This window comes from Vibrio sp. Vb339 (assembly GCF_902751245.1).
In the GTDB taxonomy this organism is placed as follows: domain Bacteria; phylum Pseudomonadota; class Gammaproteobacteria; order Enterobacterales; family Vibrionaceae; genus Vibrio; species Vibrio coralliirubri.
In genome coordinates this window covers 864,938-1,095,623 of the sequence record NZ_CADDIS010000002.1, presented here as the reverse complement: position 1 = coordinate 1,095,623, position 230,686 = coordinate 864,938, and the positions used below count along the sequence as shown (strand labels likewise).

At 44.9% G+C, this 230,686-nt stretch carries 197 protein-coding genes, 3 tRNA genes, 3 pseudogenes and 1 riboswitch (1 of these 204 only partly in view); of the genes and pseudogenes, 90 read left to right on the top strand and 113 right to left on the bottom strand.

The genetic code is table 11. The features are described 5' to 3' along the window. Positions 1–247: 247 nt before the first annotated feature. From HRQ85_RS13500 to gap, 5 genes are all read right to left on the bottom strand, one after another. Positions 248–1,201 (bottom strand): ChaN family lipoprotein, encoded by a 954-nt coding sequence (locus HRQ85_RS13500; protein WP_052878962.1) that lies wholly within the window; start codon positions 1,199–1,201, stop codon positions 248–250. Between the two features lie 75 nt (positions 1,202–1,276). Further along, entirely contained in the window at positions 1,277–2,092 is an 816-nt protein-coding gene (rlmA, locus tag HRQ85_RS13495) for a 23S rRNA (guanine(745)-N(1))-methyltransferase (protein WP_050643030.1), read from the bottom strand. Positions 2,093–2,283: 191 nt separating this feature from the next. Next, complete coding sequence (locus tag HRQ85_RS13490) at positions 2,284–4,320, bottom strand: methyl-accepting chemotaxis protein (protein WP_172379839.1); 2,037 nt, start codon at positions 4,318–4,320, stop codon at positions 2,284–2,286. A gap of 298 nt (positions 4,321–4,618) precedes the next feature. Then, positions 4,619–5,503: a D-hexose-6-phosphate mutarotase gene (locus HRQ85_RS13485; RefSeq protein ID WP_172379838.1), complete on the bottom strand. Its 885-nt coding sequence runs from the start codon at positions 5,501–5,503 to the stop codon at positions 4,619–4,621. A 242-nt stretch (positions 5,504–5,745) separates the two neighbouring features. After that, on the bottom strand, positions 5,746–6,741 hold the full coding sequence (gene gap / locus HRQ85_RS13480; RefSeq protein ID WP_009848658.1) for a type I glyceraldehyde-3-phosphate dehydrogenase: 996 nt from the start codon (positions 6,739–6,741) through the stop codon (positions 5,746–5,748). Positions 6,742–7,060: 319 nt separating this feature from the next. Between gap and msrB the strand changes: the two genes are divergently transcribed. Next, positions 7,061–7,498, top strand: a complete 438-nt coding sequence (gene msrB, locus HRQ85_RS13475; RefSeq protein WP_019823761.1) for a peptide-methionine (R)-S-oxide reductase MsrB — start codon at positions 7,061–7,063, stop codon at positions 7,496–7,498. A gap of 175 nt (positions 7,499–7,673) precedes the next feature. Here the strand turns inward: msrB and HRQ85_RS13470 are convergent, their stop codons facing one another. Then, entirely contained in the window at positions 7,674–8,480 is an 807-nt protein-coding gene (locus HRQ85_RS13470; protein ID WP_172380070.1) for a DUF2989 domain-containing protein, read from the bottom strand. Between the two features lie 113 nt (positions 8,481–8,593). On the opposite strand from HRQ85_RS13470, the gene HRQ85_RS13465 reads away from it, so the two are divergent. Further along, positions 8,594–8,875 (top strand): YeaC family protein, encoded by a 282-nt coding sequence (locus HRQ85_RS13465; protein WP_010437067.1) that lies wholly within the window; start codon positions 8,594–8,596, stop codon positions 8,873–8,875. A 143-nt stretch (positions 8,876–9,018) separates the two neighbouring features. Here HRQ85_RS13465 and ansA read toward each other — a convergent pair whose 3' ends face one another. Together ansA and sppA are read right to left on the bottom strand one after the other, a co-directional pair. Then, positions 9,019–10,035 carry an asparaginase gene (ansA, locus tag HRQ85_RS13460; protein WP_048611533.1) on the bottom strand — a complete coding sequence of 339 codons (1,017 nt, stop codon included), beginning with the start codon at positions 10,033–10,035 and terminating at the stop codon, positions 9,019–9,021. Positions 10,036–10,153: 118 nt separating this feature from the next. After that, entirely contained in the window at positions 10,154–12,004 is a 1,851-nt protein-coding gene (sppA, locus tag HRQ85_RS13455) for a signal peptide peptidase SppA (RefSeq protein ID WP_048611534.1), read from the bottom strand. Between the two features lie 279 nt (positions 12,005–12,283). On the opposite strand from sppA, the gene HRQ85_RS13450 reads away from it, so the two are divergent. The 3 genes from HRQ85_RS13450 to HRQ85_RS13440 all read left to right on the top strand — a co-directional run bounded on the left by HRQ85_RS13450 (position 12,284) and on the right by HRQ85_RS13440 (position 17,861). After that, positions 12,284–14,293 (top strand): NADPH-dependent 2,4-dienoyl-CoA reductase, encoded by a 2,010-nt coding sequence (locus tag HRQ85_RS13450; protein WP_172380069.1) that lies wholly within the window; start codon positions 12,284–12,286, stop codon positions 14,291–14,293. Between the two features lie 207 nt (positions 14,294–14,500). Beyond that, positions 14,501–15,049 (top strand): NAD(P)H nitroreductase, encoded by a 549-nt coding sequence (locus HRQ85_RS13445; RefSeq protein WP_017059376.1) that lies wholly within the window; start codon positions 14,501–14,503, stop codon positions 15,047–15,049. Positions 15,050–15,866: 817 nt separating this feature from the next. Further along, positions 15,867–17,861, top strand: coding sequence for a DNA topoisomerase III (locus HRQ85_RS13440; protein WP_172379837.1), 1,995 nt, complete (start codon positions 15,867–15,869; stop codon positions 17,859–17,861). An 18-nt stretch (positions 17,862–17,879) separates the two neighbouring features. Here the strand turns inward: HRQ85_RS13440 and HRQ85_RS13435 are convergent, their stop codons facing one another. Together HRQ85_RS13435 and HRQ85_RS13430 are read right to left on the bottom strand one after the other, a co-directional pair. Next, positions 17,880–18,881: a DUF3080 domain-containing protein gene (locus HRQ85_RS13435; protein ID WP_172379836.1), complete on the bottom strand. Its 1,002-nt coding sequence runs from the start codon at positions 18,879–18,881 to the stop codon at positions 17,880–17,882. Positions 18,882–18,888: 7 nt separating this feature from the next. Beyond that, positions 18,889–19,575 (bottom strand): SDR family oxidoreductase, encoded by a 687-nt coding sequence (locus HRQ85_RS13430; protein WP_172379835.1) that lies wholly within the window; start codon positions 19,573–19,575, stop codon positions 18,889–18,891. 262 nt (positions 19,576–19,837) lie between these two features. Here HRQ85_RS13430 and HRQ85_RS13425 point away from each other — a divergent pair, with 262 nt between their 5' ends. Continuing rightward, positions 19,838–20,758 (top strand): histone deacetylase family protein, encoded by a 921-nt coding sequence (locus HRQ85_RS13425; RefSeq protein WP_172379834.1) that lies wholly within the window; start codon positions 19,838–19,840, stop codon positions 20,756–20,758. A 65-nt stretch (positions 20,759–20,823) separates the two neighbouring features. Here the strand turns inward: HRQ85_RS13425 and HRQ85_RS13420 are convergent. The 4 genes from HRQ85_RS13420 to HRQ85_RS13405 form a co-directional block, all read right to left on the bottom strand. Beyond that, positions 20,824–20,914 (bottom strand) — tRNA-Ser (locus tag HRQ85_RS13420). A gap of 418 nt (positions 20,915–21,332) precedes the next feature. Then, positions 21,333–21,423 (bottom strand) — tRNA-Ser (locus HRQ85_RS13415). A gap of 138 nt (positions 21,424–21,561) precedes the next feature. Further along, entirely contained in the window at positions 21,562–23,370 is a 1,809-nt protein-coding gene (locus HRQ85_RS13410) for a DUF3413 domain-containing protein (protein WP_172379833.1), read from the bottom strand. Between the two features lie 28 nt (positions 23,371–23,398). After that, entirely contained in the window at positions 23,399–23,626 is a 228-nt protein-coding gene (locus HRQ85_RS13405; RefSeq protein ID WP_017068253.1) for a YejL family protein, read from the bottom strand. 84 nt (positions 23,627–23,710) lie between these two features. Between HRQ85_RS13405 and yejK the strand changes: the two genes are divergently transcribed. The 3 genes from yejK (at position 23,711) to HRQ85_RS13390 (ending at position 27,479) form a co-directional block, all read left to right on the top strand. Then, on the top strand, positions 23,711–24,715 hold the full coding sequence (gene yejK / locus HRQ85_RS13400) for a nucleoid-associated protein YejK (RefSeq protein WP_017061190.1): 1,005 nt from the start codon (positions 23,711–23,713) through the stop codon (positions 24,713–24,715). A 105-nt stretch (positions 24,716–24,820) separates the two neighbouring features. Then, positions 24,821–26,224: an Hpt domain-containing protein gene (locus tag HRQ85_RS13395; protein WP_172379832.1), complete on the top strand. Its 1,404-nt coding sequence runs from the start codon at positions 24,821–24,823 to the stop codon at positions 26,222–26,224. 76 nt (positions 26,225–26,300) lie between these two features. Continuing rightward, entirely contained in the window at positions 26,301–27,479 is a 1,179-nt protein-coding gene (locus HRQ85_RS13390) for a chemotaxis protein (RefSeq protein ID WP_172379831.1), read from the top strand. A gap of 95 nt (positions 27,480–27,574) precedes the next feature. Here HRQ85_RS13390 and nhaC read toward each other — a convergent pair whose 3' ends face one another. Beyond that, positions 27,575–29,011, bottom strand: a complete 1,437-nt coding sequence (nhaC, locus tag HRQ85_RS13385; RefSeq protein ID WP_050620900.1) for a Na+/H+ antiporter NhaC — start codon at positions 29,009–29,011, stop codon at positions 27,575–27,577. A gap of 500 nt (positions 29,012–29,511) precedes the next feature. On the opposite strand from nhaC, the gene asd reads away from it, so the two are divergent. Beyond that, entirely contained in the window at positions 29,512–30,630 is a 1,119-nt protein-coding gene (gene asd, locus HRQ85_RS13380; RefSeq protein WP_172379830.1) for an aspartate-semialdehyde dehydrogenase, read from the top strand. Positions 30,631–30,750: 120 nt separating this feature from the next. Then, positions 30,751–31,272: a prepilin-type N-terminal cleavage/methylation domain-containing protein gene (locus HRQ85_RS13375; protein WP_172379829.1), complete on the top strand. Its 522-nt coding sequence runs from the start codon at positions 30,751–30,753 to the stop codon at positions 31,270–31,272. Between the two features lie 57 nt (positions 31,273–31,329). On the opposite strand, the gene HRQ85_RS13370 is transcribed toward HRQ85_RS13375, so the two are convergent. Both HRQ85_RS13370 and HRQ85_RS13365 read right to left on the bottom strand, forming a co-directional pair. Next, positions 31,330–32,175 carry an ion transporter gene (locus tag HRQ85_RS13370; protein ID WP_048610604.1) on the bottom strand — a complete coding sequence of 282 codons (846 nt, stop codon included), beginning with the start codon at positions 32,173–32,175 and terminating at the stop codon, positions 31,330–31,332. A gap of 149 nt (positions 32,176–32,324) precedes the next feature. After that, complete coding sequence (locus tag HRQ85_RS13365; RefSeq protein WP_004734056.1) at positions 32,325–32,963, bottom strand: YchE family NAAT transporter; 639 nt, start codon at positions 32,961–32,963, stop codon at positions 32,325–32,327. A 639-nt stretch (positions 32,964–33,602) separates the two neighbouring features. Between HRQ85_RS13365 and adhE the strand changes: the two genes are divergently transcribed. Then, complete coding sequence (gene adhE / locus HRQ85_RS13360) at positions 33,603–36,308, top strand: bifunctional acetaldehyde-CoA/alcohol dehydrogenase (RefSeq protein WP_017056490.1); 2,706 nt, start codon at positions 33,603–33,605, stop codon at positions 36,306–36,308. Between the two features lie 186 nt (positions 36,309–36,494). On the opposite strand, the gene HRQ85_RS13355 is transcribed toward adhE, so the two are convergent. The 3 genes from HRQ85_RS13355 to sodB form a co-directional block, all read right to left on the bottom strand. Beyond that, complete coding sequence (locus tag HRQ85_RS13355) at positions 36,495–37,178, bottom strand: SDR family oxidoreductase (RefSeq protein WP_048611559.1); 684 nt, start codon at positions 37,176–37,178, stop codon at positions 36,495–36,497. A gap of 278 nt (positions 37,179–37,456) precedes the next feature. Beyond that, a complete protein-coding gene (locus HRQ85_RS13350; RefSeq protein ID WP_301540143.1) occupies positions 37,457–37,960 on the bottom strand; it encodes a VC2046/SO_2500 family protein in 504 nt (167 codons plus the stop codon). A 246-nt stretch (positions 37,961–38,206) separates the two neighbouring features. Next, entirely contained in the window at positions 38,207–38,791 is a 585-nt protein-coding gene (sodB, locus tag HRQ85_RS13345; RefSeq protein ID WP_172379827.1) for a superoxide dismutase [Fe], read from the bottom strand. Positions 38,792–39,060: 269 nt separating this feature from the next. On the opposite strand from sodB, the gene HRQ85_RS13340 reads away from it, so the two are divergent. Next, complete coding sequence (locus HRQ85_RS13340) at positions 39,061–39,399, top strand: Grx4 family monothiol glutaredoxin (protein ID WP_004741702.1); 339 nt, start codon at positions 39,061–39,063, stop codon at positions 39,397–39,399. 98 nt (positions 39,400–39,497) lie between these two features. Then, a complete protein-coding gene (locus HRQ85_RS13335) occupies positions 39,498–40,127 on the top strand; it encodes a DsbA family protein (protein WP_048610518.1) in 630 nt (209 codons plus the stop codon). A 42-nt stretch (positions 40,128–40,169) separates the two neighbouring features. On the opposite strand, the gene HRQ85_RS13330 is transcribed toward HRQ85_RS13335, so the two are convergent. The 4 genes from HRQ85_RS13330 to rnt all read right to left on the bottom strand — a co-directional run bounded on the left by HRQ85_RS13330 (position 40,170) and on the right by rnt (position 48,392). Next, entirely contained in the window at positions 40,170–44,528 is a 4,359-nt protein-coding gene (locus HRQ85_RS13330; protein WP_172379826.1) for a transporter substrate-binding domain-containing protein, read from the bottom strand. 46 nt (positions 44,529–44,574) lie between these two features. Next, positions 44,575–45,918: a response regulator gene (locus HRQ85_RS13325; RefSeq protein ID WP_172379825.1), complete on the bottom strand. Its 1,344-nt coding sequence runs from the start codon at positions 45,916–45,918 to the stop codon at positions 44,575–44,577. A 438-nt stretch (positions 45,919–46,356) separates the two neighbouring features. After that, the gene (locus HRQ85_RS13320; RefSeq protein WP_029235135.1) at positions 46,357–47,682 is read right to left on the bottom strand and encodes a Na+/H+ antiporter family protein; all 1,326 of its coding nucleotides are present in this window, start codon (positions 47,680–47,682) and stop codon (positions 46,357–46,359) included. Between the two features lie 65 nt (positions 47,683–47,747). Further along, positions 47,748–48,392, bottom strand: a complete 645-nt coding sequence (rnt, locus tag HRQ85_RS13315) for a ribonuclease T (RefSeq protein WP_017061178.1) — start codon at positions 48,390–48,392, stop codon at positions 47,748–47,750. A 188-nt stretch (positions 48,393–48,580) separates the two neighbouring features. Here rnt and motY point away from each other — a divergent pair, with 188 nt between their 5' ends. Then, positions 48,581–49,462 carry a flagellar protein MotY gene (motY, locus tag HRQ85_RS13310; protein WP_172379824.1) on the top strand — a complete coding sequence of 294 codons (882 nt, stop codon included), beginning with the start codon at positions 48,581–48,583 and terminating at the stop codon, positions 49,460–49,462. Between the two features lie 94 nt (positions 49,463–49,556). On the opposite strand, the gene HRQ85_RS13305 is transcribed toward motY, so the two are convergent. Both HRQ85_RS13305 and gloA read right to left on the bottom strand, forming a co-directional pair. Then, on the bottom strand, positions 49,557–49,991 hold the full coding sequence (locus HRQ85_RS13305; protein WP_004734047.1) for a DUF2753 domain-containing protein: 435 nt from the start codon (positions 49,989–49,991) through the stop codon (positions 49,557–49,559). 467 nt (positions 49,992–50,458) lie between these two features. Next, complete coding sequence (gloA, locus tag HRQ85_RS13300) at positions 50,459–50,875, bottom strand: lactoylglutathione lyase (RefSeq protein WP_172379823.1); 417 nt, start codon at positions 50,873–50,875, stop codon at positions 50,459–50,461. 765 nt (positions 50,876–51,640) lie between these two features. Here gloA and HRQ85_RS13295 point away from each other — a divergent pair. Next, entirely contained in the window at positions 51,641–54,394 is a 2,754-nt protein-coding gene (locus HRQ85_RS13295) for a cation-translocating P-type ATPase (protein WP_048610520.1), read from the top strand. Between the two features lie 180 nt (positions 54,395–54,574). Here the strand turns inward: HRQ85_RS13295 and nth are convergent, their stop codons facing one another. The 11 genes from nth to HRQ85_RS13240 form a co-directional block, all read right to left on the bottom strand. Beyond that, a complete protein-coding gene (gene nth, locus HRQ85_RS13290) occupies positions 54,575–55,210 on the bottom strand; it encodes an endonuclease III (RefSeq protein WP_172379822.1) in 636 nt (211 codons plus the stop codon). A gap of 206 nt (positions 55,211–55,416) precedes the next feature. Then, positions 55,417–56,109, bottom strand: a complete 693-nt coding sequence (locus tag HRQ85_RS13285; protein WP_172379821.1) for an electron transport complex subunit E — start codon at positions 56,107–56,109, stop codon at positions 55,417–55,419. Continuing rightward, positions 56,109–56,738: an electron transport complex subunit RsxG gene (gene rsxG, locus HRQ85_RS13280; protein ID WP_172379820.1), complete on the bottom strand. Its 630-nt coding sequence runs from the start codon at positions 56,736–56,738 to the stop codon at positions 56,109–56,111. The genes HRQ85_RS13285 and rsxG overlap by 1 nt, the downstream gene beginning before the upstream one ends. 13 nt (positions 56,739–56,751) lie before the next feature. Then, positions 56,752–57,798: an electron transport complex subunit RsxD gene (gene rsxD, locus HRQ85_RS13275; RefSeq protein WP_050633736.1), complete on the bottom strand. Its 1,047-nt coding sequence runs from the start codon at positions 57,796–57,798 to the stop codon at positions 56,752–56,754. Next, positions 57,798–60,695: an electron transport complex subunit RsxC gene (gene rsxC / locus HRQ85_RS13270; protein ID WP_172379819.1), complete on the bottom strand. Its 2,898-nt coding sequence runs from the start codon at positions 60,693–60,695 to the stop codon at positions 57,798–57,800. Before rsxC ends, rsxD begins: the two co-directional genes overlap by 1 nt. Before the next feature lie 7 nt (positions 60,696–60,702). Then, positions 60,703–61,296 (bottom strand): electron transport complex subunit RsxB, encoded by a 594-nt coding sequence (gene rsxB / locus HRQ85_RS13265; RefSeq protein WP_048611571.1) that lies wholly within the window; start codon positions 61,294–61,296, stop codon positions 60,703–60,705. Positions 61,297–61,298: 2 nt separating this feature from the next. Continuing rightward, complete coding sequence (rsxA, locus tag HRQ85_RS13260; protein ID WP_004734039.1) at positions 61,299–61,877, bottom strand: electron transport complex subunit RsxA; 579 nt, start codon at positions 61,875–61,877, stop codon at positions 61,299–61,301. A 269-nt stretch (positions 61,878–62,146) separates the two neighbouring features. Continuing rightward, positions 62,147–63,151, bottom strand: a complete 1,005-nt coding sequence (locus HRQ85_RS13255; protein WP_172379818.1) for a substrate-binding domain-containing protein — start codon at positions 63,149–63,151, stop codon at positions 62,147–62,149. A gap of 314 nt (positions 63,152–63,465) precedes the next feature. Then, a complete protein-coding gene (locus tag HRQ85_RS13250) occupies positions 63,466–66,567 on the bottom strand; it encodes a beta-galactosidase (RefSeq protein ID WP_172379817.1) in 3,102 nt (1,033 codons plus the stop codon). 173 nt (positions 66,568–66,740) lie between these two features. Next, a complete protein-coding gene (locus tag HRQ85_RS13245; RefSeq protein WP_172379816.1) occupies positions 66,741–67,643 on the bottom strand; it encodes a MalM family protein in 903 nt (300 codons plus the stop codon). A gap of 107 nt (positions 67,644–67,750) precedes the next feature. Next, positions 67,751–68,995, bottom strand: coding sequence for a carbohydrate porin (locus HRQ85_RS13240; protein WP_172379815.1), 1,245 nt, complete (start codon positions 68,993–68,995; stop codon positions 67,751–67,753). Positions 68,996–69,841: 846 nt separating this feature from the next. Between HRQ85_RS13240 and HRQ85_RS13235 the strand changes: the two genes are divergently transcribed. Together HRQ85_RS13235 and melB are read left to right on the top strand one after the other, a co-directional pair. Then, complete coding sequence (locus HRQ85_RS13235; protein WP_172379814.1) at positions 69,842–71,959, top strand: alpha-galactosidase; 2,118 nt, start codon at positions 69,842–69,844, stop codon at positions 71,957–71,959. A 475-nt stretch (positions 71,960–72,434) separates the two neighbouring features. Continuing rightward, positions 72,435–73,808 carry a melibiose:sodium transporter MelB gene (gene melB / locus HRQ85_RS13230; RefSeq protein WP_048611582.1) on the top strand — a complete coding sequence of 458 codons (1,374 nt, stop codon included), beginning with the start codon at positions 72,435–72,437 and terminating at the stop codon, positions 73,806–73,808. A gap of 290 nt (positions 73,809–74,098) precedes the next feature. On the opposite strand, the gene HRQ85_RS13225 is transcribed toward melB, so the two are convergent. Next, a tRNA-Asn gene (locus HRQ85_RS13225) sits at positions 74,099–74,174 on the bottom strand. Between the two features lie 509 nt (positions 74,175–74,683). On the opposite strand from HRQ85_RS13225, the gene uvrB reads away from it, so the two are divergent. The 3 genes from uvrB (at position 74,684) to luxU (ending at position 78,773) form a co-directional block, all read left to right on the top strand. Beyond that, the gene (gene uvrB, locus HRQ85_RS13220) at positions 74,684–76,714 is read left to right on the top strand and encodes an excinuclease ABC subunit UvrB (protein WP_017062180.1); all 2,031 of its coding nucleotides are present in this window, start codon (positions 74,684–74,686) and stop codon (positions 76,712–76,714) included. A gap of 301 nt (positions 76,715–77,015) precedes the next feature. After that, on the top strand, positions 77,016–78,404 hold the full coding sequence (gene luxO / locus HRQ85_RS13215) for a quorum-sensing sigma-54 dependent transcriptional regulator LuxO (RefSeq protein WP_004734031.1): 1,389 nt from the start codon (positions 77,016–77,018) through the stop codon (positions 78,402–78,404). 24 nt (positions 78,405–78,428) lie between these two features. Further along, complete coding sequence (gene luxU, locus HRQ85_RS13210; protein WP_048611583.1) at positions 78,429–78,773, top strand: quorum-sensing phosphorelay protein LuxU; 345 nt, start codon at positions 78,429–78,431, stop codon at positions 78,771–78,773. 75 nt (positions 78,774–78,848) lie between these two features. Here the strand turns inward: luxU and HRQ85_RS13205 are convergent, their stop codons facing one another. Next, the gene (locus HRQ85_RS13205; RefSeq protein ID WP_050620882.1) at positions 78,849–79,736 is read right to left on the bottom strand and encodes a YvcK family protein; all 888 of its coding nucleotides are present in this window, start codon (positions 79,734–79,736) and stop codon (positions 78,849–78,851) included. A gap of 194 nt (positions 79,737–79,930) precedes the next feature. Further along, a riboswitch (molybdenum cofactor riboswitch) is annotated at positions 79,931–80,083 on the top strand. Here HRQ85_RS13205 and moaA point away from each other — a divergent pair. The 11 genes from moaA (at position 80,072) to HRQ85_RS13150 (ending at position 90,217) form a co-directional block, all read left to right on the top strand. Beyond that, a complete protein-coding gene (moaA, locus tag HRQ85_RS13200; RefSeq protein WP_009848642.1) occupies positions 80,072–81,061 on the top strand; it encodes a GTP 3',8-cyclase MoaA in 990 nt (329 codons plus the stop codon). (Overlaps the previous riboswitch by 12 nt.) Positions 81,062–81,147: 86 nt before the next feature. After that, positions 81,148–81,660 (top strand): molybdenum cofactor biosynthesis protein B, encoded by a 513-nt coding sequence (gene moaB / locus HRQ85_RS13195; protein WP_017084034.1) that lies wholly within the window; start codon positions 81,148–81,150, stop codon positions 81,658–81,660. Between the two features lie 12 nt (positions 81,661–81,672). Further along, on the top strand, positions 81,673–82,152 hold the full coding sequence (moaC, locus tag HRQ85_RS13190) for a cyclic pyranopterin monophosphate synthase MoaC (protein ID WP_004734026.1): 480 nt from the start codon (positions 81,673–81,675) through the stop codon (positions 82,150–82,152). Beyond that, positions 82,149–82,394, top strand: coding sequence for a molybdopterin synthase sulfur carrier subunit (moaD, locus tag HRQ85_RS13185; protein WP_019823606.1), 246 nt, complete (start codon positions 82,149–82,151; stop codon positions 82,392–82,394). The genes moaC and moaD overlap by 4 nt, the downstream gene beginning before the upstream one ends. Before the next feature lie 2 nt (positions 82,395–82,396). After that, the gene (moaE, locus tag HRQ85_RS13180; RefSeq protein ID WP_081230609.1) at positions 82,397–82,852 is read left to right on the top strand and encodes a molybdopterin synthase catalytic subunit MoaE; all 456 of its coding nucleotides are present in this window, start codon (positions 82,397–82,399) and stop codon (positions 82,850–82,852) included. 650 nt (positions 82,853–83,502) lie between these two features. Beyond that, positions 83,503–85,134: an ABC transporter substrate-binding protein gene (locus HRQ85_RS13175; RefSeq protein WP_048610543.1), complete on the top strand. Its 1,632-nt coding sequence runs from the start codon at positions 83,503–83,505 to the stop codon at positions 85,132–85,134. Positions 85,135–85,248: 114 nt separating this feature from the next. Continuing rightward, the gene (oppB, locus tag HRQ85_RS13170; protein WP_017062174.1) at positions 85,249–86,169 is read left to right on the top strand and encodes an oligopeptide ABC transporter permease OppB; all 921 of its coding nucleotides are present in this window, start codon (positions 85,249–85,251) and stop codon (positions 86,167–86,169) included. Between the two features lie 15 nt (positions 86,170–86,184). Further along, complete coding sequence (gene oppC, locus HRQ85_RS13165; protein WP_017062173.1) at positions 86,185–87,087, top strand: oligopeptide ABC transporter permease OppC; 903 nt, start codon at positions 86,185–86,187, stop codon at positions 87,085–87,087. Positions 87,088–87,129: 42 nt separating this feature from the next. Beyond that, positions 87,130–88,101 carry an ABC transporter ATP-binding protein gene (locus HRQ85_RS13160; RefSeq protein ID WP_012603544.1) on the top strand — a complete coding sequence of 324 codons (972 nt, stop codon included), beginning with the start codon at positions 87,130–87,132 and terminating at the stop codon, positions 88,099–88,101. Beyond that, positions 88,098–89,084, top strand: a complete 987-nt coding sequence (gene oppF, locus HRQ85_RS13155) for a murein tripeptide/oligopeptide ABC transporter ATP binding protein OppF (RefSeq protein WP_009848634.1) — start codon at positions 88,098–88,100, stop codon at positions 89,082–89,084. The genes HRQ85_RS13160 and oppF overlap by 4 nt, the downstream gene beginning before the upstream one ends. Before the next feature lie 194 nt (positions 89,085–89,278). After that, positions 89,279–90,217 (top strand): glutathione S-transferase family protein, encoded by a 939-nt coding sequence (locus tag HRQ85_RS13150; RefSeq protein WP_172379813.1) that lies wholly within the window; start codon positions 89,279–89,281, stop codon positions 90,215–90,217. 81 nt (positions 90,218–90,298) lie between these two features. Here HRQ85_RS13150 and pta read toward each other — a convergent pair whose 3' ends face one another. Then, positions 90,299–92,464, bottom strand: coding sequence for a phosphate acetyltransferase (gene pta / locus HRQ85_RS13145; RefSeq protein ID WP_017069189.1), 2,166 nt, complete (start codon positions 92,462–92,464; stop codon positions 90,299–90,301). A 147-nt stretch (positions 92,465–92,611) separates the two neighbouring features. Beyond that, positions 92,612–93,808, bottom strand: coding sequence for an acetate kinase (locus HRQ85_RS13140; protein WP_017107306.1), 1,197 nt, complete (start codon positions 93,806–93,808; stop codon positions 92,612–92,614). A 341-nt stretch (positions 93,809–94,149) separates the two neighbouring features. Between HRQ85_RS13140 and yfbV the strand changes: the two genes are divergently transcribed. The 4 genes from yfbV to HRQ85_RS13120 all read left to right on the top strand — a co-directional run bounded on the left by yfbV (position 94,150) and on the right by HRQ85_RS13120 (position 99,566). Continuing rightward, complete coding sequence (gene yfbV, locus HRQ85_RS13135; protein WP_017062168.1) at positions 94,150–94,602, top strand: terminus macrodomain insulation protein YfbV; 453 nt, start codon at positions 94,150–94,152, stop codon at positions 94,600–94,602. A 302-nt stretch (positions 94,603–94,904) separates the two neighbouring features. Beyond that, positions 94,905–95,870: an ABC transporter substrate-binding protein gene (locus HRQ85_RS13130; RefSeq protein ID WP_172379812.1), complete on the top strand. Its 966-nt coding sequence runs from the start codon at positions 94,905–94,907 to the stop codon at positions 95,868–95,870. A gap of 190 nt (positions 95,871–96,060) precedes the next feature. Further along, positions 96,061–97,908, top strand: a complete 1,848-nt coding sequence (gene malZ / locus HRQ85_RS13125) for a maltodextrin glucosidase (RefSeq protein WP_172379811.1) — start codon at positions 96,061–96,063, stop codon at positions 97,906–97,908. A gap of 191 nt (positions 97,909–98,099) precedes the next feature. Further along, positions 98,100–99,566, top strand: coding sequence for a GGDEF domain-containing protein (locus HRQ85_RS13120; RefSeq protein ID WP_172379810.1), 1,467 nt, complete (start codon positions 98,100–98,102; stop codon positions 99,564–99,566). Between the two features lie 131 nt (positions 99,567–99,697). Here HRQ85_RS13120 and dusC read toward each other — a convergent pair whose 3' ends face one another. Together dusC and HRQ85_RS13110 are read right to left on the bottom strand one after the other, a co-directional pair. Beyond that, entirely contained in the window at positions 99,698–100,654 is a 957-nt protein-coding gene (gene dusC, locus HRQ85_RS13115) for a tRNA dihydrouridine(16) synthase DusC (protein ID WP_122081790.1), read from the bottom strand. A 71-nt stretch (positions 100,655–100,725) separates the two neighbouring features. After that, a complete protein-coding gene (locus tag HRQ85_RS13110) occupies positions 100,726–101,268 on the bottom strand; it encodes a prepilin-type N-terminal cleavage/methylation domain-containing protein (protein ID WP_172379809.1) in 543 nt (180 codons plus the stop codon). Between the two features lie 211 nt (positions 101,269–101,479). Between HRQ85_RS13110 and HRQ85_RS13105 the strand changes: the two genes are divergently transcribed. Beyond that, entirely contained in the window at positions 101,480–102,100 is a 621-nt protein-coding gene (locus HRQ85_RS13105) for a YecA/YgfB family protein (protein WP_048613192.1), read from the top strand. Between the two features lie 127 nt (positions 102,101–102,227). On the opposite strand, the gene dsbB is transcribed toward HRQ85_RS13105, so the two are convergent. After that, positions 102,228–102,737 carry a disulfide bond formation protein DsbB gene (gene dsbB, locus HRQ85_RS13100; protein WP_050620963.1) on the bottom strand — a complete coding sequence of 170 codons (510 nt, stop codon included), beginning with the start codon at positions 102,735–102,737 and terminating at the stop codon, positions 102,228–102,230. Between the two features lie 147 nt (positions 102,738–102,884). Then, positions 102,885–104,477, bottom strand: a complete 1,593-nt coding sequence (nhaB, locus tag HRQ85_RS13095) for a Na(+)/H(+) antiporter NhaB (RefSeq protein ID WP_086774988.1) — start codon at positions 104,475–104,477, stop codon at positions 102,885–102,887. 640 nt (positions 104,478–105,117) lie between these two features. On the opposite strand from nhaB, the gene fadR reads away from it, so the two are divergent. After that, complete coding sequence (gene fadR, locus HRQ85_RS13090; RefSeq protein ID WP_017062161.1) at positions 105,118–105,957, top strand: fatty acid metabolism transcriptional regulator FadR; 840 nt, start codon at positions 105,118–105,120, stop codon at positions 105,955–105,957. A 194-nt stretch (positions 105,958–106,151) separates the two neighbouring features. On the opposite strand, the gene HRQ85_RS13085 is transcribed toward fadR, so the two are convergent. Both HRQ85_RS13085 and metG read right to left on the bottom strand, forming a co-directional pair. Then, a complete protein-coding gene (locus tag HRQ85_RS13085) occupies positions 106,152–106,631 on the bottom strand; it encodes a DUF1456 family protein (RefSeq protein WP_010437231.1) in 480 nt (159 codons plus the stop codon). A 221-nt stretch (positions 106,632–106,852) separates the two neighbouring features. Beyond that, positions 106,853–108,913: a methionine--tRNA ligase gene (metG, locus tag HRQ85_RS13080; RefSeq protein WP_172379808.1), complete on the bottom strand. Its 2,061-nt coding sequence runs from the start codon at positions 108,911–108,913 to the stop codon at positions 106,853–106,855. Positions 108,914–109,070: 157 nt separating this feature from the next. Between metG and apbC the strand changes: the two genes are divergently transcribed. The 3 genes from apbC (at position 109,071) to HRQ85_RS13065 (ending at position 113,278) form a co-directional block, all read left to right on the top strand. Further along, positions 109,071–110,147 (top strand): iron-sulfur cluster carrier protein ApbC, encoded by a 1,077-nt coding sequence (gene apbC, locus HRQ85_RS13075; RefSeq protein WP_172379807.1) that lies wholly within the window; start codon positions 109,071–109,073, stop codon positions 110,145–110,147. 256 nt (positions 110,148–110,403) lie between these two features. Further along, on the top strand, positions 110,404–111,045 hold the full coding sequence (gene udk / locus HRQ85_RS13070) for a uridine kinase (protein WP_004734002.1): 642 nt from the start codon (positions 110,404–110,406) through the stop codon (positions 111,043–111,045). A 106-nt stretch (positions 111,046–111,151) separates the two neighbouring features. Next, positions 111,152–113,278, top strand: coding sequence for an AsmA family protein (locus HRQ85_RS13065; protein WP_172379806.1), 2,127 nt, complete (start codon positions 111,152–111,154; stop codon positions 113,276–113,278). A gap of 379 nt (positions 113,279–113,657) precedes the next feature. Here HRQ85_RS13065 and cobO read toward each other — a convergent pair whose 3' ends face one another. Then, positions 113,658–114,263: a cob(I)yrinic acid a,c-diamide adenosyltransferase gene (gene cobO, locus HRQ85_RS13060; protein ID WP_048610567.1), complete on the bottom strand. Its 606-nt coding sequence runs from the start codon at positions 114,261–114,263 to the stop codon at positions 113,658–113,660. 84 nt (positions 114,264–114,347) lie between these two features. Between cobO and HRQ85_RS13055 the strand changes: the two genes are divergently transcribed. Further along, positions 114,348–114,797, top strand: a complete 450-nt coding sequence (locus HRQ85_RS13055; protein ID WP_172379805.1) for a low molecular weight protein-tyrosine-phosphatase — start codon at positions 114,348–114,350, stop codon at positions 114,795–114,797. A 113-nt stretch (positions 114,798–114,910) separates the two neighbouring features. Here the strand turns inward: HRQ85_RS13055 and HRQ85_RS13050 are convergent, their stop codons facing one another. Together HRQ85_RS13050 and rne are read right to left on the bottom strand one after the other, a co-directional pair. Then, on the bottom strand, positions 114,911–116,458 hold the full coding sequence (locus tag HRQ85_RS13050; RefSeq protein ID WP_019823563.1) for a SulP family inorganic anion transporter: 1,548 nt from the start codon (positions 116,456–116,458) through the stop codon (positions 114,911–114,913). Between the two features lie 258 nt (positions 116,459–116,716). Continuing rightward, complete coding sequence (rne, locus tag HRQ85_RS13045) at positions 116,717–119,866, bottom strand: ribonuclease E (RefSeq protein ID WP_172379804.1); 3,150 nt, start codon at positions 119,864–119,866, stop codon at positions 116,717–116,719. A 618-nt stretch (positions 119,867–120,484) separates the two neighbouring features. On the opposite strand from rne, the gene rluC reads away from it, so the two are divergent. Further along, positions 120,485–121,429, top strand: coding sequence for a 23S rRNA pseudouridine(955/2504/2580) synthase RluC (gene rluC / locus HRQ85_RS13040; protein WP_017054981.1), 945 nt, complete (start codon positions 120,485–120,487; stop codon positions 121,427–121,429). 294 nt (positions 121,430–121,723) lie between these two features. Here rluC and HRQ85_RS13035 read toward each other — a convergent pair whose 3' ends face one another. After that, a complete protein-coding gene (locus HRQ85_RS13035; RefSeq protein WP_172379803.1) occupies positions 121,724–122,305 on the bottom strand; it encodes a Maf family protein in 582 nt (193 codons plus the stop codon). 149 nt (positions 122,306–122,454) lie between these two features. On the opposite strand from HRQ85_RS13035, the gene yceD reads away from it, so the two are divergent. From yceD to HRQ85_RS12960, 15 genes are all read left to right on the top strand, one after another. Next, complete coding sequence (gene yceD / locus HRQ85_RS13030) at positions 122,455–122,982, top strand: 23S rRNA accumulation protein YceD (protein WP_017062153.1); 528 nt, start codon at positions 122,455–122,457, stop codon at positions 122,980–122,982. Positions 122,983–123,017: 35 nt separating this feature from the next. Further along, the gene (rpmF, locus tag HRQ85_RS13025) at positions 123,018–123,188 is read left to right on the top strand and encodes a 50S ribosomal protein L32 (RefSeq protein ID WP_004737376.1); all 171 of its coding nucleotides are present in this window, start codon (positions 123,018–123,020) and stop codon (positions 123,186–123,188) included. 9 nt (positions 123,189–123,197) lie between these two features. After that, complete coding sequence (plsX, locus tag HRQ85_RS13020) at positions 123,198–124,223, top strand: phosphate acyltransferase PlsX (protein WP_017062152.1); 1,026 nt, start codon at positions 123,198–123,200, stop codon at positions 124,221–124,223. Positions 124,224–124,228: 5 nt separating this feature from the next. Next, entirely contained in the window at positions 124,229–125,179 is a 951-nt protein-coding gene (locus HRQ85_RS13015) for a beta-ketoacyl-ACP synthase III (protein ID WP_017054985.1), read from the top strand. An 80-nt stretch (positions 125,180–125,259) separates the two neighbouring features. After that, positions 125,260–126,183, top strand: coding sequence for an ACP S-malonyltransferase (gene fabD, locus HRQ85_RS13010; protein WP_172379802.1), 924 nt, complete (start codon positions 125,260–125,262; stop codon positions 126,181–126,183). Positions 126,184–126,208: 25 nt separating this feature from the next. Beyond that, positions 126,209–126,943, top strand: a complete 735-nt coding sequence (fabG, locus tag HRQ85_RS13005) for a 3-oxoacyl-ACP reductase FabG (RefSeq protein ID WP_029235138.1) — start codon at positions 126,209–126,211, stop codon at positions 126,941–126,943. A gap of 166 nt (positions 126,944–127,109) precedes the next feature. Further along, the gene (acpP, locus tag HRQ85_RS13000; RefSeq protein WP_004737381.1) at positions 127,110–127,343 is read left to right on the top strand and encodes an acyl carrier protein; all 234 of its coding nucleotides are present in this window, start codon (positions 127,110–127,112) and stop codon (positions 127,341–127,343) included. Positions 127,344–127,436: 93 nt separating this feature from the next. Further along, positions 127,437–128,681 (top strand): beta-ketoacyl-ACP synthase II, encoded by a 1,245-nt coding sequence (gene fabF, locus HRQ85_RS12995; RefSeq protein ID WP_019821243.1) that lies wholly within the window; start codon positions 127,437–127,439, stop codon positions 128,679–128,681. A gap of 104 nt (positions 128,682–128,785) precedes the next feature. After that, complete coding sequence (gene pabC, locus HRQ85_RS12990) at positions 128,786–129,664, top strand: aminodeoxychorismate lyase (protein ID WP_172379801.1); 879 nt, start codon at positions 128,786–128,788, stop codon at positions 129,662–129,664. After that, the gene (gene mltG / locus HRQ85_RS12985; RefSeq protein WP_017062149.1) at positions 129,661–130,677 is read left to right on the top strand and encodes an endolytic transglycosylase MltG; all 1,017 of its coding nucleotides are present in this window, start codon (positions 129,661–129,663) and stop codon (positions 130,675–130,677) included. The genes pabC and mltG overlap by 4 nt, the downstream gene beginning before the upstream one ends. 10 nt (positions 130,678–130,687) lie before the next feature. Next, the gene (tmk, locus tag HRQ85_RS12980) at positions 130,688–131,320 is read left to right on the top strand and encodes a dTMP kinase (RefSeq protein ID WP_048610583.1); all 633 of its coding nucleotides are present in this window, start codon (positions 130,688–130,690) and stop codon (positions 131,318–131,320) included. 6 nt (positions 131,321–131,326) lie between these two features. Then, positions 131,327–132,292, top strand: coding sequence for a DNA polymerase III subunit delta' (locus HRQ85_RS12975; RefSeq protein WP_172379800.1), 966 nt, complete (start codon positions 131,327–131,329; stop codon positions 132,290–132,292). Then, on the top strand, positions 132,283–133,050 hold the full coding sequence (locus HRQ85_RS12970) for a TatD family hydrolase (RefSeq protein ID WP_048610588.1): 768 nt from the start codon (positions 132,283–132,285) through the stop codon (positions 133,048–133,050). The genes HRQ85_RS12975 and HRQ85_RS12970 overlap by 10 nt, the downstream gene beginning before the upstream one ends. 445 nt (positions 133,051–133,495) lie before the next feature. Next, positions 133,496–134,926 (top strand): PTS glucose transporter subunit IIBC, encoded by a 1,431-nt coding sequence (gene ptsG, locus HRQ85_RS12965; RefSeq protein WP_017062145.1) that lies wholly within the window; start codon positions 133,496–133,498, stop codon positions 134,924–134,926. 230 nt (positions 134,927–135,156) lie between these two features. Next, on the top strand, positions 135,157–135,561 hold the full coding sequence (locus HRQ85_RS12960) for a hypothetical protein (protein ID WP_048610592.1): 405 nt from the start codon (positions 135,157–135,159) through the stop codon (positions 135,559–135,561). Between the two features lie 92 nt (positions 135,562–135,653). Here HRQ85_RS12960 and HRQ85_RS12955 read toward each other — a convergent pair whose 3' ends face one another. Then, the gene (locus tag HRQ85_RS12955) at positions 135,654–136,247 is read right to left on the bottom strand and encodes an outer membrane beta-barrel protein (protein WP_172379799.1); all 594 of its coding nucleotides are present in this window, start codon (positions 136,245–136,247) and stop codon (positions 135,654–135,656) included. Between the two features lie 145 nt (positions 136,248–136,392). Here HRQ85_RS12955 and cydH point away from each other — a divergent pair, with 145 nt between their 5' ends. Continuing rightward, positions 136,393–136,482 carry a cytochrome bd-I oxidase subunit CydH gene (gene cydH, locus HRQ85_RS12950; protein ID WP_100214626.1) on the top strand — a complete coding sequence of 30 codons (90 nt, stop codon included), beginning with the start codon at positions 136,393–136,395 and terminating at the stop codon, positions 136,480–136,482. A gap of 41 nt (positions 136,483–136,523) precedes the next feature. Next, a complete protein-coding gene (locus HRQ85_RS12945) occupies positions 136,524–137,738 on the top strand; it encodes a patatin-like phospholipase family protein (RefSeq protein ID WP_172379798.1) in 1,215 nt (404 codons plus the stop codon). Between the two features lie 160 nt (positions 137,739–137,898). Here the strand turns inward: HRQ85_RS12945 and pyk are convergent, their stop codons facing one another. After that, positions 137,899–139,347, bottom strand: coding sequence for a pyruvate kinase (pyk, locus tag HRQ85_RS12940; protein WP_172379797.1), 1,449 nt, complete (start codon positions 139,345–139,347; stop codon positions 137,899–137,901). 319 nt (positions 139,348–139,666) lie between these two features. Between pyk and mlc the strand changes: the two genes are divergently transcribed. Further along, positions 139,667–140,884, top strand: a complete 1,218-nt coding sequence (gene mlc / locus HRQ85_RS12935; protein WP_048607464.1) for a sugar metabolism global transcriptional regulator Mlc — start codon at positions 139,667–139,669, stop codon at positions 140,882–140,884. A 168-nt stretch (positions 140,885–141,052) separates the two neighbouring features. Continuing rightward, a complete protein-coding gene (locus tag HRQ85_RS12930; protein ID WP_017062139.1) occupies positions 141,053–141,994 on the top strand; it encodes a chemotaxis protein CheV in 942 nt (313 codons plus the stop codon). 333 nt (positions 141,995–142,327) lie between these two features. Here the strand turns inward: HRQ85_RS12930 and HRQ85_RS12925 are convergent. The 4 genes and pseudogenes from HRQ85_RS12925 to HRQ85_RS12910 all read right to left on the bottom strand — a co-directional run. After that, positions 142,328–144,166: pseudogene (locus HRQ85_RS12925) on the bottom strand (helix-hairpin-helix domain-containing protein); the annotation flags it as partial. A gap of 214 nt (positions 144,167–144,380) precedes the next feature. Further along, positions 144,381–144,803 carry a hypothetical protein gene (locus HRQ85_RS12920; RefSeq protein ID WP_172379360.1) on the bottom strand — a complete coding sequence of 141 codons (423 nt, stop codon included), beginning with the start codon at positions 144,801–144,803 and terminating at the stop codon, positions 144,381–144,383. After that, entirely contained in the window at positions 144,800–145,888 is a 1,089-nt protein-coding gene (locus HRQ85_RS12915; protein ID WP_172379796.1) for a phage tail-collar fiber domain-containing protein, read from the bottom strand. Before HRQ85_RS12915 ends, HRQ85_RS12920 begins: the two co-directional genes overlap by 4 nt. Continuing rightward, positions 145,885–146,517, bottom strand: a complete 633-nt coding sequence (locus HRQ85_RS12910) for a phage tail protein I (protein WP_253918861.1) — start codon at positions 146,515–146,517, stop codon at positions 145,885–145,887. The genes HRQ85_RS12915 and HRQ85_RS12910 overlap by 4 nt, the downstream gene beginning before the upstream one ends. Before the next feature lie 123 nt (positions 146,518–146,640). On the opposite strand from HRQ85_RS12910, the gene HRQ85_RS12905 reads away from it, so the two are divergent. The 3 genes from HRQ85_RS12905 (at position 146,641) to HRQ85_RS12895 (ending at position 150,047) form a co-directional block, all read left to right on the top strand. Further along, positions 146,641–147,069: a hypothetical protein gene (locus HRQ85_RS12905; RefSeq protein WP_172379795.1), complete on the top strand. Its 429-nt coding sequence runs from the start codon at positions 146,641–146,643 to the stop codon at positions 147,067–147,069. A gap of 138 nt (positions 147,070–147,207) precedes the next feature. Continuing rightward, positions 147,208–149,763: a phage tail tape measure protein gene (locus HRQ85_RS12900; RefSeq protein ID WP_253918860.1), complete on the top strand. Its 2,556-nt coding sequence runs from the start codon at positions 147,208–147,210 to the stop codon at positions 149,761–149,763. Positions 149,764–149,813: 50 nt separating this feature from the next. Next, positions 149,814–150,047, top strand: coding sequence for a DinI-like family protein (locus HRQ85_RS12895; RefSeq protein ID WP_172379794.1), 234 nt, complete (start codon positions 149,814–149,816; stop codon positions 150,045–150,047). A gap of 46 nt (positions 150,048–150,093) precedes the next feature. Here HRQ85_RS12895 and HRQ85_RS12890 read toward each other — a convergent pair whose 3' ends face one another. The 17 genes and pseudogenes from HRQ85_RS12890 to HRQ85_RS12815 form a co-directional block, all read right to left on the bottom strand. Continuing rightward, positions 150,094–151,149 carry a DNA-methyltransferase gene (locus HRQ85_RS12890; protein ID WP_172379793.1) on the bottom strand — a complete coding sequence of 352 codons (1,056 nt, stop codon included), beginning with the start codon at positions 151,147–151,149 and terminating at the stop codon, positions 150,094–150,096. Between the two features lie 189 nt (positions 151,150–151,338). Next, on the bottom strand, positions 151,339–151,530 hold the full coding sequence (locus HRQ85_RS12885; RefSeq protein ID WP_048615443.1) for a hypothetical protein: 192 nt from the start codon (positions 151,528–151,530) through the stop codon (positions 151,339–151,341). A gap of 89 nt (positions 151,531–151,619) precedes the next feature. After that, on the bottom strand, positions 151,620–152,204 hold the full coding sequence (locus HRQ85_RS12880) for a DUF2913 family protein (protein WP_172379792.1): 585 nt from the start codon (positions 152,202–152,204) through the stop codon (positions 151,620–151,622). A 90-nt stretch (positions 152,205–152,294) separates the two neighbouring features. After that, positions 152,295–153,080 (bottom strand): annotated as a pseudogene (locus tag HRQ85_RS26240) (phage head morphogenesis protein); the annotation flags it as partial. A 47-nt stretch (positions 153,081–153,127) separates the two neighbouring features. Then, on the bottom strand, positions 153,128–153,538 hold the full coding sequence (locus HRQ85_RS26235; RefSeq protein ID WP_253918859.1) for a hypothetical protein: 411 nt from the start codon (positions 153,536–153,538) through the stop codon (positions 153,128–153,130). Then, complete coding sequence (locus HRQ85_RS12870) at positions 153,526–154,650, bottom strand: phage portal protein family protein (protein ID WP_253918858.1); 1,125 nt, start codon at positions 154,648–154,650, stop codon at positions 153,526–153,528. Before HRQ85_RS12870 ends, HRQ85_RS26235 begins: the two co-directional genes overlap by 13 nt. Beyond that, positions 154,589–155,020 carry a hypothetical protein gene (locus HRQ85_RS12865; RefSeq protein ID WP_172379791.1) on the bottom strand — a complete coding sequence of 144 codons (432 nt, stop codon included), beginning with the start codon at positions 155,018–155,020 and terminating at the stop codon, positions 154,589–154,591. The genes HRQ85_RS12870 and HRQ85_RS12865 overlap by 62 nt, the downstream gene beginning before the upstream one ends. A gap of 9 nt (positions 155,021–155,029) precedes the next feature. Continuing rightward, positions 155,030–156,031 carry a major capsid protein gene (locus HRQ85_RS12860; RefSeq protein ID WP_172379790.1) on the bottom strand — a complete coding sequence of 334 codons (1,002 nt, stop codon included), beginning with the start codon at positions 156,029–156,031 and terminating at the stop codon, positions 155,030–155,032. A gap of 55 nt (positions 156,032–156,086) precedes the next feature. Further along, positions 156,087–156,704, bottom strand: coding sequence for an Ig-like domain-containing protein (locus HRQ85_RS12855; RefSeq protein ID WP_172379789.1), 618 nt, complete (start codon positions 156,702–156,704; stop codon positions 156,087–156,089). Continuing rightward, positions 156,701–157,084: a hypothetical protein gene (locus tag HRQ85_RS12850; protein WP_172379788.1), complete on the bottom strand. Its 384-nt coding sequence runs from the start codon at positions 157,082–157,084 to the stop codon at positions 156,701–156,703. The genes HRQ85_RS12855 and HRQ85_RS12850 overlap by 4 nt, the downstream gene beginning before the upstream one ends. Positions 157,085–157,095: 11 nt before the next feature. Then, on the bottom strand, positions 157,096–158,064 hold the full coding sequence (locus HRQ85_RS12845; RefSeq protein WP_172379787.1) for a hypothetical protein: 969 nt from the start codon (positions 158,062–158,064) through the stop codon (positions 157,096–157,098). 9 nt (positions 158,065–158,073) lie between these two features. After that, positions 158,074–158,586, bottom strand: a complete 513-nt coding sequence (locus HRQ85_RS12840; protein ID WP_172379786.1) for a phage major tail tube protein — start codon at positions 158,584–158,586, stop codon at positions 158,074–158,076. Between the two features lie 8 nt (positions 158,587–158,594). Then, a complete protein-coding gene (locus HRQ85_RS12835) occupies positions 158,595–160,388 on the bottom strand; it encodes a phage tail sheath family protein (RefSeq protein WP_172379785.1) in 1,794 nt (597 codons plus the stop codon). Positions 160,389–160,460: 72 nt separating this feature from the next. Continuing rightward, positions 160,461–160,802 carry a GPW/gp25 family protein gene (locus HRQ85_RS12830; protein WP_048615433.1) on the bottom strand — a complete coding sequence of 114 codons (342 nt, stop codon included), beginning with the start codon at positions 160,800–160,802 and terminating at the stop codon, positions 160,461–160,463. A 120-nt stretch (positions 160,803–160,922) separates the two neighbouring features. After that, positions 160,923–161,645 carry a phage baseplate assembly protein V gene (locus HRQ85_RS12825; protein WP_172379784.1) on the bottom strand — a complete coding sequence of 241 codons (723 nt, stop codon included), beginning with the start codon at positions 161,643–161,645 and terminating at the stop codon, positions 160,923–160,925. Positions 161,646–161,653: 8 nt separating this feature from the next. After that, entirely contained in the window at positions 161,654–163,324 is a 1,671-nt protein-coding gene (gene terL, locus HRQ85_RS12820; RefSeq protein ID WP_172379783.1) for a phage terminase large subunit, read from the bottom strand. Continuing rightward, positions 163,321–163,872 carry a phage protein Gp27 family protein gene (locus HRQ85_RS12815; protein WP_172379782.1) on the bottom strand — a complete coding sequence of 184 codons (552 nt, stop codon included), beginning with the start codon at positions 163,870–163,872 and terminating at the stop codon, positions 163,321–163,323. The genes terL and HRQ85_RS12815 overlap by 4 nt, the downstream gene beginning before the upstream one ends. A 139-nt stretch (positions 163,873–164,011) precedes the next feature. Between HRQ85_RS12815 and HRQ85_RS12810 the strand changes: the two genes are divergently transcribed. From HRQ85_RS12810 to lysC, 10 genes are read left to right on the top strand one after another with little or no spacing between them, the layout of a single operon-like run. Next, positions 164,012–164,650, top strand: a complete 639-nt coding sequence (locus tag HRQ85_RS12810) for a hypothetical protein (protein ID WP_172380066.1) — start codon at positions 164,012–164,014, stop codon at positions 164,648–164,650. After that, positions 164,647–165,234 (top strand): hypothetical protein, encoded by a 588-nt coding sequence (locus tag HRQ85_RS12805; RefSeq protein WP_172379781.1) that lies wholly within the window; start codon positions 164,647–164,649, stop codon positions 165,232–165,234. Before HRQ85_RS12810 ends, HRQ85_RS12805 begins: the two co-directional genes overlap by 4 nt. Then, positions 165,235–165,633 (top strand): phage tail protein, encoded by a 399-nt coding sequence (locus tag HRQ85_RS12800; RefSeq protein ID WP_172379780.1) that lies wholly within the window; start codon positions 165,235–165,237, stop codon positions 165,631–165,633. Then, positions 165,630–165,848 carry a hypothetical protein gene (locus tag HRQ85_RS12795; RefSeq protein ID WP_172379779.1) on the top strand — a complete coding sequence of 73 codons (219 nt, stop codon included), beginning with the start codon at positions 165,630–165,632 and terminating at the stop codon, positions 165,846–165,848. The genes HRQ85_RS12800 and HRQ85_RS12795 overlap by 4 nt, the downstream gene beginning before the upstream one ends. Beyond that, entirely contained in the window at positions 165,839–166,870 is a 1,032-nt protein-coding gene (locus HRQ85_RS12790) for a phage late control D family protein (protein ID WP_172379778.1), read from the top strand. The genes HRQ85_RS12795 and HRQ85_RS12790 overlap by 10 nt, the downstream gene beginning before the upstream one ends. Position 166,871: 1 nt before the next feature. Next, entirely contained in the window at positions 166,872–168,038 is a 1,167-nt protein-coding gene (locus tag HRQ85_RS12785) for a baseplate J/gp47 family protein (RefSeq protein WP_172379777.1), read from the top strand. A 24-nt stretch (positions 168,039–168,062) separates the two neighbouring features. Beyond that, entirely contained in the window at positions 168,063–168,323 is a 261-nt protein-coding gene (locus HRQ85_RS12780) for a hypothetical protein (RefSeq protein WP_172379776.1), read from the top strand. Further along, positions 168,320–168,859, top strand: coding sequence for a lysozyme (locus HRQ85_RS12775; protein WP_172379775.1), 540 nt, complete (start codon positions 168,320–168,322; stop codon positions 168,857–168,859). The genes HRQ85_RS12780 and HRQ85_RS12775 overlap by 4 nt, the downstream gene beginning before the upstream one ends. Further along, positions 168,846–169,223 (top strand): hypothetical protein, encoded by a 378-nt coding sequence (locus tag HRQ85_RS12770; protein ID WP_253918857.1) that lies wholly within the window; start codon positions 168,846–168,848, stop codon positions 169,221–169,223. The genes HRQ85_RS12775 and HRQ85_RS12770 overlap by 14 nt, the downstream gene beginning before the upstream one ends. After that, positions 169,165–169,497: an Rz1-like lysis system protein LysC gene (gene lysC / locus HRQ85_RS12765; protein WP_216655512.1), complete on the top strand. Its 333-nt coding sequence runs from the start codon at positions 169,165–169,167 to the stop codon at positions 169,495–169,497. Before HRQ85_RS12770 ends, lysC begins: the two co-directional genes overlap by 59 nt. A 134-nt stretch (positions 169,498–169,631) precedes the next feature. On the opposite strand, the gene HRQ85_RS12760 is transcribed toward lysC, so the two are convergent. From HRQ85_RS12760 to HRQ85_RS12700, 13 genes are all read right to left on the bottom strand, one after another. Then, on the bottom strand, positions 169,632–169,907 hold the full coding sequence (locus HRQ85_RS12760) for a hypothetical protein (protein ID WP_048615421.1): 276 nt from the start codon (positions 169,905–169,907) through the stop codon (positions 169,632–169,634). Continuing rightward, positions 169,892–170,341, bottom strand: a complete 450-nt coding sequence (locus HRQ85_RS12755) for a regulatory protein GemA (protein WP_172379774.1) — start codon at positions 170,339–170,341, stop codon at positions 169,892–169,894. Before HRQ85_RS12755 ends, HRQ85_RS12760 begins: the two co-directional genes overlap by 16 nt. Then, positions 170,338–170,619 (bottom strand): hypothetical protein, encoded by a 282-nt coding sequence (locus tag HRQ85_RS12750; RefSeq protein WP_172379773.1) that lies wholly within the window; start codon positions 170,617–170,619, stop codon positions 170,338–170,340. The genes HRQ85_RS12755 and HRQ85_RS12750 overlap by 4 nt, the downstream gene beginning before the upstream one ends. Positions 170,620–170,920: 301 nt before the next feature. Beyond that, complete coding sequence (locus tag HRQ85_RS12745; protein WP_172379772.1) at positions 170,921–173,329, bottom strand: hypothetical protein; 2,409 nt, start codon at positions 173,327–173,329, stop codon at positions 170,921–170,923. A gap of 455 nt (positions 173,330–173,784) precedes the next feature. Further along, the gene (locus HRQ85_RS12740; protein ID WP_172379771.1) at positions 173,785–174,189 is read right to left on the bottom strand and encodes a hypothetical protein; all 405 of its coding nucleotides are present in this window, start codon (positions 174,187–174,189) and stop codon (positions 173,785–173,787) included. Between the two features lie 329 nt (positions 174,190–174,518). After that, positions 174,519–174,740, bottom strand: coding sequence for a hypothetical protein (locus HRQ85_RS12735; RefSeq protein WP_172379770.1), 222 nt, complete (start codon positions 174,738–174,740; stop codon positions 174,519–174,521). Between the two features lie 10 nt (positions 174,741–174,750). Next, complete coding sequence (locus HRQ85_RS12730) at positions 174,751–175,392, bottom strand: DUF3164 family protein (protein ID WP_132715487.1); 642 nt, start codon at positions 175,390–175,392, stop codon at positions 174,751–174,753. Beyond that, positions 175,389–175,640: a hypothetical protein gene (locus HRQ85_RS12725; protein ID WP_172379769.1), complete on the bottom strand. Its 252-nt coding sequence runs from the start codon at positions 175,638–175,640 to the stop codon at positions 175,389–175,391. Before HRQ85_RS12725 ends, HRQ85_RS12730 begins: the two co-directional genes overlap by 4 nt. After that, positions 175,640–175,858 carry a hypothetical protein gene (locus HRQ85_RS12720; protein WP_172379768.1) on the bottom strand — a complete coding sequence of 73 codons (219 nt, stop codon included), beginning with the start codon at positions 175,856–175,858 and terminating at the stop codon, positions 175,640–175,642. The genes HRQ85_RS12725 and HRQ85_RS12720 overlap by 1 nt, the downstream gene beginning before the upstream one ends. After that, complete coding sequence (locus tag HRQ85_RS12715; protein ID WP_172379767.1) at positions 175,855–176,259, bottom strand: BlaI/MecI/CopY family transcriptional regulator; 405 nt, start codon at positions 176,257–176,259, stop codon at positions 175,855–175,857. Before HRQ85_RS12715 ends, HRQ85_RS12720 begins: the two co-directional genes overlap by 4 nt. A 2-nt stretch (positions 176,260–176,261) precedes the next feature. After that, positions 176,262–177,194 (bottom strand): AAA family ATPase, encoded by a 933-nt coding sequence (locus tag HRQ85_RS12710; protein ID WP_172379766.1) that lies wholly within the window; start codon positions 177,192–177,194, stop codon positions 176,262–176,264. Further along, on the bottom strand, positions 177,191–179,221 hold the full coding sequence (locus HRQ85_RS12705) for a transposase domain-containing protein (protein WP_216655511.1): 2,031 nt from the start codon (positions 179,219–179,221) through the stop codon (positions 177,191–177,193). The genes HRQ85_RS12710 and HRQ85_RS12705 overlap by 4 nt, the downstream gene beginning before the upstream one ends. Before the next feature lie 34 nt (positions 179,222–179,255). Next, positions 179,256–179,498 (bottom strand): helix-turn-helix domain-containing protein, encoded by a 243-nt coding sequence (locus HRQ85_RS12700; protein WP_172379764.1) that lies wholly within the window; start codon positions 179,496–179,498, stop codon positions 179,256–179,258. A 162-nt stretch (positions 179,499–179,660) separates the two neighbouring features. Between HRQ85_RS12700 and HRQ85_RS12695 the strand changes: the two genes are divergently transcribed. Further along, positions 179,661–180,389, top strand: a complete 729-nt coding sequence (locus HRQ85_RS12695; RefSeq protein WP_172379763.1) for an XRE family transcriptional regulator — start codon at positions 179,661–179,663, stop codon at positions 180,387–180,389. Between the two features lie 183 nt (positions 180,390–180,572). Here HRQ85_RS12695 and HRQ85_RS12690 read toward each other — a convergent pair. The 4 genes and pseudogenes from HRQ85_RS12690 to HRQ85_RS12675 form a co-directional block, all read right to left on the bottom strand. Beyond that, positions 180,573–181,835: pseudogene (locus HRQ85_RS12690) on the bottom strand (PHP domain-containing protein); the annotation flags it as partial. 110 nt (positions 181,836–181,945) lie between these two features. Next, positions 181,946–183,415, bottom strand: a complete 1,470-nt coding sequence (locus HRQ85_RS12685; protein ID WP_172379762.1) for a Y-family DNA polymerase — start codon at positions 183,413–183,415, stop codon at positions 181,946–181,948. Between the two features lie 3 nt (positions 183,416–183,418). Next, on the bottom strand, positions 183,419–184,126 hold the full coding sequence (gene imuA, locus HRQ85_RS12680; RefSeq protein ID WP_172379761.1) for a translesion DNA synthesis-associated protein ImuA: 708 nt from the start codon (positions 184,124–184,126) through the stop codon (positions 183,419–183,421). Positions 184,127–184,280: 154 nt separating this feature from the next. Beyond that, on the bottom strand, positions 184,281–185,021 hold the full coding sequence (locus HRQ85_RS12675) for a YciK family oxidoreductase (protein ID WP_017629695.1): 741 nt from the start codon (positions 185,019–185,021) through the stop codon (positions 184,281–184,283). A 137-nt stretch (positions 185,022–185,158) separates the two neighbouring features. On the opposite strand from HRQ85_RS12675, the gene sohB reads away from it, so the two are divergent. Continuing rightward, on the top strand, positions 185,159–186,226 hold the full coding sequence (gene sohB, locus HRQ85_RS12670; RefSeq protein ID WP_165906396.1) for a protease SohB: 1,068 nt from the start codon (positions 185,159–185,161) through the stop codon (positions 186,224–186,226). Positions 186,227–186,423: 197 nt separating this feature from the next. On the opposite strand, the gene HRQ85_RS12665 is transcribed toward sohB, so the two are convergent. The 3 genes from HRQ85_RS12665 to HRQ85_RS12655 all read right to left on the bottom strand — a co-directional run bounded on the left by HRQ85_RS12665 (position 186,424) and on the right by HRQ85_RS12655 (position 191,331). Then, on the bottom strand, positions 186,424–187,986 hold the full coding sequence (locus HRQ85_RS12665) for a SpoVR family protein (RefSeq protein WP_172379760.1): 1,563 nt from the start codon (positions 187,984–187,986) through the stop codon (positions 186,424–186,426). 11 nt (positions 187,987–187,997) lie between these two features. Then, positions 187,998–189,269 (bottom strand): YeaH/YhbH family protein, encoded by a 1,272-nt coding sequence (locus HRQ85_RS12660; protein WP_017062133.1) that lies wholly within the window; start codon positions 189,267–189,269, stop codon positions 187,998–188,000. A gap of 127 nt (positions 189,270–189,396) precedes the next feature. Then, positions 189,397–191,331, bottom strand: coding sequence for a PrkA family serine protein kinase (locus tag HRQ85_RS12655; protein ID WP_029405329.1), 1,935 nt, complete (start codon positions 191,329–191,331; stop codon positions 189,397–189,399). 354 nt (positions 191,332–191,685) lie between these two features. On the opposite strand from HRQ85_RS12655, the gene HRQ85_RS12650 reads away from it, so the two are divergent. Further along, positions 191,686–192,441, top strand: coding sequence for a MipA/OmpV family protein (locus HRQ85_RS12650; RefSeq protein ID WP_172379759.1), 756 nt, complete (start codon positions 191,686–191,688; stop codon positions 192,439–192,441). 109 nt (positions 192,442–192,550) lie between these two features. Here HRQ85_RS12650 and HRQ85_RS12645 read toward each other — a convergent pair whose 3' ends face one another. The 5 genes from HRQ85_RS12645 to HRQ85_RS12625 all read right to left on the bottom strand — a co-directional run bounded on the left by HRQ85_RS12645 (position 192,551) and on the right by HRQ85_RS12625 (position 199,492). Next, on the bottom strand, positions 192,551–193,051 hold the full coding sequence (locus tag HRQ85_RS12645) for a YfbU family protein (protein ID WP_017066932.1): 501 nt from the start codon (positions 193,049–193,051) through the stop codon (positions 192,551–192,553). 220 nt (positions 193,052–193,271) lie between these two features. Continuing rightward, positions 193,272–194,012 (bottom strand): pyruvate formate lyase 1-activating protein, encoded by a 741-nt coding sequence (gene pflA, locus HRQ85_RS12640; RefSeq protein WP_010437353.1) that lies wholly within the window; start codon positions 194,010–194,012, stop codon positions 193,272–193,274. A 164-nt stretch (positions 194,013–194,176) separates the two neighbouring features. After that, positions 194,177–195,166 (bottom strand): lipid A deacylase LpxR family protein, encoded by a 990-nt coding sequence (locus HRQ85_RS12635; RefSeq protein ID WP_172379758.1) that lies wholly within the window; start codon positions 195,164–195,166, stop codon positions 194,177–194,179. Positions 195,167–195,366: 200 nt separating this feature from the next. After that, positions 195,367–197,643 (bottom strand): formate C-acetyltransferase, encoded by a 2,277-nt coding sequence (gene pflB / locus HRQ85_RS12630; RefSeq protein ID WP_050621844.1) that lies wholly within the window; start codon positions 197,641–197,643, stop codon positions 195,367–195,369. 307 nt (positions 197,644–197,950) lie between these two features. Then, complete coding sequence (locus tag HRQ85_RS12625; RefSeq protein WP_048616229.1) at positions 197,951–199,492, bottom strand: DUF3360 family protein; 1,542 nt, start codon at positions 199,490–199,492, stop codon at positions 197,951–197,953. 791 nt (positions 199,493–200,283) lie between these two features. Between HRQ85_RS12625 and HRQ85_RS12620 the strand changes: the two genes are divergently transcribed. From HRQ85_RS12620 to HRQ85_RS12605, 4 genes are all read left to right on the top strand, one after another. Continuing rightward, positions 200,284–201,054, top strand: a complete 771-nt coding sequence (locus tag HRQ85_RS12620) for an ABC transporter ATP-binding protein (protein WP_004736532.1) — start codon at positions 200,284–200,286, stop codon at positions 201,052–201,054. A 136-nt stretch (positions 201,055–201,190) separates the two neighbouring features. Then, on the top strand, positions 201,191–201,961 hold the full coding sequence (locus HRQ85_RS12615; RefSeq protein ID WP_050621843.1) for an ABC transporter substrate-binding protein: 771 nt from the start codon (positions 201,191–201,193) through the stop codon (positions 201,959–201,961). A gap of 79 nt (positions 201,962–202,040) precedes the next feature. Beyond that, the gene (locus tag HRQ85_RS12610) at positions 202,041–202,781 is read left to right on the top strand and encodes an ABC transporter permease (protein ID WP_017066929.1); all 741 of its coding nucleotides are present in this window, start codon (positions 202,041–202,043) and stop codon (positions 202,779–202,781) included. A 2-nt stretch (positions 202,782–202,783) separates the two neighbouring features. Next, the gene (locus HRQ85_RS12605) at positions 202,784–203,461 is read left to right on the top strand and encodes an ABC transporter permease (protein ID WP_017062123.1); all 678 of its coding nucleotides are present in this window, start codon (positions 202,784–202,786) and stop codon (positions 203,459–203,461) included. Between the two features lie 72 nt (positions 203,462–203,533). On the opposite strand, the gene xthA is transcribed toward HRQ85_RS12605, so the two are convergent. The 3 genes from xthA to emrD all read right to left on the bottom strand — a co-directional run bounded on the left by xthA (position 203,534) and on the right by emrD (position 208,138). Further along, positions 203,534–204,340: an exodeoxyribonuclease III gene (xthA, locus tag HRQ85_RS12600; protein ID WP_172379757.1), complete on the bottom strand. Its 807-nt coding sequence runs from the start codon at positions 204,338–204,340 to the stop codon at positions 203,534–203,536. A 168-nt stretch (positions 204,341–204,508) separates the two neighbouring features. Then, complete coding sequence (locus HRQ85_RS12595) at positions 204,509–206,599, bottom strand: S9 family peptidase (protein WP_172380064.1); 2,091 nt, start codon at positions 206,597–206,599, stop codon at positions 204,509–204,511. A gap of 333 nt (positions 206,600–206,932) precedes the next feature. Next, positions 206,933–208,138 (bottom strand): multidrug efflux MFS transporter EmrD, encoded by a 1,206-nt coding sequence (emrD, locus tag HRQ85_RS12590; RefSeq protein WP_029405581.1) that lies wholly within the window; start codon positions 208,136–208,138, stop codon positions 206,933–206,935. A 499-nt stretch (positions 208,139–208,637) separates the two neighbouring features. Here emrD and HRQ85_RS12585 point away from each other — a divergent pair, with 499 nt between their 5' ends. Beyond that, positions 208,638–210,755 carry a methyl-accepting chemotaxis protein gene (locus tag HRQ85_RS12585; protein WP_172379756.1) on the top strand — a complete coding sequence of 706 codons (2,118 nt, stop codon included), beginning with the start codon at positions 208,638–208,640 and terminating at the stop codon, positions 210,753–210,755. 112 nt (positions 210,756–210,867) lie between these two features. On the opposite strand, the gene HRQ85_RS12580 is transcribed toward HRQ85_RS12585, so the two are convergent. The 5 genes from HRQ85_RS12580 to dinG form a co-directional block, all read right to left on the bottom strand. Then, positions 210,868–212,001: a ribosomal protein uL16 3-hydroxylase gene (locus tag HRQ85_RS12580; protein ID WP_086971790.1), complete on the bottom strand. Its 1,134-nt coding sequence runs from the start codon at positions 211,999–212,001 to the stop codon at positions 210,868–210,870. A 50-nt stretch (positions 212,002–212,051) separates the two neighbouring features. Beyond that, positions 212,052–212,222, bottom strand: coding sequence for a pleiotropic regulatory protein RsmS (rsmS, locus tag HRQ85_RS12575; RefSeq protein ID WP_017055021.1), 171 nt, complete (start codon positions 212,220–212,222; stop codon positions 212,052–212,054). Then, positions 212,212–212,760 (bottom strand): primosomal replication protein, encoded by a 549-nt coding sequence (locus tag HRQ85_RS12570; protein WP_172379755.1) that lies wholly within the window; start codon positions 212,758–212,760, stop codon positions 212,212–212,214. Before HRQ85_RS12570 ends, rsmS begins: the two co-directional genes overlap by 11 nt. 22 nt (positions 212,761–212,782) lie before the next feature. Beyond that, a complete protein-coding gene (locus HRQ85_RS12565; RefSeq protein ID WP_017062114.1) occupies positions 212,783–213,562 on the bottom strand; it encodes a sulfite exporter TauE/SafE family protein in 780 nt (259 codons plus the stop codon). Positions 213,563–213,691: 129 nt separating this feature from the next. Continuing rightward, entirely contained in the window at positions 213,692–215,767 is a 2,076-nt protein-coding gene (dinG, locus tag HRQ85_RS12560; RefSeq protein WP_172379754.1) for an ATP-dependent DNA helicase DinG, read from the bottom strand. Between the two features lie 517 nt (positions 215,768–216,284). Here dinG and HRQ85_RS12555 point away from each other — a divergent pair. After that, a complete protein-coding gene (locus HRQ85_RS12555; RefSeq protein ID WP_048616244.1) occupies positions 216,285–217,292 on the top strand; it encodes a membrane protein in 1,008 nt (335 codons plus the stop codon). Between the two features lie 137 nt (positions 217,293–217,429). Here the strand turns inward: HRQ85_RS12555 and HRQ85_RS12550 are convergent, their stop codons facing one another. Further along, the gene (locus HRQ85_RS12550) at positions 217,430–218,158 is read right to left on the bottom strand and encodes a pseudouridine synthase (protein ID WP_172379753.1); all 729 of its coding nucleotides are present in this window, start codon (positions 218,156–218,158) and stop codon (positions 217,430–217,432) included. Between the two features lie 321 nt (positions 218,159–218,479). Here HRQ85_RS12550 and HRQ85_RS12545 point away from each other — a divergent pair, with 321 nt between their 5' ends. Then, positions 218,480–220,705 carry an NADP-dependent isocitrate dehydrogenase gene (locus HRQ85_RS12545; protein ID WP_048612733.1) on the top strand — a complete coding sequence of 742 codons (2,226 nt, stop codon included), beginning with the start codon at positions 218,480–218,482 and terminating at the stop codon, positions 220,703–220,705. Between the two features lie 334 nt (positions 220,706–221,039). On the opposite strand, the gene cspD is transcribed toward HRQ85_RS12545, so the two are convergent. Beyond that, the gene (gene cspD, locus HRQ85_RS12540) at positions 221,040–221,261 is read right to left on the bottom strand and encodes a cold shock domain-containing protein CspD (RefSeq protein ID WP_004736548.1); all 222 of its coding nucleotides are present in this window, start codon (positions 221,259–221,261) and stop codon (positions 221,040–221,042) included. A 585-nt stretch (positions 221,262–221,846) separates the two neighbouring features. On the opposite strand from cspD, the gene clpS reads away from it, so the two are divergent. Continuing rightward, the gene (clpS, locus tag HRQ85_RS12535; protein ID WP_004737430.1) at positions 221,847–222,167 is read left to right on the top strand and encodes an ATP-dependent Clp protease adapter ClpS; all 321 of its coding nucleotides are present in this window, start codon (positions 221,847–221,849) and stop codon (positions 222,165–222,167) included. A gap of 39 nt (positions 222,168–222,206) precedes the next feature. Next, on the top strand, positions 222,207–224,480 hold the full coding sequence (gene clpA / locus HRQ85_RS12530) for an ATP-dependent Clp protease ATP-binding subunit ClpA (protein ID WP_048607331.1): 2,274 nt from the start codon (positions 222,207–222,209) through the stop codon (positions 224,478–224,480). A gap of 208 nt (positions 224,481–224,688) precedes the next feature. On the opposite strand, the gene infA is transcribed toward clpA, so the two are convergent. From infA to aat, 3 genes are all read right to left on the bottom strand, one after another. Beyond that, positions 224,689–224,907: a translation initiation factor IF-1 gene (gene infA, locus HRQ85_RS12525; RefSeq protein ID WP_001040192.1), complete on the bottom strand. Its 219-nt coding sequence runs from the start codon at positions 224,905–224,907 to the stop codon at positions 224,689–224,691. An 81-nt stretch (positions 224,908–224,988) separates the two neighbouring features. Next, positions 224,989–225,687, bottom strand: coding sequence for an arginyltransferase (locus tag HRQ85_RS12520; RefSeq protein WP_086775872.1), 699 nt, complete (start codon positions 225,685–225,687; stop codon positions 224,989–224,991). Beyond that, a complete protein-coding gene (gene aat, locus HRQ85_RS12515) occupies positions 225,687–226,397 on the bottom strand; it encodes a leucyl/phenylalanyl-tRNA--protein transferase (RefSeq protein ID WP_172379752.1) in 711 nt (236 codons plus the stop codon). Before aat ends, HRQ85_RS12520 begins: the two co-directional genes overlap by 1 nt. Positions 226,398–226,450: 53 nt before the next feature. On the opposite strand from aat, the gene HRQ85_RS12510 reads away from it, so the two are divergent. Beyond that, entirely contained in the window at positions 226,451–226,906 is a 456-nt protein-coding gene (locus tag HRQ85_RS12510) for a glycine zipper 2TM domain-containing protein (protein ID WP_172379751.1), read from the top strand. Between the two features lie 162 nt (positions 226,907–227,068). Beyond that, positions 227,069–228,349, top strand: a complete 1,281-nt coding sequence (gene aroA, locus HRQ85_RS12505) for a 3-phosphoshikimate 1-carboxyvinyltransferase (RefSeq protein ID WP_017062105.1) — start codon at positions 227,069–227,071, stop codon at positions 228,347–228,349. Between the two features lie 61 nt (positions 228,350–228,410). Here the strand turns inward: aroA and HRQ85_RS12500 are convergent, their stop codons facing one another. Further along, entirely contained in the window at positions 228,411–228,656 is a 246-nt protein-coding gene (locus HRQ85_RS12500; RefSeq protein ID WP_017062104.1) for a YciN family protein, read from the bottom strand. A gap of 439 nt (positions 228,657–229,095) precedes the next feature. On the opposite strand from HRQ85_RS12500, the gene topA reads away from it, so the two are divergent. Next, positions 229,096–230,686, top strand: partial view of a type I DNA topoisomerase gene (gene topA / locus HRQ85_RS12495; RefSeq protein WP_017062103.1) — the 5' portion only. The gene runs 1,040 nt beyond the window's last position; only the first 1,591 of its 2,631 coding nucleotides appear in the window; its start codon is at positions 229,096–229,098; its stop codon lies off the right edge, out of view.

Sequence of the window (230,686 nt, the reverse complement as noted above, 5' to 3'; positions counted from 1 at the left end):
AGTATCGGCAGAGGTGTGAAAAACTTGTGCAATTAATCATCGATAGTGATGTTTTTTATTCGCACATTACATTTTCGTCTGCTTGGTTAAATCGTCTATTTACTAAGCAAGTCTTGTGCCGATAAGAATGTTTGATTTTAGATAGAGTTAGGATGAATGATGGGAACGTGATCAAGCTGTGACGATGGGCTAATTATCTAGGATTAGCCCATCGACTCTTTAGCTTAGAAGAGTGGATCAACAGACCTTACTCACACTCTAGGCTAGCGCTGCGTTTTGACAGGTGCTTGTATGCCTTCATGCGGTTCTCTTTCTTAACAAAGCGAGCCGGCGGCGAAAGCACTTCAAGCTGATAATCACTGTTATCCGCTGAAATCGCTTCAACCGGGCTGATGATGGCGATTTTTAAATCAGGGTTACGACGTAGAATTGATGCTGCTGTCCCTAAACCACCCTCGGTGTGGAACTTGCCAGCCACATGAATTACTTGTTTATCAGGGTTTGATGCTAGGTAATCCACAATCGACTCAGCCATGGTTTCGTCCCAGGTAACCTGAGCGGCAAACTGCTTTTCTGTTTGCTCTGGCGTCCCATGATGCATAGAAGCCATGAACTTTTCTTTGTAAGGGCTATCGCCAGTATTCACTTCAGCGGCAATCCACTGGCGTTGCTCGGTCGATAACTGGTCTAGGTAAGGCAATCCTTTACGGCCAATGCATTGAACAAATGGCTTTGGTGCGTTTGCCGCAATAACATCGACGTCGTTGGCTTTCGCGAACTCAACTAATGCGCGGTAATCACTTTCATAGTTCGGCCAAGCTGCCGCTTGAGACATGAGAATTTGTTCGCCAATTTCACCGTTTAAGTATTGGTCAAGTGTGGCTTGGTGCTCTCGAGTGAACTGTTCCATTGAAAGCGCAATGTTGGATGTTGCGTTGCGGCGCGCTTTTAAGAAGTCGGTTTGGAAGCGGTGAATGGCAGAATGCGTGTGCCATTCGCCAATTAGAACCACATCAGCGTCAATCAGCTGCTCGGGTAATGCATCGAGAGAAAGTGTTTCGCCTTGTGGAGAAGCGAACTGGTAGTCATAGAATGTGGAAACGGATTCCGTTTGAGCCACTTTTTGAGAAGTGTCTTTTGCAGGTTGACTAGCACAAGCCGTGAGAAGAGTAGCTAATCCGATAAGAATAATACGTTGCATGAAATGCCTCCTTGAAGAACACGCATACTAAAGGAGGCAAGATAAGATTTCAATGCAAACGATAATCAATATCAATTAAATTTGTTTGCGGTACACTCGCAGCATAAAGTCAGCTTCACAGTTGAATTGCTCTGCCTCGGTGAGTTGTTGTTTAAACTCTTCACTCGCCTTCCAAGCAAACGGCGTCATCTGTAGCAGGTCGAATGCATCTGACCCCGATAGTTCCATCATATAGTTTAGTTGCTCTTGGTGCTCAAGCGTAAAACCTTCGATCACTTCTGGATCTTCATCGTGCAAACGAACGCCATCATAAATTGCATCACGCAGTTGATACAGGTGTCGGCTAGCTGGTGTCACGGTGATCACCACACCATTATCTTTGATGGTGCGTTGTAACTCTTCAGCCTTGCAAGGCGCATAAATGCGTAGAATGCCGTCTAAGCTGCTTTCAGCAAAGGGTAGGCGATGACTTGATGCAACTGAGAATTCGACAGCAGGGTAGCGTTTAGCGGCGTATTTGATAGCAATCTTAGAAATGTCTAGGCCAAAAGTCGCACCATTCTTTTCTTGAAGATTCACAGCAATTTCGTTGGTGTAATACCCTTCGCCACAACCAATATCCAATAGACTAGGTGCCTCAGCTGGTAGATAGCGAGAACACAATGTCACCACCGCTTGGCGCATTGGGTCATAGTGGTTACCTTCAAGGAAACGACGACGTGCCTGCATCATCTCTTTGTTGTCACCTGGATCTTTTGAGCGTTTGTGGTGCGCAGGCATCAAATTGACATAGCCTTCTTTCGCTAGGTCGAACTGATGGTTCTTTTCACACTTAAACGTACGATCGTTCTGAGATAAAGGTTGGTGACACAAAGGGCATTGGTAAGTCATTGCGAACTCGAGGTAGAAATTTCAAGTCCAAAATTTTAACAGGAAGCATAGTGGGGCGCTAGAATAAACGCAGCTGTGTTGGTTAACGGCAATCCGAGAGTAGATAGAACCGGTCAGTGAAGAGATAGAGCCAACGCACGGTTGGCTCTATTGGTTATGAGCGAGTCGCTGAAAAACAGAGAACTCAGCTTCTAGCTAAAGAAGTTAACTTGATTCTTCAACGATTCCGCTTGTTTTTGAAGTTCATCAGCACTGTGAGAGGTCTTAGCGCTGGTTTCACGGCTTTGCTGGTTCAAATCGCTGATCGCATGCGCGTTCGCTGCTATTTCTTGAGAAACTTGAGCTTGCTCTTCTGACGTCGCAGCAATGGTTTCTGCTTGAGAAGCAATAGATTCAACTTGAGAGGCAATCGACTCTAGTGCGGTGCCTGCTTCTTGCGCTTTATCGAGTACTTGGTTGGCGTTCGATTGGCTTTGTGTCATCAGGTTTACGGCATTGTGGGTCGAAGACTTTAGCTTCTCGATGATGCTCACTACATCTTGTACTGATGTTTGTGTTCTATGAGCGAGCGTTCTTACTTCATCAGCAACAACGGCAAAACCACGACCTTGTTCACCCGCTCGTGCTGCTTCAATCGCAGCGTTCAATGCAAGCAAGTTGGTCTGCTCTGCGATGTCATCAATCATCTTGGTGACGGTTTGAATGCTTTCGCTATCAGAGCTTACTTGCTCGATAGCCGATGCTGACTTGTCTAATTGATCATTCAGTTGGGCAACATCAATACACACACCTTCAACGACTTCTAAACCTTTCTGGCTGTCTTCATTGGCAAGGCGAACATTTTCCGCAATGCTGTTTACCTGCTGCGCTACTGATTCAGCAGAGGTGGCCATCTCTTCTATGGCAGTAACGACTTGCTCGACCTGTGCTTGCTGGCGATCAGATTGACTCAAGTTGTGGCTGGCATCTTGTGACACACTGCTTGAGCTGTTCTGTACTTGATCACTGGTTGCACGAATCTCGCCCACGAGTGTGTTCAGCTGGGCTGCCATGTTCGCAACACCGGTATTCAGATTGCTGATCTCGTTTTTGGTCTGCTTACCATTGTTTGGAATATGCAGGCTTACTTCGCCTTTTCCTAGACGTAGCATGTACTCGTTTAACGTCGTTAGTGGCGTCAGTGTACGGTTCAACACGAAGGTTAACGCGACGATGGTGGCGGCAGCAATCAAGGTGGCAATAATAGCGATGAGCTTCAACAGTTCATCACTGCCCTTGGTCACTTCCTTGATAAAAGTACCGCCAAGCAGTTTCCAATCCCACCCAGGAACTTCAGTGTATACCAGGTACTTCTCACCAACGGTTTCTTTAAACTTGTATGGATATAGAATTAGACCTGATGGCTGTTCAAAGATCTGATAGAAAGGTTTGTTGCCGTCATAGTCAGCCACGTCAACAATCGATTTACCACCGCCAACGTTAGTAGGGTGCAGTAAGTACTGGCCTTGATGCTCTTTCTCGTTATCAACAATGATGGTGTATCCGGTGTCACCCCATGATACAGAGCGCAGAGATTCAAACAGGCTTTGAGTCGCCTCTTCTACTGGCAGACCAATGAAAGAGATACCGTTTACTTTGCCTTGAGCATTGGTCAAAGGCGCATAGTAGGTGATGTAACGTTGGCCGAAGAGCTTAACTTGAGAGTAATAAGGCTGGCCATTCTTGAGCTTGCTATAGCCAGGATGATTTTTCCCTAGCGTGGTCGCAACGACTCGTTCGCCTGAAGGCTTTTTAAGAGAAGTCGACACACGAATAAAGTCGTCGCCAAATGGGGCAAATAGGGTGGCTACGGCACCTGTGTCTCGGGTAAAACTATCAACGAGTTTGGTGTCGTTTATTAGGCTCTCACCGTATTGAGTCATGTTAGGAATGGAATGACCGTTGAACTCAACGTCATAACTTTCAACATAAACACCTGCTAGGTAACCGTTACGAAAAGTGGACTCTAAAACTTTGGCGGTGTGCAGGTAGGCATCGAACTGACCAGAGATGGTTTTGGCCATCGCTTCTACTTTGGATTGGTGTTCTTTCAACGTGTTGTCTAATAACACCTGAGAGGCATTTCTATACACGAGTGTCGCAATGGAGCCAAAGGCGATAAGCAAGCACAGCAAAATGACCAACTTAAGTTGGAAGCCAACACTTTGATTTTTGTATTTCTCGAACATGAATTCACTATCCTGTCTTCATTGAGGTGTTGTTAAGTGGTTTTAAGGAAGTTTGTTATTGAGCTTTCTATCATAGGTACTTATTTATCGGCAGTAATTGATAATAATTAATGAATTGATAGTTATATTTATAAGCTAGAGTGATGGGAGCTAAATGGTGCGGGGTTGAACAAAGAGGTGATGGACTAATAGGCTTGTGTTAAAGCATTGATTACTAGGCGATGCGTGTGAGGTTAGGGCAATAAAAAATGCAGCTCAATGAGCTGCATTTTTATTTTTAATTAAACTCGCTAGAGGTCTAGTTTGAGGAAATGACCGTAATCAGCTGGTGGCTTTCGCCAGGCTGTAATGTTTTTCCTGCTTCTAGGCTTGGTGCGTGCAGTGTTGACTCAACACATAGCATGGTTAGGTAACCGTCGTCTTGCATGTCGCCCATACTAGCAGCGCCTTCTGCCCACGGGTTCCACAGTACTGCAGAGTTATGACCGTGGTTTTCAACTGTTAGCGTGCGATCCAACTTCTTGTCAGCAACAAAGATTTTCGCTTCTGGTTGCGTGTAAACGCGGTCAATCGTGTCGGTCAGTACCAGTTCAGAACCGCCTTGGCAGGTTTTGCCACCTTGTAGGCTATCAATGTACTCAGCACCCATACCCGTTGTGGTTGTGGTGTGAATATCACCAACGTTTAGGTAAGTGTGTAGTGCACCAGAGAAAGTCCATGGTTGAGAGTCAGTATTCTTCACGTCCAGCGTTACTTTTAGCTGCTCGCCGATCTCAACATTCAAACGTGCATCAAACTGATGAGGCCATACTGCTAGCGTCTCTTCGCTTGGCTTCAGACCTAAGCTAACAATCACGCCAGCTTCGCTTTCACGGTGCTCAACCAATTGCCATTCACTTGAACGGGCAAAACCATGCGCTGGTGCTGCAATGCGACCAAACCAAGGCCAACATACTGGAATACCACCACGCAAAGCTGTTTTACCATCGAACTTAGCTTGTTGGCTCATCCAAATTAGGTCTTCTTGACCTTGCGGTTGGAATGACACCACATGGCCGCCAAACAGTGAAATCGCTGCGTTTGCTTTATCGTGGATAACGCGAACCAGTTTTACACCTTCGTGTTCAACGATAGTCACGTTGTCAGAAAGTACCGCTAGTGCAGGTAGAGTAGATAAATCCATTACATGATCCTTCTAAGGAAATTGAATTCAAATGCTGACTAGAGTGATGCTTGTGTTTTCATGAGTGATAAACAGAGTCAGTATTAGAATTGAATTTTACGTTTGGGCTATCTTGATGAGCTTAGACAGACGTGGTTTAAAAGATAGCAGGCATTAAAAAGGCGACACTAAGGTCGCCTTTTTCAAAGTCTGCTCAAAACAGTCTTCGCTAATGCTTATCTAAAGCGATTTCTAAAAAGAAATTACTTAGAGATGTGAGCGATTAGGTCTAGAACTTTGTTTGAGTAACCGATTTCGTTGTCGTACCAAGATACAACTTTAACGAATTTGTCAGTTAGAGCAACACCAGCTTTAGCATCGAATACTGAAGTTTGAACTTCACCGATGAAATCTTGTGATACTACTTGGTCTTCAGTGTAACCAAGAACGCCAGCCATTTCGCCTTCAGAAGCTTCTTTCATTGCAGCACAAATTTCTTCGTAAGATGCAGCTTCTTTTAGGTTAACTGTTAGGTCAACTACAGATACGTTAGCAGTTGGTACACGGAAAGCCATACCAGTTAGAAGGCCGTTTAGTTCTGGAAGAACAACGCCTACAGCTTTAGCAGCACCAGTTGAAGATGGGATGATGTTTTGAGAAGCACCACGGCCACCGCGCCAGTCTTTAGCAGAAGGGCCATCTACAGTTTTTTGAGTTGCTGTAGTAGCGTGAACTGTAGTCATAAGACCAGACTCAATGCCCCACTTATCGTTAAGTACTTTAGCGATAGGTGCAAGACAGTTAGTAGTACAAGAAGCGTTAGAAACGATGTCTTGACCAGCGTAAGATGCTTGGTTAACGCCCATTACGAACATTGGAGTTGCATCTTTAGAAGGACCAGTAAGAACAACTTTCTTAGCACCAGCAGTGATGTGCTTACGTGCAGTCTCGTCAGTTAGGAAAAGACCAGTTGCTTCAGCAACTACGTCTACTTCGATAGCATCCCACTTAAGGTCTTCTGGGTTACGCTCAGCTGTAACACGTACAGTTTTACCGTTAACGATTAGGTTACCGCCTTCAACTTCAACAGTACCGTTGAAACGGCCGTGAGTTGAGTCGTACTTAAGCATGTATGCCATGTACTCTACGTCGATTAGATCGTTAATACCTACTACTTCGATGTCTGCACGCTCTTGAGCTGCGCGGAATACGAAACGGCCGATACGGCCAAAACCGTTAATACCTACTTTGATAGTCATTGTAGTTGCTCCACAACTTAATTTCTGATTAAAGATAACTGGTAGTAAAATTACAGAATCCAGTATACATCTGCAATAGATAATCCGACTTAACTTGTTTAATGTCAAAAAAAAGCGACGCTTTTCTTAACAATTGGGTGTAAGTGGTTGAAAATTGACCATTGCAAGTGGCTCTGTACCCTTCCAGTTGGGTAAAATACCCCTAAATGATGATTCACTTATGAGTGTATATGTACAATGTTTCCTGGTGAGAAAGTATGTGCTACAAAACGACTGATATGCAAGCCTTTATAGAAAAAAGTAAATATAATAACTGAGAATGTGGAGAGATATTAACGTGATTCAAAAGGGAGGAAATATGATAAAGCCTGATGAATACTGGCGTGAACGCCTAACAGACGACGAATTTGCAGTGTGTCGTGAACGTGGTACTGAAGCCCCATATAGCGGTAAGTTACTGCACAACCATAAGACTGGCGTCTATAGCTGCACATGCTGTGAAAGCCCTTTGTTTCTGTCGGATAACAAATATGACTCTGGGTGTGGTTGGCCAAGCTTTGATGCCCCAGTGAATGATGAAGCTGTACGCTATATAGAAGATCTAAGTCACGGAATGAAGCGTGTAGAGATCCGTTGTACCGCCTGTGATAGCCATTTAGGTCACGTTTTTCCTGATGGTCCGAAGACCACAGGTGAACGGTTCTGTGTTAATTCAGTGTCGTTAATTTTCAACAAAAATGACGAAAGTACGAAATAACTTGTAACTATTGTCTAATCCTTACAGGTCGCATTTGTCGATTTAGGAATGCTGAAACGTCCAAGATTTCAGATTTAACTCTAGTACAAATAAAAACAGCTACCAAAAAGGTAGCTGTTTTTATTTGAAAGCAGGAGAATAAGAAGCTTAAGTTAGAACACTATAAATGAAGCGCTCAGTAACTTGGGACGATTGAAGGGCTGTAAATTCCATCCTCAATCGCTTCGACAATGTTGTCTGCGTCTTTATTTAGCTTCTTATAGGTTGCCTTGTCGAAATGATACAACACGGTGAGCTCGGCTTCAGAAGCAATCGGCACATCAAAGTCTTTGGCAACCATTGCCCAAACGTACGCTTTTTCCATATGACCCAGGCTGTGGTTGATACTGGCCATCGACTTGAAGATTTCAGTGTTGGCTGCCGAGCCATTAGAAAGCGTTAACGCATTATTGAGTAGCTTAAGTGTCTTTATATGATTGCGGGTAGTATAGAAGGTTGCCAAGGCATACTGCATCTCGGCTGTGTTTAACGCTTCAGAGCCTTCTAGTTGTAGGAAACTGCGTCTGGCATTGGTGTCCCCAGTTTGCGACCACAAGAAGTACAGCGTTTCCGGTGTATCGGATTTCGATAGCTCATCAACAATGCGCTCAGACTCTTCGATACTGTGCATTAAAGAGGTAAAGCGACGCTCTTGCAGCTTAGATTGATCGATCGTTTCGATCTGTGCCGCGAGCTCTAGACACTTTTTGTAGGCAGTGACTAATTCGAATTCTTTAATTTTGTTGATTTCGGTGGGTTGCTTCTGAACTTCAAATCGATGCCAGATGAGGTCGGTACGTGCGACACGACATTGCCCATCGTTCATGTTCAATTGTTCACACTGAAGACCCGGGTTGCTTTGGCACAGTTGATCGGTATTTTTGTTCCCTTCAAGACACCCAACCAGAGTGAAAGGCAATAGGCTAATCGCCAACCATTTCATAATTTTCATATTCCTTCACTTGTGATCAGATGCACTTATTATTGGTCAGGTTCTTGACTCAATTCTGTTACGGGTTATTTTCTGGTGAAAATTGTTAAAACTAAGGCTTTACCATGGATGCAGAACAACTTCTTAGCGCAATGACACCCGAGGTCTACGAACGTTTAACCTACGCAGTTGAAACGGGTAAATGGCCAGAAGGTACGGCGCTCTCAAAAGAACAGCGCGACTCGTGTATGCAAGCGGTTATGTTATATCAATCTAAACATAACTCTGAAGCTCAACATATGACAATTGCAGCTGGTGGTGAGATTAGCTTTAAATCTAAGTCTGAACTAAAGAAACAGTTTAAGTCAGATCAAGAAGACATTGTTAGGGTTAACCCGAATCATTAAGCTTAAATTACAACAAAGGGGTGGCAATGTGCCACCCCTTTTAGTTTAACTCGTTTATTTATAAGCAATAAAACGATTTAGTTCACGTTAAGCCGCCGTTACTTTCATAGAATAATTGGGTTTAACGTGAATCCTTGAACCGGTTATAAGCTCATCTCACCGCGCAACACTTGTTGCATCTGAGTCTTAACTTCTTCGTAGCCTAGGTTTTGGCTTAATAGATAATGCAATTTCGCCAGTGCCGCTTCTGGTGTCATGTCATAACCACTCACCACGCCCGCTTCTGCTAGTGCACAACCTGTCGCGTAACCACCCATGTTGACTTTACCAGCCAAACATTGAGTTAGGTTTACTACAATCACACCTCGTTCTGATGCATCTTTCAGGTGCTGAAGCAGTTCTGGGTTTTGTGGTGCGTTACCCACACCAAAAGTAAGCAGAATCATCGCGTTAACAGGTTGTAATAGTGTGTTACGGATAACTTCGTGTGAGATGCCTGGGTACATTGTGATTACGCCGATAGGTTGCGGAGTAATGTTATGAACCTTGAAAGCACCTTCAGGTTGTTCGTTTACTTTTACATTATTGCTAAGTTGGATATTGATACCCGCTTCTAGCAAAGGATTCAGGTTTGGAGACGTAAACGCATTGAAGCCATCTGCGTGTGATTTAGTGCTGCGGTTACCACGCATCAACTTGTTGTTGAAGAACAGTGTCACTTCGTTGATTGGGTAGTTTGCCGCAATGTGTAGCGCATTCAGCAGGTTTGCTTGTCCGTCTGAACGAAGCTCTGCTAAGGGGATCTGAGAGCCCGTAACAATCACAGGTTTGCCGAGGTTTTCAAGCATGAAAGACAGTGCAGAGGCAGTGTAAGCCATAGTGTCTGTACCATGCAGGATAACGAAACCATCGTACTTATCGTAGTTCGCGCGAATGTCATCAGCGATAGTCTGCCAATCAAGTGGCGTCATATCTGAAGAGTCCATTAATGGAGAGTATTCGTGAATGGTGTACTCAGGCATCTCTGGGCGATGGAATTCAGGCATGCCAGCTAGCTGCTTATCCATGAAACCTGCGACAGGAACATAGCCGTGGTCAATAGACTTCTGCATGCCAATTGTGCCGCCGGTGTACGCGATATAGATGTGTTTTCTTTCCATGGCGATTAATACTTAGTGTGATGTAGGGAACAGGGGGGCGATTATAGCGAATTATCATGCAATAAAAAGAGGCACCTCACACAGAGGCACCCCTTCGTTATTGAGTTATTGGCTCAACTTATTGAACTTGGCAATTTAAGCAGAAAGCGTATCGGCCTTGTGGGTCGTTAAAGTTGCCTAACAGCTGGCTATCTTGAGCTAACTGTTGAGTAACTGGCTGTAAACTGCTTGGTATCATCGATTGAATATCTAGGCCTATCGACATCTGAACTTGGTTCATAAATTCTTGAATAAATTGTTCAGTGGCCGAAAGTGGCTCTTCTACCCAGTAGATGTTGTAGCTTTCAAGCTCTGCAAGTGAAGCCGCAGCTGCAACCGCATCATCGAAATCACCAATCTCATCGACTAAGCCTTTCTGAATCGCATCTTGACCTGTCCAAACTCGGCCTTGAGCAATCTTGTCGACAGCATCGACTTCTAGGCCGCGATTTTCTCCAACTAGGCTAATGAATCGGCGGTATCCGTTTTCGATGCCCATTTGGAACGCGTCTTTCGCGCCATCGCTAAGTCCAGTTGTAATACCAAGACCTGAGAAAGGTGAGGTGCCAACGCCATCCGTATAAACACCAATATCGTTCAACCCTTTTTCGAAGGTGGTGATAACACTGAATATACCAATCGAACCCGTTAGTGTAGTTGGTTGAGCTAGGATCTTATCCGCACCCATCGAGATCCAGTAACCACCTGAAGCAGCAAGGCTCGACATCGACACAACAACCGGTTTACCCGCTTGCTTGATCGCTTCTATTTCATTACGAATCACTTCTGAAGCAAAGGCACTGCCACCTGGGCTATCGACACGAAGTACAACGGCTTTCACTTTATCGTCGTTACGTGCTTGGCGCAGTAGGGCTGCAGTGGTATCTCCGCCAACTGTGCCACGTGGTTGCTTGCCATCCATAATTGCGCCGCTTGCTACAATCACGGCAACGTCGTGAGATTCACTGGTCATATCCGGAAGCATGGTTGCACGGTATTCGTAATAACCAAACGCGTTGTAGCTGTCTTGGCCGTCACTGCCGAAAACATCGGCAAGCTCTAGTCGAACTTGTTGGCGTGTCGCTAACTCATCCACTAAGCCAAGTTTCTCAGCCAGTTTTGCAATGTCACCATCCACAGACTCAAGTTCTTTCAAGAAGGTGTCCATGCTTGGGTTCAGTGTTTTAGCGTCGATCTGACGGTTGTTGCTGACGTCATCAACGTACGCACCCCATAGTTGGCTTAACCAACGAGAAGCGGACTCTTTCGCTGCGTCTGACATGTCATCACGAATGAAAGGCTCAATAGCTGACTTATAAGTACCCACACGGAACACGTGCGTGTTTACGTCTAGCTTCTCTAGTAAGGTTTTGTAGTAAAGCGAGTAAGCGCTATAGCCTTTAAGAAGAACCCCACCATCTGGTGATAGGAAGACTTTAGTTGCGTAGCTGGCTAGGTAGTATTGGCTTTGGTTGTAAAAGTCACCTACCGCATAAATCGGTTTGCCTGTTGCTTTGAACTCATTCAACGCTTTAGCAATGTAGCGTAGCTTGGTCAGGTTGGTTTCTGGCAGCTCTTTGAGTGCTAAAACGATACCAGTAACCTTGTCATCGTCTTTTGCGTAGCGAATCGTTTCAACGATATCAAACAGGATGTTCTCTTTTGGAAGGTCTTTGCCAAGCAGCGAACCGGTGACCGAATCCATCGGATTGATATAGCGACTTTGTTCCACAATAGGGCCAGACAGGTTAAGCACTAAAGCCGAATCCTGTGGAACCGTCGGTTGAGCCGTATCTGAATGGAAGTACACAAAGTAGATGATGGCGATACTGAGTAAAAAGACTAGGTTAACCAGCGCAAGACGTACAAACGTAATGAGCTTCCAAATCCCTTTAAAGATCATACCTATAAATTTGAATATTTTTTTCATTCTGTCTCCGCAGTGAGATCACGTCGCTTTAACAAGCCGTAGTACCATTAATCTCAATAATATGAACTGCTTAGTATCCTACGATAATTCCCAAGCTCAAACTACACCAAGAATTGTTAATCGATATATATTCTCATTAAGTGTAGTCAAATTAAGGGTTTCTGAACGATTAATACCTTCAGCATTATGATCGGTGTTACAAAAATGTAAACGGTTGTTTGAACTTTTGGTAATTGAACTATACTGTGGTCAGACCACAAGGATAAAATAATAGAAGTGATGTCTGCCATGTACCCACATTTACTTGAACCACTCGATCTTGGATTTACCCAGTTACGTAACCGTGTATTGATGGGATCAATGCATACAGGTTTAGAAGAAAATAAAGAAGGCCTACACAAACTCGCCGCGTTTTATGAAGAGCGAGCAAAAGGAGGCGTTGGCCTTATTGTTACCGGTGGTTTCTCTCCTAATTTACGTGGCAGATTAACCCCATTTAGTGCTGAATTCAGTAAAGTGAAGCACGCAAAGGCTCACCAAGTTGTTACCGAGGCCGTGCACAAGCATGGCGGTAAGATTGCTCTTCAGTTGCTGCATGCTGGCCGCTATGCCATGCACCCATTCGCGCAAAGTGCTTCGGGTATTAAAGCGCCAATCGCTAAGTTTGCACCGAGTGAGATGAGCCCTCGTCAGATCAAAAAGACCATCGGTGCCTTTGCCAATAGTGCAGAGCTCGCTCAGGTTGCTGGCTATGACGGTATTGAGATCATGGGCTCGGAAGGTTACTTGATTAACCAATTCATCTGTAAGCGTACTAACATGCGTTACGACGAATGGGGTGGTTCTTACGAGAAGCGTATGCGTTTCCCGCTAGAGATCGTTAAATCGATTCGCGAAGCGGTGGGCAAAGATTTCATTATTATCTTCCGTTTGTCGATGCTGGATTTGGTTGAGCAAGGCAGCACGTTTGAAGATGTTGTTCTTTTGGCTCAGAAGCTAGAAGAAGCGGGCGTGACTATCATCAATACCGGCATTGGTTGGCATGAAGCTCGTGTTCCGACTATCGCGACGCAAGTGCCACGAGGCGCATTCTCATGGGTAACTGAAAAAGTGAAACCATACGTGTCGATCCCAGTGGTGACATGTAACCGAATCAACACGCCAGAAGAGGCCGAACGTATCCTCAGTTCAGGACAGGCCGACATGGTATCAATGGCTCGTCCATTCTTGGCAGACCCAGATTTTGTTAATAAAGCCGCTCAAGACCAAGCACAGTTCATCAATACCTGTATCGGCTGTAACCAAGCCTGTCTTGATAACGTGTTTAAGGGTAAGCGAGCGAGCTGTTTGGTTAACCCACGCGCTTGTTACGAGACTGAAATTGTTGTTCAACCAGCTCAAGCGACTAAGACCATTGCCGTAGTCGGCGCAGGCCCTGCAGGTTTAGCTTGTGCGACGACGTTGGCGCAACGTGGACACAAGGTTGACTTGATTGAGAAAAATGACCGTATCGGCGGCCAGTTTAGGTTGGCAATGCAGATCCCGGGTAAAGAAGAATTCAGAGAAACGATTCGTTACTTTGCTAACCAAATCGACGCATCAGGCGTGAACCTGAAACTGGATACTGAAGCAACGTTTGAGATGTTGTTGAAGTACGATGAAGTGGTGATGGCTGCGGGTGTTGAACCAAGAAAGCTCGATATTGAGGGCATCGACCAAGAAAACGTGGTCGACTACCAAACCTTGATTCGCGAAAAGACACCAGTAGGCGAAAAGGTCGCAATTGTTGGTGCTGGTGGTATTGGTGTCGATGTGGCAACCATGCTAACCGAGCCTACTTCTCACAGTTTAGATGACTGGCTGCATGAGTGGGGCATCGATAAGAATATGGAGCATCCAGGTGGGCTTTACCCTTACCCTGATTCGTTCAGTGACAAAACGGTTTGGGTGATGCAACGTAAAGCGGGTCGTGTTGGTAAAGGTCCTGGCAAGACTACTGGTTGGATTCATAAGCGCACGCTAGAAAAACGCGGTGTAAACCTTTTAGGCGGCGTAAGCTACAACAAGATTGATGATAAAGGTCTGCATATCAGCGTTGGTAAGAAAGATCAGGTGCTCGATGCCGATTCGGTTATCGTATGTGCAGGTCAGGTGTCAGTTCGTCCATTCGAAGATATGTGGCAAGAATTTGGTGGCAAACTGCACGTGATAGGCGGTGCTGATTACGCGGGTGAACTGGATGCAGTGCGCGCAATTCGTCAAGGTGTTGAGCTAGCGATTAAGTTATAGAATCAGCTATCAAACTGTAATCTTATCGGTAGATATTGTTACTTAATTTGCTGAGTTAGACTTTGAACAAGGCTCCTAAGTCATAGATTTAGGAGCCTTTATTGTTTCTAATCTAGCCTAAATGGACAGCCGTTGAGATTTATTATCGTTTGTATTCTGTGCTAAAGTTCAAGTATACAAATAATAAAGAAATAGTAAGGACTTCAAATGGATGCTTTGGATCTATTGCTCAACAGACGCTCAATCGCAAAACTCTCTGATCCGGCACCTGAAGGTGTGGCGTTAGAAAACATCATCAAAGCAGGGCTGCGTGCTCCAGACCACGGTGCACTAACACCATGGCGCTTTGTTATCGCGCAAGGTTCAGGCCTACAAAAGCTTTCAGACATCTTGGTGCGTGCCGCTGAAGCGGATGACAGCGAAGAAGCGGTTATCGAGAAAGTAAAAAAAGCGCCATTCCGAGCTCCTATGGTGATCACCGTGATTGCCAAAGTAACTGAGCACGAGAAAGTGCCTGCTATCGAACAACATCTGTCTGCGGGTTGTGCTGCACAGGCGATGCAAATGGCCGCAGTCGCACAAGGTTTCCAAGGCTTTTGGCGCTCAGGTAAATGGATGTTCCACCCAGAAGTACACCAAGCATTTGGCCTAGAAGGCGATGATGAAATTGTTGGTTTCCTATACCTAGGTACTCCGGGCTGTACGCCAATGAAGGTACCAGAACGCGACTTCTCTAAGTTCGTTGAGTTTTTATAGGCTGTAAAATGCAGCCCGAGAAAGGGCTGCTCAGTGAGATCTAAAAACTAAGCTTGGTGATCAAAGCTATGACTGCTGTGGGTAATTGAAAGTCTTCGGCAACTAAGAAGTCGATAATTGCTAAAACTGATTCTATTACATCTAGTAAAGAGTTTAACTTTTGAAACATGTTCATATACTCGTTTAAGTAAGTTTAGCACGTTGTTTTTTACATAGACTTTGATATGATTCGCCGTGAAACAAGCCATCATAAGCGTCGTCTTAAAGCTAGAAGTCTTCTCCTACAAAGACTTTAAACTCTGCTTATTACAACGTGAGTGATACAGATAAATTAGCCCGCCTTGAGTGGGCTTTTTTATTGCTTAGAATAAGTCATATTACCTCCCGAAAGTCGATTTGCCCCTAGACTATATATAGCCTTTATCTTGTGCTGCTAATACAACATATTGTGCTCAATTAAACGAGAACCACCAACTTTGAGTATTGATTTAGGTCAATAAAATCGCCTTGCTGAATAAGATCAATTCATTAATATTACTTGAGTTCTCTCTTTGAAAAAAAATAAATAAAACCAATGATATAGAGTCAAAGTAGTTACTTTTTCTAGAGGCATTGTAGGAATTGATCCGAATAGCTCTTGGGGTACTCAAAACAAGAAAGCAGGTGGCGAAGTCACTAATCGAGCATGTTTTTAGCTATGCACATTTACTAGCCACTAGTTTTTTGAATGCTAACTGTATAAACAACCAGTTTTTCTTGATTTATGGGGGCCACATTAGATAATGTGGCTCTAATTGTTTGTAGCATCTGGAAAAACATGTCTCGCCTTATTATTGCTGAAAAACCAAGCCTCGGCCGCGCGATTGCCGCTGCACTACCGAATCCACAGAAGAAAGATCAAGGGTTTATCAAATGTGGTAATGGAGATGTGGTGACTTGGTGTATTGGACACTTATTGGAGCAGGTTGAGCCAGATGCTTATGATGACCGTTATAAGAAGTGGAACTTAGCCGATCTTCCTATTGTGCCAGAGCAATGGCAGCTAAGACCGCGCAAGACTTCAAGCAAACAGCTCACGGTGATCCGAAAGCTATTGAAGGACGCGACCCAAATTGTCCATGCGGGTGACCCGGATAGAGAAGGGCAGCTGCTGGTGGATGAAGTAATCGATTACTGCAAGGTCTCTAAGGCCAAAAAAGAGTCGATGGACAGGCTACTAATCAGCGACTTGAACTTACCTGCTGTGAAGCGGGCGCTCTCTCAAATGCGCAGCAACCGCGACTTTATTCCACTGTCTATTTCGGCTTTAGCGCGCTCTAGAGCCGACTGGCTGTATGGCATGAACATGACTCGAGCTTACACCTTGTTAGGTCAAAAGGCAGGCTACCAAGGCGTGTTGTCGGTCGGGCGAGTGCAAACGCCGGTACTTGGTTTGGTTGTAAGACGTGATGAAGAAATCGAAAACTTCATTCCAAAAGATTACTTTACTTTGCATGCGCTTATCCCTTATCAAAATAACGGCCAGAGCTTTGATATTCGTGCGCGTTGGAAGCCAAGTGAAGCGTGTAAGCCGTGGCAAGATGAAGAAGGGCGCGTGCTCAATCGAAAGCTGGTTGAGAATGTGGCTAACCGAATTGCGAATCAACCCGCGACGGTGTCGGAATCAGAGCAAAAGCAAAGTAAACAAGCTGCGCCACTGCCTTACTCGCTGTCAGCTTTGCAGATTGATGCGTCTAAACGTTTTGGTATGAGTGCTCAGCAGGTGTTAGACACTTGTCAGTCTTTGTACGAGAAACACAAACTCATCACTTACCCACGTTCTGACAGTCGCTACTTGCCTAAAGAGCATTACTCGCAGCGAGAATCGATCGTTGATGCTATCGCTAACAATGCCAAAGAGCTGCAAAGTGGCGCTCAAGGTGCGGATCTTTCGCTTAAATCCAAAGCATGGAACGACAGTAAGGTCGATGCTCACCACGCGATTATTCCTACTCCGAAAAAGTCATCGGTGAACGGCCTGTCTGCCAACGAGATGAAAATCTATCAGCAAATCGCTCGTCAGTATCTAATGCAGTTTTATCCGCCGGCCATTTTTGCGGATGCAAAGTTGGTCTTTGATATCGCTGGTGGCGTGTTCATCGCAAAAGGGCGTCAGCTTATCAACCCGGGTTGGAAGGTGTTGATGGGTAAAACGGATACCGAAGAGAAAGGTGATGGCACGGATACGGTTCCTCCATTGGACAAAGGTACGGTGTTGACGTGCCGTGAAGGCGTGATTGGTGATAAGAAAACTGAGCCACCAAAACACTTCACGGAAGCGACATTGCTTCAAGCGATGACAGGTATCGCGCGTTTTGTTGCGAACAAAGATCTCAAAGCCATTTTGAAAGAGACCGATGGCCTTGGCACAGAAGCAACTCGTGCAGGCATTCTAGATACTCTATTCAAAAGGCAGCTGCTAACGCGCCAAGGTAAGAGCATTCACAGTAGCCCTGCGGGCAGAGGCTTGATTCATGCCTTACCTGAGGATTCTACTTTTCCAGACATGACGGCCCATTGGGAGCACCAGCTTCAAGGTATGGCAGAACGAAATCAAGCGTATCAACCTTTCATGCAAGCGTTAGAAAGTAAGATTGATGGCTTGATGGGCAAGGTAAAAACGGGCGAAGTTCCTGAGTCTCTGCGCCATCTTCCTAAAGTCGAGAGACCTGCGTTCAAACGCCGTAAAGGCGGTGGTGCGAAGAAGTCTTATGCCAAGACAGGTACGTATGCTAAGAAAGGAACTTCCGCTAAAAAGAGCACCAAAAGCTAAGACTTATTGAGGTTAGGATTAACGACCAACTTTACGGCCACAGCGCTTAAACAGCTGCTGCCAATAGTCCACATGGCGACGAGTTGATGCTCGAAAAACTTGATGTGCATCTTGGATGGGAAAGTAATAACTGTGCAGTTCAGGTTGCGCGTCAAACATCCCCAGTTGCGGGGCTAATTGCTGATAGTAGCCATCTAGCTGCGCCATGTAGGGCTGAACCTTGCCTATATATTGTTGCTCGAACACATTGTTGAGATAGCGAAACTTGGTCGTGTCTCGTTGCTTGCCGCAGATGATATTGGCATCAAAGGTGGTGAGTTGCTTAGTAATGGTATCTAGCTCTACCGAAGCACGAGCCAGCGAGTAGTACAAATCCCCAAGGGTCGAACTCTTCTCTAATACTTCTTGAACCTCAGTGGTTTTGCCGGAAACGAGCGGAACGTTTAACGCTTGATTGATGTGTTGTAAGGCATCACTGGTTTGTCGTACCTGATCGCCGATATCAGCGCGTAACCACTGACTACCCCGCATTTGTGACTGCATCGCATCACTGGCATAGATGAGATTCCATTGATGCAGTGGAAACTGTGCGAGTTTCTGTTGCTCAATTTCTCTTAGTAATTCTACGATCTCTGGGTCTAATTCATTACTGGATAAACATTTACCCACACCTTCAAGTAGCGCGGCTTGATAATCGTAATTACGAAACTCATCCGCGACCTTGCCCAGAACCGAATTTCTTTCTGCTATCAGATTGAACAGTCCACATTGACGAAGCTGGTAGCTGTCGATGAGGCCGATAGAGAGTGAGGGCACGTCAAGCAGCAGTTCTCGTTTTCTCGGTAGGCTTTCAAACTCCCAATCCTCTTTGACCTCATCAGCGTCTTGTACCCTGGCTATTTTAGTTTGATAGTCGTCAAATAAGTCTCCAGGGCCTTCACCAAAACAGCCAGCTAGCATCACTGTCAGACAAAACAGTGTTGAGTGCTTAACTAGATTTGAGAGAGGGCCATCATTCATCTGTGGATTACCAGTTTATTTCGCTGCCATCGAAATTGAAGAAGTGACCACTTACTTCGGTATTCGCTGACTCGATGACTTTAATTAGGCCGGAAGCTGAGGTGTCGGTGTCGATCAGAGCATTAGGACCACCCATTTCAGTCTGCACCCAACCAGGGTGTAGCGCCAACACTGTAAAGCCATTATCGGTTAAGTCGTTGCTTAGGCTCTTTACCACGGAGTTTAGAGCGGCTTTAGAGGAGCGATAGATATAACCGCCGCCTGTAGTGTTCTCTGACATGCTACCGACTCTAGAGGATAAACAAGCGACCTTTTTGATATGACTGTCTTTTAGTAGAGGCAATAACGTTTCGACAAGCTTCAGTGGGGCAATCGTGTTGACTTCGAATACACGACGCCACTCTTCAACATCGGTATTACCCAGTCCATAGCCTTTAGGGCCATAGTAGCCTGCGTTGTTGATCAAGATATCAATCGACTCTATTTGCGAAGGGAGTTGGCTTACTGCTTGGTAATCGGTTATCTCTAATTGAATGCAGGTAAGGTTGGTGTTGTGGTCTGCGAGTGAGAGCAGTTCTTTTGCTGAATGGGTATCACGATAAGTCGCATACACATTGTGGTTACCTTCCAAGTATTGTTGAGTCAGACTTAAGCCAATGCCGCGGTTAGCTCCAGTAATAAAAATAACGCTCATGGTGATTCCTTTTCAGTTCAATTAGTTAAGTTTGATGGCTTAACACGAGAAAATCAACGCTCCACCAACTGGCCATTAGCATTCCTACAAAAATCATTACTGCTGCCGCTGAGCCGCAGATCACCCTAAAGATGAGTATTACGTTTTTCATTGTTGTCTCTATTATCTATTTAATGGTAACAATAATCATTATCACCAATTCAGGTTGTCGCCAAGTCTGAGACTGTTATGATTTTGAGAAAGATACGCAATTAGCCTGATTATGATTCCTTTAATTTACCACCCAATCTATTCGCAGTTACCTTTACCACAAGGTCATCGCTACCCAATCAACAAATACCAGTTGTTGCATAGTGCTGTTGAGGCGCTGATGGATAGTGAACCTCGATGGAAGAGCAAGTTTGAAGTGTGCCAGCCAACGCCAGTTTCGGTTGAGCAAGTAAAACAGGTACACGATAGCGAATATGTCGATTTGCTCGTGTCTGGTAATTTGCCTGCAGCAAAGATGAGACGTATCGGTTTCCCGTGGAGTGAGCAACTTATCGAAAGGACACTCTACTCAAGTGGTGGAACCTGCTTGGCCGCTGAAATGGCAATAGAGACTGGTTTAGCGATTCATTTGAGTGGTGGTTATCATCACGCGCATCATGATTTTGGCAGTGGTTTTTGTTTGTTGAACGATTTGGTTTTAGCGGCAAAACACGCGCTGACCTTTGAACATATCGATAAAGTGTTGATCGTTGACAGCGATGTTCATCATGGTGATGGCACAGCAACTCTTTGCCAAGAGAACGACGACATCATTACTCTGTCGTTCCACTGCGATAAAAACTTCCCTGCACGAAAGCCACTATCCGATTTAGATGTGCCGTTAAGTCGTGAAACAGAAGATGCAGAGTTCTTACGTTGTTTTGAACAAGTCACTAAGTTAGCGATTGCTCACCATCAACCTGATCTGATTATTTATGATGCGGGGATCGATATCCATCAAGACGATGAACTGGGTTATTTGAATGTCTCGACACAAGGGATATTTGAACGCGACTGTTTCATGATTGAATTAGCGAAATCAGAGTCTATTCCAATGGCGTGTGTTGTTGGGGGAGGTTATCGTACTCAGCACCAAGATCTGGTACCGATTCACATGCAGCTTTTGAAAGCAGCATTAGCAGTTAATAGCTGACCGTCTAAGCTAAGTTTTCTTCAGATACAAAAAAGCCGCTGATTTCTCAGCGGCTTTCTTTAATGTGGTGGAGGGATAGGGATTTGAACCCTAGAACCGCTATTAACGGTTGCCGGTTTTCAAGACCGGTGCTTTCGACCACTCAGCCATCCCTCCAATGGCGCGTATAATATAAGGGTGGCTTTCGCTTGTAAATACCCTTATTAACTGACTGCTTTTTTTATGAACGCTTTTTGGTGTTTTTGTTCTGAATGGTTATTTATTGTTCGGCTTATTAAGAGGCAGACAAAATCTAATATTCAACAAGCCAAGTATTCCCAACTTGTGTTATACGTGAAGTGTTTCAGTGTCATTAAAAAAGAAAGTATCTAATTGGCTTGCAGGCAAAGTTATGAGGGGAGTAGCTTAGGCGCATGAACTTGTAGTTTAGAACGGTGAGCTTGGAATTTAAAACTAGGTATAAAGTGAATGAGTTTGAAACTGGGACTGTAGAGAGTTTTGTTAGATGAGCTTTATATTTTAGATAAGCTTCAGATGCAAAAAGCCGCTGATTTCTCAGCGGCTTTCTTTAATGTGGTGGAGGGATAGGGATTTGAACCCTAGAACCGCTATTAACGGTTGCCGGTTTTCAAGACCGGTGCTTTCGACCACTCAGCCATCCCTCCAGTGGCGTGAATAATATAAGGGGTGGAGGATCTTGTAAACCCTTAATTTTCATAATTTTGTTTTGTTGCTTGTTTTCTAATCATTCACGGCATTAAAAAAGGGAAGCCATTGGCTTCCCTTTTCTGTTTGCTGATTATTTAGTCATTTTTTGTGTAGAAACGCTGTAGCTCAGTCAGGCCTTGCATCAATACAGGTAAGCGAGGGCTTACGTTTTTCAGGCGCTTGTAATTCTGGTCGTACAATTTGTAGTTACCAAATTTATCTAGCACCGTTGTTTGTTGATCAGTAACAAGCGCAAGTTCACGAGAGTCGCCCGCGAGAATCCACTTTCTGTTACGTTCATTAAACAGGCTGCGACCACTACTGAAATCTGTTGGGTTCGAAGATACACCCAATAGCTCTTGCATCAGTGTTACTGATACGTCTAGGTGACTAGAACGGTGGGTGTATTCAGAAGCAGACTTTCCAGGCCAGCTAATAAACAGTGGCACCTGTAACTGATAACGACTGTAGTTGGAGTTTGCACCCCAGCTGTTGGTTTTGGTTTCGTTAAACTCAGTACCGTGGTTGGAGGTAATGATAACCACTGTGTTGTCGGCGAGCTCTAAGCGTTCCAGTTCAGCGTATATAGTTGCTAACTGAGCATCGGCCGCTGTCGCAGACTTTTGATAATCTGCTGCAAAACGCTCTGCTGTCGTTAACGTTGAGTCTGACTCTGAACTTGAATCGTAGCTGGCGAAGTTATCCAGTGTGGTCAATTCAATAAAGTTAAACCAAGGGCGTTTAGCTTGCGGTGATTGAATCCAGTCAGACCAAGCTTTTATTGCACTCTGGTCATCATAAGTTGCTTGCTCTGGCATCACATCACGGCCTCGGAAGATAATATCCGAGTAAAGTGCATCGCTAAAGTTATCGCCACTGAAAGCAGCAAACTTGTAATCGTGATTATCTAAAACATCGAGCAATACTGCGCTTGACCCTTGAGCTTCGATGCTGCTTGCGTAGCTGCTCGGTAGGCCGTAGAACAAGCCGAAAATACCAAACATATCGTTACTTGAACTGTAGTGGTTGGTGAAGTTGATCGACTGTTGCGCGTAGGCATAGCTGTTTGGCATCGCTGTCGCATTAAGTGCGTCAGAGCGAAGGTTGTTCACACTCACCATCAGGATATTAAGATCATCACTGCGGCGGTTGTATTGAATTTTTTCTAGCGGGTAGCTAACTAGGTTTACGTTCTCTTTGTTCGCTTCTAAACGCTCAAGGTACTCTTCACGGTCTAATAGACCATGTTTTTCCATAAAGCTTTTCGCTGTCATTGGGTAAGACAGTGGGAAGTTCGCTTTCTGGCTAGTAATTGGGTTATAGAAATACGCATCAGCCCACATGTAGGTCAAGTGGCTGCTGATGAAACACAGGAAGAAGACGGCAGTAATCGGACGGCCAATGTGTTTATGAGAGAGTTTACGCTGCTTACGCCAAACCCACTCAGACAGACCAAGCTGTAGTAAGAAGATAAATGGCATAACAATGAAGAGGTGCTGCAAATCAGACGTGAATGCAGATTCCTCTCCACTGAATAAAACCTCCCACACGACAGGCGTCAGGTGGAGGTTTATATTTTGATACGTTTGGGTATCAATCAACAGGACAGTTAAACCTATGGTCGCGAAGATAACGGCAACCAAACGTAATAACTTCCTCGACGGAAGAACAAAAGTGAGCGGGAACAGCACTAATAGATAGAGCGCGAACACTAAAAAGCCAAAATGACCAACCCACGATGCAGCCAAATAGAATTGACCTAGCAAGGTTTCTGGCCAAGCAGATTGAGTAATATAACGAGTACCAATCAACATCGCAGCAATGATGTTGAAAAATGCAAACCAGTGACCCCAACCAACCAGTCGAGATACACGATCGCTATATGAGTTTGCGCTGTCTACCATTTATAATTCTTTTATCCGTCAATCAAATTTAGTGAGACTTTTTATCTTCAAGAGAAGAAATTAAAGCCTCGGCAAATTTTTCAGCAATTCCTTTGCGTTGTGAAGCAGCAACATTCTGATTTAAGACATTGGTTGCGATATTTCCAGCGATCATCAGTGAAAGTTCTGGCGAAGCTTTGTGCTTAGATAGTACAGCACCTACTTCAGCTAGGATTTTTTCAACTTGATCATCTGTGTATTTAGATATAATCGGCATAAGGACTCTAATAATGATAGTAAAAGCGGCTTATGATAACCTACTATGCACGACAACTGAAACCTGAACGGTAATATTTTCACTATGAGCCTTCACCTTTCCAACGTAATTTTACACCAGCTGAGCAAGAACGATCAGGATGAGCTGATTGTTAACTATCGTGCTGAATCTCTAGAAAACGATGCTTCATCTGAAAGCCTAGTTGCTGAACTTCACCGTGTTTTTAATTCAAAAGCAGGCAAAGGGTTTGGTTCTTTCAAATCTGACAGCGAATTCCAGCAGTGGTTGCATCAACTTCGTGCTGGTGAGACAAACTTTTACGATTTTTCTCAAAAGAGTGCGCAACGTCTAAAAGACGAACTATCAAAGTACCCATTCGCTGACGAAGGTATCTTGGTAATGGCTGAATATCAGTCACTTGCAACAGATTACCTTTTCATTGGTTTATTGCCTTCAAACCAAAGCCTAAAGGTAACTGAAGGGCTTGATATTAGTGCGACGGACTACCTTGATATCTCAAAAATGGATATCGCGGCTCGCCTAGACCTTTCAACTTATGAGACTGATAAAGAGTCAAACCGTTACTTAACTTATATTAAAGGACGTGTTGGCCGTAAAGTCGCGGATTTCTTCTTAGATTTCTTACAAGCTGAAGTCGGTTTGGATGCGAAACAGCAAAACCAAGTACTGATGCAAGCGGTAGAAGATTTCGTTTCTGACTCTAAATTAGAGAAAGAAGAAGCGATCAGTTACAAAAAGCAGGTTGCGGATTACTGTAACGAGCAGCTTAAAGCGGGCGATGAAGTGCAAGTTCGTGAACTTTCTGGTGAGTTGCCAGCAAGCACAGATGGCACAAGCTTCTTTGACTATACTAGTGAGCAAGGCTACGAGTTAGAAGACAGCTTCCCAGCCGATCGCGCAACTATGCGTAAACTAACAAAATTTGTTGGTGCTGGTGGCGGTTTGAATGTTAGTTTTGATAGTCTGCTTCTAGGCGAACGTATCTTTTACGATCCGGAGACAGACACGCTAACGATTAAAGGCACTCCACCGAACTTACGTGACCAACTGACTCGCAATAAGTCATAGTCCGAAGTTAACGGATAAAAGCGGCAGCAGGACGTTGTCGCTTATTTTGTGCTTAATCTTTTAGCTACGGTCATGGCTTCAAGTTAACACGCACAAGGAATATAGATGGAACAATCAGTAGCAAAGCCCAAACGCTTTAAAAAACCAGCCACCTTCTTGGTTGTGCTCTTGGCTCTGTGGTTACTTCCTTCATTGGCTCTTCTTAATCTAAGCCGTTCCTACACCAATTCTCTTGCTCAAATCGAAGAGCTCGGTATTCGAGTCAACGAGTTGAGGCAATCGCTTTATTTCTCAGAACCGCTTCGAGTCTCTCGTATCAATGATCTCGCACTCGATGCTCAGTTGGTTTATTCGATCCGACTGCAGATTGAATCTGATTTCCAACACGCCTTGTTTCGACCCGATGTGAACCAACTGTTGTACGTAGCTGATCAGTTCCTAGAAAAGTTCGATGAGTTCATTCCAATAGAAAGCCAAGTTCAAGACATCGTTGATAACATTAAGATCTTGCGTGCTGATAAAGAGCTTTCCCCTAAGCTCAAACCACTCCTCAACGAATTCGGTGTTGTGGTATTTGAAGCCATGTATTCTGACAATCAAAGTTCGTCAGCGACTTATCGCGCCTTTGATTCCATTTTGGACAAATCTTATTCTCTAGAAACCGAAGAGCAAGATGCACTCCAGCAGTTACTGGCTGATGCTTCAGCATTGTTGAGTGATTATGCTCAGCTTAACTATTTGGTTGATAAGATTAAGAAAAACTCAGTGAATGAGCAGATCATAAAACTCGAAGCTGAGTTCCATGATCGTCAATTCAACCTATTGTTGGTGATGCTAGGTTTAAGCTTGGTGGCGATGAGCGGGATAGTGTTTTGGGGCGTTAGGTCCACAAAAACGATGAAAGAAGCAGACCAAGAACTCAGCTCTGAACTAGAAATTAATTCAAGTAAGGAAGACGCTTCTTATAGCGATGTTGTTTCCTCAGCAGTGAAACAAGCAGATAGTGACGCTTATGTATCCGAGAACAGGCCAACGCGCCAGTCTTCCGACTCTCAACCTCCGCAGAGCGTTAACGTTACAAGCCAACCCGTTGTACCGCAAGACTCTATTCAGCAAGTCCCTGAACAGGCGCCAGTAGTAGAGAAACACATTGCCAGTGTCACAGATTCAAAGCCTGCGATTGATATTGAAGACATGTTAGAAACGCTCGATGGTGATGCTGAATCTGTCGAACTCTTACTTGGTGTGTTTGTACAAGACCACGCAGGAGACTACGAGAAGTTTAAGTCTTTGCTGACCAAAGATGAAACCTCCGCGGCTCGCATTGTACATAGCTTAAAAGGCGTGGCTGGCAGTATTAAAGCGTCTCGGTTAGCCATCATTGCCGCAAGTATTGAAATGACAATGAAGCAGTCCAGAGCGATAAGTGAACATGATTTGGCTGAACTAGAGCAGGCCATAAAAGCCTCTGTGGATTCTGCTCATGAATATTTAGACAGTCAGCGTTAACTTTTACAGGATTTTTGACAATACTCTGACGAAGCGCTCATACAATCCGCGCCCTTAGTCTTTGTCAGAGGTTTATATGTTACGAGTTTCGAGTCGAAGTTGGATGGTGTTGGTGCTTAGCATTGTGCTAAGTGGTTGTTCTCTCTTAGAAGTTAAGTTAGATAGTCAAACGACGCCTCTCACTCAACAAGAGTTAAATGCTCGGATCATGACGCGTGAATACGCCAAGATGTTCTTTACTCGAGTAGAAGACTCGGCCGCTCTTATCGCGCAATCTTACCCTGCTGATGACACCTTACATCAGTCTTATGTGTTGCTTTGGAAGATCCATGCAGAGCAGGGCTTACAACAAGCGGCTTACCAAACTTCCCCTATGTCTGCATTAATTGACTCGTGGGTTTTCACTGCCCAAATGAATCAGTTTTATAGCCAAGGCGATGGTGCGGATCTGTTCGCCACGGATGATGCGCTAGAGACTGCTCGTTTTCTTGACCAAGAAGCCGAGAAACTGGCAAAGGGTGTATTGAGTTCGAGTGATTTCAAAAGCAGCAAAGCGTTCGTTGCTCAGTTTGCTGCTAGCCACCCATTTAAAGACCTCACATTCAGAAGCACACCTGCTTACCGTGAATGGCTAAGTTACCTTGGTAAAGACGAATCGCAAATCGTCCAGAGCTTAGGCACCATGCCAGAAGCCATGAGTGACGCATCTGATCGTTTAAGCCTTATGGCAGACCAGACACCGAAACTGATGTCGTGGAAGGCGGAGCTGGTTGCATTGAATAGCTCGCTAACGGGTGAAGACCTATCGATGACGCTGGAAAGCCTTCGTCAAACATCAGCAAGCATGCAAGACTTCATTGAGAACAACCCGGAATACATGCAAACACTGGCTTCTATTATGTCGACAGAAATGCAGCCATTGCTCAACGACCTGAGCGACAAGACAGACCAAAAATTAGCAATGCTCACTGAAGAGCGTGTGGCATTAGAAAAAATGGTGACACGTGAGAGAGAAGCGCTAGTAGAGATGATTGCCAAAGAGCGCATCGAGATTGCTGGCATTGTGACTTCAGAAAGAGAACTGTTCACGCAAGACCTTGATCGCGTCTCTCAAGAGGTGGTGGTACTGGCGATTGATAAGCTAATGGAGTTAATCAAAGGTGTGATTATCTACTTCATCCTGTTTATCTTAGTAGTGTTCTTTGCACCGTTAGGCATCGGTTACTGGTTGGGTAAACGAACCAGTAATAAATAGACAAATCTGCAGATCAAAAAAGAGCGCTCTAGGGCGCTCTTTTTGCATTTATCCATTAACGTTTTGAGTTAGTTCGAAAGCGTTAGCTCCTAAACTTAAGCTTGTTGCTTGTTTAACTCGGTCGCTTCTTCAGCTTCAAACGCAGGTGCTGTTGGTTCACACTTATCAACGAACCAACCCATGTAAGACGTCACAATAGTCACGATGATACAAATGAAGCTTAACCACATGAAGGGTGCGTAAGACAGCGTCGCAACACCAAGAATACTCGCCATGTAGATACCGTTATCACTCCACGGAACCATACCCGACGTTAGCGTGCCACCAAACTCAGCATTACGAGATAGATTCTTACGCTTGTAGCCTAAACGGTCGTAGTTTTTCGCACAGATTTTTGGCGTAAGGATTAACGATACGTACATTGCAGAACCGAATACGTTACCCATGAAAGCCGTACCAATTGTGCTCGTCGCTAGTGAGCCTGCGCTATTTACGCGGCGCTCAAACACTTTAGCAATTGTCTCTAGCACGCCAACTTTATCCAGTAAGCCACCGAAACCTAGACCAAATACGATAACCGCAACTGAACCTAGCATTGAAGACATGCCACCACGGTTAAGAATCGAATCAATAAACTCGACGCCAGATGAGATTGAGAACGGTGCCCAAGCAGTGTTGAATGCCGTTAGGAAGTCGATATCTTGGATCATGACTGCCCAGATAATACCCAGCAGAGAACCAAAGCTGATGACCGGGAATGAAGGCATACGGAAAGCCAACAGACCAAGTACGATAAGTACCGGAACGAATGAGTAAGGCGTGATGTAGAACTGAACTTCCATTGCTTTGATGACAGAATCTACTTGGCTCATGTCAACGTTGCCCGCGTAGTGGAAACCAAACGCAGTGAACATGATGCCTGTAATCACGTAACTGATTAACGCAACTGGCAACATGCCCTTGATGTGTTCAACCACTTCAACACCAGACATTGAAGAAGCCAGAATCACTGAATCAGAAAGCGGAGACATCTTGTCACCGAAGTAACAACCTGACAGCACGGCACCTGCAGTAATCGGCGCTGGAACACCTAGACCTTGGCCGATACCCATCATCGCGATACCTGCTGTACCCGCAGCGCCCCAAGAAGTACCGGTCGCCAATGCAGTTAGAGAACAGATGATCATGGTCGCTAAAAGGAAGATAGAAGGGTGGATAGCTTTCAGACCATAGTAAATGATAGTAGGTACGATCCCGCCTGAGATCCAAGTACCAACAAGAGCGCCAACGGCTAAAAGTATTAAAACCGCGCCTAAGCCATTGGATATTCCTTTGAGTGCTGCTTTTTCTAAGTCTTTGTATTGGTGTCCAAGACGAATACCAAGAACCATGATAATGAACCAGCCAATATACAAGGCAAGTTGAATTGGAAGGTCAAGCTTTGCAGTAAAGGAAAAAGCAAGGGATAGAAATAGTCCTAACGCGATGAATACCTGCAATAGGTTCGGTAGGCGAGTTTTACTCTGCTTCATAAAAGCCTCTTGTGATTTCGAGCATTTATAGTGCTTCGTTATAGTGTGTGGTGCAAAACGGACACTACAGTAATTAGTTTATTATATCGAAAAAATACACCCAAGTTGTGATATTTGACTGTTAACTCAATCAATTGTGGTTTCATAATCTAAATTTTTGTTACATTCATGATTGTTACATGTTGAAATCTGTCGCACGTTGTTTTCGTTTTGTAAAATAAAACTCTGATTAACCTTGGTTTAAAAGAGGGATTTACTGTTTGTGATGAGCGTCGATTGAATCGATTTTGGCGATGTAAATGTTTGAATCTGACGATAATGAGCGCTTAATCAATGAGGTGGAGATGGAATGTCGATACAGAGATAACTGCACGATTCATTACGTTCACTTAAAAGAAACGAAAAAGTTACACTTTTTGACAAAAAGCACTTGAGTTCTGTTTCTGAAAAACTTATAGATGGGGGAGAGCAATTTTTAATTTATACATGGAGAGTGAGCGATGAGAGTAGGTCTAGTTGGTTGGCGCGGTATGGTTGGTTCTGTACTGATGCAACGTATGGTTGAAGAGAAAGACTTCGACTTGATTGAGCCTGTTTATTACAGCACATCTCAGATTGGTATTCCTGCCCCTGTTTTAGGTGGTAAAGATGCGGGTCTACTTCAAGACGCTTTTGATATTGATAGCCTAAAACAGCTTGATGCTGTGATTACCTGTCAAGGCGGCGATTACACATCAAAAGTATACCCAGCACTGCGTCAAGCAGGTTGGAAAGGTTACTGGATTGATGCAGCTTCTACTCTGCGTATGGATCCTGATTCAATCATCACTCTTGATCCTGTTAACCTGGCTCAAATCCAGCAAGGCATTCACAGCGGCACCAACACATTCGTTGGCGGTAACTGTACTGTGAGCTTAATGCTTATGGCTCTAGGTGGTCTGTACGAGAAAGGCATGGTTGAGTGGATGAGTGCCATGACTTACCAAGCAGCTTCTGGTGCGGGTGCTAAGAACATGCGTGAACTGATCTCACAAATGGGGGTGATTAACGACAGCGTAAGTTCTGAGTTAGCGAACCCTTCAAGTTCAATTCTTGATATCGATAAGAAAGTGGCTGATACGATTCGTTCATCTTCATTCCCAACAGACCAATTTGGTGCTCCGCTTGCGGGCTCACTGATTCCTTGGATCGATGTGAAGCGTGAAAACGGTCAGAGCAAAGAAGAGTGGAAAGCGGGTGTTGAAGCAAACAAGATTCTTGGTCTAGATGGTCAGCCAATCCCAATTGATGGTACTTGTGTACGAATCGGTGCAATGCGTTGTCACGCTCAAGCGCTAACGATTAAGCTTAAGCAAGACGTGCCAATGGACGAGATCGAAGAGATCATCGCAACGCACAATGATTGGGTTAAAGTGATTCCTAATGACCGCGACATCACGGCACAGGAGCTAACACCAGCGAAAGTAACAGGCACAATGTCTGTACCTGTCGGTCGTCTGCGTAAGATGTCGATGGGTAACGACTTCCTAAACGCCTTCACGGTTGGTGACCAACTACTTTGGGGTGCTGCAGAACCACTACGTCGTACTCTACGCATTATCCTTGCTGAGAAAGCGTAACTGCCTCATTTTTGAGAATAATTAACGAAGAAGCGCCTTAGGGCGCTTTTTTTGTTTCTGATGACAGAAGCCTGACTTTAAAACCTTACCTTTCGTGCGTCTTAAAGTTGGAGCTAGAAAATGAAAGCAAACCTTAAAGGTTTTACTCTTATCGAGTTGATTGTTGTTATCGTCATTATTGGTGTTTTAGCGGTTGTTGCAGCACCTAGGTTTTTAAACATACAACATGATGCTAGGGCTTCGGTTATGGAAGGGTTGGGAGCATCTGTCCATACTGCGGCTGATTTGGCGTTTGAAAAAGCCGCCGTGGAAGGTATGGAAGACCAAGAATCATATTTGATTCCTGAGTATGGGCGAGTGAAGTTTGGTTACCCCGCGGTTGAAAAAGGGGGAATGGAAAACTTTTTAGCGATTGATTCAGGGTTTCATGACCTGACGACTGAATGGACATGGGCAGCGCATAATAATGGTCCAGTGAGCGACCCAGACCTATGGCTGATTACCCGATCGGAATATTTGTCAGACGTTCTTCCTAATGACTTCAATACCGCTATCGAGAAGACCCAATGCTATGTGAAATACACGGCCGCAATGGAAGCCAATGATGGCTACCAAGTGGAAGTTTTCACAAATGGCTGTTAGTTGCTTTAGTTAGATAGTTAACAAAAAAAGAGCTCTTAGGAGCTCTTTTTTTGGTTTTTATTCGGTCTCGTCGGTGACGACACGCTTGTCTGGATCCGCTAATTCGCTAGCACAGTGCTTGCAATACATCGCGTCCGAATCATGGCCCGCCCGGTTACAGTTCGGACACTTTACCAACTCTTTGTGCGAGTTCATCTCATTACTGAGTTCTGCAGTAATGATCCCGGTTGGCACCGCTAAGATAGAGTAACCCAATAACATGGTCAGTGAGGCTATGGCTTTACCAAGCGCGGTCTGCGGCACCATGTCACCATAACCGACCGTAGTGATAGTCACGATCGCCCAGTAGATACTGTGAGGAATACTGGTGAAGCCATTGTCAGGACCTTCAATAACAAAGATCAGTGCGCCAAAGATAACCACCAAGATGCCGACGGTGCTAAAGAAGATCAGTATCTTTCGTCGTGCCATTAATAGTGAGCGCAACAGAATATTGGAATCTTGCAGGTAGCGAACCAGCTTTAGGATTCGGAAGATACGCATCACACGCAACAGTCTCACCACACCCATAAATGAAGCGCCTGGGAAGATGATCGCTAGGTAGGTCGGAAGAATCGCCAATAGGTCAACGACACCATAAAAGCTGGTGGCGTAAGATTTTGGTTTTGGAGAGCAATAGAGCCTTAACAAATACTCAAGAGTGAAGAGCGCAGTGAAGGTGTATTCGATATAACGCAGCTGTTGTGACCATTCGGTCATCACATTAGGGATGGATTCTAAGATCAGAACCAACAGCGAAGCCAAGATTGCAACGATCAGAGATATATCAAATGCACGTCCGGCTGGCGTGTGAGTACCAAAGATAATGACGTACAAATGATGCTTGAGTGGCTTGCGTGACATAAGGAGAGGTTCGTCTTCTGTTAAATGCATTAACAGCCATTATACAAGCTTCATAATAACGAGGCGAGTGAAAGCCCAATTGCTTTACTCGCCTCATCTATATATCAATATTGTTGCCCTTTATAGAGCAACCGAAATGTCGTTAAACGTTATGCCAAACCTGGGAACAGATTACGTAGGCCATTGGCGATGAACTCGATGCCCAATGCGCCAAGAATTAGGCCCATGATACGAGTGATCACGTTGATACCCGTTTGACCTAAAAAGCGAACGATAACTGGCGCTGAACGGAACAAAAGCCAAGAGCATGTTGCGAATGCGATGATACTAATGCCGATGCCGACCGTATCAATAGCAGCAGGGTAGCGAGACCCGTAAACAATCGTCGAACTGATTGCACCTGGGCCTGCCATTAGCGGCATAGCAAGTGGAACAACGCCAATTTGCTCTTTGCTGATGTATTCAGATTTCTCTTGTTTGTTCTGCTTATCTTCACCGAGTTTACCGCTCATCATCGAGAACGCGATGCTCAGTAATAACAAACCACCTGCCACACGAAATGAGTCTAGTGAAATGCTGAACATATCAAGCAGCATTTGCCCCGCAACAAGTGACACAATCAAGATCACGGCAACAGCAATGTTTGCTTGTAAGGCTGTCCTGTTCCTCTCTTCTGGCGGCATATGAGCAGTAAGAGAAACAAAAACAGGCATGATGCCGATAGGGTTTACGGCAGCAACAAGCCCAAGGAAGAATTGCATAAAGATTGCGAGTTCTAAGCCTTGCATGAGAGCGATCTCCAGTTAGCGTACTTTAAGGTTGAAGGGTTGATCTGTGAATAGTCTAGGCGCGTAATGTAAGGGACAAACTACATTTTCACGAATGAAAAAAACTAACTTGAAACGGGTGATTCTTTTTAGAAAAACTAATTGAATCTCACTTTTGTTTTAGGCTTGTTGCAAGCTAGTCGGTAGTGTTTCATTTTGTAACTTCTTATTGAGTAACTGTTAACCCACGCACGAAATTAATAAAAATTATGTCAGAATCTAGCCCGTGCAACGGTATGGATATACTCTCAGTAGCACGAATATAGCTGTATACATGTAATTTAACGGACTAAAAATGAAACTTTTTTACAGTTTATTACGCTATGTAGAAAAAAGTTGTCTGTTTGCTTGTTTTTTGCGCGAACGAAAAGTGTGAGTTTAATCTATATAAATCATGCTCTTAAGTTCATTTTTGCGATTGCCTTACTACTTTCTGGTTAATTCTTTTTGGGTAACTGATCTGGGTCAATTTTTTTCACACTGTGAAATAATATACTCAGCCCTGAAAGCAATTTACTAAGAACGCTGATGTTTAAGGTTAAAGGCAAGCAGCGAATTTAATAAAAAGTTTTTAATATTTATTATTTTAGGAGATCCACCATGCCTGTAACTAACTTAGCGGAACTTGATGCTCTAGTAGCTCGCGTTAAAGCAGCACAAGAAGAGTTTGCAACATTCTCTCAAGAGAAAGTAGACGCAATCTTCCGCGCAGCTTCTCTTGCTGCTAACCACGCTCGTATTCCACTTGCTCAACAAGCAGTTGCTGAATCTGGAATGGGTATTGTTGAAGATAAGGTTATCAAAAACCACTTTGCATCTGAATTTATCTACAACAAATACAAAGACGAAAAAACATGTGGCATCTTAGAAGAAGATGACAACCTAGGCACAATGACTATCGCTGAGCCTGTAGGTATCATCTGTGGTATCGTTCCAACAACGAACCCAACTTCTACAGCAATCTTCAAATCTCTAATTTCTCTTAAGACACGTAACGGCATCATCTTCTCGCCACACCCACGTGCAAAGAACTCAACTAACGACGCAGCGAAACTGGTTCTAGACGCAGCTGTTGCAGCTGGTGCTCCAAGAGACATCATCGGTTGGATCGACCAACCATCTGTAGAGCTTTCTAACGCGCTTATGAAGCACGACGGTATCGCACTTATCCTTGCTACTGGTGGTCCAGGCATGGTTAAAGCAGCATACTCTTCTGGTAAGCCTGCTATCGGTGTTGGTGCTGGTAACGTTCCTGTAGTTATCGATGAAACAGCTGACATCAAACGTGCTGTAGCATCTATCCTTATGTCTAAGACTTTCGATAACGGCGTAGTATGTGCTTCTGAGCAAGCTGCAATCGTTGTTGGTGAAGTATACGACGAAGTGAAAGAGCGTTTCGCTTCTCACAAAGCTCACGTTCTATCTAAAGCTGACGCTGATAAAGTACGTAAAGTTCTGCTTATCGACGGCAACCTAAACGCTAAAATCGTAGGTCAACCTGCTCCAGCAATCGCTGAAATGGCTGGTGTTAAAGTTCCTGCTGATACAAAAGTACTTGTAGGTGAAGGTCTTGGTAAAGTTTCTTACGATGACGAATTCGCTCACGAGAAACTATCTCCAACTCTAGGTCTATTCCGCGCAGACGACTTCGAAGACGCAGTTGCTCAAGCGGTAACTATGGTTGAAATCGGTGGTATCGGTCACACATCTGGTCTTTACACTAACCAAGATACTAACGCAGACCGCATCCGTTACTTCGGTGACAAGATGAAGACTGCTCGTATCCTAATCAACATCCCGACTACTCACGGTGGTATCGGTGACCTGTACAACTTCAACGTTGCACCTTCTCTAACTCTAGGTTGTGGTTCATGGGGTGGTAACTCTATCTCTGAGAACGTAGGTCCTAAGCACCTTATCAACAAGAAAACTGTAGCGAAGCGAGCTGAAAACATGTTGTGGCACAAACTACCTAAGTCTATCTACTTCCGTCGTGGTAGCCTTCCAATCGCAATGAGCGACCTAGAAGGTAAGAAACGCGCATTCCTAGTAACTGACCGTTTCCTATTCAATAACGGTTACGCAGATGACGTAGTTAGCCTGCTTAAAGCACAAGGCATCGAAGTTCAAACTTTCTTCGACGTAGAAGCGGATCCAACGCTATCTGTTGTTGAGAAAGGCGCTGAAGCAATGAAGAGCTTCCAACCTGACGTAATCCTTGCTCTAGGTGGCGGTTCTCCAATGGATGCTGCTAAGATCATGTGGGTTATGTACGAGCACCCAGAAACTCACTTCGAAGAACTAGCAATGCGCTTTATGGACATCCGTAAACGTATCTACAAGTTCCCTAAAATGGGTCAAAAAGCTGAGCTTGTATGTATCACTACAACTTCAGGTACAGGTTCAGAGGTTACTCCATTCGCTGTTGTTACAGACGACAAGACTGGTGCTAAATACCCACTAGCTGATTACGAAATCACGCCAAACATGGCTATCGTTGATGCGAACCTAGTAATGAACATGCCTAAGTCTCTAACAGCGTTCGGTGGTTACGATGCAGTAACTCACGCTCTTGAAGCTTACGTATCTGTTCTAGCGAACGAGTACTCAGACGGTCAAGCTCTTCAAGCACTTAAGATGCTTAAAGAATACCTACCATCTAGCTACAAAAATGGTGCGGCTGACCCAATCGCTCGTGAGAAAGTACACAACGCAGCAACTATCGCTGGTGTAGCATTTGCGAACGCATTCCTAGGTGTGTGTCACTCAATGGCTCACAAAATTGGTGCTGAGTTCCACTTACCACACGGTCTTGCTAACGCATTACTTATCTCAAACGTTGTACGTTACAACGCGAACGATAACCCAACTAAGCAGACTGCATTCTCTCAGTACGACCGTCCACAAGCACGTCGTCGTTACGCTGAAGTTGCTGACCACCTAGGCCTAAGCCAAGCTGGTGACCGTACTGCTCAGAAGATTGAACGTCTACTGACTTGGTTAGAAGAGCTTAAAGTTGACCTAGACATCCCACTATCTATCCAAGCTGCGGGTGTTAACGAGTCTGACTTCATCGCTAAACTAGACGAGCTAGCTGTTGAAGCGTTCGATGACCAGTGTACAGGTGCTAACCCACGTTACCCTCTAATCACTGAGCTAAAAGAAGTGCTAACAACTTCTTACTTCGGCCAACCATACGTTGAAGGCGAAACTTTCGAAGGTACTACAGTTATCCTTAAGAAAGCAGACCAAAAGCCAGCTGAAGCGAAAGCGCCAAAAGCTAAAAAAGAAAAAGCTAACGCATAATAAGTAAGCATTAGTTTTGAGATAAGTTTTCGCTAGCACGATACTTATCTATCGGGAAAAGATGAAAGCCCCAGTCGAGAGACTGGGGCTTTTTTTATGTTTGGTTAGTTTGTAAAACGGATTGAAAGGCAATAGCTCTGCTACTTAATATGAGCTGAGCCAGTCATGTTCAATTGGAATAGGGAGTTAAACCTCAGCTGCGACAACTCGCCCACTGAAGTAGTCATTCGAGACAATGTATTCAGTGGTTCGGGTCAGCTCGTCTTGCAGCTGAGCCCAGTGACATCGGTTGAGCTTGCCATCGGAGTTATGAACGGCGGGAACAACACCACCGACTCGAATACCAAAGGGAGTTAGCTCTTTCGCCCAACTATGGGTAAAGCCAGTGATCATTGAGTTTGCACTCTCTAAGCCGGACACATCGTGAAAGTCATCATGAGATATCACATTCACAATCACGCCTTCTTTATCTTCTTCTCGCAATCTCTCAGCACTGATTTGCCCAAATGCGAACAGGGTCGATGCCATCGATGAGAGATCATTAATAAAGCTACTCACAGGTTGATCGCCAATCAGACTTGGCATAGGGGAGCTTATCCAGTTATTGACCAGCACATCGGGTGTCGTGTTGAAGGTGGTTTGAATAAAATCATATACGCTCAGGATCGCTTGGCTGTCATTGCCTTTGAGCGTGTAGTGGTAAACCGAGTCAGAAAAGCGGGCACACTGTAGATACGTTGCCTGAAGTGCTTCCGTGTCTTTATCACAAAGGATGACGGTGGCTCCAAGGTTAACAAAGTGGTTCGCTATCGTCCCTCCTAGTCGCGAGCCGGCAGATGTCACCAATATGATTGAGCTTTTTATTTCCATCCCAGTACCTAAACAAATCGTCCATGTCGGATAAGGATGGGTTAAATTTCATACAATGGGTGTGAATTGGTTCAAACTAAGGTGCGCCAATTAATAAGTTTTTATGAACTTAGTGGCACGTCACATTTTGTAGTAACTTCAAGCGGTAACCGACATCTGGTGTTTTTAGGTTGCCTAAGGCTAGTGGTTCATATCATTCGTGTGAATGCTTTGAAGTGTGCGAGTTAGTCGAAGAATAGCTATGGATAGACAGCGAAAAAGGGAAAGGTAGGTGACCGCTAAACTTGAGCTTGAATTTGATACTGACGTTGCGCGGTGGTTAGCTCATTGTAGAGCGTAGCATGTGGCAAATCAGGTAAATGCTTGTTTGCGAGCTTGCGTCGGTCATGACCAGAAAGGTTTTGGTAAACATCTTCGGGTAAGTCGGCCGTATCTTCAGGCATGAAGGCAAGCGCTTCAGGTTTCAAGTAATGGCTGAGCTTGGCGCTGGCAAGGCTAGCTTGATGAAAATGATTAGATTGCTGAGCTGAAATCTCATACGAAGATTGGTTTGAACGCAGTTGTTGAGGTTCTGCTACGCCAAATTGTTTGCGCAGGCGATCTTCATTTGTCTCTGTGATTTCAATGGTGTCAATTGGCGTACAATCACGGACATCATTAGAAAACATAGATAGCAGCAACGCGAAATCTGCACGGCGACCTTGCTCAACCGCTTGGCTGATCCCGATGCCGAACTTCAGTTCGTTGATGATTCCTGCTTTGTCTAAAGTATGTATTTGCATGCTGCCTCTCATTGGATACACTTTTAACGGCATGGAGTCGGCAAACTTTAGTTTTTAATTACAGGCGAGTAGAGAATTTATGCAGGGTGGTGAAGAACGCATCAATAGGGCGAGAAGTAAGCGCTATTGGCGGATTTGTTACGAAATGCCTAGATTTTGTGGAATACGACAGATACAAAAAAGCCCACGCCGAGGCATGAGCTTTCAATAGATAACTCGCTATAAATAGCGCAGCGTAAGTAATAATTACTTAGCTAGGTTCTCTTCTACGAAAGGCCAGTTTACTAGGTTCCAGAATGCAGCCATGTAGTCAGGGCGAACATTGCGGAAATCGATGTAGTAAGCGTGTTCCCATAGGTCAACAGTTAGAAGTGGAGTAACACCTTCTTCTGTTAGAGGAGTAGCAGCGTTAGAAGTGTTAACGATGTCTAGAGAACCGTCAGCTTTCTTAACTAACCAAGTCCAAGAAGAACCGAAGTTGTTGATTGCTGAATCAGTGAATTTCGCTTTGAATTCTTCGAAAGAACCGAATGCAGCGTTGATAGCTTCTGCAACAGCGCCAGTTGGTTCGCCGCCTGCTTTAGGAGCAAGACAGTGCCAGTAGAACGTGTGGTTCCAGATTTGAGCAGCGTTATTGAAAACACCACCAGTAGAAGTCTTAACGATCTCTTCTAGTGTTTTGCCTTCAAACTCAGTACCTGGGATAAGACCGTTTAGCTTAACAACGTAAGTGTTGTGGTGCTTACCGTGGTGGAAATCTAGCGTTTCTGCTGAGATGTGTGGTTCTAGCGCGTCTTTCGCGTAAGGAAGAGCCGGTAGTTCAAATGCCATTGCTCAATTCTCCATTGATATGAAAGAGTTAACTCTTTCGATTGCTTCCAGTGATATTATTATTCATGGCTCGCTATACTGCCAACCATGGTCAATTTGCTGACTTGCGATATAGTTTAGCAAGTTTTTACTTTATTAAAAGCTTATTTCATTACTTTTGTGTGAATTGTTAGCTTAGCTTGTTAACCGCTTTTTTTATATGGTTTTTATTCTTTTAGTTTGGGGTAGAATAAAGGCAATAAAAGCCGTAATCCATTAACGAGGAAGCAATGGAAACTATCGATAAAATCAAACAGCAAATTGAAGAAAACACTATTCTACTGTACATGAAAGGTTCTCCTAAGCTACCTAGCTGTGGTTTCTCTTCTCAAGCGTCTCAAGCTCTAATGGCATGTGGCGAAAAATTTGCTTACGTAGATATCCTACAAAACCCTGATATCCGTGCAGAGCTTCCTGCTTACGCACAATGGCCAACTTTCCCACAACTTTGGGTTGAAGGTGAGCTAATCGGTGGTTGTGACATCATTCTTGAGATGTTCCAAAAAGGCGAACTTCAGCCAATCATCAAAGAAGCAGCGGCTAAAGTTGCTGGCGATGACGCTGAATAAGTTCTAGCCTTTGCGCTGAATAGTTGAAATGAGGGGCCTTAATTAGGCTCCTTTTTTGTTTGAATTGATCGAATCATTGACTCGATAAGGAATGAACAATGAACGTAAAACTTCATTATGTGCATGATCCAATGTGCAGCTGGTGTTGGGGTTACAAGCCAACACTTGAGTTATTGAAACAACAATTGCCTGCGAGCATTGAGTTTAACTATGTAGTGGGTGGTTTGGCCCCGGATTCTGATGAACCAATGTCAGAAGAGATGAAAGGCAAGTTGCAAGCGATCTGGAAGCAGATCGAAGCTAAGCTAGGTACTGAGTTTAACCATGAGTTTTGGACTGAGTGTCAACCCGTTCGTAGTACTTACCCTGCGTGCCGCGCCGTGATTGCTGCAGGTTTTCAAGACCACTACGAAGCGATGCTTGAAGCGATTCAACATGCTTACTACCTTCGTGCGATGCTGCCCCATAGCCAAGATACGCATTTGCAGTTGGCTGAAGAGCTAGGTATGAATGTTCAACAATTTGAAAATGACCTTTCTAGTAAGTTATTGGAAAGTGAGTTAGATGACCAATTAGGCTTTAAAGAAGCGATGGGTGTATTTTCTTACCCGACCTTAATGCTTGAAGTGAACGGCATCTTTAGTGAAGTTGAATTGGATTACCATTCAACGGAAGCGACGCTTAAGTCTATTCGCGAAATTCTTGTGAGTAATGCTCCCGCTGCGTAATTCAGCGAGAGTTGTCTGTATTGACGCAATGATTTATAAGGCTTACTCATAAGAGTAAGCCTTTTCTTTTGTCTGACGTAGTTGGTTTATTTCCTCAGTAAATCGTTCAAATGTGGAATTCACTTCCTCGATTGACGCTTCAATTTTTGATTCGACTTGCTCTAGGCTAATCGCTTCGATAACCAGATCATTTGCCTGTGCCTCAATGTTGGCTAGCGGCGAGGCAATCATGTCACATGCCACCATTTTCGCAGCGCCTTTAAGTCGGTGTGCTGTGGTTTTTAGTTCCTTGTATTCCTTGCTCGCCCAATATGTTTTTATCCGTTCATTATCTTCAATAAAGCTTGCGGCAAACTCATCGAGTAAGGTCATTACCACCTCGTGATCTTCAAATAGATCGTAGAGCGCAGCGTAGTCGATAACTTGATTGTTGGCATACCTGAACCAATCTTGAGGGCTAGTAGGAGTAACCTCTTGGCTAGACTCTGATGGGTTACTGTTCTCCACTTCCGCAAAGCTCTGTTCAATGTCTTGGAACAGCATCGAAAACTCATTGGCTTCTTGGTCCGCAGGCAAAGAACTTGACGCAGAGCTTGTGTCCTGACTGTGCGAGCTTGGTTTTTCTGCATCAGAAATATCGTTTTCAGGCGCTGGGAAGGAGTCGTTTATAGCGGGCAACCACTTCTCAATGGTCAGCTTCATTTGCTTAATGGACACAGGCTTAACTAAGAAGTCATCCATGCCGTGTGCATAACAGTTAGCATCCTCACCTTGTACGGCATTTGCCGTTAACGCGACAATAGGCAACCTTTGAGTTTCTTGATCGAGCTCCTCGCTGCGTTGCTCTATCTGACGAATGCTCGACGCGAGCGTATACCCATCCATCTCAGGCATATGGCAATCGGTAAGAAGTAGCCCATAACGCTTATCTTTTAAGGCATTAAGTGCGAGTACACCGTTATCGACAATATCGGCGTGGACACCAATACACTCAAGCTGCTTGGAGATCACTTGTTGATTGATGGGATGATCTTCCGCGACCAGAATCAGCCTACCATTGCTCTCTGCTTGTTCGCGAGTCTCTGTAGCGGTCGGTGCTTCAGCTTCGCAGTCCGATGGTGAGATTAGATTGTCGTGACTGACGGGTTTCGTTAGAACATGCACAAGGTTGTCGGGTAGCAGCGGATTCACCGACAAGCACCAAGAGTTACCTAAAGGCTCAGGTGAGAGCATTGGGTTTTGGTTGATCACAGTGAAGCGCGTTGATCTCGTATGTTGTTGAATCCAAGCATCGGTAATCGCCAGTTGCTGCCACACAGACATCGCCACAAAGATGTGTTTTGGCTGATGTTTGATGACCATCTCTTTGAGTAGGTGCTTTTGATTAATGTGCAGAACTTTTGGTTCAAGGCCGAGGTGTTTCAGATATCGACACAACTCTTCTTGCTGCAGAACGTAGCCGACAACATATACCTCGTGTGAGTGATTACCGACATCTGGCTCAATAGGGTTCTCAGTTTCCGAAGTGGAAATCAGAGTTTTTGATAGAGCCAAAGCATTGCTAACCGCATGTTCAGGAGTACAAGTCGGGAGGGTAACGGTAACCGTAAAGTGGCTGCCTTTTCCTTCTTCACTCGACAGTTCTATATTGCCATCCATCTGTTTAATCAACTTCAAAGCGATAGACAGTCCAAGCCCTGTGCCACCAAAGCGGCGGCTGGTGGTTTTGTCGGCTTGTTCAAAAGGCTGGAATAAACTTTGTTGTCTGTCTTTCGGGATGCCAATGCCCGTGTCTGAAACGGTGAGGCTAATTCTCTGCTGATGTTCGTTCTGTTCAATTACATCAACATGCAACGAAATAGTCCCGTGTTCGGTGAACTTAATTGCATTATTGAGGAAGTTGTTGAGAATCTGATGGAGTCGTATATCGTCTGCGAACAACCACTGAGCAAGGCTTGGGTCTTGCCAATAGTGGAAGGCTAATCCTTTTTGTTGAGCATGAATGGATTGCGGTTGCACGATACGCGCGAGTACTTTGCCAAGCTCAATTTCAGTCGGGTTAAGCTCTAATTTTCCAGCTTCAATTTTGGAGTAATCGAGTACATCATTGACGATGTGCAGTAAGTTACGAGCCGATTGATTCAATCCTCCGTGTAAGTTCAGTAACTCCTCACTCAGCTGATGTTCCTGCATTAACTCCAACAGCCCCAAGATCCCACTGATTGGGGTGCGAACCTCGTGGCTAATGGTCGCTAAGAATTGCGACTTAGCGGCTGTTGCACTTTCTGCTTTTTGACGAGCATTATCTAAAGCTTGCTGTTGTTTTTTAAGCAAGGTGATATCTGTTATTACCGTGTTCCACTCAATGGCTTGGCCGCTCGATATTTGGCTATTAAATTTCACCCATTTCGCTTCACCTGATTCTAACTGCACTTGCTGTTCATTTTCCCAATGCCCGGATTCAATAGCATCGAGCATGCTGGTTTTAAACTGTGGCAAGCCATCCTTCGAGATAAGCTCAAAAAGACGTTGAGGATGCTCTTTTACGCTATCAACAGATAAGCCGAACATATCGGCTACACCTGCACTGACGAAGCTAAACCGGATATCTAAAGGCTGTTGAGGGTGTGTTTGAATGTGTTTAAGCACAACCCCATCAATGTTGTCGGCCAGGGTTTGCAAATGGGCTTCTGCTGCTTTTGCTCTCTGCTCAGCGACCTTTCGCTGCTCGATTTCAGCCGCCATTTTGCGGTTCCAAAATACGATCACGAAAATGACCACAAAGATCCCAACGCCAATGATCGCAGACCATTTAGCCACTTCACGTGGCGACAAGCCTTCTTGATATTCATAGGTCAGCCATTTGTTCTCCAAGCGCTCTAATTCATTGGCAGGTAGCGCACTAATGGCCTTATTGAGAATGCTCAGCAGCATGGGGTGGCGGAAGTTAACCGCGAGAGCCAGCGGTGCGCTGTTTTGTTCGTTGATGGTGCCGGTGATTTTAAATTGCCCAACGTAGTCTTGGTGCAATAGCGGGGCTGCACGATGAAGCGAGGCGAGCACAAAACTGATTTCGTCTTTTTGTAATGCTTGAAAAGCGCTGACATGATTAATGTAAGGGACGGGTTGGCAAGTCAGGCAGAGAGAAGGGAGTACCGTTGTACCTCCAGAGTTTTCAATCACAGCGATGGCTTCGGTTCCACTTGGCGCAAAGTTGCCTAATCGATCAGAGCGACTTAAAAGCACCCATGGTTCAGAGCTGTAGGCTTGAGTGAAGTCCATGTATCGAGCTTTATCTGTGGTTGGTGTGATGTTGGTCAACACCATAGTCTCACCATTATTGAACGCGACCTCTGCGGCTTCGGGTGTTAGGTAAGTGGTACTTTCGAATGATACGCCAAGCACATTGCTTATTAGATTCAACACATCAGCAGATAGTCCAGAGTGTTGCTGTTGTTCGTTAGTGAAATCGTAAGGGTACCAATTGGCGTGTGTGCCAATAGGGATGTTAGGGTTGCTATTAAGCCAGTTCTTTTCTTCTTGGGTTAAGTTCAGTGTTCCATAATCGAGCAACATAGAGTGTTGAGAGGGAGCAAGCCATTGGTTGTAAATCGACTGTAGTGAGTCTTGCTTAATGTCTTCTAAAGCGAAATTGATTCGGCTGAGTAATTTGTGGGTCCCTTTTTTGACGGCAAAGTGCAAGTGATCAGCGGGTAGGTCAGGAAGTACCGATAATGTCAGTGAGTCTCGAGGTTGTTCACGTAGCAGCGCAGAAAGGGCAAGCGCATCGCCAATATAAGCATCGACACGATTTTCTTGTATCGCAGTGAAGGCCGCTTGTGTGCTGTCTAGTGTTGTAATTCGACTCTCAGGAAGCAGGCTAGGAAGAAGATCATTGAGTGCAAACCCTTTCTCCAATGCAAGGTTGGCGCTTGTAAGTTCACCTAAATCGTTTATTTTTCGATTTTGAGTAATCACCGCTCGTCTTATGGAGAACATAGGCTCACTAAAGGTCATGTATTCTTGGCGCTCTTTAGTTGAAGAGACACCGACTAGCAGATCTAATTCACCTCTTTCAAATGCACTGAGCACGGCGCTAAAGGTTGGGTACAGTTCAATTTGATACTTGAAGCCTGCATTAGCCGAGACTTGATCCAACATACTGATCAACAACCCTTCAGATACGAGGTTTCCTGAGGGAGTCTTATGTTGATAGCTGTAAGGAACCATGTCATATGAAGGAAGACCTACGCGCAAAACCACTTGGTTAGTTGATGTGGATTCGTTGAGGTTTGGTGGTGTATTGTCAGCAAAAGTGTGCAGCGGCCACATCAACACCGAAAGGCAACTCAATAAAAAGGCGACACACCAAATTTTTGTTTTTGAAGCATTGTTCTGCATAAAGACATCCTGTCGTTTACGTACTCACTTGGGTTTGACGGCATGCTCAACTAACGGCGGCCAGAGGGGCTTTGGTTAGTGTGGGTAATGCAAAATTGTCTGCTTGCTGCAAAGCCATGCGTTGTAAAAAGGCGAGGCTGGTATGGTCAGCTTTAAGATAAACCTCAATTTGACGCTTTGTCTGATCAACTTTGTCCTGTAGCCCCAAGGCTTGATAACACAATGCCAATAAGAAGAATGCTTCAACATCATTGTCTGAGAACTCGTTCATCGAAATGCTTTCTAATCGCTCTTTCGCAGCTTCACGTTGATCGAGTTGAATGAGTTGCAAAGTACGACAAAGTTTCAGTAACGGTTTACTGAGTGCGAATGACTTTTCAGAATGAGAGAGCCTTTGCCAAGCTCCTTCAGGCTTCCAAAGTGCTAACTCTTTTTGAGAGAGGGTTAAACTGTCCGCCCACAAGATAAGTGCTCGTTTACCCGGTGAATCCCAGATCGAATGCGGGACTAATTGGGCTAGCGATTTGAGATAAAGAGTTGCCTGTTCGACGTTCTTATCGAGTAGCTGAAGCCAAACCATGGTGTTGGTCAGTTCGATGTTACTGCCATTTACTGTGAGCACTTGTTCAATGAGAGTGCTGGCTGATTCGAAGTCACTAGTATTTAAGCAGATCTTAACCTTAAGTTGCTGCAGTTTGATATTGCGAGGGTTGTCTTCTATTAAGCCATCTATCTGACTGAGGGCGTCGTGATAATGCTGTTTAGCGATATGGATTTCAACCAGCTTAACCTTGGCAGGCAAGTAATCATGGAGTTGCAACAACCCATTTAACATGGCTTGTGCTTCATCGAGGTGTTGATTCTTTATCAGAATATTCGCCATATAGATAATGGCATCTTTCAATGTTGACGGGTCAGGAGCTTGTCCAAATAGCGGCTTTACCGCGTTGAGCCCATTCTTGAGATAGGCTTGCTCTAATGTTGAAAAGTATTGCTGTCGAGAGAGTGCAGAGGTGACTCTTTTGATGATGTCATCGGCACGTATTGGTTTAATCAAGTAACCATCAGGTTCGAAGTTAGCATAGCCAAAGAAGGTGTCTTGACTGTCATTACCGGTGACGATAAAAACAATCGTTTGTGGCCTAATCAATTCTTTTTGCTGCAAAAACTCAAGTAGCTGCAAGCCATTGCTTCCCGAACCTAAATCGTGGTCAATCAATAAGATATCGAACCGATGTGCCCGGCATGCCTCAATCGCGTTTTGTGCATTAGACGCACTAATCACATTATTGTTCGGTACGCCTAGCTTGATAAGCAGTGCGCGTGTTGCACTTTGAATCACACTGCTGTCATCAATGATGAGATAGCGCGAACGGGCGAGTATATCCATATAGTAGCCTTCTGACGTATTGAGCCTTGCCGCTTTATTATACCAATCGTAGAAAATAACTAATCAGTCTAGCTGGTTAAAACGCTCGATAACTGCGTTAGAATTTTTGATTGTAGAATAACTACTTACCAAAAAATCTGCCTTTTTCTCGAACCTTTTTCCTGCGCTATTTCTGATCATTTACTTACTGTGATTGGTATTCTCTATGAATTAGCGGCTTATTTATTAAACACTTAAGTGTAGAAGTGAATTTGATGAATAGCCATAAGTTGCATATCAAGGCGAATGGGATAATGTATAGAAAGTGACGTTGGTTCAGAAGGTTAGCTTGTTTGAAAAGATAGGAAGGAAGAGTGGAATGAATCCCAGACACAAAAAAGACCGCACGAGGCGGTCTTTATAAAAGTTAGCTTAGGGCTCTTTAACTACAGAACCTAATTACAGAACCATGGCTGCAATCCAACCGAATACGATCAGCGGGATGTTGTAGTGTAGGAACGTCGGTACTACGGTTTCCCATACGTGCTCGTGTTGACCATCAGCATTTAGACCAGACGTTGGACCTAATGTTGAGTCAGAAGCCGGAGAGCCCGCATCACCAAGTGCTGCAGCTGTACCTACTAGAGCGATTGTTGCCATTGGCGAGAAGCCAAATGCTGCTGCTAGTGGAACGTAGATAGTTGCAAGGATTGGAATCGTAGAGAACGAAGAACCAATGCCCATAGTAACCAATAGACCAACGATGAGCATAAGTAGTGCTGCTAGAGGCTTGTTGTCGCCGATGCTTGTTGAAAGTGCTTCAACCAAAGATTCAACGCCGCCAGTTTGCTTCATTACTGCTGCGAAACCTGCCGCAGCAATCATGATGAAACCGATCATTGCCATCATGTGAACGCCCTTGGTGAAAACATCTTGTGTCTCTTTCCAAGCAATAACGCCACCGAAGGTAAATACCATGAAACCCGCTAGAGCACCGATGATCATAGAGCCCGTCGACAGTTGAACTGTTAGCGCTGCTACGATACCCGCTGCTGCAACTAGGATGTGCTTCTTGTTGATCTCTTTCACTTCTGTTGAAACAACCGTGTGAGAGGTTTCTTTGTATTGGCGAGGCTTACGGTAAGTAAAGAATACTGCAGTAAGAAGACCGAAGATCATGCCTGCTGCTGGTAACAACATTGCCATAGGTACTTGGCTTGCTACAACGTTTTCAAGACCATTGTCGTGAAGGTTTTTAAGCAGGATGTTGTTTAGGAAGATGCCGCCAAAACCAATTGGTAACACCATGTAAGGCGTAATCAGACCAAAAGTAAGTACACACGCAACTAGACGACGGTCTAGGTTCATTTTTGCGAATACGCCTAGTAGAGGTGGGATTAAGATTGGGATGAAGGCGATATGTACTGGAATCACGTTTTGCGAAGACATGGTCACTAAGATCAACGACGCAAGCATGCCGTATTTAAGACCAGTCGATGCTGCACTGTTCTCTTTGCCGTGAATGCGTTTGATAACACTTTGAGCAAGGAGATCTGTGATACCAGAACGTGAGATAGCAACAGCGAATGTACCAAGCATAGCGTAGCTAAGTGCAATCGTTGCACCGCCGCCTAATCCACTTTCGAAAGCCGCGACTGCGTCGTTCAAGCTCATACCAGAGGCTACGCCACCGATAATTGCACTGAACGTCAGAGCAACGACTACGTTTACACGCATCAAAGCTAAAACAAGCATGATGCAAACTGAAATTACAACAGGATTCATATTATTCTCGGGATGTTGTGTTTTTTATGAAGGCAATACGAAAAAACGTTTACCGACTCTATTTTTTATTCTTCGTCAACAAGAGGCCAACCACCAAGGGCTTTCCATTTGTTTACAATGCCGCAAAATAACTCTGTGGTTTTTTGCGTATCATACAAAGCAGAGTGTGCTTCTTTGTTGTCAAATTCCATCCCTGCAGTGCGGCAAGCTTTAGCCAAAACGGTTTGACCGTAGGCAAGACCACTAAGAGCTGCAGTGTCAAAAGTAGCAAATGGATGGAAAGGGACGCGTTTAAGCTTACAGCGCTCACTTGCCGCATTAACGAAGTTCAAATCGAATGTAGCGTTGTGAGCAACCATGATTGCGCGACTGCAATCTGAAGCTTTTTGTTCTTTTCTCACTAGCTTGTAGATTTCTTTAAGGGCTTCTTGTTCCGACACAGCACCACGTAATGGGCTAAATGGGTCTTTAATTCCGTTAAAGTCTAATGCTGCCTGCTCTATATTTGCGCCTTCAAAAGGCTCAATGTGAAAATGAAGCGTTGATGCAGGGTGCAGATCTCCGTTCTCATCCATTTTTAATGTAATGGCACAGATTTCTAATAATGCATCGGTTTCAGCGTTAAACCCTGCGGTTTCCACGTCGATGACCACTGGAAAATAGCCACGAAAGCGTTTTTTTAGGGTCAGAGCTTCGTTTTCTACAGTCATGTTAGCCCAAATAAGTGTGATTAAGGCTGCATTATTGCAGATAATAGCAGTGATAAAAACTAGGGAAGGGCAATAAATCATAAATTACCTAACCCATTGCGGCTTGATAATTGCATATTTAAACGTGAGAGAAAAATGCGGCAATTGGCTGCATTGTTAAACGAATTGCTTAAGAGATACTCCACTTTATGAAGAAACAACTCATAACAGGTTCAATGCTATTTTCGCTACTTGTGTCGTCATCAGTCATGGCACAGGAAAAGCGTTACGGAGCATCTCCTCAACAGTCGACATGGGAGATGGTGGCCAACACGCCACTCGAATGCCGCTTGGTCCACCCAATTCCAAACTTTGGTGATGCTGAGTTCTCATCTCGCGCGAGTAAAAAAATCATTTTGGACTTTGAGCTTAAAATGCGCCGCCCAATGGGTGCGACGCGCAATGTAAGCTTGATCTCTATGCCGCCACCTTGGCGTCCGGGTGAAAGTGCTGATCGCATGACAACCATTAAGTTCTTCCAGCAATTTGACGGTTATGTCGGCGGTCAAACAGCTTGGGGCATCTTGAGTGAGTTAGAGAAAGGGCGTTATCCGACATTCAGCTACCAAGAGTGGCAGAGCCGAGATCAACGTATCGAAGTGTCGTTGTCGTCAGTGCTATTCCAAGAAAAATACAATGTGTTCAGTGACTGTGTTGCTAACCTGCTGCCTTACAGCTTTGAAGATATCTCTTTCACTATTTTGCATTACGATCGCAACAGCGACCAGCTGAATAAATCGTCCCGCAAAAGGCTGAGCCAGATTGCCGATTACGTTCGCTATAACCAAGACATCGACCTTGTGCTGGTGGCAACGTACACCGACTCTGTCGACAGCAAAGGGATTAGCCAAAACCTTTCAGAGCGCAGAGCGGAATCGTTAAGAGAATACTTCAAATCTCTAGGCCTGCCAGAAGATCGTATTCAAGTACAAGGCTATGGTAAGCGTCGTACGATTGCAGACAATAACTCGCCAATTGGTAAAGATAAGAACCGACGTGTTGTGATCTCTTTAGGTCGTACACAGGTTTAAGCTAAACAATAGCTCGTTTGAAATGACAAAGCCCGTCTTGATGACGGGCTTTTTTATGTTTTAGATTTGGAGTCGTTGTTTTAACGGAACTTGTTTAGTTCAAGCGGAAGCGGGCGATCATTTCACAGTTGGTCGCGGTATCGATCTTCTCAACCATAGAGGCAATTTTAGGGTTTGGGTGGCGTTTCATGAAATCGATCAGCGCTTTCTTACAGCAACCAATAGAATCGATAAAGCTTGAACATTGAGTATTAGGGCACTGAGGGATCAGTGTGAGTACCTTTTCGGAAGCCAGTTGAAGATACTTGAGCTCATATTCAGTGTCGCCAGCCCAACGCCAGAATTGAGCAAGATTGTGGCAAGAAATCACCGAAATCAGTAAGCGTTCATCGGCTTGAATATCGGTGCGTTCTGTAATTTCTTCACTTAAGTTCAAAGCCTGCTGATAATGAAGAATACTTCGTACAGGATCGTCGAGCTGCAATGCAGTATCGGCAAGTAACGTGTGTTTTTCCCATTCGCTAATCATTGTATTACCTCATTAATCAATAGGTGGTTAATTTAAATGATAATCATTATCATGTAAAGTTTCATCAATGAGATTGTTAAGAATATATAGGGCATGTTGACCTTTTGAGCTTGTTTTTGCAGCGAGTTGCTGGGTTTATATGGAAGGATGAGGCTTTGATATGTCGTTTTTTTGTAAGAGAAGTTGATAACGTAGTCGTTAATAACCAGCAAACGCTGCCCAAAGGGTTCGGCAAAAAGCGTTTTTCTCTTTGTTGAGGGAGACTTGCTTAAAATGACTAGGCTACTTCTCCCTCGCCGCGATTAAAACGCTTTTATCTCGAACAAAACTCAACCGCAAAACATCAACAAGCCCTAGTAAAGAATATCGATTATGGGGAGAGTGATAAAAAAGAAGCGAGCATAGTGCTCACTTCTTTTTTCATTTCATCAGGCGTTCAAACTCAACTTCTCAAAGAGGTTAAGGAATTAACCTTCTAGACCTGCGCTTGCTTGTTTGTTCTGAATCAGCTCAATCATGTAGCCATCAGGATCTTTAACGAACGCAATGTGTGTAGAGCCGCCTTTAACCGGACCCGCTTCTCGCGTTACGTTGCCGCCAGCTGCTTTAATCGCATCACACGTTGTGTAGATGTCATCAACACCGATAGCAACGTGACCAAAAGCAGAGCCAAGATCGTATTCCGTGGTGCCCCAGTTGTAAGTCAGCTCAATCACTGCGCCTTGAGATTCGTCGCCAAAGCCAACGAAAGCCAGTGTGTATTTGTACTCTTTGTTTTCGTTCTTACGTAATAGCTGCATGCCCATTACATTGGTGTAGAACTCGATAGACTTGTCTAGATCACCCACGCGTAGCATGGTGTGTAAAATACGACCGTTTGACATGATTTGCTCCTAGCTTGTTATTGGTTGTTTCTTTTATAGCACTATATATGAGCAAGCTCATAAGCAACACCAAAGAGATGATGAGTTTGGTCATATTTTCTTATTCTCATCATCTATCTTACTCTCCCCCTCTACCTTTTTCTTATTTGTATTACAAGAAATTAAAGGGCAACGGCCTTATTAATTTGTCAGTCACTAGCACTTAATTTGCAGTTTTGCATAAATAGTAAGTTTGAGTGTTGGTCTTTTTTGTAATGGCCAAGAATGACCTTGGTTGTTGAATTGTGACTTATATCTCCATCTTGTTGCTGATTTCCTTTCGTTTTTACAATTGGCATCTAACTTTCCATTTTATCAATTTATGATTACGCCAACATATCCCTGTTTATAGAAAGGTTATTCCGATGCTTTACTTCGTTATTAAGGAATTTTCGATAAAATACGCTAATAACCAATGATTTTTACGAAAGTTCAAAGGGTGTCTATTTTTTGTACTTATCTTTTTTTAACAATAGTTTGGGCTTGTATTGTTTGTTTTATGTTTGATGTTTGATGTGGTTGTGTTTTCAAAGTAGTTGTCAAGTGTGTATCAAGTGTATCTTTTGCGATCTTTGCTAAATAGACAATCCTTACTATATAGTTTTTCAAGCGCACCAAATCGATTAAATATTCACTTTTGATTTGTGCGATTTTTTCTATCATATAAGAATAAGTATTATTTTATTACATTAGCCTCGTCGTGAGGCATTGATGTGGAGTACTCAAATGACGAGTAAATGGTTTACACAACAAAGTTCAGATGTTTTAAACGAACTGAACGCAGATCAAACGACAGGTTTATCAACTTCTGAAGCGGATGCACGCTTAGAGAAGCACGGCACTAACGAACTGACTGCACAAGAGTCAGCTTCTGCGTGGGAACTGTATATTCATCAATATAAAAACCCACTGATTTTTATTCTAGCTGTTGGTGCAATCGTTTCTTGGTCTACTGGCCACGCGATTGATGCTATTGCTATTGCAGTGATTATCCTTATCAATACTGGTATCGCGTTCTGGCAAGAATTTAAAGCTCAGAAAGGGATGGAAGCGCTAAAAGAAATGGCAGCTCCAGAAGCCGAAGTGATGCGCGATGGTAAATGGATCAGTGTACCAGCTAAAACCCTCGTTCCTGGTGACATCATCAAAATTAATACCGGCGATATTCTGCCTGCTGATGTTCGTATTCTTGAGTCAAACCGTCTGACGGTAGATGAGGCTGCACTGACCGGTGAATCTGAGCCAGTGAACAAGCAGTCTGAACGCCTTGAAGATGAGACCCTTGGTCTTGGCGATCAGAAGAACATGGGCTTCATGACAACAATCGTGACTACAGGTACAGGCCTTGCTGTTGTAACAAGCACAGGTATGCAAACTGAAGTTGGTCACATCGCTGATATGATGAACCAAACGGAAGAGACGAAAACACCAATGCAAGAGCGTATGGACACCATCGCACTCGCGTTATTGGTTGTTGCTCTTGTGGTTGTTGCTATTGTTTGTGCTATCGGTGTTTACCACGGTATGCCATGGTTAGAAATCCTAACAACAGGTATCTCTTTATCGGTTGCCGCTATTCCTGAAGGCTTACCAACGGTGGTTACTATCGTATTAACGATGGGCTCGACTAAGATGGTTAAGAATAATGCTTTGGCTAAACAGCTAGCAGCAATCGAAACGCTTGGTTCTACAACCGTTATCTGTTCAGATAAAACAGGTACGCTAACACAAAACCAAATGCAGGTAATGAAAGCGTACGATGTGTCTGGTCGTTACTGGGATGTATCAGGTAAAGGTTTTGATCCTAAGGGTGAATTCATTACCAAAGGTCACAATGTCGAAGCGACAAACAGCCCTGCAATGATGAAAGGTCTTGTTGTTGCAACACTTTGTAACGATGCTGAATATGTAAATGCTGATGGTAAATGGACGGTTCGTGGCAACCCGACAGAAGGTGCACTAATTGTTGCAGCTGCAAAAGCAGGTCTTAAACAAGATGAAATGCTATCAACGGGTGGCTACTCAATTGTTAAGAAGTTCCCGTTCGATTCTGGTCGTAAGATGGCTTCTGTTATCGTTCGTGATCCACAAGGTAAGCACTTCCTAGCATTGAAAGGCGCGCCAGATGTTGTTCTTGGTAAATCAACCAGCTTCATGGTTGACGGTGGTTTCGTACCAACGGTTGGCTGTGAAGTTTCAGGCAACTTGGCTCTCGATACCGCACCGTCTCAAGAACTTCATTTAGACTTTGAAGCGGCAATCCAAACCTTTGGTGGTGATGCTCTGCGTACACTTGCCGTTGGTTTCCGTGAATTAAAAGAAGAAGAGCTTGAGTTAGATTTCCCTGAGCTTGAAAAAGACGTCAGCATCCTGGGTATCTATGGCATCATGGATCCACCACGTCCAGAAGTGCGTGATGCAGTAAATAGCTGTTATAGCGCTGGTGTTCGTACGGTAATGATTACCGGTGACCACGCAGTCACGGCAGCAGCGATTGCTCGTGAAATCGGAATCATCCGTAGCGAAGACGATCTAGTGGTAACGGGTGCTGAGCTTGACCAAATGGATGACGAGAAGCTGTTGTCTATCTGTTCTCAGGTTGCAGTATTTGCACGTGTTACTCCAGAGCACAAGCTGCGTATCGTAAAAGCGCAGCAAGAGAACAACGAAGTTGCCTCTATGACCGGTGACGGCGTGAACGATGCGCCAGCACTGCGTCGTGCAGACATTGGTGTTGCGATGGGTATTACTGGTACGTCTGTTGCGAAAGACTCAGGTGACCTTATCCTGTTGGATGACAACTTCAGTACTATCGTGAAGGCGGTACGTCAGGGTCGTCAAATTTTCGATAACCTACGTAAGTTTATCCGCCAAGCACTTACAGCGAACGTGGGTGAGGTTTCGGTAATCCTATTTGCATTCCTACTCATGGGACCAGATGTAGTACTTCCGCTAACTCCACTAATGATTTTATGGGTTAACCTCGTTTCTGATGGTCTACCAGCACTCGCACTTGGTGTTGAGCCAGAAGAGAAAGATCTCATGGAGCGTAAGCCAGGCAAACGTGACCAAGGCTTCTTCTCTAATGGTCTTGGCGCACGTATCCTAACTCGTGGTCTCGCATTAGGTGGTCTGAGCTTTGTGACATTCTCTTACGCACTCGACGGTGGTTACAGTGCTCAATACGCACAAACTGTTGCGTTTTTAACACTGATCTTTGCTCAACTTTGGAGCTTGTTCGATGCACGTACGTTTACAACGATTTATCGTAAGAATCCGTTCACTAACCACTACCTACTTGGTGCGGTGGCAGTATCGGCTATCTTGTCTTTAAGCGTTGTGTACACAAGCTTCGGCCAGCTGGTATTCAGCACAGAAGCACTAGAGTTTAATCACTTAATATCGTTAATCTTCATTGCAGCAGTACCAACATTTGTTCTATCTGCTATCAAAGAAGTGACTAAAGTGAAGTTTATCTAAGACAGACTTCTTAGCAAAATAACTGAATCCCGCCATCAAAGGCGGGATTTTTTATGCCTGTTATCTTGGGGGCGCAGAATTAGAAATGAAAACTGATATAGAAGCAGCTTCTAGAGAGTGGCAACAAAAAAGCAGCGCTTTAAGCGCTGCCGTATTGATTAATCGTTGTGAACGGAAAGACTAATCTTCGCTCTTTTCTTTGAACTCACAGAGATCTTCAATGATACAGCTGCCACAGCGTGGTTTACGTGCGACACAGGTGTAACGTCCATGAAGAATGAGCCAATGGTGGACATCCAGTTTGAATTCTTTTGGGATAACTTTAAGTAGCTTTGCTTCGACATCGTCGACGGTTTTACCCATCGCTAGCTTAGTGCGGTTTGATACACGATAGATGTGAGTATCAACGGCAATCGTTGGCCAACCGAATGCGGTATTTAACACGACGTTTGCTGTTTTACGACCGACACCTGGAAGGGCTTCTAATGCAGCGCGATCTTCCGGTACTTCACCATTGTGTAGGTCAAGCAGCATACGACACGTCTTGATGGTGTTTTCTGCTTTCGAATTAAACAGACCGATGGTCTTGATGTACTCTTTTAGGCCATCGACACCTAGGTCGAAAATAGCCTGTGGTGTATTAGCAACTGGATAAAGCTTATCAGTGGCTTTGTTGACGCTGACATCGGTTGCCTGCGCAGATAAGAGCACGGCGATCAGCAACTCGAAAGGGCTGTTCCAGTTAAGCTCGGTTTCTGGCTTTGGATTGTTTTCTCTTAAACGCTCAAGTATTTCTACTCGTTTTATATTGTTCATAGCGACATTACTTTCAAATAGTTAGGGCTTGAGTTCCGGCGAAGTTCTTTCAAACTTACTCGTTTTAAAATAACAAGTTCCGCAATGGTTCAGGCTTTATCATCGGTTACGCGCTCTTATGAGCGTCATTATTATGTGTACTTGGTCAATCTATTTACCTGCTGAGCGGTTGAGTTGCTCAGCAGGGTTTAAGCTACTGTAACTTATCAGGCATTAGTAACGCGAGCGCGTTCAATGGCTGGTTTTTCTTGTTTGGGTTGTCTAGATTTTGCTTGGTTATCGATGATGTTTTTCAAAGCAATTAAGAAACCAACACCAATAAAGGCACCCGGTGGAAGCAGGGCTAACAAGAAGCTGTTGTCAAATTGGAAGATCTGGATTCGTAACACAGAAGCCCAGTCACCAAGCAGCAGGTCTGCGCCATCAAATAGGGTACCGTTACCAATAACCTCACGCATCGCACCTAACACAACCAATACTGATGTCATGCCTAGACCCATCCAGAAACCATCTTGAGCAGCAGGTAGCACTTCGTTTTTAGACGCGAAAGCTTCAGCTCGGCCAATGATGATACAGTTGGTTACGATCAGTGGGATGAAGATACCCAAAGATAGGAAAAGGCCATACGCGTAAGCATTCATCAGCAATTGAACACACGTTACTAGCGAGGCAATGATCATTACGAAGACTGGAATACGCACTTCTTTTGGTACGTGGTTACGAACCAGCGAAACAGCAACGTTCGAACCGACCAATACAAGCAAGGTAGCAATGCCGAGCCCAAGTGCGTTAGTGACTGTTGACGATACAGCCAGCAGCGGACATAACCCAAGAAGTTGCACTAGGGCAGGGTTATTGGCCCACATGCCATTTTTGATCAGTGTTTTATGGTCACTCATTATTCACCACCACAATTTAGAGGTTGAGCAAGCAATGCTTGGTTGTTTTGGTTAACGTATTGAACCGCTTGTTTGACTGACTTCACGACCGCTCTTGGTGTGATGGTTGCGCCAGTAAACTGGTCAAAGTCACCACCGTCTTTACGAACCTTCCAACGGCCAAGATTAGAATCTGTTACTTGTTTGCCTGCAAACGAAAGAATCCAATCACTCACACGCAAATCAATCTTATCACCCAAACCTGGAGTTTCTTGGTGAGAAAGCACGCGAGTACCTAAAATAGTACCGTCGATCTTCATTCCAACAATGACTTTAATCGCGCCGTTGTAGCCGTCAGGGGCAATCGCCTCGATCGCAATCGCACTCGGCTCACCATTGATTTTAGCAATGTAAGCTGGCATCGCTTGTTCAGTTCCAAGCTCTTCTGCTTGAACCAAAGTACAAGACGAAAACAGTTCGTTGTCGTGCAGATCATGTGGGATCACTTGGTTAAGAACAGACAGTAACTGAGCCTGTTCTTGTTGTTTGATCTGATCTTTGGTCAGGTAGTGAGTTACCGCGACCAAACCCGTCGAAGCACACGCAAAAATTGCGAGTACAAGGCCGTTTTTCTTAATTGCATTTAGCATGGTATCCGCTCCCTTAGTGGCCGTATGTACGAGGTTTGGTGTAGTAGTCAATCAGTGGAACACACATGTTGGCTAACAATACAGCAAACGCCACGCCATCAGGGAAACCACCCCAACTGCGGATGATAAATACCAAACCGCCGATCAGAGCGCCAAACACTAAGCGACCTTTCACTGTTGTTGATGCTGAAACTGGGTCGGTCGCAATGAAAAATGCGCCTAGCATAGTCGCACCAGACAATAGATGAATGGTCGGTGATGCGGTCTCGCCAGGAGTGAACATCAAGAACACTAGGCTAAATAGGGTCAAGCTGCCCAGAAACGCTACTGGGATATGCCATTGAATCACGCGTTGCTTGATAAGCACTAAGCCACCAATAAGGTAAGCAAGGTTTACCCATTCCCAACCCACGCCAGCTAACCAGCTAAATTGAGGTTGAGACAGAGCTTCAGACGCTGTGTTGCCTGCCGTTAATGCGGTTTTGAAGGCATCAAGTGGCGTCGCCATTGTGGTGCCATCAATCCCTAAACGAGCTTGCTGTAGAGATAATCCTTCATTATTGAAGCCAGTAAAGATCATCAAGAATGAGTCAACAAAACTGGTTGCTTCAGCCGTTAAGCTAGCTGGAGCATTCCAACTGGTCATCTGAACTGGGAATGAGATCAGCAAAACAACGTAAGCGACCATCGCTGGGTTAAATGGGTTTTGCCCAAGGCCGCCGTATAGGTGTTTCGCGATGACAATTGCGAAGAACATACCTATCACTAGAATCCACCACGGAGAGTGCGGAGGAATCGCGACACTGAGTAGCCAAGCGGTGACAACAGCACTGTAATCACGTAGCGCCATCACTGGTGGGCGCTTTCTTAGCAGCATGATTGCCGCTTCAAAGGTAACCGCAAGTGCGATAGCAAATACTAACTGGATGAGCGTACCCCATCCGAAGAAGTAGGTTTGAGCTAGTAGACCTGGCAATGCACAAATAGCGACCCATTTCATCAGATCTGGGGTGCTTCTACGACTGTGTGCGTGCGGTGAGCTGGCGATAAAGAAGGCCACTACTCTTTCTCCTCATTATTCTTTTTATCTAGCTCTTGCTGTGCTTTTCTTGCTTTAGCACGAGCAATAGCGGCAGCAACGGCTGCTTTTTTAGGATCGACGGGTTCTGATTGAGTTTCAGCCTTTACTTCAACTGCAGGTTCAACCACAGATTCAGGCGTTTCTGCTGACTCTTCCTGTTTCGCTTGCTGTGCTTTTCTTGCTTTAGCGCGAGCGATTGCGGCAGCAACAGCAGCTTTCTTAGGATCGACTGACTCTTGTTGAGTTTCAGCTTCCACTTCAATCACTGGCTCAGGAGTTTCTGCTGTTTCGTCTTGCTTAGCCTGCTGTGCTTTCTTGGCTTTAGCACGAGCAATCGCGGCGGCAACTGCAGCTTTCTTAGGATCGACTGACTCTTGTTGAGTTTCAGCTTCCACTTCAACCACTGGCTCAGGAGTTTCTGCCGTTTCGTCTTGCTTAGCTTGTTGAGCTTTCTTCGCTTTAGCACGAGCAATCGCAGCAGCGACGGCATCTTTCTTAGCGTCGCCAGAGCTTTCAGCTGGAGCTTCACTTTCGGTTTGAGCAGCTGATTCTGCTTGTTGGGCTTTTTTCGCTTTAGCACGAGCGATAGCTGCAGCAACGGCGTCTTTTTTAGCGTCGCCAGTACTTTCAACTGGAGCCTCGGAAGCTGAACCTGCTTGTTGTGCTTTCTTGGCTTTAGCACGAGCAATAGCCGCAGCAACTGCATCTTTCTTGGCATCGCCAGAGCTTTCTGCCGGAGCGTCAGAAGCTGATTCCGCTTGTTGAGCTTTCTTGGCTTTAGCGCGAGCAATGGCTGCAGCGACAGCATCTTTCTTGGCATCGCCAGAGCTTTCTGCCGGAGCGTCAGAAGCTGATTCCGCTTGTTGAGCTTTCTTGGCTTTAGCACGAGCAATGGCCGCAGCAACGGCATCTTTCTTGGCATCACCAGAGCTTTCTGCCGGAGCGTCAGAAGCTGATTCCGCTTGTTGAGCTTTCTTGGCTTTAGCGCGAGCAATAGCCGCAGCAACGGCGTCTTTCTTGGCATCACCAGTACTTTCAGCCGGAGCCTCGGAAGCTGAACCTGCTTGTTGGGCTTTCTTGGCTTTAGCGCGAGCTATAGCAGCAGCGACAGCATCTTTCTTGCCATCACCTGAGCTTTCTGCAGGAGTATCAGTTGCAGCCTGTTGTGCCTTGCGCTCTCGAGCTTGTCGTTTACGTTCTTCACGCAATTTCGACATTTCAGAGTTGTCTGGTTCAGCGCCATCCGCTTTCTGAGCCGCAGCTTGCTTTGCTTTTGCTTTAGCAATCGCAGCGGCTACCGCAGGTTTCACGGCTGGTTCTGCATTAGGTGTTTGGTCTGCCGCGGCTTTTTGCGCTTTAACGCGAGCAATCGCAGCTGCAATCGCATCATCACCATCCGCAGACTTCATATCTTTACGACGGTTGTCAGCAGCTTTCTTGAAGCGGTTTTCACGTTCTGCTTTGTCGCGCTCCATACGAGCGTTTTTCTCTTCGAAACGAATCTTGGCGCGCTCTGCAGCTGTTGCTTCGTCTTTTCTTGTTTTGATTTCAGCTTTCGCTTGGCGATAGTATTGAACAAGAGGGATTTCACTTGGGCAGACAAACGCACAAGCACCACATTCAATACAGTCTTTAATATTCAGTTCTTCACACTTATCCAACTCGTTGGCTTTTGCATGCCATTGAAGTTGTTGAGGAAGTAGAGACGCAGGACAAGCTTCAGCACACGCGCTGCAACGAATACATTCCATCTCGTAAGTACTTGGTGAGATCTCACGACGCGTTGGCGCTAAAATACAGTTCGACGTTTTAGTGATTGGCACATTGGCGTGTGGCAAGGTAAAGCCCATCATCGGGCCGCCCAAAATTAAACGCGGCAGTTTTTTATCCGCTTTGTAGCCAAACTCTTCAAGTAACTCGTGTACAGGTGTACCTAATAGTGCCCAAACGTTACGAGGTTGCTTAAAGGTTTTACCGGTTAAAGTCACCACGCGGTTAACCACTGGTTCACCGTCGATTACCGCTCGCTTAATTGAGTAAAGAGAGCCGACGTTTTGAACCAAAACACCAATGTCTGCTGGAATACCGCCAGCCGGAACCTCTTTGTTGGTGAGGATCTTGATTAGCTGTTTCTCACCACCAGAAGGATACTTAGTTGGGATAACACGAATGACGATATCTTTGTCTTTCGCTGCAATCTCAAGTGCTTTTATCGCGTCTGGTTTGTTGTCTTCAATGCCGATAACCGTCAGCTTTGGTTGAAGAATGTGTTCAACCACTTCGATGCCTTTTAATACTTCGTCGGCATGTTCTTGAAGCAACTTGTCATCAGAGGTGATGTAAGGTTCACATTCCGCAGCATTGACAATCAAAATGTCGGTACGACCTAAGCCTGATTGAAGCTTCTTAGCCGTAGGGAAGCCTGCGCCGCCCATGCCCGAAATACCAGCTTGGCGAATCACATCTAGCAGTTCATCAGAAGTCTTTGTTGAAAAATCTTCAACTGGATTTTTTTCAATCCAAGTGTCTAAGCCATCAGGTTTAATAACCACGCACATTTCGCTCAAGCCTGAAGGGTGAGCGGTGGTTCGAGGTTCGATAGCGGTAATCACACCCGATGTTGGTGCGTGTACAGGTAACGTAAAACCTGTATCTAAGGCAGTAAGTTGCTGACTTTTTAGCACAGTGTCGCCAGCAGCAACCAATAGGTTACCTGGCTTACCGATGTGCTGTTTCACAGGAAGAACGATTTCTTCTGGAAGCCTTGCATGGACGATATCAGTAGTATTCGACTGTTTCTTGTTTTCAGCAGGGTGCACGCCGCCAGGGAAGTTCCAAATAGAGCCCGTGCGAATTTGTTCAATTAAAGAGATCATACTAACCCTATGCTTTAGGCTCTGACGCAGCCGCATCAGTCGCTTGGTTAGTGATATCAGTAACAGGAATGATGTTCATCTGCCATTTCCAATTTTCAGTCGTTGTTGCCACTGGAATCATTTCAATACAGTCAGTAGGGCACGGTGCGACACATAGATCACAACCTGTACATTCATCTTTAATTACTGTGTGCAGCGCCTTGGTGCCACCAACAATGGCGTCAACAGGGCAGGCTTGAATACACTTGGTACAGCCGATACACATATCTTCGTGAATGAAGGCAACGGTTTTTACTTTGTTATCTAAATCATGAGCGGAGTCTTCAACTTCTACGCCCATTAAATCTGCTAGCTTCTCAATGGTTGCTTGGCCGCCCGGAGGACATTTGTTGATCTTGTCTCCGTTAGCGATCGCCTCTGCGTATGGGCGACAACCAGGGTAGCCACACTGGCCACATTGAGTTTGCGGTAAAATGGTGTCGATTTGATCGACGATAGGATCAGCTTCAACTTTAAAACGGATAGAAGCAAAACCCAAAATAGCGCCAAAAACAGCGGCTAAAACGGCTAGCGCAATGATCGCAATTAAAATGGTACTCATGCTTATTTCACCAACCCAGTAAAGCCCATAAATGCCAGAGACATTAGGCCAGCTGTGATCATCGCAATCGATGCGCCTTTGAATGGCATTGGAACATCAGCAACCGCAATACGTTCACGCATTGCAGCAAATAAGATCAATACAAGAGAGAAACCCACCGCTGCGCCGAAACCATAGATGATCGACTGAATGAAGTTGTGGTTTTCATTGATGTTCAGAAGTGCCACACCTAATACCGCACAGTTGGTGGTGATAAGAGGCAGAAAGATACCCAGCAGGCGATAAAGAGTCGGGCTGGTTTTGTGAACCACCATTTCCGTAAATTGAACAACCACCGCGATAACCAAGATGAAACTCATGGTACGTAGGTATTCAATACCCAGAGGGGTAAGGATGTAGGTTTCTACTAGGTATGCAGAGACCGACGCTAACGTTAGAACGAAAGTCGTCGCGAGGCCCATGCCAATCGCAGTCTCCAGTTTCTTGGAGACTCCCATAAATGGACATAGTCCTAAAAACTTCACTAGCACAAAGTTATTGACTAGCACTGTGCCAACCAACAACAAAAGGTATTCGGTCATAATGGATTAATTCTTGAGATTCCGATCCCGATATTATCCTGCTTTGCTCACCTAATAACAACCAAGGATCACTAGGGATTTAGACACTTGGTGAAAAAATCAACGGGTAACCGTTTGATTAAGATGGATCAGGTTAAGTATAGGTGGGTATTTGCGGGGAATGAAAAATAAGATTAACTCAATGATAACTCACCGAATCAATCTTATTTTCTTTGTTGTAAAAAATGTCGAGGAACGAAATGACTTAGTCTTTATGGAGCTGAGCTTTTTTAATTAATGTTTCTAACAGAGGCTCTGCGCACCAAAATTGGCATAAATAGCTTATGTTCCGGGTGCTCTTTTGGCTCGTCACTTGCGAGTTGCAGAGAGAGCTTAACCGCTTGATTAGCCATGACTTGAATTGGGTAACGAATGGTGGTCAATCGAGGGTAGATGAAGCGAGCAATGTGGCCGTCATCAAACCCAATAACTGATATATCTTCTGGAATACGAACGCCATTTTCTTGTAATAACGCCAAACAGCCTGCTGCCATGTAATCGTTATACGTTGCAATGGCTGTGATATCTGTGTTTTTTGCCATTAAGTTAACCATGGCTTGCTCACCGCCTAGCTCGTCAGGTTCACCATATTCGATGTACTCATCGTTCGATTCAATACCGTGATCTTTCAATGCATCCAAATAGCCACCTAAGCGGTCGTGAGCATCTTCAATATCGTGACTCGAGCAGATGTAGCCAATGTGTTTGTGGCCGTTTTTAATCAAATACTCTGTCGCGATGTAAGAGCCGCGGCGGTTGTCGAGAGCAATACAGCGGTTTTCGATATCGGGAACAATGCGATTGATCAGCACCATGCCGGGCACTTCATTCGCTAGCTTGACCAGCTCTTCGTCGCTAATGCCTTTGCTATGAACCACGAGTGATTCGCAGCGGCTGTTGATAAGCAGGTTAATCGCATTACGCTCTTTGGTGGCGTCATGGTAGCCACTGCCAATCAGTAACTGCTTTTCTTGCTCACTTGCCACGGTATCAATGGCTTTGATCATCGAGCCGAAGAACGGGGCAGAAACATCATTAACCAGTACACCAATCGCGTTTGAAGATTTGCTGACTAATGCACGGGCGTTGGCATTTGGGCGATAGCCGAGTTTTTCCATAGCGGCTTTTACCGCCGCAATTGCGGTTTCACTGGTGTGAGGTGCATTGTTGATTACTCGAGAGGTGGTCGCGATTGATACGCCTGCTTCCTTCGCAACATCTTTAATGGTAGCCATTCCGCTCTCTTATTCTGAATATAATGCTGTGTGCTGATGGTTGGACATTTAACAACGGATAGTTAGGCAATTCAAATACTAAACATCAAATATGACGAGGTTTGATGGTTTATTTTTGGTTGACTGATTAGTTTGAAAATAAAAAGCCAAGCTCTAGGTTTGAGCTTGGCTTTTGAGTCACATTGGCGTGTGGGCTGTTGTCGTTTGAACTGCTGTCGTATGAGCTGTTGTCGCGTGAAGTAAGGTCATCACAGGTAACCCAAAGTAATAGGGAACCAAGTGGCTTTAGATCAAACCACTTGGCCCGAATCTACTTACGATGCGCTTGTTAGCGTAACCTGATAACGGTATTGATTGTCTGTGAGTTGAAACTCTTGGTGAACACTTGGACTCCAAGAATCATCACCACCAACGCCCATATGTTGGTGATCAACGCGTACATAGATTTTCTCTTCACGAGTCAGGTCATTGGTATGCTTAGCATCCGTTAATTGTTGCTGGCTGTACTGACTCACACTGAATGAAAACTCGCCTTCGATCCTGATATTTCCAACATTCAAGTTTTTGGTTCCGCAACGTAATCCGCTATCGGTTGGGAATATATACGGCGTATGCATCTTATCCAGTGTTTGTTTGTGTAAACCGAATCGCGCAGCAGTCAAACGGTCTGGATAGTTTTCAAAAGGACCTAATCCCTGCCAAGAAACTGGAGTTTCATTGCTTGTTTCGAGTGGTAAAGGCAGCTCCATTTCAAGGCCAATGCGCGGCATCGGCGGTAAGTGACCAGCTAAAGTGACATCAACCGCGATGTTCATTTCGCCTAGGTTATTTAAGGTGTATTGCCATTTTGTAATCGCTTGGATTTGGCCATTAAATTGGTAGGCAAATACTGACGTCACTTGTACTGAGTCTGCGAGTGCTTGCACGACACAACTTGTACACTGACGTTCCCATTGACCAATGCCTGCAAGTTCCCAGCGACAAGCCCATGCATTTGGGTCGATGTTGTCTATCTCACTGATACCAATATCGTTATCAAGTGGCGCGCGATAGAAGTTATCGACAGGTGCCTTGATAACTTGCGGTTGTCCATCAACGATCCAGTGGGTCAACAATCCACTCTCTGTATCCCATTGCCATTGATGTGTTTCATCTAGGCTAGACACGACCACTTTATTGTCTTGCTGATGTAACTGGGGAGCCAAAGCATTTGCCGTGCTAGGGAATTGCAAGCCAGCATGGTTACGTAAAGCAAATTGCTCCGTCGCACAAACATGGCCTTCTTCTGCCCACTTGGTTGAATGAGTCAGAGTAATATCGGTGTTGAGATGATATTCGGCTTGTGCTTTTGGCGTGAAAGCAAGGTCAATGACCAGCTCTTGTTTACTATCTTCAGCAACCGATAAGACTTGTTGCCCCGATTGAATCACGATGCCATTTTCGAGCAATTGCCAGCGTAAGATCTCATTGTCAGTCGCTCGGAACAGGTTTTCATTGGTTACCGTTAGGCTGCATTGATCTTCAGTTTGCTCTGCTAACGTCACATTGATCATTCTCTGGCAGTATTTCGCCTCTTCCAAGGTCGGGTGTACGCTGCGATCTGGGAAGATCAAACCGTTGATGCAGAACTGACGGTCGTTGATGATGTCGCCAAAGTCTCCACCATAAGCCCAGAAGTGTTCACCGTTTTCATCCCACTGGCTTAATCCTTGGTCAACCCAATCCCAGATGAAACCGCCTTGTAGACGAGGGTATTCTCGGAATGCATCCCAGTAATCATTAAAGCTACCTAAACTGTTACCCATTGCGTGTGCGTATTCACAAAGAATAAGCGGGCGTTGCTCGTTAGGCAGAGAAACCCATTTCTTGATAGACCATTTTGGTACAGCATCGTCTTCGATAGTGCTGTTAACGCGTGCGTACATTGGCGCAATGATATCGGTAGCTGTGGTATTTGAACCACCGCCTTCATACTGCACCGGGCGAGAAGGATCGTACTGTTTCGACCAAGCATACATCGCATTGTGGCTGCTGCCGTGCCCTGACTCGTTGCCCAAAGACCAGATGATGATAGAAGGGTGGTTCTTATCACGCATGACCATTTGCGTGTAACGACTCATATAAGCATGTGCCCATTGTGGATCCGCAGACAAGCGATTCATAGGCTGCATGCCATGGGTCTCGATGTTCGCTTCATCACACACGTATAAACCGTATTCGTCACACAACTCGTACCATCGTGGGTGGTTAGGGTAGTGGGCGGTGCGCACAGCATTGAAGTTGTACTGCTTCATTAGACAGATATCGCTGATCATGTCTTCTTCTGTCATCACATGCCCCAACTCTGGGTGATGCTCATGACGGTTGACGCCGCGAATCAATAGCGGTTTGCCGTTTAGCTTTAGCTGACCGTCTGTCATTTCGACTTTACGGAAGCCAACTTGATAAGCTTCACTTTCTATGTGGTTACCTTGCCAATCAAGCAATGACACGACAATTCGGTAAAGGTTAGGAACTTCTGCGCTCCACTTCTTCGGATCTCGAACATGAATAGTTTGGAATACCACATCATCGTAGGTGCCACGCTCGTCAATTCGTCGATTATGAGGGCGATCGATAAGTGGCTCAGTCACTGCGTTTTCACCGTCAAACAGTTGAACCTGAACTTGGTAAGTGTCTGGTGCCGTAATTTTGGTGACAATAGACAGTGAACCATCGCGATAGCATGCGTCTAAGTCCGGCGTAACGAACACATCTTCAATGCACTGCTTTGGTTTAGCTAGTAAGGTCACATCACGGAAAATACCGCTTAGCCACCACATATCTTGGTCTTCTAAATAGCTACCATCACACCAACGTATCACCATGACAGAAAGCGTATTGTCGCCAACCGTTAGATACTGAGTTAAGTCGAACTCGGCAGGTAAGCGGCTATCTTGGCTGTAACCAACCCAATTGCCATTACACCAAAGATGAAAAGCGGAATTGACGCCATCAAAGATAATACGTTGGGTGTTCTTTAGGTCATTTTTAGTCAACGTAATTTGAGTGCGGTAACAACCGGTTGGGTTTTCTGCCGGTACAAACGGTGGGTTCACTTCAAATGGGTATTTTACGTTGGCGTAGATAGGTTTATCGTAGCCTTGCATTTGCCAGTTCGATGGTACGGTAATCTCGTCCCATTGTGAGTCATTGAAACTTGTTTCGATAAATTCACCGTCAACTTGTTCAGGTGCATCAAAGTATTTGAACTTCCATTGTCCATTAAGAGATTTACGTTGTGACTCAATGCCGTCTCGAGCGTGCTTAAGGTTGCGGTAGCTTGATAATGGGCTGTGCGCATTAAGGCAGTGGATATTCACAGACTGTGGGTTTTCCCAATCGCGTCTTTGGATGATGTTTGAAAATGCCTTCATGGTATTCCTACTCTTAAAGTGTTCAATATTGGTAATAATTCTATTAAGTCATCGGTCTTTTAAGCCGTGATGACCGTTATCAAATCGTTGGTTTTGCGTATTGTTCTGCGTATTGCTCTGTTGGCTTATTGAGCTATTGAGCTATTGAGCTATTGAGCTATTGAGCTATTCAGCTATTCAGCGAGCTGTTTTAATAAATAATCTTTTGCTTCGGGCATACCCTGTTCGGCCGCTTGATTAGCAATAAATGCGGCTTGTTTGATGTCATTGTTGTTTAGGGCTTGGTCAATGTCCTTTTGGATATTCAACCATTGCGCCTTTTGATTGGTTTCAACTGTCTGAGTTGATGGTTGAGAAACTTGCGTTGAACCTAAGGTTTCGGGTTCATTGTTGGATGAAACGCCAAGCTCAGCCAATAGGGTCAAAACCGCACTGTTTGTTGATTGGCTCGCCGTAACATCAATGACACCTACGCTGCTCAACGTCGCAGTCAACGGCAGTTGCTTATTGCCAATAATCTGCTGAGATTCTGAATACAGATCTTCAGGATGAATTCGATTGATGGCGCTATCTAACTTAGTGCTATCGGCGCTGACCACAATAAATTGCGCGTTGTCTCGTTGAGGTTCGAGTGCAATTGATGCTTCAATTCTTTCTAACCCTTGCATCGCTGTCGGGTAGTAAGTGAAGTCGTTAGTCCTGTATTGACCAAGCAGTCGCCATTGTTTGTCAAAGACGTAGATAGACGGTGCGAATAGCGCATCATTTTTAATGTATGAACGAATGAGTAAGGACAGCGATTCTGTCGTGTCACTGATTTGGTACGCGATGGTCGGAAAGCGTTGGCTATCCGTTTGTGTATTGTCATTTAACAATGAAGAGGAAAGGGTCGGTAAATGACCGTCCATAATCACTTGTTGGTGGAATGGAACAGACAATTGCGTCATTGGCAGCGCACTTAGCTGAGAGCAGCATGCACTCTCATTGAAATCAGTATTAAGTTCCTTTTCAGGTATTCCGCTGCATGCGCTAACGGTGAGTGCAGCGACAATGATCACCAATGCTTTTAATTTCATCTGATTGCTACCTTAGTAAAGGGGAAAACATCGGCTTTCCCCGTTAAATTGCTATTCCAGTGTTGAGCGTCAATTCGTTGATTGAATAGACGCTCGGGTGTGGTGGTTTACCACCAAGTTTCTACGTTGAAACCAAAGGTAATCTCGTCAACAGTCTCGGCATTGATGCTTGTTGCCGTTCCATAAGTCTCGTTACCACGATCCCATTCGTTGTTGGATTCAGAGTAAGTTGCAAAGATACGGATAGATGGGCGAGCCCATACGCCTTTGCCAGCTTGGAACATTTGAGCGACAGTCACTTTGTACATATCATTGGTGCCAGAGCCGTTTTGTGCTTCTACCGTTTCGTAACCGACTTCAAGTGCTGTCGACATATAATCTGTCCAAGCATATTGAGGACGAGCACCCACACTGAACCATTTCTCACCATCGTTGTTATCTAGGTTGTTATCTTGATAAGCGATGGAGTACATGACTTGAACATCTTCACTGATATTTAAATCACCATGGTTAAATAGACGCCAGCTGTAGCCATCATGTTCGACGCCAGTGCTGTACTTTTTGTCTGAACCACCTTCAGCACTCATTAATCCGCCAGCTAAGGCATCAGTACCGTATTGGAAGGCCAAGGTGTTTGAACCGTAGTTCCAAGCTTGACGGTAAAGAGCAGAGAGCATTGCGCCAGAAGTAGTAATGTCTTTATCGTCGTAGCTCGAGTTTTGCGTGGTCACGTAGTTCAAACCAAGAGTAAGATCCGCTGTGTCACTCAATTCAATACCGCTTAAGCGAGCATCAATATTGTGAAGACTACGCCCATCGTCACTTGAAGAATTTGGCGCCATCCAGGCCAAATGTGCATCTGCAAACCCTAGATCCCAATCTTCAATACCTAAACCCGTACTGGATGTATCCCAGTATTTCACGTCAATCATGTGGACTTCATGGCGTCGGTAGAAACGTTCTCCGGCCCATACTTTCGCGTTAGGTTGTCCTTCGATAAGGCCATGACCCGCCGACCAAAGCTGAATCGTACTGACGTCCCCCCAGCTATCACCGCTGCCTAGATAAATCGTGGTATCAAAATAAGCGTCATTGTCACGCCATACATCGGCTTTCACACCCGCTTCCCACCAATTCAGTTCATTACCTAAACGGTAGTTACCGTAACCTTGACCAGCTCGAATAACGTCGTTTCGTTCTCCTTTGCCATCGTTATGTTGGTCATTATCGGTGTAGATGTTGCCCCATTTCGCATAACCAAAATACGTTACGTTTTCCACTGCAGCGAAGCTGATTAATGGGGTGAGGGCCAGAGTGAATCCTAATGCTTTAACTAGCATTTTTTGTTTCATGAAGTGTCTCCATTATTTTTTATTTATGGATATTTTTATGTTTGAGTCCTAACTCGAGCGAGAGTGTAAATAAACAATGGAAACGTTTTCATGATGAGGTTGGCATTTTTACGCTATTGATGGGTTTGTGATTATTTTGTGTGATTTTGATCTGGTTATTGAGCTTGTAGTGGCAGTTTTATAGAGGTTTCTGTGGGGTTTTAATGGAATCGTTTTCTATTTCAGGGGAGGAGGGGGTTGATCGTGCGCTAAAGTTGAAGTTGCTCGTTGTGTTCGAACATCGGTAATAGTGATGTGGGGCTAGAACTAGTAAGGGTTTGGGGCTTTTTTGAGGGGAAAAGCAGCCCAGTCAATGATAACTGGGCATGTGAGACAAGGAAGCAAGTATTAAATTCAATGCCGAAGCTAGGCTACAGGCATTGCGTTCTATACCGTCAAGCTGGAATGTAAAAGTTAGGACCCAGGGAGACACTTCATAGTTGTACTCTAAAGGTTAAGAATACGAGTGTGGTGTGGTGAGTTCAAGAGGAAATGTGTTTGAGCCAATTTTCAAATTAAAGACTCACCATAAAGCGTTGAATTTTAATGGGTAAATTGTTGTTAAACTCCTATTTATTTTAACGTTATAGCGCTTTATTTAATGTGGAATACCCCTATTTTTGGGGATTAGGAGCATATGCGTTGAGATGGTGGTTGGCATAAATCTTTGAATTAGGGGGTATTATTTGAATCTATTAATCTCAAAATATTTAATGGAAACGTTTTCATGATTTTGGGTTTGATCACAGAAACTCTCAGCTCAATAATTATGATACGGGGTAATTAAACGCGTTAAGGTTAAATAAAATGACGAATAAATCCCTAGTAGAAATTACGGGTAAAGACTCGCAACTGATCGTTGAACTTGGTGATTTCGCCGAAATTCTGCATTGGGGAGTTCCAGTTCGTTGCGATCTAGCGAACTTTCGTGTTTCTCTTCAAAGGCCTGTTCCTTACGGTCGCCTTGATAATGATGTCGCTATGTCGCTGAGCCCTGAACTCGGGCGCGGCGTTTTCAGCAGTCCGGCATTAGAAGGGCACCGAGATGGGTTGGACTGGGCGCCTGTTTTCTCTATTACGGATATTCAACAAACACCATCTAGCTTAATCATTGAGAGTGAAGATATGCGTGCAGGCTTACATTTAACAACCGAGTTATGCCTTGATAAACATGACGTTGTGAAATCTCGTCACACCTTAACCAACGTTAAAGCCGGCCTTTATCAGGTGAACCGTCTCGCTAATACTTTGCCTTTACCAGCAAGAGCTAATGAGTTGATGACGTACTACGGCCGCTGGGCACATGAGTTCCAAACGGTGCGCCAACCCTTACAGCAAGGGGGCTATCAACAAGAAAATCGCCGCGGACGAACGTCTCATGAACATTATCCAGCGATGGTTGTTGGTACCGCTAACTTCAATGAAATGGCAGGTGATGTGTGGGGAATTCACTTCGCTTGGAGTGGTAACCACAGACTGCGCGCGGATGTAAAAGCAGACGGTCGTCGCTACGTGCAAGCGGAAGTTATTTATCTACCGGGTGAGATTGCATTGGATGAAGGTGAAAGCTTAACGACACCTTGGTTGTATGCCAGTTTCAGTTCGGAAGGCTTAAATGGAATGAGCCATCAGTTCCACTCCCATGTGCGTGGTTCGATCTTGCCGGAGTCTTTCGCGCAAAAGCCTCGACCTATCCATCTTAATACATGGGAAGGCATCTATTTTGACCATGATCCTGATTATATTATGTCGATGGCTAGCCAAGCCGCGGATATGGGAGTAGAGCGTTTTATCATTGACGATGGCTGGTTCAAAGGGCGCTGCGGAGACAAGGCTGCGCTAGGGGATTGGTTCTTAGATGAAGAAAAGTACCCAAATGGTTTAGAGCCGATAGTTGAACACGTTAATCAGTTGGGTATGGAGTTTGGATTGTGGTTCGAACCTGAGATGATCAATAAGGATTCTGACTTATACCGAGCCCATCCAGACTGGTTGCTTGCGGTTGACGGCTATGACCAACCAACGGGTCGCAATCAATATGTTATCGATCTTCAGAATCAACAAGCATTCGACTTTCTGTTTGAGCGCCTTGATCACTTCTTAAGTCAGTACAACATTGCTTACATTAAGTGGGATATGAACCGAGAGGTTGTACAACCTGCGCATCTAGGCAGGGCTGCGGCTCATCAACAAACCGCTCGTTATTATGAGTTGGTCGATAAAGTTCGAGAGAAGCACCCTATGGTTGATATTGAATCGTGTGCGGCTGGTGGTGGTCGTATCGATTTTGAGGTTCTTAAGCGTACGCAACGTTTTTGGGCTTCAGATAATAACGATGCCTTAGAAAGACAAACGATTCAGCGCGGGATGAGTTACTTCTTCCCTCCTGAGGTAATGGGAAGCCATATTGGCGCGAGCCACTGCCACAGCACTCGTCGTCGTCATAGTATTGAGTTTCGTGGCCTAACAGCACTGTTTGGTCATATGGGGATTGAATTAGACCCTGTGAAAGAAGTTCAAGAAGAGAAGCAGGGCTTTGAACACTACATCAAGCTACATAAGATGCTGCGCCCGTTACTGCATAGCGGGAGAACTTGGCGAGTACCAACGGACGATAGTGCCCATCAAATCCATGCGGTCGTTTCCGAAGATGTGTCAGAAGCGGTGGTGATGATCGCACAGTTGGCGATGCCAACCAATTCGTTGAGTGGCCATTTGCGGATACCTGGGCTAGATCCACAAAGCCTATACAAGATCTCTGTGATTGATAAACCTTCAAACTACGATGATATTGTGAATTATCAACCGCCATGGACAGAGTCTGGCTGTGAATTATCAGGTGCTTGGTGTGCCGAGGTGGGGCTGACGATGCCAATACTCGATGCAGAAACAGCGATGCTGATTAAGTTTGAACGTATCGAGTAAGTTTTAACATAGACCTTATATTTGACGAACCGCGTAGGTGAAATTACGCGGTTTTTTATTGCCTTTAATAAGCCGTCATGAGCTATCTAATCAATTTGATGTGCCCTTAGAGATTGGAGAACTGTAGGTATTCCCAGTGTGATACTGCACTTATGTAATCGTTCTCATGCGTTACTTCACACTACGAACTGTTTTGAGCACTTTAATTAGCGATATTCTCTATCAATTCGAGGGTTTTATTGTTCGATCTCTCACTTTAGATATTTGACTGAAAACGTTTCCATTGAGTGGTTATTGATCACAGTATCTGTGCGTTGGAATGGTTACATTAGCGTCGGACTTGATACTTGAGTGTTTTAAGAAGCGACCACAGAGTGGCTCTAAAACTGAACTTGAGTGGATAAATTATTATAAATAAAAGGTAAGCGTTTCAACGTCTGTTAGGAGATGAAGTTACGCGCCTGAAGGAAATACTATGTCTGATCAAATTACTCTACAAACCAAATTATCGTATGGACTTGGGGCTTTAGGTAAAGATTTTGCCTGTGCTCCAATCTACATCTTTTTAATGTTTTACTTCACCGATGTTGCAGGGCTGTCAGCGGCGTTCGTGGGTACTATCTTTTTGGCCGCGCGCATTGTCGACGCGGTGACCGATCCAATGATGGGCGTTATCGTTGATAACACACGCTCTAAGTTTGGTAAATTCCGTCCTTGGATAGTGATCGGAACTCTGTTAAATGCTGTAGTGCTTGTTGGCCTTTTTAGTACGCATATGTTTGAAGGCACCACGTTATACATTTATGCAGCGGCTGCTTATATTCTGTGGGGCCTTACCTACACTATTATGGATATTCCATACTGGTCTTTGATTCCTGCACTATCGAGCTCTCGTCAAGAACGTGAAAAGCTGGTTGTTTGGCCACGATTGTTTGCTAGCTTGGCGTGGTTTATTACGGGTACTTACGGGCTACACATTGTCGGTAAACTGGGTGATGGCGACCAAGGACAAGGTTTCTTCAACGTTGCTATGTTGATTGCTGTTCTGTTCGTGATGAGTGCATTCTTGATTGCTCGCAACGTAAAAGAAAAATCGGCACCAGCAAATGCCAAACCAGCTGAGCGTTTCAGCTTTAAAGATGTAATGGTTATTATTGGTAAGAATGACCAACTAAAAGCACTTATTGGTACCGTATTGTCGTTCCAAATAGCAAACTTATTGGTTGGTGGTTTTGCGATTTACTACTTCTCTTACGCTTTAGGCAACGCTGACTTGTTCCCCGTTTATATGATGGTGGCAGGTATCGCTGAAGTTGCAGGCGTATTCTTGTTCCCTCGTATTGCATCAGTGTTACCACGCAAGCACCTATGGATTATTGCTTGTGGCTTCCCAGTGCTGTCTTGTATCACTCTACTTATCATGGGCTTTATCGCTCCAGGTAACGCGATTCTAATCGGTATCGCAGGTGCTGCAATCAAGTTTGGTGTGGGTATCGCTAACGCACTGCAAACTGTAATGCTGGCAGATGTTGTTGATTACGGTGAACACAAAACAGGTCGTCGCAGTGAGAGTGTTATCTTCTCTGTTCAAACGATGCTTGTTAAGTTTGCAGGCGCGGCTGGTGGTTTTATTGTTGGTATGGGCTTGTCTGTGGTGGGTTATGTACCAAACGTGGAACAGTCTGACAGCACTATCATGGGACTGCAGTTTATGATGGTAGGTTTACCAGCGATTCTAATGACGGTAAGTGCTCTTGTTTATAAGCGCTACTACCACCTGCATGAAGGGTTTGATCAAGACCAAGCCGGTAAAGAGACTCAGACTAATGTTGTTACAGCAGAAGCATAACCGCTAAAACGACGTCTCATCTAGAATAACGCTCAGTTTAGTCACTAAGCCCAAACGCCTCCTTGTGAGGCGTTTTTTTATGGATGTTAGCTAATCAAAGCTGTGCCTGTAGAGCTTTTGTTTCGACTAAAACGCAAAAAGCCGCATCGAGTGATGCGGCTTCTTTAAATTTGGCCCCCTTGTCGAGACTTGAACGCGGGCGGCTAGGTTTGTGACATTAACTTGGAACAAGTTAGTCGCAGTTATATACGAAAAAAGCCCAATCTTTCGATTGAGCTTTTTTCTGAATTTGGCTCCCCTTGCAAGACTTGAACTTGCGACATACGGATTAACAGTCCGCCGTTCTACCAACTGAACTAAAGGGGAATTGCTTGTTAGCGACGCGAATTCTAATAATTGTCCGGATTTCTGTCAATAAAAAATATCAGAAAAAAGTAAGATAAAAAACTTTACTTTCTTGAACGCCTTATAGGATTTAGCTTTGCTTTAGTTATCCACCAAAATTGTGGATAAGTGTGTGTGTGAAACTTTAACAACAATAATCGGGATAAATCGAAAAATGTAAAAATCTTATCTAACGTAATGTATTTAAAAGATTTATAGCCAAATGTCGCAATTGTATAACTTTTGTAGATTATAAAACGAACAGTAAAACAAGCGGTATTTTTAGGTTTTTTGGGGAAAAGTAGTGGATTAAAATTCGAGTAATTTAGCTGGGGAAACTTTGCAGGGGCACGGATAATACCAAGTTCTCAAAATAAAAGCTATAACTGATCTCTGATCTTAAGATGCATTTCTCTAGATAATTGTTGCAACGACACTCCTCCTAGAGTGACAATGACCTGATTAAAAAAACAGTATGGAAATGGCGACCTATGAGTAAACTCTTTGACTTGGTATCGGACTACAGCCCGTCCGGTGATCAGCCGACAGCGATAACCAAATTACTAGACGGATTAGATTCTGGTTTGGCACATCAAACTCTACTAGGGGTAACGGGCTCAGGTAAAACCTTTACCCTTGCCAACGTCATTTCCCAATCTCAAAGACCTGCGATTCTGTTAGCGCCTAACAAGACACTGGCGGCTCAACTTTACGGTGAGATGAAATCTTTCTTTCCAAACAATGCCGTTGAGTATTTCGTTTCTTACTACGATTACTACCAACCTGAAGCCTACGTTCCAACCACGGACACGTTCATCGAGAAAGATGCGTCTGTGAACGCTCATATCGAACAAATGAGGCTTTCGGCAACCAAAGCCTTATTAGAACGAAAAGACGCCATCATTGTGGCTTCTGTGTCGGCTATCTACGGTCTGGGTGATCCTAAGTCTTATTTGAAGATGATGCTTCATTTGAGTCGTGGCGAGGTGATGGATCAGCGAGACATCCTGCGTCGATTGGCTGAGCTGCAATATTCAAGAAACGATGTCGCCTTTGAACGTGGTCAGTTCCGTGTTCGTGGTGAGGTGATTGATATCTTTCCGGCTGAATCTGACCAAGATGCGGTTCGAATTGAGATGTTCGATGACGAAGTGGACTGCATTAGTATTTTTGATCCTCTGACTGGTGCGGTGAAACAAAGAGACTTGCCGCGCTTTACGGTTTATCCAAAAACTCACTATGTAACGCCAAGAGAAAAAATCCTTGAGGCGATTGAGAACATCAAGGACGAACTGCGCGATCGTGCTCAATACTTAAAAGACAACAATAAGCTTTTGGAAGAGCAGCGTATCTCTCAAAGAACTCAGTTTGATATTGAGATGATGACTGAGCTTGGCTTCTGTTCCGGTATCGAAAACTATTCACGATACTTGAGCGGCCGTGCGGAAGGGGAAGCGCCGCCAACGTTATTTGACTACCTGCCTGATGATGGTTTGCTGATCATCGATGAGTCACACGTGACTGTGCCGCAAATTGGTGCGATGTATAAAGGTGACCGTTCTCGTAAAGAAACCTTGGTCGAGTTTGGTTTTAGACTGCCTTCTGCATTGGATAACCGTCCAATGAAGTTTGAAGAATTTGAGTCTATAGCCCCACAAACGATTTTTGTGTCGGCAACACCAGGTAATTACGAGATTGAAAAATCAGATGGCGAGATTGCTGATCAAGTGGTACGTCCTACTGGTCTGTTAGACCCAATCATCGAAGTAAGACCTGTCGCGACGCAGGTGGATGACTTGCTGTCTGAAATCAGAATCCGTTCAGTGAAAGAAGAGCGTGTTTTGGTTACCACGTTGACCAAGAGAATGGCAGAAGACTTAACCGAATACCTAAGTGAGCATGGCGTTAAAGTGCGTTACTTGCACTCGGATATTGATACGGTTGAGCGTGTCGAGATTATCCGAGACCTACGTTTGGGCGAGTTCGACGTGTTAGTGGGTATTAACTTACTTCGTGAAGGTTTGGATATGCCTGAAGTATCGCTGGTGGCGATTCTTGATGCAGACAAAGAGGGCTTCTTACGTTCTGAGCGTTCTCTGATTCAAACCATTGGTCGTGCTGCGCGTAACTTGGAAGGTAGAGCGATCCTTTATGGTGATTCGATTACTAAGTCGATGAGAAAAGCGATTGATGAAACCGATCGTCGTCGTGAGAAACAGCAAGCCTACAACGAAGAGCAAGGTATCACGCCGCAAGCGTTGAAACGCAATATTAAAGATATTATGGAACTGGGTGATCTAACCAAATCGAAGCAGCAGCGCCAATCGAAGCAAGTTCCTTTATCTAAGGTGGCTGAGCCTTCTGAAAGTTATGCAGTACTTACGCCGCAACAGCTTGATAAAGAGATCAGCAAGCTAGAAGCTGCGATGTATCAGCATGCCCAGAATCTAGAATTTGAATTGGCCGCACAGAAGCGTGATGAAATTGAGCAGTTAAGAAAGCAGTTTATTACCAACAGCTAATCTCACTTTTCACTCGAGAAGTGATCCCCTCAAGACAAGAATTGAGAGTGTTTCAGACAAAAAAACAGCCAGTAGTAAATGTTCTACTGGCTTACGTTTGTGAACACTCGGTCCACTAACAACGTCAGTTGGCTAGGTGACCCGAAGGTCATTTGTACTGTTGCATCGTTCGTGCCAGATAGATAAAACATTGATTGTTTGAAGTAAGTAAAAAAACACACTACAAATATTGTGGCTAATTTGCATAATGCAAAGCGGAATGCGACTATAATAAGAAATGCAAATTATAAATGGCTAGGATATGCAATCAAAAACGCTAGATAACAAATCGAAGTATTTGTTGATGGTAGAGGATACCGCTTCGGTAGCAGCTTTATATCGCTCGTATCTTACACCGCTCGAAATTGATATCAACATTGTTGGCACTGGCCGCGATGCAATCGAGAGTTTGAATCATCGAATCCCAGACCTTATTTTATTAGATCTACGTCTGCCTGATATGACGGGTATGGACGTGCTATTTGCTGTAAAACAAAAATACCCTGAAGTTCCGGTTATCTTCATGACGGCTCACGGCTCTATCGATACTGCTGTAGAAGCGATGCGTCATGGTTCTCAAGATTTCCTTATCAAACCGTGTGAAGCCGACCGACTCCGTATTACGGTGAACAACGCGATCCGCAAAGCCACCAAGCTTAAAAACAGCTCGGAACACCCGGGAAACCAGAACTACCAAGGCTTTATCGGCAGCAGCCAAACCATGCAGCAGGTTTACCGAACTATCGATTCTGCTGCATCGAGTAAGGCGAGCATTTTCATTACTGGTGAAAGTGGTACCGGTAAAGAGGTATGTGCAGAAGCCATTCATGCGGCGAGTAAGCGTGGCGATAAGCCTTTCATCGCGATTAACTGTGCCGCTATCCCTAAAGATCTGATTGAAAGTGAGCTGTTTGGCCACGTTAAAGGTGCCTTTACCGGTGCTGCGACCGATCGCCAAGGTGCTGCTGAGCTTGCTGATGGTGGAACACTGTTCCTTGATGAGTTGTGCGAAATGGACTTAGAGCTGCAAACTAAGCTGCTGCGCTTTATCCAAACCGGTACCTTCCAAAAAGTGGGCTCTTCGAAGATGAAGAGTGTGGATGTTCGTTTTGTGTGTGCGACCAACCGTGACCCTTGGAAAGAAGTACAAGAAGGTCGCTTTAGAGAAGATTTATACTATCGTTTATACGTGATTCCACTGCACTTGCCGCCATTGCGCGAGCGTGGTGAAGATGTCATCGAAATTGCGTATTCGCTGCTTGGTTACATGTCGGTCGAGGAGGGGAAGGCGTTTGTACGTTTTGCTCAGGAAGTACTTGATCGCTTTAATCAATATGAGTGGCCGGGTAACGTTCGTCAGCTACAAAACGTGTTGCGAAACGTGGTGGTATTGAATAACGGCAAAGAGATTACTCTCAACATGCTTCCACCACCGTTGAACCAACCGATTGAAAACAGTCTGCGATTGAAAGAGAAGCAGAATGAAGACATCACGGTAAAAGATATTTTCCCATTGTGGATCACTGAGAAAACGGCTATCGAACAAGCCATTAAAGCGTGTGATGGCAACATCCCCCGTGCGGCAGGTTTCTTAGATGTCAGTCCATCGACGATATACCGTAAGTTGCAAACGTGGAATGCGAAGCAGTAATCATCAAACAATAAGAAAATAATAATGACGAAAGTATTAAATCAGCAAAAAGTTGATGAGCTTGCCGGCGAAATTGGGCAAGAGAATGTTCCGGTTTTACTGGAGATCTTTTTAGGTGAGTTGAAAGGCTACTACGAGCACTTAGAGATAAATAAAGAGTCGGATACCTCTAAGTACTTGGCTGATATCAGTCATGCACTTAAGAGCAGCGCAGCAAGTTTTGGCGCGGATTCTTTGTGTAGTTTTGCGATTAGCTTAGATGCAAAAGTGAAGCAAGCGTTGCCGGTGACAGAGGTTGATTTTCAAGATATGCAAGAGCTCCTGTTGTCAACATACACTGAATATCAGCAGTTGATGACGGATCTTTAAAACGGCGAGTTATTACTGAGATTAAAAAAGGAGCATGATGCTCCTTTTTTGTTGTCTGTCGCTTTAACTGACGGCTTAAGTTAACTGGGCTTCAATGGCTTGTTGAAGCTTCACACGGTCGTGTCGCCAATCTCGGTTTGCCGATGCAAGATCTGTGGTCACACAATTCCATTGCCCTTCTAATTCAGGGTGTGGTTCATTGCCCAACACAATGTCTATCTTTCTTGCCTTACAGGTACGTTCACACCACTCCAATTGCTCTTGAAGCGTCATTTTCCCTGCTGGACCGTGTTCAGGAGACAGGTTTTCAACGAAGATAACTTTTGCCTTGGTGTTTTCAGCTATGGCTTTCCCAATCTCTGGAAGGAGAAGAGGGGGCATCACACTGGTTAAAAAGCTTCCAGGGCCAAGGACAATGCAGTCTGCTTGCTCAACGGCAGCAACGGCTTCTTTGGTTGCTGGCACTTCTGGAGACAAGTCCATCATGCGCAGCTTTTCCGTCATGTCATCAACGTTGGTTTCGCCGGTTACCCAGCGGCCGTCCATTGATAGAGCGGTGAGGTCAGAAGGGTGCTCGGTCATCGGGACGATATTGACATCGACCTTGAGCATATTTCGAATCAGGTTAATCGCTTCCAATGGGCGAACGGAAAGGTTGTCTAACGCCGTCAGCATTAGGTTACCTAAGTTATGACCGTCTAGCTCACCTTGGCCGCGAAAGCGGTATTCGAACATCATCGAACTGATTGAAGGTTCTGTAATTAATTGGTTGATACAGTTGCGTGTATCTCCCCATGCGATGCCACCTTGGCAATCTCGAATACGTCCGGTGGAACCGCCGTTATCTGTCGTTGCAACAATGCCAGTTGCGTTGTTACCAAAGTCTTTTAATGCAGCTAACATGCGACCTAAGCCATGGCCACCGCCGATTGCTACGACTTTCTTTGAAGAGTAAATATTCATTTATTGTTCTTGTTAGGTTATTACCAACTATAATTTAGGTTAAATGCTTCTCGCTATATACTCAACAAGAGTTATTTTGAGCGTTTGATACGTTTTTTTTGCCGATGTGACCCGTTTTTTACCATCAGAGCTAGATTCACGTACAAATATTAAGTATTTTATTACTCAGCTACTGCGCGTGTGAATATAACGCTCAGTTGCCATAACTCCGAGCTCTCGCATGCTAAGTCGCACAGTGGTATTTGCTGTACCGATACGCATCAAGAGCCAGTGACATGTTGTCACAAGGGCTTAATTGGAAATGATTATGCCTCCCGTGTTTGGAAAGGTGTTCCGTGGCGCAACAATTCGAAGATAGATTCCATCGCAAGTTTTATTACTTGCGCTTGTCGGTTACAGACGTCTGTAACTTTAAATGTACTTACTGCTTGCCAGATGGTTATAAACCGTCAGGGCAAAAAAACTCGTCTTTTTTAAGTGTTCCCGAGATCAAACGCGTTGTTAAAGCGTTTGCAGATTGTGGTACCTCAAAGATCCGCATTACAGGCGGAGAGCCGAGTCTGCGTAAAGACTTTCCTGAAATCATACATACCGTTGCTTCTACTCCAGGCATCGAAAAAGTGGCCACTACAACGAATGGCTACCGCATGGAGAAACAAGTAGGGCAATGGCGTGATGCTGGTTTAACCCATATAAACGTGAGCGTGGATAGTTTAGATTCGCGCATGTTCCATCAGATCACTGGTGAGAATAAGTTTACTGAGGTTATGCGAGGCATTGATAAAGCGTTTGAGGTTGGCTTTGAACAAGTCAAAGTCAACGTCGTATTAATGAAAGACCTCAATAGTCAGGAATTACCAGCCTTCCTTAATTGGATCAAAGACAAACCTATTCAATTACGTTTTATCGAGCTGATGAAAACCGGCGAGATGGACGAGTTGTTCGATAAACATCATGTGTCTGGCGTTGCGATTCGCAACCAGCTTATTGCTAATGGTTGGCTGTTAAAAGTCAAAGCCGTTAACGATGGCCCGGCGCAAGTGTTTGTCCACCCAGACTACAAGGGTGAAATCGGTTTGATCATGCCTTACGAGAAAGACTTTTGTGAGAGTTGTAACCGACTGCGCGTTTCTGCGACCGGTAAACTTCACTTATGTCTGTTTGGCGACCATGGTGTTGAACTGAGAGATCTGATTCAAGAAGATCAACAAGAGCAAGAGCTCATTGATCGAATTCAGGCTCAGCTTCAAACCAAGTCCGTTAGCCACTTCTTACACGATGGCAACAGCGGCATGACTCCAAACTTGGCGTCAATCGGCGGTTAACCCGCTATATACTCTAAAGCATTTTATCGCTCAGCTTCTTTAGGCTGAGCGAATCAGTCTAATGAAAAATTTATATAGGTGAACAAATGGGTCACGCAGAAAGCAAATTCCAAGCAGCAAATATCGCAGTACTAACCGTTTCAGATACTCGTACAGAAGAAAATGACACGTCAGGTGGTTACCTAGCTGAGCATGCTAAAGAAGCAGGCCACAACGTGGTTGATAAGCAAATCGTTATCGATGACATGTACAAGATCCGTGCGATCGTATCTCAGTGGATTGCTGACGAAAGCGTTCAAGCGATTATGATCACTGGCGGTACGGGCTTCACATCTCGTGACAGCACGCCAGAAGCACTTAAGCCACTGTTCGACAAAGAAGTAGAAGGCTTTGGTGAGCTATTCCGTCAAGTATCTTACGAAGAGATCGGTACATCGACAATTCAATCTCGTGCGATTGCGGGCTTTGCTAACCACACAGTAATCTTTGCGATGCCAGGTTCTACAGGTGCTTGCCGCACAGGTTGGACTAAGATCATCAAGCAACAGATGGATGCTAGCCATCGCCCTTGTAACTTCATGCCACACCTTTCTGTATAAGGCGGTTTGAGTATGAGCCAATTTACACACATTAACGCGTCTGGCGAAGCAAACATGGTCGATGTATCGGCTAAAGCGGAAACGGTACGTGAAGCGAGAGCGGAAGCTTTCGTACAGATGTCTGCTGAAACGTTAGAGCTGATTGTCTCTGGTAGCCACCATAAAGGTGATGTTTTCGCAACGGCACGCATTGCGGGTATCCAAGCGGCGAAGAAAACTTGGGACTTGATTCCACTGTGTCATCCTTTACTACTGACGAAAGTAGAAGTGCAGCTTGAAGCGATCGAGTCTGAAAATAAGGTACGTATCGAGTCGGTATGTAAGCTTGCGGGTAAGACGGGCGTAGAAATGGAAGCGCTAACGGCTGCTTCTGTTGCTGCGCTGACGATTTACGATATGTGTAAAGCTGTTCAGAAAGACATTGTTATCGAGAACGTACGCCTGTTAGAGAAGACGGGTGGTAAATCTGGACACTTTAAGGTGGAATCATGATCACTGTACTTTTCTTTGCTCAAACTCGTGAACTTGTCGGTGTTGATAGCCTAGAAGTTGATGCGCAATTCAGCACCATCGAAGCGATTCGCAGCCACCTTGTCACGCAAGAAGGCAAATGGGATATCGCATTGGAAGAGGGCAAGCTTCTGGCTGCGCTTAACCAATCTATTGTGCCTTTGACGACTGAAGTGAAAGACGGCGATGAAGTCGCTTTCTTCCCACCAGTGACTGGAGGCTGAGCATGGATCCAAGAGTATTAGTGACAACAGAGGATTTCTCTGTAGGCGACGAATACGACTACTTGGCTCAAGGTACAGCTGCCGGAGCGATTGTGACGTTCGTTGGTAAAGTTCGCGACATGAACCTTGGCGATAACGTGATTGGTTTGTCTCTGGAGCACTATCCGGGCATGACAGAGAAATCACTGAGCGAGATCTGTGATCAAGCTGAGGCGCGCTGGCCTATTCAGAAGATGCGAGTGATTCACCGCGTGGGTGACCTAGATATCGGTGACCAAATCGTTTACGTTGGTGTATCCAGTGCGCATCGTGGCGCTGCCTTCGAAGCGTGTGAGTTTGTTATGGACTTTCTGAAAACCAAAGCGCCGTTTTGGAAAAAAGAACGTACCACTGAAACAACTCGCTGGGTTGATTCTCGCGATTCAGATACAAAAGCTGCGGAGCGTTGGGAGAAATAATTCTCGCAATATGATGTTGCTCCAAAAATTCGCTCTGTTGATTGAGACAGTAAAAAGCCGACGTTGAACGTCGGTTTTTTTGTGCGTGCTACAAAGTCATTTATAAATAAGCGCTGTATTAATAAATGGTTAATCATTCAAGTTGCATATAAATTCGGTGCGTGATTTTGTCTGTCTTGGTGCGTTTCTAAATCTGTTTTGGTGCAGTGCTTTATGCTGTTTTGTATAAAGTGATAATCCTCACAAATAGTGGAGTCTATTTAGGGGATATGTGATGTGCAATTAGATTTCATGTGGCATTAATGTTAATTTGCCGTCTGTGTTCTAGCATAAGATGCTAAAAAAAAGTATCAATACAGATACATCAACACTAAAGGCTGTTTTTTAATTAATCCCTATGTGTAACTCACTATTCATTAGGTTTTTATTAGAGATTTACACTATTACCTTAAGTAATTCGGAGAATTATCCGATTTTTTGCGACTTGTTTATGGCAAATTACTTCAATGGTTGATAGTGTGTGCCTCAATCTTTGTAAGGTTTTAGATTTTTATGCTTAAAATTTGAGCTAAATAAATCTAAATCACTGCCGTTCAGTGAACCAAGCAAAGAAGTCATGGATGCAATACGAAAAACTTGGAGTTTATTAAATGTACAAGAATAAAATCACTCAGGCCCTTCTTCTAGGTGCTGGTTTGGCAGTGGCTGCCACTTCTACTCTTTCTATCGCTGCTGAAGTTCCAGCAGGTACAGAACTAGCAAAAGTTCAGGAACTTGTTCGCGGTAACGGTACTGAAGTTGCGACTATCGACCCACACAAATCTCAAGGTGTACCAGAATCTCACGTAATTCGTGATCTTCTAGAAGGTCTAGTGAACCAAGACGGCGAAGGTAATACTATCCCTGGCGTTGCTGAAAGCTGGGAAACGACAGACAACAAAACATTCACTTTCCACCTACGTAAAGACGCAAAATGGTCTAACGGCGATCCTGTAACAGCTGAAGATTTCGTTTACAGCTGGCAACGTGCAGTTGATCCTGCAACGGCTTCTCCATACGCTTGGTACATGGAATATACCAAGATGGCGAATGCGAAGGACATCGTAGCGGGTAAGAAAGACAAGAGTGAGCTAGGCGTTAAAGCTGTAGATGCAAACACGCTTGTTGTTGAATTAGAAACAGCGGTACCATACTTCGTAATGATGATGGGCCACACAACAATGAAGCCAGTACACAAGGCTACTGTTGAAGAATTCGGTGATCAATGGACTAAGCCTGACCACTTCGTTGGTAACGGTGCATTCTCTGTTGATAAATGGGTTGTTAACGAGCGTTTAGTTCTAAAGCGTAACGACCAATACTGGAACAACGATAAGACGGTTCTAAATAAAGTAACCTTCCTACCAATCGAAAACCAAGTAGCGGAAATGAACCGCTTCCTATCTGGCGAAATCGATTTCACAAACGAACTTCCAACTGAGCACTTCAAGCGTCTTCAAAAAGAGTACGCGGAAGATGTATCTGTAGCGGGTAACCTATGTACTTACTACTACATCTTCAACACGAAGAAAGCACCATTTGATGATGTTCGTGTTCGCCAAGCAATCTCTTACGCAATCGACCGTGATATCGTAACAGGTGCTATCCTAGCGCAAGGTCAAAAACCTGCGTACTTCCTAACGCCTGAAATCACAGCTGGCTTCGATCCTGAGCTACCAGCTTACGGTAAGATGTCTCAAAAAGAGCGTAACGCAGAAGCAGAACGTCTTCTTGAAGAAGCAGGTTACGGTAAAGATAACCCACTTAAATTCAACCTACTTTACAACACTTCAGAGAACCACAAGAAGATTGCTGTAGCGCTAGGTTCTATGTGGAAGAAAACACTGGGTCTTTCTGTAACACTTGAGAACCAAGAGTGGAAAACGTACCTATCTTCTAAAGATTCTGGTGACTTCGAAGTAGCACGTGCTGGTTGGTGTGGTGACTACAACGAAGCGTCTTCGTTCCTAACGCTAATGAAGAGTAACAACACTACCGGTGGTGTTCACTACGACAGCGCGGCTTACGATAAAATCATCGATAAAGCACTTAACTCAACTTCAGAAGAAGAGCGCAAAGCACTTTACCTAGAAGCTGAGGCGCTAATGGCAAACGACATGCCAATCGCTCCTATCTACCAATACGTGAAATCACGTCTACTTAACCCGCATGTTGGTGGTTTCCCAATCAACAACGCGGAAGACAAGATCTTCTCGAAAGACCTATATATCAAAGCTCAATAATAAGCTTCGATTCTAAAAAGTTAATATAACTATAACGATACAGACACTACATGCGCAGGGCGCGCATGTAGCGTCTTTCTAATTTTAATTGTCACAGACTGAAAGAGTGAGTTTATGCTTAAATTCATTATGAAAAGGATATTTGAAGCGATTCCAACCATGTTGGTGTTGATCACTATATCTTTCTTTCTCATGCGTTTCGCACCGGGTAACCCGTTTTCAAGCGAGCGTCCATTACCGCCAGAAGTTATGGCTAACATCGAAGCTAAATACGGCTTAGATAAACCAGTATTTGAACAATACACCACGTATTTGACAAATATCTTACAAGGTGACTTCGGTCCCTCTTTTAAATACCAAGATTACACAGTAAATGAGCTGATCGCGGTTGCACTTCCAGTATCTGCGAAGGTAGGTTTCGTTGCCTTTATCTTCACACTATTGATGGGGGTCACCGTCGGGACGATTGCCGCCTTGAAGCACAATACCTGGGTCGACTACACCATAATGTCGACCGCCATGCTCGGGGTGGTGATGCCATCCTTCGTGTTGGCACCGGCGCTTATTTACCTTTTCTCCCTGCACTGGAACATATTCCCAGCAGGTGGTTGGCATGGCGGTACATTCATGTACATCGTGCTGCCTGTTATCGCGATGTCTCTTCTTTACGTAGCAACCTTTGCTCGTATTACTCGCGGTAGCATGATTGAAACGCTAAACAGTAACTTTATCCGAACTGCTCGTGCAAAAGGCCTAAGCTACCGTTATATCATTCTAAAACATGCACTTAAGCCAGCAATGCTGCCTGTTGTTTCTTACATGGGACCTGCGTTCGTAGGTATCATCACAGGTTCAGTTGTTGTTGAAACCATCTTCGGCCTGCCAGGTATCGGTAAGCTGTTTGTTAACGCCGCGTTTAACCGTGACTACTCGCTAGTAATGGGTGTAACCATCTTGATTGGTTTCCTATTCATCTTGTTCAACGCAATCGTTGATATTTTGCTAGCGCTGATTGACCCGAAAATTCGCTACTAACAGGGACGCATGGTTATGTTGAAGAAAAAAGAAAATTTAGAAGCGATCGAAAAGTTCTCTGAGAGCTTAGAGATTGAAGGTCGTAGTTTGTGGCAGGACGCGCGCATTCGTTTCATGCGAAACAAAGCTGCGATGGTGAGCCTGTTCATTCTTACGCTTATGGTACTGGCAGTTATCTTTTTACCAATGCTGGCTCAGTACACTTATGACGATACTGATTGGTACGCAATGCACGTTGGTCCGAATGCGGATCACTGGTTTGGTACAGATAGCTTAGGTCGTGATTTGTACGTTCGTACTCTTGTCGGTGGCCGCATCTCATTGATGGTTGGTGTGATGGGTGCCTTCGTAGCGGTATTGATTGGTACGCTTTACGGTGCAGCTTCAGGCTTCATCGGCGGTCGTACTGACCGAGTGATGATGCGTATCCTAGAGATCTTGTACGCAGTACCATTCATGTTCCTAGTAATCGTACTGGTAACGTTCTTTGGTCGTAACATCGTCCTAATCTTCGTTGCTATTGGTGCGATTGCTTGGCTAGATATGGCGCGTATTGTACGTGGTCAAACGTTGAGCCTACGTAGTAAAGAGTTCATTGAAGCTGCACACGTATGTGGTGTAAGCAAATGGAAGATCATTACACGTCACATCGTACCGAACGTACTGGGTATCGTAGCGGTTTACTCTACGCTGCTTATTCCAAGCATGATCCTTACAGAATCATTCTTATCTTTCCTTGGTCTTGGTGTTCAAGAGCCTATGACAAGCTGGGGCGCATTGCTTCAAGAAGGTTCGCAAACAATGGAAGTTGCAATCTGGCAATTAACATTCCCTGCGGCATTCATGGTAGTTACGCTGTTCTGCTTTAACTACGTAGGTGATGGTCTGCGCGACGCGCTTGATCCAAAAGACAGATAACGAAATAGCAATTAAAAGCTATAAAAGATTAAGGAAGCAATAATGAGCTTATTAGATGTCAAAGATCTGCGCGTCGAATTTACCACGCAAGATGGTATCGTAACCGCAGTAAACGACTTGAACTTCTCACTTAACCAAGGCGAAACGCTGGGTATTGTTGGTGAGTCGGGTTCAGGAAAATCACAAACGGTATTTGCACTGATGGGACTGCTGGCTAAGAACGGCATCATCTCAGGCAGTGCAAAGTTTGAAGGCAATGAAATCCTCAACCTGCCTGAAAAAGCGCTGAACAAGGTTCGTGCTGAACAGATCGCTATGATCTTCCAAGATCCAATGACCTCACTGAACCCTTACATGAAAGTAAGTGATCAGTTGATGGAAGTACTTATGCTGCATAAAGGCATGGGTAAAGCAGAAGCGTTTGAAGAATCAGTACGAATGCTTGAAGCGGTGAAAATTCCTGAAGCTCGTAAACGTATTACCATGTATCCGCACGAATTTTCTGGCGGTATGCGTCAGCGTGTGATGATCGCAATGGCACTGCTGTGTCGTCCTAAATTGCTTATCGCTGATGAACCAACAACGGCACTGGATGTAACCATTCAAGCGCAAATCATGGAATTGCTGAACGAACTTAAAGATGAGTTCAATACGGCAATCATCATGATCACCCATGACTTGGGTGTTGTTGCTGGCTCATGTGACAAAGTACTTGTGATGTACGCGGGTCGTACAATGGAATACGGCACGGTTGATGAAATCTTCTACGAGCCAAGCCACCCATATGCGGAAGGCCTGCTTAAAGCGATTCCTCGTTTGGATACCGAAGGTGAAATTCTACCGACGATTCCAGGTAACCCACCTAACTTACTTCGCCTACCAACAGGTTGTCCTTACCAAGACCGTTGTCACCGTGTAATGGACCGTTGTAAGCAAGAAGCACCGATTTTGCAGCCATTTGCTAAAGACCGTCAGCGTGCTTGTTTTTCAGATTGGGAGACTTGGACAAAATGAGTAAAGAATTACTATTAGATATTAAAGACCTGAAAGTTCACTTTAGCATTGCAGCTAAGTCTGCTTGGCCTTGGGCAAAACCATCAAACCTTAAAGCGGTTGATGGTGTTGATGTTCACCTTTACGAAGGCGAAACGCTTGGTGTAGTAGGTGAGTCTGGTTGTGGTAAGTCGACTTTTGCCCGTGCGATTATCGGCTTGGTTGAAGCGACTGAAGGGCAAGTGATGTGGTTAGGTCAAGACCTAACTAAGATGCAGGAAGTGAAGCGTCGTGAGACTCGTAAAGAGATTCAGATGATCTTCCAAGACCCGCTAGCGTCGCTTAACCCACGTATGTCAGTAGGCGATATCATTGCTGAGCCTCTAGAGACTTTCTTTCCTGAACTTTCTAAACAAGAAGTGAAGGACAGAGTTAAAGAGATGATGGCAAAGGTTGGTCTACTACCAAACGTAATCAACCGTTACCCACATGAATTCTCTGGTGGTCAGTGTCAGCGTATTGGTATTGCACGTGCGCTTATCTTGAAGCCTAAGATGATCATCTGTGATGAACCGGTTTCTGCACTCGATGTATCTATCCAAGCTCAAGTAGTTAACCTTCTGAAAGAGCTACAGAAAGAGCTTGGTTTGTCTTTGGTATTCATCGCGCACGATTTGTCAGTGGTTAAACACATCTCTGACCGTGTCTTGGTGATGTACCTAGGTAACGCGGTAGAGCTTGGTGAATCAGATGCCTTATTCTCTGACCCTAAGCACCCGTACACCAAAGCGTTGATGTCTGCCGTTCCGATTCCAGACCCTCGTCTAGAGCGCAACAAAACGATTCAGATGTTGGAAGGTGATCTACCATCGCCAATCAATCCTCCATCAGGTTGTGTGTTCCGTACACGTTGCCCACAAGCAACAGAGGCGTGTGCGCAAACTAAGCCAACTATCCAAGGCGATGACGTACACGCAGTATCTTGCTTGCACGTGCAAGTCTAGAGCCTATTTAAACCGGTTCAGCCTGTGACAGGCTTAAGCGCAACTTGTTTATGAGTTGCGCTTTTTTTGTATCTAAAGATCCATATTAAATAAGCTTCATCAAATAATTCGAACAACTAAGCCAACTTCTTCTAGTTTTGAAAAAGTTGGCTTTTTTTATACTAGAGAAAAGCTTGGATGACAGAGGTTTGGATATGGGTAAGTTAGTTGAAGGTGTTTGGCACGATGTGTGGTACGACACCAAAGAAAGCGGTGGTAAATTTGTTCGTGAAGATGCGGGCTTTCGTCACTGGGTAGAGAATAAACCGGGCGCGCAGTTTGAGCCGGAAAGCGGCCGCTATCACTTATACGTATCGTTAGCTTGTCCTTGGGCGCACCGAACCCTTATCTTCCGTGAACTGAAAGACCTGACCGATCACATCGATGTGACAGTAGTTTGCCCCGACATGATGAGTGAAGGGTGGCAAATGGGGTTACCTGAACCTCTATTCGGTCATACGCGCATGCATCAAATCTACACTCAAGCCAAACCGGATTACTCGGGTAGAGTAACGGTGCCTGTGTTGTGGGATAAGAAAGCCAACACCATTGTGAGTAACGAGTCGTCTGAAATCATTCGCATGTTTAACTCAGAGTTTAACGAGCTAACGGGTAACACCGATGATTACTACCCGTGGGAGTTGTCCAAGAAGATTGATGAGTGGAATGATTATATCTACCCAACCATCAACAACGGCGTTTATCGCACTGGCTTTGCGACAACACAAGAAGCTTACGAAGAAGCGTATGACGCATTGTTTGAAGCCCTAGACAAAGTAGACGCTCACCTTAGCGAACATCGCTATTTGGCGGGTAGTGAGATTACAGAAGCGGATTGGCGCTTGTTTACCACTCTGGTTCGATTTGATGCGGTTTATGTTGGGCACTTTAAGTGTAATAAGCAGCGAATTGCGGACTACCCACATATTCAAGGGTACTTAAAAGAGTTGTACCAAATAGAGGGTATTAAAGAGACGACCGATTTCTATCATATCAAGCGTCACTATTACTACAGCCATACGGGTATCAATCCGACTCAAGTGGTACCCAAAGGGCCAGATCTGGATTTAGAATCGCCGCATGGACGAGGCTAGTCTTACAAAGTAGTTCCTTTACTCCAGACATAAAAAACCCTAGATAAAAATCTAGGGTTTTTGCTTTCTACAAAAGAAAAATTAGTTAATTACTTTTTCTTCAGCTTGTGCAGCTTGGTCTGCTTGGATAGCCGTTAGAGCTACTGTGTAAACGATATCGTCTACTAGAGCGCCACGAGACAAGTCATTTACTGGCTTGCGCATACCTTGAAGCATTGGACCGATAGATACTAGATCTGCTGAACGCTGTACAGCTTTGTAAGTCGTGTTACCCGTGTTTAGGTCTGGGAATACGAATACTGTCGCTTTACCGGCAACTGGAGAGTTAGGCGCTTTAGAAGCGGCTACGTTTTCCATGATTGCTGCATCGTACTGTAGAGGACCGTCGATCACTAGATCAGGACGTTTCTCTTGAGCAAGTTTGGTTGCTTCACGTACTTTATCTACGTCTGCACCCTTACCAGATTCACCAGTAGAGTAAGAGATCATAGCAACGCGTGGGTCGATACCGAATGCCGCAGCAGAATCTGCAGATTGGATAGCGATTTCAGCAAGCTGTTCAGCTGTTGGATCTGGGTTGATCGCACAGTCACCGTATACAAGCACTTGATCAGGCAGAAGCATGAAGAAGATTGAAGATACGATAGAAGCATCAGGAGCAGTCTTGATGATCTGGAACGGAGGAACGATTGTATTCGCCGTTGTGTGAACAGCACCAGAAACTAGGCCGTCAACTTCGCCAGCTTCAAGCATCATAGTACCTAGGAATACTGAGTCTTCTAGCTTCTCACGAGCAACAACTTCAGTCATACCTTTAGCGCCACGAAGTTCTACTAGACGAGCTACGTAGTTTTCGCGAACTGATGCAGAATCGATGATCTCAACGCCAGCGCCAAGCTCAACACCTTGCTGCGCTGCAACGCGACGGATTTCTTCAGGGTTACCTAGAAGTACACACGTTGCGATACCGCGCTCAGCACAGATAGCCGCAGCTTTAACTGTACGTGGCTCATCACCTTCAGGAAGAACGATGCGCTTAGCCGCTTTACGAGCAAATTCAGTTAGCTGGTAACGGAATGCTGGTGGGCTTAGACGACGGATGCCTTGAGTACCTTCAGATAGAGAATCAATCCAAGGGCCATCAATGTGGCTTGCAACGTGATCGTTAACGAACTCGATACGCTCTTTATCGTCTGCAGGAACTTCTAGGTTGAAGCTCTGTAGGTTTAGAGACGTCTGCCAAGTGTTACCTTGAGCCTTGAAGATCGGTAGACCTGAAGCGAATGCTGGTGCACAAAGGTTAGCAATGCTTTCTGGAATGTCGTACCCGCCAGTCAGTAGGATTGCGCCAATCTCAACACCGTTTTTCGCAGCAAGAGCCGCAGCAACGATAACGTCAGGACGGTCTGCAGAAGTTACTAGCAGTGAACCTGGTTTGAAGTGCTCAATCATGTGCGGTAGAGAACGTGCACAGAAAGTGATGCTCTTAATACGACGAGTTGAGATTTCACCTTCGTTAACGATTTCAGCGTTAAGGTGCTTAGCCATATCAACCGCACGAGTTGCGATTAGATCGATGCTCCATGGCACACAGCCAAGAACACGGATAGGGCTAGAGTTGAAGATTTGCATTACTTCAAGGTTCGCTTGTTGAGCGCTGTCTGCATCATCAAAGATTTCAGATAGGTCAGGGCGAGTACGGCCAGCTTCATCAACAGGAGCGTTAAGCTTGTTGATGATTACGCCTTTGATGTTTTTGTTCTTAGTACCGCCGAAGTTAGAACATGCTACTTCGATACGCTCTTTAAGCTGCGTAGGGTTGTCAGTACCAGGAGTCGCAACGAATACGATCTCCGCGCCAAGTGTTTTTGCGATTTCCGCGTTCACTTGGTTAGCAAATGGGTGCTTACGAGTAGGTACTAGACCTTCAATTAGCGTTACTTCTGCGTCTTTGTTGATCTTGTTGTATTGCTCAACAACAGACTCAAGAAGCTCGTCCATTTTTTCGCTACCGATCAAAGCTTCAGCTTTAGTCATTGCGATTGGCTCACCAATCTTAATGTCGCTGTTTGCGCTGATGATAGTAGACGTTAGATCTGGTTGGTTACCACCGCTGCGAGGCTGAGCGATTGGCTTGTAGAAAGAAACACTTACGCCCTTACGCTCCATAGCGCGAAGAACACCCATGCTAACACTAGTAAGACCAACACCAGCGCTTGTAGGGATAAGCATAATAGTACGTGACATTGACGAACACCTTTGACTATTGGAAATAAAAAAAGCTCAACTGCTATTCCCACCGATATTTAAATTGGGGTAGGAATAGAAGTTGAGCCCCATTTTCTTGATATGAAAAACTGACTAGCTTCGAGTGAAGCTAGTCAGGAAAATCAATTAAAGACCTGCTAGTTTCGCAGTGTCTTCAGCAATTACTAGCTCTTCGTTAGTAGAGATAACCATTGCAGGGATACGGCTGTTAGCTGTAGTGATAGTACCTTCGCCGCCGAAACGAGCTTTAAGGTTTGCTTCACCGTCAACTTCGATGCCGAAGATGCCTAGGCGGTTAAGAACCATTTCACGGATTGGGCCAGAGTTCTCGCCGATGCCGCCAGTGAAAGTGATTGCGTCTAGACGACCTTCTAGAGTTGCAGTGTAACCAGCTACGTACTTAGCTAGGCGGTGACAGAACACGTCCATTGCACGAGTTGCTTCTTCTTTCTCACCGTAGTTGTCTTCAACGAAACGACAGTCAGAAGTCACTTCAGTTAGACCAGCAAGACCAGACTCTTTAGTTAGCATGTTGTTGATTTCTTCAACAGAGTAACCAAGAGCGTCGTGTAGGTGGAAGATGATCGCAGGATCTAGGTCACCACAACGAGTACCCATTACAAGACCTTCAAGAGGAGTAAGACCCATAGAAGTATCTACAGATTGACCGTTCTTGATAGCACAAACAGAAGCGCCGTTACCTAGGTGACAGTTGATGATGTTAACTTCTTCAACTGGCTTGTTTAGTAGGCCTGCAACTTCACGAGTGATGAATAGGTGAGAAGTACCGTGCATGCCGTAACGACGGATGCCGTGCTCTTTGTACAGGTTGTACGGTAGAGCGTATAGGTAAGACTCAGAAGGCATTGTTTGGTGGAACGCAGTGTCAAATACAGCAACGTTTTGTAGACCAGGGAAGTTCTGTTGAGCCGCTTCGATACCGATAAGGTGAGCTGGGTTGTGAAGAGGTGCGAAAGTCGCAGCGTCTTGAATACCCTTAAGAACTTCATCAGTGATAAGTGCAGAAGAAGTGAACTGCTCGCCACCGTGTACGATACGGTGACCGATCGCGCCAAGGTTAGCTTTAAGCTCAGGCTTAGAAGCAAGAATAGTTTCTACCATGAAAGATAGTGCTTCTACGTGAGCTGCGCCCGCGCCTAGTTGTGCTTCATGCTTGCCATCAAGTTTCCACTTCATACGAGCTTCTGGAAGACCTAGACACTCAGCAAGACCAGTTAGGTGCTCTGCACCTGTTTCTGCATCAACAACAGCGAATTTAAGAGAAGAACTACCACAGTTTAAAACTAAAACTAGCTTAGACATTAATGACTACCTGTTTATTTTTCTGATCGAAATCAGTTAAGGATGAAAATTAATCTCAAGAATAGCCGAAGCACATAGGCTTGCGTACTAACCTTGGTCAAAAAAACGTTAATTTCCGTATAAAGTGAAAGCGCTCTTTATCAAAAAGAGGCTTGTGCATTCCTTGCAGAAGTCTTCTCAAAGTTGCTTAAATTGTAAATAAGGGCAACAATGAGATTGAGGTCTGCAAATAATAGCGATATTGTGCAAATATAACAAAAAAATTTGAAAGAATATTATTTTTCGTCAAATTTTTGTGTTTTTAGTTGATGATTTCAACTTTTTTTTAATGGGAGACTCATATGAGCAATAGAGTTGGTTTAGCTAGTAGTTTAAAAGATGGCCAAAAGTACATGGATCTCTGGCCCGTCCGAAAAGAGTTAAACGCGATCTTCCCAGAACAGCGCATTATTAAAGCGACCCGTTTTGGCGTGAAAGTGATGCCTGCGATTGCTGCTATCAGTGTTCTTACACAAATGGTCTTTAATAATTACCAAGCGATGCCACAGGCCGTGGTTATGGCTTTGTTTGCGATCAGCTTGCCGCTTCAAGGCATGTGGTGGTTGGGCAATCGCTCGAATACACAACTTCCGCCGGCGCTAGTATCGTGGTACCGCGAACTGCATGAAAAGATCACTGAAACGGGTTTTGCGTTAGAGCCTATGAAGCCGCGCCCTCGCTATAAAGAATTGGCAATCATTTTAAATCGAGCCTTTCGTCAGTTAGATAAGTCCTCAATGGAGCGTTGGTTCTAAAGAATCCCAGCTCTCCCTCTTGTCTGAGAACAACTATTCATCCTCTATAGCTTGTTCTCAGATTTGCTCCTCTCTTTGTTACCTCGCTTACTTTCCGTTTAGCTTGCCTGTCCTTATTCACTTGGTTTCTTACCTTCCTCCGAAGTCAATATAACCTTTCTCACATAACTCGAGCCTTGTTGTATTTTTGTTAAATATCACTTCAAGTTATCAATGGTTACTGGTAATAATGTCAATAGTGATTTTGATGTTGTTCTCTTTGAGCGAGTAATGACGGGTAGAGCTTGATTCAGGGAGCGATAATGAGTTCTGTAAGAAAGGTATTGGCAGCGGTTTTAAGTTGCTTGATGTTGCTATGGACTGGCAATGTAATGGCAAACGTTGCCAAAGTGTCGGTTTCACAAGTTGTTGACCATCCAGATCTGAATGCGACACGTCTAGGGCTTCTTGAAGGATTGAAAGCCAAGGGTTATGAACCCGGTAAGAACTTAGAATTCTCCTATGAAATGGCGAATGGTAACCCGGCTCAGGCAGCCAAGATTGCCAGAGAGCTCGTCAGTGAAAATCCTCATGTACTTGTTGGTATCGCGACACCGACTTCACAAGCTTTGGTTTCGGCAACCCGTTCGATACCGATTGTTTTTACCGCGGTTACGGATCCTATCGGCGCTAGGCTGGTCAAACAGCTAGAAAAACCGGGCCGGAATGTCACGGGGCTTTCTGATCTCTCTCCAATCATTCAACATGTCTCTTTGATCAAAGAGCTTCTTCCTAAGGCAAGTTCAATCGGTGTGGTTTATAACCCTGCGGAAGCGAATGCCGTTGCGTTAGTTGGGTTATTGAGAAAGGCAACTCGAGATTTCGGTTATACACTTCACACCGAAAAAGCGCTGACTGTTGACGATGTCGAAGCAAAAGCAGAATCCATTGCTAAGAAGTCTGATGTTATCTATGCCTTGACCGATAATACGGTTGCAAGCGGTATGGAAGGGCTCATAGACGCTGCAAATCAAGCTGGCACACCTGTGGTTGCAGGAGCAACGTCTTATGTCGGGAAGGGAGCGATTGCTGGTTTAGGTCTAGATTATTATGATGTTGGGGTTCAGACCGCGGATTATGTGGTTGCCATTCTGGACGGACAGAAGCCGGGGAAGCTGAGTGTCAAAACTGCGCAGAGCTCTCAGCTGGTGGTGAACCTAGATGCTGCACGTGAGCTTGGCGTGACAGTGCCTCAATCTGTGATTGATCGTGCGGTCATTAGCCGCTGATGGCGCAATTCCAAATTTGATATCCCTTTCTCAAATGGGTGACTCAATTGATCATTTTGAGAGAAATCGACTTACTGTAAACAAAGTGGATCTACAAAACGTGATCTACTTTAACGGATGTTATTTTTCTCATTGTGGTCAATGAAATTTTTCATATCTTAAGCAAATTGAACATTGCTCGAGAACCGCTATGAAACCATTTATCTTTCATGCTCAAACTTCTGACTACTTCTATGAAAAAGACGGCGTATTAACCGTAACATTATTGTCTGAACGCAATGACTGGAATAAGGTTCAGTTGAGGCACGAGCCAGATAACGAAGAGTACCTGCTCGATATGACAAAGGTGGGTACACAAGGTCGGTTGACGCTTTGGCAGGTTTCTTTTCCTGTTAATACAGACAGAAGTGTTACGCACTATGCGTTCAAGCTTGTCGATTTAAAGGGACAATACTGGCTGGATGCGAAAGGTGTTCACAGCCGTGTTTCGAGTCGTGAATTTCACTTTAAGTTTAATAGCCAACATCAGCCACCAGAATGGGTGTCAGAGCAAGTCTTCTATCAAATCTTCCCTGAACGTTTTTGTAACGGAAACCCGAGCATTAGCGTCAAATCTGGGGAACATCGCCTAAAAGAAAACACCTTAGATGTTGTGGTGAAAGAGTGGGGCGACGCTGTCGAAGGACATAATGGAACCGGCGCCGCAGAGTTCTTCGGTGGTGACCTTGTAGGCATTCATAGCAAGTTAGATTATCTACAAGATCTAGGCATCACCGCGCTGTATCTCAATCCAATTTTTCAGTCGCCTAGTAATCATAAATACGATACAACGGATTACTACAACATCGACTCGCATTTTGGAACCAATGACGACTTTGCTGCACTTTCAGAGGACATCCACAAGCGTGATATGAGAGTCGTTCTGGATGCTGTGTTTAATCACACCTCTGTCGAGCACCCTTGGTTCGATAAGATGAAAGTGACAAGCTCGGGTGCCTATGGCCACCCAGGCTCGGCATTTCACGACTACTACTTTTTCGACCCTGACAACCCTCAGCAATATGTCGGCTGGAAAGGGATCAGTTCGCTTCCAGTCTTAAACTTTTCTAACGCTTCCGTGCGAGATTACATATATCAGTCGCAAGACTCTGTGATAAAGCATTGGTTGAAAGCACCTTATAATGTCGATGGTTGGCGCTTCGATGTGATTCACATGTTAGGCGAGGGTGAGGGCGCTTATAACAATGCGTACTATGTAGAGGCATTTCGGAATTCAGCGAAAGCAGAGAACCCTGAGGCCTACATCTTGGGAGAGCATTTCTTTGAGGCCACATCATGGCTACAAGGTGCACAAGAAGATGGGTCGATGAACTATTATGGTTTCGCTCACCCAGTACGTGCGTTATTGGCGAAACAAGACATCGCGTACGAGCCGATTGACATTGATATGTTCGCTTTCTCTGATTGGTTAGCTGAAGCGAGAGCTAAGGTTCCTTGGTTGAATCAGTTATCGCAACTGAATCAACTGGACAGCCATGATACAGCTCGCCTACTGACGCTGCTAGGGGGCGACCAAGCTAAGCAAAAGCTGGTTTTGACGTTGTTGTTTACCTATGTTGGAACTCCGTGTTTATACTACGGAACAGAAGTCGGTTTAGAAGGGGGGCAAGACCCAGATAACCGCAGATGCTTCCCATGGGGAGATGAAGATTCTTCGTCTTGGTTCCCATTCCATCAAGCGTTGATAAAACTGAGAACAGAACGTCGCAGCTTACAAAGTGGTGCCTATCTCGAGCTGTATTGTGACGCTGAGACGTTAGTTTTTGCCCGCAGTCTCAAGGGTGAAAAAACACTGGTTGTGCTCAACCTATCCCAAAATGAAAAGGCATTGTCTTTGCCTGTGTGGATGCTTGGATATGAACAAGGAGAGTTGGTTAATTTGCAAGGCAAGGAGAAGAGCGTGCCGATTACTAATGGAGCCATTGATATTCTTGTTCCACCGATGCAAGCGAAGATTTTTGATGTGGTAAATCTTTGAATTTTAAAATGACTTAAACAATCTCATCTAACCCTGCTTCATGCAGGGTTAGTTTTATAAAAGGAATTGTCTGTTCAATACTTAGGCTCGATTCATATCAATTTACACTCTTTTACCTCGAGGAAAATGGCAATTAATGTAATAATATTAATGGGGTAAATGAAAATAGCTGAACGCTAAGAGCACATTATATGAAAGTAAATAGGCACTTTAGCCTAACCTTTGTCTTCGGGTTTCCCGCTGTGATCGCCGCAATGTTACTTGGCCTAATAGGAAAGAATCATTTTGATTTGGTGAAGAAAGACATTGGCAGTGAATTCCAACGTATTGAAGAGGTGTTCAAACGAACCACAAAGGTGGTGACAGCCCTAGACTACAGCTTCTCCAACTACTACAAATCAGGAAACCCTCTCTTTCTTGATCACAACAAACAAGTTGTGGATGGTCTTTGCCAAATTTGGCCGATCGACGTGTTACTTCTCGCTGATGGTAAAACCTCAGACATCCCTTCTGTCGATATCGACTATATGTTGGTCGGTGAAGAGTCCCTTTGTTCCGAAACCAGTGACAGCTACAAAAGTGCATCTGAGAAGATTGCTCTTGCGCCAATTCTTTCATTCTTATCCCAACTTGATGAGTTCCATAACGGTGTGCACTTTATTGATACGCGTGGTTATGTGATCTCGTCGCCTGAAGGTTTTGCTAAGAAACTGAGCAAGGAATTGCTTTCGACCATAAAAAGTCGTCCCTATTGGCAAAAAACAGCCAACAATCCAGAACAATTAACACTAACTGGCCCTGCTTACCGATTTGAGTCTCTAGACCTAATGATCAGTATGACGATCCCTGTGTTCCACCAAGGTGTGCATCAAGGGATGCTTTCGGTTGATATTGACGCTGACAAGCTGCTTGCAAACTCTAATGAACATCTTGCAGGTCGGATCGATATCATTGATACCACTTTAGCGACCCCGGTAGATTCTGCGGCTTTTTATCACGAGATCAAACTAGATGGTGTCGCGTCTCACCATGCGATGTACTACGAGTTAGACATAGCGAAAGAGGTTGAACACTTTTTCGTCTACGAGAAAGACAGCCTTATTGTTGCCATCATTGTGTATCTGTTCTCTGTAACCATCTTCTTCTACGTCAATTCCAATATTGAACGTGGTTACTTCAAAGATCTCGCAGCCAAAGATCCTATGACAGGGTTATTGAATCGTCGTGGCTTAGAAGCGTTCTGGCGCAGCGTAGAGCACGATCAACTGTTTGCCTTAACCGTCTTCGATATCGATGATTTTAAGTCAATTAACGACACCTACGGCCACGATAAGGGTGATGATGTGATTCGTTATATGTCGCGTCAGATCAGTAACAGTATTCGAAGCAGTGACGTTGCAGCGCGGTTTGGCGGTGAAGAGTTTGTCGTTTACATGAAAGGCGAAGATCGTGAAACTCTGATGAGAACATTAGAGCGAGTGAAGAATGCGATTTGTTCCACTTCAGCCGACATTATTCCAAATGGATTTACGGTATCTGGCGGTGTCTGCATTGTTGAAACTGAGCAAAGTAAACTTAACTTCGATGAGATATTTAAGTACGCCGATGAAAAGCTGTACGTGGCTAAGACGACGGGTAAAGACCGTCTTGAATTCTAGCTACGTTATTGGATCGATGCTTTGTATGAAAATGAAATGAAAGAGGGAAGAGCCAACGTATCTACCAAGCAAAGCTTATTTGCGCCGGTAAACACGTTTGTATCGTTAGGGGCTTAACCCTAAACACAATCTTAAACAGGTTGGCGGCGTTCTTCTTGATAACGTTGGAGGCGTTCTACAATCGGCGGCGCCTTCTTGAAAGTACGAATTTCTTTAAACAGTTCGTTTGCTTCAGGGTAGCCTTTACTTAGATAAACAAACCACTGCTTCACTCTATTGGGGTAGTACATGCCTTTGTCCCCTTTAATTTGAAACTCTGAATAGCGCAGCAAAAGTTCAATGACTTTATCCCACGGCATTTTGTGGTGGTTGTGCTTAACGACGTTACCAAGGTTTGGAATATTGAAAGCACCACGGCAGACCATCAATGAATCGACGCCTGTTGCTTCTATGCAATCTTGACCATCTTGATAGTTCCAGATTTCCCCATTAGCAATCAACGGTAGAGACGTTTTTTCTCTGATTTGATTGATGAAATCCCACTTGATTTCGCTGGCTTTGTAGCCGCCAACTTTGGTTCTTGCATGCACGGTGAGTTCGTCAGCTTTTGCTTGTTCGATGGCATCGACGATTTCAAAGCACTCTTCCGGATGCTCCCAACCTAATCGAATCTTTGCGGATACAGGAATGTGTGCAGGTACTGCTTCTCGGCAGGCGTTCACCACTTGATAGATGAGCTCTGGTTCTTTTAGCAGTGACGCACCACCATTGCTTTTGTTTACCGCCTTTGCTGGGCAACCAAAATTAAGGTCAATCCCTTTAGCGCCTAAGCTAGCAGCTTGAAAAGCATTCTCTGCCATCCAATTTGGGTGTTGACCTAAAAGCTGGAGATGGATTGGCACACCAGCCATGGTCTGAGAGCCTTGATGTAGCTCTGGGCAAATACGGTGGAACACATGCGGGGGAAGAAGTTGATCCACGACGCGCACAAACTCTGTGACACAGAGATCGTAATCATTGATCTCTGTGAGAATTTCACGCATTAGGTGGTCTAGAACGCCCTCCATAGGGCCAAGTATTACGCGCATGCTGCTTTACCAAAACTGAATGAACCGAAAAATTCGAGGCGTGATTGTACGGTGTGCTTACAGAATTGTCACTATGAGCTAGGACTATCTGCAGTAATGGTTACTTCTCCGGTTAGCGGGAAGTAATTAAGTCTAGGGATATCTTCACCAAATGAAAAGCCGCTCGTATAATAGTAATAGCAGCTTGGATCTGCTGTGTACCACCCGACGATATTCTCTTCTGATGGAAAAACGGAACTTCCATGAGCTCTTATTGTTAGGTCTGTAGTCATTAGTGCATTCCAAAGCTCTACACAATCGTTACCAGATAAACCTACACCAGCACTGACTGGCGCATCACCGACTGCGAATGGAAATCCCGCAGAAGAAGGGTAGACATCACCCTGTCCATAGTTGACCACTTGATCAAAAGCAGGCTCACCATCGACAAGCCATTGCGAGTGATACATGTCGACGCTGTTTCGGAATGCTGCAAACGCTCCTTGTGCTAAGGCTTCATGAGCATCTCGTTGAACACCCAGAAAACGAGGTGCAGCGGTTACCGCTAATACTCCTAGAATAACGACCACCACAATAAGCTCGAGTAATGTAAAACCTTGGGATTTTGATTTCATGATGAACACGCCTGTATGTAACAAAATGTTTCAAAGGGCGTTTTTACACCTAATATTCTGATTATCAAAGCGAAATAAGTGAAATGCCGATGATATTTGAATAGCAATGGTTTGCGTAATGTAATTGGCGAGGAAATAGAGAAAAGTGCTTGGCGACATCTTAGCGGGGATGGCGTTATAATATCGAAAATTCCCAATATCCAGAGCTTTCATGACATATCAATTATTAAGCCTACCAGAATCAATCACTGACATTACTCCGCAGTTTATGGAAGGTGCAATCCTTGCCTCTAACTTAGCGACCAAGCCTCTTGATCCAGAAGAGTGGCTGGCTATCGTTGCGCCTGAAGCGGGTAAAGAGCTGGTCACAACGGTGACAGAACAGATTAATCGCCAGCACAACCTGATTCAGCGTAATGAATACCTATTAACAGACGTACTGGCTGAAGGTGACTTTAACGAACAGTTCGCTGATTTTTCTGAAGGCTTCATGATGGTTTGGCCAACAGTGGAAGAGCAGTGGCAGAGCGTAACAGTCGCGGATGGCACTCTACGCATGTTGCAAGCGCTTCTAACAACCTTGATGCTTGCGATTGATGAAGAGCAAACTCAACAGCAAATGATCGCTGCAGGACTTACTAACCCACCATCGCTTGCCGATTTAGTGGGTCAAGTCGATCTGATGATCTCAGAAGTAGCAATGGCAGCGGATGAAGCTATGTTGGGCAATAAATCGCAGAGCGTGAACCCGTTTAAAGATATTGGTCGAAACGATCTTTGCCCTTGTGAAAGCGGCAAGAAGTTTAAACAATGCTGCGGTAAAAACAGCTAATCACGGCTTGTTGAGCAACTTAGTTTGAGTGAATAACAGACTCTCTTAATATGTTCAAAAGCTTAAGTAATAAAAAAAGTCGACCTTTGGGTCGACTTTTTCGTTTCTGAACATGATGAGCTAATTATTAGTCATTCTTTGATTTAACGAATTGAGAAATCACTACAAAACCGAAAGCAACTAAGTTGCCCGCGAAGATAATCACCAGCCACTGTGGCATTGAAAGCTCTAAGAACTGCCACACAACTTTGCTGCAGTCGCCGTAAGCCTCAAACATCCACGGAGCCCATTGATTTAAAGGCGCCCAGCTTGGGAAGGTCACGAACAGATCACAAGTAGCAAAAGGAGACGGATTAAACTGGTAGTCAACGTGTTCTAAAGCCAGCGTCAAACCTTTGTATGCGCCAAACCCCCAGCCAGCAAGGCCTAACCAACGTGATATTGGGTTATGAGGGGCAATAGCACCAATGATTGCAGCAACACCGATAGCAAGCATAGCAACGCGCTCATAGATGCACATTACGCAAGGGCCAAGCATCATCACGTGTTGGAAGAAGAGAGCGCATGCCTCAAAAAAGACAATAAAAGCCAGCAGTAAAAGCCAAGATAAACGTCCCTTAGAGAAGTCTTTGATCATTGCTAAAAAGTTCACGAATTGAATCCCGTCTATAAAATAAAAAAGCCCTGATTACTCAGAGCTTTTTATCTTGGATAAGTTTCCTAATCAACTAATATTTTTGATTAGTTAGTTATACTTAATGTGGTTTGCGACACAGTGTTGAGCTTAATGACCACCAGAGATAACTGGAGCAACGACTTCACCTGTGCGTTGAATGATCCAACCTGCATCATAGAACCATGCTGTCATTGGCTCTACGAAGAACACAATGCCCGCTAGGCCAACAAGTGCCAATACGATGGTGTATGGCAACGCCATGATAACCATGCGGCCGTAAGACAGTCGAATTAACGGAGCAAGTGCTGATGTTAATAGGAATAGGAATGCAGCCTGGCCGTTTGGCGTAGCAACAGAAGGTAGGTTAGTACCCGTGTTGATAGCAACAGCAAGTAGGTCGAACTGATCGCGAGTGATGATGCCTTCAACCAGTGCAGTTTTCACTTCGTTGATGTAAACCGTACCGACGAACACGTTATCTGAAACCATCGATAGAATACCGTTGGCAACATAGAAGAGTGCGAGCTGTGCGCCTTTATCTTCAACGTGAAGTACAGCATCGATTACTGGCTTAAATAGCCCTTGATCAATGATTACCGCAACGACAGCGAAAAAGACAGCAAGAAGTGCAGTAAATGGCAGTGCTTCTTCAAAGGCTTTACCCATCGAGTGCTCTTCAATTACACCAGTAAATGCCGTTGCCAAGATGATCACTGAAAGGCCAATCAAACCTACTTCAGCAACGTGAAGCGCAAGGCCAACAATCAGCCAAACTGCGATTGCACTCTGAACCCATAGCTTTGCTACGTCTTGCTTTGTACGGTTTGCACGTTCTTTGTTGTCAAACTCAACTAAGATTTGGCGAACATTCATTGGTAGCTCAGCACCGTAACCAAACACTTTGAATTTCTCGACAAGTGCACAAGTTAAAATACCGCAGAAGAAAACAGGCAGTGTTACTGGCAGCATACGGATGATAAATTCACCGAACTCCCAACCTGCTTGCTTAGCAATGACTAAGTTTTGTGGTTCACCTACCATGGTCATTACACCACCCAGTGCTGTACCCACACCAGCGTGCATAAGCAGTGAACGTAGGAAAGCACGGTAGTTTTCTAGGTCATCACGAGTTAGCTCTGAGATCTCTTCATCATGAGTATGATCGTGCGAAGACGTTGTGCCCTTGCCTGATGCAACCTTGTGGTAGATAGAGTAGAAGCCGACCGCAACGCTAATAACTACGGCGATTACTGTTAGTGCATCTAGGAATGCTGATAAGAAAGCGGCAGCAACACAGAAGGCAACAGAGAGTAAAATTTTAGATTGGATGCCAAGCAAGATCTTCGTGAAAATGAACAAAAGCAGTTCTTTCATGAAGTAAATGCCAGCAACCATGAATACGAGCAAGAGTAATACAGGAAGGTTTGCTTGCAGCTCGTGATAAACCATTTCTGGTTTGGTCATGCCAATGGCGACTGCTTGAATAGCTAATAGACCACCCGGTTGAAGTGGGTAGCATTTGAGAGCCATAGCTAGAGTGAAAATAAACTCAACCACCAATAGCCAGCCCGCAACAAATGGGTCAACTAGGAAGAAAACAAACGGGTTGATGATTAAAAAGGAAATGATGGCAAGTTTATACCAATCAGGAGCTTTACCAAGGAAGTTCTTGATAAAAGCGTTTCCGAGAGACATCGGCATGTTAATACTCTTTTATGTTGATTATGAATAGACAAGCAATACAACATTTTGAGAATCGAGCTATAGAAATTGTTAAAAACTATAACTAACAGTGACTTAGAAAAACTACATTCCATGTAATGTTCTGTGGTCTTGCCAAGTCACTCCCTTAGAAACTCAAGCACTGCTTATTTTTGAGCGCAACTCTACTCTTAGATAACATTTAGTCAACAGGAAAAGCCCTGTAGCACTAAAAATACCTCTTTTTTGTTGAGAAACGCGATCAAAGTAGCGCAAGCATACCACTTAAAATGTGATAAAAACCGACTAGAATCAATATTTCAGCGAAATGATTGAAAATTACAGAATAACGACGACTTATATATGATTATTACAACTTAATATTGCAAATTAATAGCTTTAAAAATATGACCAATCTCATTGATTTTAAAGAAAATTTGTTGTGTTAACGGTTTGTTGAAATGGTGGTTTAGAGTCGCTTGCTTTACAAACCTGAGGTGCAAACGCGTGCTGAACTTTAGAGTTATAACTCTAATGGTATTTAGGGTGAGTAAAATTTTTGAGGGTGTTTCCGCTAGGTGTGAACTAGTGGTATGATGAGTAAATTAGAACAGAATAATTAAATTGGATTGAAGTGTAGATGGTCATTAAGGCGAAGAGCCCGGCAGGATTTGCAGAGAAGTATATCATTGAAAGTATTTGGAATGGCCGTTTCCCTCCAGGTTCTATCTTGCCCGCAGAGCGTGAGCTTTCTGAGCTGATTGGTGTTACACGTACTACGCTTCGTGAAGTACTACAACGTCTTGCTCGTGATGGTTGGTTGACAATCCAACACGGCAAACCCACTAAAGTTAACCAGTTTATGGAAACCTCAGGTCTTCATATCCTTGATACGCTAATGACGTTGGACGTTGATAACGCAAGCAAAATGGTAGAAGACCTGCTCGCTGCTCGTACTAATATCAGCCCGATCTTTATGCGTTATGCATTCAAAGCAAACAAAGAAGCTTCAGAGCGTACTATCAGTAACGTGATTGAATCTTGTGAAGCGCTACTTGCGGCACCAACTTGGGATGAGTTCCTAGAATCGTCGCCATACGCTGACAAGATCAAACAAGCGGTAAAAGAAGATTCAGAAAAAGATGAAGCGAAACGTCAGACGATCTTAATCGCGAAGACTTTCAACTTCTATGATTACATGCTTTTCCAACGTTTGGCATTCCACTCAGGCAACCAGATTTATGGCCTAATCTTTAACGGTGTGCGTAAACTGTATGACCGTATCGGTAGTTACTACTTCTCTAACCCAGAAGCACGACGTTTAGCGATGGACTTTTATAAAGAGCTGTTCATTATCTGTGAAAGTGGTGAGCGCGAAACGTTGCCATTAGTGATTCGTAACTACGGTATCGCAAGTGCACAAGTTTGGAATGAAATGAAAACGACATTGCCAACGAACTTCACTGAAGACGACAGCTAAGCCATAGGTTTACTATTGTTGTTCCTGTTTAGTCAGTGACGTAAAGAAAACGAAAAAGCGGCGAGATAATTGAATTATCTCGCCGCTTTTTATTTATCTGTCGTTACTAGAAAATTATCCGTGGGTCAGTTACTTACCTATGACGAGTAATTTATCTATGTGCAGCAACTTAAAATTTATCTAGGAGTAGCAACTTAACCCGCAAACTCTTCTGAATCTGGGCGGTTGGTAAATTGCACGCCGTTTAGAAAATCGCAAAGTAGCTGGTCTTCACACACTTTGTAGTTTTTGTTTTCTGGCTTGCGGAAGTAAGCGCCGATTTCGTACTTGCTCAAGCTAATGCCAACCACTTCTAGTACGTCCAAAACATCTTCTGCTTTCATGTTTAATGCAATACGAAGCTTCATGAAGATCATGTTGTTCGTCAGTGCAACTTCAGGTTTAGGTTGCTCGCCTTCTTTTTTGCCACGCTTAAGGTTGATGAAACCATTTAGGAATACCGCTAACTCTTTATCTTTCATCTTAGAGCATGACTTGTCGTTGTCGTCTTTTAGCCAGTTAATCACTTGGTCATGAGCAACGGTCACATCAGCTTGTTCGATAGCTTTGATGATTTGTGCATTTTTAAGGTTTAGTGCGTGTTGAATACGACGCAAGATTTCGTTGTTAGTCACTGGAAATTCCTAAAAAGGGTTTTAGAGTAAAGAGGTGTTGGTTTAGCCTATTTTTGTCGACGAACCAATTTCTACTCTACATAGCATAGTTGACGGCGACTCTAACAGAGAACGCTAATTTTCGGTAGATATAAAAAATCCCCAATGCTGATTAACTCTTTCAAGTCAAAAATGCATTAGGGATTTAGTGATGGGTGCTTGTTATCTGACTGGAGTCAGAATTACATTACACGCATACCAGGTTGAGCACCTTCGTGTGGCTCAAGGATCCATAGGTCGCTGCCGCCAGGGCCTGCTGCTAGGATCATGCCTTCAGACATACCAAACTTCATCTTACGAGGTTTTAGGTTGGCTACCATTACAGTTAGTTTGCCTTCTAGCTCTTCAGGTTTGTATGCTGATTTGATACCAGAGAATACTTGGCGAGTCTCACCACCGATGTCCAGTTGGAACTTCAGTAGTTTGTTCGCTTTTGGTACTTCTTCACAAGAGATGATACGAGCAATACGCATGTCTACTGCAGCAAAGGCATCGAACTCAATCTCGTCTGCGATTGGCTCTTTGTCTAGCTCAGTTTGGCTTGCTTGCTCTTTTTCAGCTTCTGCTTTTTCTTTCGCTGCTGCTTCAGCGGCTGCATCTTCTTTAGAAGACTCAACCATTGCTTCCACTTTCTTAGGATCAATACGGTTGAATAGCGCTTTGAACTTAGTGATCTCGTGATCAGTTAGCGGAGTAGCAATCGCTTCCCACGTTAGCTCTTCGTTTAGGAAAGCTTCAGTGCGAGCTGCAAGCTCTGGCATCACTGGTTTCAGGTAAGCCATCAGTACGCGGAATAGGTTAATACCTACAGAAGAAACTTGTTGAAGCTCAGCTTCTTTGCCTTCTTCTTTTGCAAGAACCCAAGGTGCTTTTTCGTCGATATACTGGTTAGCTTTATCCGCTAGTGCCGTGATTTCACGGATAGCACGGCTGAATTCACGAGTTTCGTATAGCTCACCGATACGCTCAGCAGCAGCAACGAATTCGTTGTATAGCTCAGGTTCTGCAAATTCAGCAGCTAGCTTGCCTTCAAAACGCTTAGTAATGAAGCCAGCGTTACGAGAAGCTAGGTTAACAATCTTGTTTACTACGTCAGCGTTTACACGTTGAGTGAAGTCTTCAAGGTTAAGATCTAAGTCATCGATGCGGCTGTTTAGTTTCGCAGCGTAGTAGTAACGTAGACATTCAGGGTCTAGGTGGCTTAGGTACGTGCTTGCTTTGATGAATGTGCCTTTCGACTTAGACATCTTCGCACCGTTCACTGTTACGTAGCCGTGTACGAATACGTTGTTTGGCTTACGGAAGCCTGCGCCGTCTAGCATTGCTGGCCAGAATAGGCTGTGGAAGTAAACGATGTCTTTACCGATGAAGTGGTAAAGCTCAGTTGTGCTGTCTTTCTTCCAGTATTCATCGAAGTTTAGATCGTCACGCTTGTCACATAGGTTCTTGAAAGAAGCCATGTAGCCAACAGGTGCGTCTAACCATACGTAGAAGAACTTGTCTTTTTCGCCTGGGATTTCAAAGCCAAAGTAAGGTGCATCACGTGAGATATCCCACTGTTGCAGACCAGACTCAAACCATTCCTGCATTTTGTTTGCGGTTTCATTCTGTAGAGAGCCAGAACGAGTCCACTCTTTAAGCATGCTTTCGAACTGAGGTAGGTCGAAGAAGAAGTGCTCAGAGTCTTTCATTACTGGAGTTGCGCCAGAAACCGCTGATTTAGGGTTAATTAGCTCAGTTGGGCTGTATGTCTCACCACAGTTATCACAGTTATCACCATACTGGTCTTCTGACTTACACTTAGGGCAAGTACCTTTTACGAAGCGGTCTGGTAGGAACATCTCTTTCTCAGGATCGAAAAGCTGAGAAATAGTACGGCTAGAAATGAAGCCGTTCTTTTTAAGTTCTAGGTAGATGTGAGAAGCCAGTTCACGGTTCTCTTCGCTGTGTGTGCTGTGGTAGTTATCAAAGCTGATATCAAAGCCAGCGAAGTCTTTTTGGTGCTCTTCACTAACAGCAGCGATCATCTCTTCTGGCGTGATACCCATCTGTTGAGCTTTAAGCATAATTGGCGTGCCGTGAGCATCGTCAGCACAGATGAAGTTTACAGTGTTGCCACGTAGACGCTGGTATCGAACCCAGATATCAGCTTGGATATGCTCAAGCATATGGCCAAGGTGAATAGAGCCGTTAGCGTACGGAAGCGCACAAGTTACCAAAAGTTGTCTTGGATCAGTTGCCATACTTAATAATTCGCTTTTTTGATAGGTATAAATTTGAGAGGTAATACTACTTTATAACGTGTGATACGCCAAGTTATCAGACAAAGGATTCCCCTAGTTTTTTAGGGGTTCAGTCTTCATCTCGTGGGTGATAGCATAAATAAAAAAAGGAGCCCCAATGCGTAACTTTACTTCTAAGCAAGATTTCTGTTCATGGTTGAATGAGTTCGAGTCACCAATCCTCATCCCAGAGTGGGCGCTACATCAAAATATTGTATCGGTTGATCCGCGTGGATCATTTGTTATCACCTTGCCTTTTGCTGCTAATCAGCTTGCAGTTGAACTGGAACAGTGGATCCACTCTCAGATTGAACAACAGCTTGTTAGCGCTTTTCAGTTTGAAGTAAAAGTGAAGCCGTCTGCGCTAGAAACCACAGTCGCGACGCCATTGAAGGGTGTTAAGAATATTATCGCTGTGACGTCAGCAAAGGGTGGGGTGGGTAAATCAACGACTTCAGTAAACCTTGCGCTCGCGTTATCTAAGTCAGGTTCAAAAGTGGGTTTGTTGGATGCGGATATCTACGGTCCATCAGTGCCTATGATGCTCGGCCAACTAGACGCGAAACCAGAAGTACAGAACAACAAATGGATGATGCCAATCGAGGCGCATGGCATTTTCACTCACTCTATTGGCTATCTTGTGTCGAAAGATGATGCGGCAATCTGGCGTGGCCCTATGGCAGCGAAGGCTTTGGGGCAGCTTGTTAATGAAACTGTATGGCCAGAGTTGGATTACCTTGTGATCGACATGCCACCGGGCACCGGTGATATTCAGTTGACGTTGTCGCAACAGATCCCAGTGACGGGCGCAGTAGTGGTGACCACTCCTCAAGATTTGGCATTAGCGGATGCGCGTAAAGGCGTAGCGATGTTCGATAAGGTAAGCGTGCCAGTGGTAGGTTTAGTTGAAAACATGAGCTATCATATTTGTAGTCACTGTGGTGAGAAAGAGCATATCTTTGGTGCTGGTGGTGCTGAAGCCATGTCAGAAGAGTTTTACCTCGATATTTTGGCACAGATCCCTCTTCATATTGATGTGCGAGAAGACATCGATGCAGGTTGTCCGACGGTGATTCGTCGTCCAGACAGTGAACATACACATCACTACTTAGAGCTTGCTGAGAATGTGGCTGCGAAGATGTTCTGGACCGGTAAGGCGAGACCAGAGGCGATTAACTTTTCTTTGGTTGAATAACAAAAGATAATCAAAAGTTGTGTTAATCATGTTGGATTAGATAAACAACGCTTGGATTTAGGCCGATAGCCATTGGGGTTGTGCAAATAGTTGTAGGCAAGTTATTTGAAAGCAAACGATTGTATTCATTAAATGCATTGATATCATCAATTTGACTGCAATTAGCTAAAATGGCGACTAGAATCTATGTGCTTTAGCCCCTATAATCAGGCGGTTTATCTCTTCCCACCACCAAACCATATCGGGTGCAAAATTAATGTCTGATAATAATCAATGTGTCATCGTAGGTATCGCTGGCGCTTCAGCTTCAGGAAAAAGTCTGATTGCTAGTACAATTTATAATGAATTGCGCGAAAAAGTAGGCGACCATCAAATTGGTGTTATCACGGAAGATTGCTATTACAGCGACCAAAGCCACTTGAGTATGGAAGAGCGTGTTAAAACTAACTACGATCACCCAAATGCACTAGATCATGATCTTTTATGTGAACATCTACAGCAGCTAATGAGTGGCAACGCCGTAGAAGTTCCTGAATACAGCTACACAGAGCACACACGTACTTCTGAAACGACTACACTTACTCCAAAGAAAGTGATCATTTTAGAGGGTATTCTGCTTCTAACAGACCCGCGTCTTCGTAAACTAATGCACGCAAGTGTGTTTATGGATACACCATTAGACATCTGTCTACTACGCCGTGTTAAGCGTGATGTAGAAGAGCGTGGTCGTACAATGGACACTGTACTTAAGCAATACCAAGAAACAGTACGTCCAATGTTCATGCAGTTTATCGAGCCTTCAAAACAACATGCAGACATCATCGTTCCTCGTGGTGGTAAAAACCGTATTGCGATTGATGTGCTAAAAGCGCACATTGCGAAGTTGTTGAAGTCTTAATCGAATAAAATTTTGCCTAAGTGACTCACTTAGCTTTATTTTTTACCGAATCAGTGGCACTTTTATAGTGCCACTTTCTTTTGGAATCTAAGCAAGGAATATGCGGATGAAGAAACTACTCATTTTCATAGCTGTACCAGTGTTTGTTGTAATTGCAGCAATTCTGGCACTAGTGCTGTTAGTGAATCCCAACCAATTTAAGCCACTAATTGTCGAACAAGCCCAAAAACACACAGGCCTAGAGCTCGTGATCGAGGGTGATATCAGCTGGCAATTCTTCCCATCCATTGGCTTTGAACTTGGTCAAACTGAATTACGTAATCCTGAAGGGTTCACTCAACCCAACCTATTTAAGGTTGATACGGTTGGTGTTGATGTTTCGGTTACTCCGCTATTTAGCAACCAACTAGAGATAGGTAACATTACTCTAGATGGTGCAGAATTCTATTTAGAAACGCTTAAAGATGGTCGCAAGAACATTGATGCACTAACGCAAGCGTCAGCGCCTCAAGAATCTGAGCCTGCAGTAGACACCAATTCTGAATCAGCTCCTGCCCCTCAAGAGCAAACTACCACAGACGCATCGGGTTGGACGATCAACCTTGCAGGCGTAACTGTATCAAACGCATTGTTTGAAATGGACGACAAGCAAGCGGGTTCATTCACTAAGCTATACGATGTGTCTTTGAATCTTTCTGAGTTTGCCGTTGATACATGGACAACCGCGACGTTTGCGGCTTCTGGTGAAAACAATCAACAGAAGTTCTCTGCACAAGGTAGCGCAGAGTTCAAGTTAGCTGAAGGCTTCGCAAGTTACGCACTTCGTAATATCGACTTAAACGCTAAGTTCAATGATCCATCGACGTCGATTGAGTCAGCAAAAATTGGCCTGAATACGTTTGAGTTCGATAAGGTAAACCAACTGACTTACGCTGTAATCGGTAATGCGGCTGGCCTTGACCTTGATCTTAAAGGTGGCGGTGAACTTACGGTTGATAGCGCGATTTCAAAAGTAACGCTGAACAAATTAACGTTAGACTCAACATTCAAAGGCGACACGCTTCCTCAGTCTCCAATGAAAGTCGACATGCTGTCTGACTTAAGCTTCGATCTTAACAAGAGCCACCTGAGCTTTGTGTTAGAGAAGCTACAAGCTAACGCTATTGCATTAGACGGTAAAGCAGACGTAACCCTATCTGAAATACCAAAGGTTCGTTTCTCTCTTCATAGCCCGAATATTGATTTGGACGAGTTCCTAGGCTTAGGCAATACAACAGAAACAGCGAGCACTGCTCCTTCTGATTCTGCTGGTGGCTCAACGTCAAACTCTGGTAGTTCAGCTCCAGCTAAAGAAGTGGAACCTGATCTGTCGGCTCTGAAAACGTTAGACGTGAAAGGTGACATCACGATTGATAAGTTCAAGGCGAACAACGCGAAGATGCAGAATGTTAAAACGGCATTTTCGGTTAACCGTGGTATCGCAGAGCTAACCTCATTTACCTCGAATCTTTACCAAGGTTCTATTTCAGCTACGGCTAAGCTAGATGCTCGTAAAACACCGGTGACTTACACGGCTAAGAAGAAAATCAAAGGCGTGAAAGTACAACCGTTACTAGTTGATGTTGCAGATAACGATATGCTGGAAGGTACCGGTAATATTGATGTCAACGTGAAAGGTAAGAGTCTGACTCCTACGGGTATCAAGAAAAACCTAGTCGGTACTATCGCGATTAACTTTGAAGATGGTGCAGTTAACGGCATCAACGTAGCTCAACTGATTCGAGAAAACTACGCTAAGATCAAGGGCGAGAAAGTTGAAAGCACAAATGAAGCTCAAAAAACGGACTTCAGTGCAATGAAAGCGATACTGAAAGTGGATAAAGGTTGGGTTTCAACTAACGACTTATCAGCACAGTCGCCACTGTTACGCGTAACAGGTCAAGGTAAAGCAAACTTCATCAATGAAACGGTCGATTTCCTTGTACGTACATCAATTGTGGGTTCACTTGAAGGTCAGGGCGGTAAGAGTATCGACGATCTGAAAGATGTGACAATCCCAATTAAGGTAACTGGCCAGTGGGCTGACCCGAAATTCGCACTTGTTTTTGATGATGTGTTGAAGCAGAAAGCACAGAAAGAAATTGACCGTGGTGTGAACAAGCTAACGGACAAGATCAAAGACGAGAAAACTAAAGAAGCGGTTGATGGTTTATTGAAAGGTTTCTTTAACTAATCTTTGCCTAACTCGCATATAAAAGAAGCGCTATTCCTACTGTAGGAATGGCGCTTTTTTTGGATGCTGATTATTATCCGGGCTTAGTAAGCAAAGAGATTCCCTATGAGACTCGTTCCTCGTTCTAGGGAATGACGATAGGTTGTCGTGCTTTGTTCAAGTACGTGACAGTCTAGTGGTCGTCATCCCGAGAGGTTAGCGTGGATGCATCAGTGCTCACTTTTAGCTAGTCTCGTATCCAAGATATTCCCTATTGCACTCGTCCCTCGTTCTAGGGAGTGACGATCGGTGCTCGTCCTTTATTTAGGGGAGCAACACTGAAGAGTCGTCATCCTCGAGAGGAAGAATGACCGAGTCGGGGATCTCTAGTTGAATGTGATTACCAGTCGACACCTTGCAGTGCTTTAACACCCGATTCGAAAGCGTGTTTCACGTTACGAACTTCAGATACTGTATCGGCCATGTCCGTTAAAGTGCGGTGCGCTCCACGGCCAGTAATGATCACGGACTGCATTTTCGGACGGTTGTTCAGAGCTTCTACCACTTCATCCAGTTCAATGTAGCCGTAACTCACCATGTAAGTCAGCTCATCAAACAGAATTACATCAATCGACTCATCGGCTAGCATACGCTGACACTCTTTCCACACGCGCTGTGCGGCTTCAATATCTTGAGCCTTGTTTTGAGTTTCCCAAGTAAAGCCAGTACCCATCACTTGGAACTCTACATCAAGCTTTTGAAGAACGTTCTTTTCACCGTTATCCCAAGTTCCTTTTACAAACTGAGCAACGGCACACTTCTTACCATGACCAACGGCACGTGTAATCGTACCAAAACCGGATGTTGATTTACCTTTACCGTTACCCGTGATGACCAGCAATAGGCCTTTTACTTCTTGTGCTGCAGCGACACGAGCATCGACTTGTTCTTTTACTTTCTGTTGTCTTGCTTTGTGGCGTTGTTCTTTGTTGTCTTCAGTCGACATAACAAATCCTTTTAAGTTGTGATTGCGCCTATCATAGCCTAACTTAACGATAGTAAAAACCATCGGAAGAACAGGTGATTAGGGATGAAAAAGATACTCGTAGTTTGTATGGGAAATATTTGTCGTTCGCCAACAGGTGAAGCGGTGCTAAGGAAGAAAGCGCAACAGCTGGATATTGACGTTGTGGTCGACTCTGCGGGGACGATTGGTTTTCATCAAGGCAACCCGCCAGACTCGCGTTCCAAATCTGCAGGAGAGAAGCGAGGCTACAGCTTTAAGGGGATAACTTCTCGTAAAGTGGTAGATAATGACTTCGAAGAATTTGACCTGATACTCGCGGCCGATAGGGCGAATCTAGATGACTTAATGAGCCAGTGTCCCGCTCATCTCCAATACAAGCTTGCGTTATTTTTAAGCTTTGGAAAGTCACAATATCAAGAGATCCCCGATCCGTATTATGGTGAGGGAAATGGTTTTGAATTGGTGTTGGATTTAATCGAAGAGTCTAGCGAAGCGATACTGCGTTCAATGTAGTGTAGGAACAATGTTCGTCGTTTGGTGATCAGCGCAAGGGCTGACCGATAGGAATAAAAAAGCCGACATTGAATGTCGGCCTTTCTAAATCTAACTTAAAGTTACAGCTAAGATTACTTAGACATTACTTTGTAGATTGGGTCTTCTGCAACGTTCGCTTCAACTAAGCTACCTGCTTTGTGCAGCATAGCAACACAGTCTTGGCTTAGGTGGCGAAGGTGAAGTGTTTTACCTAGCGCCGCGTAACGGTCAGCAATCGTATCGATCGCTTCAATTGCAGAGTGGTCAGTCACGCGTGAGTTTGCGAAATCAACGATTACATCTTGTGGATCGTTGTAAGCGTCAAACAACTCAAGGAAGTTAGCCGTTGAACCAAAGAAGATTGGGCCGTTAACTTTGTACTCTTTTGAGCCTTCAGCGTTTACTGATGTATCTGCGTAGATATGTTTAGCATGTTGCCAAGCAAACATTAGCGCAGAAGCAACAACACCAACACCTACTGCTACAGCAAGGTCAGTCAGTACGGTTACTACGGTAACAAGAACGATAACGAAGAAGTCTTGCTTAGGAACGCGACGCGCAAGCTTGAAGGTTGCCCATTCAAATGTGCCGATAACAACCATGAACATTACGCCCACAAGTGCTGCTAGAGGAATCATTTCAATCAGTGCAGAACCGAACAGGATGAACATCAGTAGTGCAACTGCGGCTACGATACCTGAAAGACGACCACGACCACCTGAGTTTACGTTGATCATCGATTGACCGATCATCGCACAACCACCCATCGCACCGAATACAGAACACGTTACGTTAGCCATACCTTGACCAACACATTCACGGTTAGATTGACCACGAGTGTTTGTCATTTCGTCTAGTACTGTCAGTGTCAGCAGAGATTCAATCAGGCCGATAGCCGCAAGGATAATTGCGTAAGGCAGGATGATCTGTAGTGTCTCTAAAGAAAACGGAACAGCAGGAATTGAGAATGTTGGTAGAGAGCCCGCTAGCGTAGCAGCTTCGTCACCAGACATTGTACGTAGGAAGTCGACAACAGTGCGAGTTTCAAGGTCAAGACCCACAACCAAAGCTGTTACTGTAACAATAGCAACCAATGAAGATGGTACTGCTGTTGTTAGCTTAGGTAGGAAATGGATGATAGCCATTGTAAGGGCTACTAGACCTAGCATTAGTGTCATTTGACCGCTTGGTAACCAAGTCAACGCACCTGTTACGTCTGGTGCTTTAAATTGACCAAGCTGAGCTAGGAAGATAACAATGGCCAAACCGTTCACGAAACCAATCATTACTGGGTGTGGAACGATACGGATAAATTTACCTAGTTTAAATACACCCGCTGCAATTTGCAGAAGGCCAGCCAGCATAACGGCTGCGAATAGGTATTGAACACCATGGGTTGCCACTAGGCTCACCATTACCACGGCCATTGCGCCAGTTGCACCAGAAATCATACCTGGACGACCGCCAAAGACAGAAGTGATTAAACCTACGATGAATGCTGCGTAAAGACCAACCATTGGGTCAACGCCAGCAACAAAGGCGAATGCTACAGCTTCAGGTACCAGAGCTAGGGCTACTGTAAGACCTGAAAGCACGTCATTCTTTACAGAGTGCTTTGAAAATTGTGGGAATTCGAACATGTTTGCTCAGCTATGCTTAAGATGGATTTACCGACACGGGTGTATTGCGTAGCCAAACAGTGATGGAAAAGAGCGGCAATAGCGAAGTGTCGAAAAGATAAGTGCGCGAATGCTACCCAAAAATGTGATTAAGTTCAAGGTTGAACCTAACTTTGAGTAATATATCTGTTAATTTTTATTCGATTAGTAGATATGAAAAAGGCTGCTTTAATAAGCAGCCTTTGATTCTATTTACTTGCGATTATCTATCAGTAATCACTAGTAGTTTGGCTTAGTCATCGCCGCGCCAGCTTTGTTCGACGCTGCCTGACTGCCTGCACCTTTCGATACAAAACGTTCAGTGCGGAACGGAGCTGCAATCACTTCAATCTCTTTGATCTCTTGAGGACCAGGAGCTTTAGTCATTGGTGAACCGGCTTGCTTCTTAGCAACAACTGCTTTTGGTGCTGCTTTAGGAGCTTCTGCTTTTACAACAGGTGCTTCTTCAACTTTTGCACTTTCAGCTTTAGGCGCTTCAGCTTCAACAACTGGTGTTGCTTCTGCTTGCACAGCTTCTGCTACAACAGGCGCTTCAACTTTCGTCGCTTCTGCAATCACTGGAGCTTCAACTTTCGCAGTTTCAACAACCACTGGTGCTTCTTCAACGACTGCAGGAGCTTCAACTACAGCAGGAGTCTCAGCTACTTGAGCTTCAACAGCAGCTTCTTCGCGACGGATAATCACTTTACCCATTGCAAGCTCTGGACATGCGAAGCCGCCAGCCATTGCTACATTGCTTTGTGGTGCCGTCTCTAGAGCAACATTCTGCTCTTGAACAGATGTTTGAGCTTCAGCTGCTACTTGAACTTCAGCCACTTCAGGTTTTGCCTGCTTGTGGTGAGGTTTTGGAATGAAGCGAGGCATCACTTTACCCATAGCCATCTCTGGAGAAGCTACACCACCTTTACGTAGGCGGAATGGGTTAGGGCGACGATCACGACCGCGACGACGACGTTGACCACTTGCACGTAGGTGACGTGGAGAACGACGGTTACGACGTTGTTTCGGCTCTTCCTGTTCAGTTTGCTCTGCATTCGCTTGAGTTGCTTCTACTTGTTCCGCAACTTTTTGCTCTTGAGCTACTGATTGTTCTTTAGCAATAACCTGCTCTTTTGAAGCATTATCTTCAGCTTGAGCTTGTTGGTCTTTAACACGAACTTGCTTGTTCAGTTTACGACGCTGACGACGCTCTTTAATCTTAGCTGCTTTCGCTTCAGGTTTAGCCTTAGGCGCTTCCGGTTTACCAGCTTGTGCTTCTGCTGCTAGCTGTAGACCTTCTTCTGCTAATTTAGATGGTGCTTGCTCTTCGCGTTGCTTCTGCTCATCACGTGGCTTGTTGCGACGGTCTTGCTTAGGCTTGCGAGGCTGACGAGTTTGCTGTGGAGCTGCTTCTTTTTGCTCTTCAGGCTTCTCATCACGAGCTGGCTTACGACGGCGTTTGTTGTCACGGTTTTCGTTACGATTGTCGCCACGTTCACCACGGTCGTTACGCTGTTCGCCACGCTCACCACGTTGGTTACGACGACGGTTATCGTTACGATCACGGCGTTGACGGTTGCCATTGTTGCGATTGTTTTTAGGTTTCTCTTCTTCTTTCTTCTGTTCTTCTTTTTTCTCTTCTTGAGTTGAAGAGCCAAATAAGAAGCTACCGATAGCTTTGAAGAAACGACCAATTAGGCCTGGTTCTTGAGTCGCTGCTGGTTCAGCTTTCTTCTCTTCTACAGCTTTAGGTGCTGGAGCAGGAGTCGGTGCTGATTGAGCAGGAGCTGCGAAGCCTTTCAGAGCAGGTTCTTCGATCTTCTTAGGACGAATAGTCTGTTCAGCAGGCTCTTTGCTTTCCGCTTCTTTTAGAGCTTCTAGCTTGTTAGGCAGCAAGTAAGACAGTAGATCGAACTCTTCACCTTCACGAACACGGATAACCTCAAAGTGCGGCGTTTCCATGTCTGAGTTAGGAACAACAGTGATCTTAACTTCTTGGTTCTTCTCGATGTGGTTTACTGAGCGACGTTTTTCGTTCAGAAGGTAAGAAGCGATTGGAACAGGCACAACAGCAAGTACTTGTGCTGTGTTGTCTTTTAGAGCTTCTTCTTCAATCAAACGTAGAACAGAAAGTGCTAGAGATTCGTTATCACGAACAACACCAGTACCTGTACAACGAGGACAAATGTGGTGGCTTGCTTCTGCTAGTGATGGGCTCAAACGTTGACGAGACATCTCTAGAAGACCAAAGCGAGAAATACGACCAATCTGAACACGTGCGCGATCTAAACGAACGGCATCACGTAGACGGCTTTCTACTTCACGTTGGTGGCGAACCGGAGTCATATCGATAAAGTCGATTACAACAAGACCACCTAGGTCACGTAGACGTAATTGACGTGCAATTTCATCGGCAGCTTCTAGGTTAGTGTTAAGTGCTGTTTCTTCAATATCGCCGCCCTTTGTTGCACGAGCAGAGTTGATATCGATAGAAGTCAGTGCTTCTGTTGGGTCGATTACGATAGAACCACCAGATGGAAGACGAACTTCACGTTGGAAAGCAGATTCGATCTGGCTTTCAATCTGGTAATGGCTGAATAGTGGCACTTCACCATCGTATTTCTTAACGCGATTCATGAAATCTGGGCGTATTAATTGAATGTGCGCTTGTGCACGTTCAAAAATAGTATTGCTGTCGATTAGAATCTCGCCAATATCACGACGTAGGTAGTCACGAATTGCGCGAACAATAACGTTACTCTCTTGGTGAATTAGGAAAGGAGCTGCGTTTGAATCAGAAGCTTGCTTGATAGCGCCCCAATGGTTCAATAGAACATTCAGGTCCCACTCTAGCTCTTCTGCACTTTTGCCAACACCCGCTGTACGCACGATTAAGCCCATACCTTGAGGAAGCTCAAGAGTACTTAATGCTGCTTTCAGTTGAGTGCGTTCATCACCTTCGATACGACGAGAAATACCGCCAGCACGAGGGTTATTAGGCATAAGAACTAAGTAACTACCAGCTAAAGAGATGAAAGTTGTCAGTGCAGCACCTTTGCTACCACGTTCTTCTTTCTCTACTTGTACGATTACTTCTTGGCCTTCTTTTAGCACTTCTTTAATGCTAGGACGGCCTTGGTATGTATAACCTTCAGGGAAGTATTCGCGGGCAATTTCTTTAAGAGGGAGGAAACCGTGACGTTCTGCGCCGTAATCAACGAATGCCGCTTCTAGGCTTGGTTCAATACGGGTAATACGTCCTTTGTAGATATTCGCTTTCTTTGACTCGTGACCTGGACTTTCGATATCTAGATCGAACAGTCGCTGGCCATCAACCAAAGCGACACGCAACTCTTCTTTTTGAGTTGCGTTAATTAACATTCTTTTCATTTAGAAATTCTCATTGTCTTTTCTTATTTTCATCATTGTTCTTATCGCTTTATTTCGTTTCTCATGGTGCCAGATCCCATGGCTTTATCGGTGCAGCCTCCCGGCTGGAGAGGGATGCTCTGGGGCACGTCAGTCATCATAGGAAGTTAGCCTATGATCCGCGATGTGGCGGTGAATACTCAACATGAGTGTACGTGAGTAGAGCGATAAGGAACTCAGTTGACCGTGTCTTACGCCGATTGCAGCATTGTCTAATCTGAGTTATCTACTCATTTACTTGCTTATGAATGGTTAGCTGTTTAAATAATAGTCAAACCACTGATAGCAGCTGTGAACTATAGCAGCGGTCGGTAAACACAGCAATCTGCTTTGTCGGAATGCTGTAAAAAAAACAGTTTTTGTTTGGGTTTTGATAGCTCTAACTCACTGTCTATAAATAATTTATCAATTGATATTTTAATTTGCAGGAATCTTGATGCTTTTTTGTTCGAAGAATCAAAGAAATATAGAACTTCAACGACCATTTTGGGATAGATCGGTAAGGATTAGGGATAAATAAGTTCGGAATAGGGCTAAGAAAATCTCAATTATCAAAAGTGACAGTGATACAATAGCGCAATGAGCGAAATTAGAACCCAAGTCCAATTCGTCGACATTGACGAAGATATGGCTGGTCAGCGTATTGATAACTTCTTACGCAACCAATTAAAAAACATCCCGAAAAGCATGATTTACCGAATCGTGCGTAAAGGCGAAGTCCGCGTAAATAAAAAACGCATCAAGGCTGAATACAAACTAAAAGCTGGCGATTTAGTTCGTATCCCTCCGGTTACTATTGAAGAGAAAACAGAAGAGAACGTGCCGAGCACGAAACTCAACAAGGTTTCAGAATTAGAACAGTGCATCATTTATGAAGATGATCACATGCTGATTCTTAACAAACCGTCTGGCACTGCTGTTCATGGTGGTAGCGGATTAAAGTTTGGCGCGATTGAAGCATTACGTGCTCTTCGCCCTGATGCTCGCTTTCTTGAATTAGTGCACCGTATCGATAGAGATACGTCTGGCATTTTGCTTGTTGCTAAGAAGCGCTCGGCGCTAAGACACCTTCAAGCACAGTTCCGTGAAAAAACGGTTCAAAAATACTACTTCGCTTTAGTCATGGGCGAATGGAAAAACAGCTGTAAAGTCGTCAATGCACCTTTGTTAAAAAATGAAGTGAATAGCATTGTTCGAGTGAACCCGAATGGTAAAGCTTCTGAAACTCGCTTTAAGGTTTTAGAGAAGTTCCAAGAGGCGACGTTGATTCAAGCTAGCCCAATTACAGGCCGTACACACCAAATTCGTGTGCACGCTCAGTATACTGGTCACCCAATTGCTTGGGATGATCGCTACGGTGATCGTCGTTTTGATGCTTACACGGGCAAGGTTGGTCTTGATCGTCTGTTCCTACATGCAGCAAACATCAAGTTCACACACCCAGGTAGTGAAGAGAAGATGGATATCTCGGCGCCAATGGAAAGAAGGTTAGAGAAAGCCCTAACGGGTTTACGTAAGCTTTAAGAAGATACGAGATACGAGATACGAGATACGAGATACGAGATACGAAGGTATAGAGTGCCTCTAAATTTGTTCTTCAGTACCCATAAATGAGAAAGGTTGACGAATATCGTCAACCTTTTTTGTTGTCATCTGTTGTAGAAGATCCCCAAGTCGTTCGTTCCTAGCTCTTGAGGATGACGACTTTTTAAAATCACGTTCTATATCATTAGCTGGTTAGATAAAATTGCGTGTTCCGTCATTCCCTAGACTGACGAAGGAAGGAGTAGGGAATCTCTAACAAAGAGAGCGTATCCGTTACAGCACACTCATTCCTTGCGCTTCTAACATATCGACGAGATCGATCAGCGGTAAGCCGATCAAAGTATTCGGGTCTTTACCTTCCATTTGTTTAAACAACGCGATGCCTAACCCTTCACACATAAAACTGCCCGCGCAGTAATAAGGCTGTTCTTTCTCAACATAACTTATGATTTGCTGCTCAGTTAAATCGCGGAAATGCACTACAAAGGTGTCGAGACGCGTGTCAGCTTCATTGGTTTCGTTGTTCCAAACCGAAAGCCCTGTATAAAAAGTAATGCTCTTACCGCTTTGACGAGATAACTGCTCGATCGCTTTTTCTCGAGTATGAGGCTTACCTATGATCTCTCCATCAATCACACAAACCTGATCAGAACCGATGACTAGGCTAGGTTGCTCCACAGCACAAGACTTAGCTTTGGTCTCAGCAAGGCGCATCACCAGCTGTTGAGGAGTCTCTTCAGGAAGCGGCGTTTCATCGCAGTCTGGCTTGGCTGTAATGAAGCTTAACTGTAGTTTTTTGAGGATCTCTTGCCTAAATGGTGATGTAGAGGCTAAAACTAGTTGGTAATTTCTCATTTTAATTTACAATTCAAGGAAGCATTTATCTCAGGATAACGTAACTTGTCCTGCTATTCATAATGCTCTGAATAGGAAAGGCAGGAAAGTACATTTTTTTTGCCATTTCCTTTGACTAAACACGATTTGGAAGATAAGATTCGCGCCCTATGCAAAAGGAAAAAATACCGCGTACAGTTGATCCGGCAAGAACGGCTCAAAAACGACTCGATATGGATGGTATCATTCAGGTCAGTCTTTTGAAGCGTTTAACTGAAGCAACTGAAGGCGTAAAACGTGACGCGCAAGTCTCAATGTCATTTGGGCTTGATGAACAACGATTAGTCGTTATCTCTGGTAAAGCTAACGTCGAAGTCGATTTAGAGTGTCAACGTTGTAATGAGGTTTTCGCACATGAGTGCGATGTCCAATTTACTTATACTCCTGTTTACAGTGAGAAAAGTGAAGAGGAAGCACCGGAAGAGTACGATTTGGTAGATCTGAACGAGTACGGTGAGTTAGACCTGATTCAATTAGTTGAAGACGAGTTCATCCTTGGATTGCCACAAATAGCAATGCACGACGATGCGAAATGTAGCGTTAACTCAAATAACTTGGTGTTTGGTGAACTTCCTGAAGAAATTGAGGAAGACAAAAAGCCGAATCCATTTGATGTTTTAAAAAGCTTAAAGAAGTAATTGCTTCTTTAAGAATTTACATAGGAGTAGGGTCAATGGCCGTACAAAAGAGCAAGAAATCACGTTCAATGCGTGGCATGCGTCGTTCACACGATGCGCTAACTACAGCTGCACTTTCTGTAGACGCAACTTCAGGTGAAACTCACCTACGTCACAACGTGACTGCCGAAGGTTTCTACCGCGGCAAAAAGGTTATCAACAAGTAAGGTTGACCTTTGCAAAATCTAACCGTTGCGCTTGATGCAATGGGCGGGGACTTCGGTCCTCGTGTAACAGTGCCTGCCGCAGTGCAGGCACTGTCGTATTTCCCAGAGCTAAAAGTCATTCTAATAGGTGATCGAAACGCGATCACATCTCAATTATCTTCATTAGGTCGAATGCCTGATTCTCGTTTGAGTATCCAGCATTGTGATCGAGTCATTTCCAATTCTGAAAAACCTTCACTAGCCTTACGTAATAGTCAGGGTAGCTCTATGCGTGCCGCTATCGATCTGGTTGCCGAATCACAGGCTGATGCTTGTGTGAGTGGTGGTAACACTGGCGCACTGATGGCTTTATCCCGTTTCAGACTCAAGCTTCTTCCCGGTATTGATAGGCCTGCATTGGTTTCAGCTTTGCCTACTGCATCCGGAAATCGCACATGGATGCTTGATTTAGGGGCGAACGTTTCTAGTGATGCAGATTCACTCTTTCAGTTTGCTGTCATGGGCAGTGCATTAGCAGAACAACATTTAGGTCGCGCACCACGTGTCGCTATCTTGAATATCGGTGCAGAAGAAATTAAAGGCAATGACCTTGTAAAACGATGCGCTGAAATGTTGTCTAATACTCAGTCTGTGAACTTCATAGGCTATATTGAAGGTAATCAATTACTTCAAGATGCTGCTGATGTCGTCGTATGTGATGGTTTTGTGGGCAATGTCTGCTTAAAAACGTGCGAAGGTACGGCTCAGCTCTTTATTGATAAGCTAAAAACGCGCATGATGGCTTCAACAATAAAGGGTTGGATAGCCAGAATGCTGTTTTCTGAGCTATTTACTGAATTAAAAACCTTGAACCCCGACCAGTATAACGGCGCAAGTTTGTTAGGATTGCGCGGCATTGTCATTAAAAGTCATGGAAGTGCTGATGTGTCTGCAGTCGTCAACGCGATTGGTGAAGCAGTACACGAGGTCAAACGACAAGTCCCCAGCCGCATTAGCGATCGTTTGGAAGCGGTTTTACTCGAGAGGCATTATTAGTCTTCATGTATAGCAAAATTTTAGGTACTGGCAGCTACTTGCCATCTCAGGTGCGTACTAACGCAGACTTAGAGAAAATGGTAGAGACTAGCGATGAGTGGATCGTTGCTAGAACTGGTATTAAAGAGCGTCGTATTTCAGCGGAAAACGAAACCGTTGCTGATATGGCGTTTTACGCTGCTGAAAATGCCATTGAAATGGCAGGTATCGACAAAGAAGAGATTGATTTAATCATCGTTGCGACAACCAGCAGTAGCCACACATTCCCGTCTTCGGCATGTCAGGTACAAGGCAAGCTTGGTATCAAAGGCTGTCCTGCGTTTGATTTGGCTGCGGCGTGTTCTGGTTTTGTCTACGCACTGTCTGTTGCTGATCAACACATCAAGACTGGCATGTGTAAGAACGTTTTGGTAATTGGTGCTGATGCACTGTCAAAAACCTGTGATCCGACTGACCGCTCTACTATCATCCTATTTGGTGATGCAGCAGGCGCGGTGGTTGTAGGCGCAAGCGAAGAGCCAGGTATTTTGTCTACTCATATTTACTCTGACGGTAAATACGGTGAGCTTCTAAGTTTAGAAGTTCCAGAGCGTGGCGGTGATGCGGACAAATGGCTGCACATGGCGGGCAACGAAGTATTTAAAGTGGCGGTAACTCAGCTTTCTAAGCTAGTTAAAGACACATTAGCGGCGAACAATATGGATAAGTCAGAGCTTGATTGGTTAGTTCCACACCAAGCGAACTACCGTATTATCTCGGCAACCGCTAAAAAGCTGACGATGTCGCTTGATCAAGTAGTGATTACTCTTGATAAGCACGGCAACACGTCAGCAGCTACCGTACCAACGGCTCTAGATGAGGCTGTTCGCGACGGGCGAATTAAACGTGGTCAAACGCTTCTACTTGAAGCATTTGGCGGCGGCTTCACTTGGGGGTCTGCGTTAGTTAAATTCTAACCCCAAGCGATAATCAACAAACAAGGCACATAACTTATGTGCCTTATTCAATTTTTTGCTTTGCTTAAAGGAAAATTACAATGAGCAAGTTTGCTATCGTATTCCCAGGCCAAGGCTCTCAAGCTATCGGTATGCTTGCTGACCTAGGCGAACAGTATGATGTTGTAAAACAGACATTTGCTGAAGCTTCAGAAGCACTTGGTTACGATCTATGGGCATTGGTTCAAGATGGTCCAGTAGAAAATCTAAATGAAACTTTTCGCACTCAACCGGCTCTATTAACAGCGTCTGTTGCAATTTGGCGTGTATGGCAAGAGCTTGGCCTAGAGCAACCTGTAAATCTAGCAGGTCACAGCCTAGGTGAGTACTCTGCACTTGTATGTGCAGGCGTTGTCGACTTTAAAGAAGCGATCAAGCTGGTTGAATTGCGTGGTCAATTGATGCAAGAAGCAGTTCCTGCAGGCGTTGGCGCAATGTACGCAATCATCGGTCTAGACGATGAAGCGATTGCTAAAGCGTGTGAAGAAGCTGCGCAAGACGAAGTTGTGTCTCCAGTTAACTTTAACTCTCCTGGTCAAGTTGTTATCGCGGGTAACAAGGCGGCAGTAGAGCGTGCTGGTGCACTTTGTAAAGATGCGGGCGCTAAGCGTGCACTTCCGTTACCTGTTTCAGTGCCATCTCACTGTGCACTGATGAAGCCAGCAGCAGACAAGCTAGCAGTGGCTCTAGAAGCTCTAGAGTTCAACACGCCAGCATTGCCTGTTATCAATAACGTTGATGTTATTGCTGAAACAGACCCTGCAAAAATTAAAGACGCACTTGTTCGTCAGCTATACAGCCCAGTTCGTTGGACTGAAGGTGTACAAGCGATGAATGAGCAAGGCGTTGAGAAGCTACTTGAATTAGGCCCTGGTAAAGTTCTTACTGGTCTAACAAAACGAATCGTAAAAACTATGACAGCTGCTGCAGTTAATGACACTGCATCACTAGAAGCTGCTAAGTAAATAACCACTTAATAGAGAAGTTATGATGAATTTAGAAGGCAAAGTTGCACTAGTTACAGGCGCAAGCCGTGGCATCGGTCGTGCAATCGCTGAACTTTTAGTTGAGCGTGGTGCTAAAGTTATCGGTACTGCGACATCTGAAGGCGGCGCAGCTGCAATCAGCGAGTACCTTGGTGAGAACGGTAAGGGTCTTGCTCTTAATGTAACGGATACTGATTCAATTGCTGCTACACTGAAAACCATCAACGATGAATTCGGTGCGATTGACATTCTAGTTAACAACGCAGGTATCACTCGTGATAACCTACTGATGCGTATGAAAGACGACGAATGGAATGACATCATCGATACTAACCTAACGCCTATCTTCCGCATGTCTAAAGCTGTATTGCGTGGCATGATGAAGAAGCGTCAAGGTCGTATCGTAAACGTTGGTTCTGTAGTAGGTACTATGGGTAACGCTGGTCAAGCTAACTACGCAGCTGCAAAAGCAGGCGTAATTGGTTTTACTAAATCAATGGCTCGTGAAGTTGCGTCTCGTGGCGTTACAGTGAACACTGTAGCTCCTGGTTTCATCGAAACTGACATGACTAAAGCGCTAAATGATGACCAACGTGCAGCAACTTTGGCGAATGTACCAGCAGGTCGACTAGGTGACCCTCGCGAAATCGCTGAAGCTGTGGTATTTTTGGCGTCACCTGCGGCAGCTTATATCACAGGTGAAACACTTCACGTCAATGGCGGTATGTACATGGTGTAAATTATGTGCAACATTTGTGCATGATTTAAGTCAAGATCATACGTAATTTCGGTTAAAATCGTGAAAATTGTGGTTTGACCAGAAAAGTTGACCTTGCAACTTTCAATAGATTGAATAAACTACGGAAAACATCGCATAAAGCGAACTCTGTAAAGGAAAAGAAAAAATGAGCAACCTCGAAGAACGCGTAAAGAAAATCATTGTTGAACAGCTAGGTGTAGACGAAGCTGAAGTTAAAAACGAAGCTTCTTTCGTTGATGACCTAGGTGCAGATTCTCTAGACACAGTAGAGCTAGTAATGGCTCTAGAAGAAGAATTCGACACTGAAATCCCAGATGAAGAAGCTGAGAAAATTACTACTGTTCAAGCAGCTATCGATTACGTAACTAGCGCTCAGTAATAATCTCTCCCAGGCGGTCACCTCGACCGCCTGTGTTTTATCTAACTCATCTATCCTCATCTTAAATCACCTCAATCCCCGGAGTGTAAAATCGTGTCCAAGCGTCGTGTAGTTGTCACTGGCATGGGTATGTTGTCACCGGTAGGCAACACTGTAGAATCTTCTTGGAAAGCCCTGCTAGCTGGTCAAAGTGGTATCGTTAATATCGAGCACTTTGATGCAACCAATTTCTCAACTCGTTTTGCAGGTCTAGTTAAAGACTTTAACTGCGAAGAGTATATGACTAAAAAAGATGCTCGTAAGATGGACTTGTTCATCCAGTACGGCGTCGCAGCAGGTATTCAAGCTTTAGATGATTCAGCCCTAACTATTACTGAAGAAAACGCTCCACGTGTGGGTGTTGCTATCGGTTCTGGTATTGGTGGTCTTGGTTTGATCGAAGCCGGTCACCAAGCTCTAACTGAAAAAGGCCCTCGTAAGATCAGCCCGTTCTTCGTACCGTCGACGATCGTGAATATGATTGCTGGTCACATGTCTATCATGCGTGGCCTACGCGGTCCAAACATCGCGATTTCTACTGCATGTACGACTGGCCTACATAACATTGGTCACGCGGCTCGTATGATTGCATACGGCGATGCTGACGCAATGCTAGCGGGTGGTGCTGAAAAAGCATCAACTCCACTAGGTATGGGCGGTTTTGGTGCGGCTAAAGCACTTTCTACTCGTAACGATGAGCCTCAAAAAGCTTCTCGTCCATGGGACAAAGGCCGTGATGGCTTCGTTCTTGGTGACGGTGCAGGCATGATGGTTCTTGAAGAGTACGAACATGCGAAAGCTCGTGGCGCTAAGATTTACTGTGAGCTAGTTGGCTTCGGTATGTCGGGTGACGCTTACCACATGACATCTCCAAGTGAAGATGGCTCAGGTGGCGCACTAGCAATGGAAGCGGCTATGCGTGATGCTGGCATTACTGGTGAACAAATCGGTTATGTAAACGCACACGGTACTTCGACTCCTGCAGGTGACGTAGCGGAAGTTAAGGGCATCAAGCGTGCTCTTGGCGAAGCAGGCAGCAAGCAAGTATTGGTTTCTTCTACGAAATCAATGACAGGCCACCTTCTAGGTGCTGCTGGTTCTGCTGAAGCTATCATCACGGCAATGTCTCTGGTTGACCAAATTGTTCCACCAACAATCAACCTAGATGATCCTGAAGAAGGCTTAGATATTGACTTAGTACCTCACACTGCGCGTGAAGTTAGCAACATGGAATATGCTGCATGTAACTCATTCGGTTTCGGTGGTACAAACGGCTGTTTGATCTTCAAAAAGATTTAATCATCTTATTAAAGACGTAAACATTCGTAGATAGTCACAATTAGACTTGTTTTTAAACGGCTTGATGCTTTAGCATTGAGCCGTTTCTTTTTATGGGGAAAAACATGTTTTGGGTTGATGGAGAAAGCCAGCAAACTGTCGATATTTTGGATCGCTCGTTTCAGTACGGAGACGGCTGTTTTACGACGATGTTCGTGAGTGATGGTGAGATACAACATTTTTACGATCATCAGCACCGTGTCGACGAATGCCTTAAAGCGCTGCGCATTTCTGCTCTTGATTGGGATGTGGTTAGTCTTTGGCTCGATACTGCGCTTCAACATATCCAAGATAATGATCTTCATGGCACAAAGGGCCTTGACGGCCCAAACAAGCTCCATAACGCAAATAAGCCTCATAATCAAAAAGCAGGGATCAAGCTGCACGTTAGCCGTGGCGCTGGTGGACGTGGCTACAGTACGAAGAATATCGACAAGCCGACAATCACCATCAGTACCTTCGATTACCCAAGTCATTATGCAGCGTGGCAAGACTCCGGTGTTGAACTCGGTATCTGTCATCAAGCGCTAGGTTTGACCCCACTACTTGCTGGCCATAAGCACAATAATCGTCTTGAGCAGATTTTGATGAAAGATGAAATGGATCAAGCTAATGAAGTGGATGGTGTGGTTCTTGATATTTCGGGCAATGTGATTGAAACCACTATGGCCAACCTGTTTTGGCGTAAAGGTCAGGCGATATACACACCTCAACTCACTCAAAGTGGTGTCGCAGGGGTTATGCGTAAGCAAGTGTTAACCGCGCTGAATCAAGCTGAACTTTCCGTTACAATTAGTGACTACTGCTTATCTCAACTCATGCAAGCTGATGAGGTTTTCATGACCAACTCCATCTTAGGGGTTGCCCCAGTTACCCGTATTAGTGATACCCAATTTAACATTGGAACCGTTACTCGTAGCCTTCAAGGACAACTAAACTCGTGATCAAAAAGTTATTTATTTTTATTATCTTGTGCTTAATTGCAGCCGGTGCTGCTGGTTTTTATGTTTACAACCAAGCGCAAGATAACCTGAAACAAGTTATTCAATTAGAAAAACCACAAGTCGTGACTGTTGCTTCAGGTAGCAGCTTTAACCGCGTTCTAGCCCAGTTGATTAACGAGGGGCTGTTTGAGGCTTCTCCTTACGAGAAATTAATCCGTAAGTTACATCCTGAGCTTGTAGACGTAAAAGCGGGTACATTCCTGCTTGAACCGGGTTTAACCTTAGAGCAGGCGCTACAGGTGCTTGTAGAAGGGAAAGAACACCAGTTTACCATTACCTTTGTTGAAGGCAGTCGTTTTGACGAATGGCTTGTTCAACTAAAAGACAACGAATTCATTCAACAGACGTTGGACGGTGTTTCTGAAAAAGAGATCGCTGAAAAGTTGGGTATTGAAAACGAAAAGCTAGAAGGTCTCTTCTTAGCAGAAACGTATCACTACACCTACGGCACTACTGATTTAGATTTGCTGAAGCGCGCGCATCGAGACCTAATGAGCGTGGTGAATGAAGAGTGGGAAAATCGAGCGGATAAGCTGCCTCTTAAATCGCCATACGAAGCGTTAATTCTTGCGTCTATCATTGAGAAAGAGACCGCTGTTGCGTCAGAACGTGAGCGTGTTTCTTCTGTGTTTGTTAACCGCCTGAACAAGCGTATGCGTTTGCAAACTGATCCAACCGTTATCTATGGCATGGGTGACAGCTACGATGGCAACATCCGTAAGAAAGACTTACGCACGCCAACGCCTTACAACACCTATACAATGAGTGGCTTGCCACCGACCCCTATCGCTATGGCAGGCAAAGCGTCTATCAACGCGGCGTTGAATCCAGAGAAGAGCAACTATTTGTATTTCGTTGCGAGTGGAACAGGCGGTCACGTATTTTCAAAGAGTTTGACTGAGCATAACCGTGCAGTGCGAGCTTACTTAAAACAATTAAGAAAAAACAGATAAAGAAATAATTATGAATCAGTCGAAATTTATCGTGGTTGAAGGCCTTGAAGGCGCTGGCAAAAGCACAGCAATCAATGCCATCGTTGAGACATTAAAAGCATCGGGTGTTGAGGATATTGTTAATACTCGCGAGCCGGGTGGTACGGTCTTAGCTGAAAAGATGCGCTCATTGGTTAAAGAAGAGCACGAAGGCGAGAAGCTTCAAGACATGACTGAATTGCTGCTGATGTACGCAGCACGTGTTCAATTAGTAGAAAACGTCATCAAGCCCGCACTCGATAGTGGTCAATGGGTATTGGGTGATCGTCATGATATGTCTTCACAGGCATACCAAGGTGGTGGTCGCCAGATCGCGCGCACGACTATGGAATCACTGAAAGCAACCACGCTAGGCGGTTTTAAGCCCGATCTAACGCTATATTTGGACCTAGACCCTAGAGTAGGACTAGAGCGTGCTAGAGGTCGTGGTGAGCTTGATAGAATTGAAAAGATGGACATCTCATTTTTCGACCGCACGCGTGAGCGCTATCTAGAAATTGCAGAACAAGATGATTCTGTACTTGTGATTAACGCGCAGCAAGAAATTGAGCAAGTAGCCGCTGATATTAAAGTCGCGCTAACTGCTTGGCTCGACAAACAGTAGGTAGTCATGGCTGAAGTGTATTCTTGGCTCACACCGGTATGGAGTGAGTGGAAAAAAAGTCTCGATGCGGAGCGTTTTCCTAACTCTGTGATTGTTAATGCACCGGAAGGGCTCGGCGTTGATGCGTTGATTAGCCAACTTACCGACGCATTGATGTGCACGAACTATGAAAGCGAGTCGTGCGGGTTTTGCCACAGCTGCGAATTAATGAAGTCGGGCAGTCATCCTGATTTTCATGTGATTTCACCAGAGAAAGAAGGTAAGTCGATCACGGTTGATCAAGTGCGTGCCAGTAACCGTTGGGCTCAAGAGTCTTCTCAGTTAGGTGGTTTGCGCGTTATTTTGCTTAACCCTGCTGAAGCAATGAACGAATCGGCTTCCAATGCACTATTGAAAACTCTGGAAGAGCCATCAAGCAAGTGCATCTTCATTCTGTCTACTCGCAACAGCAATCGCTTAATGCCGACGATTATTAGCCGTTGTCAGCAATTCACTGTGGTTAGCCCGCAGTTGGAGACAGCATCGGCGTGGTTAGATAGTGAAGTGGGCAAAGCGGTACCGCAGTACATTTTAGCACTCAATGACAACGCGCCTTTAAAAGCAAAAGCGATGTTTGAGCAAGGTGGCGTGGAAGCCTCAGCAAAAGCGCTCGATGGCTTTGTGAATGTGATAAAAGGCACTCAACCTGACATGCTAAAGTTCTCTACAGAGCTTAGCAAAGACCCTTTAATTCAACTTGGTTGGCTTTGGCATCTATTGTCAGATGTACAGAAGCTACATTTTGGTTTGGCGAATCAGGCTTTCATTCCGAGTGCGAAAGCACTGTGTGAGGTGATGTCTTATCAAAGTGCTTATGCAGCATCGAATAAACTGCTGATATTGATTGAGCAGTTAAAGCAACACCCTGGGCTCAATACGGAGCTACTCATAATGAATTGGCTGATAGCCACTTGCGAGGAAACATGTTCGTAGATTCCCACTGTCATTTAGACAAACTGGATTACCAAGATTTACACACCAGCGTAGAAGATGTGGTTAACAAGGCGAAGGCTGCTAACGTAAACCAATTGCTTTCTGTCGGTGTGACACTCGATTCGTTTGAAAATATGCTCGAGATGATTTCGCCGTTTGATAACGTTAAAGCCTCTTGTGGCGTTCACCCTCTCGATGTCGAAAGTGATTTCAGCTTAGAGACAATGCGTGAATACGCGAGCAACCCTAAGGTTGTGGCGATTGGTGAGACCGGTTTAGATTATCACTACCAACCAGAGACGGCGGAGCTGCAACAGCTACGATTTAAGCAGCATGTTGAGTTGGCTGTTGAGCTGAATAAACCTTTGATCATTCACACTCGTAACGCACGTGAAGACACATTAGCTATTTTACGTGATGGCGGAGCTGAGAAGTGTGGTGGTGTGATTCACTGCTTTACCGAAGATCAAGCGTTCGCTGAAGCAGCAATGGAACTAGGTTTCTATATCTCAATTTCAGGCATTGTGACCTTTAAGCAGGCTACAGAACTTAAAGAAGTTGTTAAAAACCTACCGCTAGACAGGTTGCTGATCGAGACGGATTCTCCATACTTGGCACCCATTCCATATCGTGGAAAGCAGAATCAGCCTGCATATGTCGTTGAAGTTGCCGCCTACATTGCGCAATTAAAAGGTGTGTCGATGAAAGAGGTTGCCGAACAAACGACCAAAAATTACCAAAAACTTTTTTTGCGATAAAAATCTAAGTAGACAAATAAAAGGGAGCGAAAGCTCCCTTTTTGTGTTTTTGATCACCAAAAATACGTTTTTTTTTAATGTTTACGAATTATGTTGAACTTGAGAGCGCTAATTATAACATTTGTAATTTTGTTACTAAAAATAACATTCGCTCCTATTTTATTTACCCAGTAAAATAATAGGACTCTTGAAAAATACTTATATATTTCAATTAATTAAATGCTTGTAAAGGATTGCATTTCTAGATTTGACATGTGATCCAAGACGTGTTTTGAAACTAAATTTCGTAAGTGACTAGAAAGTTAGTTCCCCATCAATATATATTTAGCGGCAGAAAATATAATGCAATACATGGTTACATTTTCGCAGGGTGCTAACATATAGGCTACGGGGGTGTGCCGTTAGAACCCAATATAATTATTTTATCTTTATCAGGAGCATAAACATGTTTAAGAACCTTTTTGCTAGCCTGCAGAAAGTTGGTAAGTCTCTGATGCTTCCAGTATCAGTTTTACCAGTTGCGGGTATTTTGCTAGGTGTCGGTGCAGCAGATCTTCCTTTCATTCCAGAAATCGTTTCAAACTTAATGGAACAAGCTGGTGGTTCAGTATTCGGCCAAATGGCACTACTGTTCGCAGTAGGTGTTGCACTTGGCTTTACTAACAACGATGGTGTAGCGGGTCTAGCTGCTATCGTTGGTTACGGCATCATGACTGCTACACTTGGCGTAATGGCTGGTGTAATGGGCGTTGATAAAATCGATACTGGTGTACTAGGTGGTATCCTAGTCGGTGGTGTTGCTGCTTGGGCATTCAACCGTTTCTTCCGTATTCAACTACCAGAGTACCTTGGCTTCTTCGCTGGTAAGCGTGCTGTGCCAATCATCACAGGTTTCTCTGCGATTGGTCTAGCAATCCTACTATCTGTAGTATGGCCACCAGTTGGCGGCGCTATCTCTGCGTTCTCTGATTGGGCTGCTCACCAAAACCCACAAGTGGCGTTTGGTATCTACGGTATCGTTGAGCGTTCTCTAATTCCATTTGGTCTTCACCACGTTTGGAACGTACCTTTCTTCTTTGAAGCTGGTACTTGTGTAAACGCTGCTGGCGAAACTCAAAACGGTGTTCTTACTTGTTACCTAGTTGCTGATGACGCATCTCGTGCAGCGGGCAATGGCTTCGGTCAGCTAGCTGGTGGTTACATGTTCAAGATGTTCGGTCTACCTGCTGCTGCAATCGCGATTGCACACTCAGCTAAGCCTGAAAACCGCGCTAAAGTAATGGGCATCATGGCTTCTGCTGCGTTGACTTCATTCCTAACGGGTATCACTGAACCAATCGAATTCTCTTTCCTATTCGTTGCTCCAGTACTGTACGCAATCCACGCTCTACTAGCTGGTTCTGCATACGTTCTTGCGAACACTCTAGGTTTTGTACACGGTACATCTTTCTCACACGGTCTAATCGACTTCCTAGTTCTATCTGGCAACGCGTCTAAGATGGGCCTAATGGTTGTATGTGGTATTGCTTACGCTGCAATTTACTACATCGTATTCCGCACTGTGATTAAAGCTCTAGACCTTAAAACTCCAGGCCGTGAAGACGAGACTGAAGAAGAGTCAGTTGCGACTGGTTCTGAACTTGCTGGTGAGCTAGTTGCTGCATTCGGTGGCAAAGCGAACATCACTGGTCTTGACGCTTGTATTACTCGTCTACGTGTTGCAGTAGCTGATACAGCTCTTGTTGACCAAGACAAGCTGAAGAAACTAGGCGCTGCAGGTGTTGTAGTAGTAGCGGGTGGCGTACAAGCTATCTTCGGTACTAAGTCTGACAACCTTAAGACAGACATGGATGAGTGGATCCGTAACAACGGTTAATTCACTGATTCAATAAATTGAAAGGAGGCCGAAAGGCCTCCTTTTTTGTTTTCTGCTCTATGAAAGATCTTTCCGCGTCTAATCCTCTCTAACTCAGAAAGTTACCATTCAACTCGATCATTTGATGGTCGTTCCCAAATTTTTCGTGTCTTTTATCTTTTACCCAGCGATGACACCTTTTTCTGAAATACCAGTAGACTTCCGTTTTTTAAATACAGTCTGAGAATATTATGAAACATCGTTACTTGATCGGCCTTATGTGCTGCAGCGGAGCCTCGTTTGCTCAAGCTTCTGAAGCTCCAGCTTTGGAAGTGGGACTCGCCATTGACCAAGACCTGAGTGTCGTTGTGGAATTTGATCAGAAATACCGTGCTACGATTGGCAATGACGGCGCTGCCTTTGATTACATTTTGAAGCGTGGTCAGTTCGAGACTGAAGCTCCGTTGAGCTGGTACGTCGGTGCCGGTGCTTGGGCTGAATGGAATGACGACTTTGGCTTACGCTTGCCATTAGGCGTGAAAGTGAATTTCTACGAAGGTTGGAATGCTTACGCTCAAGTTCACCCTGAACTCGATATGTATAAAGGTGTTGAGTTGCAAATAGGCGGCGCTTTAGGTGTTACCTATAAGTTCTAACTTGAACTAAAACCGTTTTAATAATGAAAAAACCAGCATTTAGCTGGTTTTTTCGTTTGGGTCGATCTTATATTTTTGCTTCATTGAGCCGCTTAGAAAGTAAAACTCAGTCCTACATTGGCTTGGAATTGGTTCATCCAGTCGGTATCAAAGCGAATGATGCACTCCTGCCCGTTACTTGGGATGTTACAAACACCGGAGGTATCGTTGTCGACAACCGTGCCTAACCAACGTACTTGTGTGTTCAACGCTAATCGGTTGCTAAATTTGTACTCTAAGCCGCCAAAGATAGAAGTTGAGAATCCATACTTATCTTTTGCCCAGTCTACGTCGACGTAAGAAGCACCCAGGCCTAACCCTAGATAACCCGACAACACAGGCGAAGCAGGGTAGTAGATGCTGCTTTGAAGGTGCAGGTATTGGATGGAGGAGCTTAGGTTGAGCGTTTCTAATTCCGAGCTCTGATTGGAGTAGAAGAAGCCGATGCGTCCTTTTTCAAGTGGCGTTTCAATGGCAAAGGTGTAATTTTCAGAGCCTTTCATGTCATAGGTTTTACCGTCCTGGTCTTCGACACTGCCACCGCCGGTATAACCTACCATAGGTGTAATGATGATCTCCGGCGAAGCATACGCGCTTGAAACGGAGAGAAGCGTAATCAGTGCCATCATATTTGCTTTGTTATTCATGAGTATATCCTTATCCATACACTTACTAATTGTGATGGTTACATCAATATTGTGCGACTAATTTCGACGATTCTTGAAGATACTTCACACACCTGATAGTACTTAAATAGAGACTCGACAAATTAATAATAAGCCAGAGGTGTCTATGGACCATAATCTGAAAAATGCCCTACAAATTACCGTGTTTATCTACATGATCATTCTTTCATTTGGCTTTATTGCGATTGGTAGTTAATACCATCTATTGCGAGGCTGAGTTTTGATACTCAGGGAATAATGAATAGTGGGATTATAACCAATATTGATACAGCAATAGACTTGGATTATTACGCTAAGTTTATTGCTGGAAAAACAGCACTGGTCGCTCAAGGTGGCGGACAGAGAAGTATTTTTACTTCTGGAGTGCTGGATGCCTTTCTTCTCTCAAATTTTGACCCCTTCGACGAATTTTTTGGTACCTCAGCAGGTGCTCTCAACTTATGTGCTTATCTGTGCCGTGATAAAGGCCTTGGACGTTCTTTTGTTCTTGACCTCACAACCTCACCAGAGTTCTTCAATCTCTTTTCCTATATACGACACAGAAAGAACCTAGGATTAGAATGGGCGCTAGAACAAATTATGGCTTACCCATATAAGCTCGATCTGGATTTAGGGCGACAAACGCTAGGCGATCGCAACTTCTATGCGGCTGTAACGGATTCCAAAGGCTTACGAGACCACTACTTCCCATTATTGGGCGAAGATTGGTACAAAGTGATGATTGCGACCTGCGCCATTCCTCGTTTGTACAATGATGAAGTCTTTATTGGTGACAGTGCTTATGTGGACGGTGGTGTATCGGCATGTATTCCAGTTCAGGAAGCGTGGCGAAGACAAGCTCGTTCTATTGTGGTGATTCGTACTGAGCCAGTGGTGGAGGAAGGTAATACCCATTTGGTTGAAGCTCCAGTCAAGGGATCTTCAGTCAAAGCGCCTAAACCAATCTCTGCCGAAGAACTGGAATGGTTCCGCGAATCTTTCGACAGTGTTCAAGGTCATTGGCAACAAAAAGTGGAACAGTGGAAAACCGACTGGACCTCTTTCTTCCAACAACAAATTATGCGCTCAAAAGAGCAGAAGCGTGACCGTGGGCATTTAGACCTGCTGAACGGTGGTCGCTGGCTATTTGGTGCAGATGATATTTATCGCTTAAGTCATTTAATCGGAGACAAGTTTGATTCAGGCTTGGCTGACATGCTGATGGTGCATTATCAGACCTACTCATTGACTCAGGATTTTTTGAACTCGCCACCAGACGACGCGTTTGTGGTTCAGATAGCGCCAAGTCAGCCGCTAAAATCGAGTTCATTAATGAGCGACAAAGAAGACCTGTTGCACGATTACGAATTGGGCTTAGAAGCTGGTTACCGATTTGTAGAAACCTACACTTCAACGGAAAACGCTCGCAATTCTCATATGCCACAGTTAGCCACCATTGCTGCGGGCAAGTAATTCTCGAAGTTGATGACCTAGCATGCTGTGATCTCGTTATGCTGCTATAAGCAGGTTGCAGTAAGTCGTGTTCTGAAATGAAAAAGGGTTATTGAACTTGGTTCGATAACCCTTTTTGGTTTTTGAGGAAAGGCAAATCGCTTCGCCTTAAGGTCAAATATTAGGTGACAGGCAAGATTCTCATACAGTTGGTTGACCCTGCTACATCCATAATGTCGCCTTGAGTGACGATCACTAGGTCGCCAAACTTAAGGTGTCCTTTCTCTTTCAGGCAAGTGAGTGTAGATAGTGCAATGTCAAAGCTGTCTTCGGCTTCTGTTTCGAAGTAGATAGGTGTCACACCTCGGTACAAGGTACAGCGATTAAGCGTTCCTTCGTTACGAGACAGCGCGTAGATAGGCATGTCGGCACTTAGGCGAGACATCATCAGTGCAGTGCGGCCTGACTCGGTGAGAGTGACAACGCCTTTAATGCCTTCCATATGGTTCGCAGAGTAGATAGTCGCCATCGAAACGGTTTCTTCGGCAGTAACAAAGGTGCGATCAATACGGTAATTGGATTGGTTATTAATGCCTGCCATTTTCTCCGCACCAATACAGACTTCTGCCATCGATTTTACGGTCTCGACTGGGTAGTCACCCGCAGCAGTTTCACCAGACAGCATCACAGCATCTGTTCCATCGAGTACGGCGTTGGCAACATCCATAACTTCGGCACGGGTTGGCATTGGCGCAGAAATCATGGATTCCATCATCTGAGTTGCGGTGATGACAGTTCGGTTAAGCGCTCTAGCACGGCGTATAAGCTGTTTTTGTACTCCAACCAACTCTGGGTCGCCAATTTCCACTCCGAGGTCACCACGAGCCACCATGACGACATCTGAGGCCATTATGATGTCATCCATGTTCTCAACGGTGGCAACGGTCTCCGCTCGCTCGACTTTAGCGACAAGGTGAGCTTCTAATCCTGCTTCTCGTGCTAACTGACGAGCGTAGTGCATGTCTGCTCCATTACGTGGGAAAGACACGGCCAAATAGTCGACTTGGATTTGAGCTGCGGTGATGATGTCTCGTTTGTCTTTGTCGGTGAGCGCTTCTGCAGACAGTCCACCGCCTTTTTTGTTGATGCCTTTGTTATTCGACAACGGGCCACCGATAGTGACTTCAGTATGAACGCGACAGCCTTCGACTTCGGTGATTTTTAATTGAACACGACCATCGTCAAGCAACAGGATATCGCCGGCGGATACGTCGTTAGGCAGTTCTTTGTAATCAAGGCCAACAGCTTCTTGATTGCCTTCACCTAAACCTAGGCTGCTGTCGAGAGTAAATAGGTCACCTACGGCAAGTTGAATTTTGCCATCTTTGAATGTCGACACACGAATCTTGGGACCTTGTAAGTCTCCGAGAATGGCGATTTGAGTGCCGTGTCTTTTGGCTATTGCTCTGACTTTTTCTGCGCGTTGTATATGGTCTTCGCTGGTGCCGTGAGAGAAGTTCATACGAACGATATTGGCACCGGCTTTGATGATCTCTTCAAGCACGTTACCTTTATCAGTAGAAGGGCCTAGCGTTGTGACGATTTTCGTTTTTCTTAATTCGGCTGTCATGAATACTCCTAGAGTGAGGCCAAGTAATCTTTTAAAAGACTGAATTAAGTATATGCATTAATTGATAATTTATTGGGAGCTAGGAGGATATTTCTTGATTTGCCTTTAATTATTGAATTTAGGGCTCAAACGCGATGTTTTATTCTGAAAATTAAGTCGCAAATTATCGATGTGGGTGTTAATTTTCCTCGAACTATTTGACTCGATACACAAAGATTCATGTATATACGTGATACTGGTCACGGCGATATACCAAGTGACTTCACAATTACTTCGCAAAGTAAAAAAATTACCTCGTTGATGATTTCTGGAGCGTAAAATGTACATGGCTCAACCGGGCCATATTGATCATATCAAACAGGTCAATGCTGGTCGTGTATATAAACTAATTGACCTTAAAGGTCCTATTTCTCGTATCGATCTGTCCAAGCAAAGTGAGTTGGCTCCGGCGAGTATTACTAAAATTACCCGTGAACTCATTGAAGCTCACCTTATTCACGAAACGACGGTTCAAGAAGCCACGACTCGTGGGCGTCCTGCTGTCGGTCTGCAAACCAATAACGAAGGTTGGCAGTTTCTGTCGATGCGTCTTGGTCGCGGATACTTGACGATCGCGCTCCATGAATTGGGCGGCGACGTGCTTATCGATACCAAGATTGATATCCATGAACGTGATCAAGACGATGTGCTTGCGCGTCTTCTCCATGAAATCGATGAGTTCTTCCAAACCTATGCCGAGCAACTCGACAGGGTGACGAGTATCGCTATCACACTGCCAGGTCTGGTGAATTCAGAGCAAGGTATTGTGTTGCAGATGCCGCACTACAACGTTGAAAACTTAGCGTTGGGGCCGGAGATCTACAAAGAAACCGGTTTGCCAGTTTTTATTGCCAATGATACCCGAGCGTGGGCGTTAGCAGAGAAGCTGTTTGGTAACTCACAAGACAACGACAACTCTGTTCTTATCTCGATTCACCACGGTTTAGGTGCCGGGATCATTCTTGATGGTCGCGTTCTGCAAGGGCGTCACGGTAACATCGGTGAGTTGGGGCATATCCAGATCGATAAGGAAGGCAAGCTTTGTCACTGTGGAAATCGAGGCTGTTTAGAAACGGTAGCGAGTTCTCAGGCAATCCGTGAGCAAGTCAAAGAGCGATTGGCAAATGGTGAAGAATCAACGCTAACGGTGTTTGAAGATGTCACGATTGAGCAGATCTGTGCTGCCGCTGCTGATGGGGATCCGCTGGCTGTCGAAGTGATTGAACAGTTAGGTCGTTACCTGGGCTCTGCGATTGCGATTGTGATTAACCTGTTCAACCCAGAGAAAATCTTGGTGGGTGGCGTTATCAATCAGGCGAAGAGCGTGTTATACCCAGCGATTCAAAAGTGTATCGAAGAGCAGAGTCTATCGGTTTACCATAAAGACTTAGAGCTGGTGGAATCTCGTTTCTATAAGCAGGCAACCATGCCAGGTGCTGCGCTCATCAAGCAGGCCTTATACGATGGCCAACTGTTAATGAAAGTTATTGAAGGTTAACCCCTTTTTCTCGTCTTGTAGCCTTACCCTGAACCTTTCCATGTACTTAAGCTTTGTATAACATCATTTGTTGTACTTAGTTTAAGCATTCTGTGCATTGGCGCTTTGCTTTAACCTATTGAAGTAGGCTATTGTAGCCACAGTTATTATTTGTCACTAAGGTGTTGTATGTCTGGCGTTTTAAATTCGGTTGATCAGAGAACCAAACTGGTCGGTGAAAACCGTCTGGAACTCTTGTTATTCAGCTTAAATAGTCGTCAACTATTTGCGATTAACGTATTTAAAGTGAAAGAAGTCCTCAAAGTGCCAGTTCTCACTCGCTTACCGGGCTCTCATCATCATATTACGGGTGTTGCGTCTTTACGTGGTGAATCGGTGCCTGTTATCGATTTACGCAGTGCCATTGGCTTTCCGCCATCTCGTGCGGAGTCTCAAGAGAGCAACCTGATCATTACGGAATACAACCGAACCGTACAAGGTTTCTTGGTTGGGCAAGTTCGTAATATCGTGAACACGACATGGACAGAAATCCAGCCGCCGCCAAAGACAACAGGCCGTGCAAACTACCTAACCGCTATTACGCATATTCAAGAAGAAGAGCAGCACAAGATCGTCGAGATCATCGATGTTGAGAAAGTGCTGGCTGAGATCATTGATTACGATGTCTCGATCTCTGAAGGCGTTTTAGATGAACAATTAGCTCAGGAGATGATAGGACGTAATGTGCTTATCGTTGATGACTCTTCAACAGCGCGTAACCAAATCAAAGGCACCTTGTCGCAGCTTGGTTTGAACATTATTGAGTGTTGTGATGGCTTAGAAGCACTGACCTTACTTAAGGGCTGGTGTGATGAAGGCAAAGACATCAATCAAGAAATATTGTTGATGATCACCGATGCTGAAATGCCTGAAATGGACGGCTATAAACTGACACATGAAGTACGTACTGACCCAAGAATGCATGACCTATTCATCACGCTAAATACTTCATTAAGTGGAAGTTTCAATGAAGCTATGGTTGAGAAAGTAGGGTGTAACCGCTTTATTTCTAAGTTCCAGCCAGACCTCTTGGTTGAAGTGACTCAAGAGCGAATGCGTCAGATTTTATAATTAATGCTGCTGTACGGTTTGTTTTGAGTGACCTTATAGAAAACGTTTGCTAATATTCACGCAGCATATTTTTCTTAACGAAATATGCTCAACTACTAGCGTAACTTTTCACACACAATCTAAGGTAGTTCCTCTTAATGATATGGTTAACGTCTAAAGTCGTCATGACTTTGAGCTTATTACTGTATAGGGAATTTAAGAAAAGACGTACGGAAGCTGAAGTTGAGTCATAACTCAACAACTGGAATTGAAGGGAAGCGGATGCTTCCCTTTTTCGTTTCTCTTTCTCTCGTTTCTTTAGCCAATTATCGATTGAGAACAGTTGGTACTTCGCTAATGAAAATCCCGAGATTTGGTTTTCAAGCCAACAATTTCATCGGTAATATCGATAAGTTTTCCCGCGATAACATGCACGACTTCACCTTCTTTTTCTAATATCCCTTGTACTTTTAACGCCTTGGCTGTGAGATACGCTTGCTGTTGAGCGCGCGCTGTTGCTCCCCATACCACCACATTAATATTGCCCGTATTATCTTCCAGTGTGACAAAGGTGACGCCTGCTGCGGTTCCGGGGGATTGCTTACCCGTTACAAGCCCAACAACGGTGACCATGGATTTGTGTCGTTGTTGTTTTAAGTCTTTCATATGAGTGAATCGACCTAGTCGGTTAGCTTCTTCCAGTAACGTGATGGGGTGCTTATTCAAAGAGATCCCAACACTGGTGAAATCCTCAAGTAAATCCTGCATCTCACTGGGTTGTTGCAATCCTTGTTCGTCATTACCTTTTTCAAAGCTGTCATCGATTTGACTAAACAAGGGTAGATCAGAGGCCGAGTCCATAATCGCCCAGCGAGTTTGAAAGCGGTCACCTGAAACGTTGTGAAGCGCATTTGCTGAGGCAAGTAGCTCAATGTCTTTCTTGTTGATTGATAACTGCTTTACCTGACTAGGGTGGCGATAACCCGAGCTCGGCCGGTTAGCTAACACACTCTGGATACCATGTTCACTCAAGCCTTTGATTTGTCTCATCCCTAAACGTATCGCTAAACCATTTTGTTGAGAGACAACGGTGTGGTTGTCTTGAGAGGCATTCACGCATACTGGGAGTATCGCCACATCATGTCGTTGTGCGTCCTGTACCAACTGTGATGGGCTATAGAACCCCATGGGTTGGCTATTGAGCAAGGATGCGTAGAAACACTCTGGGTAATAGCATTTCAACCAAGCGGAGCAATACGCTAACACCGCAAACGAAGCCGAGTGGCTTTCAGGAAAACCGTACTCGCCAAAGCCGCATATCTGTTTAAAGATCTGCTCTGCAAACTCTGTCTCATAGCCGCGCTTTTGCATACCATCGATGAGTTTATTTTTAAACTTAAAGACGTTGCCATTTTTCTTCCAAGCGGCCATCGCGCGTCTGAGTTGATCTGCTTCTCCGCCTGTGAAGCCTGCGGCCACCATCGCGAGTTTGATCACTTGCTCTTGGAATATCGGTACACCTAAGGTGCGCGACAGTACTGATTCCACGTCTTTAGATGGATAACTGATTGGCTCAATGCCATCTCGACGCTTGAGAAACGGATGCACCATATCACCCTGAATAGGGCCTGGGCGTACGATAGCGATTTGAATCACCAAGTCGTAATAAGTCTTCGGTTTAAGCCTTGGCAGCATGCTCATTTGTGCGCGTGACTCAATTTGGAATATCCCGACTGTGTCTGCTCGTTGAATCATGCCGTAAACCTGAGGATCGTCCTTAAGGCGAGTGATCTCTGCAATGGTCAGTGATCGCCCGTGAATACGTTTGATCAGGTCGAAACATTTACGAATCGCAGAGAGCATACCCAACGCGAGCACATCAACTTTCAGCAGCCCCAAGGTTTCTAGATCATCCTTATCCCATTGGATAATGGTTCGATCGTGCATCGCGGCATTCTCAACTGGAACCAGCTCATACAAAGGCCCTGAAGATATGACAAAGCCACCAACGTGTTGAGATAGGTGACGTGGAAAGCCGATGATCTCATTCACCAAGTGGATAAATTGTTGCCCCTTCAAAGAATCAGGCTGTAGCCCTAGCTGGGTTAACTGAGCCTGCCAACCTAGGCTTTTGTCCCTACGGTTGGTGTTCTTAATGAAGTAGTCGAGCTGAGTTTCTTGTAGCCCCAATGACAGCGCCGAGCGGAACTTAAAACACCATGTATTTTTAACTTAGAACGTTAATTGACCCGAAACTACCCGAAATAAAGCGGGATATAGCGAAACGAGCGAGGTGATTTTTATCGTGAATTATTAAATGTTAGTGCGTAACAAAATCGACAAAGGCGCATAATTGCGCCCTGATTTGACGTGATGTTTAGATCGGTTTTCGTGTATATCCCATTACTCAATCAACGCACTGAAGCGATAACTTAGGACGACCACATTCGGGGAAGTCAGCCTGTTGAACATACTCAATTAGCAGTTTTCTGTCACCAAGCAATTTAAAGTAGTCTTCTTCTGTATAAGTTCCAGCTCTAAGCTCTGAATATTGCTCCTCTATCGCCATATCCGCTTGATACTCGGCAATTGCTGCGTTAACGCTAGCAAGTTCAGTTTGCTGCCAGTGCCGCTCTTCCACCTCGTTGATAATCGCAACTTTTTCAAACACATCATCAATATAATAATAGGCACCTAGATGCTCTCTGATATCGTCGGGCAACTCATTTGTATTAACTGTGTGTTTATGGGCGATTTTGCTATGGTTTACATTACCAATAGCAATAACAATACCTCTCTCGTCGGTATTTAACCTCACTGTACCCATCACTCGCTCTCCCATATATCATTAATAACTACTGTATACGTCGTAGTTGAAAAACCACCGCTAAATGCGTGGAAACTTAGTCTCTTTGCTGTCCCACCATCAGGCAGAGTGATTGGTATGACAATGGTGTAAGGAGCAATATTCACACCTGAAATGAAGGGTAGAGGAAAATTAACAGCGATAGGAACCGGTGCACTTGTATCATTTCCATCCGCGCTATCGTGACAATAAACACTAAATTTCGCTGAGTAGTTGGCAGTCACTTTTATATTGACTTCGAGGTTGACGAATTTCGCTTTTGATGCGCTGTTGGGCAAGATCCATTCAGGGCGTGGATTTTGCCCGAAGGGCAAAAGTGACAGTGCCATACTATCCCCAAACCCCAAGCGGGTTCTTTTTAGCGTTAGGGGGGGTAAGTTACCTGGGCTATAAACTGAACCTAGGCCTTCTTTAAGTGCTTTTTCTGTGACTGCTTTTGATTCACTCTGACCTTGGTATGAGTTAGACAATTGCACGACGCCCGAGCGCAAGGTTGTTGCGGTTCTGCGTAGTAGCTTCTTGACGGTCAAGAATGCTGAGTCATCGGTTCCACCGTCAACTTGAGCATTGGTGGCAATACGCGCAATGCCCGACTCTAACTCGGTAGCATGAGGGATAATTGGCGTGATGTTGATTGTCACCGCCGAGGCTTGGTACAAATCCATTGAGCACTCAATTTCGATTTGAACGTATTGATTATCAACTGAAGGAATGAATGTCGAGGGGTACGAGCTATAAACAATAAGATTGCCATCAGAATCATGCAGACCAAACTCATTAATAAAGTGCCCAGCAAAGCGTGACGCGTCGACATAGACAATGGCATTGAACCAGTGCTCTTGTGTGTTGCCCTCATGAATATCTTGTCGACCGAACTCATTCACTAAGTGTGTGACGTCCGGTGTTGGCGTGACACTTGAGCCATTCGCATCGCCTAGAGACATTTGGTCAATTAATAACTTTTGCCCACTTTGGTAGGCCGCTTCCAGCAGCTCTTTACCCTTGTCGGTAAGCACCGCCGTGTGCTCTTGTGCAGATCCTAAACTCATATTTCATTACTCTTATTTCGGATAGTCATGCGATGTCGACTCTTTAAGGTGACCGCTGAATATAGTCCGCCAATTAACGTTGGGTTGGTTGGGAAATTTTTAGAGGTAATTCGGTTGCGTCCTTTTGAAATCGCAACGCTGAATATCCCTCCTGTCGATGGCTTGTTTTTTATCGTCATTTGCCAATGCTGAGAGCCTTGTTTGTTGCTCTCAACGAGCGTGACGACGTTCTCATAGTCTTTTTGATTCAACCCACCTTTGTCTTGAGTCACTTCAACCAAAAAGGTGCCTTTAGCGCCAATTGGATTCATTTGATACCAAACGGTCAGCGTTGGGTTGAAACCTGTTAGGTTCAACGCTCGTTTTACAGCCCAGACCGTACCTTTGTATCGATAAAGCACTAAGCCTTCTTTGACGACTTCACGCTTTCTCTCAACTGTCCAAGTGTCATCCCAGGTATCGACACGAAACCACCAAGAAAGCCAGGGTAAGTAAGATTCGTGGACGTTATCAATATCGAGAACCTGAAGGCCATGAATGGCTAAGCGAAGCTCATTCATCTCTTCCGTTGTCAGGAAACTCAGCGTTCGAAGTCGAACGTCTTGCTTTAAGATTTTGGGAAGCATCATTTCGTCTCGTTTATCCAGTGTTTATAGGATATTCAAACCTGACCACATAATTTCCGTTCGGCAGATAGACGCTATATATAAAGACACAATACAGGCTCTAAATTACTCACAACGAGATAAGCTATGAGCACTGACAATCAAACTAAAAACACCGTTGAAACCGAATTAGAATCAGAAGTTCGAACCTTCACTTTGGAAGATATTGCCCGTGCAATGATGGAGTTTGATATCTGCATGTTGAACACGCCGGTTCAATTTGGTGGGATGGAACTCAACTGTGCTAAGCGAGTGCGCAAAGCGCTGGTTAAGGACCGAATTGAAGCGGTGCGTTTCACCAAAGAGCAATACGGTTTTGAATCTAACGATGCCATCACCGCGCACATTGCCTCGAGCATTTTAGTGTTTGGCGAACGCACTGAAGAGAAGCGAGATGAGCATGGCAGGCTCACGAACTTGGCGATGAAAGGCGAAGTGGTGATTCCGGTCGACATGCTGATTAATCTGCCCTATGAAGAGCACATCAACTTGGCTCACCTGATGGGAAAGAGCTAAACCTCGCACGAATCAAACAGAATATTTTTGATCACTCTTTTCGACTGCTCACCCACAAGAAAATCGGTCTTGTCTCCGTTGGCGAATTACTCAATGCCGACTGGGCGCAATATACGTATCTCATAGAGGTCTTTAATCATGGCAATAAATAAGGACAGTGGTTACGCGTTAGAGCTCATTGTTGGGGTTAAAGATGCGTTTACTCAGCAGTCGAAAAAGATTGAAAAAGAATCGAATAAGCTGGAGCGAGAGTTTAAGCAGCTGCAAAAAACCACCGCGGATGTTGATGCCTTTAAAAAGGCTGAATCGGCCATTGAACAATTGACCGACGCTGAAAAACAATACTCAAAAATTCTAGGACAAAAGAAGGATGAACTCCCCAAACTGAAGGCTGAGCTTGCCAAAGTGACACAGCAATCTCGAATCATGGCCAATGAAGAATCCAAACTGCAAGCGACCATCAATAAGCTTCGTACAGATATGGCGGGGTTAAGTGACGCTGGCAGCACCAATACCAAAATGTTTAAGAAAAAAACGGGGGCCGTTGCACAAGCTGAGCGCACATTGCAGGCGTATCAATCGAAACTAAAAAGTACAACTCAAGATGAAAACCGTATTCGCACTTCTATCTCTGCGACAGAGCGTGAGCTTGGTGATTTAACGAAGGCTCACCAGAAGAGCACCAATGAAATTAAAGCGCATGAGCGCTTAGTGTCACGCTTAGGTAACTCATTAAAAGAGGCGGGTCTCGATGTTAATGACATCATCCAAGAAGAGAAACGGCTGCAAGGCCAACTCAATCGAACCAATAAAGAGATTTCAGAGCAAGGTCGAGAGCTGGGTAAATTACAAAACTTTGAAAAGCTGGGGGCGATTGCTGGAGGGGCCATGGCATCAGCAGGCTTCGCCTGGGCGGGGAATGATAAGTCTCGAAATGAACGTATCCTTGCTGCTCGCAGTAGCTATTCATTAGAAGAGGTGCAATCGACCTCTCAACGACAATTTCGTACCGACTTAATTCGGATGTATGGTGCAGACCAAGAGAGTATCTTCGCTGCTCAAGCCCTCGCTAAACAGCAAAATTTAGGTGACGAAGATACTCAGGCATTAACAAAAGCCACTATCCAATTACAAAAGATTTTCCCTGATTATTCCTCACCCGAAACCGTTCGCGCCCTTGCCAATATTTCAAAAGGGTTCGGCATCAGCATCGAGGAGGCTGCGAATAAGGTTTACGCCACCAGCTCAATGGTCGGTGATGCTAATGGGGATTTGCTCGATACTTTCGCTGAATACTCGCCTTTACTCGGTGACAAGATTTCATTTGACCAATTTGCAGCCTCCATGGTTCGCGCCCGTCAAGCCGGTGTTTGGAATACAGATAAGGTAGGTGATTCATTTAAAGAATCCTTTATGGCTCGTTTTAGTGATAGCGATGAGTTTGCCAAATTGGTGGGGCAAGGCGATAAAGCGGGCACCATTGATGCCATCAGTGATGTCGATTTGCGTAACCGAATCAAAGAAGCCGCTTACCGAGTACGCCGTGACGTTGAAACAGGCAATGCGCCAGGTAACAACTATGCTGCACTATTGGCTCTAGTGAATAGTACAAACAAAACCGATGCTGCCACCGTCAAACCCATTCTTGAAGCCATAGGTGGCACAATCCTCTCTGAAGATATTGGTACCAAAGGTTTAGACGCAATGCAGCAAGGTCTGCAAGAAGGGGGAAAGGTCTTTGACGGTGTTGATTCTCTTGATGATGCCGCTCAAGGAGTATCAACTTCTATCGACAAAGCGATGAACTCGTTTGGCTCCATGACAGATACCGTCTCCAATAGTGCCGCTAATCTGATTGATAAATTCAATGGTCTTGGCGATGTGGTATCCAGTACGACTGGAGCTACGACGAGTAGAATGAATGACAATGCAGGACTGGGTTATGCGGGTCTTGTCGGCGGCATAGGCGCAACAGCTTTCGGGGGAATGCTTGCTGCCCGCCTTGGTAAGAAAGCCCTGGGTAAAATCCTTGGCACTGCAATGGGCACACAAGGCGGCTTCAAACCTGCGAGCATGTTTAGTGGCTTATTTAGTCAGTCTGCTGCTGAGCCGGTGGCGAAGGTCGCTAAAGGGGCAAGCTCGTGGTCGTCTGCTGGGGAAAAAGTAATAAGTGGAGGAAAAGGCGTTCTCAAGAAGCTCCCCGCCATTGGTACGGCTTTGAATGCGGCCTCTATTGGCATGAGCGCCATTGAGGGAGATACGGAAGGAGTTTGGCGTGGTATTGGAGCCACGGCTGGAACCACACTAGGCGGTCTCGCGGGGAGTTTGTTTGGTGGCTTTGGTGCCGTCCCTGGTGCGATTGCTGGCTCTGTGGCGGGTGATGAGATTGCAGGTTGGTTATACGATATTTTCAATGGTAAGGATGATCCTGTTAACCAACAGGCTGTCGCTCAAGTGGAGCAGACGGTTCAATCTGCGACAACGCAACCCAGAAACGCCATCAGTCAGCCACCAGCCACAATCGAAGTGAGCTTTGCACCTGTCATTCAACTGGAAGCGGTGAGCTCTGAGGCCGATGTGATGGCACAAACCTTAGTGGCAGCCCTGCGTGATATGACGCCTCAGCTCAAACAGACATTGCATGATGTGATGGATGATCTTTGGAAAGATATGGATCATGTTGACCTCGACTAAAAATAAATATACTGTGTTTTTATACAGTATATTTGAAAGGAGAGTTTATTATGCGCGTTGATATGATCGTCAAAGCTTCTGGTTTACCCAAAGGGACATTCTCTTTGATTGAGCCTGAAATTCAAAAGCGTTTGTCGGTACTCGATCCCGATGTATGTGTCCGTATCCGCAAGGGTGAAAACAATCATCTGGACATCATGGAAAGGGATAAAACCAAAAAAGAAAAAGCCCATGCGCTTTTGGAAGAGATGTTCAATGAAGCGGACGAGTGGCTGTACAACTAAATATGACGAAGGCGCAATTAAGCGCCTTCTCTTTTTAAGTTGCGGACTAATATTGAATATTTCTCATCGACTCCAGCGTTTGTTCAAACGTTTCCTCTTCCATTTCAATGCCGATAAAACGTCGATTTAAACTCAAACACGCCTTACCTGTAGAGCCACTGCCCATAAACGCATCGAGCACCACATCATGTTCACGGCTGCTGGCGGTAATGATATGTTGCAGTAAGTCTTGTGGTTTTTCGCAAGGATGCTTACCTGGATAATATTGCACCGGAGCAAACTGCCAGACATCGGTATAAGGCACCTCACTGGTGACGGAGAACGGTCGACGTAAATGTTCGTATTGCGCTTTTAGATCATCGTATTCCAATACCAAGTTTTGGTAGTTATTTTTTAAAGCGTCATACTCCTCCACTAGGTCGCCATGCGTCTTGGTTAATTCTCCCTTTTTACTTGCGAAAAGCTGTTGAAGCTTTTGGTATTGCGCTTTGTTGGGGAGTTTCCATTGGCTTTCATTAAACCAATGAGAGCACATTTGTGTCCCTGTTGCCGCATTGATTTCTTTTGCTGTCACACCAAGTTGTTTACGAGCATTGATGAAGTAATCCATCAAAGGTTTGAATACGTGTTTCTTGAGCTTATTGCATTTAGAAGCGTAACCAGAGCAACCTTTGGCATAGCCTTCAGCGTTATAGTGGCCAGCAAATAAAATACGTTCGGTGGACGGAAAGAACATGCGCAAGTCCGGTTTGTGCATTATTCGCCATGGGCCTGACGGTTTGGCCCAAATGATGTGGTTAAACACTTCAAAGCGGCTTCTGATGAGAATTTCAGTATCACTGGCCAGCTTTGAACCACAGAACAGATAAAGACCTCCTGAGGGTTTAAGGATTCGCCAGAACTCGAGAAGCACTTCATCGAGCCAGGCTAGAAATGAAGCGACATCTGGCCACTGATTGTCCCAGGCATTACGTTTGACTTGGAAGTATGGTGGGTCGGTTAAAATCAGATCAACGGAGTTGTCTTCAAGCGTTTTAAGGTAGGTTAAACAATCGGCATGGATGAGGGTGGCACGGCCATCGTGCAGTGTGTGTTGGTGCATTCTTATCTCCTGTTAGCAAGAGCCTTGAACACAAATAGCGATTGAAAGCCGCCAGCAATAAAGAATTAAAGCTGGCGGCGTTTTGCTGCTTCCTCTCCAATTCCTTTATCAAAAAGGTCTTGGGTCTCAGGTACTCAAGGCATCAAAACACCTATCAACCTTATCACGCAAAACTGTGTATTTATACAGTTAATTGTTTCGAATTAATTGCGTTAAATCTGGATAGGGCTGTTGTGAAAGCTGTTCGATAACAAAGGCCACGTGATGGACAGAGTGCTCAGGCAGCATTTGGGATACAGAGATAGGGTCAACATGACCTTGTTTAGACTGTTCAATAATCAAACTCACCAGCGTTTTATGTTCAGGTTTAATCGTTAACATGCTGAAATTCCATGTAAATTCAACGTGAACACGACACTAGTATGGTGTGTCGGGAATAGCCAGTGCTTTGTGATGATAACTTGAGTTAATTAGAGCTCTGCAGGATGTAACAGCAGGTGAGCTTGATGCGTTTTTGCATTCCACTCTTTCATTTCTGCGATAAACAAACCATGTCGATGAATACTGTCAATGAGGTCATACGCTCTCTCATGTTGAATTAACATAGACAGAGGACTAATCTGTGTCATATTGTCGAAACCCTGTTCAATATGTTCTTCTAACATATACAAAACACTCGGTTCTGCCTCAGTTCCTTCCTCAAAAAGTCTCGACTCAATGCCTTCTTCGTCATATAGATGCACGAGCAGTGAGTACAGCTTCTCCGCACCAGCGAGCTTGGTCTTTTTAGCCTGGTCATTAAGTTGATAGAGCTTCATCTCTAGGTTCCCTTCTTTTGTTCGAGCCGCTTGAAGCATCAAGCGAATGTCTTTTTTAATCGCAGCGTAAGTCTTATCACTCATTTTGGGCTTTAGATATTTCAATAAAATCTCATTACGCTTTGCAATGGGAACGAAACGCGAGCTAGCCGATACTTGGAACAATAGATGAAGCAAAGCATGCGTTATGGTTTGGTGTAATGTTTGATAGTAATCAAACTCTTTTTTGATTTGCATAAGGACTAAATATTTGACGAATACAACGTATTGTTATGCGGTCATACTGTCCATAAATCAAGCTATTGAAATAATTAAAATGAAAGGTTGTTACTGCAGTTCAATAAACACCTGCTTGGAAAGCACTTGCTGAGTGGCAGCGCTTACTCGGTAAACCCGTGTATTGCCATACGCACTCGCAAACGCCACCGCCCTGAGCGAATCGTCTAACTCAAGCACAAACTGCACGCTAGGTAAAAAGTCCTCACTCTCCAATTCATCAAAAGCGAACAACACCTCATCAGGTGAGGTCATCAACTTCTCTTGTATCATTTCCCGAAACGGCTCTAGCTCTGGCGCTTGCTTTATCGCGTTATTGAGTGTGGTAGCCGATAAGCCTTGTTTCGCGACGGCTTCGGCTTGCTCTTTCAATACACGTTTACTTTGTGCGTGAGAGTAGTTGAGAATGCTTTGGATCAGTCCATATTCTTGCGCCCGCTCCATCATCGATACTGGCAGCGTTTTCATTGATACTAATGGCGAGCTAGTAAACTGATGCTCTTTGCCTGTTGTCGCATCCTTATCCAAGGCTGTGCCACTGACCTCTGCAGAGGCCTGCCGTATCGATGCGGGTAGTGCTTCATATTGCTTGCGTGATAGCACTGAAACGGTCGCGCGGCATTTATGGTGATTGGGCGGGTAAAAACTTTCCCAAAATGGGTCGTCTTTAGGTTTAATAACGCCATCAAGCTTTCTGCACAGCTCTGTGGTGCCCGAATCGAGCACCGACGAATACACCAAAAACTCGACTAAATCATTATGAGCAATTTGAGTCCAACGACCTGAATTGTATGCGGTCATCATATTATTGCGATAATGCAACTCTAACCAATAAGGATTGACCTGAGAGAGTCCTTCTTGCTCAAGAAGTTGACGGAGGTTCCCTAACGTTTCAGAGCGTGATGCGCCGCTTCCATCTGCCGATACGCTTGGGTATCGGTCGGTATCATGGCTTTGAGTGAATCAATCGCTTCCTGAAAAGGCACCTCATCCACGGCGAGATAAATCGGCGCATAAGTGAGTTCGAGAGGTTTCTCGCTGGCATCATTGATCGCATTATGGATATGCGCTTGGCCCAGCAGCCAACTCACCATCATCGAAGCGGCATAGATGTTGGTGTATTGCGTTGCCACTTGAGTGATATCGATATCGTCTGGGTTTGAATGCGCTTTGAACGCTGCTTCCAGTTCGCTTGAAAGGCTTTTGACGGTTAATGAAAGCGCCTCATCTTCGAGGCGCTGTAATTTGGTGAGGTTACTGGTCTCTTTCTTGTCGATACTCTTTAAAGCAGACATAGATGCTTTCCTGGTACGTCTGAAAACTCCAGACTTGGACGTTGATTAAAACCTTGTACAGGGTCAACCCCTGAGCCATTCGCCAATGCCGATTCCAACATGGCTTTGTAGGCATCCTCATCCACTCGGATTTTGATACTGCCTTCACGACCGTTGGCTAAGAATATCCATTTTAACAGCGTATCGTTAAGCGTCTTATGCACCATTCGAGCATCACGCTTGGAGACGCGCATGGCTGCGCGCTCGTGAACTTCACCCAAAGAGCGAGAACCGTACTTTTGGTTACCGCCTGTGAGAGTCTGCCCAGTGATGCGCTTGGAGATTTTATTGTCGATGTATTCAATGGTTCGAAGCAGTTCATCCACCTTACCGTTTGCATCAAGGGTGACGATTTCTTTTACACCAGAGAGTGCCACCGCATCTCCGTTCATCACAGGGGCCAACGAGTTGGCTATCGCTTGTACGTCATCCCCGCCATTGGCATTTTCAGCCAGAGCAATCGCGGTTGGGATCGCGTATTTCTCACCCAGTCGCTCGATGTTGGCCCAGCTTATCCACTTACTTTGCCAAATGGGCCACACTGACTCTAAGATGGTTTCGCCGTATGGACGCTCGGTGGTTGCATTGCGCAGCACAGGAATGACTTTCCCTGCCACAGGCGTTTTTGCTGTGTAGTCCACGGCGCTGTACACTAAGGTGCCATCTTTCAATAGGCGAAAGTCTTCAGGCCGTTTGGGCTCTGAGTGAATGAGGCAAAGCTGTGAGTCGACTTTCTCCCAGATAAGCTCCACGGGCATAAAACCAAATTCCGTCGCACTTAACATCTGCTCCATCAACATTTCTAAATCAAAGTCTGCCATCACCTCGTTGTAAAACGCGATGTCATTGGCCGAGCCTTCCATCACGTAGGGCACCGTCATGGCCGTGGCATGACGCATTTCAATGCTTGATGCGACCTCTTCATCGAGCAGCATGGCGCGAATGGCCCCAAAATAGTAATTGCTGCTTTGGTAGCGAGCGTTGCCGAGCTCTGCAGGTAATGGGTAGTGATTAACGATAACGTCGGTGGGAAGCCGGGCGATAAGGGACGATAATGTGAGATTCTTTATCACGGGCAATCGCAGCTCCTGTGTATTGGGCACCGCTTTCAGTGCCGGTATTAAGGCCAAGCAAGGCGTTGATTAATGCGAGCGCTTCGTCTTTGCGGTCATCAAAATCAAACTCGCTGATTTCACCTAACTCGTAAATCGCCCTTTGAGTCATGCCTTCAGCCAACACTTCTTTGTCATCCTCGCTATAAAGGCGAGACAAGGCATTCTTTTGACCAAGATAGGCATAGCACCAACGCGCGGCGGATTGACAAGCGGTTTGAGCGTTATTCTCATCGTTGTAAGTTAAGGAGTGGTAGATTTGTTCATCCAGGGAGCTCGAGACTCCCTGGATGGTGACCATCGCTCTTAACTCGGTAAGGGTAATAGTCATTATCACTCCTTACTTCAGTGCGTCATCCGCCCAGCAGATGGCATCGACGACAACTGCAGGCAAAGGTTTTGACATGGTGTACACATCCGCGCCACTTGGGTCGTCGACTTTCTTCACCTTCGAGAAGAAAGGTAAGGCCTGAAGGCCTGCGTCCAAATCATCGAGTGCGGCATAGTACGGTGTGTGGCCAGCATCAAGGTCAATCATCACCATCTTGTCATCATCAACGGTTTTTACGCGGGTTTTCGTACCGCCAACCATGGTTTCGTATGAACCATTTTCAAGGTTGATGAGGTAGCCGCCGACATTGACTTGCCCCTTACTGACTTTCACATCGAGCACGTTGGATTTATTTTTTCCTGCTAAGGTGACAATGCGAGCAAACAATGTTTTACCACTCAACACTTCCAAGTTTGCGCCATAACCTTTCGCTTGAATGACTTCATCCATCTCTTGCAATGCGGTGTACACTTGTTCGATGGTGGCGTCTGTGGCTTTCAGTGAGTTGTTAAAGTTGTAGCGCAGGGTTTCCCCAAAATCCACTTCAAACAATTCCATTGCGCCGTCTGCGGTTTTCATTGGATAGGCAATCTTACCTGTTAGCGATTGAGCGCACAGCGCTTCGGTTGAGACTTCAATCTTGCGCATCACACCAAACTGAAGCATTTCAAAAAACTTTTTAATGTTTTTTAAACCTAGTGCCTTGAGGTTGTTGAGCTCCGCCGCTGACACATGCGATACCGTCGAAAAGCCCTGTGGCTCGATAGATTGAGTTTCTAAGTCATTACCACCCAACTGATACGCTTTAGTGCCGCGACGTACCACCGGAATGTTAGACAGGGTCTCTTTGAGTACATTCCAGGGGATGCGCACACTTGGGTAAAACACCGCATCCCCAAACACCTTCTTGCGAATACGCATAGGCACTGGCTTGCGTTTTTTGTAGTTGTTCAGCAGCTCAGCCCACTCTTGAGGGGCTAACAGACCGCGTAAAATATCAATAATATCCATGCTTTGTTCTCTTTATCGCCGCTTATCAAACAGCGGCATGCATTAATGGGTGGGGTTATTTGTCTAAGCCTGACTCAGAAGCGTTGTTGTCTGATTGCGCGTCACCATCGGGGGATGGCTCTGAGTCTTCTTTTGGCTCATCCGCAATCACCAAACCAACGCTATCTTCGACGCGTGGGTATTCCCCTTTTTTCGTTAGGGCGACATGAATCGTCACTTCACCATCACCAACCGGGGTGATAAGTCCTGATTTTTCATCGACGGTGGCCACCGATTCATCACTCGAGGTGTACTTTACGATTTGCTCGTAGGGGTTATTGAGAACAAAATTCAAACCGCCGTTTTGCACATCAACGCCAAGCTCTGAGTACACAACCGGTGAATCATCCACTTTACGAAAACCGACAGGCTCGATTGTCAATTTACCTTTTGACTCTGCGTCGATATTTGGCGTGGCCTGCAGCGCGGGGTTACCCATTTGATGATAAGCGTCACCTTCACGTTTTAAGAGGTGAAGCTTTGCGATGGCTTGCTCAATCAAATCATTACGGCGTGAATGGTGCAGCAGTGTGCGTGGGTGAGCGCCCATTTGAACAAAGGCATTCGACGCGTCACGCAGCGCTTTAGAAAAGACACCGTCTTGTTTGGCTTTTTGTTGCTCTAGGGGACTCATAACCAGGCTCCTTCTGCAAAGAGTTGAACGCAAGAAAGCGTAAATTCATTCGCGGCGGTGAGCGCAGAGTCATCCGCAAGCACCACACGGTCACGAAGGTACGCGCCAAGGCGAAGTACTGAAACAGACCCATCACCTTTCATTTGTTTGGTGGTGACTACCCCTAGCGTCACTTGAGTGACGGTAAGATTGCCAGCGCCATCATCTTGAACGGTGATCAACGGGGAGCCGTCCCAACGCCCAGTGATCATGCCATCAGTGATCACCACAACATGACCTGGCTCTAAATCGGTGATGCCATTGACCATCATTTGTTGGATGACGTTGCCACCGGTATAACTGCCGACAATGGCGGGTGCGCCCTTGATGGTGGTTTTCATTCCAAATTCCATTACCAACCCTCCGGATCAAAGTTATCTTTTTGAGCATTGCCTCCATCGGCAAGCTCTAGATTTTGAGTCAATGCATCCCACGCCGACTTTTTAGGTGGGGTTGCACTCTTTTCAGGCATCGCGCTCAGCATACCTTTGAGCTGGCTGTAACGATTACCGTCGCCTGATGCGCAAAGTTCAATCGACGAAGCACCTTCAATCATGACTTTCACACTCTTGCGAAGCTCGTCGCTCATTTCACGCGAGTCCGCAAGTTCAGTCAGTGTTTCTTTACGATCGCCTGCCAACGTTTCTTGCATCGCAGTAACCGCACCGTTTGATTTGTCGTCATCGGTCTTAGTCGGCTCTCCACCTTTGTTTTGCTCACCGTCTTTTTTAACTGGCGGCGTATTAGGTTTAATCCCCATACCGTCAAGCTGCTCTTTGACGACATCGCCAAGCAGCGTTTTGAGTTCGTCTTTCTTCATGGTTATTCCTGTTTCATTGTCATCAGAGCCAGGTTGAGTACCGACATCTGCACTGAGATAGATAGCGTCATCACAAAAGTCGCTATCGCTTAGATCCACCACATCACGGGTTTTCGTGTCCGCCGCCGGAGGAAGCTGCCCCAAGAAAGCAAGGTGGTGCATGTACCACTCACCCTCTTTATCCGGTACTGGATGGATGCCAGCACTGAAACCTTCAAACTTGCCCGAATCTTCCAGTGTTTCCATCTCGGGGGTGTAAATCACCTCACCCACAAGGACGGTTTTTCCACTTTTATCGCCACTGCCAGCTTCCGTTCTGAGGTTGGACGCTCGCCCCAACGCGGCAATCTGATCGCTGCCTTTGGTTGGGTGGCCTGGGGTCACAGGCGGGCGGGCGTCCGATTTATAATGGCGAACCACCGATTCGAGCTGCGCTTTCGTGACGGGTTGACCATTTTTTTGAATGCCATCTGCCACAATTTCCAACTTACGAATTCGCATATCGACTCCTTACAAGGTCACGGTGATACCAAATTGCCCTGGTGCATCCGGCGGGTATTTCGCACCGGTTTGCATGTCGAGCATGAAGACGCGTCCTGAGGTATTGCTGATCTCAATAAAATGCACAGCAATGTTGGCGGTGTACGGTGAGCCTTCATCGTTATAACCAGGCACCGGAGGGTTTTTCACAAACCCATGAAGTCGAGTAATGCCCGCATCAATAATCTTGGTCCCTGTTTCGGAATCCAGCATGCGTACTTGTCCGGTGAGACGCAGTTTTATCCACCCATCGTTATTGGTCAGTTGAGCCACGTCGCCAAGCGCCACCGACTGAAACTCGACCGTTGCCGTTGGGGCTTCGTACTTGCCGGTTGGCACTTCGACATCACCCAAACCCCCTAAGCCGCCCACCGTGGCCATCTTGCGCTGTAGGTCGCTGCTTGCGCTTTTTACGCGTCCGACGTATTGGGTTTCATTAATGAACGCCATCTGGTCACGCCAGACCACACTTTTCTCTGCCATGATTTACCTCATGCAATCAGTTTGTTAAAGGCGCTTTCTAACCCTTCAACATAAATTTCGGCTTCAAATTCCACACTCTGCATAGGCACAGGCGGTGTCATTCGATAGCGGTACTTAATTTTGCCTTGCATCAGATTGGTGAGCGGGTTGTCACCGGCATCAATTGACACATTGCTGTACACCAATGCGGTGCCTTCTTTCGAGCGAAGATAATCGTTCACCGTATCTTTCACGCGGCCACAGGTCGTATTGGCAATGTCCGTTGGGCTGGTGAACATCGGAAAGTCTAAGAACTGACGTGTAGCGTCCTCAATGCTTTCTTCTATGATGTCTGCCGTTCGGCGCACCGATAGAAACGACAGGTAATCGCTCTTGGCTGGAAATGCGCTGGAGTAGTTACCAAAGTTCTTCCAACCGCCGTGGTTCATCAGCGTGGTAATGCCGTTCACGTTTAAGTAGTTCACATCACACGATGGATCGCTTGGGATGTAATCGAGATCAATGGAAGGGCCTATCACATCGGCCATGATATAGTTGGATGGGGAGCACCAGTAACCGGTTTCCGGCACAATGTTCTGCTCGGTTTGGTTGCGGTCTACCTGAGCAATGAGGCCGCACAAGCTTGGTGCGTACCAATCGACCACCGTTGCTCCGTCTTCGTCTAACACTTTGGGACGTGGCCAGCCGACATACGCGCGTTGTGAGGTGTACTTTTGCTTCCAAGCGTACGCCTCAGTGGGTGTTGAAATATGCTCTGGCATATCTCCTACCCAAATACCGCGGATAGTGCTGACCGCGGCCACTGCGAGCCCCATTGCGCCATCCTTGTGTAAGATGCCTGGCGCCATGTTGATTTTGGATGAAAAGCCGTAGCTCTGTTTCGCTTTACGCAGTAACGGTAGCGCTTCCATGAATTTTGCTAGCAGCGCATCCGTCACACGAGCCACCGTCAGAACATAAGTTAGCGCTACGCCAGCAACTTCACCCACATTGATTGTCACATCGCTGTCATTGGTGTAGCTGACGTTGCTCTTGGAGGCGAGCGTCACGGTGACCACCGTTTGACCTTCTGAAAGGGGGGTGATCGTGCCGTCACTACTATCAACCAAGGCAAGGGCTTCATCATCAATGGACCAGACTGCGGTTTGTTCGTACGGATTGATTAACGCGTTGGGTTGAGAGTCTGCGCCTAGGAACGCTGTTGCAACAGAATCGCCCAGCGTCGCTGGACTCATGGTCTTGCCTGCGTTTGGGTTGGTTTGAGCGACCGTCACGCCATAGACATGGGCTTCATCTACGTCATTCTCACCCTCATTAAAGGTGACCAAAGCGGTGATGTTAGCAACACCCGCTTTCACCGGCGTTACTACCCCCGTATCAGCATCCACGGTAGCAATGAGGTCATTGTCCGAGCTGTACGCAATGTGACAAGCGTGAGGGTTTGAAATCGTGACAGGCAAGCTTGCGCCATCATCAATATAAATAGAGACGCTGGATGTGCTCATCGTGACGCCAGAGGTCGCAGGCGCTTCAACGTCAGGGAAGTCGCCGTCCTTACCTAAAGGGATTGATAAGATGGAGTTACTTGGTACATAGCGGTGAACGCGACGAATGGCGTTGGCGAGCGTGCCTTCACCGAAGGTCTTCTTTGCGTCATCGTAATTGGTGGTGTGGTAAAGCTTTAATGGCGTTGCCAACTCAGAGGTGCCAAACACCCCAATCACACTGGACGACACTTCGATGACCGAAATGGGACCTGTGAGCGATTCGATGGTTCGGATGCCGTGAAGTAATTCGGCCATGGATACTGTCTCCTGTTAATCAGTCGAGTCAGTATCTGAGATTATTGGAGGGGTAATTTCCGTTCGGCAGGCTTAAGCGTTGGTAAAATCGAACACGTCACTTTGCCCTGTGGCGAGGATTTGGCAAGAAAGCTTAATGCCAATAATGCCCTGTGGCAAATCGGTTTGAGTGACCACAATACTGTCAAGTTTGACTCGAGGCTCATACTTAGCCACCGATTCAGCAATGGAGACTTTCAACCCTTGCACTTCCCATTGAGGCTTATCAATATACTCTAAGGCATCCGCGGCGTAATCCGGCATATAAATACGTTCGCCTTTGCCAGTGTACACAATCATAAAAAGTGACTGCTTGATATCAGCCACTAAATCGGTGTTTCGTCCGCTTCCTGCAAATTTGAGTGAGTAGGTCATGCGTACCCCGTTTGAATTCGTTTGAAATCCGGCTTGAATGAGTTTGAATAAAATTATTTGAACATTCACACCAGATAGAAATTAAGCGCCCTCAGAATCGCTTTGAGGGCGTTTTGTTATTTATTGATTTGCGGTGGACGTTGGTCTGCCTTCTGCATCATTGTGTTTATGGCTAATCACGGCGACCGTGACACCATTGATGGTCACTGACCCTTTCATGGTGGCACCGCTGCTCATCACGGCTGCGCCACCACTAGTGCTACCGTAACCTGCTGCGCCCACTAAACCAGTAAAGGTGGCCGTTTTCATTCCCGTTAACGTATCCATCATGGTCGTCGCTTTTACGACCTTGAGGGTGTCATTGAGCGAGGTTGCACCTGTGACTTCCAGCTTCGCGTCAATCAATACCTTTTCTGTATTGACGGTAATGGCAGGGGTTCCACCGCCAATCTTTAACACGCCCGTTTGGGTGGACTGGTCGTACTCAAGCAATGTGCCGTCTTTAAACTGAACCCCAAACTTATCGACGTTCGCGATATAGGGCTTTGCTGACTTGTTCGCCATCGAGCCAAGCACAAAGCCAGACATCATTGAACCGCTAGGGATGAACAAGCACAGCACCTGTTCACCTGGCTCAAGGTTGCATGAAATACTGACGCTCTTACTTCGTAGCCCCAGCACAGGCAACCAATCTGACTCCGGGTAACGCAGCCCTGGGAAGGTGACCTTTACGCGCCTCAGCTGGGCATCTACCTTGCTCACTTTGCCAATGCACACCAGCTTGCGCAGCATAGAGCGCACATCACTGAGTTTGGTTTTGATTTCTGCGAGTTTGTTGAACATAAAGGCTCCTAACGCATCATTCGTCGTAAGGCCCCACCGCCAAAGCGTGAGAGGGCTTTGGCGGCGCTACTGATTGACTTGGGCGTTTGTGGCGTTGCGCCGCCCACAAAGCCAGATTCGAATCCACTGATGGCAATCTCCACCGCATCGGGTCCGTCATCATGGCCACGAGGGAATTCTAAAAACATTTGACGAAGCAGCGTTTGAGTCTCTAAGAATTGGATAAGTCCGTTCTCGACCTGTGACGAGAGCGACTTGATACGCACTTGCTTATTGCCCCCTTTGAACTCACGAACTGGAAGGCGCACGCCTTTCTTCTTGGCGTAACGCATCACTTCTTTTTTGTAAATCTTCTGGAACGCAACGGTTTCGAACATCACAAAGGACGGCCTGTGTTGCTGGAAGACATCCACAATGCGCTGGGCAAACTTAAGATCCGACTCTTTCCAGCCCTTGGCAAACAGCACATGATCCACCATGGTGATTTTGTGTCGAGCCACCACGGCAATAAAGGACCAGTCACCTTTTTTAAGGCCCGTAGCAGGGTCAATCGCCATGCCAATGGTGCAATCTCGAAGATCCAATTCATAAGGTTTGAAGTAGACAAACCACTCTTCCTTGAAGTCGGCATCTTCATCGGCAATGGGACGGTTCATCCACTCTGTCCACCACGCACTGCCTGACGCGATGCGTTTATTGTCTAACTCTTTCAAGCTCCAACGTGATGGAAATAAGGATTGCCCCGACGGGGTAATGGCACTGAAGCGCAACCCCAACCAGTTAGGCAAACGGCCCTCTTCAATTTGTTTAAGCAGACGTGACGGTAAATCGTCTGGGTGCATGATGGTGTTGGCGATGATGGTCAGCGCCCCTTTGCCCAGGTTCATAATAACGCGTTTAAACCAGCGCTCTGCCTGACGACGCAGTGTCGGCGATTCCACCTCTTTGTCATCGAGCAAGTCATCACAGATAATGTGAGTTGGACGTTGGTACTTGTTCTTGATACCACGCAGCCGCTGCCCACGACCGACCGCGACGATAGAAGAGCCATTGGCCAGTTTGATTTTGCGTTTCGTCCAGGTGTTGCCGCGCTGCTCCCCATAGTCATCCAGAATCAATTCGTTATCTTCTAAGTCATCTTTGATGGCATCCATCATCTCTTTGGCGCTATCGGCGGACGCACCACAAATGACAATAAAAGAGCCTGGATGATTGAGCGCCAGCCATAAGGGCATAGCCTGAGTGTTACGGGTGGTTTTACCGTGGTCGCGTGGCTCGATATCGAGAATGCCCTCGTACTCACCACGCTTGCCGTTTTCAAGCGTAAGGGGCTGTTTGATAAAGCCGTGGTCACGCGGGTCAATGAGCGCTTTGAACAGCGCTTCGTCTTGATGATTCAAATGTCGATCTGCTGCTAAGCGAGTCAGTGCGAGCTGGTATTCACTGAACTCAAGCGTGAACGCATCCGGCATATAGGTTTGACAGAAGTATGCAAAGTCGCGTTTAGATTTGGCGCGGCGCTTTTGACGCGCCTTTTCTTCTTTTTGTTTTCGAGCTAAATCATGCCGCGCTTGGGCTTTGGTGTTCTTCGTGACGCGTTTGTCCTCAGCGGCACTATGCGCACTGTCTCGAATATTCTCTAAATCCGCATCGGACAATCCACCAAAGAGGCCGCTCATCGACGGCCTCGTTTCGGTTTTTGGTCGATACGAATTGTCTGAATGATGCCGACCAGCTCAAGTAAGAGCTCAGGACGTGTTTCTTTGAGCATATCGGTAAGCTGACTTTCAAATTCGACCTTTGCCGCATCGACCCCTTTACGAAACTCGACTTTCAATCGGTCAAGGTTCACCTGTGCATCCGATAGTCGCGCTAACAAGTTAGCCAGCTTGTTCGGATCTTTAAATGACTCAGGGCCAAACTCCAATTCACGCAATACTTTGAACATGTAACGCTGCATGATTTGTAAGTTCAGCTCTGAGATGTCGGTGTTGGGGCTGTCTTTGAATTCCTTTAGAAACACCTCCGCTTGCTCTTGAACCAGACGCTGCTCTTCAATCAATTCCTGATTACTGCGAAGTACACGGTGCACTGACGAACGTGAAATATCAAAGCCGTCTTCTTTGAGCGCCTCCGCGATATCGTCCAGCTTCATCTTGTCCACGGTGTACATCTCAATGACGCGCTCAAGCAGCCCGTGCAATTCCACCTTTGAGCGTGGGGCCATGGGGTTTCCTTCTTATTGTTCTCGTGAGTGTGCAGCTTATCTCCCGAAGAATTGATTAACTTCCGTTCGGCAGATGGTCGCTAAATAAAAGGCAGAATTTAAGCCTGATTCAAACACAGTTCAATGGAGCGTATCAGTGATGAAAGGGTTTCTCGATGCACTGCACAACACCACTAAAACGATTGAGGGACTGCCAGAGACGTTGGCTCCCTTTGGCTTGCAGTGCGTGCGCGACAACATGAAAAGCGGCACGTTTAAGCCCAATGCACCACTGTCCAAAAACACCAAGAACGCAGGGGCTAAGCCCCTATTTGATACAGGAGAAACCTACGCTTCATTGACGTACAAGGCTGGCCAAGATGAATACCGAGTGGGCACCAACAAAGCCCATGCGCCACTGATTAACAATGGCGGCGTGATAAAGGCCAAGAAAGCCAAGCAGCTCGCCATACCGATCAACAAGCAGGTAAAGAAACGCTCCGAGGTGGTTGGGGTGCGTAAAACCTTGGAAGGATTAGAGCGTCAAGGTTGGAAGATTTTCTACCGTCCGCATTCCATCATGGGACGAGCGCCCTTGGGGGGTAAGGCTTTTGGTCAAAAGGTGAAGACCAAAGCCAACCGAAACAACAAAGGCGCAGATAAAGGCGTGTTTTATGTGCTGTATATCCGAACGCCACAGGTCAAAGTCTCCAGTCGTGAGTTCATGGTCTTAAGCCCAGAGCAGCAGCAAGCACAGCAAGAGATGGCATTAGAGCAGTTAAAGGCAGCAATCCAATGAAAGTGATACGAACATTAGAAAAAACACTGGAAACCTCACTTGGCCTGCAGGCGGTGGTTGAGCCCTCTAATGCGGTGGCCAGAAAAGAAGTACGCGTGATGTTCAATGGTATCCGCGCGTTGAATCGACTGGCACTGACGACACAAGGCTCGTTCGCGGCTTATGAAATGCTCCTTGATGTGGTGATTTCAGCCAGGGTCAGCGGCGGGAACACGCAATGCTTCTTATCTAGCCAACAGATACAACTCAACCTGCGCATGACCGATTATCTCACCCATGATCTGATTGTTTTAAAAGACATTGGCGAAGACTTGCCTGCTGGCTTTGGTGAATTCGGTGAGCGCCTGACGGTCGTGGGCGATGCGGAGATGTCCGACGCTCGCAAACTATCATCCGGCTGGAGTGAGCCAAAACAAAACGATGACTTTGACCCTAAAGACGATCTCTTTACTTGGCGCGAAGATTGGCAAGCCACATTAGCGCTCACCGTACACAAACACTATACCAACCCTAATGTGACTGAAATTACCGCCAAGAGCGCTCTCACCGGTGAGAGTCACACCATCAATGATGAGGAACCATAGATGACAGAGCAAACAACGAACTACTCCCAATGGGGCGGTTTTGGTGACTTGGTCTTTAAGGGACGCTTCACGCCAAACAAAATCAGCGACTCGCGCACTTTTAAGATCAACAAGCAAGATCTCATTAACGGTTATCCCGCGCATCAAAATATGGGGGAAGATGAACACACCGCTTCATTAGAACTGATCTTCAACAACTACTTTGTCGACATCACGAAGATGACCAAGCAGCTCGAATTAATGGGCGAAAACGGTGTGCCTCGCGCTTTGGTCGTGGGCTCAGTGGTGCATGGGCAATTCTGCATTCGTAAAATCAATCGTACTCATATTGAAACCTTACCCTCTGGCGTTATCACCAGTGTTAATTACCAAATCGATCTTGTGGAAGTACGCGCATGAACACTTTGATTGCACGCCAGAGCGAACGATGGGAGCAGCTTTGCTATCGCGCCTATCGCGCCAACAGTCAAACCTTAGTCGACGCGTTGTTTGAGGCTAACCGAGAGCTCACCCGAACCATGACAAGCTTTACTTTTCGTGGCGGTGAAACCGTTATTATCCCTGCCACCAAGGTGGTGAACACCGTCACGGTGGAAATGCCGCCATGGGCCTAATCGCCACGGGAGTCATTCGTCCGTTCGCCATTTTGCATTGGGCGGGTAAGGATGTGACCGCTGAGCTCAGTCGCTATGTCAAGTCCATGACCTATACCGATGTGATGGAAAGCAAACAAACCGGTACGGATACCTTGTCTTTGACTTTGTTTAACAAAGACCGCCGCTTTTGTCAGGCGTGGTATCCCACCAAAGGCGACACCTTAAAGCCCGGTATTGGCTGGTTAGATGAACAAGGCCAACGCCATGAATGGTTGTGGGGGGAATTCAGTATTGATGAAGTGTCATTCAAAATTGGGCCTGATGATGTGATGGTCGGTGCAAACGCCAAACCGCCCACCATTAAGCGAGGCTTTATCGACAATCAACAGTGCTTGGTACAAGAGAGCGTCACGCTTGAGCGAGTAGCCGAGTCCTGGGCAAAAGAGAGCGGCCTATCGTTTATCAAAGCGCCGGATACGCCCGGTTTTCAATTTGCTCGCATTGAGCAGCGTGATGAAACCACTCCCGCATTTTTAACGCGATTGTCAGAGCAAACCAGTGTGCCGATGGCCATCAAAGGTAAGCGCCTTGTGATGGGTAACTTTAAAGACGACGTGATTCAAATTGACACCTTAAACCGAGACATCCTCACCGCCCTCAATCTGCCCGATAGCGCTCGTTCAAAGTACGTAGCGGTTGAAGTCAATGGTTATGACCAGCAAGCCGAGCAGCTTTTTAGTTATCGCGCCGGGGATGCCACTGCGACAGGCGATCGAGTGAAGATGCTGCACAACATCGATAATGTGAAGTCCATGGCAGACGCCAGAGCTTACGCCGAGTCCTATTTGCAAAATGGTGCAGACGGGAAACAAGGTGCGAAAGGACGTATGTCGGTGACCAATATCATGTTAACCACCGCGCATTTGATTGAATTTTTACACTTTGGCAACGTGCCAAACCGCTGGAAACCCACCACAGTGACGACATCCATTAGTGGACGTTCGTGGACCGCCAGCGCGCAACTAGCAAGAGCGACCTGATATGACCAATCGATTCCCTACTATTCCAGAGCCGCAACTGGTCGAGGTGAATTATGACGCCGACCTTGTCAGCCTCAAGCAGCGTTACCAAGCGGGCACCGGGCACTATCCTGGCCTTAACGATCCCGAAACGTTTCATCTTGAGCAAATCGCGTATGAGAAGAACGAGCTCAAAGCGCTGCTTAACTACGAAAGTAAGCAGAACCTTCTCTCGTTTGCTGACAAAGAGCGTTTAGACAACATCGGTCTACTGACCGAAACCGAGCGTCTGCCCGCGTCAAAAGCCCGTACGGTAATGGCCTTTACCTTTACCCCTCATACTGGCTTTGTCATTGCGAAGGGCTATCAAGTGATTGCCGTGGATAACCAGACCCTGTTTGAAACACTGGAAGAGGTGGTGGTCAGTGCGGGCACGCAAAGCATCAATGCCAACGTCGAGTGCATCGACGCTGGCCTTCAGGGGAATGGCTTCTTAGCCGGACAAATTAATCAAGCCGTTGCGCCATTGGATGCGCTTGAGAGTGTGACCAATACCGAAACCACACAAGGCGGCTCTGACATTGAGAATGATGATGACTTTGCCTATCGAATCTATATTTCGCCGTCAAAGTTCAGTGTGGCTGGGCCTTATGAGGCGTATGAGTATTTTGCTCGTTCAAGCAGCTCGTCGATTAAAAACGTGTCGGTATGGACACCCTCGCCGAATGAAATTGAGATAAGCGCGATTTTGCAAGATGGCTCGCTCCCCAACCAAGCCATCAAGGATTTGATTAAATCAGAGTGCTCAGGGGATAAGCGAGTGCCTATGGGGGATTTGGTGCGCGTGGTGGACGCAACGGATGTCACGGCAACGGCGAGCTTTCACCTGCAGATATTCAGTGACTACGCCTCATTAGCGGAGTCCATTCAAATGACGGCAAAAACGAATATTGAATCCGTCATTAATACGTGGAAGACGCAGCACGGACGCGACATTGTGCCTGCGGCCTTAACGTCGCTGGCTCAACGTATTGAAGGCGTGTACCTCGCGAAAGGGGCGCTAACCGATAGCGATGGCCAAGTGATTGCTGACACGAAACCGGTGACTCAAAAACAAAGACCGCTTATCACCCTCACGGCCGTTACCTTTGAGGTCATCACTGAAAGCAGTCAACAAACCTTTGAATAACAATAATAAGAGAGAGAAAAGCCAATGAGTGAAACGGGAATGAAAGCCATATTGATGTCTCTCACGGATTTAGCGGGCTTAAAGAAAGTGGGTACGTCCGTGATGGCCACGATTGTCAGTTTTGGTGTTAATGATATTGCGCAACTCGTTGCGATTACGGTGGGTATTATCTCGGGTTGTATGGCCATTCGCCATTATGCGGTGGCGACCCAACTCAATAAAGCCAAGCTGGCTCGCTTACAAACCGGTGATGACAGCGTGATGGAGTCGGAGGAAACCTCATGAGTCTGAAAGCGAACGCAACGAAAGCCTTGGTGTGCTCCATCACCGCCGTGTTGGCCATCGTGTTTAACATCGATGACGCATTGAGTGTCAGTGAACCAGGCCTGCGTCATATTGCGAATGAAGAAGGTTGCCGCGCTCAAGCCTACCAATGCAGCGCCCATACTTGGACTCTCGGCCTTGGGCATACTCAAGGGGTGAAGCAAGGTGACTCGGCAACGAATGAGCAAATCGCCCACGACTTTGTTAAGGATGTGGCCAGCGCTGAGAGCGTGGTAAACGCGCTCCTTACACAAACGCCGAGCCAAGCGGAATACGACATGATGGTGAGTTTTGTGTTCAACCTCGGCGCGAGCAACTTTGCTCGTTCGACCTTGCTCAAGACCTTTAATCAAGGAGACCACCGCGGAGCCTGCTTACAATACCCGCGTTGGGTCTATGTCAATAAGAAAGACTGCCGCATAAAAGGCAGTGGCTGCGAAGGTATCCCCAAACGGCGAGATAAAGAAATGGCGATTTGTTTGAATGGATGGCAATAACATGGGGATTCTTGGCCAGCTTAAACGCACGGCTTTTTGGTTAGGCGGCGCCATACTCATCGTGAGCTTGCTGGTGAACTACCAGCTCTTCCACTACACCAGTGAGCTAAAAGCCAGTAACCAAATGCTAGGTGAAACCATTACCAGCCAGGAAACCACTAATCATTTATTGGCTGAGCGCATCACGATGTTAACCACCCAAAGGCGTGAAGCGCAGCAAGTCGCGGATGATACGTCGACTCGAGAGCGCCATGCTCGACATCAGCTAACAACACGCGTTGAACAACTGGAAAAGGAGCTTGAACATGAAATATGCAGCGCTGAGCCTATCGCTTATCCTGTTGGCTGGGTGTCAGGATACTAAGGTTGTCACTCAGTATGAATACCAAGATATTATCCAATCACCACCGGTGGGTGACTTGGTGGAGTGTGAGCAGCCGTTTGACCAAAAGCCGCTGACTTATGGCGAAGCGGCCAGCCGTGATGCTGTCTGGCTTACGTACTTTCGATTGTGCGCCTGTAAGATAGAGCGCAATCGAACGTTCTACGGTTACACCAATAAAAATGACGCTTGCTCCAAACTCGATGCAAGCGCCATTCAAACTCTTCCATCACTGCCTACTACCCAAACAGACTGAGCTGCTCCTCTGGTTTGCCATTGGCGGTTTCACCTTTGTCCTTTACAAACACAAACCAGGTTTGCAGTTTTGAGGCAAAGAAATAGCCATCTCGCACGTGGTTGCGCTGGGTGCGAGTGCAGCTATTAAATACCTCATAGGCTGGAAGCATACGGATCGGTTTCGATGGCATGATAATTACTCCTTCTCCATAGGTACTCGGCCAGCTCTTTAGGGGTGTACCAGTTACGAATACCTAGATCACTTTTGATGATCGCTTTATCAATGGGATTGAGCGCGGCTTGAAACTCGCTTGCCGCGATGCGGTTATCGGGATACATCTCCAGTAAGAGCGCTTCGAGCTCTTCTTGGGTCCGAGGGTTTAACACCTCATAGCGAGGCTCGGCCCGAAACTTTACTCGCCTTGACATGATGCCTCCCAACGTTCAAGTCCCACAATCACAGCACGTATCGTGTCACGAGTGAGCCAACGAGCGCGTTCGACTTTTACCGTGCGTTTCACAAAGCTATCTAATGCGGGGTCATCCAACCCTTGCCAGCCCATAGATTTAGCCAACGCCGCCAGCTTTGCCCATTGTAAGTTGGATGGCTGGCGAGACGAACTGCCTCCCAAGCGCTTTTTAAACTTGATTGAGTCTTCCAAATAGCCTTGACGCTTTAACTCTGCGACCAACTCACGCAACGTATCATCACTCAAGTCTTTGCAGCTAGTTTGACCCGTTTGAATGCCTAGGTAGTTGCGATACTCATCGTCATCATAAAAGCCCATACGGTCATTCAACAGCGCTTTAACACCTTTATGTACCAAACCATAGTAAGCATGACGATTTATCTTCATTTTCATAGCGCCTCCTCAATGGGTAAGGTGAAAGGTTTACCAAGCCAGTTCTTGTTGGCGACACGAAGCAGTAGCGCCGCAAAAAACTCGGATTTTTCTTTAGTGGAAAAGCCAGCATCTCGACGCAGCGTATCGAACAAATCCGCACTGTCGGCATCGAGGATGAACTTACGCTCGACGCGACCTAGCGCCTTGCTGCGCATACGGCTATCGCGGGTTCTATCGGCTTGAGATTTGGGGTTATCGACTTTAGGACGCCCGATACGAGCGGAAGAAATGACCATAAACGTTACTCACTCACAATAAGTTATTGTTCATAGTTTATGCATTTGGAAGCGTTTGTAAGAAAAACTTGATGGAAAGGCACGGAAAGCCCAGTCCAATGCCTTGGTCAATTGATTCGTGCCAGCGATTGCCTATGTACGGAATTATGCATGATCTGAGACTCATGCAAACCTGTACTTTAGTTCTACACATTACTCATCATAGATGTACCACGTCTTTGGACAAAAGTGTGTTATCGAATTTTCTAAAATAGCTTTTAGCGGATTAATAGAAGTATGGAAAACAACCTCTTTTGAGTGGTCAATTCTCATTCTTCACTACATACTTTTGACGCCACCAATCTGCGTAGCTTTGCAAGCCTAGATAGATTTGTTGTGTACAGTCAGCCAACACATCTAGGTCTTTCAACTGATAAGTATAAATCTCTGCAAGCTCCTTGTGTTTAGCTGTCCCTTTATTCCATGCATCACTCAAGCTCATATCGTCGATAGAAAAAAGTTCAGTTCCAGTTAGTACGATAACAGTCGCACGTTGTACCCCAGTTCTTCTTTCTATTTCTCGCCCCCAAAGTGCTAGCCTTTTTAATCGAGTGGCTTCTTTAATCGATAACTTGCTCTTTAATGTAGAAAACACCAAGATCGCCCCGGGATGCCTTACCGCCAGCTCTTTCATAGCCTGAACATCCTTAGTTGTGAAAGCTTCTTTAGCAAAACTTTTAGCTTCTCCAAATATGAGCTTTGCGTGCGAGTTAGTATCGAATGCGGGAGTTTGTTGAACCCAAACGATATAGTCTGCTTCTATTTTTTTTCTATCTGAGTAAGTGAGCTCTCGACCAGATGTCCAAGACATCTTAGAAAAGCTGATATCACCAATAACTTCTGAAAAGAAGCGCAGGCTTAGCGCTGCTGAATAACCACCTTTAGCATAATTCGGCAATGCAAATGGACCAATAAGTCGATAAGCCCATGCCAATTTATTCTTTGTATCAAGCTTAGGGAACTCAAAACTCTTCATGCAAAGATTACATTGAAGAAAGTAATCTAGCTTACGCAGATCAAACCAGTTAGGGTGCCCACAATGCGTACACTTAACCTCTGCACCTATTTCGACAGCGCCGCAATCTACGAGTTTTTGAAAGCTATTATTTGCTCTACGCTGATTTCCAGAGACGATACTCATCTTGTTTTTAAATGCGTTTACATTCTCTGTCTTCGAAGCCGGTTTCATAGCTATTTTGTTTAGCTCTTCTACGACCTTTTTGTTTGCAAGCGCTCTTACTCCCCCAAATCCCCCCATTGTATCTATAATTTGGTGGGTAGATCTTCCGGCATCAGATTGCACACTTGAAATGTCTAAAGTTCTTAACCATTTGGAAATTGCATCAGAGCATGAGTCTATTTCTAAGTAGTTTTTCCCCATTGAACTTCTAGGAATTAGCACAAGGCCTTCGGTTGTAGCAAGCACTATGTCCCCCCCCATATACGGAGATGGAAATTTGGGGTTGCGAAAGTCTATAGGAAATACAGTATTAACTGCTTCTTTGCCCCAGTTCCTAATCTGAACTATGTTAGCCCATTTTTGCCCCCCTCCATGCCTATCGACAAAGTCAGGCAGCAAGGCATCTGTCTTCGTTATCTTCTCGGATTCAGAAATTAACTGTTCACTATCCCTTTCTTTTACAACAAGAACAGGCTTTTGTTCTCTAACCACTCCTTTATATTGCTTGGCGTCAAATGATGGATACCAGTGCTGAATACAATTGGCTTCTTTTTTATCTACACTAATATATGCTCTAAATAAGCCTTCTGCTTCATCTTGATTGATACTTCTAGCAAACATCACTGTGGGGCGAATCATTACACCATGCCTGTTTCCGGGAAGAGGCCGATAGTTACGTAATATGAACTGCTTACAAAAATCACTTAGCTTTTCAATCCATTGCTTAGGCACCGGAACAATGCTATTCGGATATACCGCTCTTAAGTTCCAATAGTCCAGTAAATCATATGGTTTGGTAAAATCGAATACGAAGATGGCAGGATCTTTGTGGTGATTGGGGTAGCAATTGATTTGCGCATTAGCGATATCTAAAGGAGAAAGAGTCACTTTGTTAAAATAAGTTTTTAATACTTCGGCATCTAAATCCAACTCTTGTGGAGAGAAGATATCTTTAAAAACTTTCTCGTAATAACTGTAATTGTCCCTAGAAGTGAAGCCACCAAATAAACAGCTAGCCATCATATCTAAAGCGACTGAGTCACCTTTTATTAACGCAATATCACGAGGTATTCTATGATGATATTTGTACTCAGTGTCGTATAGGTGTTGATAAAGGTCGTATACATCTTGACCAAAACTTTTCCAGCCTTGTTGTCCATCTTGATCTATCAATAATTGTTCAAGGCTTATAATTCTGTCTTCTTTGTAGCCAGACTTTGCTGCTAGACCTTCTTCACATTCAACTAATACATCTGGTTCAAAAAAGTCCAGATACCTATTGAGTGACTCACGTGGCTTTTCTTTCCTAGAGGCACCATCAGACCACCATTTAGGTGTTCTGCTAAATACAGGAATTATTGGGTTATACATCCCGCCCCATAAGCAGGTGTTTACTTTGAATATCTCAGCAATACTTTTACCGTCATTTGGTCTCACTAGAAAACCAAATCGAATTGGGCGTAGTTTAGTTTTTATGTTTATAGTTTTCATATTTACCCCTGCGATAATCGGCCTCTATCAGTCGTACATTTCAAAACAAACATGTAATAACAATAAGTTAACACCTATTTATTGAGTAAAAACAGTAATCAAAAGACACTCTGTAGCATAAGAAAAAGTAGGTCAATTGATGCTTAGGTGGAATGTGAATTCAACCAGACATAACTCTGAAAGGGGCAGAAATAATTCACGAAACAGGTTGTTTCGCAATTGTGCAAGGACCTCTTGCACAATTGAGTCCGAGAGTTTGTCCAACAACCTGTTGGGCAATTGGGAAACAGCTTGTTTCACAAATAAATCTCATGATGGTCTCTTGCGTTCGAAACACGCCTTGGGGCACAAACGTTTTAGAGTCGTAGCACTAAGGCGTTCTTGTCCCACAGAGAGACAACATGCCTCACCACGGCCTTTCCCTTAGTTGTAGTTTTTACCTCTAACAACCCATGTCATTGTCCTCTGCTAACCTCATCTATATTAAGTGCTAGCTCTAGCTCATGGGGACTAGCCTGATATGTTTTTTCATGGTTCCATTTCGGCAACGTTAATAGTGTATTTACGGTAGCCTTGTCTTGGTTCGATATTCGCATCCCAAAAATCACAGATTCTAAAGCCTCTGGCGCAAAGTATATTACACCACTATCATCACATAACAACCGGACTTCTTGTTCATATGCCCAATCTCGGTGTTTTTTTGTAAAAGCTGTTTTGAAAAGAGCTTGCTGCTTATTGTACCCGTTCACAACCCCGTCGGACTCATTGAACACATCTTCGTTTTTTATTGCCATATATTTATCATCAGACTGTCTAACTTGGTTATGGCCCGAAGCGACCTTACCAACATAAAAAATCATTTTTACTGCGTGAACCTTGTTGCGGTCACATGAGCAGGATTTGAGTAAATTCCGGTTGTCTTCGAACACGCATGTTATGGCTGAAAATAATAATGGGGCATAGATATGCTAGAATTTTTGTTCTAGCATATTTGGTTTGATTTAGTAGAAGGGTAGGCATTCTTTGATAGTCAGATCCAAGGCATGATTCCCCCACTTACTTATACTTGAATTGGGCCATACATCCCTGTATTGATAATCGCATTCCAAATTGTTTTTATTCAAAGTGAAGCCGAAATGGGATCGCGTAGAACGCCGCTTGTCTATATTTAATTAGTTGGTTATTGAGTTTATTTACTCGTTGCGAGTAACGGTTTATCAGCCTTGCAGACGATGGTTCTTAGCATGGAGATACGAGTCAGATTTCCACATCTCACACTCGGCTTACCTAGACGATCTAATACTTTCTGGGCTAGTATTTTTGCCTCTTGAGGATCACGTGCAAGCATGCATTCGAGTGAGCCTTTAGCATCATCGACACTAGTCCCAATTAAAGTGGCCACTTTATCCATGATGACATCCTTATAGCTTGCTGAAGTTTAAGTGAACCTGTTGATATTCGCCTTCATCATCGCGTTCGTAGAAGTTGAAGTACGACTTACTACCAATGATGAGCAGTGACTCTTTTGCTGCTTCCTGCGCCTTACGCAATGTTTCGTCTTGGAAGTCTTTGCCAATAAAGCTAATGGTGTTTGCAATAGAGGCATCGTTCACAAAGAAGTCTTGAACCGCGATTAATACATCATGCGGCAGTTTGTCTTTTTGGCTATTGTAGTAGTCACGCGCCAACTGACGAGCTGCATCATGCTCAGGACCAAGGGTTTTCAGTTTGGCGGTTTTGTAAGTGATTTTGTATTTTCCATCAAAGCTAAACATCGCCACGTTATCGCCATTCCCTCGGGTATGTAGTTTCGTACCGTAGCTCTCTAGCATTTCAATGCGAAACTCTTCAAAGGCTTTCACTAGGTTCTCTTTGAAGGCTTGAAGATGTTTTTGATGCGTTTTTACCTGCTTAACCAAACTGGTGACGAACGCATCTTTACGCAGCTCATGAGCGGGAATGTTGCACTGTGCGATAAGGTTGCCTTCCGCGTTATACACAAAGCCTTCCGGTGCGGCTGGACGAGTTGGCTTTACTTCTGGTTGTTGAGTCGTTTTATTCATTGTGGTGCTCCTGTTTTGACAAAATGGTCAGCTTTAATAAGCTCGTTCTGTTGTTTTAAAAATTGGTTGACGGCCTGATAAGCCGTGTCTTTTGCGCCGTAAGCAGCGATGGCTGTGTGTGATCCCACTTGGGTCAATGCTTCTGCCCGATAATCGACGATAGAGAATTCTCCGAGCCCGTTTTGGTTATTTGGGTCAAAGCGAACAATCACTTCGAGCTTAATGTCTTGATTGGATTGCTGTCCCATTACGCCTCCCAATAAATAATGCTGTGGTTAAGCTTGACGGCTTGCATGTGTCGCTCGATGCCTTGACAGTTCATGTTGATATCGAATTTCGCGATGTTGGCATCAACAATTAATAAAGGTCTATCACTCATCACAAATTCACCTTTTCCTTTTGGTTTACGGCTGGCGACTCGACCGCCACGCAACCAAACAAATTCATCCGTTTCTCTGCGACTCATATTGCCTCCCAAGGACGTAGAACTTGGTTTAATAACCGGTAAGCAGGAGAGAGTAAAAATTGAAACTCTGCATCCAACTGAGAGTTGTTTCCTTTGCCTGTTTTGGGTCTGCAATCCTTACAATAACCATGGTGTAAGTGCCATTGCAGAGTCTTTCCTCGGCACGTAATGCACGGGGCATAAGGTGAGGCTCCTGTCAGTTGATAGAGGTACGCATTCCCTTTTTGCCCACAAGCGGTCACTGCGCCATGCGCTTTCAACCGCATCAACAGGTTCTTAATGGTGGTGAGCGCAAGGCGGTCACGTCCAACTTGTTGTTGCCAAAGTGCCTTACACGTACAGGGCTGGTGCTTAGTCAACAGTGCCATTACGACCTCAGTAGTGTTGAGTAATAGTGTCATGGCTACACTCCTATGCTTTCTTTCAAGTAGTGGTGAGCCGCAGCCAAGTGTTTCGGTGTCAACGGCTCATGGTTTCGGGATGCTGACGAACTGGCTAACATGATCATGTCTGCGAGTGTTCTGAGTTGCCCTGTGGTTTTCGGTACAATGGCGTAGGCCGCTTTAAACAGCTCTTGGTCTTGAATACCCCAAGCCTGCATATAGCTTTTGATGTCATCATTTGACGTCACCTTGATGCAAGTTGGGCGTATCATTCGGCTCCAAATCGGGTTCATGTTGACTTGAGAGCGAGCTGCGCTCATACGAGTACGCACGACATCATTACCAAGAAGAAACACGCCGCACTTACGTTCAGCTAAAATACGCAAGCCATTCAATACATCATCTGAAAGGTATTGCGCTTCATCGATGATGATAAGTCCGTTTGAGCCATCTAACTCTTGTGCTATCGCTTTTTGCATGCGGTAGACCGTCATGTTGGAGGCTTTGATATTCATGCGCTCACAAAGCTCAGATAGAATGGCTCGCGCTGATTTACACAGGTTTGAAGCGGTCACAATCCAGACATTATTGTGTTTGCGTTGATACTCTTCTGCTGTGACTGTTTTGCCAATACCTGAGCCTTCATACACCATCGACCAGCGACGCATCGTGCGAGCCAAGTCCATCAACTTCCAAATGGTTTCCGACGTTGGCAACATCAAAAACTCAGGCTCTTGAAGTGACGTATCGGCGAACTCTTCAACTTGGGTACACCGTGTATTCAACCAGGTTTCAAGTTTATGAAGCTGGGTTCCGGTGTCGCCTGTATAAGGTTTGTTATTGAGTAACTTACTTAAAATGCCTTCACCAATATCAGACTCTTTGGCAATCTTACGATTACTGAGGTTTTCACTGACTTTCACGGCAAGGACTTGTTGAATAATGTGGTTCATTTTGCTTTCCCGTATTGCTGCATCAATGCGTCTAAATCCATCGTGGGCTCAAAATCTACGCCCACCGCTTTCTTCTCGAGCAAGCCTTCAAATTCACTTGGGTTCATTTGATGTTGCTCTGGGGCTCTTGGTAGTTCTGGTGTCATTTCAGTAATACTCGGCACCATGCCGCCTAATGGCTCTGGCTTCTCATCGCTGCGCGTTAACTGAGCAAGGTCGTCATTCGTTAATCCGACCATTTGCTCCTTTAACCACGCGGCTCGATTAATATCTTCACTTTGGTGTAGGCTCTGACGGCGTGCCGCACCTAAATCGTCATAAGCCGCATCAGCAAACAACGGAACCTCGCCGATGAACTCTCCACGCTCACTGTAGGCATACACACAGCCTGTTAAGTCATAAGGGTTGAAGCGAAGATGAACACTTTGACCGATGTATTCGAACAACAGCGGGCTGCGGTAACGATTCGACAAATGCTTGCTGTAACGCCCTGCGTTTAATTCAACTAAACCGCCAGCATGAACCTTCACGCTTTTTCGGGTGCGGTGCAGACACAAGCGCAACTGTGTTGCGGTGGGTTTACGTACTTGGATTTGGGTGTAACTTTGCTCAAACACTTGCTTATAACTGTGAATGCCACGTGCCATCTCACTGCGACGGCCTTTCTGGCTATTCCAATCGGCCACCCACTCGGCAAATAGCTCAACCACTAACTCAACAGGTACTGTGGTTTCACCGTAATTCGCGGGTTTGCTGGTGGCGGATTCACCTGCGTAGGCTCCGGCAAAAGCTGGATGGCGTTCAAACTGACCGATACCACCTTTAGAATGGAACAAGCGCTCAACAGGTTTAGCTCGCGCGTTACCTTTACGGCCTACATTGTCATCTTCAACGCGAGTCCAGTTCACTTTTGAGCCTAGAGCCGTAATCGCGCCTTCAATCTCAGCGTTATCAAACTTCTTATGCTCTAACTTGCCTTTGCCTGTCGCTTTAGGGCGTGAGGTTCGGCCTGTCATCGCTTCACTTAGCGCTACAGCGCCTCGGTCAAGGTCGAATACTTCAGGAATGCTGAACGTTGAAACCATATTGAAAAGCGCAATTCCCAACATCTCGGTGTTCTCTGTAATATCAATGGCGTAGCCCACAATCATCGAACTATAAACATCCTGGAACACCCAAACGGTAGGACGAAGCACCGTGCCATCTTCCATATGACAGCGAATGCGAAACTCATGACCATCACCCGATACGCGCTGCATAGCATGCATACCGACTCGTGTGCGACGCTGCGCAGGGACTAATGTTTGCTTGGCTGCAAACAAGCCACCTCGGCAATACACTTGAAGCTCATAGGGGATATCGGTATTCACACGCTCTCGGATTGTGGAGAGGCAAGGCACACTCCAACCTTCACGCTTAGCGGCTTTGCCCATGCGGTTATAACACTCGGTGATGGTGGGCTGCTCAGGTCGTAAATAATCGGCCTGAAACATAGACCAAGCTTCCGGTGACAAAGGAGCTGTTCGCTTACCGTGAGAGCCAATTCTATCGAGAAGTGCTGGCAACCAATCTTCCACAGGGATCTTGTTGGTTTGTAATCCTGGGATGTTGTAAAACCAGCTCACAATTTTGGAATAGGTTCTTCCTGACTCTTCCGCCACGCGCTTCATTGATTTACGCATGCTAATACCCGATTCAACGTACGCTTTAACTCGCATACACAACTCATAACGCTGCTTGGTTGACGCTTTCTTGCTATCGGTCGCTTCTTCGTACTCAAGCCATAGTTCGTCGGAAGTAGGGGTAACTGCCTGACGTACATGACGACTACCTTCAGCTTGCTCCGTCTTTTGCTTTGCGATTTCACGCAATAAGTACAAGCGGGTTTCTTCTGGCAAGCAGTCGATATGATATTCAAATGCTTTTGAGCCTTGGCGCTTACGTTTTTGGTCTGGCTTATTTGTAGTTAGGCGGTCTAAATTATCTCTAGTTCTTACATCCGAACTAGGCATTAAGGGGGCGCTCATTATTTCTTTAGCTGTAAACCACATACGACATACCTCAAGCAGCTCTATTTGCACAACGTGTAGGCCAGATATCTTCAGGTTTAAGCCCTAAAGCATTAGCAATAATCTCTTCGCCTTTAGGCCATGGACGATCTAATGCGTTATTCAACGTATTGGCAGCCAGCCCATTCTTTATTGAGAGTTGGCGTAACGATACTTTTTTCTTATGCAAAGCGGCCACAATATCTGCTCTGTGCATATCCTCGGTTGGTATAAATGTAGTGTCTGATCTATTCATTTTTGATACCCTGTGCAATTAGTTCACAAACTAAGCTGAAAACATAATTCAACGAATTAACTTGATGAAATTAATTGTTGATCATATTTTTACGAATGTAAACGTATTTTTCCGCTTACCTGTAAATTTCCACGAATTAACTTGATGGGTGGTTGTTTTTCAATGACTTACAAAGAAAAAGACGCTGAAAACAAAAAAGACAAAAAACGTATTATTCCATCAAAGAGAATAATACAGTTCAAAGAACGCTTGGTTGAGGTTATTGGCGATGAGGCAGTCCTATCATTCGCAAAAAAAAGCGGAATGTCTGAGGGCGTTATGCGCAGTTATATAAGAGGAGATACATTTCCATCTTTAGACCGCCTGGAAGCGATAGCGACCGCAGCTAAAGTAGATTTGAATTGGTTGGCTACTGGTAAAGGTGCAACAACACAGTTAATAGAGGTGCCTGTTAGAAAGGGTAATGTTGTAGAAGTTATTCAATATGACTTTAAAGCAAGTGCCGGTGCGGGATGCTTAGTGGTGTCAGAGAACCCTGTAGCAAAGTTTGAGTTCTCGAAAGAGTGGTTGATTAAACAAGGCTTGAACGGTAAGCACCTGACAGTCGTAGAGATGTATGGTGACTCTATGGAGCCGACATTGATCGATGAAGACCTTATGCTGGTGGAAGTAATTGATAGCCCTAAGCAAGCACGTGATGGCGTATGTGTATTTCGCATTGATGATGAAGTAATGGTCAAACGTATTCAATATGACTTTGCTAGCGGTGGATATCATGTAACAAGTGATAACACTGCCTACAAGCCATTTTTCATTGGCGAAGAGTTTGAAGGACGTTTCCAGCTTCTTGGGCGTATGGTGCGAGTATTGCAGAGAGCAAAGAAAGCATAATTAAAGGAGCTGTTACAACATAAAGGGATCTGTTTTAATCTTTAACTAAGATCTTACCTCAAAAGCCCTAATTTATTGAATCATCCACTTTAGGGCTTAAACCATTATTTACAATTTAGTTTCAATAGGTTATAGGTGTATAGTTCACTTTGTCTTTTGTATTAACTTATAATTATCTCTCTCACCCAATGCTTTGCCGACATCTCTTACCGCACTTTTAAAGCGATAAGAAATGACCGTTGCAGCAAGCGCGGCCCGCTCTCTACCGTATTTTTGGTAGATGTATTGGATGACTTCTTCACGGCGTTCGTGTTCAAAATCGACATCAATATCAGGCGGCTCATCGCGCTCTTTACTGATGAAACGCTCAAACAGCACCGAGATCTGTCTTGGGTCAACAGAGGTGATTTCTAAGCAGTAACAGACCACGGAATTGGCCGCTGAACCTCGACCTTGGTAAAGAATGCCTTGGCTTTTGGCAAACATCACGATGTCATGAATGGTGAGAAAAAAGAAAGGGTAGTCAAGCTCGCCAATTAACCCCAATTCTTTCTCTATGATCTGTTGGATGTCGTTAGGTACACCTTGTGGGAAGCGAGTCTGTTTTCCTTTTTCGACCAACATGCGCAGATAACTCATGGGTGTTTCACCTTGAGGAATCAGCTCACTGGGATATTCGTAGCGCAAGCTATCTAAATCAAATTCACACAGCTCAGAGATTCGGTTGCTCTCTTCTAGCCACTCCACTTTGAAAATATGAGAGAGTTTATTGATACTCCGTAAACAACGTTCTGCATTAGCAAGTAAGTGACTGCCCACTTCGGTAATGGGCTTTTGGTACTTTATCGCAGTGAGTGAGTGCTGCAAGGGTAAGCGATTCGCGTTGTGCATCAGCACGCCACCACAAGCTGTTATCGGCAGTTGATGATGCTGTGACAGCTCAACGCAGTAATCTGTGTACTGCTGGTCGGTTTGCTTTAGGTGTCGTTGTAAGCCGATCCAAAGCCGACCTGAATGGTGCTGGGAGAGCCATTGTCCCCAGTGCGCGTCTTCATTTTTCTGTTGAGGAAGCCAAAGAATAAAGCAGTGCTTAGCCGACATGATATCCCACTCAGAGAGCTGATAATGTCCCTTGCTGCTACGACGTCTCGCGTTGGTAATAATACGGCATAGCTCGGCGTAGGCTTGTCTGTTTGGGCATATCAAGATCACTTGGCACTCTTCATTTAGCCAAAACATGCTCCCGACAATTTGCTTGAGTGATAGTTTATGTTGCTTGATTGCAGAGTGAACCTTAACGATGCCCGCGACTGAGCACTCATCAGTAACCGCGAGTGCTTTGTAACGTAAGAAGTCGGCCTGTAAAACAAGCTCCTCTGCGTGTGAGGCTCCCTCAAGGAAGGAGTAATTGCTTTGACAGAAAAGCTCTGAATATTGCTGAGACATAACGTATTCTCACTTAACCATTGCGAGTGAACATGATTGAAAAGGGACGCTGAAATTGAATAAGTAGAACGGATGAGCTAACGAAGTTCTCTTACTGACTTTCTTACCGACTAGCTAAATAAGCCGTGCAAAAACCATTGCTTATCTGGCGTTCTAAATATCCAGAGCCACCGACCGTTTTCACTGTGAGCAATAAAGTAGTCACGAATGACCTTCTCTCCGTCCCACCAGCCAGCCACAATGCGCTCAGGGCCTTGAGATAAGGTGACGCTTTCGGTTAAGGCTTCGGGCTCTGGCAGTAAAATACTGGGCCGGAGTCGTTGTTGATGGACGTTGAGAGCTATGGTTTGTTGATCGCTTCCTGGGGGGGCTTGCCTTTTTGTCACAGACTTACTCAGTGTTGGGAGCGAGTACTGATTGGCCTTTTCTGGCCTTGGATCGTGCTGTATTTTTGGTGTTTTAATGCAAGCTTGCCCAAGCTTTGCTTGCAGTAGTGAGAGCAAATCTAACGCGGCAAGTGTTCCAGTATTACCATCAAAAAGATCATGGTAGGCCATTTGGGGCTCTCCATGACGAACCAAGCTGAGGGTCAGCCCTTGAACCGGTGCTGTGAGCTTTAGTGACTCTAAGGTGAGATGGGTAAGGTTCACCCATTTTCCAGCAAGGTAATCGCCTTGTGCCGAATAAAAAGAGACAGGGTGATCGTCTTTATCTCTTAGGTGCAAAGTCAGCGTTAACTCGAAAGCCACTCGGTCGCGTAGCTTCAAAAAACACTCGAGTTGATTCAGTAATATCAGCAACGGCTTGTCGATAAATAGGATGTTTTCAATATCAAACAACAGCTCCAAATATTGCTGGAAATTCTCTGGTGGGTGATAGAAATCAATCGGGTGCTTGAACTGGCCGTTAAGGCGACCGACATAATTCACCAGGTCGATATCAAAGCGACGCGCGACCTCTTGTAAAGGCAGCTTTAATAGATCTTCAACGATATTGATACCGACACGGTTCAGGCGTTCTACTTGCTTGGTCGGTAGCTCACTGGAATTCAATGCTTGTTGATTGACCCAAGCTTTCATCTGCTCAATATTGTTTGTTGCTTGGTTGATCGCTTGCTTACCCAAAAGGATCGCAGAAAGCGGCGAATAACCCGTAGCGAAGCTGAACTGGATATTGAGCGTTTCTAAGTGGCTTTTGAGCTCATGCCAGTAGTTATCTAGCCCGTCGTAAAGTGACAGCATGTTAGAGGCTTTAATCAACAAACCATTAGGTGGCAATAACGCCATGTCGGAAGTGACTAGATACGCCCATTGAGCGATCTCTTTGAGCTTACTTTTCTCCAGTTCAATACTGTAAGGGTGGACGTGTAAGTTGTGACACAGCGCTGCTGCAGACCCTAAGCCCATACCAAGCGAAATTCCCGATTGCAGCGCAGCTGGGTTTGCTTGCAGTACACGGTGATCTTTTTCATCCACGATGATAATAGGTTGTTCGCGTGAGTCTTCGCTCGAACCCAATTCATTAGAGTTAAACAAGGTATCCAACTGCAGAGACGGAAAGTGCAGATAAAGCCACAACATACGCTAGCCTTGCTTCGCAATAGGAAAAGCCAGTACAGTGTTACCAGGCAAAGTACGGTCTAAATTGTCTTCATAAACGACTTTCTCTGTGAGTAATGGCCAGTTGTGTGTCATGTCTAGAATAAAGCTGCCATACGACCAACTGCCTTTTCTTTTTGTTACCTCTACCTTCAATCCTTGGGCGTGAGAAGACAGCTTCATGCTTAAGGAAACGGGCAGGGATAGTTGATTATGGCTGGTGGCTTTAAAGTGAAACTGCAGGCACTTACCGGTTTCGCTTGCTGCTTGTAAGCGCTTTGTTTGGTGTATTTCTAGATCGGCTCCCCATAGCAATACAGAGTGACAAGCACCGCTTTTGAGACACTGCTCAGCTGCCCACAACGCATCGAGATCGCGTTGAGGCTGGATAACGAGAATGTTCTCTAATTCAATGCTTTGGCTGCTAAAAAACTCGGCACAGATCTTCCCTGGCGGATTAATGAATATGGCCAGCTTTTGCGAGTTTTGTTGAGATAAATAGGGCGTAAGTAGGCGAAGCTCGCCGATCCCTTGTTGTGATTCAACTTCAATAACGCCGTGCGTCGGGAAGCCGCCATCAAGCTGTTTATCCAGTTGAGGATAGCCTGTTGAAGTGGTACTTCCTTGCGTTGTTGATTGTAACCCTTTCCAGATTAGCTGGCGGTCTTGTAAGTTTTTTATTAGTTCATGCATAATTTAATACCTGTATATTTATACAGTATATTTAACAATGAAAAAGATGCAAAGCAAAATGATGAAAATCAGGTGAACTAAATATTAGATGGTTGATTTAGATACAAAAAAGCCGCTATAGAAGCGACTTTTTACTGTTGGTTAATGATATCAGTTACTTAGGTTGAGCATCGATACATTGGCCATTAATGTCTGTCACACTTGGGTTCATTAAGTGTAGGTACAGTGGGATGATGTCGAGTGGCGTCTTTAGCTTATTCGCATCTTCTCCTGGGTACGCTTTTGCACGCATGCGTGTTTGAGTGCCGCCCGGGTTGATTGCGTTAACACGGATGTTTGTGTCTTCAAGCTCGTCCGCTAGGATTTGCATCATACCTTCGGTAGCAAACTTAGAAATTGCGTAAGTGCCCCAGAATGCGCGGCCAGAGTGACCAACCGTTGAAGAGGTAAATACGATGCGACCCGCTTCTGCTTTCTTAAGTGCAGGTAGCAGAGCTTGAGTCATCAAGAACTCAGACTTCACATTGATCTGCATAACATCATCAAAGGTTTCTTCATCAATCTGCTCAAACGGACTCAGAGTGCCGAGAACACCTGCGTTATGAAGTAGGCCATCTAAACGACCGAACTGTGATTCAATGGTTTCAGCCATATCAATGTAGTTCTGCTTTGTCGCACCTTTTAAATCCAATGGGATAATCGCAGGTTGTGGGTAACCAGCGCTTTCGATTTCATCGTAAATGAATTCAAGGTTTTTAACATTGCGGCCTAACAGAATGACAGTTGCGCCATGTTGAGCGAAGCTTAGTGCTGCTTGGCGACCAATGCCAGCACCGGCACCTGTAACCAAAATTACTTTATCTTTGAGGGCATCTGTAGAGATTGGGTAATCCACTGTGCTTATCCTTCTTTCTTTTATTATGTTCGTCATTCCATTGATGTTTAATCACACAGATAACCGCAGGAATGATGAGAAATTCTTGGTAATCGTGACAAGATGGTTACAATACACTAATTCATACAATAGGGGATATGACATTGGAATTTTTGTTGGACTACGGCTTGTTTTTAGCCAAGATTGCGACCGTTGTAATCGCCATCATCGCAATTTTAGTGATTGCTAAATCTGTGGGTGGGAAATCAAGCGCGATTAAAGGTGAGCTGGAAATCACGAACCTATCTGAACACCACAAACAGACGATTGAACAATTAGAGCACCATCTACACGATGATGCTTTCATCAAAGCCCGTGATAAAGCAGAAAAGAAAGCGGAAAAAGAGAAAGTAAAATCACGCGGTAAAGAGGTGAAGAAAGCAGCGAAAGAGGGGGAGCTTGATAGCAAGCGTGAACCACATCTATTCGTTCTTGATTTTAACGGCAGCATTGATGCGAAAGAAGTGGCTTCATTACGTGAAGAGGTAACGGCGGTTCTGGCTGTGGCTCGTGAAGGTGATGAAGTATTGCTTAAACTTGAGTCTGGCGGCGGCATGGTTCACGGCTATGGTTTGGCGTCTTCTCAACTTGATCGCATCAAAGCCGCAGGTTTGCCTCTGACTATCTCGGTAGACAAAGTCGCAGCAAGTGGCGGTTACATGATGGCATGTATCGCAGACAAAATTGTATCTGCACCGTTTGCTATTGTTGGCTCTATTGGTGTTATCGCTCAACTGCCAAACTTCAACAAACTGCTTAAAAAGCATGATATTGAGTTCGAACAGTTAACGGCGGGTGAGTACAAACGCACGCTTACTATGTTTGGTGAGAACAGCGATAAAGCACGTGAGAAGTTTAAAGAAGAGCTAGAAGAGACACATGGCCTATTTAAAGACTTCATTCATGATCACCGTCCAGCACTCGATCTTGAAAAAGTAGCAACGGGTGAACACTGGTTTGGTACGCAAGCACATGAACTTGGGCTGGTGGATGAGATCAGCACTTCTGATGATTTAGTCGTAGCGGCATGTAAGGACAAAACAGTTCTAGCGATTCACTACGTACAGAAGAAAAAGCTTTCAGACAAACTAGCGGGCGTGGCAGGTAAATCTGCAGACAGCGTGCTGATGAAGCTGATTGAACGCGGCCAAAAGCCGATTGTTTAAGCTTATTGAGTTCTAGTTCTAGTTCTAGTTTTAGGCTTAGTACCTTACGTTTATTTACAGATGTTTGAGCCTTAAAAAGAAAGCGCATAAGTCATCAGACTTATGCGCTTTTTTATTGCTCCACTTCCGAGCGGGTGACCACTATGTTGTAGGGGGAGCGGAGTTTTATACCAAGCACTTACTTACTGTGATTGATATTAAATCTTGGCTCCATAATCATTACGTTTTGGACAAGTAGTCAGAATCTCTCTATGACCCGTATCTTTGAGCTCTTCCAAAATCACATCAAAGCCCCACAGGCGATAGAGATGCTTCATCACTTCGTCGTAGCCTTTATCAAGCGGGATACGGTCATGAGGCACATATTGCAGTGTCATTGAGCGGTCACCACGAACATCGACATTAAATACCTGAATGTTTGGTTCAAGGTTACTTAGGTTGTATTGCGCCGCAAGCTTCTCACGAATCAGGCGATAGCCCGGATCATCATGAATGGCACTTACCTCAATGGTATTTTTACGGTCGTCGTCGAGTACAGAGAACAGCTTAAAGTCTCGAATGATTTTTGGAGAAAGGTATTGGCTAATAAAGCTTTCATCTTTGAAATTGTGCATCGCAAAGTGCACCGCTTCTAACCAATCACTTCCTGCCAGATCTGGGAACCATTCTCGGTCTTCATCGGTTGGCTCTTCACAGATGCGTCGGATGTCTCTAAACATCGCAAAGCCAAGCGCATAAGGGTTTATTCCGCTGAAATAAGGGCTATTGTAGGCGGGTTGTGCGACGACACTGGTGTGGCTGTGTAGGAATTCTAAGATGAACTTATCACTCACCAAGCCTTCGTCGTAAAGGTGGTTAAGAATGGTGTAGTGCCAGAAGGTTGCCCAGCCTTCGTTCATCACTTGAGTTTGTTTCTGAGGGTAGAAGTATTGGCTCACCTTGCGAACAATACGAACACACTCACGCTGCCAAGGTTCAAGCAGTGGTGCGTTCTTCTCGATAAAGTAGAGAATGTTTTCTTGAGGCTCACTAGGGAAGCGGATCTTGGTCTCTTCTTCCTTACTTTTATTCTGAGGAACGGTTCGCCACAGCTCATTCACTTGAGATTGCAGATAAGCTTCGCGTTCTTCTTGCCTTGCTGTCTCTTCTGCAATGGAAATCTTCTCAGGGCGTTTGTATCGGTCTACGCCGTAATTCATCAGTGCATGGCAAGAATCAAGGAGCTGCTCGACCTCAGCGACGCCATATTTCTCTTCACAACCACTAATGTACTTCTTAGCGAACAACAAGTAATCGATGATGGAACTGGCATCGGTCCATGTTTGGAACAGATAGTTGCCTTTAAAGAAAGAGTTGTGGCCGTAACAAGCGTGAGCCATTACCAGTGCCTGCATTGTGACCGTGTTCTCTTCCATCAGGTAAGCGATACAAGGATCGGAGTTGATTACGATTTCGTATGCCAAGCCCATTTGGCCATGCTTGTAGTTTTGCTCGGTTTGAATGAATTTCTTACCAAATGACCAGTGGTTGTAATTGATCGGCATACCAATGCTCGAGTAGGCATCCATCATTTGCTCTGAAGTAATCACTTCAATTTGATTTGGGTAAGTATCTAAACGGTAATGCCGCGCCACACGTTTGATTTCTACGTGGTATTTCTCCAAGAGGTTGAATGTCCAATCTGGACCATCAGGCAGCATCTTGTCGTTTTTCTTCTTTGCAGCTTTGTCTTTCTCTGCAACGTTTGATTTCGCTGTCATGGCAAACTCCCTTACGCTGTCTCTTTCTGGAACAGTTCTCTAAACACAGGAAAAATATCATCCACCGTTTTAATGTTTTTCATGGCAAAGTTGTCAAAGCTACTCTCGAGTTTTTCGTATTCGTGCCAAAGCGTTTGATGAGAGCGGCGTGTTATTTCGATGTAAGAGTAATATTGGCAAGTTGGCAGAAGCGTATTGACCAGTAACTCTTTACAACGAGGAGAGTCATCCGCCCAGTTATCGCCATCAGAGGCTTGTGCTGCATAGATGTTCCACTCATTAGCAGGGTAGCGGTCTGCGACAATTTCCTTCATCAGTTTCAGTGCGCTCGAAACAATGGTGCCACCCGTTTCTTGTGAGTAGAAAAACTCATGTTCGTCGACCTCTTTAGCCTGAGTATGGTGACGAATAAACACAACATCGACGTTTTCGTAGGTGCGGTTTAAGAACAGATACAGAAGAACATAAAAGCGCTTCGCAATATCTTTTGTGGCCTGATCCATAGAGCCCGATACATCCATTAGACAGAACATCACGGCTTGGCTAGATGGAATAGGGCGCTTCTCGTAGTTTTTAAAACGTAAGTCGAAGGTGTCAATGAACGGCACGCTTTCAATCTTTTTACGTAACTCGGCAATCTCTTCTTTGAGGCGGCCCTCTTCAAAAGGTTGCGCCGGCTCCGTCATTTTAACTTGGTCAAGCTGCTCCATCAGTAGGTTAAGCTCACGCTTTTTACCTGCTGTCATCGCGGTTCTACGAGCCAGAGATTGCTGCAGTGAACGAACGATAGCGATGTTGGATGGAATCCCCGCGCTTTGGTAACCAGAGCGGTGAGTTTTCCATTCGGTGATTTTGTTGACCTGATTTTTCTCTAGATTAGGTAGAGCTAAATCTTCAAAGAGAATATCAAGATACTCATCTTTTGAAATTTGGAAGGTAAATTCATCTTGGCCTTCGCCATCAGGGCTTGCGTCGCCTTGGCCTGAGCCACCACCTTGACCACCACCTTTAGGGCGTTCGATTTTATCGCCAGTGATGAACTGATCATTACCTGGGTGAACGCGCTCTCTTACGCCGCCTTGACCTTGGTGAAAGTTCGGCTCTTTGATGTCTTTATGGGGAATAGTGACGTCTTCACCTGTTTCTGTATTGGTGATTGAGCGTCGGTTAACTGCATCGGCCACAGATTCTTTGATTTGCTCTTTATGGCGTCGTAAGAAACGCTGTCTATTCACAGCACTCTTATTTTTGCCATTGAGCCTCCGATCGATAAATTGTGCCATAAGAACTCCCTCTCAGCTGATGTCGCGATCCTACTTTTTATTCGGGTATAAGAGTTATTGATTTAATTAGGTATAAAAGTTATTGGTTTATACGAGCTGCTCAGTTGAGCAGCTCAATACCGTTTAGTTATGAGGATTTACGAACTCTTAAATACCACTCTGATAGCAGTCTCACTTGTTTCTCGGTGTAGCCTTTTTCCATCATACGAGCAACGAAGTCGTCATGTTTTTTCTGATCATCCGTTGAGGTCTTAGCATTGAACGAAATAACAGGAAGTAGCTCTTCTGTGTTAGAGAACATTTTCTTCTCAATCACAGTGCGCAGTTTCTCGTAACTCGTCCACACTGGGTTTTGACCGTTATTGTTGGCTTTGGCACGAAGCACAAAGTTCACAATCTCATTTCGGAAGTCTTTAGGGTTACTGATACCGGCGGTTTTCTCGATTTTCTCTAGTTCACCATTCAGAGAAGCACGGTCAAATAGCTGGCCTGTTTCTGGATCGCGGTACTCTTGGTCCTGAATCCAGAAGTCTGCGTAGGTGACATAGCGGTCGAAGATATTTTGACCGTACTCAGAGTAAGACTCTAGGTAAGCGGTTTGAATCTCTTTACCGATGAACTCTACGTAGCGTGGCACTAGGTATCCTTTCAAGAACTCTAGATACTTCTCAGCGGTCTCTTGAGGGAATTGCTCACGTTCGATTTGCTGCTCAATAACGTAGAACAGGTGCACTGGGTTCGCGGCCACTTCGGCTTGGTCGAAGTTAAACACACGAGATAGGATCTTAAAGGCGAAACGCGTTGATAGCCCAGACATGCCTTCGTCAACGCCAGCATAGTCTCGGTACTCTTGGTAGCTCTTCGCTTTTGGATCGGTGTCTTTTAGGGTTTCACCATCGTAAACGCGCATTTTTGAGAACAGAGAAGAGTTTTCAGGCTCTTTCAGTCTCGATAGGATGCTGAATTGCGATAGCAGATCGAGTGTGCTCGGTGAACAAGGGGCTTTCGATAGCTCACTGTGTTCAAGTAGTTTCTGGTAGATCTTAACTTCTTCAGAGACGCGCAGACAGTAAGGGACTTTTACAATGTACACACGGTCGAGGAAGGCTTCGTTGTTTTTGTTGTTACGGAAGGTCTGCCACTCAGATTCGTTCGAGTGAGCCAGAATCATACCGTCAAATGGCAGTGCAGAAAGCCCTTCGGTACCGTTAAAGTTACCTTCTTGTGTTGCCGTTAGTAGAGGGTGCAATACCTTGATTGGTGCCTTGAACATCTCCACGAATTCCATCACACCTTGGTTGGCTTTACATAGCGCACCGGAGTAGCTGTAGGCATCAGGATCATCTTGAGAGAAGTGTTCAAGTTTACGAATATCAACTTTACCAACCAAAGACGAGATATCTTGGTTGTTTTCATCACCTGGCTCTGTTTTCGCGATCGCGACTTGATCGAGAATAGAAGGGCGCAGTTTGATGACTTTGAATTTGGAAATATCACCGCCAAAATCGTGCAGACGTTTCGCTGCCCACGGAGACATAATTGAGCGAAGATAGCGTTTCTCGATGCCGTATTCATTCTTCAATAAGTCGCCATCTTCGTTAACATCGAATAGACAGAATGGGTGATCGTTTACAGGGCTTCGTTCACCGTCAGCAGACAATACATAGATTGGCAGTTTCTGCATCAGGGCTTTGAGTTTTTCAGCGAGAGAAGATTTACCACCGCCCACAGGGCCAAGTAGGTAAAGGATTTGTTTACGTTCTTCTAAACCTTGCGCAGCATGTTTTAAGTAAGAAACAATCTGTTCAATCGCATCTTCCATACCGTAGAAATCTTTAAATTCGCTGTAGCGTGAGATGACACGGTTTGAGAAAATACGACTCAGATGAGGGTCTTGAGCGGTGTCAATGACCTCCGGTTCGCCAATGGCTAGTAATAAGCGCTCGGCAGCATTAGCGTAAGCACTTTTATCGTCTTTACACAGCCCTAAGAACTCTTGCAATGTCAGCTCTTCTTCCTTGGCTGCTTCATAACGTGATTGATAGTGGTCAAAAATACTCATAGTCACATTCCCCTTGTTAACCAGTCAAAACTGACGAGCGATTGAAAAATAGGCTCTCCCTACATTTTAAGGTTAGACCCGCTTCCACAATTTTGCTTAACAATTATGTATTTATTTACAATTTTGCGTGTGAAAAACGTGGCGAGCACAATACGCAACTTGAGGCGCGTAGAATCAAATTATTTTACATTCGAGGGGATCTGGCCGTTTGTTTTGAGATTTTAGGTCGCTTAATAATACTCACAATGGATTTATGTGCATTAGATGTATAACTGGGCTCTATTGATTTTTCGGAATGAAGTGCCATATAATGCGCGGCGTTATCAAAAATTGCTCAATAAATAGGTAGATGTAGTGAAGAATAATGGGTTAAAAATAGTGGCTATCAGTGCTGCGTTACTGGCTTCAACGACAGCACATGCAAGAATCTCGCAGTGGTCATTGGGTGTTGCCGCCTCTTATTCTCCTGCTGTTTATAAAGATACACCGTCAAACCGTGCCGTGATCCCTATGGTTGGTTATGAAGGCGAGCACTTCTTTATGCGTGGTTTCAGCGCTGGTTATCGTTTATTACCAGCAGGCTCACCGCAAAACATCGTATTTCGAGCGGTCTATGATTCAAGAACATTAAAGCCGGGTGATTCCGATAACGTCGATATTCAAAAGTTGGATGAGCGCGATGCCTCGATATTGGGCGGTATCAGCTATCAAGTGATCACTCTGGTTGGTATGTTTGAAGCGACTGCTGGTTCGGATTTAGGCTTTAAGCACAACGGCATCTATGCGGAAGCGGCATGGCGTCTACCTATTCGTCGCAATGGCTGGGCGATTACCCCATCTATTGGTTACGCCTACAACAGCGAGCGTTTGAACAATCATTTATATGGTGTGAGTTCAGCTGAAGCGGCAAGAACTAACTTAAATGAATTCGACGCAGACTGGGATGGTCAGTACTTTATTGGCTTAGGTGGCTATCTGCATGTTACGCCAAATGTTCGAGTAACTGGTGGCGTTCGTTATACCAACCTTGAAGGTGATATAGAGAATAGCCCAATACTTGAAAGTGGCATCAACATGGCCGCAAACGTTGGTGTTGCTTACGTCTTTTAATTACTTTGGTTTTTCTCTTTGTGTACGAACATTAAAAAAGGGTTACTCATGATGAGTAACCCTTTTTCTTGAAACTTTTTTTAAAAGTTATCGCTGATCTATTAACGTATTAAGCGCTAAAGATTTGAGATAGCTCTGTCGCACATAGGTGGTACTGACGAGGACAGTTGCGCCATGTTGTTAGCATGCGACGGTACTTCTCTAGCATTGGCATTTGGCTATTGAAGTGGTGATCTGCTTTGTCGAATTGAGGGTAAAGACCTTCAGAATCAACAAGGAAACGCACGTAGTGTACGATCTGCGCTTCAGAAGCGATATCAAAACCTAAGAACTGCAGGCGACGTTGGTCTACTTCAGCACGCTCTTGTTCTGCAAGCATTTTGTTCGACTCTTGCATTGCATGGTACATCTCCATGATGTCGATAATTTCGCGACATTCTGCTTCAGTCAAACAACCAAACTCTTTGTTAAGCTCACGCATTTGGAGTTCGTAACCACGTTCTACAATCGTTTGTAGACGTTGGTATTTAGCGGAGTTCTCAGGGTCCATTTGAGACATTAGGTAGTATTGATTTGATAGAATTAGACGCTGAGCATTGGTCATTTCCATGGGAGGAGCCTCACTAAAAAACTAAATGTTGTATTCTTTTGTTGCAGTAAGAGTAACAGCATTCCTACGAGTGGAAACATGATCTCAACACGGATTTAATATGATTTTTTGAATTGATAAACAAAAGTTGTAAAGAAAAGTGAAAGGATTGTTTGGCTCGAAAAGAAAACGCCCCAATCGAAATTGAGGCGTTTGAAAACACTATGAACGTAAGTCTAGATTAGTATTTTACGTTTGAATGGTACTGGCTAAGAACCGCAACAATCTCGTCCATTTTCTCTTTGCTCGGCGGGTTTGTACCTTCAAGAGGGTAGTCAAAACCAAGTGCTTCCCACTTATGTGCACCAAGCTTATGGTATGGAAGAAGTTCTACTTTCTCGATGTTGTCCATGTCTTTGATGAATTCACCTAGCAGATGAGCATCTTCAGGCGTATCTGTGTAGCCAGGGACAATCACATAACGAATCCACGTCTTCTTACCGATTTTGTGTAGGTAGCGTGCGAAATCAAGAGTACGTCTGTTTGATACACCAATGAAATCGTGGTGAATCTCATCTCGCATGTGCTTAAGATCCAACATAACTAGATCAGAGGCTTCTAGGACTTCATCAACCACTTCAGTGTGCTTACGAATGTAGCCATTAGTATCAAGACAAGTGTGGATGCCTTCAGCTTGAGCTGCGCGGAAAAAGTCACGAACAAACTCAGGTTGTAGCATCGCTTCACCACCAGAACAGGTGATACCACCGCCCGATGCTTTCATGAAATGACGGTATGATTTTGCTTCGTTGATGATCTCTTCGACCGTTACTTCCTTTCCGTCATGAAGATCCCATGTATCACGGTTATGACAGTACATACAACGCATTAAGCAGCCTTGAAGAAACACAATAAAGCGGATACCAGGGCCATCGACAGTACCACAAGATTCGAATGAGTGAATGCGACCAGTTGTAGACATGAGCTATTCTCGTAGAGGAATTTATATCGTTTATTTTATTACAAAAACGGTACATAAAATAGGGTCAAATGGTAACGAGACCTTTAAAAATAAAGGCAATCACCTGTGAAGATGATTGCCTTTATTGAACTGGATAAGTAAAGGACGAAAGCCCTTACTGGTGGCTAGAAGAAAGCAAACATTGTGATACCGCCAGTGGTATAAACAGACTCTTTTGCTTCTTTGTAATCAGGAGTTTTTGCGGTTAGCGCGAAAGATGCACCAACGTATTGGTTATACCAAGCGACACCAAGCACAGCAGTAGCCTGAATGTTCTCTAAAGTCACATCGTATTGTTCTGGATTCGGCCAATTATCTTCGATTTCAGAACGATCGCCTTCGATAGTCAGGTCGTTAAATCGGTAACGACCTTCAAGGCCTGCATAGGTAAACCAACCTGTGTTTGATGCGCCGATCATGCCAGGTTTGAATGGGTTTTCTGTGGTGATGTTGGCTGCACCAAAGTTACCGCCTAAGTCCGTACCCCAACGGAACATAAAACCAGTCGAGATATCACTTCTAAAGTTACCGACGTTGATTTCTGAAACGTTAGAGATTTCGTAGTCAGTATTCGCAAGAGCTTGATTACGCATTAGGTTGAAATGGCTTAGGTAACCAACGCTTCCCGCCCACTCATCATCGACTTGGTATTCCCAACCCATCGGCTCATCCGACTTAGTGATTGAGTGAACCAGCTTTTGAGCGTCTTCTGAAAGTGCACGTTCGCCCGTGGTACCAAACGTGATATTAAAACGCTGGGCTTGCTGTGGGTTTAAGCTGATGTAGTTGAATTCAGTGTGTAGGTAGCCTGCGTATGGGCGATCATTAGCCGATGGCGTTTCTAACTCAATGTCAGAAGGCGTATACATCTTGTGGCCAATGGTGATTTCCCACTTATCTAGAGAGCTTGCGCCCCAGTAAGAAAGGCTCAGTGGTTTGGCCCAGTTGTATGGCGTAATACTTGATGATGTGTAACCCAGAAATAAGCCGTTGGTATAGTCCTGGTCGACACCAAAAATACCATCATTATCTAAAGCAAAAGTCAGCGTAGAACGCTCAGAGGCTAAAGATGAGAAAGAGAGAAGAATCAGGGGTAAACAACGCAGGTATTTCATGGAGCAGTTACTCTTAAATTATGAACCGCGATATTACCGTAATTTGACAGAATTTGTGGAAAAAAAGTGAATGGCAGGGTGCTTTTTTGCTCAACCTAACATTTCGCGGGATAGGTGAGAGCAGTGCGATTTATTTCAGATATAAAAAAGCCCCGCACATTGGCGAGGCTAATATTATTTACTGTCTATTGAGCGTGAGCTTATAGAGACTCAGTAAATGTACGTGCGATTACGTCAGCTTGTTGCTCTGCAGTTAGAGAGTTAAAGCGAACAGCGTAACCAGATACACGGATTGTTAGCTGAGGGTATTTCTCAGGGTGCTTAACTGCGTCTTCAAGAGTTTCGCGGTTAAGAACGTTAACGTTAAGGTGTTGACCACCTTCAATGCCAGCTTCGTGGTGGAAGTAACCATCCATTAGGCCTGCAAGGTTAGCACGTTGGCTGTCTTGTTCTTTACCTAGTGCGTTTGGCACGATAGAGAACGTGTAAGAGATACCATCTTGTGCGTCAGCAAACGGTAGTTTACCTACAGACGTTAGTGAAGCTACAGCGCCTTTCTCATCACGACCGTGCATTGGGTTTGCACCAGGAGCGAAAGGAGCGCCAGCACGACGACCGTCTGGAGTGTTACCTGTTTTCTTACCGTAAACCACGTTAGACGTGATAGTAAGAACTGACTGTGTAGGGATAGAGTTACGGTAAGTCTTAAGCTTACGGATCTTGTTCATGAACGTAGAAACTAGTTCACAAGCAATATCATCTACACGAGAGTCGTTGTTACCGTATTTAGGGTAATCGCCTTCGATTTCGAAGTCAGTTGCGATGCCATCTTCGTCACGGATTGGTTTAACAGTCGCGAACTTGATTGCAGACAGTGAGTCAGCTGCAACAGATAGACCAGCAATACCACAAGCCATTGTACGACGAACGTCACGGTCATGAAGAGCCATTAGAGACGCTTCGTAGCTGTACTTGTCGTGCATGTAGTGAATGCTGTTTAGTGCAGTCACATATTGCTTAGCTAGCCAGTCCATGAAGTGATCTAGACGGTCCATTACTTTATCGTAATCAAGAACAGCGTCAGTCATTGGCGCTTCTTTAGGACCAACTTGCATCTTAAGTTTTTCGTCCACACCGCCGTTGATTGCGTAAAGCATTGTTTTCGCAAGGTTAGCACGAGCACCGAAGAACTGCATTTGCTTACCAACGATCATTGGAGATACACAACAAGCGATAGCGTAATCATCAGACTCAAGGTCAGGACGCATTAGGTCATCATTTTCGTACTGGATAGAAGAAGTATCGATAGATACCTTCGCACAGAAACGTTTGAAGCCGTCAGGTAGTTGCTCAGACCAAAGAACAGTGATGTTTGGCTCTGGAGAAGGACCCATAGTGTATAGAGAGTTTAGGAAACGGAAGTTCGAACGCGTTACTAGCGTACGACCGTCGATACCCATACCACCCATAGACTCTGTTGCCCAGATTGGGTCGCCAGAGAATAGCTCATCGTACTCAGGAGTACGTAGGAAACGAACCATACGCAGCTTCATTACGAAGTGGTCGATCATTTCTTGTGCTTGGTCTTCTGTGATTTTGCCAGCAGCGATATCACGCTCGATGTAGATGTCTAGGAAAGTCGAAGTACGACCTAGAGACATTGCAGCACCGTTTTGAGATTTAACAGCAGCTAGGTAGCCGAAGTAAGTCCACTGGATAGCTTCTTGAGCTGTTTGAGCTGGCTCAGAGATATCGAAACCGTATTTCTCAGCCATTTGCTTGATTTGACCTAGAGCACGATGTTGCTCAGAGATCTCTTCACGCAATTGCATTGTTGCAGAAAGATCTTCGCCGTTCTCGAAACGCTCTTGTAGAGATGCGAATTGAGCCGCTTTGTCTTTCATTAGGAAATCAATACCGTAAAGTGCAACACGACGGTAGTCACCAATGATACGACCACGGCCGTAAGCATCAGGAAGACCAGTCAGAACACCAGACTTACGACATTTTAGGATATCAGGAGTGTAGATATCGAAAACGCCAGCATTGTGTGTTTTGCGGTACTCTGAGTAGATTTTTGAAACCATTGGGTCAAGAGTTTCACCGTATGCTTTACAAGAACCTTCAACCATGCGTACACCACCGTTAGGGATGATTGCACGTTTTAGTGGCTTCTCAGTTTGTAGACCAACGATAGTCTCAAGATCTTTCTCAATGTAACCTGCATCGTGAGCAGTAATGGTAGAGATAACAGAAGTATCGAAATCTACAGGTGCTTTAGTTGCGTTTTCCTGTTTGATACCTTCCATTACCGAAGACCAAAGCTTGTTAGTTGCTTCAGTACCCTCAGAAACTAGGAAAGACTCGTCGCCTTCATACGGCGTGTAGTTCTTTTGAATGAAATCACGAACGTTTACTTCGCTTTGCCACTCACCTGCAGCAAAATCTTCCCAAGCTTTAGCAAATTGCTCTGCCATGACATACCTACCTTTTTAGTAGAAAAAATACGTACATTAACACTGTTGAGCCAGCGCCCCTCGTAAGGGTAGTACACTCTTATTAATAACAATATATATGAGCATATAAGCGTCATATGGTTATATATATTGTCACTACCTTTTATATGTTGTCTTTACTCTATGTATTCAAGACTACGCTAAAAAATTTCTGCAAACCTTAAACTAAATCAATAAATGCCAAAAAAAGTTGAAAAAATTTGAGTGGCAGGGGTTGCCACCCAAACTTTTTTTTAATCCTAATACTACTTTTGTGTAGTAAGGACCATTATAGCCAAGCTTTTAGGCCATATTGACTTTCTAGCATACCAACTGCAAGCATTGCTACTAGACAGATAACTAAAACGCCAACTGGGATAACAATCTTATCTACAAATGATAGACGCTTCGCACGCTCTTTATCACCAATTAGACCGTTATTATCTAGAAGCATAGTCAGTGCCCATGCTAATACTGGGTTAACAACTGCTGAACCGAAGATACAGATACCTGCTGCTTGAGAATCTTTTGAATCCTTAACCATTTGCATACCCGCTTCAAGTAGAGGCAGAGATACACCTACAAGTAGCGCAACACGCATCACTGGTGGCCATACTGCTACATCCATTGGGAAACCAAGAATCGCAACAATAATACATAGAGAACCAAGCAAGATTGCGCCGCCAGGAATTGGACGTTTCGCGATTGCTGCTGGGATCATGTACGTACCCCAAGAAGATGTGATGTTACCACCACCAACCGCTGTACCCACCATTTGACGAACTGAACACATAGTCATTGTGTCATCTACGTCCATTAGTACTTTTTCAGAACGTTTAGGGTAGTTAAGCTCTTGGAAGATACGGTGACCTAGGAAGTCAGGTGACCACATTGCTACAGCAAGGATTGCAAATGGTAGAGATGCAATGAAGTGTTCAACGTTTGGCAAGCCAAGCATCCAACCTTCAGAAGTCGAACCCCACCAGTAAACTGGGTTTAGGTTTGGAATACCCATTTCAGTTTCGAATACGATGTCGAAGCCAGCACCTAATACTAATGCAATAGCAAGGCCAGTGAATGCACACACTGGAATAGCTAACCAACGCTTGTTCACTTTTGCTAGGAAAGCGTAGATAGCAATAGTAATAGCAAGAACGATTAAACCAACGTAACCCATGCTGCCCGCTTCAACAGTAGAAGATTGAAGACCAACCGCCCATTCTTGAATCGAGTTGATTTGGCTCATGGTACCCGTTAGGCCTAAGAAGATAAGCAAGCCCCCCGCGGTACCTTCCGAAGTCAGGTTAACCAGCTTGGAGCCGCCTTTTAGGAAACTTAGGATTAGACCGAAGATACCGATAAGGATTGCCAATGCAAGAGGGTGAGCACCAGCGAGAGCGATGGTACCAATAAGAGGAATCATTGGGCCGTGGTTACCGGCAAGGTTTGCTTTAGGGTTAAAGAAACCAGAAGCAAGGATACAGAACAGCAGTGCAGGGATAAGCATTTCTACACGAGCGACTTCAATCGCAAACTCTTTACCAAGGTTTACGTGATCCCAAGCTTGAGTTAGGCCATCAGCCCAAGACATCATTACTGCAGAGTACATCGCGATGATACCAATGGTACCAGCAAGTGCAGGAACAAGGTCTTCAAGTTCAAAGCGGAAGTCACGACCTGGAAGGTTTAGACCGAAGCGGCGAGGCTTCATGATTTGAAGCTCGTGATCTAGATAATCTGAGCGGCTCTCAAATTCAGAAGCAGGGCGGTGTAGCTCTTTATAGCTTTTCTCTTCTACTTCAGAGTTCGCATTGTTCACAACGTCTGACATAGATTCCTCATATTTTATGTTAGTAATTCTAAAATTGAATTCTATAAGTTCGCGTAATTGCGTTATTTCTTAGTTATAACTCATTAACATTATGTTGCACGGTTTTGATGTGCTTTATGCAGCTAAGTTAAAAGAAATGTTTGGCATTTTTAATGCCTTATTCTTTGCTGGGGAGTCTAACAAGCTTACCCTTTAGGGTGATTGATCTTGATCACTTTATGAGTGTATGTGAAAGAAAGCTACAAAACGCAGCGATTCATTAACTTCCCATTGATGAATCGTGTAATTAGTTTTCACAAACTGTCGTTTTCTTATCTTCTCCGAGCCTTTAACGCTATGGCATTGGCTGAATGCTTTATGTTTACTGAGTTATCTCACTATTACTCGCTTGTCCCACGCTCTGAGTAAAATACTTACAATGTAATAACCTTAAAATAATTGTGTCTTATGGTGAGGTTGGTGTGCTGAATGCGTGCGCTATATTTTGTCGACAGTAATGTTTATAAGTTCACAAAACGTGTTTTTCTTGTGAGACATCCAGCTACGAGAATCTCATTTTGATTAACTTTATTTAAACAATGTAAGGGGTGTAATTACAGCTTATTGATAGAACTCATTCATTAAATTGAGACAAAAACGCTACCTTTTGCATAATAAGTCAGAGTGAATCGCTATTTATTCCAAATTATTAGGTTAATAATTTGTTGCATGTTATTCCGTGTGGTGCTAGTTTGTATCGCATGAAAAGGTCGGAGTACCTTGCATTTTCACAAACTTGGGAGAGAAAGCGCATGAAAGATGTACCAGCGCTGGACATAAAGGATCTACACAAAACGTTTGGTCAAAATGAAGTTTTAAAGGGAATTTCACTTTCTGCGCATAAAGGCGATGTAGTATCGATTATCGGATCTTCAGGGTCGGGTAAGAGTACTTTCCTTAGATGTATCAATCTTTTAGAGACACCTACCGCAGGCGAGATTTGGGTTAATGGCGAATTAATTCAAATGAAAAACAACCGCCAAGGTGTTTCTGTTCCTGCCAATGAAAAACAAGTACAGCGAATCCGTTCTCGTCTGGCAATGGTTTTTCAGGGTTTCAATCTGTGGTCTCACCTGACCGTTCTCGAAAATGTTATCGAAGCGCCTGTTCACGTCTTGGGCGTACCTAAAGCACAAGCGATTGAAAATGCAGAGTTACTACTGAAGAAAGTAGGACTGTATGAGCGTAAAGATTACTATCCGGGCCATTTGTCTGGCGGCCAACAACAACGTGCTGCGATTGCGCGAGCGCTAGCGGTTGATCCTGAAGTTATGCTGTTTGATGAACCTACATCGGCATTAGACCCTGAGTTAGTAGGCGAAGTGCTTGGTGTAATGCGCGATCTAGCAGAAGAGGGAAGAACCATGCTTGTGGTAACTCACGAAATGGCTTTTGCTCGTGACGTATCTAACCATGTGATGTTCTTGCATCAAGGTCTAGTGGAAGAACAGGGCGATCCAGCTAAACTGTTTACGGAACCTGAATCTGAGCGTTTACAACAATTTATCTCATCGATTTACTAATCAGAATTGAAATGCCGTTGCCAAGGTAAACTGCGACGGTGTGAACAATAAAACACAACAAGTAAGTTAATAAGTAACAACAAACACAATATTAAAACTAGCAAAACATAAAAACCTAAATCACAGGAGTAGGGATATGAAAAAGTGGTTATTAGTCGCGGCACTTGCTGCAACTGCTGCAACGGGCGTAGCTCAAGCAAAAGAATGGAAAACAGTACGTTTCGGTATTGAAGGTGCTTACCCTCCATTTAGCTGGACAGAAGCTGACGGTTCACTGAAAGGCTTCGATGTCGATATGGCTAACGCGCTTTGTACTGAAATGCAGGTGCAGTGTAAGATCGTTGCACAAGATTGGGATGGTATTATTCCTTCTCTACTTGCTCGTAAATATGATGCGATCATCGCGGCAATGTCTATCACGGAAGAGCGTAAGAAAAAGATCGACTTCACTGGTAAATACGCACTTATCCCAAACAATTTCATCGCTAAGAAAGGTGCCGACCTTAACTTTGATGATCTAAGTGGTAAAAAGATCGCCGTTCAACGTGCAACAACGCACGATAAGTACCTAACAGACAACTACGGCGACACTGTAGAAATCGTTCGTTACGGTTCATTCGATGAAGCTTACCTTGATCTAGCTAACGGTCGTGTTGCTGCTGTACTGGGTGATGCATCTGCTCTAGAAGAAGGTGTCCTAAACAAAGCTGGTGGTGAAGACTACGAATTTGTTGGTCCATCACTAACAGATCCTAAGTGGTTCGGTGAAGGTTTTGGTATTGCTCTACGTAAGCAAGACAAAGATCTGACTAAGCAATTAGATGCTGCAATCATTTCACTACGTGAAAAAGGCATCTACCAAGAGATCGCTGCTAAATACTTCAACTACGACGTATACGGTGAGTAATCTCTAGCATCACTTCTTAAGGGAGAGGTTCTCCTCTCCCTGTCTTACCAACTTTTTCGCAGTTCTGTTGGAATGCATTATGTTTGATTTACAAGGATATGAAGCGTCGATCCTGAAAGGGGCGGTGCTCACAATCGAAGTTGCCTTGCTGTCGCTAATTTTAGCTATGGTTCTTGGTATGCTAGGTGCCTTAGCAAAACTAGCGCCTTATCGCTGGGCTCGTGCTATCGCAACCCTCTACACAACCGTTATTCGAGGCATCCCTGATCTCGTCTTGATGATGCTGATTTTCTTTGGTGGACAAATCCTTTTAAACAACAGTTTGTATTCCATCAATGAGTGGCTCAATGAGTGGTTCACATCAAGTGATCCTAACCACGAATGGACCGCTTACTTACCAGATTATATTGATGTCAGTCCTTTTGTTGCTGGTGTCTTAACTATTGGCTTCATCTTTGGCGCTTACATGGCTGAAACCTTCCGTGGTGCGATCATGGCGGTTGATAGCGGTGAAATGGAAGCAGCAAAGGCCTATGGAATGGGACCTGTTCTAGCGTTCCGTCGTATTCTATTACCGCAAATGATTCGTCACGCACTGCCGGGTTTTGGTAACAACTGGTTAGTTTTACTCAAAACTACCGCGCTGGTTTCCATTATTGGCCTAGAAGATATGGTGCGTGTTAGCGCACTGGCGGCGGGTTCAACCAAAATGCCATTTACCTTTTATATGACAGTGGCGATTATCTTCTTATTCTTCACCAGTGTTTCGACGGGCTTACTTAAGCTGGTTGAACGTAAATTCAGTATCCACGCGAGGTAGTTATGGACTTTTCATTGATAATTGAAAGCCTACCGATTTACCTTGGTGGTTTATGGACAACGGCTTGGATGGTTTGTGTCGCTTTGATTATTGGCTTATTTGTCGCCATACCATTAGCGATCGCTCGTAACAGCCCAAATATGCTGATTAACGCTCCGGCTTGGTCATTCATCTATTTCTTCCGTGGTACGCCATTACTGGTTCAGCTGTACCTGATTTACTACGGTATGGACCAATTTTTTCCAGTGAAAGACACATTATGGGAAAACGCATGGTTCTGTGCTTTGGTGGCATTCATTCTTAACACGTCAGCTTATACTGCAGAAATCATTCGTGGTGCGATTAACGGCTTACCGAAAGGTGAAGTTGAAGCAGCAAAAGCTTACGGCATGAGTACACCGAAGACTTACCGTCGTATCATTTTGCCAAGCGCTTTACGTCGCGCACTGCCGGCTTACAGTAATGAAGTCATCTTTATGCTTCACGGCTCTGCGGTAGCTGGTATCGTAACCATTATGGACTTAACAGGTGCAGCGCGTTTGGTTAACTCTCGTTACTATGCTCCATTCGAGTCTTTCCTAACGGCAGGTCTGTTCTACATGGCGCTAACGTTTATCATCATCGCGATTTTCAAATTCGCAGAGAAGCGTTTCCTTGCTTACCTAAGACCCCTTAGCTAATTGCTCGGTATCTATACAGTTAATAAAAACGGCGCTCATTGAGCGCCGTTTTTTATTTGCAGACTTTGTTGTTTACTTAAACGTTGACCAAATCGGAGCGTGATCTGACGGTTTTTCAATGCCGCGTAGCTCGTAATCGATGCCAGCTTCAGTACACTTATCAGCAAGTTTCTGAGTTGCTAGAACTACATCAATACGTAGGCCGCGGTTGTCCACGAAACCTTTTGAACGGTAATCAAACCACGAGTATTGATCTGTGACTTCTGGGTGTAGTTGACGGAACGTATCTACGAAGCCCCAATCCATCAATGTTTTTAGCCATTCACGCTCTTCAGGCTGGAATGAACACTTGCCCGTTTTCAACCAACGTTTTGCATTTGGCTCGCCGATACCGATGTCTGCATCGATAGGGCTGATATTGATGTCACCCATCACGATGATCTGCTCATCTTTGTTGTGATAGTCGTTCAGGTAGGTCATCAAGTCTTTGTAGAACTGGCGTTTGTACGGGTATTTTGTTTCATGCTTGATGTTATCCCCTTGCGGGAAGTAGCCATTCAGCACCGTAACCTTTTCACCATTTTCATCTTCAAACGTCGCCATGATCATGCGTTTTTGATGATCTTCATTATCTGTTGGGAAACCCTTCTGCACAGAGATAGGCTCTTGCTTACACAACATCGCCACACCGTAGTGGGCTTTTTGGCCGTGGAAGTAAACCTTGTAGCCCATTGCTTCAACATCAGCAATTGGGAAGGCTTCATCGTGTACTTTTATCTCTTGCAGACCAATCACGTCGGGTTGGTGTTTGTCGATAATAGCTTGCAGTTGGTGAAGGCGGGCTCTAAGGCCGTTGATGTTGAAGCTAATTACTTTCATTTGTTTTATACCTCTCGTAAACCTTTGTCACTGCTTGTCTTTAAAGGTTTTTGATTTGGTGGATTTCATGGTTCATCGTATTTAACCATGCTTAATAATTTCTGTCGCCACTTTGTAGAGACAAAATAGCGACATTAAATGATGTGAATACTGACAGTTACGTAGAATCTATTGAGTGTTTAGTAAATCCAAAAAGAACGCGTATTCAAGTGCGTCTTCTTTCAACCGCTTAAATCGACCAGAAGCGCCACCGTGACCAGCTTCCATATCTGTTTTGAATAGCAACACGTTGTTGTCTGTTTTCATCTCCCGCAGCTTCGCGACCCATTTCATTGGCTCAAAATATTGCACCTGTGAGTCATGCAGGCCTGTCGTTACCAACATGTTCGGGTAGTTTTGTACCTTAATGTTGTCGTACGGTGAGTACCCCAGCATGTAATCGTAGTAGGTTTTATCGTTCGGGTTGCCCCATTCGTCATACTCGTTGGTGGTTAGAGGAATCGATTCATCGAGCATGGTTGTCACAATGTCTACAAACGGAACATGCGCACCAATACCACGGTACAGTTCTGGTGCTTGGTTGATGATTGCTCCCATCAATAGACCGCCAGCAGAGCCACCAACGGCGAACACTTTATCTTTTGCGCCATAGCCTTCTTCAACAAGCTCTTTGGTTACATCAATAAAGTCGTTGAACGTGTTTTGTTTCGTCAGTTTCTTGCCATCTTCATACCAAGGGCGACCAAGCATTTCTGAACCGCGGACATGTGCTATGGCATAAACAAAACCTCTATCCAGTAGGCTTAGGCGAGTTGAGCTGAAGGTAGGTTCAATCGTAGAGCCGTAAGACCCGTAGCCGTATTGGTAGATTGGATTAGTGCCGTCTTTCTTGAATAAATCTTTGCGATAAACCAAAGAAACAGGGACTTGCTTACCATCGCGGGCCGTAACCATGATTCGCTCTGATTGGTAGTTATCCGCGTTAAAATCACCTAATACAGGTGTTTGCTTCATGAGTTCAGATTCACCTGTACTTAGGTCGAAATCATAATAAGTACCTGGCGTGGTTAAGCTGCTGTAATAGATACGAACTTTTGAGTTATCTAATTCATAGTTACTCGTTAGGTAAGCGGCAAATGCGGTGTCGTTAAATTCAAGTGGGAACTCGTGGCCTGTTGAGAGTTGGCGAACTTTCACTGTAGACAAGCCATCCGCGCGTTGCTCGTAAACAAGATGGTCATCAAACAACTCGAAATCAACAAGCTGAGTATTATCGTCCGCTGGTATGACATCGACCCATTTTGAGCGGTCATGCACCTCTTCGGCGGTGACTTTCATTAAACGGAAGTTGACCGCTTGGTAGTTGGTGTAGATGTAATACCAATCACCTAGCTTAGCGATGCTGTACTCTATGCCGGTCTCTTTTGGGTAGAAAGCCTCAGCTGTAGCCTTTGGGTTGTTGGCATCGATGACTGAAACACCGCTGGTTTCTGTGCTCGAGTGCCAAATGTAGACCTGTTCACCATCTTTGCTTTTACTCAAAGAGGTGTAGTAAGCGCTATCGGTTTCTTCGTAGATTAACTCATCGCTTGCCTGGGCAGTGCCTAACACGTGGCGGTAAACTTGATAACCCAGCAATGTTTGTGGGTCTTTTTTGATGTAGTAGAAGGCTTGGTTGTCGTTTTGCCACGCGATAGCACTCGAAGCGCCTTCAATTTCATCTTTTAGGTATTCACCTGTCGTGAGGTCTTTGATCTTGATGGTGTAAATTCGGCGGCTCAGCGTATCTTCGCCATAGGCCAACAAATTTTCGTCTGGGCTGACCGTTAAGCCACCAATGCTGAAAAACTCATGTTCTTTTGCTAGCTCGTTAACATCTAAGATGACTTGCTTGTCTGTGCCTAAAAAGTTTTTTTCACGCAGGTGAACTGGGTATTCGTTGTCACCTGTGACCTTATTCGAGTAATAGTAACTGCCTTTGCGAACCGGTACCGAATTGTCGTCTTTCGCGATTCGGCCTTTAATCTCTTCAAATAATTGTTTTTGTGACGCTTCTGTATGTTTCAGCACTGTATCTGCGTACTGATTCTCTTGTTCAAGTTGTTGCAAGATCTCTGGATCTTGGCGTGCATCGTCGCGCATCCAGTAGTAATCATCGATTCGAGTGTCACCATGAATCGTCATTGCGTGAGGGACTTTCTTAGCAACGGGTGCTTGGGTTTGCTGAGCGACGAGTTGTGATTGAGAGTAGTGGTTCATGGTTGAGATTCCTTGATTGCTGCATCCGGCGACAAGCGCTATTGATACGGCTAATGTGGTTAAAGCGATACGCATCTATATATCCTTAGTGTGCACCTTACTCTTTTTGATGCCAGCATCCTTTGTTGGTTGGGTATCTTCCAGTGATATTATTTATAATTGGATTCTGGATATGCACCTTCATCGTAAGTGTCTGTTATTGTTTTCAAAAAATCAAAGCAATGTTAAATGAAATTACTGATACGTGAGAGTGGAAGGAATAATGTGCAACAAAAAAGGGACACACTTTTCAGTATGTCCCTTTTCATTATTGAGCAGGATTCGAGTTTTACGTTAAATAGCCAATGGTATTTCGTTTGAATGGTCAGGTTTACGATTAACCCAACGTAAACCAAGCATAGCGATGAATGACATAGCAATCATCAGGCAACCGAGTGGCAGTTGGTCTTGAGCCGGGAAGAAAGATGCCAATAGTGTTGCGATGCCAGCCCCCAGGTTTTGCATGCCACCTAAAATCGCACCTCCAGTACCAGCGTGGTACGGGAATGGCGAAAGTGCCCCTGTTGTCGCCGCTGGGAATAATATGCCAGCGCCCAAGAAGTAAATGGTTGCACCGCCAATTAAGGTTAATGCTGTTGTTTGACCAAACAGACCCGGTATCAATACCACTGTTGAGCCTACCAAGATAGCTACTAGACCAACATTCAGTGCGCGGCGCTCAGAGCGACGTTGTGCGATGTAACTAGATAAGCCAGCACCGACTAAGTAACCCGGAATAGGCAAGACAAACAGCAAGCTTACTGTGGTTGCCGGTAAGCCAAGTACGCCACCAAGCAACACACCTGCCGCTGCTTCAAATACGGCTACACCAGCAAATGTTGCGACCAATACCAATAAGAAACCTTGGAAACGTTTATCAGACAGAACGAATTTGTAGCTGTTGGCAACCGATTCATGCTTGCGTCGTTCTTTCGGCAGTGTTTCCATCATGCTCGTCATCATAGTGATCACAACAGCAATGCCGAACAGCGCAAGGAACAAGTAGCTAGAACGCCAGCCGAAAACTTCTGTTAGGTAACCGCCTAATACAGGAGCCATCAATGGTGAAAAAATCACACACATGCTAATTAAGCTGTTTGCACGGTGCAGCTCTGCGCCTTCAAAACAGTCGCGAGTCAATGTACGAGACATCGCACCACCACAACCGATGCCCAAACCTTGGATAAAGCTGCCCGCTAAGAACCATTCATATTCGTGAGCGAACAATGCTACCAAAGTACCGATGATGTAGATGATCAAACCAATCACGATGATCGGTTTACGACCTAGGCGATCAGAAAGTGGGCCGTAGACAAATTGCGACAGACCATAAGGGATCAAGTAACACGCCATCACCGCTTGCAGTGAAGATGCCGAAACTAAGAACTCACCTGCCATATGACCGATAGAAGGCACGTACATCGTTTGAGTCATTTGACCTACGGCAGTCAGAATAGCGATTAAAAAGGTAAGTTTCGCTAATGGAAACGAGGCGGACATTTGCGTATCTCTCCAAAAATTAAGACGTAAAAAGCCTTAGCGCTCCATTAAAGGAGAGCCAAATGAATAAAGTGATCAGGGAATCTAGGCGCGAGATATTAGAGCTTGATTGCGGGCTTAGCAATCAAAAAATGTGAAGTTGAGCAAGATAAAAATCTATAACTTGGATTATAAAAACTAATCCGAAATCGCTGCATTTTAAAGAGGGAGAGGGTGGAGTGGGCTTCCTTTAAATATCGATGTTTTGGCTATATCCAAAGCGCTAAAACCTAAGCAACATAGCCAATGATTATATGAGTACATCATTTGAAATCACAGAAAAAAGGAAGAAAACACGCTCTATTAACATTTGTGTAAACTTTCGTTTTATATGTAAGCAATTTGTGCTGTAATTATCCGCTAAGCTATTCGTCTAACTCATTTACATTGTGTACAGCAATTCGTTGTCGATGTGATAGTTATGGTTATGGAAGTCTTTTGGCTTAAATAAGGATATTAAATGCGCTCTCTATCGGTACAGTGGAAAATAACCCTCTTAGCAGGTTGTTGTTTAATCATTACGTCACTGTCTCTTATTGGTTTCTCGATCTACAACGCAACGAGCAATCAACAAGTCATCAAATCTCAAAGTTCAGAATCAGTTATCAATAAAACTCAGCAGTTGTTGGCGTCTGTTTCTCAGCTTAATGCTCAAGAAACTCAACGTTATGTAGACGAAGCTATTTACCGCGCAGAGATGCTTGCGGCCAGTGCTCAGTTTCTAAAGAACAATGCAGACGAAAACTTTACGCCAAGTGAAGAGCTTCGTACCGCCTTGGATGAAATGGTTCGTCGCTCGGTTTTAAACTTCGACTCTATTCAAGGAGCGTATCTAGTTTTCAAGCCTGACTTGCTCGATAGTGAAGATGCGAATTATGTCGATGCTGATTATGTTGGCTCTAACGAAAAAGGTCGTTTTGCTCCTTACTGGAAGGTGGCAGATAACGGTGAAAATGTTCTAGCGAACGTTCTTTCAGAATCTATCTTGAATGATGACAGCAATAGCGAACGTTTTTACTGTCCTTTGTCTTCAGGGCAAACATGTATTAGTACGCCTAGAGTGGTTAACAGCGGAGGTGTAGCACTACTTACGTCCTCTATTTCAGTCCCTATTTTGGTTGACGACGTTGCTATTGGTTTTCTTGGTATTGATCTAAGACTCGATGGTTTAACCAGTGTGATTACTCAATCTGACCAGAGCTTGTTTAACGGTGCGGGTAAAGCTTATGTGGTTAGTCTAGATGGTTCAGTCATCGCTTCTGATGATTCAAGCATTGCAGTTGGTTCAATCTTCCAAAGTGACAATACAAACAGTGATTTAATGACCGACTTTATCTTTGGTGGTGAAGTGACAACGCAATGGAGCGACAACGGTGAGTGGTTACTTGCCTTTGCACCTGTTGTTGCGGCTAACCAAACTTGGGGTGTGTTGTTCGAGATCCCAAGAGAGAGCGTCGTCGCTGATGCCAACAAATTGGATTCCATCATTAGTACCAAGTTAAGTGAAGGCATTAAGACGGAAGTGATTGCCGGTACTGTGTTCATTTTGTTCGGTTTAGCCATTATCGCATTTGCTTCACTTTCAATTGTTAAACCTATTCGACAAGTGGTTGAGCGACTTAATGATATTGCTTCTGGTGAAGGGGATTTGACGCAGCGTTTAGAGGTTAAGTCTCAAGACGAAATTGGTCAGTTGTCTAAAGGATTCAACTTATTCTTAGACAAGCTACAACACACGATCAAAGAAGTTATTCACACCACTGAACAAGTGGCGAGCACGACAAGCCAGGCTAAAGCATCGGCATCAAGTACCCGAGAAAGTAGCGAATCTCAATTTAAAGAAGTCGATCTTGTGGCGACAGCGGCCGAAGAGATGACTCAAACAGCGGGCTTAGTGGTACAAAATGCAGAAGTGGCGGTTGATGCTGCTTGTGAAGCGAATCGTTCTGCTAAACAAGGGCAACAAGTCATCGAACTTTCAGCCGGTGAAATGAGAAAGCTGGTGGAACGTATGTCGAGTGCTGTTCCTATTGTTGAAGAGTTGGCAAAAAATAACGGTAACATCACCGAGATCTTAAGTGTTATTGAGGGGATTTCTGAGCAAACTAACTTACTGGCATTGAATGCGGCGATTGAAGCGGCTCGTGCTGGCGAACAAGGCCGTGGCTTTGCTGTTGTTGCGGATGAGGTAAGAAACCTCGCAAGTCGCACACAATCATCGGTTGGTGAGATCAGAGCGGTGATCGACAAGGTTCATGCTGGAACTCAAGATGTCGTTGAAGCGATACAAGAAGGCAATATACTTGCAAACGACACAGCACTACACGTTCAGAAAGCAGTTGAAGATCTGGGGTCGATCTTTACTTCTATTGAGGCGATCAGTGATATGAACAGTCAGATCGTTCGAGCAGCTGAAGAGCAACAATCGGTTTCCGGTGAAGTAAATCAAAGCGTGGTTAATATTCGCGATTTGAGTGCGAAGATCTTGGAGCAAGCCGCGGCTTCTGAGCAAGTGGGTAATGAAATTGACCAGCTGTCTCAACAACAACAGAAATTGGTCAATCAGTTCAAGGTATAAGCATTAATCCTTAACCAATTCTTGAATAGAAAAAGGGACAAATGAAGATTTCATTTGTCCCTTTTTTAATTGTTTCTCTAGAAGCTGGTCAATAACCAGCGGTTGACGCTGCTTACTCTTCGATAAACCAGTAGCCTTTGTTGACCAATTCAGTCACGACAGTTATGCCCGAAGGAGATAGGGCAGTAGCCGAGGTAATCATGGTCTCATCGCAAAGTATGTTGAGTAACGAAGAATCCGCTTCATCAACCTTAACCACCTCACCATTAATGTAAGCCGTGTTGCTTTCATTTTCGTGGTAGAGCGCTTTTAAGCCTGATACTCGGTGAATCTCACCTTCAGACTCTAAGTGTTGAGCGATCTCTTCTTGAGTCCATAGTGGCTCTGGAGCCACGATATCAAGCTGGTGGCGTGATTGGCTTAGCAGACAACCCATGAATTCACTGATGGTTTCAGGTTGCTCTAGTGCAGATTTCAACATGTCTGTGAGATTGCTTAAATCCGATGAACGAATTTTTCCGTAGCCTTCTTGCGTTTTGAATTCTGGATCGTGCAGGTGTACGTCACCCATATCATGAGCAAGCACAAAATCGGCAAAGTTGCTGATCAGCTCTTGTTCTTTAGGGGAGCGGTAGCCAATAGAGTAGCTCATTGACGGCTCTAACGTGTTCCCTTCATGTGGGAAACCCGGTGGGATATAAAGGATATCGCCCGGCTCTAAAGTTTCATCAATGATCGGGTCAAAACCTTCAATTTGACGAAGTGCAGACGCTTGAACAGTCTCTTTGTATTGGCCAACATCTTTAGCGCCAACCTTCCATTGACGTTTACCTTGACCTTGAATGATGAAGACATCGTATTGATCAATATGTGGGCCTACGCCGCCTTCAGGTGCTGAGTAACAGATCATGAGATCGTCGAATAACCAGTTTGGTAACGCTTGGAATGCCTCAGTCAGCTGATTTGCGCCTTGGTGCCAGTGGTTCGCAGCTTGAACGATCAGTTGCCAATGACTTTCGGTTAATTCGCCAAATTTTTCTTCAGAGAATGGGCCGTGTTCTGCAGTCCACTGATTGTCGAGGTTAGAGACAAAGCGAGAATCCACTTCTTCTTCCATCGATAAACCAGCAAGTTCTTCCGGCGAAATTGGGTCGACGAAGTTTTGGAAGCCACCCTTTAAGATGGTTGGTTTTTTATGCCAGTAGTTTTCAAGAAACTCGGGCATAGAAAAGCTAAGTTGGTACATGTGAATCCTGTATATTTTTATGCTAGATGCTAGATGCTAGATGCTAGATGCTAGATGCTAGATGCTAGTTTGGCTTGTAAATCTTGCTGGACAATTTTGATTGCTTCTAACGCGACTTTTGGATCGATTTCGTTGCTTTCGAGCAGATAGATCAGGTCGACAGCTAACTTAACTTCTTCTGGTGCATTATCCAGTGGTGATGGTGTGTTATCAGTGTTCATTTCGCTTAGGGTTCTCTAAGTTAATCAGTCTCTCAATATTTTTCATTGAGTCTTCACAGCGTTCTAATCGCTCTTTTGCTAACTGCCAAGCCTCTTCCGCTTTTTTCTTACTGTGGCGAGGCGCAGAATCAAACGTTAACTTTCGTACTCGTACTAAATCGACCAATCGCTTTTGCCAGTCTTGGTGCTGAGCGAGTTCGTTGTATAGGTCGTTAAGGGTTTTCCCTGACTTACTTTTTCGGTCCAAGCGTAAATCGTGGTTGGCTAACTCTCTTTGGATTGCTGCAATCTGATTGGTCAGCTTTTCTGTCAGGTAGTTGGCTCTGGATGCGGTCAGTTGATTTGTGGTTTGTTCACGTACAATGGTGCGGTACGTTGCCTGAGTTTCAAGTGCATAGGGAAGCAAAACAGAGGCCCCACATTTAAATAAGGCTCGGTCAAATAAGGCTTGATGATAAGCCCCTCGAGATTTATCAACCTGCGAGCAATGGCCAATCAAGGTATCAATGACACTTTTTAGCTTTGAAAATTGATTCATTTCACTTCCCGTTGGCTACTGCCTATAAGTTCACAAACCAAGCTTCATATGCCAGTTTAATTGCAAGTACGCTTACTACGGTAACAAACACAGGTCGTATAAATGTAGCACCGAAACGAATAGCAGAGTGAGCGCCAACGAATGCGCCGGCCATCAAACAAAGACCCATGGTTAAACCTAGAACCCAATCAATATGACCAAGAATCGCGAAGGTCACCAAAGAGGTAAAGTTACTGGTAAAGTTCATGGCTTTGGATAGACCAGAGGCAAGTAAGATGTTTAAGCGATAAAGCGCCATAGAGCTTACCGTCCAAAACGCGCCAGTTCCTGGGCCTGCAACCCCATCATAAAAACCAAGAATGAATCCTTGGTACTTTTGTTTTCTCTTAAGTACAGGGCAAGGCTTAGGAGACACATTATGGCTCACATCTGGAGTCTTATGAAAAATGGTATAGACCGCTGCGGCAAGAATGACTAACGGCAATACCTTCTCTAACCACTCAGTGCTAATAGCATCAACAGTGAGTGTGCCGATGGTGGCACCTATTAAAGTAGATATGAACGCATTGACCCAACACTCAGGCTTGAACAGCTTTTTACGGTAGTAAGTGAATGCAGCTGTAGATGAAGCGAACGTTGCTGCAAGCTTGTTAGTACCCAATGCGATGTGTGGCGGTAAACCAAGTGATAGTAAAGCTGGAACGGTTAACATCCCTCCGCCACCTGCGACAGCATCAATAAAGCCTGCTGCAAATGCAACCAGAGCAAGTATGACCAACATGGTTGGCTCAATCATTTCCATAAATAGCTAGTGTTCTCGTTATCGGCTGATAGGGCAGCCACATGAAAAATCGATGGATTAGTCATGTTGGGTTGTGAATGCAAGGGCCTAGCGATGACAGGCCCATAACTACCACGAGGGCAGGGGATATTAGTATTTTATTGTTCTTTTAAAAGGCGGTAGTGAATCGAGTAGGGACTTTCCGTATCGCTTCGTTACTATGCGTCTATCAAGGATCGTGACTTTACCAGAATCTCTTTCCTTACGCAGTAGTCTACCCACAGATTGAATAAGCTTTTTACTCGCATCTGGAACAGTAATCTGCATAAAAGGGTTACCACCGCGTGATTCAATATATTCTGAATGTGCTTGCTCTACAGGAGAGGTAGGAACACCAAAAGGAATCTTGGTAATAATGAGGTTTTCAAGAAGCTCACCCGGTAGATCAAGACCCTCAGAAAAGCTGCCAGTTCCAAAAAGAACGCTGGTTTTACCTTGGTCTATTAGCTTTTTATGTTTTTTTAGGATTTCAGTTCGTGATGTATCACCTTGAACCTGCAATGCCCACGACTTTTTAACGAAATCTGTTGCTAAAGCCTCTGCAACTTTGTTCATTTGCCAGTAAGAAGAGAATAGAACGAGATTGGCTTTTTTGTCTTCTATTACCTTAGGCAAAATTTCAATAAGATATTCGGTAAACTGAGGTGCTTGTGGTTCGTACTTCATTGCCGGAACGATCAGCTCAGCTTGGTTCTGGTAATCAAACGGTGATGCCAAAGCCAAAAATTGAACGCCATCTTCTGCTTTTTGGCTGATACCAGCTTGATGGCAGAAAAAGCTGAAAGAGTTGAGCGCTCTCATGGTCGCAGATACTAATACGGCACCCACACAGCGGCTCCAGATTTGCTGGTCCAGTTGCCAACCCACCTCGAGTGGTGAAACATTAACAACGAAATCGCCTTCACTTTCTTTATTCAGTTCGAGCCAACGAGCCAAAGGAGCGCCTTTTTCTCTCTTCGGTTCAGCCATTAAGCGCCAAACTTGAGCAAGGTTCTCTGTTCTTTGTATATAGAAGCCAATTTCTGCCAGTGCCGGCTCTGCAAGCTTTGCTGAAAGTTCTCCGTCTTTAACTCGTTCTGCAATCAGGTCTGCAATCTTCGCAACGGCTTGGCTCGCCTTTTGCGTGAGCTGCTTGAGATCTTTAGATTCATTCTCAAGCCACTCAGGTAAGTCGCCATGTTCGAAGCGATACAAGCCGTCTTCAAAGTGGCTAGCGTCAAACTGTTTGCTCATTTGAGTCAGGGTAGGGATCAGCTGTTGCACTGAGTCTTGCAGTTCGTTTCGAAATCGGTGGACACGTTTCTCGTCAGCGAGGCCTGAAAGCTTGGTGATTGATTGATTCAAACGCTCCAACCACGCCGCCGCGCCTTTCAAGCTCGCAGCCGCAGAAGAGTGATCTCTGGCTACATGCGGTAAATGGTGAGCTTCATCGAATATATAGATGCTATTTTCTGGCTCAGGCAGTATCACACCGCCGCCTAAGTCAGCATCAGCCATCACTAAACTGTGATTGGCGATAATCACGTCTGCTTTATCTAATTCTGAGCGAGCTTTCTGGAAGGGGCAGTCTCTATGCGTAGGCATACTGTTGTTACAGCTGTGCTTATCGCTGACAATCATTTGCCAAATCATATTGTCGATGGGTTTTGGCCAAGAGTCGCGGTCACCATCCCATTTACCTTGGGTTAGGCTTCGATACATGGTTTGAAGTTGGTCGATATCCTTCTTCTTTGGCTTAGATTCGAACATTGTCATTTGTCCGCCATCAACCCCGCAGGCAGCGGCTAGCTTTTCGGAGCAACAATAACGTTGTCTGCCCTTCGCTAATATGAAAGAAAACTCTCGATCAGTCAGTCTTCTATATAGAGGGAGATCTTTATTGACGAGCTGTTCTTGTAGCGCAACCGTCGCTGTCGATATGACTATTTTTCGATTATTGAGCACAGCGACAGGAATAGTAGCCATTAAATAAGCCAGTGATTTCCCGATCCCTGTCCCCGCTTCTGCAACAATCATGCGATTACTTTTGTGGTATTGACCACAAAGTGTCTTCGCTATTTCTGCAACAAGGTAATTTTGAGCACGTCTAGGTACAAAGTTGTCCAACTGTTCTTGGAGGTTTTGATAACTGGTGCGAATAGAATTTTGAATTTTAGTAGTTAGCATACTGTGACCTACGTAACGGAGCGAGGATAGTAGCACATATCACTAGTCGGTACATTTACGGTGAAATAGCTTGCTTTTGAATCAAAGGTAGATCTTGTTCACAAAAAAAAACTGAACCATCAGGAACTTAACGATTTTATTTATGTTGCGAAATATAAATATTAAAAAAGACTTAGCTACAGGTGTTAAATTCTGATTGTTGGTCGTTTTGTAGATTGTTGTTGGTTGTTAATTCTGTTCTGTTCTTTTTTTGGATTATTATATTTCCTGATAAAACTAAGGGTAACTTGCTCGTAAAACAATGAAAAAAAATGTAAGTGTTTGATTTTTATTGGTTTGTGTTTTTTTTAGGTTTGTTTTTAGTTTATTTGACACGCAGGATAATCTTTTGCAATCTAGACCTCGAAATTTAGTGACGGTGATTAACCAACAAAGAGTGGTAATGACCAGTCATAAAAAATAAAAAAAGGGAACCGGGCAAGGATCTCCCATTCTTAGAAAAGGCAGTGGATTTATTATGAAAAAGACTCTATTAGCGCTAACAATCGCAGCAGCTTCAACTTCAGCTTTCGCGAACGTAGGCCTAGAAAACGCAAAACCAACATTCGAATTTGACCCAATGCACAAAGAACAGTTCTCTGTTTCTGGTTCACTTGGTCTAGGTGGTTACTACGATACTAAAACTAACGCTATGTACGATGACTGGGCAACAGCTCTTACTCTAGCTGTTAGCTACAAAAACAACCGTATCGTTGGTTACTTCGAAACTGATTTCGAACTTAACTGGACTACTGACGAAAAAGACAACGGCTTCGGCGTTAAAAATGATTTCGGTACAGACGTTGATAAAGCATGGTTAGGTTTTGACACTGGTGTTGGTGTTGCATCTTTCGGTTGGGAAAATGATACAGCTCTTGATAAAGTTGATGGCGCTGGCGACATGACTTACGAGTTCGGTTCTTCTGCTGGCGATGCTTCAGATGCATTCAACGTAGTTAAGTTCCAAGGCGCTACTTCTGGTATTGCTTACGGCATCTCTTACTTCGAAACAGATGACGACCACTCTGCTGCTGACAAAGGCGTGAACGGTTACGTTGGTTTTGAAAGCGAAGTTGTAAATGTTTACGGTGGTTACGAAACTCGTGACGAAGCTGACTACCAAGTTTACTCTGTGTCTGGTAACTCTAAGATTGGTGAGCTAGACTTAGGTGTTAACTTCTGGATTAACGATGGTTCAGACGACAAAACAGCTACTAAGAACACTACTAACCTTGAAACAGTTGGCTACTACCTATCTGCCGGTTACCCAGTAACTGAGCAACTAACTCTTGCCGCTGGTTACAACGCTAACTCTACTACTGAAGATGGCCAAGCTGACAAAGACGTTTCTCGCGTAAACGTTGCAGCTATGTACACTCTTAACGACCGTGTAGACATGGGTATTGATATTCTTCAAGACATCGATGCTGGTAAAGGCAACGACGAAGAAACTTACGTATTCGCTGCTGCATTCTACAGCTTCTAATAGTTACCTAATTAGTAATTGTTAAATGTTGATAAAAGCCAGTCTTTTGACTGGCTTTTTTGTGTCTGATATTTGTCAACGCATATAAAAACAGCCGCTAAATTAGCGGCTGTTTTTATATTCTATGCACTGTAATTTTAGATCTCTTTCCACTCACCAGGTTGCAGCTGCCCCACATTCATATTTCCCATGGAATAGCGGATAAGACGTAGGGTCGGGAAGCCGATATTGGCTGTCATTCGTCTTACCTGACGGTTACGTCCTTCAATGATTGTAATAGCCAACCATGTTGTCGGTATCGCGGCTCTGAAGCGAACTGGAGGGGTTCTATCCCACACTTCAGGTTCTTGCATCACTTCGACTTTAGCCGGTAGTGTCATGCCGTCTTTTAGTTCGACACCTTTTCTCAATTTATCTAAATCTTCCTCAGAAGGTGTGCCTTCAACCTGTACCCAGTAAGTCTTTGGAGATTTTGAGTTTGGTTGAGTTAGCTTAGCTTGAAATATCCCATCATTAGTCAAGACCATTAACCCTTCGCTGTCGCGGTCAAGACGACCTGCAGCATAAACGTCTTTCACTGGAATAAAGTCCGCTAGCGTTTTCCTGCCTTCGCCATCAGTAAATTGGCTGAGAGTATCGAAAGGCTTGTTGAACAGAATTACTTTACGATCTTCGAGTGCTACCTTAGGTTTTGCATTGGTAGACTTGCCTTTATAGCGGTGCTTACTGGAGTGAGATTTATTGTGCGAATTGCCAGTGTTATTCTTATCACTGCTTCGGCTTTGTCTATTACCGCTTTGTTTTAATGTTGCACCAGAACGAGCCGGTTTGTCTGAACGAGATGCGCTGCGTGAGCGAGTAGACATGTTAACTACCTTGCAAAAATGTAAACGAAGTGTGCTGAAAAGTTTTCACTGAAACGGAATTGAGCTATCATTTGCGCGCCTAAAAGACACAAAATAGAACAAGTTGATGGACTCTTAAGCCTGATTTGTTTAATTATACCTTCGTGTTTTATTATAACAACGCACTCACGGATTTGGTTCATGCTGTCATCAAGATTGCATGAAAAATAAGATAGAGTACGACTATCGAGTAAGCAGTTTTCACTCTTAGAGTGGCTTACTGGTCAATTTATAACACGCTCACTACTTTAAATGAGCTTGTAAGAACTATAGGGAAATTTCATGCCTACTGAAAAACCAACGATCATCTATACCATTACAGACGAAGCTCCGGCGCTAGCAACTTACTCTCTGCTGCCTATCATTCAATCTTTTACAGCTTCTTCTGGTATTAACGTTGATACTCGCGACATTTCACTTGCAGGGCGCATTATTGCCAACTTCCCTGACTACTTGAACGAAGAGCAACGTATTGGTGATGCATTAGCAGAACTAGGTGAATTGGCTAAGACACCAGAAGCGAACATCATCAAGCTTCCAAACATCTCTGCATCAGTACCTCAGCTTCAAGCAACGATCAAAGAGCTACAGTCAAAAGGTTACGCACTTCCTAATTACCCAGAAGAAGCAAATACCGACGAAGAGAAAGCTGTTAAAGCGACTTACGACAAAATCAAAGGCAGTGCAGTAAACCCTGTGTTACGTGAAGGTAACTCGGATCGCCGCGCTCCACTTTCAGTTAAAAACTACGCGAAGAAGAACCCACACTCAATGGGTGCTTGGTCTGCAGATTCTAAGTCGCACGTTTCAAGTATGGACGACAAAGACTTCTTCGGTAGCGAAAAGTCAGTAACCATTGAAGGTGCTACAGAAGTTAGCATTGAATTCGTTGGCAAAGATGGCGCGAAGAAAACATTGAAGCCAGCTTTTGCACTGCAAGATAAAGAGATCATTGATGCGTCAGTGATGAATAAGGCCGCTTTGGTTGCGTTCTTCGAAAAAGAAATCGCATCGGCTAAAGAGCAAGGCGTACTGCTTTCTCTTCACATGAAAGCGACGATGATGAAAGTATCTGACCCAGTGATTTTTGGTCACGCGGTTAAGGTTTACTACAAAGACGTATTCGCTAAACATGGTCAGCTGTTTGAAGAGCTAGGCGTTGATGTAAATAACGGCATCGGTGATGTCTACGCGAAGATAGCAGCGCTTCCTCAAGATCAAAAAGAAGCAATCGAAGCTGACCTGCAAGCGGTATACGAGACTCAGCCACCACTAGCGATGGTTGATTCGGATCGCGGTATCACTAACCTACACGTACCAAGCGATATCATTGTGGATGCATCAATGCCTGCAATGTTGCGTTCTTCTGGTCAAATGTGGGATCCAGAAGGTAAGCAAAAAGATACCAAAGCAATGATCCCAGATCGTAGCTACGCGAGCATCTACCAAGCGGTTATTGATTTCTGTAAAGAGAACGGCGCGTTCGATCCAACAACGATGGGTAGCGTACCAAACGTTGGCTTGATGGCTCAAAAAGCGGAAGAGTACGGTTCTCACGATAAGACTTTCATCCTTGAAGCTGCTGGTCAGGTTCAAGTTGTTGACGCTTCAGGCGCTGTGCTTCTAGAGCAAGACGTAGAGGAAGGCGATATCTTCCGTATGTGTCAGGTTAAAGATGCACCAATCCAAGACTGGGTTAAGCTTGCGGTAACGCGTGCTCGTGCATCGGGTGTTCCAGCGGTATTTTGGCTAGATGCGTCACGCGCACATGATGCTCAGCTTATCAAGAAAGTTGAAGCGTACCTTCCTGAATACGATACCGATGGTCTTGAAATTAAGATCCTCGCTCCACTTGAAGCGACTCAATACTCACTGGTTCGTATCAAAGAAGGCCTAGATACTATTTCGGTTACAGGTAACGTATTACGTGATTACCTAACTGACTTGTTCCCGATTCTAGAGCTTGGTACATCAGCTAAGATGCTATCGATTGTTCCACTAATGAACGGTGGTGGTCTGTTTGAAACAGGTGCTGGCGGTTCTGCTCCTAAGCACGTTCAACAAGTAGAGAAAGAAAACCACCTGCGTTGGGATTCCCTAGGCGAATTCTTGGCATTGGCTGCGTCTCTAGAGCACCTGAGCGTAGTAACAGGTAACGCTAAAGCACAAGTTCTTGCTGATGCGCTTGATAAAGCAACGGGTGAGTTCCTTGATAACAACAAGTCTCCTTCACGTCGAGTGGGTGAGCTTGATAACCGTGGTAGCCACTACTACCTAGCGGCATACTGGGCTAAGGCCCTTGCTGAGCAAACGGCTGACGCTGATCTTGCTGCTGAGTTTGCAGGTGTGGCAAGTCAACTGGCTGAAAGTGAAGAAGCGATTGTTGCAGAACTGAACAACGCTCAAGGTGTGGCTGGCGACTTAGGTGGTTACTACCTACTTGACGATGCATTGGTTTCAACACTAATGCGCCCAAGCTCAACGCTAAACGCATTTATTGATGCATAGTGATTGGACTCATCGTTAGTCAGTCATGAACGTGATTTGCTAACGAGTTGCTAAGTCTGACAGCTAAGTTATACAGATAAAGTCAAAACGAGAGACGCTTTAACGATAACGTTAAAGCGTCTTTTTTTGTTCTTTTGTAATATCCCCAAGACCTAGCTCAATAAGAATACATCCGCGAACTAGTGGTCTAGTGAGTCACTTTAGAGTTCCCTAAACGAAAAAAAACCGCTCACGTAAGCCTGTATTACAGGTACTAAATGAGCGGTTTCAATATTCTGTTTACCTATCCGCCGTTAATGACGACTGATGGAGGTTAACATGAGTTGGCATTCGCCTATTTTGCGGCGCTGCCTTCTACAGGAACAACGGAGCTAGCATGCGAGCCTTTAGGTCCACTTTCTACTTCATAGTCGACCTGCTGACCAGCCTTTAAGGTTCGATAACCTTCCATTTGTATTGTGGAGTAGTGCGCGAAAATATCGCCGTCTTCACCTTCTGGACAAATAAAGCCAAACCCTTTGGCATTGTTAAACCATTTTACTGTACCTGTAGCCATGCTATACATCCCTCATGCATTTTGTTACTAACGTTGTTATATCAATTGTTGTAAGTGCGATTGATATCATTCCTACCAGCTAAAGAATTTCAGCTAATAGCTTGAATCTCGTACATTGCTTACGGAAATTAACGCTACCCTGCGTAATTATTCCTTATTGTTAATTTTTGAAGCGTGTTACTGATTTTAATTCATGTTGCAAAAATGTATTAAAAAACCTTTTAGCTCCAATGTAGCTAATGATTGAGCACAGTCAATAGTAAATTGGTATAAAAGTGATCAATTTTAATAACAAATCACATTCGAGATTAACTGCAAACTATTAACTAAATAGTAACTTAGCGGTAATCTTATCGTTAGTATCAATAGTTATGGCGTCTTTTTAATCAATCACATATGTTAATCCTGTTAATCGAGATCTTTTATTTGCAGCGATGGAAATGGTGGATTAGGCTCAGTATAGAGGAATATTTTTTGGTACTGTTTCTCGGTGCAGTTTCTTAGTACACCGTAAAGCGTGAATGTGGTAAATTTGAGTTAGGTAAACACTCACGACTTCCGAAAAATAACCCTTAGCAAAGCGATATGAGCAGAAACTTTGAATGGGCATCTCCAGGCTCAGATTTACTGGAGAAAGAAGCAACAAAAGTAAAGCCACCGGCGATGTATAACGTTGTGTTGAATAACGATGACTACACGCCCATGGACTTTGTAATCGAGATCCTAGAGCGATTCTTCTCACTAGATATCGAAAAAGCAACGGAAGTGATGCTCAAGGTTCATTATGAAGGTAAAGCTATATGCGGCACATACAGTGCTGAAATAGCGGAAACAAAGGTAGCGCAGGTCACGATGTACTCAAAGGAAAATGAGCATCCGCTACTATGTACAATGGAGCAAGTATAAATTGCTCGAACAACACTGTTGTTCCCTTAGGAGGTACTTATGCTAAATAAAGAATTAGAGACGAGTTTAAATGGCGCATTTGCTCGTGCGCGAGACAAGCGACATGAATTCATGACTGTCGAACACCTCCTACTAGCATTATTAGAAAATGATGCGGCCAAGGAAGCGCTCCAAGCTTGTCAGGCTGATCTCGATGCTCTTCGCAATGAGCTCGATATTTTTATCGATCAAACGACCCCACTTATCCCTGAAAGCGACGAAACTCGCGAAACTCAGCCTACGTTGAGCTTTCAACGAGTACTTCAACGCGCTGTTTTTCATGTTCAATCTTCAGGTCGCAGCGAAGTAACAGGTGCTAACGTACTTGTGGCTATTTTTAGTGAGCAAGAATCTCACGCGGCATATCTTCTTAAGAAAAACGACATTAGTCGCTTAGATATTGTTAACTTCATCTCACACGGTATTACCAAAGCGAGCAACGAAGGCGACAGTCCTTCATCATCCGATTCATTTGGTGGTGCAGAAAATGCTGAAGAAGCTAACTCTGAAGACCGTTTAGAAAATTTTGCTACTAACCTTAACGAAGTCGCAAAGCAGGGCAATATTGACCCACTAATCGGTCGTGACAAAGAGCTAGAACGCACTATCCAAGTTCTGTGTCGTCGTCGTAAGAACAACCCTCTGTTAGTGGGTGAAGCGGGTGTAGGTAAAACTGCCATCGCGGAAGGTCTTGCATGGCGCATCGTTGAAGGACAAGTACCTGAAATCATTCAGAGCAGCGTAATTTATTCTCTAGATATCGGTTCACTATTAGCCGGAACTAAATATCGTGGTGACTTTGAGAAGCGTTTTAAAGCGATTCTTAAGCAACTGGAGAAAGAAGAAGACGCGATTCTGTTCATCGATGAGATCCACACCATTATCGGTGCCGGGGCTGCATCGGGTGGTCAGGTTGATGCGGCAAACTTAATTAAACCACTACTAAGCAGTGGTAAATTACGTTGCATCGGTTCAACAACGTACCAAGAGTACAGCAGTATTTTTGAGAAGGAGCGTGCTTTAGCTCGTCGCTTCCAGAAAATCGATATTATTGAACCTTCACTAGACGATACAACCAAGATTCTGATTGGCTTGAAGCCAAAATACGAAGCCCACCACGAAGTACGCTACACCAACAAAGCGTTGCGTGCCGCTGTGGAATTGTCTGCTAAATACATTAATGAACGTCACCTTCCAGATAAGGCTATTGACGTAATCGATGAAGCGGGCGCTCGTAGCCGTTTGGCACCTGCAAGCCGTCGTAAGAAAACGGTAAGCGTGGCTGATATTGAGTCAATGGTTGCGAAAATGGCGCGTATTCCTGAGAAGTCAGTATCGTCTTCAGACAAAGATACACTGCAGAAACTGGATGACCGCATGAAAATGTTGGTATTCGGACAAGACCCTGCAATCGATGTATTGAGCGAAGCGATTAAGCTGACCCGTGCTGGATTGGGTGCAGACAATAAACCTGTTGGTTCATTCTTGTTTGCTGGTCCTACTGGTGTCGGTAAAACAGAGGTCACTGTTCAGTTGTCTAAGTTGATGGGTATTGAGCTTCTGCGCTTTGATATGTCTGAGTACGGTGAGCGTCACTCTGTGAGCCGCTTGATCGGTGCACCTCCTGGTTATGTTGGTTACGATCAAGGTGGTCTGCTAACTGATGCCGTAATCAAGAACCCGCATTCTGTTGTGTTACTGGATGAAATCGAGAAAGCTCACCCAGATATCTTTAACTTGCTACTACAGGTAATGGATAACGGCACGTTAACTGACAACAATGGTCGCAAAGCGGATTTCCGTAATGTGATTCTAGTGATGACGACCAACGCAGGTGTGGCTGAAACCGAGAAGAAATCGATCGGCCTGATCCAACAAGATCATGCGCCAGATGCGATGGGCGAAATCAAGAAGGTATTTACTCCTGAGTTCCGTAACCGTCTTGATAATATCATTTGGTTCAACAGCCTTGACCCTAGTGTGATTAGTCAAGTAGTTGATAAGTTCATTGTCGAGCTTCAGGTTCAACTGGACGCTCGTGGCGTGTCTTTAGAGGTTTCTGAGGATGCTCGTCACTGGTTAGCTGATAAAGGCTATGACAAGACCATGGGTGCTCGCCCAATGGGGCGTGTGATTCAAGAGAAGCTTAAGAAGCCACTTGCTAACGAATTACTGTTCGGTAGCTTGGTTGATGGCGGCACGGTTAAAGTATCCCTGAAAAAAGACGAATTGGATTTCATCTATGTTGGTGCGAAAGAAGAGGTTATGCACTAACGAAGTGAACGATAATTCAAGGGCTTAAATTTAAAACGCATGACTTCGGTTGTGCGTTTTTTTATGTTTGCGAGATGCGAGATGCGAGATGCGAGATGCGAGATGCGAGATGCGAGATGCGAGATTGATGTGCTTGTGTAGTAAAAAGCTCAGGCAATAAAAAACGGAGCCTTAAGCTCCGCTTCTTATTGTATTCGCTAATTAAAAATTAACGAGCACGGAAGACGATGCGGCCTTTAGAAAGGTCGTATGGAGTCATCTCAACAGTTACTTTATCACCAGTAAGAATACGGATGTAGTTCTTACGCATTTTACCAGAGATGTGTGCTGTCACTACGTGACCGTTTTCAAGCTCAACACGGAACATTGTGTTTGGTAGAGTATCAAGGACAGTGCCTTGCATCTCGATTACGTCTTCTTTAGCCATCTAATCCTCTTTCGAAATTTGGCGGTTTTCAACGGCTTGATTGTGCCGTTAAAATCAAAATATGTAAAGTTGTCGCGTATTCTACCCTTGCCACCGCTGATTTACTAGCCTTTGATGACGTTGAAATCGTACTTTATAGTTCATCGCAGGGCATTCATCGATTTGATAACCCAAATATAACCATTGTTTTTGCTCTTTCTGGGCATGTTGGATCTGAAATAAAACGCCAAGTGTTCCCATCGAAATGTCTATATCAGGATCGAAGAAGGTATAAAACGCGCTCGTACAGTGAGCCATGATGTCGGTTACGGCGATACCAACCAACTTGTTCTCTTCGTAGATGTGCATGAACTTTGTAGTAAGCCACTCATTTTTAGAGAATTGTAGAAACTCTTCTTTCTTGGGTGGGTACATGGTTCCCGAACGGTGACGAGCGGTGATATAGCGACTGTATAAGTCAAACCAGTTGTCATCCATCTCATCTTTCAGCTCCCAACGCAGTGATTTCCCTTTGTTAAGGATCCGTCGTTGGCTTTTGGAAAGCTTAACCTCAGGAATTGAAAGCCGAATCGCTTGGCATGCTGAGCAATTATCGCAATGTGGCTTGTAAATGGTCGTTCCACTGCGGCGAAATCCATTCGCAAGCAGAACTTCATAGTTATCTGAGGTGTGCATGTGTTCATCAAGCGTGACCGCCACTCTTTCTTCGAGGTGAGGTAAGTAGCTGCAAGCGTGATTGTCTGTTAATCCAATTCTGATTTGTTGTAAATCTGGATTCATTAAGGCATTTCCTTTAGCCATTGGGTTTGAAAGCATGCATCGTTAACGGAGAATTCTTTGAGTAATTGCAGGGAACCTAGGAATTCATCCCTATCAACCTCGATAGCGCCTAAGGATTCCAAGTGAGGGTTCATGACTTGGCAATCAATCAGTTGTCCGCCGAATTGTGTAAAGTGTTTACAAAAGTACCACAGCGCAATTTTAGAGGCATTGGTCTTTAGGCTGAACATCGATTCACCGCAAAAGACTTGGCCTCTTTGTAAGCCGTAAAGTCCACCGATCAGTTCATCATCTTGCCAAACCTCAACCGAGTGGCAGAAACCTAATGAAGCGAGTTTGCGGTAGGCTGACTGCATGTCGCTGTTTAGCCAGGTTTCTTCTTCGGGTCTTAGTGAAGAGCAATAACCAATTACTCTGTCCGTTGCTTGGTTGATGCTGACTCGGTAATTGTGCTTTCTTTGAAACTTTTTAAGACTTTTTGACGGTTCGAATGTCTTAGGATTAAATACCGCTCGCGGTGCAGGGCTCCACCAAAGTATAGGCTCACCTGGGCCATACCATGGAAATATACCTTGGCTATAAGCGTTTAAAATTCGCATTGGTGATAAATCACCACCGAAGGCGAGTAGACCGTTGGGTTCATCAAGCGCGTCGAAAGGCGAAGGAAACTCTATACTGGTAGTATCAAGTTCGGTTAGGTATATAGTCATAAGTACCGCATTACAGATTAATCACTGACCAAGAGGTCTTTAGGAGTTTTACCATGAAGAAGTTGCTTTGGATTTTACTTGTTTTGCCCATGTTGGCAAATGCAGCTTACAACAGAAACCAAGCTCGACCAGTAAACGAGGTGGTTTATGGTGAGATTGATATGGTCAGATACATCACCCAGCAAGAGATCGTTGAGTCGAAAGCGAATGGTTGGGAAACCTTGTTAGGTGCGGCGATTGGTGGCTTGATTGGTAATCAGTTTGGCGGCGGCACCGGTAAAGAAGTGGCGACAGCTGTCGGCGCAGTAGCGGGCGCGGGTATTGCTCGTAACCGAGGTAACACACAATATAAAGTAGAGTACAAACTGGTCGAGTTATTGGTCAAAACCAAAGACGACAAGCTGGTCAACATCATCCAAGATGTCGATAACTCGATGTTGTTCAACCGAGGCGATGATGTACGAATTCTCTATTTTTCAGATGGTGTTCGAGTCGATCTAGTGTACTAGTATGTAAATACGATTGATTGGCTAATTAATCATCGGTTTGAGCGGGATTAGCTCTGGAGTTCGTTGGAAAAGTTCGTTAGTCTGCAAGTACGAAGAATTATTCATCACCCGAAAATAAATACGCGCCAGTGACTTCGGGTGGTACAAGGACTATAAGATTTAATGGAAAGCCTTACGTTACAACCAATTCAAAAAGTGAACGGGGAAGTTAACCTACCTGGTTCAAAAAGCGTTTCCAACCGTGCACTTCTTTTGGCTGCACTTTCTACGGGAACCACTCGCCTAACAAACTTGCTAGACAGTGATGATATTCGTCATATGTTGAATGCATTGACTCAGTTAGGTGTTGATTATCAGTTGTCTGCAGACAAAACCGTTTGTGAAGTGACAGGTGTTGGTGGTGCATTTTCAAGTGACAAAGCCCTAGAGCTTTTCTTAGGTAACGCGGGTACGGCGATGCGTCCGTTGGCGGCTGCACTATGTTTAGGTCGCGGTGAATACGTTCTTACTGGTGAGCCTCGTATGAAAGAGCGCCCAATTGGCCACTTAGTAACAGCACTGCGAGAAGCCGGTGCCGACGTTGAATACTTAGAAAATGAAAACTACCCGCCATTGAAGATCACAGGTACTGGTCTGAAGAGCGGTACAGTTTCTATCGACGGTTCTATCTCTAGTCAATTCTTGACGGCATTTTTGATGGCTGCGCCCTTAGCTGAAGGTGAAGTGACCATTAAAATTGACGGTGAATTGGTTTCTAAACCTTACATCGATATTACGCTGCACATCATGAAGCAATTTGGTGTGGACGTGATCAATAATGATTACCAAGAGTTTGTGATTCCTACCGGGCAATCTTACTCGGCACCGGGTGATTTCTTGGTTGAAGGTGATGCATCATCTGCGTCATATTTCCTTGCAGCTGCTGCTATCAAAGGTGGTGAGATTAAGGTCACTGGTATTGGTAAAAACAGTATCCAAGGTGATATCCAATTCGCTGATGCGCTTGAGAAAATGGGTGCGGAAATCGAATGGGGTGACGACTACGTTATCTCTCGTTGTGGCGAGCTGAAAGGCATTGATATGGACTATAACCATATCCCAGATGCTGCGATGACTATTGCGACAACCGCATTGTTTGCGAAAGGCACAACGGCAATCCGTAATGTCTACAACTGGCGTGTGAAAGAGACAGACCGCTTGGCTGCAATGGCAACAGAGCTACGTAAAGTCGGCGCTGAAGTCGAAGAGGGTGAAGATTACATCATTGTTAACCCTGTGGCTGAACTGACTCACGCGGCGATTGATACTTACGATGATCACCGTATGGCGATGTGTTTCTCGCTGGTTGCTTTGAGCGATACGCCTGTGACGATTAATGATCCAGGTTGTACGTCAAAGACATTCCCTGATTATTTCGACAAGCTGAAAATGCTAAGTCTATAAAAATGCTTAGTATGTAAAGGTTTAGGAACAAAAAAGCTTGCCTAAGTGGCAAGCTTTTTAATTATTGCTGAATTGTAAATTCTTTCGAAAGGTGGTGCGCTAAGTATTTAAACATGTTAAATACCGCGGTTGTATTCTCGGTCGGCATTCCATTGCTGTCTAAGAAGTATTCACCTTTGAAGACGAGTACATCGTCTTTTTCTACTACGCTGTTTGCGCGCATGCCTTCAATGTAGTCATCATGTGATTGGATAATTTGGTTTGCGATAAGCAGTAAATCAAATTCTGCTATTACTTTCTTTGTCATGAGTTTATCTCTGATAACTGAATATAACGTTGAGTTTATGGTGTCGAACTAGAAATTCAATGATTTCACAACCGATTAAGAGAGTCTTTTCAAACATCCACAATTTATTTTGTGATTTACGGCAAAAATAATTGAATGGGGCTCGCGTTAGATTCGCGGACAAGCTTAGTATGAGCCCGTTTAGACGTAATGCCTGATGAATAGGCTCTTGCAAGTATTCTTAGTGAGTACTTTATAGCTTCTTTATATTGTGACCCTTTTATCTATGAGTCGTCGAATTGTCGAGCGATCAGATCCAATTTTGAAAAAAGCGGTTGATCTTCTAGTAATCTCGCACAATAGTAAAAAAAGAAGCAATGAATTTAGAATATCATGCGTAAAAGCCCACAAGCTAAATTGTTGGTGCTGAAGCATCGTGATTAAGGACGTTAGAGTCAATATGGGTAAATCGCTCGTTATAGTGGAGTCGCCAGCCAAGGCTAAAACTATCAATAAATACCTTGGCAAAGACTTTGTCGTTAAGTCGAGTGTAGGTCACGTACGTGATTTACCAACGGCGGGTCAAAGTACTGGTCAAAAGGCTGCTGCAGTTTCAACCAAGGGTATGAGCCCAGAAGACAAAGCTCGTATCAAGAAAGAAAAAGATCGCAAAGCTCTTATCAAAAAGATGGGTATCAATCCATATAAAGAGTGGGAAGCGAACTACCAAATCCTACCTGGTAAAGAAAAAGTCGTTGCTGAATTGCAAAAACTGGCTGAGAACGCAGACCATGTTTATCTCGCAACCGATTTGGACCGCGAAGGAGAAGCTATCGCATGGCACCTTCGTGAGATCATCGGTGGCGATGAAACGCGATACAAGCGAGTGGTTTTTAACGAAATCACCAAGAATGCTATTCAACAAGCTTTCGAAACTCCAGGTGAGCTAAATATTGATGGCGTAAACGCACAACAAGCACGACGTTTTATGGACCGTGTTGTTGGCTTTATGGTGTCACCTCTGCTTTGGAAAAAAGTAGCACGAGGCCTGTCCGCTGGCCGTGTTCAATCAGTAGCGGTAAAACTACTGGTAGAGCGTGAGCGCGAGATCAACGCCTTTATCCCTGAAGAGTTCTGGGATGTGCATGCTGATACTAAAACAGCAGAGAAAACCGATTTTAGACTGCAAGTAGCGCAGAAAGACGGTGTTGCGTTTAAACCTGAAAATGAAGCGCAAACACAAGCTGCTGTTAGCGTTTTAGAAAAAGCGCAATACGAAGTATGTAAACGTGAAGACCGCCCAACCAAGAGTAAGCCGTCTGCACCTTACATCACGTCGACACTGCAACAAGCGGCGAGTACGCGTCTTGGTTACGGCGTAAAGAAAACCATGATGCTGGCTCAACGCCTGTATGAAGCGGGTTACATCACTTATATGCGTACTGACTCAACCAACTTGAGCTCAGAAGCGGTAGAAGCCGCTCGTGAATACATTGGTTCGGAGTACGGCGCGCAATACCTTCCACCTAAAGCACTTGTATACGGCAGCAAAGAGGGCGCTCAAGAGGCCCACGAAGCGATTCGTCCTTCAAGTGTAGATGTTAAGTCGGAAGATCTAAACGGCGTAGACGCAGACGCACACAAGCTTTACTCGCTAATTTGGAATCAATTCGTAGCGTGTCAAATGACGCCAGCTCAATACGATTCAACGACAGTAAGCGTTAAAGCCGATGAGTACACGTTAAAAGCGAAAGGTCGTATCCTTAAATTTGATGGTTGGACTCGTGTTCAGCGTCCAATGGGTAAGAACGAAGATACGATCCTTCCAGCAGTTCAGATCGGCGATAAGCTTGATCTGATCGCGCTAGACCCTAAACAGCACTTCACTAAGCCACCGGCTCGTTTCACTGAAGCGGCGCTAGTTAAAGAGCTTGAGAAGCGTGGTATTGGTCGTCCTTCAACATACGCATCTATCATCTCGACGATTCAAGATCGTGGTTATGTAAAAGTTGAACAGCGTCGTTTCTATGCTGAGAAGATGGGTGAAATTG

Coding starts and splice junctions, on each gene's coding strand:
- HRQ85_RS12865 (WP_172379791.1), bottom strand. CDS start 155,020: ATGACTATTACCCTTACCGAGTTAAGAGCGATGGTCACCATCCAGGGA.
- HRQ85_RS13065 (WP_172379806.1), top strand. CDS start 111,152: ATGAAGAAACTACTCATTTTCATAGCTGTACCAGTGTTTGTTGTAATT.
- udk (WP_004734002.1), top strand. CDS start 110,404: ATGTCTGATAATAATCAATGTGTCATCGTAGGTATCGCTGGCGCTTCA.
- clpA (WP_048607331.1), top strand. CDS start 222,207: ATGCTAAATAAAGAATTAGAGACGAGTTTAAATGGCGCATTTGCTCGT.
- HRQ85_RS12715 (WP_172379767.1), bottom strand. CDS start 176,259: ATGACACTATTACTCAACACTACTGAGGTCGTAATGGCACTGTTGACT.
- HRQ85_RS12605 (WP_017062123.1), top strand. CDS start 202,784: ATGGACTTTTCATTGATAATTGAAAGCCTACCGATTTACCTTGGTGGT.
- HRQ85_RS12610 (WP_017066929.1), top strand. CDS start 202,041: ATGTTTGATTTACAAGGATATGAAGCGTCGATCCTGAAAGGGGCGGTG.
- oppB (WP_017062174.1), top strand. CDS start 85,249: ATGCTTAAATTCATTATGAAAAGGATATTTGAAGCGATTCCAACCATG.
- HRQ85_RS13490 (WP_172379839.1), bottom strand. CDS start 4,320: ATGTTCGAGAAATACAAAAATCAAAGTGTTGGCTTCCAACTTAAGTTG.
- HRQ85_RS12815 (WP_172379782.1), bottom strand. CDS start 163,872: ATGGCCCCACGCTCAAAGGTGGAATTGCACGGGCTGCTTGAGCGCGTC.
- rpmF (WP_004737376.1), top strand. CDS start 123,018: ATGGCCGTACAAAAGAGCAAGAAATCACGTTCAATGCGTGGCATGCGT.
- HRQ85_RS13110 (WP_172379809.1), bottom strand. CDS start 101,268: ATGAAATCAAAATCCCAAGGTTTTACATTACTCGAGCTTATTGTGGTG.
- HRQ85_RS12795 (WP_172379779.1), top strand. CDS start 165,630: ATGAACACTTTGATTGCACGCCAGAGCGAACGATGGGAGCAGCTTTGC.
- HRQ85_RS13035 (WP_172379803.1), bottom strand. CDS start 122,305: ATGAGAAATTACCAACTAGTTTTAGCCTCTACATCACCATTTAGGCAA.
- HRQ85_RS12635 (WP_172379758.1), bottom strand. CDS start 195,166: ATGAAATACCTGCGTTGTTTACCCCTGATTCTTCTCTCTTTCTCATCT.
- moaC (WP_004734026.1), top strand. CDS start 81,673: ATGAGCCAATTTACACACATTAACGCGTCTGGCGAAGCAAACATGGTC.
- luxO (WP_004734031.1), top strand. CDS start 77,016: ATGCAATCAAAAACGCTAGATAACAAATCGAAGTATTTGTTGATGGTA.
- HRQ85_RS12905 (WP_172379795.1), top strand. CDS start 146,641: ATGAGCACTGACAATCAAACTAAAAACACCGTTGAAACCGAATTAGAA.
- HRQ85_RS12825 (WP_172379784.1), bottom strand. CDS start 161,645: ATGTTCAACAAACTCGCAGAAATCAAAACCAAACTCAGTGATGTGCGC.
- HRQ85_RS12625 (WP_048616229.1), bottom strand. CDS start 199,492: ATGTCAGACGTTGTGAACAATGCGAACTCTGAAGTAGAAGAGAAAAGC.
- HRQ85_RS13335 (WP_048610518.1), top strand. CDS start 39,498: ATGAACGTAAAACTTCATTATGTGCATGATCCAATGTGCAGCTGGTGT.
- HRQ85_RS13350 (WP_301540143.1), bottom strand. CDS start 37,960: ATGCAAATACATACTTTAGACAAAGCAGGAATCATCAACGAACTGAAG.
- mlc (WP_048607464.1), top strand. CDS start 139,667: ATGTACATGGCTCAACCGGGCCATATTGATCATATCAAACAGGTCAAT.
- HRQ85_RS13130 (WP_172379812.1), top strand. CDS start 94,905: ATGAGTTCTGTAAGAAAGGTATTGGCAGCGGTTTTAAGTTGCTTGATG.
- oppC (WP_017062173.1), top strand. CDS start 86,185: ATGTTGAAGAAAAAAGAAAATTTAGAAGCGATCGAAAAGTTCTCTGAG.
- motY (WP_172379824.1), top strand. CDS start 48,581: ATGAAGAAACAACTCATAACAGGTTCAATGCTATTTTCGCTACTTGTG.
- HRQ85_RS13325 (WP_172379825.1), bottom strand. CDS start 45,918: ATGGATATACTCGCCCGTTCGCGCTATCTCATCATTGATGACAGCAGT.
- HRQ85_RS13160 (WP_012603544.1), top strand. CDS start 87,130: ATGAGCTTATTAGATGTCAAAGATCTGCGCGTCGAATTTACCACGCAA.
- cydH (WP_100214626.1), top strand. CDS start 136,393: ATGGACCATAATCTGAAAAATGCCCTACAAATTACCGTGTTTATCTAC.
- dinG (WP_172379754.1), bottom strand. CDS start 215,767: ATGCTAACTACTAAAATTCAAAATTCTATTCGCACCAGTTATCAAAAC.
- nhaB (WP_086774988.1), bottom strand. CDS start 104,477: ATGCCGATGTCTCTCGGAAACGCTTTTATCAAGAACTTCCTTGGTAAA.
- HRQ85_RS13470 (WP_172380070.1), bottom strand. CDS start 8,480: ATGAAATGGTTGGCGATTAGCCTATTGCCTTTCACTCTGGTTGGGTGT.
- HRQ85_RS13430 (WP_172379835.1), bottom strand. CDS start 19,575: ATGAGCGTTATTTTTATTACTGGAGCTAACCGCGGCATTGGCTTAAGT.
- HRQ85_RS13375 (WP_172379829.1), top strand. CDS start 30,751: ATGAAAGCAAACCTTAAAGGTTTTACTCTTATCGAGTTGATTGTTGTT.
- pflA (WP_010437353.1), bottom strand. CDS start 194,012: ATGTCTACAACTGGTCGCATTCACTCATTCGAATCTTGTGGTACTGTC.
- emrD (WP_029405581.1), bottom strand. CDS start 208,138: ATGTCCGCCTCGTTTCCATTAGCGAAACTTACCTTTTTAATCGCTATT.
- HRQ85_RS13485 (WP_172379838.1), bottom strand. CDS start 5,503: ATGGATTTATCTACTCTACCTGCACTAGCGGTACTTTCTGACAACGTG.
- HRQ85_RS12660 (WP_017062133.1), bottom strand. CDS start 189,269: ATGGCACAATTTATCGATCGGAGGCTCAATGGCAAAAATAAGAGTGCT.
- HRQ85_RS13250 (WP_172379817.1), bottom strand. CDS start 66,567: ATGAAGGCATTTTCAAACATCATCCAAAGACGCGATTGGGAAAACCCA.
- HRQ85_RS12565 (WP_017062114.1), bottom strand. CDS start 213,562: ATGGAAATGATTGAGCCAACCATGTTGGTCATACTTGCTCTGGTTGCA.
- HRQ85_RS12655 (WP_029405329.1), bottom strand. CDS start 191,331: ATGAGTATTTTTGACCACTATCAATCACGTTATGAAGCAGCCAAGGAA.
- rsxA (WP_004734039.1), bottom strand. CDS start 61,877: ATGACCGAATACCTTTTGTTGTTGGTTGGCACAGTGCTAGTCAATAAC.
- HRQ85_RS12595 (WP_172380064.1), bottom strand. CDS start 206,599: ATGAACCACTACTCTCAATCACAACTCGTCGCTCAGCAAACCCAAGCA.
- HRQ85_RS13235 (WP_172379814.1), top strand. CDS start 69,842: ATGACGAATAAATCCCTAGTAGAAATTACGGGTAAAGACTCGCAACTG.
- HRQ85_RS12520 (WP_086775872.1), bottom strand. CDS start 225,687: ATGAATCCAGATTTACAACAAATCAGAATTGGATTAACAGACAATCAC.
- HRQ85_RS13330 (WP_172379826.1), bottom strand. CDS start 44,528: ATGCAGAACAATGCTTCAAAAACAAAAATTTGGTGTGTCGCCTTTTTA.
- HRQ85_RS12710 (WP_172379766.1), bottom strand. CDS start 177,194: ATGAACCACATTATTCAACAAGTCCTTGCCGTGAAAGTCAGTGAAAAC.
- gloA (WP_172379823.1), bottom strand. CDS start 50,875: ATGTCAAACGGTCGTATTTTACACACCATGCTACGCGTGGGTGATCTA.
- sohB (WP_165906396.1), top strand. CDS start 185,159: ATGACATTGGAATTTTTGTTGGACTACGGCTTGTTTTTAGCCAAGATT.
- rsxC (WP_172379819.1), bottom strand. CDS start 60,695: ATGATCTCTTTAATTGAACAAATTCGCACGGGCTCTATTTGGAACTTC.
- rsmS (WP_017055021.1), bottom strand. CDS start 212,222: ATGAACACTGATAACACACCATCACCACTGGATAATGCACCAGAAGAA.
- HRQ85_RS12890 (WP_172379793.1), bottom strand. CDS start 151,149: ATGCACCAACACACACTGCACGATGGCCGTGCCACCCTCATCCATGCC.
- HRQ85_RS13425 (WP_172379834.1), top strand. CDS start 19,838: ATGATTCCTTTAATTTACCACCCAATCTATTCGCAGTTACCTTTACCA.
- HRQ85_RS12750 (WP_172379773.1), bottom strand. CDS start 170,619: ATGGTCATTTCTTCCGCTCGTATCGGGCGTCCTAAAGTCGATAACCCC.
- HRQ85_RS12705 (WP_216655511.1), bottom strand. CDS start 179,221: ATGAGCGCCCCCTTAATGCCTAGTTCGGATGTAAGAACTAGAGATAAT.
- HRQ85_RS12730 (WP_132715487.1), bottom strand. CDS start 175,392: ATGAATAAAACGACTCAACAACCAGAAGTAAAGCCAACTCGTCCAGCC.
- HRQ85_RS13255 (WP_172379818.1), bottom strand. CDS start 63,151: ATGGCTACCATTAAAGATGTTGCGAAGGAAGCAGGCGTATCAATCGCG.
- pyk (WP_172379797.1), bottom strand. CDS start 139,347: ATGACAGCCGAATTAAGAAAAACGAAAATCGTCACAACGCTAGGCCCT.
- HRQ85_RS13340 (WP_004741702.1), top strand. CDS start 39,061: ATGGAAACTATCGATAAAATCAAACAGCAAATTGAAGAAAACACTATT.
- rnt (WP_017061178.1), bottom strand. CDS start 48,392: ATGACTGTAGAAAACGAAGCTCTGACCCTAAAAAAACGCTTTCGTGGC.
- HRQ85_RS12720 (WP_172379768.1), bottom strand. CDS start 175,858: ATGAGTCGCAGAGAAACGGATGAATTTGTTTGGTTGCGTGGCGGTCGA.
- rluC (WP_017054981.1), top strand. CDS start 120,485: ATGAGCGAAATTAGAACCCAAGTCCAATTCGTCGACATTGACGAAGAT.
- pflB (WP_050621844.1), bottom strand. CDS start 197,643: ATGGCAGAGCAATTTGCTAAAGCTTGGGAAGATTTTGCTGCAGGTGAG.
- terL (WP_172379783.1), bottom strand. CDS start 163,324: ATGAGCGGCCTCTTTGGTGGATTGTCCGATGCGGATTTAGAGAATATT.
- HRQ85_RS12555 (WP_048616244.1), top strand. CDS start 216,285: ATGAAAAAGACTCTATTAGCGCTAACAATCGCAGCAGCTTCAACTTCA.
- HRQ85_RS12775 (WP_172379775.1), top strand. CDS start 168,320: ATGAGTCTGAAAGCGAACGCAACGAAAGCCTTGGTGTGCTCCATCACC.
- HRQ85_RS12770 (WP_253918857.1), top strand. CDS start 168,846: ATGGATGGCAATAACATGGGGATTCTTGGCCAGCTTAAACGCACGGCT.
- rsxG (WP_172379820.1), bottom strand. CDS start 56,738: ATGCTAAATGCAATTAAGAAAAACGGCCTTGTACTCGCAATTTTTGCG.
- infA (WP_001040192.1), bottom strand. CDS start 224,907: ATGGCTAAAGAAGACGTAATCGAGATGCAAGGCACTGTCCTTGATACT.
- tmk (WP_048610583.1), top strand. CDS start 130,688: ATGAATCAGTCGAAATTTATCGTGGTTGAAGGCCTTGAAGGCGCTGGC.
- msrB (WP_019823761.1), top strand. CDS start 7,061: ATGTGGAGAGATATTAACGTGATTCAAAAGGGAGGAAATATGATAAAG.
- HRQ85_RS12755 (WP_172379774.1), bottom strand. CDS start 170,341: ATGAAAATGAAGATAAATCGTCATGCTTACTATGGTTTGGTACATAAA.
- aat (WP_172379752.1), bottom strand. CDS start 226,397: ATGACTATATACCTAACCGAACTTGATACTACCAGTATAGAGTTTCCT.
- malZ (WP_172379811.1), top strand. CDS start 96,061: ATGAAACCATTTATCTTTCATGCTCAAACTTCTGACTACTTCTATGAA.
- HRQ85_RS12500 (WP_017062104.1), bottom strand. CDS start 228,656: ATGACAAAGAAAGTAATAGCAGAATTTGATTTACTGCTTATCGCAAAC.
- HRQ85_RS12860 (WP_172379790.1), bottom strand. CDS start 156,031: ATGGATATTATTGATATTTTACGCGGTCTGTTAGCCCCTCAAGAGTGG.
- uvrB (WP_017062180.1), top strand. CDS start 74,684: ATGAGTAAACTCTTTGACTTGGTATCGGACTACAGCCCGTCCGGTGAT.
- HRQ85_RS12620 (WP_004736532.1), top strand. CDS start 200,284: ATGAAAGATGTACCAGCGCTGGACATAAAGGATCTACACAAAACGTTT.
- HRQ85_RS13105 (WP_048613192.1), top strand. CDS start 101,480: ATGACATATCAATTATTAAGCCTACCAGAATCAATCACTGACATTACT.
- HRQ85_RS13050 (WP_019823563.1), bottom strand. CDS start 116,458: ATGTTCGAATTCCCACAATTTTCAAAGCACTCTGTAAAGAATGACGTG.
- HRQ85_RS13410 (WP_172379833.1), bottom strand. CDS start 23,370: ATGGTAGACAGCGCAAACTCATATAGCGATCGTGTATCTCGACTGGTT.
- rlmA (WP_050643030.1), bottom strand. CDS start 2,092: ATGACTTACCAATGCCCTTTGTGTCACCAACCTTTATCTCAGAACGAT.
- HRQ85_RS13305 (WP_004734047.1), bottom strand. CDS start 49,991: ATGATTAGCGAATGGGAAAAACACACGTTACTTGCCGATACTGCATTG.
- pta (WP_017069189.1), bottom strand. CDS start 92,464: ATGTCACGTACTATTATGCTTATCCCTACAAGCGCTGGTGTTGGTCTT.
- sppA (WP_048611534.1), bottom strand. CDS start 12,004: ATGAAAAAAATATTCAAATTTATAGGTATGATCTTTAAAGGGATTTGG.
- yfbV (WP_017062168.1), top strand. CDS start 94,150: ATGAGCAATAGAGTTGGTTTAGCTAGTAGTTTAAAAGATGGCCAAAAG.
- ptsG (WP_017062145.1), top strand. CDS start 133,496: ATGTTTAAGAACCTTTTTGCTAGCCTGCAGAAAGTTGGTAAGTCTCTG.
- sodB (WP_172379827.1), bottom strand. CDS start 38,791: ATGGCATTTGAACTACCGGCTCTTCCTTACGCGAAAGACGCGCTAGAA.
- HRQ85_RS12900 (WP_253918860.1), top strand. CDS start 147,208: ATGGCAATAAATAAGGACAGTGGTTACGCGTTAGAGCTCATTGTTGGG.
- melB (WP_048611582.1), top strand. CDS start 72,435: ATGTCTGATCAAATTACTCTACAAACCAAATTATCGTATGGACTTGGG.
- HRQ85_RS12725 (WP_172379769.1), bottom strand. CDS start 175,640: ATGGGACAGCAATCCAATCAAGACATTAAGCTCGAAGTGATTGTTCGC.
- HRQ85_RS13140 (WP_017107306.1), bottom strand. CDS start 93,808: ATGTCTAAGCTAGTTTTAGTTTTAAACTGTGGTAGTTCTTCTCTTAAA.
- moaB (WP_017084034.1), top strand. CDS start 81,148: ATGGGTCACGCAGAAAGCAAATTCCAAGCAGCAAATATCGCAGTACTA.
- HRQ85_RS12695 (WP_172379763.1), top strand. CDS start 179,661: ATGACTTACAAAGAAAAAGACGCTGAAAACAAAAAAGACAAAAAACGT.
- HRQ85_RS12810 (WP_172380066.1), top strand. CDS start 164,012: ATGAAAGGGTTTCTCGATGCACTGCACAACACCACTAAAACGATTGAG.
- HRQ85_RS13320 (WP_029235135.1), bottom strand. CDS start 47,682: ATGAATCCTGTTGTAATTTCAGTTTGCATCATGCTTGTTTTAGCTTTG.
- HRQ85_RS13240 (WP_172379815.1), bottom strand. CDS start 68,995: ATGAAACAAAAAATGCTAGTTAAAGCATTAGGATTCACTCTGGCCCTC.
- fabD (WP_172379802.1), top strand. CDS start 125,260: ATGAGCAAGTTTGCTATCGTATTCCCAGGCCAAGGCTCTCAAGCTATC.
- yceD (WP_017062153.1), top strand. CDS start 122,455: ATGCAAAAGGAAAAAATACCGCGTACAGTTGATCCGGCAAGAACGGCT.
- HRQ85_RS13370 (WP_048610604.1), bottom strand. CDS start 32,175: ATGTCACGCAAGCCACTCAAGCATCATTTGTACGTCATTATCTTTGGT.
- HRQ85_RS13445 (WP_017059376.1), top strand. CDS start 14,501: ATGGATGCTTTGGATCTATTGCTCAACAGACGCTCAATCGCAAAACTC.
- ansA (WP_048611533.1), bottom strand. CDS start 10,035: ATGGAAAGAAAACACATCTATATCGCGTACACCGGCGGCACAATTGGC.
- HRQ85_RS12745 (WP_172379772.1), bottom strand. CDS start 173,329: ATGAAAACTATAAACATAAAAACTAAACTACGCCCAATTCGATTTGGT.
- HRQ85_RS12835 (WP_172379785.1), bottom strand. CDS start 160,388: ATGGCCGAATTACTTCACGGCATCCGAACCATCGAATCGCTCACAGGT.
- HRQ85_RS12850 (WP_172379788.1), bottom strand. CDS start 157,084: ATGAAAACCACCATCAAGGGCGCACCCGCCATTGTCGGCAGTTATACC.
- apbC (WP_172379807.1), top strand. CDS start 109,071: ATGCGTAACTTTACTTCTAAGCAAGATTTCTGTTCATGGTTGAATGAG.
- xthA (WP_172379757.1), bottom strand. CDS start 204,340: ATGAAAGTAATTAGCTTCAACATCAACGGCCTTAGAGCCCGCCTTCAC.
- imuA (WP_172379761.1), bottom strand. CDS start 184,126: ATGCATGAACTAATAAAAAACTTACAAGACCGCCAGCTAATCTGGAAA.
- cspD (WP_004736548.1), bottom strand. CDS start 221,261: ATGGCTACAGGTACAGTAAAATGGTTTAACAATGCCAAAGGGTTTGGC.
- lysC (WP_216655512.1), top strand. CDS start 169,165: ATGAAATATGCAGCGCTGAGCCTATCGCTTATCCTGTTGGCTGGGTGT.
- HRQ85_RS12780 (WP_172379776.1), top strand. CDS start 168,063: ATGAGTGAAACGGGAATGAAAGCCATATTGATGTCTCTCACGGATTTA.
- HRQ85_RS13015 (WP_017054985.1), top strand. CDS start 124,229: ATGTATAGCAAAATTTTAGGTACTGGCAGCTACTTGCCATCTCAGGTG.
- HRQ85_RS12570 (WP_172379755.1), bottom strand. CDS start 212,760: ATGAATCAATTTTCAAAGCTAAAAAGTGTCATTGATACCTTGATTGGC.
- HRQ85_RS13405 (WP_017068253.1), bottom strand. CDS start 23,626: ATGCCGATTATATCTAAATACACAGATGATCAAGTTGAAAAAATCCTA.
- fadR (WP_017062161.1), top strand. CDS start 105,118: ATGGTCATTAAGGCGAAGAGCCCGGCAGGATTTGCAGAGAAGTATATC.
- HRQ85_RS12915 (WP_172379796.1), bottom strand. CDS start 145,888: ATGAGTTTAGGATCTGCACAAGAGCACACGGCGGTGCTTACCGACAAG.
- HRQ85_RS12805 (WP_172379781.1), top strand. CDS start 164,647: ATGAAAGTGATACGAACATTAGAAAAAACACTGGAAACCTCACTTGGC.
- HRQ85_RS13245 (WP_172379816.1), bottom strand. CDS start 67,643: ATGAAATTAAAAGCATTGGTGATCATTGTCGCTGCACTCACCGTTAGC.
- HRQ85_RS12945 (WP_172379798.1), top strand. CDS start 136,524: ATGAATAGTGGGATTATAACCAATATTGATACAGCAATAGACTTGGAT.
- fabG (WP_029235138.1), top strand. CDS start 126,209: ATGAATTTAGAAGGCAAAGTTGCACTAGTTACAGGCGCAAGCCGTGGC.
- HRQ85_RS13205 (WP_050620882.1), bottom strand. CDS start 79,736: ATGAATATTTACTCTTCAAAGAAAGTCGTAGCAATCGGCGGTGGCCAT.
- dusC (WP_122081790.1), bottom strand. CDS start 100,654: ATGCGCGTAATACTTGGCCCTATGGAGGGCGTTCTAGACCACCTAATG.
- HRQ85_RS12895 (WP_172379794.1), top strand. CDS start 149,814: ATGCGCGTTGATATGATCGTCAAAGCTTCTGGTTTACCCAAAGGGACA.
- HRQ85_RS12700 (WP_172379764.1), bottom strand. CDS start 179,498: ATGAATAGATCAGACACTACATTTATACCAACCGAGGATATGCACAGA.
- HRQ85_RS12930 (WP_017062139.1), top strand. CDS start 141,053: ATGTCTGGCGTTTTAAATTCGGTTGATCAGAGAACCAAACTGGTCGGT.
- HRQ85_RS12790 (WP_172379778.1), top strand. CDS start 165,839: ATGGGCCTAATCGCCACGGGAGTCATTCGTCCGTTCGCCATTTTGCAT.
- HRQ85_RS12740 (WP_172379771.1), bottom strand. CDS start 174,189: ATGATTTTTTATGTTGGTAAGGTCGCTTCGGGCCATAACCAAGTTAGA.
- aroA (WP_017062105.1), top strand. CDS start 227,069: ATGGAAAGCCTTACGTTACAACCAATTCAAAAAGTGAACGGGGAAGTT.
- HRQ85_RS12785 (WP_172379777.1), top strand. CDS start 166,872: ATGACCAATCGATTCCCTACTATTCCAGAGCCGCAACTGGTCGAGGTG.
- adhE (WP_017056490.1), top strand. CDS start 33,603: ATGCCTGTAACTAACTTAGCGGAACTTGATGCTCTAGTAGCTCGCGTT.
- HRQ85_RS12885 (WP_048615443.1), bottom strand. CDS start 151,530: ATGTTAACGATTAAACCTGAACATAAAACGCTGGTGAGTTTGATTATT.
- HRQ85_RS13175 (WP_048610543.1), top strand. CDS start 83,503: ATGTACAAGAATAAAATCACTCAGGCCCTTCTTCTAGGTGCTGGTTTG.
- HRQ85_RS13295 (WP_048610520.1), top strand. CDS start 51,641: ATGACGAGTAAATGGTTTACACAACAAAGTTCAGATGTTTTAAACGAA.
- moaE (WP_081230609.1), top strand. CDS start 82,397: ATGGATCCAAGAGTATTAGTGACAACAGAGGATTTCTCTGTAGGCGAC.
- HRQ85_RS13150 (WP_172379813.1), top strand. CDS start 89,279: ATGGGTAAGTTAGTTGAAGGTGTTTGGCACGATGTGTGGTACGACACC.
- HRQ85_RS12665 (WP_172379760.1), bottom strand. CDS start 187,986: ATGACAGCGAAATCAAACGTTGCAGAGAAAGACAAAGCTGCAAAGAAG.
- HRQ85_RS12685 (WP_172379762.1), bottom strand. CDS start 183,415: ATGTTGTGGCTTTATCTGCACTTTCCGTCTCTGCAGTTGGATACCTTG.
- HRQ85_RS12960 (WP_048610592.1), top strand. CDS start 135,157: ATGAAACATCGTTACTTGATCGGCCTTATGTGCTGCAGCGGAGCCTCG.
- HRQ85_RS12615 (WP_050621843.1), top strand. CDS start 201,191: ATGAAAAAGTGGTTATTAGTCGCGGCACTTGCTGCAACTGCTGCAACG.
- HRQ85_RS12645 (WP_017066932.1), bottom strand. CDS start 193,051: ATGGAAATGACCAATGCTCAGCGTCTAATTCTATCAAATCAATACTAC.
- HRQ85_RS13390 (WP_172379831.1), top strand. CDS start 26,301: ATGTTACGAGTTTCGAGTCGAAGTTGGATGGTGTTGGTGCTTAGCATT.
- nth (WP_172379822.1), bottom strand. CDS start 55,210: ATGAACAATATAAAACGAGTAGAAATACTTGAGCGTTTAAGAGAAAAC.
- rne (WP_172379804.1), bottom strand. CDS start 119,866: ATGAAAAGAATGTTAATTAACGCAACTCAAAAAGAAGAGTTGCGTGTC.
- clpS (WP_004737430.1), top strand. CDS start 221,847: ATGAGCAGAAACTTTGAATGGGCATCTCCAGGCTCAGATTTACTGGAG.
- HRQ85_RS12955 (WP_172379799.1), bottom strand. CDS start 136,247: ATGAATAACAAAGCAAATATGATGGCACTGATTACGCTTCTCTCCGTT.
- HRQ85_RS13120 (WP_172379810.1), top strand. CDS start 98,100: ATGAAAGTAAATAGGCACTTTAGCCTAACCTTTGTCTTCGGGTTTCCC.
- acpP (WP_004737381.1), top strand. CDS start 127,110: ATGAGCAACCTCGAAGAACGCGTAAAGAAAATCATTGTTGAACAGCTA.
- HRQ85_RS13365 (WP_004734056.1), bottom strand. CDS start 32,963: ATGCAAGGCTTAGAACTCGCAATCTTTATGCAATTCTTCCTTGGGCTT.
- pabC (WP_172379801.1), top strand. CDS start 128,786: ATGTTTTGGGTTGATGGAGAAAGCCAGCAAACTGTCGATATTTTGGAT.
- HRQ85_RS12585 (WP_172379756.1), top strand. CDS start 208,638: ATGCGCTCTCTATCGGTACAGTGGAAAATAACCCTCTTAGCAGGTTGT.
- HRQ85_RS13435 (WP_172379836.1), bottom strand. CDS start 18,881: ATGAATGATGGCCCTCTCTCAAATCTAGTTAAGCACTCAACACTGTTT.
- HRQ85_RS26235 (WP_253918859.1), bottom strand. CDS start 153,538: ATGTCTGCTTTAAAGAGTATCGACAAGAAAGAGACCAGTAACCTCACC.
- HRQ85_RS13440 (WP_172379837.1), top strand. CDS start 15,867: ATGTCTCGCCTTATTATTGCTGAAAAACCAAGCCTCGGCCGCGCGATT.
- luxU (WP_048611583.1), top strand. CDS start 78,429: ATGACGAAAGTATTAAATCAGCAAAAAGTTGATGAGCTTGCCGGCGAA.
- HRQ85_RS12735 (WP_172379770.1), bottom strand. CDS start 174,740: ATGGATAAAGTGGCCACTTTAATTGGGACTAGTGTCGATGATGCTAAA.
- nhaC (WP_050620900.1), bottom strand. CDS start 29,011: ATGAAGCAGAGTAAAACTCGCCTACCGAACCTATTGCAGGTATTCATC.
- asd (WP_172379830.1), top strand. CDS start 29,512: ATGAGAGTAGGTCTAGTTGGTTGGCGCGGTATGGTTGGTTCTGTACTG.
- HRQ85_RS12975 (WP_172379800.1), top strand. CDS start 131,327: ATGGCTGAAGTGTATTCTTGGCTCACACCGGTATGGAGTGAGTGGAAA.
- HRQ85_RS12580 (WP_086971790.1), bottom strand. CDS start 212,001: ATGTACCAACTTAGCTTTTCTATGCCCGAGTTTCTTGAAAACTACTGG.
- HRQ85_RS12845 (WP_172379787.1), bottom strand. CDS start 158,064: ATGCGAATTCGTAAGTTGGAAATTGTGGCAGATGGCATTCAAAAAAAT.
- HRQ85_RS12510 (WP_172379751.1), top strand. CDS start 226,451: ATGAAGAAGTTGCTTTGGATTTTACTTGTTTTGCCCATGTTGGCAAAT.
- gap (WP_009848658.1), bottom strand. CDS start 6,741: ATGACTATCAAAGTAGGTATTAACGGTTTTGGCCGTATCGGCCGTTTC.
- moaD (WP_019823606.1), top strand. CDS start 82,149: ATGATCACTGTACTTTTCTTTGCTCAAACTCGTGAACTTGTCGGTGTT.
- HRQ85_RS13055 (WP_172379805.1), top strand. CDS start 114,348: ATGAAAAAGATACTCGTAGTTTGTATGGGAAATATTTGTCGTTCGCCA.
- metG (WP_172379808.1), bottom strand. CDS start 108,913: ATGGCAACTGATCCAAGACAACTTTTGGTAACTTGTGCGCTTCCGTAC.
- HRQ85_RS12545 (WP_048612733.1), top strand. CDS start 218,480: ATGCCTACTGAAAAACCAACGATCATCTATACCATTACAGACGAAGCT.
- HRQ85_RS12910 (WP_253918861.1), bottom strand. CDS start 146,517: ATGATGCTTCCCAAAATCTTAAAGCAAGACGTTCGACTTCGAACGCTG.
- HRQ85_RS12970 (WP_048610588.1), top strand. CDS start 132,283: ATGTTCGTAGATTCCCACTGTCATTTAGACAAACTGGATTACCAAGAT.
- HRQ85_RS13395 (WP_172379832.1), top strand. CDS start 24,821: ATGGAACAATCAGTAGCAAAGCCCAAACGCTTTAAAAAACCAGCCACC.
- HRQ85_RS13285 (WP_172379821.1), bottom strand. CDS start 56,109: ATGAGTGACCATAAAACACTGATCAAAAATGGCATGTGGGCCAATAAC.
- HRQ85_RS12840 (WP_172379786.1), bottom strand. CDS start 158,586: ATGGCAGAGAAAAGTGTGGTCTGGCGTGACCAGATGGCGTTCATTAAT.
- HRQ85_RS13450 (WP_172380069.1), top strand. CDS start 12,284: ATGTCTGCCATGTACCCACATTTACTTGAACCACTCGATCTTGGATTT.
- HRQ85_RS13465 (WP_010437067.1), top strand. CDS start 8,594: ATGGATGCAGAACAACTTCTTAGCGCAATGACACCCGAGGTCTACGAA.
- HRQ85_RS12550 (WP_172379753.1), bottom strand. CDS start 218,158: ATGTCTACTCGCTCACGCAGCGCATCTCGTTCAGACAAACCGGCTCGT.
- HRQ85_RS12800 (WP_172379780.1), top strand. CDS start 165,235: ATGACAGAGCAAACAACGAACTACTCCCAATGGGGCGGTTTTGGTGAC.
- HRQ85_RS13355 (WP_048611559.1), bottom strand. CDS start 37,178: ATGGAAATAAAAAGCTCAATCATATTGGTGACATCTGCCGGCTCGCGA.
- HRQ85_RS12830 (WP_048615433.1), bottom strand. CDS start 160,802: ATGACCTACTCACTCAAATTTGCAGGAAGCGGACGAAACACCGATTTA.
- rsxB (WP_048611571.1), bottom strand. CDS start 61,296: ATGAGTACCATTTTAATTGCGATCATTGCGCTAGCCGTTTTAGCCGCT.
- cobO (WP_048610567.1), bottom strand. CDS start 114,263: ATGTCGACTGAAGACAACAAAGAACAACGCCACAAAGCAAGACAACAG.
- HRQ85_RS12855 (WP_172379789.1), bottom strand. CDS start 156,704: ATGAGTCCCCTAGAGCAACAAAAAGCCAAACAAGACGGTGTCTTTTCT.
- HRQ85_RS12760 (WP_048615421.1), bottom strand. CDS start 169,907: ATGTCAAGGCGAGTAAAGTTTCGGGCCGAGCCTCGCTATGAGGTGTTA.
- yejK (WP_017061190.1), top strand. CDS start 23,711: ATGAGCCTTCACCTTTCCAACGTAATTTTACACCAGCTGAGCAAGAAC.
- dsbB (WP_050620963.1), bottom strand. CDS start 102,737: ATGATCAAAGACTTCTCTAAGGGACGTTTATCTTGGCTTTTACTGCTG.
- oppF (WP_009848634.1), top strand. CDS start 88,098: ATGAGTAAAGAATTACTATTAGATATTAAAGACCTGAAAGTTCACTTT.
- HRQ85_RS12880 (WP_172379792.1), bottom strand. CDS start 152,204: ATGCAAATCAAAAAAGAGTTTGATTACTATCAAACATTACACCAAACC.
- HRQ85_RS13500 (WP_052878962.1), bottom strand. CDS start 1,201: ATGCAACGTATTATTCTTATCGGATTAGCTACTCTTCTCACGGCTTGT.